This window comes from Pseudomonas chlororaphis subsp. piscium, from assembly GCF_003850345.1.
Lineage (GTDB): Bacteria > Pseudomonadota > Gammaproteobacteria > Pseudomonadales > Pseudomonadaceae > Aquipseudomonas > Aquipseudomonas piscium.
The window spans coordinates 2,344,897-2,568,617 of record NZ_CP027707.1 but is presented as its reverse complement, the minus strand read 5'-3'; the positions used below and the strand labels follow the sequence as shown (position 1 = coordinate 2,568,617).

The 223,721-nt window shown below is 63.8% G+C and carries 217 protein-coding genes, 1 tRNA gene and 5 pseudogenes (2 of these 223 only partly in view); 120 read left to right on the top strand and 103 right to left on the bottom strand.

Features of this window, described 5'->3' with window-relative positions; genetic code table 11:
* Positions 1-429: the 5' end (the start) of a LysR family transcriptional regulator gene (locus tag C4K38_RS12025; RefSeq protein WP_053278523.1), read on the bottom strand. 474 nt of this gene lie to the left of the window's left edge; the window shows 429 of its 903 coding nt (coding positions 1-429); the start codon lies at positions 427-429; the stop codon falls past the left edge of the window.
* Positions 430-530: 101 nt separating this feature from the next.
* On the opposite strand from C4K38_RS12025, the gene C4K38_RS12020 reads away from it, so the two are divergent.
* A complete protein-coding gene (locus C4K38_RS12020) occupies positions 531-1,754 on the top strand; it encodes an acetylornithine transaminase (protein WP_053278522.1) in 1,224 nt (407 codons plus the stop codon).
* A 131-nt stretch (positions 1,755-1,885) separates the two neighbouring features.
* Here the strand turns inward: C4K38_RS12020 and C4K38_RS12015 are convergent, their stop codons facing one another.
* Positions 1,886-2,425, bottom strand: coding sequence for a DUF4174 domain-containing protein (locus tag C4K38_RS12015; protein WP_025809620.1), 540 nt, complete (start codon positions 2,423-2,425; stop codon positions 1,886-1,888).
* A 504-nt stretch (positions 2,426-2,929) separates the two neighbouring features.
* On the opposite strand from C4K38_RS12015, the gene C4K38_RS12010 reads away from it, so the two are divergent.
* Positions 2,930-3,799: an isocitrate lyase/PEP mutase family protein gene (locus C4K38_RS12010; RefSeq protein WP_009048360.1), complete on the top strand. Its 870-nt coding sequence runs from the start codon at positions 2,930-2,932 to the stop codon at positions 3,797-3,799.
* Positions 3,800-3,870: 71 nt separating this feature from the next.
* Here the strand turns inward: C4K38_RS12010 and C4K38_RS12005 are convergent, their stop codons facing one another.
* The 4 genes from C4K38_RS12005 to C4K38_RS11990 form a co-directional block, all read right to left on the bottom strand.
* Entirely contained in the window at positions 3,871-4,296 is a 426-nt protein-coding gene (locus C4K38_RS12005; protein WP_053278521.1) for a response regulator, read from the bottom strand.
* An 82-nt stretch (positions 4,297-4,378) separates the two neighbouring features.
* On the bottom strand, positions 4,379-5,461 hold the full coding sequence (locus C4K38_RS12000) for an MBL fold metallo-hydrolase (protein WP_053278520.1): 1,083 nt from the start codon (positions 5,459-5,461) through the stop codon (positions 4,379-4,381).
* Between the two features lie 37 nt (positions 5,462-5,498).
* Entirely contained in the window at positions 5,499-5,909 is a 411-nt protein-coding gene (locus tag C4K38_RS11995; protein ID WP_053278519.1) for a hypothetical protein, read from the bottom strand.
* A 2-nt stretch (positions 5,910-5,911) separates the two neighbouring features.
* A complete protein-coding gene (locus C4K38_RS11990; RefSeq protein ID WP_164487003.1) occupies positions 5,912-8,041 on the bottom strand; it encodes a C1 family peptidase in 2,130 nt (709 codons plus the stop codon).
* Positions 8,042-8,334: 293 nt separating this feature from the next.
* Here C4K38_RS11990 and ppnN point away from each other — a divergent pair, with 293 nt between their 5' ends.
* Both ppnN and C4K38_RS11980 read left to right on the top strand, forming a co-directional pair.
* Entirely contained in the window at positions 8,335-9,708 is a 1,374-nt protein-coding gene (gene ppnN / locus C4K38_RS11985; protein ID WP_053278518.1) for a nucleotide 5'-monophosphate nucleosidase PpnN, read from the top strand.
* A gap of 168 nt (positions 9,709-9,876) precedes the next feature.
* The gene (locus C4K38_RS11980) at positions 9,877-10,194 is read left to right on the top strand and encodes a DUF2388 domain-containing protein (protein WP_007924983.1); all 318 of its coding nucleotides are present in this window, start codon (positions 9,877-9,879) and stop codon (positions 10,192-10,194) included.
* Between the two features lie 62 nt (positions 10,195-10,256).
* Here the strand turns inward: C4K38_RS11980 and C4K38_RS11975 are convergent, their stop codons facing one another.
* Entirely contained in the window at positions 10,257-10,871 is a 615-nt protein-coding gene (locus tag C4K38_RS11975; protein ID WP_053278517.1) for an NAD(P)H-dependent oxidoreductase, read from the bottom strand.
* A 94-nt stretch (positions 10,872-10,965) separates the two neighbouring features.
* On the opposite strand from C4K38_RS11975, the gene C4K38_RS11970 reads away from it, so the two are divergent.
* Complete coding sequence (locus C4K38_RS11970; RefSeq protein WP_053278516.1) at positions 10,966-11,592, top strand: TetR/AcrR family transcriptional regulator; 627 nt, start codon at positions 10,966-10,968, stop codon at positions 11,590-11,592.
* Here the strand turns inward: C4K38_RS11970 and C4K38_RS11965 are convergent.
* Positions 11,589-12,830 (bottom strand): MFS transporter, encoded by a 1,242-nt coding sequence (locus C4K38_RS11965; protein ID WP_053278515.1) that lies wholly within the window; start codon positions 12,828-12,830, stop codon positions 11,589-11,591. The two genes, C4K38_RS11970 and C4K38_RS11965, sit on opposite strands and share 4 nt — an antisense overlap.
* A gap of 135 nt (positions 12,831-12,965) precedes the next feature.
* Complete coding sequence (locus C4K38_RS11960; protein ID WP_053278514.1) at positions 12,966-13,925, bottom strand: AraC family transcriptional regulator ligand-binding domain-containing protein; 960 nt, start codon at positions 13,923-13,925, stop codon at positions 12,966-12,968.
* A gap of 69 nt (positions 13,926-13,994) precedes the next feature.
* On the opposite strand from C4K38_RS11960, the gene C4K38_RS11955 reads away from it, so the two are divergent.
* The 6 genes from C4K38_RS11955 (at position 13,995) to C4K38_RS11930 (ending at position 17,833) form a co-directional block, all read left to right on the top strand.
* Positions 13,995-14,849 (top strand): sterol desaturase family protein, encoded by an 855-nt coding sequence (locus C4K38_RS11955; protein WP_053278513.1) that lies wholly within the window; start codon positions 13,995-13,997, stop codon positions 14,847-14,849.
* Positions 14,846-15,442 (top strand): NADPH-dependent FMN reductase, encoded by a 597-nt coding sequence (locus C4K38_RS11950; RefSeq protein WP_053278512.1) that lies wholly within the window; start codon positions 14,846-14,848, stop codon positions 15,440-15,442. Before C4K38_RS11955 ends, C4K38_RS11950 begins: the two co-directional genes overlap by 4 nt.
* A gap of 299 nt (positions 15,443-15,741) precedes the next feature.
* Entirely contained in the window at positions 15,742-16,461 is a 720-nt protein-coding gene (pcsA, locus tag C4K38_RS11945) for a phosphatidylcholine synthase (protein ID WP_053278511.1), read from the top strand.
* A 36-nt stretch (positions 16,462-16,497) separates the two neighbouring features.
* The gene (locus tag C4K38_RS11940) at positions 16,498-16,863 is read left to right on the top strand and encodes a DUF2784 domain-containing protein (RefSeq protein ID WP_053278510.1); all 366 of its coding nucleotides are present in this window, start codon (positions 16,498-16,500) and stop codon (positions 16,861-16,863) included.
* A gap of 115 nt (positions 16,864-16,978) precedes the next feature.
* Complete coding sequence (locus tag C4K38_RS11935; RefSeq protein WP_053278509.1) at positions 16,979-17,377, top strand: hypothetical protein; 399 nt, start codon at positions 16,979-16,981, stop codon at positions 17,375-17,377.
* Positions 17,378-17,392: 15 nt separating this feature from the next.
* Entirely contained in the window at positions 17,393-17,833 is a 441-nt protein-coding gene (locus C4K38_RS11930; protein ID WP_053278508.1) for a GNAT family N-acetyltransferase, read from the top strand.
* 201 nt (positions 17,834-18,034) lie between these two features.
* Here C4K38_RS11930 and C4K38_RS11925 read toward each other — a convergent pair whose 3' ends face one another.
* The 3 genes from C4K38_RS11925 to C4K38_RS11915 form a co-directional block, all read right to left on the bottom strand.
* Positions 18,035-18,445: a hypothetical protein gene (locus C4K38_RS11925; protein ID WP_053278507.1), complete on the bottom strand. Its 411-nt coding sequence runs from the start codon at positions 18,443-18,445 to the stop codon at positions 18,035-18,037.
* 93 nt (positions 18,446-18,538) lie between these two features.
* A complete protein-coding gene (locus C4K38_RS11920) occupies positions 18,539-19,378 on the bottom strand; it encodes an AraC family transcriptional regulator (RefSeq protein WP_053278506.1) in 840 nt (279 codons plus the stop codon).
* Between the two features lie 114 nt (positions 19,379-19,492).
* On the bottom strand, positions 19,493-20,053 hold the full coding sequence (locus tag C4K38_RS11915; RefSeq protein WP_053278505.1) for a TetR/AcrR family transcriptional regulator: 561 nt from the start codon (positions 20,051-20,053) through the stop codon (positions 19,493-19,495).
* A 171-nt stretch (positions 20,054-20,224) separates the two neighbouring features.
* On the opposite strand from C4K38_RS11915, the gene C4K38_RS11910 reads away from it, so the two are divergent.
* Genes C4K38_RS11910 through C4K38_RS11900 form a run of 3 tightly spaced genes read left to right on the top strand, consistent with a single transcriptional unit; the run spans position 20,225 to position 25,962 of the window.
* Positions 20,225-21,388 (top strand): efflux RND transporter periplasmic adaptor subunit, encoded by a 1,164-nt coding sequence (locus C4K38_RS11910; RefSeq protein ID WP_053278504.1) that lies wholly within the window; start codon positions 20,225-20,227, stop codon positions 21,386-21,388.
* A 27-nt stretch (positions 21,389-21,415) separates the two neighbouring features.
* Positions 21,416-24,556: a multidrug efflux RND transporter permease subunit gene (locus C4K38_RS11905; RefSeq protein ID WP_053278503.1), complete on the top strand. Its 3,141-nt coding sequence runs from the start codon at positions 21,416-21,418 to the stop codon at positions 24,554-24,556.
* A gap of 5 nt (positions 24,557-24,561) precedes the next feature.
* Positions 24,562-25,962 (top strand): efflux transporter outer membrane subunit, encoded by a 1,401-nt coding sequence (locus tag C4K38_RS11900; RefSeq protein ID WP_053278502.1) that lies wholly within the window; start codon positions 24,562-24,564, stop codon positions 25,960-25,962.
* A gap of 87 nt (positions 25,963-26,049) precedes the next feature.
* On the opposite strand, the gene C4K38_RS11895 is transcribed toward C4K38_RS11900, so the two are convergent.
* Positions 26,050-27,012 (bottom strand): GlxA family transcriptional regulator, encoded by a 963-nt coding sequence (locus C4K38_RS11895; RefSeq protein ID WP_053278501.1) that lies wholly within the window; start codon positions 27,010-27,012, stop codon positions 26,050-26,052.
* Between the two features lie 106 nt (positions 27,013-27,118).
* Between C4K38_RS11895 and C4K38_RS11890 the strand changes: the two genes are divergently transcribed.
* Positions 27,119-27,664, top strand: a complete 546-nt coding sequence (locus C4K38_RS11890; RefSeq protein ID WP_053278500.1) for a thioesterase family protein — start codon at positions 27,119-27,121, stop codon at positions 27,662-27,664.
* Between the two features lie 131 nt (positions 27,665-27,795).
* Here C4K38_RS11890 and C4K38_RS11885 read toward each other — a convergent pair whose 3' ends face one another.
* Together C4K38_RS11885 and C4K38_RS11880 are read right to left on the bottom strand one after the other, a co-directional pair.
* Positions 27,796-29,784, bottom strand: coding sequence for a peptidase U32 family protein (locus tag C4K38_RS11885; RefSeq protein ID WP_025809659.1), 1,989 nt, complete (start codon positions 29,782-29,784; stop codon positions 27,796-27,798).
* A gap of 124 nt (positions 29,785-29,908) precedes the next feature.
* On the bottom strand, positions 29,909-30,289 hold the full coding sequence (locus C4K38_RS11880) for a RidA family protein (protein ID WP_053278499.1): 381 nt from the start codon (positions 30,287-30,289) through the stop codon (positions 29,909-29,911).
* Positions 30,290-30,695: 406 nt separating this feature from the next.
* Here C4K38_RS11880 and C4K38_RS11875 point away from each other — a divergent pair, with 406 nt between their 5' ends.
* Both C4K38_RS11875 and C4K38_RS11870 read left to right on the top strand, forming a co-directional pair.
* Entirely contained in the window at positions 30,696-30,986 is a 291-nt protein-coding gene (locus C4K38_RS11875; protein WP_025809660.1) for a hypothetical protein, read from the top strand.
* Between the two features lie 702 nt (positions 30,987-31,688).
* The gene (locus tag C4K38_RS11870; protein WP_053278498.1) at positions 31,689-32,495 is read left to right on the top strand and encodes a lytic transglycosylase domain-containing protein; all 807 of its coding nucleotides are present in this window, start codon (positions 31,689-31,691) and stop codon (positions 32,493-32,495) included.
* Between the two features lie 80 nt (positions 32,496-32,575).
* On the opposite strand, the gene C4K38_RS11865 is transcribed toward C4K38_RS11870, so the two are convergent.
* Positions 32,576-32,737 (bottom strand): DUF2986 domain-containing protein, encoded by a 162-nt coding sequence (locus C4K38_RS11865; RefSeq protein WP_081001468.1) that lies wholly within the window; start codon positions 32,735-32,737, stop codon positions 32,576-32,578.
* Positions 32,738-32,878: 141 nt separating this feature from the next.
* Between C4K38_RS11865 and C4K38_RS32290 the strand changes: the two genes are divergently transcribed.
* The 3 genes from C4K38_RS32290 to C4K38_RS11855 all read left to right on the top strand — a co-directional run bounded on the left by C4K38_RS32290 (position 32,879) and on the right by C4K38_RS11855 (position 35,149).
* Positions 32,879-33,169, top strand: coding sequence for a hypothetical protein (locus C4K38_RS32290; protein ID WP_164486992.1), 291 nt, complete (start codon positions 32,879-32,881; stop codon positions 33,167-33,169).
* Positions 33,170-33,548: 379 nt separating this feature from the next.
* Positions 33,549-33,935, top strand: a complete 387-nt coding sequence (locus C4K38_RS11860) for a hypothetical protein (protein ID WP_053278496.1) — start codon at positions 33,549-33,551, stop codon at positions 33,933-33,935.
* Between the two features lie 272 nt (positions 33,936-34,207).
* Positions 34,208-35,149, top strand: a complete 942-nt coding sequence (locus tag C4K38_RS11855; protein WP_053278495.1) for a class I SAM-dependent methyltransferase — start codon at positions 34,208-34,210, stop codon at positions 35,147-35,149.
* Positions 35,150-35,173: 24 nt separating this feature from the next.
* Here the strand turns inward: C4K38_RS11855 and C4K38_RS11850 are convergent, their stop codons facing one another.
* Positions 35,174-36,073 carry an NAD(P)/FAD-dependent oxidoreductase gene (locus tag C4K38_RS11850; protein ID WP_053278494.1) on the bottom strand — a complete coding sequence of 300 codons (900 nt, stop codon included), beginning with the start codon at positions 36,071-36,073 and terminating at the stop codon, positions 35,174-35,176.
* A gap of 150 nt (positions 36,074-36,223) precedes the next feature.
* Here C4K38_RS11850 and C4K38_RS11845 point away from each other — a divergent pair, with 150 nt between their 5' ends.
* The gene (locus C4K38_RS11845) at positions 36,224-36,679 is read left to right on the top strand and encodes an Rrf2 family transcriptional regulator (RefSeq protein WP_053278493.1); all 456 of its coding nucleotides are present in this window, start codon (positions 36,224-36,226) and stop codon (positions 36,677-36,679) included.
* An 18-nt stretch (positions 36,680-36,697) separates the two neighbouring features.
* Here the strand turns inward: C4K38_RS11845 and C4K38_RS11840 are convergent, their stop codons facing one another.
* From C4K38_RS11840 to C4K38_RS11830, 3 genes are all read right to left on the bottom strand, one after another.
* A complete protein-coding gene (locus C4K38_RS11840; RefSeq protein ID WP_053278492.1) occupies positions 36,698-37,957 on the bottom strand; it encodes a DUF1479 domain-containing protein in 1,260 nt (419 codons plus the stop codon).
* A 158-nt stretch (positions 37,958-38,115) separates the two neighbouring features.
* Positions 38,116-38,982 carry a helix-turn-helix domain-containing protein gene (locus C4K38_RS11835; protein WP_053278491.1) on the bottom strand — a complete coding sequence of 289 codons (867 nt, stop codon included), beginning with the start codon at positions 38,980-38,982 and terminating at the stop codon, positions 38,116-38,118.
* Positions 38,983-39,046: 64 nt separating this feature from the next.
* Positions 39,047-39,835, bottom strand: coding sequence for a DeoR/GlpR family DNA-binding transcription regulator (locus C4K38_RS11830; RefSeq protein WP_053278490.1), 789 nt, complete (start codon positions 39,833-39,835; stop codon positions 39,047-39,049).
* A 185-nt stretch (positions 39,836-40,020) separates the two neighbouring features.
* Between C4K38_RS11830 and yghX the strand changes: the two genes are divergently transcribed.
* Positions 40,021-40,920: a YghX family hydrolase gene (gene yghX, locus C4K38_RS11825; RefSeq protein WP_053278489.1), complete on the top strand. Its 900-nt coding sequence runs from the start codon at positions 40,021-40,023 to the stop codon at positions 40,918-40,920.
* A 51-nt stretch (positions 40,921-40,971) separates the two neighbouring features.
* On the opposite strand, the gene C4K38_RS11820 is transcribed toward yghX, so the two are convergent.
* Entirely contained in the window at positions 40,972-42,390 is a 1,419-nt protein-coding gene (locus C4K38_RS11820; protein ID WP_053278488.1) for a phosphatidylserine decarboxylase family protein, read from the bottom strand.
* A 287-nt stretch (positions 42,391-42,677) separates the two neighbouring features.
* On the bottom strand, positions 42,678-43,604 hold the full coding sequence (locus C4K38_RS11815; RefSeq protein ID WP_053278487.1) for a LysR family transcriptional regulator: 927 nt from the start codon (positions 43,602-43,604) through the stop codon (positions 42,678-42,680).
* A 146-nt stretch (positions 43,605-43,750) separates the two neighbouring features.
* Between C4K38_RS11815 and C4K38_RS11810 the strand changes: the two genes are divergently transcribed.
* From C4K38_RS11810 to dsdC, 4 genes are all read left to right on the top strand, one after another.
* Entirely contained in the window at positions 43,751-44,155 is a 405-nt protein-coding gene (locus C4K38_RS11810; RefSeq protein WP_053278486.1) for a RidA family protein, read from the top strand.
* 217 nt (positions 44,156-44,372) lie between these two features.
* Positions 44,373-45,713, top strand: a complete 1,341-nt coding sequence (locus C4K38_RS11805; RefSeq protein ID WP_053278485.1) for a GntT/GntP/DsdX family permease — start codon at positions 44,373-44,375, stop codon at positions 45,711-45,713.
* A 25-nt stretch (positions 45,714-45,738) separates the two neighbouring features.
* Positions 45,739-47,091, top strand: a complete 1,353-nt coding sequence (dsdA, locus tag C4K38_RS11800; RefSeq protein WP_053278484.1) for a D-serine ammonia-lyase — start codon at positions 45,739-45,741, stop codon at positions 47,089-47,091.
* A 24-nt stretch (positions 47,092-47,115) separates the two neighbouring features.
* On the top strand, positions 47,116-48,063 hold the full coding sequence (gene dsdC, locus C4K38_RS11795; RefSeq protein ID WP_053278483.1) for a DNA-binding transcriptional regulator DsdC: 948 nt from the start codon (positions 47,116-47,118) through the stop codon (positions 48,061-48,063).
* 31 nt (positions 48,064-48,094) lie between these two features.
* Here the strand turns inward: dsdC and C4K38_RS11790 are convergent, their stop codons facing one another.
* The 4 genes and pseudogenes from C4K38_RS11790 to C4K38_RS11775 all read right to left on the bottom strand — a co-directional run bounded on the left by C4K38_RS11790 (position 48,095) and on the right by C4K38_RS11775 (position 49,955).
* Positions 48,095-48,289 carry a DUF1289 domain-containing protein gene (locus C4K38_RS11790; RefSeq protein ID WP_007924891.1) on the bottom strand — a complete coding sequence of 65 codons (195 nt, stop codon included), beginning with the start codon at positions 48,287-48,289 and terminating at the stop codon, positions 48,095-48,097.
* Between the two features lie 41 nt (positions 48,290-48,330).
* On the bottom strand, positions 48,331-48,822 hold the full coding sequence (locus C4K38_RS11785; RefSeq protein ID WP_053278482.1) for a copper chaperone PCu(A)C: 492 nt from the start codon (positions 48,820-48,822) through the stop codon (positions 48,331-48,333).
* Positions 48,822-49,427: an SCO family protein gene (locus tag C4K38_RS11780; protein WP_007924889.1), complete on the bottom strand. Its 606-nt coding sequence runs from the start codon at positions 49,425-49,427 to the stop codon at positions 48,822-48,824. The genes C4K38_RS11785 and C4K38_RS11780 overlap by 1 nt, the downstream gene beginning before the upstream one ends.
* 168 nt (positions 49,428-49,595) lie before the next feature.
* Positions 49,596-49,955, bottom strand: a pseudogene (locus tag C4K38_RS11775) (hypothetical protein).
* 163 nt (positions 49,956-50,118) lie between these two features.
* On the opposite strand from C4K38_RS11775, the gene C4K38_RS11770 reads away from it, so the two are divergent.
* The 3 genes and pseudogenes from C4K38_RS11770 to C4K38_RS32885 all read left to right on the top strand — a co-directional run bounded on the left by C4K38_RS11770 (position 50,119) and on the right by C4K38_RS32885 (position 53,457).
* On the top strand, positions 50,119-51,564 hold the full coding sequence (locus C4K38_RS11770; protein WP_053278481.1) for a SulP family inorganic anion transporter: 1,446 nt from the start codon (positions 50,119-50,121) through the stop codon (positions 51,562-51,564).
* A gap of 264 nt (positions 51,565-51,828) precedes the next feature.
* Positions 51,829-52,551: pseudogene (locus tag C4K38_RS32890) on the top strand (MCP four helix bundle domain-containing protein); the annotation flags it as partial.
* A 42-nt stretch (positions 52,552-52,593) separates the two neighbouring features.
* Complete coding sequence (locus C4K38_RS32885; RefSeq protein ID WP_394327671.1) at positions 52,594-53,457, top strand: methyl-accepting chemotaxis protein; 864 nt, start codon at positions 52,594-52,596, stop codon at positions 53,455-53,457.
* A 37-nt stretch (positions 53,458-53,494) separates the two neighbouring features.
* On the opposite strand, the gene C4K38_RS11760 is transcribed toward C4K38_RS32885, so the two are convergent.
* Positions 53,495-54,829, bottom strand: coding sequence for an aminotransferase-like domain-containing protein (locus C4K38_RS11760; RefSeq protein WP_053278479.1), 1,335 nt, complete (start codon positions 54,827-54,829; stop codon positions 53,495-53,497).
* Between the two features lie 127 nt (positions 54,830-54,956).
* Between C4K38_RS11760 and C4K38_RS11755 the strand changes: the two genes are divergently transcribed.
* The gene (locus C4K38_RS11755; protein ID WP_053278478.1) at positions 54,957-55,853 is read left to right on the top strand and encodes a DMT family transporter; all 897 of its coding nucleotides are present in this window, start codon (positions 54,957-54,959) and stop codon (positions 55,851-55,853) included.
* 424 nt (positions 55,854-56,277) lie between these two features.
* On the opposite strand, the gene C4K38_RS11745 is transcribed toward C4K38_RS11755, so the two are convergent.
* Together C4K38_RS11745 and gcvA are read right to left on the bottom strand one after the other, a co-directional pair.
* Positions 56,278-56,607, bottom strand: a complete 330-nt coding sequence (locus C4K38_RS11745; protein WP_053278477.1) for a hypothetical protein — start codon at positions 56,605-56,607, stop codon at positions 56,278-56,280.
* Between the two features lie 104 nt (positions 56,608-56,711).
* Complete coding sequence (gcvA, locus tag C4K38_RS11740; protein WP_053278476.1) at positions 56,712-57,614, bottom strand: transcriptional regulator GcvA; 903 nt, start codon at positions 57,612-57,614, stop codon at positions 56,712-56,714.
* Between the two features lie 153 nt (positions 57,615-57,767).
* Between gcvA and C4K38_RS11735 the strand changes: the two genes are divergently transcribed.
* The 3 genes from C4K38_RS11735 (at position 57,768) to C4K38_RS11725 (ending at position 59,839) form a co-directional block, all read left to right on the top strand.
* Positions 57,768-58,721 carry a DMT family transporter gene (locus tag C4K38_RS11735; RefSeq protein WP_025809705.1) on the top strand — a complete coding sequence of 318 codons (954 nt, stop codon included), beginning with the start codon at positions 57,768-57,770 and terminating at the stop codon, positions 58,719-58,721.
* A gap of 148 nt (positions 58,722-58,869) precedes the next feature.
* On the top strand, positions 58,870-59,301 hold the full coding sequence (locus tag C4K38_RS11730; protein ID WP_053278475.1) for a hypothetical protein: 432 nt from the start codon (positions 58,870-58,872) through the stop codon (positions 59,299-59,301).
* 43 nt (positions 59,302-59,344) lie between these two features.
* Entirely contained in the window at positions 59,345-59,839 is a 495-nt protein-coding gene (locus C4K38_RS11725) for a PaaI family thioesterase (RefSeq protein WP_053278474.1), read from the top strand.
* Between the two features lie 6 nt (positions 59,840-59,845).
* On the opposite strand, the gene C4K38_RS11720 is transcribed toward C4K38_RS11725, so the two are convergent.
* Positions 59,846-61,069, bottom strand: a complete 1,224-nt coding sequence (locus tag C4K38_RS11720; protein WP_053278473.1) for an MFS transporter — start codon at positions 61,067-61,069, stop codon at positions 59,846-59,848.
* Positions 61,070-61,278: 209 nt separating this feature from the next.
* Between C4K38_RS11720 and C4K38_RS11715 the strand changes: the two genes are divergently transcribed.
* The 10 genes from C4K38_RS11715 (at position 61,279) to C4K38_RS11670 (ending at position 67,625) form a co-directional block, all read left to right on the top strand.
* Positions 61,279-62,598: an S-type pyocin domain-containing protein gene (locus tag C4K38_RS11715; protein WP_053278472.1), complete on the top strand. Its 1,320-nt coding sequence runs from the start codon at positions 61,279-61,281 to the stop codon at positions 62,596-62,598.
* Between the two features lie 2 nt (positions 62,599-62,600).
* A complete protein-coding gene (locus C4K38_RS11710; protein ID WP_081001467.1) occupies positions 62,601-62,855 on the top strand; it encodes a bacteriocin immunity protein in 255 nt (84 codons plus the stop codon).
* A gap of 12 nt (positions 62,856-62,867) precedes the next feature.
* The gene (locus C4K38_RS11705; RefSeq protein WP_231998553.1) at positions 62,868-63,146 is read left to right on the top strand and encodes a bacteriocin immunity protein; all 279 of its coding nucleotides are present in this window, start codon (positions 62,868-62,870) and stop codon (positions 63,144-63,146) included.
* A 4-nt stretch (positions 63,147-63,150) separates the two neighbouring features.
* On the top strand, positions 63,151-63,423 hold the full coding sequence (locus C4K38_RS11700) for a bacteriocin immunity protein (RefSeq protein WP_053278471.1): 273 nt from the start codon (positions 63,151-63,153) through the stop codon (positions 63,421-63,423).
* Positions 63,424-63,430: 7 nt separating this feature from the next.
* Positions 63,431-63,721: a bacteriocin immunity protein gene (locus C4K38_RS11695; RefSeq protein WP_053278470.1), complete on the top strand. Its 291-nt coding sequence runs from the start codon at positions 63,431-63,433 to the stop codon at positions 63,719-63,721.
* Positions 63,711-63,971, top strand: coding sequence for a bacteriocin immunity protein (locus tag C4K38_RS11690; protein WP_053278469.1), 261 nt, complete (start codon positions 63,711-63,713; stop codon positions 63,969-63,971). Before C4K38_RS11695 ends, C4K38_RS11690 begins: the two co-directional genes overlap by 11 nt.
* On the top strand, positions 63,971-64,225 hold the full coding sequence (locus tag C4K38_RS32765) for a pyocin S6 family toxin immunity protein (RefSeq protein ID WP_053278468.1): 255 nt from the start codon (positions 63,971-63,973) through the stop codon (positions 64,223-64,225). The genes C4K38_RS11690 and C4K38_RS32765 overlap by 1 nt, the downstream gene beginning before the upstream one ends.
* 47 nt (positions 64,226-64,272) lie before the next feature.
* Positions 64,273-64,611: a DUF6572 domain-containing protein gene (locus C4K38_RS11680; RefSeq protein WP_053278467.1), complete on the top strand. Its 339-nt coding sequence runs from the start codon at positions 64,273-64,275 to the stop codon at positions 64,609-64,611.
* 88 nt (positions 64,612-64,699) lie between these two features.
* Positions 64,700-66,901: an OsmC domain/YcaO domain-containing protein gene (locus C4K38_RS11675; protein WP_053278466.1), complete on the top strand. Its 2,202-nt coding sequence runs from the start codon at positions 64,700-64,702 to the stop codon at positions 66,899-66,901.
* A 28-nt stretch (positions 66,902-66,929) separates the two neighbouring features.
* Positions 66,930-67,625 carry a tRNA (adenine(22)-N(1))-methyltransferase gene (locus C4K38_RS11670; RefSeq protein ID WP_053278465.1) on the top strand — a complete coding sequence of 232 codons (696 nt, stop codon included), beginning with the start codon at positions 66,930-66,932 and terminating at the stop codon, positions 67,623-67,625.
* A 24-nt stretch (positions 67,626-67,649) separates the two neighbouring features.
* Here C4K38_RS11670 and C4K38_RS11665 read toward each other — a convergent pair whose 3' ends face one another.
* Positions 67,650-68,855 (bottom strand): MFS transporter, encoded by a 1,206-nt coding sequence (locus tag C4K38_RS11665; protein WP_053278464.1) that lies wholly within the window; start codon positions 68,853-68,855, stop codon positions 67,650-67,652.
* A gap of 155 nt (positions 68,856-69,010) precedes the next feature.
* Here C4K38_RS11665 and C4K38_RS11660 point away from each other — a divergent pair, with 155 nt between their 5' ends.
* Positions 69,011-69,934, top strand: a complete 924-nt coding sequence (locus tag C4K38_RS11660; protein ID WP_053278599.1) for a LysR family transcriptional regulator — start codon at positions 69,011-69,013, stop codon at positions 69,932-69,934.
* A gap of 64 nt (positions 69,935-69,998) precedes the next feature.
* Here C4K38_RS11660 and C4K38_RS11655 read toward each other — a convergent pair whose 3' ends face one another.
* From C4K38_RS11655 to C4K38_RS11645, 3 genes are all read right to left on the bottom strand, one after another.
* On the bottom strand, positions 69,999-72,836 hold the full coding sequence (locus C4K38_RS11655) for a TonB-dependent receptor (RefSeq protein WP_053278463.1): 2,838 nt from the start codon (positions 72,834-72,836) through the stop codon (positions 69,999-70,001).
* 96 nt (positions 72,837-72,932) lie between these two features.
* Entirely contained in the window at positions 72,933-73,898 is a 966-nt protein-coding gene (locus tag C4K38_RS11650) for a FecR domain-containing protein (RefSeq protein WP_053278462.1), read from the bottom strand.
* A complete protein-coding gene (locus C4K38_RS11645) occupies positions 73,895-74,401 on the bottom strand; it encodes a sigma-70 family RNA polymerase sigma factor (RefSeq protein ID WP_009048295.1) in 507 nt (168 codons plus the stop codon). Before C4K38_RS11645 ends, C4K38_RS11650 begins: the two co-directional genes overlap by 4 nt.
* A gap of 269 nt (positions 74,402-74,670) precedes the next feature.
* On the opposite strand from C4K38_RS11645, the gene C4K38_RS11640 reads away from it, so the two are divergent.
* From C4K38_RS11640 to C4K38_RS11625, 4 genes are all read left to right on the top strand, one after another.
* Complete coding sequence (locus tag C4K38_RS11640; RefSeq protein WP_053278461.1) at positions 74,671-74,973, top strand: hypothetical protein; 303 nt, start codon at positions 74,671-74,673, stop codon at positions 74,971-74,973.
* A 275-nt stretch (positions 74,974-75,248) separates the two neighbouring features.
* Positions 75,249-75,512: a hypothetical protein gene (locus C4K38_RS11635; RefSeq protein ID WP_053278460.1), complete on the top strand. Its 264-nt coding sequence runs from the start codon at positions 75,249-75,251 to the stop codon at positions 75,510-75,512.
* Complete coding sequence (locus tag C4K38_RS11630) at positions 75,509-76,273, top strand: Fic/DOC family protein (protein WP_053278459.1); 765 nt, start codon at positions 75,509-75,511, stop codon at positions 76,271-76,273. Before C4K38_RS11635 ends, C4K38_RS11630 begins: the two co-directional genes overlap by 4 nt.
* 229 nt (positions 76,274-76,502) lie before the next feature.
* Positions 76,503-77,255 carry a carbonic anhydrase gene (locus tag C4K38_RS11625; protein WP_053278458.1) on the top strand — a complete coding sequence of 251 codons (753 nt, stop codon included), beginning with the start codon at positions 76,503-76,505 and terminating at the stop codon, positions 77,253-77,255.
* A 123-nt stretch (positions 77,256-77,378) separates the two neighbouring features.
* On the opposite strand, the gene C4K38_RS11620 is transcribed toward C4K38_RS11625, so the two are convergent.
* The 3 genes and pseudogenes from C4K38_RS11620 to C4K38_RS11615 all read right to left on the bottom strand — a co-directional run bounded on the left by C4K38_RS11620 (position 77,379) and on the right by C4K38_RS11615 (position 78,199).
* Positions 77,379-77,801 (bottom strand): hypothetical protein, encoded by a 423-nt coding sequence (locus C4K38_RS11620; RefSeq protein ID WP_231998554.1) that lies wholly within the window; start codon positions 77,799-77,801, stop codon positions 77,379-77,381.
* Positions 77,779-77,883: pseudogene (locus C4K38_RS32880) on the bottom strand (polymorphic toxin type 44 domain-containing protein); the annotation flags it as partial. The pseudogene C4K38_RS32880 and the gene C4K38_RS11620, both read right to left, overlap by 23 nt.
* A gap of 43 nt (positions 77,884-77,926) precedes the next feature.
* Complete coding sequence (locus tag C4K38_RS11615) at positions 77,927-78,199, bottom strand: hypothetical protein (RefSeq protein ID WP_053278457.1); 273 nt, start codon at positions 78,197-78,199, stop codon at positions 77,927-77,929.
* Positions 78,200-78,695: 496 nt separating this feature from the next.
* On the opposite strand from C4K38_RS11615, the gene C4K38_RS11610 reads away from it, so the two are divergent.
* The gene (locus C4K38_RS11610) at positions 78,696-79,340 is read left to right on the top strand and encodes a DUF2026 family protein (RefSeq protein ID WP_053278456.1); all 645 of its coding nucleotides are present in this window, start codon (positions 78,696-78,698) and stop codon (positions 79,338-79,340) included.
* Positions 79,341-79,378: 38 nt separating this feature from the next.
* Positions 79,379-79,627 carry a hypothetical protein gene (locus C4K38_RS11605; protein ID WP_053278455.1) on the top strand — a complete coding sequence of 83 codons (249 nt, stop codon included), beginning with the start codon at positions 79,379-79,381 and terminating at the stop codon, positions 79,625-79,627.
* A gap of 204 nt (positions 79,628-79,831) precedes the next feature.
* Here C4K38_RS11605 and C4K38_RS11600 read toward each other — a convergent pair whose 3' ends face one another.
* The 6 genes from C4K38_RS11600 to C4K38_RS11580 all read right to left on the bottom strand — a co-directional run bounded on the left by C4K38_RS11600 (position 79,832) and on the right by C4K38_RS11580 (position 87,109).
* Positions 79,832-81,121 (bottom strand): hypothetical protein, encoded by a 1,290-nt coding sequence (locus tag C4K38_RS11600; RefSeq protein WP_124345271.1) that lies wholly within the window; start codon positions 81,119-81,121, stop codon positions 79,832-79,834.
* Positions 81,073-81,519 (bottom strand): hypothetical protein, encoded by a 447-nt coding sequence (locus C4K38_RS32460; RefSeq protein WP_172833179.1) that lies wholly within the window; start codon positions 81,517-81,519, stop codon positions 81,073-81,075. Before C4K38_RS32460 ends, C4K38_RS11600 begins: the two co-directional genes overlap by 49 nt.
* A gap of 451 nt (positions 81,520-81,970) precedes the next feature.
* Positions 81,971-82,519, bottom strand: a complete 549-nt coding sequence (locus C4K38_RS11595) for a cupin domain-containing protein (protein WP_007922919.1) — start codon at positions 82,517-82,519, stop codon at positions 81,971-81,973.
* 353 nt (positions 82,520-82,872) lie between these two features.
* Positions 82,873-84,153: an NAD(P)/FAD-dependent oxidoreductase gene (locus tag C4K38_RS11590; RefSeq protein WP_170181104.1), complete on the bottom strand. Its 1,281-nt coding sequence runs from the start codon at positions 84,151-84,153 to the stop codon at positions 82,873-82,875.
* Positions 84,154-84,208: 55 nt separating this feature from the next.
* Positions 84,209-85,699 (bottom strand): aldehyde dehydrogenase, encoded by a 1,491-nt coding sequence (locus tag C4K38_RS11585; protein ID WP_053278452.1) that lies wholly within the window; start codon positions 85,697-85,699, stop codon positions 84,209-84,211.
* 33 nt (positions 85,700-85,732) lie between these two features.
* Positions 85,733-87,109, bottom strand: coding sequence for a glutamine synthetase family protein (locus C4K38_RS11580; protein ID WP_053278451.1), 1,377 nt, complete (start codon positions 87,107-87,109; stop codon positions 85,733-85,735).
* A 265-nt stretch (positions 87,110-87,374) separates the two neighbouring features.
* Between C4K38_RS11580 and C4K38_RS11575 the strand changes: the two genes are divergently transcribed.
* From C4K38_RS11575 to C4K38_RS11530, 10 genes are all read left to right on the top strand, one after another.
* Positions 87,375-88,136, top strand: a complete 762-nt coding sequence (locus C4K38_RS11575; RefSeq protein ID WP_053278450.1) for a gamma-glutamyl-gamma-aminobutyrate hydrolase family protein — start codon at positions 87,375-87,377, stop codon at positions 88,134-88,136.
* A gap of 250 nt (positions 88,137-88,386) precedes the next feature.
* On the top strand, positions 88,387-89,529 hold the full coding sequence (locus C4K38_RS11570; protein ID WP_009048285.1) for an ABC transporter ATP-binding protein: 1,143 nt from the start codon (positions 88,387-88,389) through the stop codon (positions 89,527-89,529).
* A 44-nt stretch (positions 89,530-89,573) separates the two neighbouring features.
* Entirely contained in the window at positions 89,574-90,455 is an 882-nt protein-coding gene (locus tag C4K38_RS11565; RefSeq protein ID WP_164485211.1) for an ABC transporter permease subunit, read from the top strand.
* Positions 90,452-91,333: an ABC transporter permease subunit gene (locus C4K38_RS11560; protein WP_025805375.1), complete on the top strand. Its 882-nt coding sequence runs from the start codon at positions 90,452-90,454 to the stop codon at positions 91,331-91,333. The genes C4K38_RS11565 and C4K38_RS11560 overlap by 4 nt, the downstream gene beginning before the upstream one ends.
* Before the next feature lie 107 nt (positions 91,334-91,440).
* A complete protein-coding gene (locus tag C4K38_RS11555; RefSeq protein ID WP_053278448.1) occupies positions 91,441-92,553 on the top strand; it encodes a polyamine ABC transporter substrate-binding protein in 1,113 nt (370 codons plus the stop codon).
* 381 nt (positions 92,554-92,934) lie between these two features.
* A complete protein-coding gene (locus C4K38_RS11550) occupies positions 92,935-93,459 on the top strand; it encodes a DUF2867 domain-containing protein (RefSeq protein WP_053278447.1) in 525 nt (174 codons plus the stop codon).
* 24 nt (positions 93,460-93,483) lie between these two features.
* A complete protein-coding gene (solA, locus tag C4K38_RS11545) occupies positions 93,484-94,668 on the top strand; it encodes an N-methyl-L-tryptophan oxidase (protein WP_053278446.1) in 1,185 nt (394 codons plus the stop codon).
* A gap of 174 nt (positions 94,669-94,842) precedes the next feature.
* Positions 94,843-95,283 (top strand): CBS domain-containing protein, encoded by a 441-nt coding sequence (locus C4K38_RS11540; protein WP_007930897.1) that lies wholly within the window; start codon positions 94,843-94,845, stop codon positions 95,281-95,283.
* A gap of 197 nt (positions 95,284-95,480) precedes the next feature.
* Positions 95,481-95,711 (top strand): type II toxin-antitoxin system ParD family antitoxin, encoded by a 231-nt coding sequence (locus C4K38_RS11535; protein WP_053278445.1) that lies wholly within the window; start codon positions 95,481-95,483, stop codon positions 95,709-95,711.
* On the top strand, positions 95,708-96,037 hold the full coding sequence (locus C4K38_RS11530) for a type II toxin-antitoxin system RelE/ParE family toxin (RefSeq protein ID WP_053278444.1): 330 nt from the start codon (positions 95,708-95,710) through the stop codon (positions 96,035-96,037). The genes C4K38_RS11535 and C4K38_RS11530 overlap by 4 nt, the downstream gene beginning before the upstream one ends.
* 203 nt (positions 96,038-96,240) lie before the next feature.
* Here C4K38_RS11530 and C4K38_RS11525 read toward each other — a convergent pair whose 3' ends face one another.
* A complete protein-coding gene (locus tag C4K38_RS11525) occupies positions 96,241-97,143 on the bottom strand; it encodes a LysR family transcriptional regulator (protein WP_053278443.1) in 903 nt (300 codons plus the stop codon).
* Between the two features lie 128 nt (positions 97,144-97,271).
* Between C4K38_RS11525 and C4K38_RS11520 the strand changes: the two genes are divergently transcribed.
* The 3 genes from C4K38_RS11520 (at position 97,272) to C4K38_RS11510 (ending at position 101,767) form a co-directional block, all read left to right on the top strand.
* On the top strand, positions 97,272-98,348 hold the full coding sequence (locus C4K38_RS11520) for an AbrB family transcriptional regulator (RefSeq protein ID WP_053278442.1): 1,077 nt from the start codon (positions 97,272-97,274) through the stop codon (positions 98,346-98,348).
* 241 nt (positions 98,349-98,589) lie between these two features.
* Positions 98,590-100,797 carry an LTA synthase family protein gene (locus tag C4K38_RS11515; RefSeq protein ID WP_414860342.1) on the top strand — a complete coding sequence of 736 codons (2,208 nt, stop codon included), beginning with the start codon at positions 98,590-98,592 and terminating at the stop codon, positions 100,795-100,797.
* A 130-nt stretch (positions 100,798-100,927) separates the two neighbouring features.
* Positions 100,928-101,767 (top strand): NAD-dependent protein deacetylase, encoded by an 840-nt coding sequence (locus C4K38_RS11510; protein ID WP_053278440.1) that lies wholly within the window; start codon positions 100,928-100,930, stop codon positions 101,765-101,767.
* Here the strand turns inward: C4K38_RS11510 and C4K38_RS11505 are convergent.
* Positions 101,764-102,669, bottom strand: coding sequence for a LysR family transcriptional regulator (locus C4K38_RS11505; RefSeq protein ID WP_053278439.1), 906 nt, complete (start codon positions 102,667-102,669; stop codon positions 101,764-101,766). The two genes, C4K38_RS11510 and C4K38_RS11505, sit on opposite strands and share 4 nt — an antisense overlap.
* A gap of 225 nt (positions 102,670-102,894) precedes the next feature.
* Here C4K38_RS11505 and C4K38_RS11500 point away from each other — a divergent pair, with 225 nt between their 5' ends.
* The 4 genes from C4K38_RS11500 (at position 102,895) to C4K38_RS11485 (ending at position 106,414) form a co-directional block, all read left to right on the top strand.
* On the top strand, positions 102,895-103,593 hold the full coding sequence (locus C4K38_RS11500; protein WP_007920583.1) for a CoA transferase subunit A: 699 nt from the start codon (positions 102,895-102,897) through the stop codon (positions 103,591-103,593).
* A gap of 32 nt (positions 103,594-103,625) precedes the next feature.
* Entirely contained in the window at positions 103,626-104,285 is a 660-nt protein-coding gene (locus C4K38_RS11495; protein WP_053278438.1) for a CoA transferase subunit B, read from the top strand.
* Between the two features lie 14 nt (positions 104,286-104,299).
* A complete protein-coding gene (locus tag C4K38_RS11490) occupies positions 104,300-105,478 on the top strand; it encodes an acetyl-CoA C-acetyltransferase (protein ID WP_053278437.1) in 1,179 nt (392 codons plus the stop codon).
* Positions 105,479-105,823: 345 nt separating this feature from the next.
* Positions 105,824-106,414 carry a hypothetical protein gene (locus tag C4K38_RS11485; protein ID WP_053278436.1) on the top strand — a complete coding sequence of 197 codons (591 nt, stop codon included), beginning with the start codon at positions 105,824-105,826 and terminating at the stop codon, positions 106,412-106,414.
* 20 nt (positions 106,415-106,434) lie between these two features.
* On the opposite strand, the gene C4K38_RS11480 is transcribed toward C4K38_RS11485, so the two are convergent.
* Together C4K38_RS11480 and C4K38_RS11475 are read right to left on the bottom strand one after the other, a co-directional pair.
* A complete protein-coding gene (locus C4K38_RS11480; protein WP_053278435.1) occupies positions 106,435-107,640 on the bottom strand; it encodes an MFS transporter in 1,206 nt (401 codons plus the stop codon).
* Positions 107,641-107,712: 72 nt separating this feature from the next.
* On the bottom strand, positions 107,713-108,639 hold the full coding sequence (locus tag C4K38_RS11475) for a LysR family transcriptional regulator (RefSeq protein ID WP_053278434.1): 927 nt from the start codon (positions 108,637-108,639) through the stop codon (positions 107,713-107,715).
* A 136-nt stretch (positions 108,640-108,775) separates the two neighbouring features.
* Between C4K38_RS11475 and lysA the strand changes: the two genes are divergently transcribed.
* Positions 108,776-110,014, top strand: a complete 1,239-nt coding sequence (lysA, locus tag C4K38_RS11470; RefSeq protein ID WP_053278433.1) for a diaminopimelate decarboxylase — start codon at positions 108,776-108,778, stop codon at positions 110,012-110,014.
* A gap of 142 nt (positions 110,015-110,156) precedes the next feature.
* Here lysA and C4K38_RS11465 read toward each other — a convergent pair whose 3' ends face one another.
* The 9 genes from C4K38_RS11465 to C4K38_RS11430 all read right to left on the bottom strand — a co-directional run bounded on the left by C4K38_RS11465 (position 110,157) and on the right by C4K38_RS11430 (position 118,892).
* A complete protein-coding gene (locus C4K38_RS11465) occupies positions 110,157-110,450 on the bottom strand; it encodes a DUF3144 domain-containing protein (RefSeq protein ID WP_053278432.1) in 294 nt (97 codons plus the stop codon).
* A gap of 101 nt (positions 110,451-110,551) precedes the next feature.
* A complete protein-coding gene (locus C4K38_RS11460) occupies positions 110,552-111,181 on the bottom strand; it encodes a glutathione S-transferase family protein (protein WP_053278431.1) in 630 nt (209 codons plus the stop codon).
* Between the two features lie 39 nt (positions 111,182-111,220).
* On the bottom strand, positions 111,221-112,135 hold the full coding sequence (locus C4K38_RS11455) for a hypothetical protein (RefSeq protein WP_053278430.1): 915 nt from the start codon (positions 112,133-112,135) through the stop codon (positions 111,221-111,223).
* A 41-nt stretch (positions 112,136-112,176) separates the two neighbouring features.
* The gene (gene rtcA, locus C4K38_RS11450; protein WP_053278429.1) at positions 112,177-113,208 is read right to left on the bottom strand and encodes an RNA 3'-terminal phosphate cyclase; all 1,032 of its coding nucleotides are present in this window, start codon (positions 113,206-113,208) and stop codon (positions 112,177-112,179) included.
* Positions 113,209-113,216: 8 nt separating this feature from the next.
* Positions 113,217-114,005: a nucleotidyltransferase domain-containing protein gene (locus tag C4K38_RS11445; protein WP_053278428.1), complete on the bottom strand. Its 789-nt coding sequence runs from the start codon at positions 114,003-114,005 to the stop codon at positions 113,217-113,219.
* A 68-nt stretch (positions 114,006-114,073) separates the two neighbouring features.
* On the bottom strand, positions 114,074-115,417 hold the full coding sequence (locus tag C4K38_RS11440; RefSeq protein WP_053278427.1) for an amino acid adenylation domain-containing protein: 1,344 nt from the start codon (positions 115,415-115,417) through the stop codon (positions 114,074-114,076).
* 4 nt (positions 115,418-115,421) lie between these two features.
* Positions 115,422-116,648, bottom strand: coding sequence for an RtcB family protein (locus C4K38_RS11435; RefSeq protein WP_053278426.1), 1,227 nt, complete (start codon positions 116,646-116,648; stop codon positions 115,422-115,424).
* A gap of 123 nt (positions 116,649-116,771) precedes the next feature.
* Positions 116,772-116,908 (bottom strand) — tRNA-OTHER (locus tag C4K38_RS32285).
* A 433-nt stretch (positions 116,909-117,341) separates the two neighbouring features.
* Positions 117,342-118,892 carry an RNA-binding protein gene (locus C4K38_RS11430; protein ID WP_053278425.1) on the bottom strand — a complete coding sequence of 517 codons (1,551 nt, stop codon included), beginning with the start codon at positions 118,890-118,892 and terminating at the stop codon, positions 117,342-117,344.
* A 204-nt stretch (positions 118,893-119,096) separates the two neighbouring features.
* On the opposite strand from C4K38_RS11430, the gene rtcR reads away from it, so the two are divergent.
* Positions 119,097-120,704, top strand: a complete 1,608-nt coding sequence (gene rtcR, locus C4K38_RS11425; protein ID WP_053278424.1) for an RNA repair transcriptional activator RtcR — start codon at positions 119,097-119,099, stop codon at positions 120,702-120,704.
* Between the two features lie 25 nt (positions 120,705-120,729).
* Here rtcR and C4K38_RS11420 read toward each other — a convergent pair whose 3' ends face one another.
* The gene (locus tag C4K38_RS11420) at positions 120,730-121,149 is read right to left on the bottom strand and encodes a PaaI family thioesterase (protein WP_053278423.1); all 420 of its coding nucleotides are present in this window, start codon (positions 121,147-121,149) and stop codon (positions 120,730-120,732) included.
* A 218-nt stretch (positions 121,150-121,367) separates the two neighbouring features.
* Here C4K38_RS11420 and C4K38_RS11415 point away from each other — a divergent pair, with 218 nt between their 5' ends.
* The 10 genes from C4K38_RS11415 (at position 121,368) to C4K38_RS11370 (ending at position 135,055) form a co-directional block, all read left to right on the top strand.
* Positions 121,368-122,156 (top strand): DUF4349 domain-containing protein, encoded by a 789-nt coding sequence (locus C4K38_RS11415; protein WP_053278422.1) that lies wholly within the window; start codon positions 121,368-121,370, stop codon positions 122,154-122,156.
* Between the two features lie 1,629 nt (positions 122,157-123,785).
* Positions 123,786-124,598, top strand: a complete 813-nt coding sequence (locus tag C4K38_RS11410) for an energy transducer TonB (RefSeq protein ID WP_053278421.1) — start codon at positions 123,786-123,788, stop codon at positions 124,596-124,598.
* 50 nt (positions 124,599-124,648) lie between these two features.
* Positions 124,649-125,356 (top strand): MotA/TolQ/ExbB proton channel family protein, encoded by a 708-nt coding sequence (locus C4K38_RS11405; protein ID WP_009048248.1) that lies wholly within the window; start codon positions 124,649-124,651, stop codon positions 125,354-125,356.
* Positions 125,356-125,757 carry an ExbD/TolR family protein gene (locus C4K38_RS11400; RefSeq protein WP_053278420.1) on the top strand — a complete coding sequence of 134 codons (402 nt, stop codon included), beginning with the start codon at positions 125,356-125,358 and terminating at the stop codon, positions 125,755-125,757. The genes C4K38_RS11405 and C4K38_RS11400 overlap by 1 nt, the downstream gene beginning before the upstream one ends.
* A 207-nt stretch (positions 125,758-125,964) precedes the next feature.
* Positions 125,965-128,688, top strand: a complete 2,724-nt coding sequence (locus C4K38_RS11395; protein ID WP_053278419.1) for a TonB-dependent receptor — start codon at positions 125,965-125,967, stop codon at positions 128,686-128,688.
* Between the two features lie 134 nt (positions 128,689-128,822).
* Positions 128,823-130,703, top strand: coding sequence for an extracellular solute-binding protein (locus C4K38_RS11390; RefSeq protein ID WP_053278418.1), 1,881 nt, complete (start codon positions 128,823-128,825; stop codon positions 130,701-130,703).
* A gap of 1 nt (position 130,704) precedes the next feature.
* Positions 130,705-131,769 (top strand): microcin C ABC transporter permease YejB, encoded by a 1,065-nt coding sequence (locus C4K38_RS11385; RefSeq protein WP_009043169.1) that lies wholly within the window; start codon positions 130,705-130,707, stop codon positions 131,767-131,769.
* Entirely contained in the window at positions 131,769-132,791 is a 1,023-nt protein-coding gene (locus C4K38_RS11380; protein ID WP_038580217.1) for an ABC transporter permease, read from the top strand. The genes C4K38_RS11385 and C4K38_RS11380 overlap by 1 nt, the downstream gene beginning before the upstream one ends.
* 1 nt (position 132,792) lies before the next feature.
* On the top strand, positions 132,793-134,403 hold the full coding sequence (locus C4K38_RS11375; protein WP_053278417.1) for an ABC transporter ATP-binding protein: 1,611 nt from the start codon (positions 132,793-132,795) through the stop codon (positions 134,401-134,403).
* 133 nt (positions 134,404-134,536) lie between these two features.
* Positions 134,537-135,055 (top strand): hypothetical protein, encoded by a 519-nt coding sequence (locus tag C4K38_RS11370; protein WP_053278416.1) that lies wholly within the window; start codon positions 134,537-134,539, stop codon positions 135,053-135,055.
* Positions 135,056-135,167: 112 nt separating this feature from the next.
* Here C4K38_RS11370 and C4K38_RS11365 read toward each other — a convergent pair whose 3' ends face one another.
* A complete protein-coding gene (locus C4K38_RS11365; RefSeq protein ID WP_053278415.1) occupies positions 135,168-136,265 on the bottom strand; it encodes a DUF1615 domain-containing protein in 1,098 nt (365 codons plus the stop codon).
* 196 nt (positions 136,266-136,461) lie between these two features.
* Here C4K38_RS11365 and C4K38_RS11360 point away from each other — a divergent pair, with 196 nt between their 5' ends.
* From C4K38_RS11360 to C4K38_RS11350, 3 genes are read left to right on the top strand one after another with little or no spacing between them, the layout of a single operon-like run.
* Complete coding sequence (locus C4K38_RS11360; RefSeq protein ID WP_053278414.1) at positions 136,462-136,830, top strand: VOC family protein; 369 nt, start codon at positions 136,462-136,464, stop codon at positions 136,828-136,830.
* Positions 136,831-136,863: 33 nt separating this feature from the next.
* A complete protein-coding gene (locus C4K38_RS11355) occupies positions 136,864-137,478 on the top strand; it encodes a LysE family translocator (RefSeq protein WP_009043163.1) in 615 nt (204 codons plus the stop codon).
* 52 nt (positions 137,479-137,530) lie between these two features.
* Positions 137,531-139,051: an FAD-dependent oxidoreductase gene (locus C4K38_RS11350; RefSeq protein ID WP_053278413.1), complete on the top strand. Its 1,521-nt coding sequence runs from the start codon at positions 137,531-137,533 to the stop codon at positions 139,049-139,051.
* A gap of 135 nt (positions 139,052-139,186) precedes the next feature.
* Here the strand turns inward: C4K38_RS11350 and hemB are convergent, their stop codons facing one another.
* A complete protein-coding gene (gene hemB, locus C4K38_RS11345; RefSeq protein WP_053278412.1) occupies positions 139,187-140,161 on the bottom strand; it encodes a porphobilinogen synthase in 975 nt (324 codons plus the stop codon).
* A gap of 502 nt (positions 140,162-140,663) precedes the next feature.
* On the opposite strand from hemB, the gene C4K38_RS11340 reads away from it, so the two are divergent.
* Positions 140,664-141,206 (top strand): Hsp20/alpha crystallin family protein, encoded by a 543-nt coding sequence (locus C4K38_RS11340; protein WP_053278411.1) that lies wholly within the window; start codon positions 140,664-140,666, stop codon positions 141,204-141,206.
* Positions 141,207-141,271: 65 nt separating this feature from the next.
* Here the strand turns inward: C4K38_RS11340 and C4K38_RS11335 are convergent, their stop codons facing one another.
* From C4K38_RS11335 to C4K38_RS11290, 10 genes and pseudogenes are all read right to left on the bottom strand, one after another.
* Positions 141,272-141,676, bottom strand: a complete 405-nt coding sequence (locus C4K38_RS11335) for a DUF1801 domain-containing protein (protein ID WP_124345270.1) — start codon at positions 141,674-141,676, stop codon at positions 141,272-141,274.
* Positions 141,677-142,025: 349 nt separating this feature from the next.
* Entirely contained in the window at positions 142,026-143,261 is a 1,236-nt protein-coding gene (locus C4K38_RS11330; RefSeq protein WP_053278597.1) for a saccharopine dehydrogenase family protein, read from the bottom strand.
* Positions 143,262-143,287: 26 nt separating this feature from the next.
* Positions 143,288-144,385, bottom strand: coding sequence for a carboxynorspermidine decarboxylase (gene nspC / locus C4K38_RS11325; protein ID WP_053278596.1), 1,098 nt, complete (start codon positions 144,383-144,385; stop codon positions 143,288-143,290).
* Between the two features lie 251 nt (positions 144,386-144,636).
* Complete coding sequence (locus C4K38_RS11320; protein ID WP_053278409.1) at positions 144,637-146,052, bottom strand: sensor domain-containing diguanylate cyclase; 1,416 nt, start codon at positions 146,050-146,052, stop codon at positions 144,637-144,639.
* A gap of 286 nt (positions 146,053-146,338) precedes the next feature.
* Entirely contained in the window at positions 146,339-147,847 is a 1,509-nt protein-coding gene (locus C4K38_RS11315; protein ID WP_053278408.1) for a tripartite tricarboxylate transporter permease, read from the bottom strand.
* A gap of 23 nt (positions 147,848-147,870) precedes the next feature.
* Positions 147,871-148,365 carry a tripartite tricarboxylate transporter TctB family protein gene (locus tag C4K38_RS11310; RefSeq protein ID WP_053278407.1) on the bottom strand — a complete coding sequence of 165 codons (495 nt, stop codon included), beginning with the start codon at positions 148,363-148,365 and terminating at the stop codon, positions 147,871-147,873.
* A gap of 1 nt (position 148,366) precedes the next feature.
* Positions 148,367-149,338 carry a Bug family tripartite tricarboxylate transporter substrate binding protein gene (locus tag C4K38_RS11305; protein ID WP_053278406.1) on the bottom strand — a complete coding sequence of 324 codons (972 nt, stop codon included), beginning with the start codon at positions 149,336-149,338 and terminating at the stop codon, positions 148,367-148,369.
* Between the two features lie 284 nt (positions 149,339-149,622).
* Positions 149,623-150,036 (bottom strand): arsenate reductase ArsC, encoded by a 414-nt coding sequence (locus C4K38_RS11300; protein WP_025804053.1) that lies wholly within the window; start codon positions 150,034-150,036, stop codon positions 149,623-149,625.
* Between the two features lie 224 nt (positions 150,037-150,260).
* A pseudogene (locus C4K38_RS11295) lies at positions 150,261-151,195 on the bottom strand (Ppx/GppA phosphatase family protein).
* Positions 151,196-151,535: 340 nt separating this feature from the next.
* A complete protein-coding gene (locus tag C4K38_RS11290) occupies positions 151,536-154,040 on the bottom strand; it encodes a flavin-containing monooxygenase (protein WP_053278405.1) in 2,505 nt (834 codons plus the stop codon).
* A 195-nt stretch (positions 154,041-154,235) separates the two neighbouring features.
* Between C4K38_RS11290 and C4K38_RS11285 the strand changes: the two genes are divergently transcribed.
* Positions 154,236-155,267 carry an AraC family transcriptional regulator gene (locus C4K38_RS11285; protein ID WP_053278404.1) on the top strand — a complete coding sequence of 344 codons (1,032 nt, stop codon included), beginning with the start codon at positions 154,236-154,238 and terminating at the stop codon, positions 155,265-155,267.
* A 34-nt stretch (positions 155,268-155,301) separates the two neighbouring features.
* Here C4K38_RS11285 and C4K38_RS11280 read toward each other — a convergent pair whose 3' ends face one another.
* Together C4K38_RS11280 and C4K38_RS11275 are read right to left on the bottom strand one after the other, a co-directional pair.
* Positions 155,302-156,144, bottom strand: a complete 843-nt coding sequence (locus C4K38_RS11280; protein WP_053278403.1) for a PhzF family phenazine biosynthesis protein — start codon at positions 156,142-156,144, stop codon at positions 155,302-155,304.
* Positions 156,145-156,250: 106 nt separating this feature from the next.
* Positions 156,251-156,955, bottom strand: coding sequence for a glutathione S-transferase family protein (locus tag C4K38_RS11275; protein WP_053278402.1), 705 nt, complete (start codon positions 156,953-156,955; stop codon positions 156,251-156,253).
* A gap of 331 nt (positions 156,956-157,286) precedes the next feature.
* Between C4K38_RS11275 and C4K38_RS11270 the strand changes: the two genes are divergently transcribed.
* Positions 157,287-157,961 (top strand): hypothetical protein, encoded by a 675-nt coding sequence (locus C4K38_RS11270; RefSeq protein ID WP_025804059.1) that lies wholly within the window; start codon positions 157,287-157,289, stop codon positions 157,959-157,961.
* A 10-nt stretch (positions 157,962-157,971) separates the two neighbouring features.
* Here the strand turns inward: C4K38_RS11270 and C4K38_RS11265 are convergent, their stop codons facing one another.
* Genes C4K38_RS11265 through C4K38_RS11250 form a run of 4 tightly spaced genes read right to left on the bottom strand, consistent with a single transcriptional unit; the run spans position 157,972 to position 161,479 of the window.
* Positions 157,972-159,261, bottom strand: coding sequence for an NAD(P)/FAD-dependent oxidoreductase (locus C4K38_RS11265; protein WP_053278401.1), 1,290 nt, complete (start codon positions 159,259-159,261; stop codon positions 157,972-157,974).
* Positions 159,258-160,004, bottom strand: a complete 747-nt coding sequence (locus C4K38_RS11260) for an amino acid ABC transporter ATP-binding protein (RefSeq protein WP_009048220.1) — start codon at positions 160,002-160,004, stop codon at positions 159,258-159,260. The genes C4K38_RS11265 and C4K38_RS11260 overlap by 4 nt, the downstream gene beginning before the upstream one ends.
* Positions 160,001-160,657, bottom strand: a complete 657-nt coding sequence (locus C4K38_RS11255) for an amino acid ABC transporter permease (RefSeq protein WP_053278400.1) — start codon at positions 160,655-160,657, stop codon at positions 160,001-160,003. The genes C4K38_RS11260 and C4K38_RS11255 overlap by 4 nt, the downstream gene beginning before the upstream one ends.
* A gap of 60 nt (positions 160,658-160,717) precedes the next feature.
* A complete protein-coding gene (locus C4K38_RS11250) occupies positions 160,718-161,479 on the bottom strand; it encodes an ABC transporter substrate-binding protein (protein ID WP_053278399.1) in 762 nt (253 codons plus the stop codon).
* A 168-nt stretch (positions 161,480-161,647) separates the two neighbouring features.
* Here C4K38_RS11250 and C4K38_RS11245 point away from each other — a divergent pair, with 168 nt between their 5' ends.
* Positions 161,648-162,424 (top strand): IclR family transcriptional regulator, encoded by a 777-nt coding sequence (locus tag C4K38_RS11245; protein WP_053278398.1) that lies wholly within the window; start codon positions 161,648-161,650, stop codon positions 162,422-162,424.
* Between the two features lie 206 nt (positions 162,425-162,630).
* Positions 162,631-163,686 (top strand): permease, encoded by a 1,056-nt coding sequence (locus C4K38_RS11240; protein ID WP_053278397.1) that lies wholly within the window; start codon positions 162,631-162,633, stop codon positions 163,684-163,686.
* A 142-nt stretch (positions 163,687-163,828) separates the two neighbouring features.
* Here the strand turns inward: C4K38_RS11240 and mnmH are convergent, their stop codons facing one another.
* Together mnmH and selD are read right to left on the bottom strand one after the other, a co-directional pair.
* Positions 163,829-164,932 carry a tRNA 2-selenouridine(34) synthase MnmH gene (mnmH, locus tag C4K38_RS11235; protein ID WP_053278396.1) on the bottom strand — a complete coding sequence of 368 codons (1,104 nt, stop codon included), beginning with the start codon at positions 164,930-164,932 and terminating at the stop codon, positions 163,829-163,831.
* A complete protein-coding gene (gene selD, locus C4K38_RS11230; RefSeq protein ID WP_025804065.1) occupies positions 164,932-165,966 on the bottom strand; it encodes a selenide, water dikinase SelD in 1,035 nt (344 codons plus the stop codon). Before selD ends, mnmH begins: the two co-directional genes overlap by 1 nt.
* A 329-nt stretch (positions 165,967-166,295) precedes the next feature.
* Between selD and C4K38_RS11225 the strand changes: the two genes are divergently transcribed.
* The 3 genes from C4K38_RS11225 to C4K38_RS11215 all read left to right on the top strand — a co-directional run bounded on the left by C4K38_RS11225 (position 166,296) and on the right by C4K38_RS11215 (position 169,895).
* Entirely contained in the window at positions 166,296-167,579 is a 1,284-nt protein-coding gene (locus tag C4K38_RS11225; RefSeq protein ID WP_053278395.1) for a ComEC/Rec2 family competence protein, read from the top strand.
* Positions 167,580-167,871: 292 nt separating this feature from the next.
* The gene (locus tag C4K38_RS11220) at positions 167,872-168,828 is read left to right on the top strand and encodes a nucleoside-specific channel-forming protein Tsx (protein WP_053278394.1); all 957 of its coding nucleotides are present in this window, start codon (positions 167,872-167,874) and stop codon (positions 168,826-168,828) included.
* A 23-nt stretch (positions 168,829-168,851) separates the two neighbouring features.
* Entirely contained in the window at positions 168,852-169,895 is a 1,044-nt protein-coding gene (locus C4K38_RS11215; RefSeq protein ID WP_053278393.1) for a purine-nucleoside phosphorylase, read from the top strand.
* A gap of 169 nt (positions 169,896-170,064) precedes the next feature.
* Here C4K38_RS11215 and C4K38_RS11210 read toward each other — a convergent pair whose 3' ends face one another.
* The 3 genes from C4K38_RS11210 to C4K38_RS11200 form a co-directional block, all read right to left on the bottom strand.
* Positions 170,065-171,021, bottom strand: a complete 957-nt coding sequence (locus C4K38_RS11210) for a quinone oxidoreductase family protein (RefSeq protein WP_053278392.1) — start codon at positions 171,019-171,021, stop codon at positions 170,065-170,067.
* A gap of 52 nt (positions 171,022-171,073) precedes the next feature.
* Positions 171,074-171,247 carry a DUF1427 family protein gene (locus tag C4K38_RS11205; protein ID WP_007930748.1) on the bottom strand — a complete coding sequence of 58 codons (174 nt, stop codon included), beginning with the start codon at positions 171,245-171,247 and terminating at the stop codon, positions 171,074-171,076.
* Positions 171,248-171,587: 340 nt separating this feature from the next.
* Complete coding sequence (locus C4K38_RS11200) at positions 171,588-172,367, bottom strand: AraC family transcriptional regulator (protein WP_053278391.1); 780 nt, start codon at positions 172,365-172,367, stop codon at positions 171,588-171,590.
* Positions 172,368-172,589: 222 nt separating this feature from the next.
* Here C4K38_RS11200 and C4K38_RS11195 point away from each other — a divergent pair, with 222 nt between their 5' ends.
* A complete protein-coding gene (locus tag C4K38_RS11195) occupies positions 172,590-172,817 on the top strand; it encodes a DUF6555 family protein (RefSeq protein ID WP_053278390.1) in 228 nt (75 codons plus the stop codon).
* A 152-nt stretch (positions 172,818-172,969) separates the two neighbouring features.
* Here the strand turns inward: C4K38_RS11195 and C4K38_RS11190 are convergent, their stop codons facing one another.
* Positions 172,970-173,140 carry a metallothionein gene (locus C4K38_RS11190; protein WP_009048207.1) on the bottom strand — a complete coding sequence of 57 codons (171 nt, stop codon included), beginning with the start codon at positions 173,138-173,140 and terminating at the stop codon, positions 172,970-172,972.
* Positions 173,141-173,243: 103 nt separating this feature from the next.
* Positions 173,244-174,008: a transcriptional regulator GlcC gene (glcC, locus tag C4K38_RS11185; RefSeq protein WP_053278389.1), complete on the bottom strand. Its 765-nt coding sequence runs from the start codon at positions 174,006-174,008 to the stop codon at positions 173,244-173,246.
* 234 nt (positions 174,009-174,242) lie between these two features.
* On the opposite strand from glcC, the gene glcD reads away from it, so the two are divergent.
* From glcD to C4K38_RS11155, 6 genes are all read left to right on the top strand, one after another.
* Positions 174,243-175,742: a glycolate oxidase subunit GlcD gene (gene glcD / locus C4K38_RS11180; protein WP_053278388.1), complete on the top strand. Its 1,500-nt coding sequence runs from the start codon at positions 174,243-174,245 to the stop codon at positions 175,740-175,742.
* The gene (gene glcE, locus C4K38_RS11175) at positions 175,742-176,821 is read left to right on the top strand and encodes a glycolate oxidase subunit GlcE (protein ID WP_053278387.1); all 1,080 of its coding nucleotides are present in this window, start codon (positions 175,742-175,744) and stop codon (positions 176,819-176,821) included. The genes glcD and glcE overlap by 1 nt, the downstream gene beginning before the upstream one ends.
* 15 nt (positions 176,822-176,836) lie before the next feature.
* Positions 176,837-178,087, top strand: a complete 1,251-nt coding sequence (glcF, locus tag C4K38_RS11170) for a glycolate oxidase subunit GlcF (RefSeq protein ID WP_053278386.1) — start codon at positions 176,837-176,839, stop codon at positions 178,085-178,087.
* Positions 178,088-178,099: 12 nt separating this feature from the next.
* Positions 178,100-178,501, top strand: a complete 402-nt coding sequence (locus C4K38_RS11165; protein ID WP_053278385.1) for a heme-binding protein — start codon at positions 178,100-178,102, stop codon at positions 178,499-178,501.
* Positions 178,502-178,646: 145 nt separating this feature from the next.
* A complete protein-coding gene (locus tag C4K38_RS11160) occupies positions 178,647-180,116 on the top strand; it encodes a PAAR domain-containing protein (RefSeq protein ID WP_053278384.1) in 1,470 nt (489 codons plus the stop codon).
* Positions 180,117-180,509, top strand: a complete 393-nt coding sequence (locus C4K38_RS11155; RefSeq protein ID WP_053278383.1) for a hypothetical protein — start codon at positions 180,117-180,119, stop codon at positions 180,507-180,509.
* A gap of 82 nt (positions 180,510-180,591) precedes the next feature.
* Here the strand turns inward: C4K38_RS11155 and C4K38_RS11150 are convergent, their stop codons facing one another.
* On the bottom strand, positions 180,592-181,911 hold the full coding sequence (locus C4K38_RS11150; protein WP_053278382.1) for an Nramp family divalent metal transporter: 1,320 nt from the start codon (positions 181,909-181,911) through the stop codon (positions 180,592-180,594).
* 325 nt (positions 181,912-182,236) lie between these two features.
* On the opposite strand from C4K38_RS11150, the gene C4K38_RS11145 reads away from it, so the two are divergent.
* The 3 genes from C4K38_RS11145 to C4K38_RS11135 all read left to right on the top strand — a co-directional run bounded on the left by C4K38_RS11145 (position 182,237) and on the right by C4K38_RS11135 (position 184,706).
* The gene (locus tag C4K38_RS11145; protein WP_053278595.1) at positions 182,237-183,013 is read left to right on the top strand and encodes a helix-turn-helix domain-containing protein; all 777 of its coding nucleotides are present in this window, start codon (positions 182,237-182,239) and stop codon (positions 183,011-183,013) included.
* A gap of 60 nt (positions 183,014-183,073) precedes the next feature.
* On the top strand, positions 183,074-183,979 hold the full coding sequence (yddG, locus tag C4K38_RS11140) for an aromatic amino acid exporter YddG (RefSeq protein ID WP_053278381.1): 906 nt from the start codon (positions 183,074-183,076) through the stop codon (positions 183,977-183,979).
* Between the two features lie 151 nt (positions 183,980-184,130).
* Positions 184,131-184,706 carry a DcrB/PsbP domain-containing protein gene (locus C4K38_RS11135; protein ID WP_053278380.1) on the top strand — a complete coding sequence of 192 codons (576 nt, stop codon included), beginning with the start codon at positions 184,131-184,133 and terminating at the stop codon, positions 184,704-184,706.
* A gap of 38 nt (positions 184,707-184,744) precedes the next feature.
* Here the strand turns inward: C4K38_RS11135 and C4K38_RS11130 are convergent, their stop codons facing one another.
* The 4 genes from C4K38_RS11130 to C4K38_RS11115 form a co-directional block, all read right to left on the bottom strand.
* Positions 184,745-185,461 (bottom strand): alpha/beta hydrolase, encoded by a 717-nt coding sequence (locus C4K38_RS11130; RefSeq protein WP_053278379.1) that lies wholly within the window; start codon positions 185,459-185,461, stop codon positions 184,745-184,747.
* Positions 185,462-185,550: 89 nt separating this feature from the next.
* The gene (locus C4K38_RS11125; RefSeq protein WP_053278378.1) at positions 185,551-186,663 is read right to left on the bottom strand and encodes a succinylglutamate desuccinylase/aspartoacylase family protein; all 1,113 of its coding nucleotides are present in this window, start codon (positions 186,661-186,663) and stop codon (positions 185,551-185,553) included.
* Between the two features lie 166 nt (positions 186,664-186,829).
* Positions 186,830-187,609, bottom strand: a complete 780-nt coding sequence (locus tag C4K38_RS11120; RefSeq protein ID WP_053278377.1) for an ABC transporter substrate-binding protein — start codon at positions 187,607-187,609, stop codon at positions 186,830-186,832.
* Between the two features lie 422 nt (positions 187,610-188,031).
* On the bottom strand, positions 188,032-188,466 hold the full coding sequence (locus C4K38_RS11115) for a rhodanese-like domain-containing protein (RefSeq protein WP_053278376.1): 435 nt from the start codon (positions 188,464-188,466) through the stop codon (positions 188,032-188,034).
* 101 nt (positions 188,467-188,567) lie between these two features.
* On the opposite strand from C4K38_RS11115, the gene ftrA reads away from it, so the two are divergent.
* Positions 188,568-189,545 (top strand): transcriptional regulator FtrA, encoded by a 978-nt coding sequence (gene ftrA, locus C4K38_RS11110; RefSeq protein WP_053278375.1) that lies wholly within the window; start codon positions 188,568-188,570, stop codon positions 189,543-189,545.
* Positions 189,546-189,662: 117 nt separating this feature from the next.
* Here ftrA and cobF read toward each other — a convergent pair whose 3' ends face one another.
* The 3 genes from cobF to C4K38_RS11095 form a co-directional block, all read right to left on the bottom strand.
* A complete protein-coding gene (gene cobF / locus C4K38_RS11105; RefSeq protein ID WP_053278374.1) occupies positions 189,663-190,427 on the bottom strand; it encodes a precorrin-6A synthase (deacetylating) in 765 nt (254 codons plus the stop codon).
* A 74-nt stretch (positions 190,428-190,501) separates the two neighbouring features.
* Complete coding sequence (locus C4K38_RS11100; protein ID WP_053278373.1) at positions 190,502-191,065, bottom strand: histidine phosphatase family protein; 564 nt, start codon at positions 191,063-191,065, stop codon at positions 190,502-190,504.
* A gap of 94 nt (positions 191,066-191,159) precedes the next feature.
* Positions 191,160-191,723 carry a DUF4865 family protein gene (locus C4K38_RS11095; RefSeq protein ID WP_053278372.1) on the bottom strand — a complete coding sequence of 188 codons (564 nt, stop codon included), beginning with the start codon at positions 191,721-191,723 and terminating at the stop codon, positions 191,160-191,162.
* Positions 191,724-191,817: 94 nt separating this feature from the next.
* On the opposite strand from C4K38_RS11095, the gene C4K38_RS11090 reads away from it, so the two are divergent.
* From C4K38_RS11090 to astA, 8 genes are all read left to right on the top strand, one after another.
* Positions 191,818-192,684, top strand: coding sequence for a LysR family transcriptional regulator (locus tag C4K38_RS11090; protein ID WP_053278371.1), 867 nt, complete (start codon positions 191,818-191,820; stop codon positions 192,682-192,684).
* 169 nt (positions 192,685-192,853) lie between these two features.
* Positions 192,854-193,708, top strand: coding sequence for a MurR/RpiR family transcriptional regulator (locus tag C4K38_RS11085; RefSeq protein ID WP_053278370.1), 855 nt, complete (start codon positions 192,854-192,856; stop codon positions 193,706-193,708).
* 2 nt (positions 193,709-193,710) lie between these two features.
* The gene (locus C4K38_RS11080) at positions 193,711-194,355 is read left to right on the top strand and encodes a cysteine hydrolase family protein (protein WP_053278369.1); all 645 of its coding nucleotides are present in this window, start codon (positions 193,711-193,713) and stop codon (positions 194,353-194,355) included.
* A complete protein-coding gene (locus C4K38_RS11075) occupies positions 194,352-195,698 on the top strand; it encodes a type I glutamate--ammonia ligase (protein ID WP_053278368.1) in 1,347 nt (448 codons plus the stop codon). Before C4K38_RS11080 ends, C4K38_RS11075 begins: the two co-directional genes overlap by 4 nt.
* The gene (locus tag C4K38_RS11070; protein WP_053278367.1) at positions 195,682-196,434 is read left to right on the top strand and encodes an N-formylglutamate amidohydrolase; all 753 of its coding nucleotides are present in this window, start codon (positions 195,682-195,684) and stop codon (positions 196,432-196,434) included. The genes C4K38_RS11075 and C4K38_RS11070 overlap by 17 nt, the downstream gene beginning before the upstream one ends.
* Positions 196,435-196,627: 193 nt before the next feature.
* Positions 196,628-197,971: an APC family permease gene (locus C4K38_RS11065; RefSeq protein ID WP_053278366.1), complete on the top strand. Its 1,344-nt coding sequence runs from the start codon at positions 196,628-196,630 to the stop codon at positions 197,969-197,971.
* A 192-nt stretch (positions 197,972-198,163) separates the two neighbouring features.
* Positions 198,164-199,180 carry an arginine N-succinyltransferase gene (locus C4K38_RS11060; RefSeq protein WP_053278365.1) on the top strand — a complete coding sequence of 339 codons (1,017 nt, stop codon included), beginning with the start codon at positions 198,164-198,166 and terminating at the stop codon, positions 199,178-199,180.
* Between the two features lie 58 nt (positions 199,181-199,238).
* Positions 199,239-200,273 carry an arginine N-succinyltransferase gene (gene astA, locus C4K38_RS11055; RefSeq protein ID WP_053278364.1) on the top strand — a complete coding sequence of 345 codons (1,035 nt, stop codon included), beginning with the start codon at positions 199,239-199,241 and terminating at the stop codon, positions 200,271-200,273.
* Between the two features lie 65 nt (positions 200,274-200,338).
* On the opposite strand, the gene C4K38_RS11050 is transcribed toward astA, so the two are convergent.
* The 3 genes from C4K38_RS11050 to C4K38_RS11040 form a co-directional block, all read right to left on the bottom strand.
* Positions 200,339-200,737, bottom strand: coding sequence for a carboxymuconolactone decarboxylase family protein (locus C4K38_RS11050; RefSeq protein WP_053278363.1), 399 nt, complete (start codon positions 200,735-200,737; stop codon positions 200,339-200,341).
* Positions 200,738-200,944: 207 nt separating this feature from the next.
* On the bottom strand, positions 200,945-202,189 hold the full coding sequence (locus tag C4K38_RS11045) for a M20/M25/M40 family metallo-hydrolase (RefSeq protein WP_053278362.1): 1,245 nt from the start codon (positions 202,187-202,189) through the stop codon (positions 200,945-200,947).
* 93 nt (positions 202,190-202,282) lie between these two features.
* Positions 202,283-203,407 (bottom strand): diguanylate cyclase, encoded by a 1,125-nt coding sequence (locus tag C4K38_RS11040; protein WP_053278361.1) that lies wholly within the window; start codon positions 203,405-203,407, stop codon positions 202,283-202,285.
* Between the two features lie 262 nt (positions 203,408-203,669).
* On the opposite strand from C4K38_RS11040, the gene hglS reads away from it, so the two are divergent.
* From hglS to C4K38_RS11025, 3 genes are all read left to right on the top strand, one after another.
* The gene (gene hglS, locus C4K38_RS11035; protein ID WP_053278360.1) at positions 203,670-205,064 is read left to right on the top strand and encodes a 2-oxoadipate dioxygenase/decarboxylase HglS; all 1,395 of its coding nucleotides are present in this window, start codon (positions 203,670-203,672) and stop codon (positions 205,062-205,064) included.
* Positions 205,065-205,299: 235 nt separating this feature from the next.
* Entirely contained in the window at positions 205,300-205,593 is a 294-nt protein-coding gene (locus C4K38_RS11030) for a type II toxin-antitoxin system RelE/ParE family toxin (protein WP_053278359.1), read from the top strand.
* A 1-nt stretch (position 205,594) separates the two neighbouring features.
* Positions 205,595-205,885 (top strand): addiction module antidote protein, encoded by a 291-nt coding sequence (locus C4K38_RS11025; protein WP_053278358.1) that lies wholly within the window; start codon positions 205,595-205,597, stop codon positions 205,883-205,885.
* A gap of 413 nt (positions 205,886-206,298) precedes the next feature.
* Here the strand turns inward: C4K38_RS11025 and C4K38_RS11020 are convergent, their stop codons facing one another.
* The 5 genes from C4K38_RS11020 to C4K38_RS11000 all read right to left on the bottom strand — a co-directional run bounded on the left by C4K38_RS11020 (position 206,299) and on the right by C4K38_RS11000 (position 212,158).
* Positions 206,299-206,886, bottom strand: coding sequence for a hypothetical protein (locus C4K38_RS11020; protein ID WP_053278357.1), 588 nt, complete (start codon positions 206,884-206,886; stop codon positions 206,299-206,301).
* A gap of 127 nt (positions 206,887-207,013) precedes the next feature.
* Entirely contained in the window at positions 207,014-208,090 is a 1,077-nt protein-coding gene (locus tag C4K38_RS11015; RefSeq protein ID WP_053278356.1) for a lipocalin-like domain-containing protein, read from the bottom strand.
* Positions 208,080-210,596, bottom strand: a complete 2,517-nt coding sequence (locus C4K38_RS11010) for an ABC transporter permease (RefSeq protein WP_414860341.1) — start codon at positions 210,594-210,596, stop codon at positions 208,080-208,082. The genes C4K38_RS11015 and C4K38_RS11010 overlap by 11 nt, the downstream gene beginning before the upstream one ends.
* Positions 210,562-211,230 (bottom strand): ABC transporter ATP-binding protein, encoded by a 669-nt coding sequence (locus C4K38_RS11005; RefSeq protein ID WP_053278355.1) that lies wholly within the window; start codon positions 211,228-211,230, stop codon positions 210,562-210,564. Before C4K38_RS11005 ends, C4K38_RS11010 begins: the two co-directional genes overlap by 35 nt.
* Before the next feature lie 274 nt (positions 211,231-211,504).
* Positions 211,505-212,158, bottom strand: coding sequence for a peroxiredoxin (locus C4K38_RS11000; protein WP_053278354.1), 654 nt, complete (start codon positions 212,156-212,158; stop codon positions 211,505-211,507).
* Between the two features lie 427 nt (positions 212,159-212,585).
* Here C4K38_RS11000 and C4K38_RS10995 point away from each other — a divergent pair, with 427 nt between their 5' ends.
* Positions 212,586-213,134 carry a YniB family protein gene (locus tag C4K38_RS10995; RefSeq protein ID WP_053278353.1) on the top strand — a complete coding sequence of 183 codons (549 nt, stop codon included), beginning with the start codon at positions 212,586-212,588 and terminating at the stop codon, positions 213,132-213,134.
* A gap of 246 nt (positions 213,135-213,380) precedes the next feature.
* Here C4K38_RS10995 and C4K38_RS10990 read toward each other — a convergent pair whose 3' ends face one another.
* Both C4K38_RS10990 and C4K38_RS10985 read right to left on the bottom strand, forming a co-directional pair.
* Complete coding sequence (locus C4K38_RS10990) at positions 213,381-214,256, bottom strand: DUF4435 domain-containing protein (RefSeq protein WP_164487002.1); 876 nt, start codon at positions 214,254-214,256, stop codon at positions 213,381-213,383.
* 50 nt (positions 214,257-214,306) lie between these two features.
* Positions 214,307-215,599, bottom strand: coding sequence for an AAA family ATPase (locus C4K38_RS10985; RefSeq protein ID WP_164487001.1), 1,293 nt, complete (start codon positions 215,597-215,599; stop codon positions 214,307-214,309).
* A gap of 714 nt (positions 215,600-216,313) precedes the next feature.
* On the opposite strand from C4K38_RS10985, the gene C4K38_RS10980 reads away from it, so the two are divergent.
* The 6 genes and pseudogenes from C4K38_RS10980 to C4K38_RS10955 all read left to right on the top strand — a co-directional run bounded on the left by C4K38_RS10980 (position 216,314) and on the right by C4K38_RS10955 (position 219,156).
* A complete protein-coding gene (locus tag C4K38_RS10980) occupies positions 216,314-216,595 on the top strand; it encodes a hypothetical protein (protein WP_053278315.1) in 282 nt (93 codons plus the stop codon).
* A 167-nt stretch (positions 216,596-216,762) separates the two neighbouring features.
* Positions 216,763-217,119, top strand: a pseudogene (locus C4K38_RS10975) (hypothetical protein); the annotation flags it as partial.
* Entirely contained in the window at positions 217,104-217,460 is a 357-nt protein-coding gene (locus C4K38_RS10970) for a DUF7079 family protein (protein WP_053278313.1), read from the top strand. The pseudogene C4K38_RS10975 and the gene C4K38_RS10970, both read left to right, overlap by 16 nt.
* A 417-nt stretch (positions 217,461-217,877) precedes the next feature.
* The gene (locus C4K38_RS10965) at positions 217,878-218,159 is read left to right on the top strand and encodes a hypothetical protein (RefSeq protein ID WP_053278312.1); all 282 of its coding nucleotides are present in this window, start codon (positions 217,878-217,880) and stop codon (positions 218,157-218,159) included.
* Positions 218,160-218,536: 377 nt separating this feature from the next.
* Positions 218,537-218,719: a type II toxin-antitoxin system HicA family toxin gene (locus tag C4K38_RS10960; protein WP_053278351.1), complete on the top strand. Its 183-nt coding sequence runs from the start codon at positions 218,537-218,539 to the stop codon at positions 218,717-218,719.
* A gap of 35 nt (positions 218,720-218,754) precedes the next feature.
* On the top strand, positions 218,755-219,156 hold the full coding sequence (locus tag C4K38_RS10955; RefSeq protein WP_053278311.1) for a type II toxin-antitoxin system HicB family antitoxin: 402 nt from the start codon (positions 218,755-218,757) through the stop codon (positions 219,154-219,156).
* Between the two features lie 451 nt (positions 219,157-219,607).
* Here the strand turns inward: C4K38_RS10955 and C4K38_RS10950 are convergent, their stop codons facing one another.
* The 3 genes from C4K38_RS10950 to C4K38_RS10940 form a co-directional block, all read right to left on the bottom strand.
* Positions 219,608-220,357 carry a hypothetical protein gene (locus C4K38_RS10950; RefSeq protein ID WP_053278310.1) on the bottom strand — a complete coding sequence of 250 codons (750 nt, stop codon included), beginning with the start codon at positions 220,355-220,357 and terminating at the stop codon, positions 219,608-219,610.
* A gap of 92 nt (positions 220,358-220,449) precedes the next feature.
* Complete coding sequence (locus C4K38_RS10945) at positions 220,450-221,085, bottom strand: response regulator transcription factor (protein ID WP_053278309.1); 636 nt, start codon at positions 221,083-221,085, stop codon at positions 220,450-220,452.
* On the bottom strand, positions 221,082-222,971 hold the full coding sequence (locus tag C4K38_RS10940; protein WP_053278308.1) for a PAS domain-containing sensor histidine kinase: 1,890 nt from the start codon (positions 222,969-222,971) through the stop codon (positions 221,082-221,084). Before C4K38_RS10940 ends, C4K38_RS10945 begins: the two co-directional genes overlap by 4 nt.
* 181 nt (positions 222,972-223,152) lie before the next feature.
* On the opposite strand from C4K38_RS10940, the gene C4K38_RS10935 reads away from it, so the two are divergent.
* On the top strand, positions 223,153-223,721 hold the 5' end (the start) of the coding sequence (locus C4K38_RS10935; RefSeq protein ID WP_053278307.1) for an acyl-CoA synthetase. 1,054 nt of this gene lie beyond the right edge of the window; 569 of the gene's 1,623 nt are visible here — the first part of the coding sequence; it begins with the start codon at positions 223,153-223,155; its stop codon lies off the right edge, out of view.

The following is a 223,721-nucleotide window of genomic DNA, read 5'->3' as shown; positions in this document are numbered from 1 at the left end:
AAAGGCCACGTCGAAGGCACCGTCGATCAAGTCGAAGCGCTGGTTGGCCAGCGTCAGTTCCACCTTGACCTGCGGGCAGCGCTGCTGGAACTCGCTCAGGGCCGGCGCCAGGCGCTCGGTGCCGAAGGTCAGCGGCGCGGTGATGCGCAGGGTGCCGGACGGCTCGCCCTGGACCTGTTCCGCCAGGCGCTCGGAGTCCGCCACCAGCCCCAGCACCGCCAGGCAACGCTGGTAATACTCGGCGCCGAACTCGGTCAGGCGCTGGCGCCTTGTGGTGCGGCTGAGCAGGCTGACCCCGAGGCGCTGCTCCAGGGCCCGCAGGTGATTGCCGACCATAGTGGTGGACAGGCCGCACTCACGGGCGGCGGCGGTCATGTTCCCCGCCTCCACCACCTTCACATACACCGTCATCGCCTGGAACAGATCCATTATCAACCCTGGCTTTAAGATGATTAAAGAATTGACGAGTTTATCTAGCTCAGGTGGCTAACGATACTGCCTGCACACCACACTAGATGGAGCGACCCGTCATGACCGCCACCTGCCTGATGAGCACCTATCAACCACTGCCCCTGAGCTTCACCCGCGGCCTGGGCACCCGCCTCTGGGACCAGGCCGGCCGCGAGTACCTGGACGCGGTGGCCGGTGTGGCGGTGACGGGCGTCGGTCACTCCCACCCCAGGCTGGTCAGCGCCATCAGCGAACAGGCCGGCCTGCTGTTGCACACCTCCAACCTCTACGGCATCGACTGGCAACAGCGCTTGGCACAGCGGCTGACCCGCCTGGCCGGCATGGACCGGGCGTTCTTCAACAACTCCGGCGCCGAAGCCAACGAGACCGCACTGAAGCTGGCGCGGCTGCACGGCTGGCACAAAGGCATCGAGCGGCCGCTGGTGATTGTCATGGAGAACGCCTTCCACGGCCGCACCCTGGGCACCCTGGCGGCCAGCGACGGGCCGGCGGTGCGCCTGGGCCTCAACTCGTTGCCGGGGGATTATCTCAAGCTGCCCTTCGGCGACCTGGCCGCCCTGGAGCAAGCCGCGCAGGCCCACGGCCCGCGTATCGCCGCGGTGCTGATGGAGCCGATCCAGGGTGAAAGCGGTATCCGCCTGGCCCCGCCCGGCTACCTGAAAGCCGTGCGCGAGCTGTGCAGCCGGCGCAACTGGCTGCTGATGCTCGACGAGATCCAGACCGGCATCGGCCGCACCGGCCAGTGGTTCGCCTGCCAGCACGACGGCGTAATCCCGGACGTGATGACCCTGGCCAAGGGCCTAGGCAACGGCATCCCCATCGGCGCCTGTCTGGCCCGGGGCAAGGCCGCTCAACTGTTCACCCCTGGCAGCCACGGCAGCACCTTCGGCGGCAACCCGCTGGCCTGCCGGGTGGCCTGCACCGTGCTGGAGATCATCGAGGAACAAGACCTGCTGGCCAACGCCAGGCGCCAGGGCGAACACCTGCTGCAACGCTTGCGAGTGGAGCTGGCCGATCACCCGCAGGTCCTGCAAGTGCGCGGCCTGGGGTTGATGATCGGCATCGAGCTGAAAAAGCCTCAGCGCGAACTGGCGCTACGGGCAGCACAGGATCACGGGTTGCTGATCAACGTGACCCGGGGCACCACCATCCGCCTGCTGCCACCGCTGATCATCGACGAACGCGAAGTGGAAATGATCGTGCGCGGGATCAGCCGGACGCTGCAAGGCACTGAAGGCGATGGCGATGCAGCAAAAGAGGCAGAAATGCTGGCACTGTCGTGACCGATGCCTGATGGTCAGGCGAGGTGAGTTAGAACGTTATCGCGAACAAGCTCGCTCCTACAGGGGCATGTATGTTTCTGCAGGAGCGAGCTTGCTCGCGATGGGCTATCAGGAAAGGGTGATGGCCAGACTCAGTCGTCCAGCGGTTTCGGTGGCGCCGCAGGCTTGCCCGATTTGGCGGCTTTGCCGGCGTGGGCTGCCTTGACTTCCGAGACCGGCGCTAAGGTCGGCGCAATGGCTTCCTTCTCCGCGGCCGGCAGTTGGTCGATGGTGCTGAAGACTTCCTTGAGTTCGATGGCCCCGGAATGCTCGAGCTTCTTCTCGCCGTCCTTGCCCACCAGGATCACCTTGGTCTGCGCCCCGGCGCCGAGCTTCAGGCTACGGATCAACGCCATGGTCGATTGTGGGTCCAGGTCCTTGCCGTCGCGTTGGCCGATGGTGTTGATCACCGTGTAGAGCACCATGTTGCGTTCGCTGAAGGCCTGGCGGTTGGCCGGCTCGTCGAGGGACTTCTTCAATGCCACCAGCGTCGGGTCCACGGTGCTGGGAGCGATGACGATCAGTGGGCGCGCCTTGCCCTGATCCTGGGCCAGAGGGCCTTCGTTGTCGGCCGCCATTGCGGGGCCGACGACAGCGAGCAGCGTTGCGAGGGTCAATGACCGAATGAACATGCGTCTCTCCTTTGGGTATCCACGCTCTAATGATTGCGCATCAGGGGAAAAGGTCCAGACCCGGACTCAAATTCTGACATTTTATTGAGCCTTTCCCGTGGTTCGTGGCGCTGCAACTAATGCTGCGCACGCTCGTTTTCGCTGCTACCGGTCGACGCCCCCATAAACGCCAGTGATGAGCGAACCCTCTTATTCGGCATGATCGACCTGCCTTGGCGCCCATGACAACCGGCATGGCCTATGCCGTTCTGGCATGGGCCCATACGAATTCGTCATCATTTTCGCCGCGGCGGCGTGATAGCCTTCATCCCGGCCATAACAAGAGCGCCCGCCTGGTTTTTTCCATCCGGTGCGGCGTCACCCGCCGTTTCATACCTGCTTGCTTCGTCTTCATCTGCCCAGGTTTTCGCAGCGAACCTTCTACACAGGCTCGCTGGACGACCGATTGCATTTTTGACTCGACGCTATCGTCGGCATCTCTTTTACCTCCTTCCGGGAGTTCGTATGTCCAGGCTGTCTCATCAAGATTTACGCCGTAGTTTTCGCGAGTTGATCGCTTCAGACTCCTGCTTTCACACCGCCTCCGTATTCGACCCGATGTCGGCGCGGATCGCCGCCGACCTGGGGTTCGAAGTGGGCATTCTCGGCGGCTCCGTCGCTTCGCTGCAGGTGCTGGCCGCGCCTGACTTCGCCCTGATCACCCTGAGCGAATTCGCCGAGCAGGCCACCCGCATCGGCCGCGTCGCCCAGCTGCCGGTGATCGCCGACGCCGACCACGGCTACGGCAACGCCCTCAACGTGATGCGCACCGTGGTCGAACTGGAGCGCGCCGGCGTCGCCGCCCTGACCATCGAAGACACCCTGCTGCCGGCCCAGTTCGGGCGCAAGTCCACCGACCTGATCTCGGTCGCCGAAGGCGTGGGCAAGATCCGCGCGGCCCTGGAAGCCCGGGTCGACCCGGAACTGGCGATCATCGCCCGGACCAACGCGGCGATCCTGCCGATCCAGGAAATCATCAGCCGCACCCAGCAATACGAGCGCGCTGGCGCCGACGGCATCTGCATGGTCGGGGTCAAGGATTTCGAGCAACTGGAGCAGATCTCCGAGCATCTGTCGGTGCCCTTGATGCTGGTGACCTATGGCAACCCGGCGCTGCGCGACGATGCGCGCCTGGCGCAACTGGGTGCGAAGATCATCGTCGACGGCCATGCGGCGTACTTCGCGGCGATCAAGGCCACCTACGATTGCCTGCGCGAACAGCGGCAGATCTTCACCCAGGCCTCGGACCTCAGCGCCACCGAGCTGGCTCATACCTACACCCAGCCTGAGGACTACATCGTCTGGGCCAAAGAGTTCATGAGCGTCAAAGAGTGAGCCGCTAGCTCACCCTCCCTTGCGATCACCGAGGACCTGAGGTCCTGGGTGGTCGAAAGCCGCTTCGCGCCTCACCTCCCCGCCCCACTCTCTATATCTCCCGCCCTGTTCAACGCCTCGTCGACACTGTCGAGGATCTGCCCGATGGTCCAGGGTTTGCGGATGAACGCCACCGGGTAGCGGATGCCGGAACTCTGCGGCGTCTCATAACCGGACATCACCAGCACCGGCAGGCCCGGCCAGCACTCGCGCACCCGATTGGCCAGGCCCGCGCCGTTCAAGGTGCCCGGCATGTTGATATCGGTCAGCAGCAGGCGCACCTGCTCTGGATGGCTTTCCAGGAACCGCAGCGCCTCATCCGCGCTGGGCATGGCCTGGGTAGCAAAACCCTCGTCCTGCAGGATCTCGCAGAGAAACTCCAGGATCATCGGCTCGTCCTCGACCACCAACAGCAGGTGACAAGGCTGGCCTGGATTGACGGATGACACTGGACTCATGTGGATGCCGCTCCCTGACTGCGTACACAACCCTGGCGCGATTGCGCCGTTTAGAGTTATGAGCAGCGCCGGGCCGATAAATTCACTCGGCCTGCCGAGGTGCCGGGCAAGACAGCGCAGGCACCGTCGGTTGCGCCGGCGGCAACGGGATGACTGCCAGAGGCGCCGGCAAGACCACCGGAACGCCACGGGCGACATGGCAGGCAATAGTGTCCAGGAAGGGTTGGAGCTTGAGCCCGGGAAGCGGCCGCGGCTGGTACGGATCGTTGCCGAAGAAGTTTTCCCAGTGGCCGATCAGCACCATCCGCGGTCGAGTGACCGTGAGCAGGCGCCAGGGGTAATCCGGCACCTGGGTCCAGGACGCGGCGCTGAGGATTTCCACGTCGATCCCCTTGCCATCGGCCAGCGCCGGAGGAAAACCTAAGGGTGGCGGCGCGCCGGAATCCTGATAGTGCAGGCGGTACACCGGGTTCTTGCCCGACTCGTCAAGCAGGTCGATCAGCCAGGCCATCGGCTGCCCCGGTTTCCACTGCCAGATGTAATCCGGCGTGTCCTTGAGGTCGAGGACATAACGCCCGGGAATCAGGTTGATACCGGCGACATGCCCGGCATGCAGGCTCTGGATCGGCATGGCCCGAATGCGCCCACCGGTGGAATACAGCCAGGTCCCAGGCTTCGGCGGCAGCCAGGTGCCATCGCGCTCCTCGAGACGGGCCATGGCCCACTGCGCGTTGACCACCCGCTTCGGGTCGACCATGGCACGCAGCATGTGCGCCACCGAGGACGAACCATAGACCAGGGCCTTGGGGCTGTGTTTTTTCATCACCCAGGGGACGTCCAGCAGATGGTCATAGTGCCCGTGCCCCACCAGCAGCATGCTCACGTCATCGGCGCGCGGCATGTAGAGGTCGATGCGCTTGTGGTCGGCCACCACCCGCGCCGGCGGCAGGAAGCCTGAGTTCACGGCCGCCGGATTGCTGAACGACGGCGCCAGCAGCACGCCCTCCCCGCGCCAGTGCAGCAGCCAGCCGCCCACTCCGAGAAACTGGATCTTCGGCTCGCCGATCACCGCCCGTTCCCGATAGAGCCCTGGCATCCCGCCTTGCGGGTCGCGGGCGCAGCCGCCCAGCAGCAGCAACACGACAAGCATCACCACAGCCGGCATCACCTTTGCTCCCCCGCTCTGCGCGCCGAGTGCTCTGTTAGCCACCCTGAGTGACATCGATCACCTTGACGTCCATCTTCCCCGAGTTGTTCCAGTAAAAGCCGAGCACGTCGTTGGCACAGAACTGCAAGCGCCCCGGCGGCAGGTCCGACCAGACGCCGTCGCCACGCCCGAGCAGGCGCCAGGGCGACTTGCCCTTCGGGCCCTTGGTCCGCACCAGCAGCGCCATCCAGGCCGCCTCGGGCAAGCGCTTGGCCCTGCCCAGCCGCTCGCGGATTCCACCGGGGTGCGGCAAGCCCTCGGGGCCGGTCAGCGGGTCCTTGGCATCGATCCACAGACCTTCTACCTGGAAGCGGTAGCGATGCCCGGCTTCGATTTCGAACTCACTGGTGACACAGGACTGGTCGGCCGGCACCTCGATGGGACGGTTCTGCAAAGGAATGTTCATGGTTACCTCCGTCCGACGCTGCTGGCCAGGTCCACCTGACGCCGCCGTTGCGCCCGCTCGGCGATGGGTTGCGCCAGCACCAGGGCTTGTCGCGCTCCACCTTGCCCGAGGATCCGCGCCAAGGTCGCGCGGACCGTGGTTTCATCGTTGTCGAAGTCGCCATGGTGACGGGCCCCGGAGGCATTCTGATGGCCCATCGGCAAGTCGTTGGGCGCGCGCACCCAGCCGGCGTTCGAGGCGCTGGCGAACAGCTGCGCCAGATCGCTTTCGCTGGTGACGAAGCGCTCCATGCCAAGGATCGGCTCACCATCGGGCCGGATCAGCGGGATGCGCACCTTGTCCTCGAACGCATCGGAGACCAGGTACAGCAAGGACTTGTTGTAGATATGCGCACAGTGGTCATCGCGCTCGGCCTGGTCGGTCAGGGTGAACAGGCCAAACTTCTCGATGCGTTTGTCGCGAATCGGTGCCAGGTAAGTCTCGCGAAACAGCTTGAGGGTGCAGGCCGGCGCCCACAGGTGGCAACTGGCGATCTTCACCTCCAGCCCCTTCAGCTGGCTGCGTGCCATCGGCCCACTGTTCATCGTGCCCTTGGAAACCAGGTACTGCACCATCGGCGCCAGCAGGATGCTGCCCGCGCTGTGCCCGACGATGTGGATCTCCACCCCCTGGGCGGCCAGGCGCGCCAGGGCCTTGGCCACCACCCGCGCCCCGCCGTTGGCATTGACCGTGGCACGCAGGCCGTTTTCCTTCATTTCATCCCACTCGGCCTTGCCGGTCAGCAGCCGGGCAATGGGCTCCAGCGCGTCGTCCAGACGGTCGAGCATGAAGTCCTTGGTCGCATCCAGCACTCCTTCGGAGCGTCGGCGCCGGGCGGCATCGGCCAGCATGTTGCCCAGGGTGCTCCAGTAATCGGTCTTCCAGATGAACGCCAGCGGATAACATTCGGCCTGCAACATGGCCGCGCGGTAGCCGGCCACGGTTTCGATGGCCCCGGCCTGCGCCACCAGGCCGCCGTGGGCATACACCACGATGCGTTTTTTTGCCCAGCCGGCGGTGATGCGCGGGAAGTCCACGGCAAATATTTCCTGGACGCTGGCCGCGGTGGTCGCCAGGTCGCCGCGCGGGTCGAAGGCGCCGTCGTTGCCCAGGCTGATGACATGCGGGCGGATCTCCCGCAGGGTCTCGCTGGACGAAGCCGCCGCCACCGTCTTGGCCTGCGAGCTCGCCTGCAGCGGCACGCGCAGGGTGATCGGCGCACCGAGCCGCGCGACCCAGGCATCCGCGCCGTTGGCCAGCCAGTCGTCGTAGCGCAGGTGGGCAAAACCCTCGTACCCCCAGGTCTCGCCCCAGGAGTTCTGAATCCAGAAACCGTCCTGGTCATAGGCAACGATCGCGAAGGCGTGGCCGCCGAGAATGTTCGCCGAGGGCAGGATATGGCCATCCCCACCGACCACATGCCAGCCCTCGTGCACAGTGGCGCTGGCGTACAGCACACCGACCTCGGCAATCGCCGCGTGCATGGCGACTATGTCGGTGTGGTTGACCCGGAAGTACGCCCCCAGCGGACGCAGCGCCGCCTCCTCGGCCAGCACCTGGGTCAGGGTCGTGGCCTGGTTGCCGGCCTGCCACTGCGGCGCCGGGCACACCCCGTGCTTGTACCAGCCCTTCATCGCCCCGCGACAACTGGAACCTTCGTCCGCCTCGCCGGCCCATTCGTCATAACGACGAGCCAGGTCATACAGCATGTGCGGGCTGACGAGCGTGGCGTCGGACTGATAGCGGCGGGTGCGCAGCAGGTAATGCGCCACCGTCGCCAGGCCATAACCGGTGCAGGCGTTCTCCTGGCCCTGGTCGAGCACCGGCACCCTGGTCTTGCGGTAGTCGCTGAGTTCCCGGCGGATCGGCACTTCCACCAGCGTCGGGATATACATGGTGTCGCGAAAATCCAGGCCGTCCGGTCGCACGTTCAACACCCGCACAGGGGCCGTGGCGGCCTTGCGGCTGGCGACCTTTTTGCCAGCTTTGGCGGTCGTTGCGGCGGTTTTTTTTGTGGTTTTCTTCTCGGCTTTTTTTGCTGTAGCCGCAGCCTTGCCCTGTTTGACCGAGGACCGGTCGGATGCAGATGCCATGCTCACGCGCTCCCGATGTCGTGACGAGACTGGCACTGCTGGCGCCTGGTGGCGCTCCCCAGCCCTATGGGTGACTGGGCTGAGCATAGCCAAGGGCGATGCACGCCGCTTTCGCTTCGGACCACCAGCTGTGAGAAAGTAGCGTGGCGGACGCGCCGCACGTTCCGGTGGCCCCGTTTGCCTTCGCGTCGTGAAGCCCGGGAGAATGCTTTTCCCGGCGTCCCGCCCGCCGCTCACTATTCTTGAGCCATGGGCCCGCATGGGCCGGTGGTCTCGCTTTCAAGGAATCCAGAATGCAGCCAAGACACGTCATCAACGCTTCGGTCAGCCCCAAAGGCAGCCTGGAGACTTTGTCCCAACGTGAAGTGCAACAACTCAGCGAAGCCGGTTCCGGCAGCATCTATGCCCTGTTCCGCCAGTGCGCCCTGGCCATCCTCAACACCGGCGCCCACGTCGATAACGCCAAGACCATCCTCGACGCCTACAAGGATTTCGAAGTTCGCATCCACCAGCAGGACCGCGGCGTGCGCCTGGAACTGCTGAACGCCCCGGCCGATGCCTTCGTCGACGGCGAGATGATCGCCAGCACCCGGGAAATGCTGTTCAGCGCCCTGCGCGACATCGTCTACACCGAAAGCGAACTGGCCAGCCAGCGCATCGACCTGGAAAGCTCCCAGGGCATCACCGACTACGTCTTCCACCTGCTGCGCAACGCCCGCACCCTGCGCCCGGGCGTGGAGCCGAAGATGGTGGTGTGCTGGGGCGGCCACTCCATCAGCACCGAGGAATACCAGTACACCAAGAAGGTCGGCCATGAACTGGGCCTGCGCAAACTGGACGTCTGCACCGGCTGCGGCCCGGGCGTGATGAAGGGCCCGATGAAGGGCGCGACCATTGCCCATGCCAAGCAGCGCATGAGCGGCAGCCGTTACCTGGGCCTCACCGAGCCGGGCATCATCGCCGCCGAGGCGCCGAACCCGATCGTCAACGAGCTGGTGATCCTGCCGGACATCGAGAAGCGCCTGGAAGCCTTCGTCCGCGTCGGCCACGGCATCATCATCTTCCCGGGCGGCGCCGGGACCGCCGAAGAGTTCCTCTACCTGCTGGGCATCCTCATGCACCCGGATAACCGCGAGCTGCCGTTCCCGGTGATCCTCACCGGGCCGAAAAGCGCCGCGCCCTACCTGGAGCAACTGCACGCCTTCGTCGGCGCGACCCTGGGCGACGCGGCCCACAGCCTGTACCAGATCATCATCGACGACCCGGCCGAGGTCGCCCGGCAGATGACCGAGGGGCTCAAGGAGGTCAAGCAGTTCCGCCGCGAACGCAACGACGCCTTCCACTTCAACTGGCTGCTGAAAATCGACGAAGGCTTCCAGCGTCCGTTCGACCCGACCCACGCCAACATGGCCAGCCTGCAGCTGGACCACGGGCTGCCGTCCCACGAGTTGGCGGCCAACCTGCGCCGCGCGTTCTCCGGCATCGTCGCCGGCAACGTCAAGGACAAGGGCATCCGCCTGATCGAGAAGCACGGCCCGTACGAAATCCACGGCGACACCGCGATCATGCAGCCGCTGGATCACCTGCTCAAATCCTTCGTCCAGCAGCACCGGATGAAACTGCCGGGCGGCGCGGCCTATGTGCCGTGCTACCGGGTCGTGAGCTGACAGCCCGTTGACGACGGCCCCCGGTGCAACGCCGGGGGCCGTTTCCTGCCCCACGCAAAACGCCCGGCCAGCGGGCACAGCGAGCGCTCAGGGAACTCCCGGGCAGTGCCGCGCATCCTAGATTGTGTAGCACTTCCTTTTCGCTTCACGCTGTCGGAGGACGCCCTTATGCGCCGCCTATTACTCGTTTCTTCGTTGTTGCTCTGTCTGCCCGCAGGTTCAGCCATGGCCCGTGTCGATGCGGGTGATGTCGCCACCTCGGCAGGGGTTTCCGCCTCGCTGTACTCGACCTTCAAGGACGACAAGATGGTGATTCCCGCCCGTGACGATGCCTCCAGTTTCGTCGCCAGCGGTGGCGCCATCCGTGGTGTCTACCTGGAGTCGGTGCTGCAGAAAATCCGCCAGGAAAACCCAGGCCTCAACGCCAGCGATGAAGAACTGGCCAGGGCCATCCTCACTCAACAGGCGCAGCCAGCCGGGCACTAACGGCCTGTGCCGTCCTGCGCTGCGCGACCGGGACGTCGCGCAGCCGCACAGGCACCCTCCCCTCACCCCGCCTGAACCGCCGCAGTGGCCCCGGCGCGGCTGAACAGATCGCGACCTATACTCCGGGCCGTGCGCAGGTGCAGCGCCGGATCCTGGCTTTCCGATTCCAGCAGCAGCTCCGAGGTCAATACCCGGGCACCGCAGTAGTCGAAGATCCCGTGGTCGATCTGGGCCTTCATCGCCGCCTCGTAGCCGTGGCGCCCGTAAGTGCCGGCGTCGGCCCCACCGACACCGAGCAGGTGCACCCGCAGGTGTCCAAGCTTTTTCTGCGTGCGGTTTTCCTCGAGGCTGAAGTCGAAGGCCCAACCATTGGCGAACACCCGATCGATCCAACCCTTGAGCAGCGCCGGCATCGACCACCAGTACACCGGATAGACCAGCACCAGTGCATCGGCGCCGTCGATGCGCGCCTGCTCGGCCAGCACGTCGGCTGGTGGCTGTTCCTGCCGGCGATGGACCGCGTGGTCGGCGGCATTGAAGCGTGGGTCGAACGCCTCGGCGAACAGGTCGGCGATCTCGAACGAGTGGGACGGCCCAAGCCCCTCGGCGACCTGGGCCGCCAGGCTGTGGCTGAGCGAACGGGGATCATGGTGGGCGACAACGATAAGCGCATGCATGGCGAAGGCTCCGGCAAATTGGATTGAGGGCAGCAACCGAGCCCTATATACTTTTGGTAAGTTACGAACAGTAAGTTACTTTTGGTATATAAGCATGTCAAGCACCCCCTCCGAGGCCTCACCACCCCGTCGTCGCCTGTCCCGGGAAGAGCGCCTGCAACAGTTGCTGGAAGTGGCCTGGCAATTGATCGGCGCGGAAGGCACCGAGGCCCTGACCCTGGGCCGCCTCGCCGAGCAGGCCGGGGTGACCAAGCCGGTGGTCTATGACCATTTCGTCACCCGCGCCGGGCTGCTGGCGGCGCTGTACCAGGACTTCGATGCGCGCCAGACGCTATTGATGGACACCGCCCTGGACCGCAGCGAAGCGACCCTGGCCAGCCGAGCGACGGTCATCGCCGGCGCTTATGTCGACTGTGTGCTGACCCAGGGACGAGAGATTCCCGGGGTGATCGCCGCGCTGGCCAGTACGCCGGAACTGGCGCGGATCAAGGAGGAGTACGAGCTGATCTTCCTGGAAAAATGCCGCGCCGCCCTCGCCCCCTTCGCGGCGCCCGGGACCATAGCAACGGCCGGCCTGCGGGCAATGCTCGGGGCGGCCGAGGCGCTGTCCCATGCGGCGGCCACCGGAGAAATCAGCCGCGAGCAGGCCCGCGACGAGCTGTTCGACACCATTGTCGCCATGGTCGAGCGCAGCGCGCGGCGCGGTGCCGGCACGGTCTAACCGGCTTCGCCCGCCACCGGCACGGCAGGCTTCATCGAGCCGAACCACCAGGTCACAAGGGCGCACAAGGCCATGACGCCACAGGTGCCGACAAATACCGTGCGCATGCCGAAGTGCCCGCCGAGAAAGCCCCCGGTCAGGGGGCCGAGCACCTGCCCGACGTACTGGCTGGAGGTCGAGTAGCCAAGCATCCGCCCGGCGATGTTTTCCGGCACCGAATGACGAATGATGCTGGAGATGCAAGGCAACAGCCCGCCCAACGCCAGGCCCATGAGAAAGCGCAGCAGCACCAGTTGCCAGGGCGCACTGACCAACGCCTGGGGAATCAGCAGCAGCGCCGCGGCGGCCAGGCACACAGTCAGCACCCGCCAGTGGCCGATACGGTCGGCCAGCTTGCCCAGCTGCGACGCGGAAATGATGCTGCCCAGGGCCGCGGCGGACATCACCAGCCCTGCCATCAGGGTGACGTTATCCGCCCGCAGTTCCTGCAGATACACAGTGATGATCGGTTCGATGGACATGGTCGCGAACATCAGCAGACAGGCCACCGCGAACATGCTCAGCAACGGTTTCTTGTCCCTCACCGACGCCCAGGAATTATCCGGCGCCTGGCTCTTTTGCCTTGCCTGGCGTGGCTCGCGCGGCGCCTCTTTCAACAAAAAGGTGGTGGCCAGAAAGGTCACGAAGATCACCGCCCCAGCGATGAAGAAGGTGTTGCGGATGCCGATCAGCGGCGGCAGCAGACCGCCCACCAGAGGTCCGGCCAGACTGCCGGCCATGATCCCCGAAGACAGCACGCCCAACGCCCAGCCGGAGCGCGCCTTGGGGGTTTGCGTGGCAACCAGGATGGTCGCCCCCGAGGCATAACCGCCCAGCAAGCCCGCCAGCAGCCGCAGCAACACCAACTGCCAGACGTTCTCCGCCAGGCCGATCAGCGACATGGCCAGCGCCATGCCGAGGCTGGCGCGGATCAGCATCAGCTTGCGCCCGTAGCGGTCGCCCAGGCGGCCCCACAAGGGCGCGGTGACCGCCGCCGACAGAAAGGTCGCGCCAAAGGCCACGCCGGACCACTGGACGATGGCCGCCGGGTCGCTGACGCCCAGTTGCTCGACGTACAACGGCAGGAACGGCAACAGCAGGGTCATCGCGACAATGGTGGTGAACGCTCCCAGGGCGCACACCGCGAGGTTGCGCTGCCAGTAGCGTTCGGCGGGAGACAGCGACTGCGGGGTGGACATCGGGGCGCTCCATCGGTCAGGGACGGAGCCACGCTACAGGCTCGAATTCGATAAATAAAATTCATGTTTTTTATGGAGTGGATTCCTTTTAGGAATCCTAACGACGCCTGCTGTGATGTCGCGAGCGTGATGGATTCAGTCGCACTTCCAGCGCTTGCGGGCATGCAGGTACGCCGCCAGGTCGCCGTAACCCAACTGGGCCGCCACCTGGGCACGGCTCTCGCCGAGAAATTCCAGCTGCTGTTCCAGCTCGGCGCGGACCTGATCGAGCAACTGGCGAAAGGTCATGCCCTGCTCTTCCAGGCGCCGGCGCAGGGTGCGCGGGCTCTGGTAGAGCGCCTCGGCCTGGTTCTCCAGGCTCGGTACCACGCCACGGGCCAGGCTGTCGCGCATGCTGGCCGCGACCTTGCCGGTCCAGCCGCCCAGTTGCAGGCGCTGGGCCAGGCGGCGGTCCAGTTCGCTGCGCAGCAACTCCTGCATGCCGGCGTGGCGCGTCAGCAGCGGCAGGCGCAGGGTGGCCTGGTCGTAGTACAGGCGGTTGTGCGGGCAATCGAATTTGAGGTGGTCGCCGAACCACTGGCGATATTCCTCGTGGTAAGCCGGTCGCGGATGGCTGAAGCAGGCGCGTACCGGCCGCACAGCTTGCCCGGTGCTGTGACGCATCTGGGTCAGGGCCATGACGCAGTAATGCTCCACCACGTAGCGGGTCAGCCCGGCGGGTGCGTCGATACGCAGTTCGACGCCGAGCATATCGCCATCGCTGACCAGCCTCAGGCGGTCCATGTCCGAGGCCAGCGCGGCGTAGTCGGCCCAACATTGCATGGCGCCGCGCACGTCCGCGCAGTACAGGCAGATGTAGGCCAGTACGTGCAGGTCCTGGGGGGTGAATTCGCCGAACAGGTGCAGGCCGATGGCCGGGTCGCGCTCCGCCGCCAGGCGCCACAGCTGTTCGAGCTCGAGCAGGTTGTAATCCTGGCGGTCGCCGCGGGTCTGGCGTTGCAGCACCCGTTCCAGCACCCGGCCGAGCTGGCCCCGGTGAAAACGGCGGACCGGTTGATTGGCCTCTTCGCCAGTGTTTTTGTCCAGTTCGCGCATAGGGTCCGGGCGGCTCTTGGTTTCTTATTGTTCGGGCAATGCCCATGTCGGGCCTGACTCGAGATTGCCATGAATACAACAATGCTCGCCAACAATCCAATCCCGGTCGTGGCCGGGATTTTCCTCGGTTTCATCCTCCTGGAAATCGCCTGCACCTGCTTTCGCCAACCCAAGGGCCAGCGCCGCGATGTGCTGATCGAGATCATAGGTTCCTCGCTGTTGCTGGGCCTCACCTTCCCCCTGGTGATGTTCCTCAGCACCCTGCTGCTGGACACCTTCGCGCCGTCGCTGAAGAACAGCCTGGGCGACCTGCACTGGGTCGCGGGCGCAGCGCTGTTCCTGGTGCTCGATGACATGACCCAGTACTGGTGGCATCGCCTGACCCACCGCCTGCCGTTCCTCTATGCGCTGCACCGCGCGCACCATTCGGCGCCGTACATGAGCATCCGCATCGTCTACCGCAACAACAGCTTCTATTACCTGCTGATGCCGGGTATCTGGCTCTCCGGCATGCTTATCTACATGGGCCTGGCGCCGGTCTACTACGGCTACCTGATCGTCAAGATGACGGTGATTTTCGCCGCCCACAGCAGCGTCGCCTGGGATGACAGGCTCTATCGCATCCCGGCCTTGCGCCCACTGATGTGGTTGCTGGAACGGATCATCTCGACCCCTTCCACCCACTCCGCCCACCACGGTTTGAATGCCCATGACGGGGTGACCCACTACAAGGGCAATTTCGGCAATCTGCTGTTCTTCTGGGACGTGCTGTTCGGCACCGCGAAAATCACCCGCCGCCGGCCCAGCGCCTATGGCATCGAGGACCTGCGCCCCATCAGCTGGCAGCAGGAACTGTTCTGGCCGCTGGTGCGTTCGCCCAAACCGGCGGCGCGTCCCGAAGCCAAGCAGGAGGTGGCGCAATGAGCCTGCATATCGTGCTGATCGCCGGCTCCAGCCAACCCGACAGCCAGTCGGCCAAGGTCGCCCATTACCTGGGCCAACGCCTGCGCCAACTGAAACTCTGCGAGCAGGTCACGCTGCTCGACCTCGGGCGCTCGCCCTTGCCGCTCTGGCCAAGCCCGGACTCGAACGCCGTCTGGAGCCAGTACTCGGCCAGCTTGCTCCAGGCCGACGCGCTGGTGGTGGTGACGCCGGAGTGGAACGGCATGGCCTGCCCGGCCATCAAGAATTTCTTCGTGTATGCCGGCCACACCGAGCTGGGGCACAAGCCGGCGTTGCTGGTCGGGGTCTCGGCCGGCGTGGGCGGCGCCTACCCGCTCGCCGAGCTGCGCGTCTCCAGCTACAAGAACTGCCGGATCTGCTACTTGCCGGAACAGCTGATCGTTCGCCAGGTGGAAGGCGTATTCAATGCTCATGCCGAACCCACTCCTGAAGAACGCCACCTGCGCGCTCGCGCCGACTGGACCCTGGAGGTCCTGGCCAAGTACGCCGGTGCGATGAAGCACCTGCGCTCGTGCATCGATATCCAGGACGTACCCTTCGCCAACGGGATGTAGCACCACGACACCGCAAGTGAACGCCTCGGGGGCCCCGGCCTCCCCAACGCCCTGAAGAAATTCGCTTTCACCGAGGCCCGTCCTCGCCAAACTGTGGCTACAGTCTTAGGAGCCGCCACGGGCTTGGGCGCCATGCTGTGCCGACAAGCCTATGGGCGGCCTGACAAAGACACAGGCAGCGGTGAACCTTATGGCCGCCTGCCCGGTCGATAGATGCAGCCTGGCCAGGTTTGGCGATAAGCCCCCCGTTTCTTCCAATAGGGCGTCGTACGGCTGGTTTCATTTCCTGGAGAACGCCCGTGATAACGACCCGACACATCGCCAGTCTCAAAGCCTGGGGCGCCCATGGTTTCACCGCTACCGGCGTGGTCACGGCCTTTCTCGCCACCCTGGCGCTGTTCGACAACCAGCCCAAGGCCTGCCTGCTGTGGCTGGGCGTGGCGCTGATCGTCGATGGTGTCGATGGCTCGCTGGCGCGCAAGGTCAATGTGCAGTCGGTGTTGCCGCATTTCGACGGCTCGGTGCTGGACCTGGTGATCGACTACCTGACCTATGTGTTCATCCCGGCGTTGTTCATCTATCGCTATATCCCGCTGCCGGACTACAGCGCGCTGCTGGCGACCTCGGTGATCCTGGTGTCGTCGCTGTTCTGCTTCTGCAACGTCAACATGAAGAGCAAGGACAACTATTTCGTCGGTTTCCCCGCGGCCTGGAACGTGGTGGCGCTGGCGCTGTACATCCTTGCCCCGACACCCTGGCTGACCCTTTCGAGCATCGTGGTCCTGGCGCTGTTGACCCTGACCCGGATGAAATTCCTCCACCCCTTCCGCGTGCGCCGCTTCATGCCGGTGAATATCGCGGTGACCGCCATCTGGCTGCTGTGCAGCCTATCTCTGGTGATCAACCATCCCTACAATGGCCCCTGGGTGATGGGCTTGTGGCTGGCGATGTCGGCGTACTTCCTGGGCATCTGCATCTGGCGCACCGCGCTGGGCTGGTTCGACCGCACGCGAACCTGAACCCCTGCTGTACCCCTGACCGCAACGAGACTCGACATGCTCTACCGCTTCGCCGCTGACAGCCTGGTATCACTGCACCTGACCTTTATCCTGTTCGTACTCTTCGGCGGCCTGCTGGTGCTCAAGTGGCCGCGCCTGGCCTGGCTGCACCTGCCCGCCGCGACCTGGGGCGTGGCGGTCGAAATCTTCCACCTGCCCTGCCCCCTGACCGACTGGGAAAACCGCCTGCGTCACGGTGCCGGCCAGCAGGGTTATGGCGACGGTTTCATCGAGCACTACCTGATCCCGCTGATCTACCCGGCCGGGTTGACGCCGCAGATCCAGCTGGTCCTCGGTACGCTGGTGCTGCTGATCAACGCCCTGGTCTACGGGCGGCTGTTGTGGCGGCGCCGGCGACCTTGAAAAAACCGACGGCGTGGCCAGCGAATCCCGCGCCACAGCTTGTCCCGTCTGTGTATATTTCCAGGCAACCCCATGGGCAACGGCGATCTGCGATCGCTTCGAGTGGAGTCCATAGATGCCCGATTTCCAGATCCGCCAGCCTTGCCCACCCGGTGCCTGCGACTGCGATCGCGAGCGCCTGCTGCAAACCCCTGGCACCGACCTGCGCATCCTCGGCCTGACCCGCCAGGAGGAAAAGCGCCTGCTCGACCGGCTGGAGAACCTGCAAAGCCTGAGCGACCTCGAACACATGCAGCAGCGGATGTACGAACTGCTGGGCATCCGCGTGCAGATCGCCCCCAGCTTCAACGAAGTGCGCAGCATGCGCGGCATCGCCATCCAGCTCGACGAGCTGCCGGGCCTGTGCCGCAAGACCCGCCAGTCGATCCCCGCCGCCATCCGCCGCGGCCTGGAGAAGAACCCGGAAATCGCCTACCGCCTGCTCGACGCCCACGACCTGTTGCGCGACGCCTGAACTGGAATGCTCCCTATGAAACCCGCCGTCACGGCCAGCCCCTTGATCGTCATCAGCGACACCCTCGACAGCAGCTTCGAAACCCTGCTTGGCCGGGGCCTCGCCGCCTTCAACGAACAGATGACCGGCTACAACGACCGGCAACCCCTGGCCGTGGAACTCAAGGACCCAGAGACCTGCCAAGTCCTGGGCGGCATCAGCGGCCGCACCTCCCTGGGCCTGCTGTTCATCGACCTGTTCTACCTGCCGGAAAACCTGCGCAGCTCGGGCCTCGGTACCCAACTGCTGCAGGCGTGCGAAGACGAAGGCCGGCGCCGCGGCTGCCGCTCGGCCGTGCTCTACACCCTGAGCTTCCAGGCGCCGTCCTTCTATGAAAAACACGGCTGGCAACGCTTCGGCGAGATTGCCTGCGATCCCGAAGGCAGCAGCCGGGTCTTTATGAGCAAGGCCCTCTGAACCGGAACCGCCCAACTCCCACAATCCCGTAGGAGCGAGCGGGCGGCGATCCGACTTGCCCGCGATAGCCACGCAGAATACCTGCCCCACCGCGTTATCCTTCATCGCGGGCAAGCCTCGCTCCTACGGGGTGGTGTGTGATCTTCTTCCGTAGGAGCGCAGCTTGCGCGCGATGGCCGCGACGCGGTCTGCCGGGAACACCTACCAGTTATGGCTATTGATCCGCTTGTGCCCCAGCAACTGGTCGACCATGGCCACGGCAGCCGCCTTCGAAGCGCAGTGCAGCAAGGGGTAGCCCCAGAACTTGCGGTAGCTGTCGGCGAAGGCCTCCACCCGGGCCTGGGTCGCGCCGTCGGGGGCGATCACGATACTGGCCCGGATCCAGCGGCGGATCGCCTCCTTGTTGCGCTTCATCCACAAGGAGGCCTGCTTGAGGCTGGCCTGGGCGTCTTCGCCCTGCTGCGGTTGTTCCCCAGGCGCGTCGGCGGTCACCAGCACAAAGGGCTTCTGGCGTTGCAGCAACTGGTCGAGCTGGCTGAAAGGATCGGTCTGGCCGGCCGCGCCGCGGTAGTGCATCCAGACCAGGGGAAACTGACGATGATCGATGTTCATAAGGCTTCCTCGACAAGAGACAAACAAGAATGCCTATCATCTGCAAAGGAGACACTGTCTGCATCAGTCAACCTGGACAAGCTATTGACCGATTCAGCCAAATGAAGATTCAGCGTCCCGAGACAGCGCCTGGTCGCCCAGCAGCATCCCGCGCTCGGCGAGAAAACGCGCCGGCGGCTGGCCCACAGCCTTCTTGAACATGCGGATAAAGGCGCTGGCGCTTTCATAACCCAGGCCCAGCGCCACGCTCTCCACCGACTCGCCCCGGGCCAGGCGCTTGATCCCCAGCAGGATGTGCAACTGGCGTTGCCACTGGCCGAAACTCAGGCCGGTCTCGGCCAGGATCAGCCGGCTCAGGTTGCGTTCGCTCATGCCGATCTGCTCGCCCCAGCCACCCAGGCTGCGACGCTCGGCCGGCTGCTCGATGATCGACGCGGCCATGGCGCGCAACTGCGGGTGCCGGGGCATGGGCAGGTGGATCTGCTCCTGGGGCGCGGCGGCCAGTTCATCCAGGGCCACCGCCATCAAGCGCCCCTGCGGGCCGTCGAGGTCATAGAGCTCGGGCACTTCCACGCAACGCTTGAGCAACGCCTGCAACAGCGGCGAAACCGCCAGGGTGCAGCAGGCCCCGGGCAGGCCGCGGACCTGTTCCGGTTCGACGAACAGGCAGTAACTCTCGGTCCGCTCCAGGCCCCGCACGTTGTGCCGCATATCCCCGGGAATCCACACCGCGCATTGCGGCGGCGCCATCCACAGGCCTTCGTCGGTCTCGCAGGTGATCACCCCGGCCAGCGGGAACAGCAGCTGCGCCTTGCGATGGCTGTGCCAGGGTCGCTCCCAGCGCGTGGCCTGCATGGAGATCCGCAGCGCATACAGCGGCCGGTCGATCCGGTCCGGGTCCTGGGGTTGATGTTGGTCGTGCAGTGCCGGCATGGCGAAACCCGTGGAGGATGAGACTCGAGCCACTGACTGGCCCGAGCCTCTGACGCTGGGGATTGTGCTGGCCACAGGGCATTTCGCCAAGCAGCGCTGGCGACGCGTCGGGAATCAGGACGACGGCGTTGCCGCGCCATGCAGGAACATCTGCTCCAGGACCAAAGCCGATCCTGCTGGAGCAGCGCGACCCAGGCGCTCGGAATCGACGATGCCGCAGATCAGGGTCATGAACAGATCACTCAACACCGGCGCGCTGACGTCGATGCGCAGGTAACCCTCTTGCTGCGCCCGCAGGAAGAAGGCGTCCAGGGCGTCGATACATGGCTGCCAGCGATTGCCCTCGGCGTTCGGCGCCATCGTGTCCGGGCGGTACTGGAAGACCATGAACAGCAGCAACTCGCGCTGCGCCAGATTCAACTGGATCAGATTGCGCAGGGCCACCGCCGGCGCGGCCTGGTGCAGGTCCGCGGTCTCGATGATCTGCTTCATCACCTCGCAGGTGTGGCTCATCAGCATCTCGATCAGGTTGTCCCGGGTGCCGCAGAACCGATGCAGGGTGGCCTTGCTCACCCCCGCCGCCTCGGCCAGTTCCTTCAGTGTCCCCCACGGATGGTCGACGATGGCCACGGCCAGCGCCTTGAGGAGTTTTTCGTCGGAAGCGGGCGAAGACATAAGGGCAGACTCATTCTGGGCAGGAAGAACGCACGCATTGTGCAGAAAATCCCTACAAGCTCAAGGGAGTTGACACTTTTTAACACAAAAGAATCATTTGAGACAAATTTGCCTCATAAGATCCTTGAAGATATTATTCGCGCCTTTCCAGAACCAGCCTTCAGGTGAAACATGAATGCGTTGCGCGAATTGCGTGTATTGAGCTTGGCAGCGGTGGCCCTGATGGGCATGGCCGGCTGCGGTAATGGCGAGCAGCCCGGAGCGCAACCGAGTGCGCCCAGGCAGGTCGAGACCCTGACCGTCCTCCCCGAGACCCTGGCCCTGAGCAGCGAACTGCCCGGCCGTATCGAGCCAGTGCGGGTCGCCGAAGTGCGGGCGCGGGTGGCCGGCATCGTGATCCAGCGTCACTTCGAGGAAGGCGCGGACGTGAAAGCCGGCGACCTGCTGTTCCAGATCGATCCGGCGCCGCTCAAGGCCGCGCTGTCCCGCGCCCAGGGCGAACTGGCGCGGATCGAGGCGCAACAAAGCGAGACCCAGGCCCGGCTCAAGCGTTATGAACAACTGGCGAAAGTCGAAGCGGTCAGCCAGCAGGACCTCGACACCGCCCGCTCCGCCCTGCAGAGCAGCCAGGCCGCCCGCCAGTCGGCCCGCGCCGATGTGGAAACCGCCCGCCTCAACCTGGGTTACGCCACGGTCCGCGCGCCGATCTCCGGGCGCATCGGCCGGGCCCTGGTCACCGAGGGCGCCCTGGTGGGCCAGGGCGAAGTGACCCTGATGGCGCGCATCCAGCAACTGGACCCGATCTACGCCGACTTCACCCAGCCGGTGGCCGAGGCCCTGCGCCTGCGCGAAGCGCTCAAGCAAGGCAGCCTGTCCGCCGGCGAGGAGTCGCGGCTGTCGATCCAGGTCGAGGGCACTGAGTTCCAGAGCCAGGGCGAACTGCTGTTCTCCGACGTCTCGGTGGACCGCGGCACCGGCCAGGTGTCCCTGCGCGGGCGCTTCGACAACCCCGAAGGCACCCTGCTGCCGGGCATGTACGTGCGGGTGAAGGTGCCCCAGGGCACCGACCGCCAGGCCCTGCTGGTGCCGCAACGCGCGGTGCAGCGCGGCAGCGACGGCCAGGCCCGAGTGCTGGTGGTGGACGCCAGCGACAGCGTCGCCCAGCGCCCGGTGCAGACCGGCGTCATGCAGGACAAGCGCTGGCAGATCACCCAGGGCCTGGCCAGCGGCGACAAGGTCATTGTCGGTGGCATGAGCGGCCTCAACCCCGGCGACAAGGTCGCCATTCAACAGCCCGATCCGCAACCCGCGCAGCAGCAGGCAGCCCGCCAGTAAGCCCGGCCCTGCGTTCGAGGACACACCATGTCTCTGTTCTTTATCAAACGGCCCAAGTTCGCCTGGGTCGTCGCCTTATTCATTTCCCTGGCCGGCCTGCTGGTGATCCCCGCCCTGCCAGTGGCCCAATACCCCAGCGTGGCGCCGCCGCAGATCAGCATCACCGCCACCTACCCCGGCGCCTCGGCGAAAGTGCTGGTGGATTCGGTCACCAGCGTGATCGAGGAGGAGCTCAACGGCGCCAAGGGCCTGTTGTATTTCGACTCCACCAGCAACTCCAACGGCGTCGCCGAAATCGTCGTCACCTTCGAGCCGGGCGTCCAGCCGGACATGGCCCAGGTGGAGGTGCAGAACCGCCTGAAGAAGGCCGAGGCGCGCCTGCCCCAGGCCGTGCTCAGCCAAGGCGTCCAGGTCGAACAGACCAGCGCCGGCTTCCTGATGATCTACGCCCTGAGCTACAAGGAAGGCGCCCGGGAGCAGGACACCACCCTGCTGGCCGACTACGCCGCGCGTAACGTCAACAACGAGATCCGCCGGGTCGAAGGCGTGGGCAAGCTGCAGTTCTTCGCCTCGGAAGCGGCCATGCGGGTCTGGATCGACCCGCAGAGCCTGGTGGGCTACGGCCTGTCCATCGAGGACATCGGTAACGCCATCCGCGCGCAGAACGTGCAAGTCCCAGCGGGCAGTTTCGGCAGCGCACCGGGCGCGATCGGCCAGGAGCTGACTGCCACCCTGGCGGTCAAGGGCACCCTGGACAACCCCGAGGAATTCGCGCGCATCGTGCTGCGCGCCAACCAGGACGGCTCCAAGGTCACCCTGGGCGACGTGGCGCGGATCCAGGTCGGCAGCCAGGACTACAACTTCACCACCCGCCTCAACGGCAAACCGGCGGTGGGCGCGGCCATCCAGCTGTCGCCGGGGGCCAACGCGATCAAGACCGCCAGCGCGGTCAAGGAGCGCCTGCACGAGCTGTCGGTGAACTTCCCGGAGAACGTGCAGTACTCCGTGCCCTACGACACCTCGCGTTTCGTCGACGTGGCCATCGAGAAGGTCATCCACACCTTGATCGAAGCCATGGTCCTGGTGTTCCTGGTGATGTTCCTGTTCCTGCAGAACCTGCGCTACACCCTGATCCCCAGCATCGTGGTGCCGGTGTGCCTGGCCGGTACGCTGACGGTGATGTACCTGCTGGGCTTCTCGGTGAACATGATGACCATGTTCGGCATGGTGCTGGCCATCGGCATCCTGGTGGACGACGCCATTGTGGTGGTGGAGAACGTCGAGCGGATCATGGCCGAGGAAGGCCTGTCCCCGGCGGCGGCCACCGTCAAGGCCATGGGCCAGGTCTCGGGGGCGATCATCGGCATCACCCTGGTGCTGTCAGCGGTGTTCATGCCGCTGGCGTTCATGGCCGGCTCGGTGGGGGTCATCTACCAGCAGTTCTCGCTGTCGCTGGCGGTGTCGATCCTGTTCTCCGGGTTCCTCGCGCTGACCTTCACCCCGGCGCTGTGCGCCACCCTGCTCAAGCCGGTGGCCCCGGGGCACCATGAGAAACGCGGCTTCTTCGGTGCCTTCAACCGCCTGTTCGGCCGCCTGACCGAGCGCTACAGCGCCTTGAACAGCCACCTGGTGCGACGCGCCGGGCGCTACATGCTGGTCTACCTGGGCGTGGTGATGCTGCTGGGCTTCGTCTACCTGCGCCTGCCCGAGTCCTTCGTGCCCGTGGAAGACCAGGGCTACATGATCGTCGACGTGCAGCTGCCACCGGGCGCCTCCCGCGAGCGCGCCTCGGCCACCGGCCAGCAACTGGAGCAGTTCCTCGCCTCCCGCGAGGCCGTGGCCAACACTTTCCTGGTGCTGGGGTTCAGCTTCTCCGGGCAGGGTGAAAACGCCGCCCTGGCCTTCCCGACCCTGACGGACTGGTCGCAACGCGGCGCCGAGCAGTCGGCCGAGGCGGAAACCGCCCAGGTCAACCAGCGTTTCGCCAGCCCCGACGACGGTACGGTGATGGCCGTCAGCCCGCCGCCAATCGACGGCATGGGCAACTCCGGCGGTTTCTCCCTGCGCCTGCAGGACCGTGGCGGCCTGGGGCGCGAGGCCCTGCTGGCGGCACGCGACCAGTTGCTCGGCGAAACCTACGGCAACCCGAAGATCCTCTACGCGATGATGGAAGGCCTGGCCGAGGCGCCACAGCTGCGCCTGGACATCGACCGGGACAAGGCCCAGGCCCTGGGGGTGGGGTTCGACGCGATCAATAATGCGCTGTCCACCGCCTTCGGCTCGGCGGTGATCAACGACTTCGCCAACGCCGGGCGCCAGCAACGGGTGGTGGTGCAGGCCGACCAGAGCCAGCGCATGACCCCGGAAAGCGTGCTCAAGCTCTATATCCCCAACAGCAGCGGCGCCCTGGTGCCCCTGAGTGCCTTTGTCTCCACCCACTGGGAAGAAGGCCCGGTGCAGATCGCCCGCTACAACGGCTACCCGACCATTCGCATCTCCGGCGACGCCATGCCCGGGGTCAGCACCGGCGAGGCCATGGCCGAGATCGAACGCCTGGCGGCCCATCTGCCGGCCGGCATCGGCTACGAATGGACCGGGCTGTCGTACCAGGAAAAGATCGCCAGCGGCCAGGCCCTGCAACTCTTCGCCCTGGCCTTCGTGGTGGTGTTCCTGCTGCTGGTGGCGCTGTACGAGAGCTGGACCATTCCCCTGGTGGTGATGCTGATCGTGCCGGTGGGCGCCCTCGGCTCGGTGCTCGCGGTGACCGCCGTCGGCATGCCCAACGACGTGTACTTCAAGGTCGGCCTGATCACCATCATCGGCCTGGCGGCGAAGAACGCGATCCTGATCGTCGAGTTCGCCAAGGACCTCTGGGCCGAGGGCTATAGCCTGCGGGACGCGGCCCTCAAGGCGGCGCGCCTGCGTTTCAGGCCGATCGTCATGACCTCCCTGGCGTTCATCCTCGGCGTGGTGCCGCTGGCCCTGGCCACCGGCGCCGGCGCGGCCAGCCAGCGCGCCATCGGCACCGGGGTGATCGGCGGCATGCTCAGCGCCACCCTGCTGGGGGTGATCTTCGTCCCGATCTTCTTTGTCTGGGTGCTGTCGCTGCTGCGCCGCGAACCCACGACGAGCAACGATGACCTGCAACCCGCGCGGACCGAGGAATGACCGGCATGAAATCCAACCCCCTGATCTACGCCGCCCTGCCCCTGGCCCTGCTGTTGGCCGGCTGTTCCCTGGCGCCGCGCTACGAGCGTCCGCCGGCGCCGATCGCCGCGACCTGGGAAGGCCAGGCCGCGACGCCGAAGGAGCTGCCGCAGTGGCAAGCCTTCGTCCTCGATCCCGACCTGCGGGTGCTGGTGGACAGCGCCCTGGCCAACAACCGCTCGCTGCGCCAGGCGCTGCTGGATATCGAGGCGGCCCGGGCGCAATACCGCATCCAGCGCGCCGACCGCCTGCCGGGGCTGAACGCCAGCGGTTCGGGCAACCGCCAGCGCCTGCCGGCCGACCTGTCGTCCAGCCAGACGGCCGGGGTATCCAGCACCTACCAGGTGGGGCTGAGCCTGCCGGAGTACGAGATCGACCTGTTCGGCCGCGTGCGCAACCTGTCGGACGCCGCCCTGGAGCAATACCTGGCCACCGAGGAAGCCACCCGCGCCAGCCAGCTGGCGCTGATCTCCGAGGTGATCCAGGCCTACCTGACCTGGGATGGCGCCCAGCGCCAGTTGGCCCTGACCCGAGACACCCTGCGCAGCCGCGAACAGTCCCTGGGACTGATCGGCCAGCGGCGCACCATCGGCACCGCCACGGCCCTGGATTATCAGGAGGCCCAGGGCCTGGTGGAGCAATCCCGGGCCGATCTGGAAAACACCGACCGCCAGCTGCGCCTGGCGCGCAATGCCCTGACCCTACTGGTGGGCACGCCGGACGCGCTGCGCGCCCTGCCCGCCCAACCACGTGACGAACTGTTGCTGGTGCAGGACATGCTGCCCGGGGCGCCGTCCGAGCTGCTCGCCCGGCGTCCGGACGTGCTGGCCAGCGAGCATCGGCTCAAGGCCCGCCATGCAGATATCGGCGCGGCGCGGGCGGCGTTCTTTCCGCGGATCACCCTGAGCGGCAGCCTGGGCACTTCCAGCAGCGAGATGTCCGGGCTGTTCGACGGCGGTTCGCGGTCCTGGTCGTTCCTGCCTTCGGTGTCGATCCCGATCTTCGCCGGCGGGCGCAACCGGGCCAGCCTGGACCTGGCCGAGGTGCGCAAGGACAGCGCCGTGGCCGCCTACGAAGGCACGCTGCAACAGGCGTTCCGCGAAGTCGCCGACGCCCTCGCCGCCAGCGACACCCTGCGCCGCGAGGAGGCGGCGCGCCAGGGTCTGTCGCGCACCAGCCAGGCCACCCTGGAGCTGGCCAAGGCCCGCTACGACAGCGGCCTGGACGATCACCTGCGCTACCTGGACGCCCAGCGCAGTGCCTTCAACGACCAGTCCACGCTGATCCGCATCAGCACCCAGCGGCAGATCGCCCTGGTGGACCTGTTCCGGGCCATGGGCGGTGGCTGGGACAAACAGCCGCTCTAGAGTTGTGCGGTAAATCCGGGCAGGGTAGCGGGCAGGCAAGCCCACTACCCTGCCTTTTTTGCGCTGACCGGCGCTGGTCATCGGCACTCAGCCGGCGGCCTGGAACTTCTTGCGGTAAGCCGCCGGCAGCAGGCCGACCCGTTGCTGGAACAGCCGGCGAAACGAGTTGCTGTCTTCGTAGCCCACCTTGTAGGTGATGCTGTCCAGGGTCATGCGCGTGGACTCCAGCAGTTCCTTGGCCTTCTCCAGGCGCAACGTCTGCAGATAGGCCAGGGGCGTGTAGCCGGTGGCGTCCTTGAAACGGCGCTTGAAGTTCCTCACGCCGAAGCCGAAACGGCGGGCCGTGTCGTCGATCAGCAGCGGCTGGTCGAAGTGTTCCTCCAGCCAGTCCTGCACCCGCAGGATCTCGCCATCCCCATGGCTCTTCGGCAATGACCACATGACATACACCGACTGCTCGCTGCGCACCTTGTCGATCAGCAGATACTTGCCGCACTTCTGCGCCAGCTCCAGGGAAGCGAAGCGCCGCACCAGGTGCAGCAGCAGGTCCATGGCCGCGCTCGCGCCACCGCTGGTGATCAGGCGATCGTCTTCGCAGAGAAGCTGCCCCTCGTCCAGTTCGACCCCGGCGTAACGCCGCCGGAACAGCTCGGCAAAGGCCCAGTGGGTGGTGGCGCGGGCGCCCTTCAGCAGGCCGGCTTCGGCCAACAGGAAGGTGGCCGTGCACATCGATGCCAGCACCGCGCCCCGGGCGTGCTGTTGTCGCAGCCAGGGCCCATAGCCGGCAAATGCCGGCAAGGCTTCATTCAAGGTGAAGAGAAAGCCGGGGATCAGCACCAGGTCGGTCCGGGCGATCTCGGCCACGGACTGCTGCACCCGCAGCGCCTGCCCGCCCCAGGCATCGACATCGGCGCCATCCAGCGAGGCGACCACCACCTCGAACGGCGCGCTGGCGGTGTCGGCGAACAGGTTGGCGGCGCTCAGTACTTCCAGGGCCAGGGTGGCGCTGGCGGCGGAACAGTGATCGGCCAGGAGCAAGGTGACGTGCATAGTGGATTCCGTTGCGCTTTTCGCATGAAAAAAGTCATTTGCGCACCTACCTTAGCCGATTCCCCTCCCCTAAAGTGCGGCCATCCTTTCAATCATCGGTGTATTCATGAATCTCTGGTTCCGCATGCTGCTCATGCTGTTTCGTCGTCCGTGGCGCAAGCCGGTCGAAGGCCTGGCCACCACCGTCGTGCGCATGCGCGTCTGGCCGCTCGACCTCGACCTCAACCTACACGTCACCAATGGCCGCTACTTCACCCTGGCCGACCTCGGGCGCATGGACTTCGTCCTGCGCAGCGGCGCCTACCGCGTGGCCCTGCGCCACAGGGCGGTGCCGATCGTCGGTGATGTGTGGGGCAAGTTCCGCCGTGAACTGAAGCTGTTCGAAGCCTTCGAGGTCCACAGCCGGATCCTCGGCTGGGACGAGAAATGGAGCTTTATGGAACACCGCTTCGTGAGCAAAGGCCGAGTCACCGGCGTGGTGGTGATGCGCGGGCTGTTCCGCTCGGCCAAAGGCACCATCGCCCCCGGCGAGTTCGTCCACGAGCTGGGCCTGGACCTGTCGCCCGAGCTGCCACAGTGGCTGAAGGACTGGTCGCAAAGCTGCGACGACATGAGCATTCAGTTGCGTGCCGAGGAAGCTGCGGCGCGTTGAAACCAGCCGGAACATAACCCGAGACAAGAACGCCATTGCCGACCCAGGTCGACAATGGCGTTGATGCGCGACAGCCAGCGTGTGACCGAGCGGGCAAGCGCGACGCCGTGGCGACGCGCCTGCCCATTCACTCAGTGCGGAGCGCGGGGGATGGTCTTGAGCAGGTCTTCGGGGCTGATATGGCCGACCACGCTGCCCGGTTGCGGCATGTTGAGGATGTGGCCTTTCATCTTGCCGATGATGTGCATCTCGCACGGCTTGCAGTCGAACTTCAGGGTCAGCACTTCGTCACCGTGAATCAGCTGCATCGGGGCCACCTTGGTGCGCACGCCGGTCACGCCCTTGGCCTGTTTCGGGCACAGGTTGAAGGAGAAACGCAGGCAGTGCTTGGTGATCATCACCGGCACTTCACCGGCCTCTTCGTGCGCCTCGTAGGCAGCATCGATCAGCTTCACGCCATGACGGTGATAGAAGTCGCGGGCCTTCTGGTTGTAGACGTTGGCCAGGAACGACAGGTGCGATTCCGGGTACACCGGCGGTGGCGTGGTCTCGGCCTTGCGGCTGCCCCGCGGGTGGGCGGCGATCCGCGCTGCGGTCAAGGCTTCGATCACTTCCCGGCGCAACGCCTTGAGCTGGGAGTTGGGGATGAAGTAAGCCTGCGGCGCATCGAGCTTGATGTCGATGGCGTGGTACTGCGTGGTGCCGAGCTGGCCGAGCAGGTCCTGCAGTTGCTCCAGCGCCTGTTCCGGCTTGTTGGCGACGCCGAACGGGCCGTTCAGGGTCACGCTGGCGCTGATCCCCTCTTCACTGGTCGCGGTCACTTCCAGCTGCTCTTCACGCAGACGCGCGACCCAGCTCAGGGCCACGCGACGTTCGGCGGAAGTCTTCTGCAGCGCCTGTTGCCAGTTGTGGTCGAGGTTGCGGTTCAGCGGGTGGTTCGGCCGCAGCTTGTAAAGGCCTTCCGGCATCTCGTTGGGCTCGACGCGATAGCGATAGCGTTTCTCGCCATCCTCTTCGAACTCGCCCTTGGGCTCGGCGATGTTGGCGCGGAAACCCACCACTTCGCGCTTGACCAGCACGTTGAGGCCGTCACCGTTGGACAGCGGCTCGTGAGTTACCACTTGCAGGTCGCGCTTGGCGACTTTCTCCACCACGCCTACCGGCAGGCCGGTGAAAGTCGGCGAGTCGAAGGCGCCGATGTCGATCTTGCGATCGGTGACGAAATAATCGGTGCTGCCGCGGTGGAAGGTCTTTTCCGGGTCGGGCAGGAAGAAGTGCGCGGTGCGGCCACTGGAAGCGCGAGCCAGGTCGATACGGTCTTCGAGCACGTCGTCCAGGCGCTGGCGGTAGTAGGCGGTGATGTTCTTCACATAGCCCATGTCCTTGTAGCGCCCTTCGATCTTGAACGAACGCACGCCGGCCTCCACCAGGGCGCGGATGTTGGCGCTCTGGTTGTTGTCCTTCATCGACAGTAGGTGCTTCTCGTAGGCGATCACCCCGCCCTTTTCGTCCTTGAGGGTGTACGGCAGGCGGCAGGCCTGGGAGCAGTCGCCACGGTTGGCGCTGCGGCCGGTCTGCGCGTGGGAAATGTTGCACTGGCCGGAGAAGGCCACGCACAGCGCGCCGTGGATGAAGAACTCGATCGCCGCGTCGGTTTCGTCGGCGATGGCGCGGATTTCCTGGAGGTTCAGCTCACGGGCCAGGACCAGTTGCGAGAAGCCGGCCTGGTCGAGGAACTTGGCTCGCGCCAGGGTGCGGATGTCGGTCTGGGTGCTGGCGTGCAGCTCGATCGGCGGAATGTCCAGTTCCATCACGCCCAGGTCCTGGACGATCAGCGCATCGACGCCGGCGTCGTACAGCTGGTGGATCAGCTTGCGCGCCGGCTCCAGTTCGTTGTCGTGGAGGATGGTGTTGATAGTGGTGAAAATCCGCGCGTGGTAGCGCCGGGCGAACTCCACCAGCTCGGCGATTTCACTCACCTCGTTGCAGGCGTTGTGGCGCGCGCCGAAGCTCGGGCCGCCGATGTACACGGCGTCGGCGCCATGCAGGATGGCCTCGCGGGCGATGGCTACATCGCGGGCAGGGCTGAGCAATTCCAGGTGATGCTTGGGCAAGGACATATTTTTTTAGTCAGGCTTGTCACGGTCGAGGCGCGCATTGTAGCGGCGAAACGCCTGACCGGCACCCGTGTACTGCCCGATGGCGCCCACTCGCCGAGCGGCGCCACCGGCCAAAGGCTGGAACTCAGGCCTTGGCCGCCATCGCGGTGACTTCCACGCGCATGCCTTCGACCGCCAGGGACGCCACGCCAACGGCGGCGCGCACCGGCCAGGGCTTGGCGAAGAAGCGCTGGTAGACCTGGTTGAAGGCGGCGCGGTCGGCCATGTCTGTGAGGTAGATGGTCAGGTGCAGGACCCGGTCCATGGAGCTGCCGGCCTTTTCCAGGGCCACCTTGAGCGCCTGCAGGGTGCACTCGCTCTGCTCGGTGATGCCACCCAGTTCCAGGCTGCCGTCGGCGCGGGTGGGAATCTGGGTGGAAACCAGGATGCCAGCGAAACCGGCAACGTCGGAGGAGATGGAGTCCGCGTCGGGATCGGGAATGAAGTCGATATCGTGGTTGGCCATGGGGCTCTCTTGTTCGGGGTGATAAAGGATGGCCGGCGCCTCGCAGGGCAACGGCTTTGGTGCGCCAGTCTACAGGCCCGGCGCCGGACGTGGGCGAATCGGCGGGAAAACCACCTGTGCCCACTGTGTAAAAAGGTCCGCCTCCTCGACCGCCAGACACCCGGTAAACGCGCCATGGCAGGCGCGTCATCGAACGGTTAACGCTCCCTGCGAACGACTGGGGCAGGTCGATGATTGGTCTTTTCCAATGGGCCGCAAACGGCCAAAAGTGGCCAGTGGTCGTTGCCTTTCGCCTGGCGCCGACGCGTGGCTAAGCTTAATAAATCAGGGCGGACTGAAACCTGAGTGATAACGGCTATCAGCGGATCTGGATTGACATCAAGACGTACTCCCCAAGGAGACGACCATGTATGCGGTTATACGAACCTACCTGGGTACTGGAGCAAAGCAGCTTTTCAAGCTTCTGGAAGAGCGCAACGCCGACGTCGAAGCGGCCCTGCGGACGGTGCCTGGCCTCATCAGCTACACACTGCTGAATACGGGTGATGGCGGTACATCCGTGACGGTTTGCACGGACAAGACCGGTACCGATGCGAGCTTGAAAGTCGCACGCGACTGGATTCAGAAAAATGCCTCGAATATCCACGCCGACCCGCCGATCGTGACGGAAGGACCGGTCATTGTGCAGATCAAGTAGCGCACCCTCCGTTTGCCCCCCGCCACTCTCGCTGTCGCAAGCTTTGTAGGTTTGCTTCGCGCAGAGCTGATCGTGCGCAATCATCAGATAGGGTTGGCTTGCGCTAGCAGCGAGCGACGGCCCTGGGTCGATTGCTGCCACTCACAAGCAACCGCGACTCCTCCTGCGCCAGCCAAAGCGCCTAAGCTTTCGAAGTGCCTGGCCAAGCTGACAACACATCCACCCTGATGATTGCGCAGAGCCCCAGTAACGCTGTCACCCTCTCGACGCCAGACACTCCTTGAACTGATGCCCAAATGGACCCAGGCGGGTTTTCTTCTTCAGCAGCTTCACCGTAGCCCTGGTGAGCCATCTTCGCTTGAGCTGATAAGAGTGTGGGCTTAACGCCCAACCCTGCTCGATCACCGACCGAGAGACTTCTAAGAATGAGTGTGATCGGATCATTGAACAACTGACTGCGCTGGAGACGGACCGAGCATTGCCTGCAGGGTCCATTGCCAGGCGGACATGAGGCGGACAGTTTGACGGGCGGAGCTGTGAGGCTGCTTGAGCAGCCCGTACGTCAACGCAAGTTCCAAGGCCGGTTACAAGGGGTATAACTATCAGAACAAAAGGCGGGTCACCCAGAGTAGGCCCTCCAAAGACAGCTCCCGGGCCAGGCTTCCCCAGGCCTAATCGGCGCCTGCAGCGCGGAGCGATGTGATGAGTTCCAGAGCATGGCGATGGGCTCGCAAGAGCCTTCTTGGCGGCATCGGGCTGGCCTTGCTGGTCGCTCCACTGTGCGCCAGCGCCATGTTCAAGTGCCAAGCCAGGGACGGAGCCGTCAGCTACACCAGCCAAGCCATCCCCAGCGCCCGCTGCACTCGCCTGAATGGCATGGCGAACACCGGTGTCGGCGCCAAGGCATTGGCCCGGCCACGACTTGTGCGAGAGAACGACTCAGGCGCGGTGCGGATTCTGGTGTACACCTTCATTCACAGGGGTATTCGTCAATATGTGAGCCGGCGCCCCGTCGGGATTTCCGCGCGGGTCGATGTCCTTGAGCTCTATTACATCAAGGGCTGCTATCTGTGCATGGCGCCAAAGGACTTCAAGGTCGCCTCACTGCGCCTGGACACTCAGTCCTATCGACGGGAGATCGAAGCCGCTTCGGATCATTATGGTGTCGACAGGGCACTGGTCCGCGCAGTGATACATGCCGAATCGGCGTTTCGCCCCAACGCTATTTCCGAAGCAGGCGCCCAGGGGCTGATGCAGTTGATGCCCGCCACCGCCGAGCGCTTCGCTGTGGACGATCCGTTCGACGCACGACAGAACATTCGTGGCGGCGTGCGCTACCTGGCCTGGCTGCTCAAGCGCTTCAACGGCAACCAGATGCTGGCGTTGGCAGGTTACAACGCCGGCGAAGCGTCCGTGGTCGAGTACAACGGGGTGCCTCCCTACGCCGAGACGCAATCCTACGTCACCCTCGTGCAGTCCTTGACCGAACGCTATCGCAACCGTCGCTAGTACCGCAGGGCGCATAACCCGGAACAGGTAATACACTGGCCCCTCCACGGCGGATAACGCTGGCACTTAACCCACGTAGATCAACGCTCGGAAGAAATGACCGAGTCAGGACTGGACTCGGCAGCCAGCTTCAATCGGTCAGCTTTGCTGATGTATTTAGGCTTGTTTTTCGGTGCCAGTTTGGCACTGGCCTTTTTGGCGTGAGCCTCTAATAGCTGCTTGATTTTTTTACGACGATTCATGTTCTTCTACCCGGTTTTTAAGCCCTTGAATGATACCAACTTAAAATCCTGGACCGGATGCCTGTGGTGCGCTTTTAGGGCATGACGTTGGCAATACGTTCTCTCCCCCCGGGAGAGGACGGGTAAGCGCCTTCAGGTGTGGTGAATGTCCCGGTCCTTGGTTTCCGGCAGGAACAAGGTGCCCAGGATCGCCGTCATCACCGCGATAACGATCGGGTACCAAAGCCCGTAGTAGATATCCCCGGTGGCACGACGCCCTCAGTCATCACTCCTGTCGATCATACAAATCATGAAAGCGAATTTTTCATTTGCGCCCGATGTCGGCAAAATGGCGCCACTTTTAAACCCTCGGACAAGTACGTCATGAATATCAATTTTGCGGTCGCCTGCATGATCGTGGTTTCCTTTGCCATCGCCCTGCTCCACACCTGATCGGCAGCCCCGCTCGATATGGCACCCGGCCATCGGCACGGGTGCAGGCCACTGACTTGCCGCGCTCCCCACGCGGTATTTGTTGAAGGGATCTCAAGGACCATCATGCCGGCTCTTTGTCGATTCTCTAACAACTCTCCCTCCCAAGCCTCGACACCTATAAACATATCTGTAGTGGTCTAAGGAAACCGGACACCTGCCTGTTGGGCTCAACTCCGTAAAAACTCCGGCAACCAAGCCTCAACCCTGGGCGAATAAGCTCACACCATTTTTATTCGGCTGCTTATTCCAGAGGCTGACAACCCACTCATGATTTAGAGTAAGCTGCTGCGCAGACGACAATCCCAAATACCATCACTCCGACTGAAAAGAGGTATTCATGTTCTCGACAGTTCGTATCTCGACATTACTACTTACACTTTCCCTGGCTTCACAAAGCATGGCCTCGACATCGGAAGCCGAAATCAGGTTCAACTCTTCCTGCGACTTCAAAGAGCTGAAAATAGCCGTTAAAGACGAGGCTAACATCAACCCTGGCCTCATCAAACTGGAAGTAAAACTGCAGCCAGACGCAACCGAACAACTATTGCAGGTCTCACGAAAGTACCTGGGCAAGACGCTAGCCACCTACATAAACAATATAAAAATCAGCACCACGACTATCCGCAACGAATTAAACACCAGCAACTTAACAATCGCTGTTGACAATAAAATCGCGCCAAAACTCTTTCCTGGCTTATTGAACAAACAGTGCCAACCAGAGTAACCAAGAGACACCAAACCTTGGTTTGTTGAAGTAGGCTTTCGTGAACTGACGAAAAACATCGCCACTGACTGAACCTCAAGCCCCCCATACCCAGACGTTTAGAGGCCTGCCCCCGCATGCTCATCCAGGTGGATACAAGCACTTGGCTGAAGCACCTGCCATGACCTTTTGAGGCGTAGCACCTCTTTAAAATCGGCTAGACCTTGGTTTTGTAAGTCCTCAGGGTCAGTTGTGTTTAAAATGCCCGCCCTTTTATTGCCGGCCCTCCTTCGATGAACCCCGACGCCCTCTCCATCCTCCACCACCACCTGCTGACAGCCCTGGCCTGCGCTCCCGCGGAAACCCGGCGCCTGTTCCATGGCCGTGGGCGTTGCTGGCCGGGGCTGGAGCAACTGACCGTCGACTGGCTGCAGGGCGTGGTGCTGGTGGCGCTGTTCAAGGAGCCGGAGCCGGAACAGCTGGATGCGCTCAAGCAACTGTTGCTGGCAATCAGCACCTCGCCGGAGTGGCAGGCCTGTGGCGCCCATACCCTGCTGCTGCAACACCGCTATCAGCTGCAAAGTCCGGTGGACTGGCTGGTGGGCGAACCTATCGATGAATGGACCCTGGTCGAGGAAGGCCTGCGGTATCGGGTGGACCTGGGCAAGAAGCAGAACAATGGCCTGTTTCTCGACATGCGCTACGGTCGCAACTGGGTGCGCGCCAATACCCGGGGCAAGCGCGTGCTGAACCTGTTCGCCTACACCTGCGGCTTCTCGGTGGCCGCTATCGAAGGCGGCGCGACTCATGTGGTCAACCTCGACATGTCACGCCCGGCCCTAAGCCGTGGCCGCGACAATCACCGGCTCAACGGCCATGACCTGAGCCAGGTGAGCTTTCTCGGCCACGACCTGTTCAAGTCCTGGAGCAAGGTGAAGAACGCCGGCCCCTACGACCTGGTGATCATCGACCCGCCCTCCTTCCAGAAAGGCAGCTTCCTGCTGACCAAGGACTACGCCCGGGTGCTGCGCCGCCTGCCGGAACTGCTCACCGCCGACGGCTACGTGCTGGCCTGCATGAACGACCCGGCCGTCGCCTCGGACTTCCTGATCGACGGCGTCACCCGCGAGGCCCCGGGCCTGCGCTTCGAGCAACGCCTGGACAACCCACCGGAGTTTCCCGATACCGATATCGAAAGCGGCTTGAAGGCCCTGGTGTTCCGCCGGGTCGAGTAAACCCGGCGCCTCTCGCTCGGCCCTTTACACCGGGGCCAGGCCGAATATCAGCGAGCGATGCGTACCCGCACCGGTCTTGGCCCCGTCGCCCACGGCGATGGCCACCGAGCTGAATGCCGCCGCGGCGTCGCCACAGGCGAATACCCCAGGCACGCTGGTCTCGCGGGTCGCGTCGGTCTTGATAAAGGCGCCAAGCGGCCCCTCCTCGAACTCACAGCCCAGCACCCCGGCCAGCGGGCTGGCCATGCGGGTACGTGGCACGACAAACAAACCCTCGACCGCGATCGCCCGGCCATCGGCCAGGATCACCTCGGTCTTGTCGCCGGCGATGCGCCGCACAGGCTCGCGTTCCACCCGCACGCCACGTCGTTCAAGGCTCGCCAGTTGCTCGGCGTCCGGCGCAAAGGCGTCATTGATGAACAAGGTGGTCGGGCCCCAGTCCGGCAGCATCAGCGCCTGGTGCATCGAGAGTTCCGAAGTCGCCAGCACGCCGATGGGCCCACCGGCCAACTCATAACCGTGGCAGTACGGGCAATGGAACACGCTTTTGCCCCAGCGCGCGGCCAGACCTTCGACCTCCGGCAGCTCATCGATCACCCCGGTGGCCAGGATCAGCCGCTGGGCCCTGTGGCGCTGGCCACCGCGGGTGCTCAGCCAGAAACCCTCGGCGTCCTGGCCGGCGTCGATCGCGGTGTCCGCCAGCCACTCCACTGTCGGGTAGGCCAGCAGCTGTTCCCGAGCCTCGTCGGCAATATCCGCGGGAGAGCGACCGTCCTGCCCGAGAAAACCGTGGGAGGTTTCGGCAAAGCGGTTGCGCCGCTCGGCTGCATCGATCACCAGCACCCGGCGGCGCGCCCGGGCCAGTTGCAGCCCCGCGGAAAGACCGGCGTAGCTGCCGCCGACGATGATCACGTGATAGTCCATGGTGGGCACTCCCAGGCAAGGTACGGGACGAAGAAAAATATCTCGTCACATCGTAAGTTTCTTGAAAGCACAAGGTCAATGATCTCGTAACTTTTATCATTACAAGCGATACTCCGCCCTCACCTCCCCTCCAGGAACCCTGAGCGCCCGATGAGAAACGACACCCGGCTATCGCGCATGCTGCATGTGCTGATCCATATGGACCGGCATGACAGCCCCGCCACCTCGGAGACCATCGCCCAGATGCTGGGCACCAACCCGGTGGTGGTGCGGCGCACCATGGCGCTGCTCAAGGAGCAGGGCTACGTGCGTTCGGAAAAGGGTCATCGCGGAGGCTGGAGCCTGGCCCGGGCCTTGTCGGAGATGACCCTGCTGGACATTCACCAGGCCCTGGGAAGCAGTTCGATCTTCGCCATCGGCCTGTCCACCGACCACCCGCAATGCCTGGTGGAACAGGCCGTCAATACCGCCCTCAGCGAAGTCTTCGACGCCGCCCAGGCCTTGCTCGTCGAGCGCCTGGGCAAAATCACCCTGGCGCAGCTGGCCGAGGACTTTGAAGAGCGTTATCGGGCCGTTCAGCAGCAGACACCGCCGCCCTCGGCCTGAGCACCGGCAGCCCACGGCTCACTCCAGCCCCAATCCGCGCCGGCCGATGGCGTTCAGTTCCTGCGGACTGAACCGGCCCCGCCAGGTGCTTTCATAGTCCTCCCGGGGAAAGTCCGGCGGCGACAGGCCCCGCTCGAAAGCGCCATACACCGCCTTGGCGTAACGCTGGTTTTTCGCGCACATGGGCGCCGCCGGCACGTACATCACATTGCCCCAGCCCTGCTGGTTCTCCACCGCGGCCACGCTGTGGATCAGGTCGCAATGCCACCACACCGAGTCACCGGCGCGAACCTCGGGGATCGGCCTCAGGGCCCGCATCAACAACGGATGCCATTGCGTCGAGACCGGCAACACCTGGCCCGGCGCCACGCCGCACAGCTGGTCTTCCGGCACGTCGTCGAGCAACGGGCGCAACAGCAGATAGGCCATGGCCTTGGGAATCGGCACGCAGTGCAGCACGCCCTGGTCGGCGCGCATGTCCGACAGCGCGGTCCAGCCCTGGAAGGTCCTGAACACCGAGCAGGTCACCGTGTCGCGGTAGGCGTACTCGTCGACCTCGGTGCGATGCGCCGCGTCCCAGGGGTCATAGGCCGCGAAGTCATTGCGGTAAAGGCTGTCGAAGACCTTCAGGTAGGCCGGGTGCAGCCAGCGCTCCAGGGCGCCGGAATCGGTGTGCGGGCCCAGGCCCGAGGAACGGGTACCCGGCGGCCGGCGCCGGACCCGGTCGGGGTACAGCGCATTCACCTTAGGGTCGAACCATTGCCGGTCCTGGGACTCGCTCTTCCACAGCCGGTTGAGAAAACCCTGCACCCGGGCCATGCGCTCGTGCTGGCGCAACTGCATCTGCGCCCGCGACCAGTAGATCGGGAAAATCTGCGGCCGCGAGGCTTCCAGGTTGCCGAAAAAACGGTCGACCGGGCCACGGTAGATCCGCTCGAAGTCATTCTGCGCAAGATAGCCCAGCAGGTCCTGATCCCAAGCGCTGACGGTGTCCCGGGCAAAGTGCCCGCGCACCACCACGCAACCGCGTCGGTGGATCGCCGCGCGCTGTTCGGCGCTGACCTGGCCGGCGGCGATCTGCTCATAGTCCAGCTCCGGCCAGGCATGGCCGCCGTGGGCATCGATCGAGGCGATCTCCTGCTCGATAAAAGCGCTGACCTCGGCGAACAGCGACTGCACGTCGCCGATCCGCGCGCGCAAGGCGCGCTTCATCCGCACTATGTGCTCAAGGTAATTGTCGGGCAGGGTTTTGCAGTGGAAGGCAGCGGAAGGATTCATCGTCATGGCCTGTGTTGTTCTGGTCGGGAGAAGCGCTGCGCGGGCATGGCGCCGCACTGCCGCCATGAAACCCCAGGGCCCTGGCCGCGGGCAGTAGGGTTTGGCGCGTCGACCGGTACGATTGTGGCGTCTCTATCGCGCCTGACAGCAGGATGCTGTCAGCGAAAGTGCGCGCGGTGGCGCTGGCGAAAGGCCGAAGGCGTCATGCCCTGCCGGGCCTTGAACTGGCGATTGAACAAGGCCAGCGAGCCATAGCCCACCGCCTCGGCGACCTGAGTCACCGGGGTCTGCGGCCCTTGCACCAGCAACTCGCAGGCGCGGCCGATACGCAGGCGGGCGATGTACTCCAGGGGCGTGGCCCGGGCATGGCGACGGAACATCCGGTGAAACGCCGAGACGCTGACACAGGCCAGCCGCGCCAGCTCGGCGATGGTCAGTGCTTCGCAGTAATGAGCGTGAATATGCTCCAGCACCCGCTGCAGGCGCCCGTCCTCGATCACCGCCGGCCCGGCGGCGGCCGGCAGGATCTTCTCGGCGCCAGGGTCGCGACTCAGGCGAGTCAGCAAGGCCAGCAGCGACACCAGCCGCGTCGGCTCATCCTGGGCGACCATGGCCTCGATCAGCGGGCGCGACTCCCACGCAGCCTCGCCGCTGAACTGCACGGCCCCCCGGGCCGCGGCCAGCATGGGACGCAGGCCGGCCATTTCTGGAAACAGCTCGACCAGGGACGTCGCCCAGGCTTCGGAAAACCAGATCACCAGGGCGACATGGGGCTGGCGCGGATCGATCCGCTGCTGCGAACTCCAGCTGTGGGGCACGTTCGGCCCCAGCAGAACCAGGTCGCAGTCGTCATAGGCACGCACATCGCCGCTGATATAACGCTGCCCGCGACTGTTGAGGGTCAGAGTCAGTTCGTATTCCGGGTGGTGGTGCCATTCGAAGGGGATTGCCTCGGCCAGGCGTCGATCGAGCATCGACCAGGAAGCGGTGGCCGTGGTGGGGATCTGCTCGAAGCTCGGTTTCATGGCGACACGCTGTCCTGTTGGCGAGGCTCATGGCCAGGGAAAGTACGCTGAAGCGGCGCCGCCGTCACACCGGCGCCTGCACCACCTCGATGCCCAGGCGCCGGTAGTCGTCGATGCTGCCCGAGGCCAGGTGCTGCTCGGTGATCAGCGTATGCAGGCGATTGCACGGCGCCACGGCAAAGGGCTCCACCGCGCCGAGCTTGTCGGCGGTGGTGACCGCGATCACCTGGGAAGCGCTGTCGAGCAAGGCCTGCTTCACCGGCACCTCGTCGAAGTGCTGCGAGGTGATGCCAACTTCCGGGTGAATCGCGCACACCCCGGTGAACAGCAGATCGGCGCGGATGCCCTGGATCAGGCGTACCGCCTCGTGGCCGCCGGCAGACAGGGTCGCCGGGTTGAGCCGACCGCCGGCGAGAATCACCTGGCTGCGCGGGTATTCGGCCAGGGCGATGGCGATCAGCGGCGAAGCGGTGACCGCGGTGATGCCGATATCGGCAGGTAGCGACTGGGCGATCAGCAGCGTGGTCGAGCCCGAGTCGAACATCACGATCTGCCCTTCCTGCACCCGCTGCGCGCCGAGCCTGGCCAGGTGGCGCTTGACCTCGCTGCTTTCGCCCAGGCGGGTGAACACGTCCTTGCCGGTATCCTTGGGCCGTGGCAGCGCGCCGCCGTGGACCCGCTGCAGCAGCCCGGCATCGGCCAGTTCCGCCAGGTCGCGGCGGATGGTGTCTTCCGAGACTGCGAAATGCTGGCCAAGCTCGGACGCCATGACCTTGCCGTCGCGTTCGAGCAACAACAGGATCTTCTGCCGGCGCACATGGGGCAGCTCGGCGATTGAATGCTGGCTTTGCATGGTTATGCCTATTCTTGCGTGTTTATGCGAGATTAGCCAAGACCCCGCCCAAACACAACGCTCGCCCTGCGCATTGGCTACTGGGGCCCAGGCTTGCTTTACTGATTCAATCCCAGGTCGAACCTGCCCCGCCCACAGGCCGTGCGGCACCAGGACGCCCCCCATGATTGAAGAGGTAGCGTGCGATGGAACGTCTCAGTGCCAAAGACTTCGCCCCCGAACTGCTCGAACTCTACGACTACTACGCCCACGGCAAGATCAGCCGCCGCGAGTTTCTCGACCGGGCGGCGGCCTTCACCCTGGTCGGGCTGACCGCCAGCGCCACCCTCGCCGCCCTGACGCCGAACTACGCCCTGGCCGAACAGGTGTCGTTCACCGACCCGGAGATCGTCGCCGAATACATCACCTACCCCTCGCCCAAGGGCCACGAACAGGTCCGGGGTTACCTGGTGCGCCCGGCGAAAGCCGAAGGCAAGCTGCCGGCGGTGGTGGTGGCCCACGAAAACCGCGGGCTCAACCCCTATATCGAGGACGTCGCGCGGCGCCTGGCCAAGGCCGGCTTCATCGCCCTGGCCCCCGACGGCCTGACGTCGCTCGGCGGCTACCCCGGCAACGACGACAAGGGCCGCGAGCTGCAACAGAAGGTCAATCCGGAAAAGCTGATGAACGACTTTTTCGCCGCCATCCAATGGCTGCTCGAGCACGACGCCAGCACCGGCAAGGTCGGCATCACTGGCTTCTGTTATGGCGGTGGGGTGGCCAATGCCGCGGCCGTGGCCTACCCGGAACTGGCGGCGGCCGTGCCCTTCTACGGGCGCCAGCCGGACAGCGCGGAAGTCGAACGGATCCAGGCCCCGCTGCTGCTGCACTACGCCGAACTGGACACGCGCATCAACGAAGGCTGGCCAGCCTACGAGCAGGCGCTGAAAGCCGCGGGCAAGACTTACGAGGCCTATATCTATCCCGGGGTGAACCACGGTTTTCACAACGACTCGACCCCGCGCTACGACGAGGCGGCGGCCAACCTGGCCTGGGACCGGACGCTGGCGTGGTTTCGCAAGCATCTGGTCCAGGCCAGCGGCTGACACGGAGATGAGGGCGACGGCGCGAGCGCGCCGTCGCTTGTACTCAGCGGCTCACTCCTTCGGCAACGCCGTGGCGATAATGCTACCCAAGGGCGTCGGTATCGGGTCGTTCTGATGTGCCACCGCATTCACCGCCCAGTCCTCCAGCTGCACCCGGTCCTTCTGGAAGATCATCATGTGGGTCGAACCGCCGAACTCGAAATGGCCGATCTCGGTACCGCGGGTGATATTCACCGGGGCGGCGCCTTCGTCGACGATGAACGGCGGCTCGATCACACAGGTCGAGACTTCGACCATGCCGATGCAGATCAGCGCGACATACCCGCAGGCCGGGTGCTCGAAGACAAAGATCGCCCGGGCGGCGACATGCCCCAGGTACGGCTGCGACTCGGTGCCCTCCCAGGTGCCCTCGCCTTCGCCCTGCCCCGGACGCTGGGCGAAATAGGTGCCCGGCTGCACCCAGGAACGCACCAGCTTGCCATCGAGCGGAGCGTTCCAGCGGTGGTAGTGGGTCGCCGACAAAAAGCCCTGGTAGGCCTGCCCGCCCTGGAACAGGCTGGCCCACTTATCCTGGCCGGCAAACAGGTCGAGCAGCGAGTAATTGACGTCCTTGATCCAGAACTCGGTCTCGAACGCCAGGTCGTTTTCGTACTGCCAGGGCGTGGTCTCGCAGCCGATATCGACCTGGGTGGCCGGGAGGCCCTTGAACGGCCGCGCACCGGGCACGAACTTGCGGATGAAGAACGCGTTCCAGGAATCGAAGCCGTAGCCGGGCAGGTTCGGGTCATACTCCATCTGCGTCCAGACCCCGGCCTCGTAGGCCGCCTTGGAGATCCACGAGCCTGCTTTTTCCGGGTCGTTGATATCCAGTTTGTCGAGGGAAGCGCTGCTCTTGAGGAAAGTATTCCAGGCGTTGAGCACCTTCTTGAACTGCTGGTTGAAGGTCGTGTCATGGAACACTGCCACACCCGCCTCGGTGCCCATCGACACCGCCAGGAAGGCGTTCATCGGCGTGCCGACCTGGGCCGTGGCGTTGAACGACGGGGAGGTGCTGATGATCTCGTTGAGGATCTCGAAAAAGCTGTCATAGCTGGCGATCCACAGCACATCGCCGTCCGAGTCCTTGATCTGTTCCTGGGTCGCCTCGTCCAGGGTCGCCACGTAGGCATTCGACTGTTCGATCATCGAATTGATCCACATGCGGTACACGCTGTTGTGGGTGACCCAGGTCTTGAACTCGATGATTTCCTTGCGCATCGGCGTCAGGGTGCCGGCCTTTTTCTTCTCGGCGATCAGGTCGCGCAGCGGCACCAGGAACTTGGCCGTGGCCCATACCCGGTTGGGCACCCAGAAGCCCATCTGGATCGGCCCGGCGTTGGCCAGCGTGAGGCGCTCGGCGCCGGTGCTTTCCAGGCGAGCCTGCCGCGAAGGCTGTTTGGGGTGGTTGAGTTGCTTGTCGTACTGAGTCATTTCTTTACTCCTTTAAAGAGGCGGCGCCCGGGCTGCGATGGCGCGGGCGCGACCAGACTGCGCTGAGGTACTGGCCAGCAAACGACTGCTCCAGCAGGCGCTCATGTCAGGGGGGCGACAAGGGTTGTGTAAGGGGGTGAACGACATTCCCTGTCCTTCTCGCAATGCCGGTCCCGGGCAGAATGCGGCGGCCGAACGGCCATCTACAGGCGCGACTTGCCTGCACAAGTAAAGCTGCTCTGGCGGGTTTCGGGGGGCCGGCTAAAAAATTCATCCAGCCGACCGCCTCACGCCCCCGCTCGGCTGGCGACCGGCGCATGCCGGGCCATCAGTTCCGCGACCCAGTCGATGAACACTCGCAGCTTGATGCTGATGTGCCGGTTGGGCGGAAACGCCACATAGATCGGCATCGGATCGAGCTGCCAGTCCTCGAACAGACGCACCAGCTCGCCCCGTTCCTGGTGCGCCCTGGCCATGTAGTCCGGCAGCCAAAGTATGCCCAGGCCCGCCAGGCCGGCGGCGAGGTAGGCATTGCCATCGTCGACCGCCAGCACGTAGCGGCCCTTGATCTGCAGACTCTCGCCGTGGCCGCGCATGGCATACGGCAAGGCCTTGCCGGTGCGCGCCCAGAGAAAGCCGACGATGCGATGCAAGGAATCCTCCAGCTCGCGCGGATGCGCGGGGGTGCCGAGGCGCTCCAGGTAGCTGGGCGCCGCATACACACCCAGCTGGAGATCGCCGATCCGCCGTGCCATTAGCGACTGGTCCGTCAGCTCGCCGCCGCGCACCACGCAATCCACATTCTCGCCGAGCACATCGACGATGCGGTCGCTGACGCCCAGGTCAATCTGGATGTCCGGGTAGCGGGCGTGAAACCCGGGCAGCGCCGGCACCAGGATCATGCTGGCCAGCGGGCTGGGCACATCCACCCGCAAGCGTCCCCTGGGCACCGCCGAGGCGCTGGACAGGCTGGTCTCGGCATCGTCGAGGTCGGCCAGCAGGCGCACCACGCGTTCGTAATACACTGCGCCGTCGGCCGTCAGGTGGACCCGGCGCGTGGTGCGGTTGAGCAACTTGACCCGCAAGCGTGCCTCCAGTTGCTGCACCAGTTGCGTCACGCTGGTCTTGCTCATGTGCAGCGTGTCGGCGGCCTTGGTGAAGCTGCCCGCCTCCACCACCCGGGCAAAGGCCTGCATCGCGTCAAATCGGTCCATTTCCACCCCGGCTAACCATCGGATTGTTTGGATTCTACAAACAGTGATGGCTACGGTTGCTCGTTTATCGGCCAGGCGCAAGTGCCTAGAGTCGGCTTCATCGTTCATTCCAGGTCGATTTCGACCCTTATCGATGGAGGCAACACATGACTCAGCGCGACGTGGTTTTTCCACCCGGACGCCAGGCGCTTTACCAGCGCAACCGCTACTCGCCAGCGATCCGCGCCAATGGTTTCCTGTTCGTTTCGGGGCAGGTCGGCAGCACCAGCGATGGCTCGCCCGAGCCGGACCTGGAGGCCCAGGTGCGCCTCGCGTTCACCAACCTCAACGCAATCCTGGCGGCCGCCGGCAGCTCCTTCGACGAGGTGATCGACGTCACCGTGTTTATCGTCGATCCCGAAACCCGCTTCGAAACCATCTGGAAGGTGGTGCCGGAATTCTGGGGCCAGGCGCCGCACCCGACGCTGACCGCCGTGGGCGTGACCTGGCTGTATGGCTTCGACTTCGAGATCAAGGTCATCGCCAAACTGCCGGAAAGCACCGCCGGCTGATTCACAACCCTCGACCGGGTCACGTCCGTGACCCGGGCTTCCACGGGCGGGCAGACCGGCCTTGCCCCCCATTCCCACACCCGTGCCCACGCCTGACCCAGCATCACCCATCTGCTGACCAATGATCTTTTGTCAGCCCCGCGCGCCCGATAGTTAACTCTCGCCCCGCGAAGTCCTTTGACGGACCCCGTCACAAAATCAATAAGAGGGTTGGCCGATGCAAAGCAGTGGCGCGTTGCTGTGGGTGTTGTTGGCCGCGATCGTGATGATCGTGGTGTTGATTGTCAGGTTCCGGGTGCATGCCTTTCTGGCGCTGATCGCCGCCTGCGGCCTGGTCGGGATGGGCTCGGGGATGCCCTTGAATGCCATGCTCGAATCCTTCCAGAAGGGCCTGGGCGATACCCTGGGGTTTCTCGCCGCGATCATCGGGCTGGGCAGCATCCTGGGCAAGATGCTCGAGGAATCGGGAGGCGCCGAACGCATCGCCCAGACCTTGCTCGACACCCTGGGCGAGCAGCGCGCGTCCTGGGTGATGATGCTGGTGGGGTTCATCGCCGGCATCCCGGTGTTCTTCGAGGTCGGCTATATCCTGCTGATTCCCCTGGTGTACGTGGTGGCCAAGGAAACCCGGCTCAACCTGCTGTACCTCGGCGTGCCGCTGGCGGTGTCGCTGATGTGCGTGCACTGCATGCTGCCGCCCCACCCCGCGGCCATGGCCATTACCCACTTGCTGGGGGCCGACGTTGGCAAGGTGATCCTCTACGGCCTGATCGTCGGCCTGCCCACCGCCATAGTCGCCGGGCCGCTGTGGATCCGCCTGGTGGCGCGCAGCCGGGCCGAACCCTGGCAGGCGGCCTTCCTCGAAGAACGTTGCGAGGCCCGTGGCGCGCGAGTGCTGCCGGGCTTCTGGCTGACCCTGCTGACCATCCTGCTGCCGCTGCTGCTGATGATCGGCAAAACCTTCGCCAGCGCCCTGCCCGCCGGCTCGACCCTGTCCGTGCTGCTGTCGTTCTTCGGCAACCCGCTGGTGGCGCTGCTGATCGCCGTGGCCTTCGCCTACTGGTCCCTGGGCCTGCGCCGTGGCTTGTCCATGTTGGACCTGCTGGGGCACACCCAGAAAAGCCTGCCGCCGCTGGCCAGCATCCTGCTGATCATCGGTGCCGGCGGCGCCTTCAACGGCATCCTGATCGACAGCGGCGTGGGCAAGGTGCTGGCCGACTCCCTGACCCGGCTGGACATCAACCCGGTGGTGCTGGCCTGGCTGGTGGCCGGCCTGATGCACTTCGCGGTGGGCTCGGCCACCGTGGCCATGATGAGCGCCGCCGCCATCGTGCTGCCAACCCTGGGCGTCGACTCCGGCTACAGCAAGGAGATCATCGTGGTCGCCATCGGCGCCGGGGCCATCGGCTGGACCCACGTCACCGACTCGGCCTTCTGGGTGGTCAAGGAATACCTCGGGGTGTCGCTGGCCGACGCGCTCAAGACCTTCACCAGCGCCACGGTCCTGGCTTCGGTGGTGGCCCTGCTGCTGACCCTGGGCCTCGCTCATTTCATTTAAAACCTTTGCCACAGGAGTCATCCCCATGATCGCAGGCCAGCCACTCGCTACCTGGACCCGCCGCTACCCGCTGCTCGAAGAGCTGATGGCATTGCGCGAAACCACTTGGTTCACCCCCACCCGCGCGCCCCTGGCCGATGGCCTGAGCGATCTTGCGCTGACAGCCGCCGACGTGGCCGACGCCAGCGCGCGTCTCGGGCGTTTCGCCGCCTACTTTCGCGTGGCCTTTCCCGAGACCTTGGCCAACAACGGCATTCTCGAATCGCCGATCCAGCCGCTGCCGGCCTTGCAGGCGGTGCTGGCCAGTCGTTACGGCCAAGCCCTGCCCGGCGCGCTGTGGATCAAGCAGGACAGCCACCTGCCGATCTCCGGGTCGATCAAAGCCCGCGGCGGTATCTATGAAGTACTCAAGCATGCCGAACGCCTGGCCCTGGAAGCCGGCCTGTTGCGCCTGGACCAGGACTACAGCGTGCTCGACTCGCCCGAGGCCCGAGCGCTCTTCAGCCACTACCGAATCGCCGTGGGCTCCACCGGCAACCTGGGCCTGTCCATCGGCCTGATGGGCGCCCGGCTGGGGTTCCAGGTCACGGTGCACATGTCCGCCGACGCCCGCCAATGGAAGAAAGACAAGCTGCGCGCCCATGGGGTGAATGTCATGGAATACCAGAGCGACTACAGCATCGCCGTGGCCCAGGGGCGGCAACAGGCCTGCGCCGATCCGGCCTGTCATTTCGTCGATGACGAGAACTCCACCGATCTGTTCCTCGGCTACGCCGTGGCTGCCGAGCGCCTGAGCCGGCAACTGCAACAGGCCGGGGTCCGGGTCGATGCCCAGCACCCGCTGTTCGTCTACCTGCCCTGCGGCGTCGGCGGCGGTCCTGGCGGCGTGGCGTTCGGCTTGAAGCTGGCGTTCGGCGACTCCGTTCACTGTATATTTGCCGAGCCCACCCATTCGCCGTGCATGCTGCTCGGGGTGCACACCGGGCTGCATGACGAGGTGTCAGTGCAGGACTTCGGCATCGACAACCTCACCGCCGCCGACGGCCTGGCCGTCGGGCGCGCCTCGGGTTTTGTCGGCCGCGCCATGCAGCGGCTGATCGAGGGGTACTACACGGTCAGCGATGACGAACTGCATGCCCTGGTCTGGCTGATGGGCAAGCACCAACAGCTGCACCTGGAGCCTTCGGCGGTGGCCGGTGTCCCGGGTATCGCCCGCGTGCAGGCACAACGTGACCAGTACCTGCGGCGCAGCGGCATGAGCGCCGAGGCTTACGCCCGGGCCACCCACCTGGTCTGGGCCACGGGCGGCAGCATGGTTCCGGACACCGAGATGCAGGCCTATCTGGCGCAAGGCGCCCGGGTGCTGCAAGGCTCATAACAGACCGACAGGAGAAGCGCCGGCTTGTACAACCTACCGCCCCGACTGGATGCCAAGCTCAACAGCAGCCAGTTCTCGAACCTGTTCACCTTCCAGGTCGCGGCCCGCCACCTGAGCTTCAGCAAGGCCGCCGATGAGTTGTGCCTGACCGCCAGCGCGGTCAGCCATCGCATCGCCCGGCTGGAGGCGGAGCTGTCGATCCAGCTGTTCCGCCGGCTGACCCGGCGGGTTGAACTGACCGAGGCTGGCGAACGGATTTTCGAGATTCTCCAGCAAACCCTGGGCGACCTGTCCGAAATCCTGGCCCAGCCGGTCGACGCCGACCTGGCCGGGCCGCTGACCCTGTACGCCCACCCGTCCATCGCCCATTCCTGGCTGGTGCCGCGCCTGGCCGAGTTCGGCCTGCGCTTTCCCGGGGTCAGGCTGGACCTGCGGGTGGGCAACGACCGCATCGACTTCCGTACCCGGCAGATCGACCTGGCGCTGTACTACGGCAATGGTGAGTTCCATGGGCTGGTGGCGCACAAGCTGATGCAGGAGCGGGTCGCGCCGGTGTGCAGCCCGCAATACGCCGAGCGCCATGGTTTGATCGGGGCGGTCGAGCAACTGCAGCAGTGCACCCTGCTGCATGATTCGCTGGCCTGGGACCACGCCACCTTCGACTCCGAATGGGCGCTGTGGATTCGCCAGCATGGCAACGGCGTGCCCATGCCGAAACGCGGGGTGACTTTCGATCGCTCGGACCTTTGCGTCACCGCCGCCATCCACCATGCCGGCGTGGCGATCGGGCGCGAGCACCTGGTCAGCGAGGCAATCGGGCAAGGCAGGCTGGTGCTGCCGTTCACCGGGTTTACCCGCAGCGGCGAATACGACTACTACATCGTCCATCCGACACTGGAGGCCATGCCGCGACGGGTCTCGGCCTGTATCGCCTGGTTGCAGGAGTGTGCGGCGCAAACGCCGGGAGTCTGAACGCCGGCACGCAATGGCCGGCCGGGGAAAATCAGCGGCTGGCGCCGCCGCCTTTCTTGCGCAACGCCTTCAAGCGCTGGCTCGCCCGCTGCACCGCCGCCATCTTTTCCGGGCGTTTCATGCGCTTCCATTGGCGGATGTCGTCCTTGCTGCGCCCGCAACTCAGGCACAGGTCGCCGCTCAACTGGCAAACGGCGATACAGGGGTTGTCGATTTCCTTGGCCATGCTTCAGCCTGGCTGTCGGTCGTCGCAGGTGCCACTGACCATCAATGCTGCATCTTGCTGTGGTCGGGCATGTTCAGCGCGCGGGCCTGGGCCTCGACCTTGATCGACTCTTTCTCGCCCTTGGCATTTTCCACCACCAGGGTCAGCGGCACCTTGTCGCCTTCCTTCACCTGGGCCACCAGGTCGATCAGCATCACGTGATAACCATGGGGGTCCAGGGCCACGGCCTTGCCGGCCGGCAAGGCAACGAAGTCCGCCGGGCGCATGCTCATCACATCGTTGTGCATGCTCGACTGGTGAATCTGCACGATCTTGGCCACCGGCGACTCGACGCTGAGCAGCTTGCTGTCATCGCTGGCGGTCAGGGTCATGAAGGCCCCGGTCGCCTGTTGCCCGGCGACGGTGGCGCGTACCCAGGCGTCGTCGACCTGGGTCTGGGCCCCGGCCTGGCCAGCCAGGCCCAGCAGGGACAGGCCGATCAGGATGCGTTTGGCGCGTTGGGCGATAGCGGTTTTATTCAGGGCCGGGTACATCAGCAGACCTCCATGACGGTCAGTAGATCTTCCGCGCACTCTTGCGCGGTAAGCGATTGGGACAAGCCAAGGCGCAACGTGCCCCGGGAGTCGTAGACAAAACTGGTGGCGGTGTGGGACAGGGTGTAGGTCGAACCGCTGGGGATCTTCTCGTAGAACACGTCGAATTCCTTGGCCGTGGCCGCGGTCTGCTCCAGCGTGCCGTACAGCGCGACGAACGACGGGTCGAAGGCCTTGACGTAGGCGTCGAGGACCTCCGGGGTATCCCGCTCGGGGTCCAGGGTGATGAAGATCACCTGCAGGCGGTCGCCGTCCCGGCCCATCAGTTTCTTGGCCTGGGCCGCGCGGGCCAGCGTCGTGGGGCAGATGGCCGGGCACTGGGTGAAACCGAAGAACACCATCGGCATCAGGCCACTATAGCTCGAGAGCGTCCTGACGTTGCCCTCGGTGTCCTTCAGCTTGAAGGTACGGCCCATGATCTTGTCGCTCAGATCCTTGCCATATTTGTACGACAACTGACCCCGGGTATCGCAGCCGGCCAGGAGACCGAGACCCAACACCCCCATACCTGCAATCACCTCGCGGCGACTCAACAAAACACTCATTCGTTACCGCCCTTTGAGGAGCCGAAAATCCAGATGACCCGCCGGGCGGCTCATCCGTAAAAGCCACGCATGGTAGCAAAACGCGGCGGCCCTCTTCCTGCCAAATGGATGACAGGTTGTGTGCGACCATGGTCGGGTGCGGCGTTTAGCCGCGCTTTTCAGCGGCTCTCAGCCCAGCCGCGCCAGGCGTTTTTGCCAGTTGCCGCCATTGATGCGCTGGCATTGCTCTTCGCTGTCGTACCGCACATGGGCCGCCAGCGCCCGCAACTCCACGCCGGCTTCATGCAGGGCCATGGCCGTCAGTTCGAGCATGCGTTCGCCCTGCCCGCTGGCCAGGGCCTGGGTCTTGCTGGCCTGGGTGTCGAAGACCCACACCACCCTCAGGCTGGCGGGAAACGCCGCGTAATCGAGCACATGGGTCAGTCAGGAGAAGCCGACGATTTGCGCCTTGGCGGTTTCGCAGGCGTCGGTGAGGCTGGCGACCAGGCGGCGTTCGAGACGCGCCTGCTCGCGTTTGCTTGATGGCATGGAGGCTCCTTGGCTGGCCGGGGTTGTGCTGCTGCGGGCGCGCAGTCTTGCCGCGCTCGCCCGTCAATACAAGCCCCGGGTGGCCGGCACGACAGCTATTCCGTAACATCCGCCGCCTTCTCCACAATCCCCGGCCACTGCTGGCCACCCTTTCAGGTAAACCATGAAACCCGCTCGCCTTCGCGCCGACGTCCTGGCCGGACTCACCACCGCTTTCGCCCTGGTGCCCGAGTGCATCGCCTTCGCCCTGGTCGCCCACCTCAACCCGCTGATGGGCCTGTATGGCGCCTTTATCATCTGCACCCTGACCGCCCTGTTCGGCGGCCGCCCGGGGATGATTTCCGGCGCCGCCGGGTCGATGGCGGTGGTGATCGTCGCGCTGGTGGTGCAACACGGCGTGCAGTACCTGCTGGCCACGGTGCTGCTGGGCGGGCTGGTCATGATCGCCTTCGGCCTGCTGCGCCTGGGCAAGCTGGTGCGGATCGTGCCGTATCCGGTGATGCTCGGCTTCGTCAACGGCCTGGCGATCATCATTGCCCTGGCCCAGCTGGAGCACTTCAAGACCGATGAACACTGGCTCGGCGGCACTCCCCTGTGGCTGATGCTCGGGCTGGTGGCGCTGACCATGGCGATCGTCCACTGGCTGCCGCGCCTGAGCCGCGCGGTGCCGCCGGCGCTGGTGGCGATCCTCGGAGTCGGCCTGCTGGTCCACCTGCTGGGCCTGCCAACCCGCACCCTGGGCGACATGGCCCATATCGCCGGCGGCCTGCCAAGCCTGGTGCTGCCGGAGATTCCATGGAACCTGGAAACCCTGGGCATCATCGCCCCCTACGCCTTCCTGATGGCCATGGTCGGTTTGCTGGAAACCCTGCTGACCCTCAACCTCACCGACGAAATCACCGAGAGCCGCAGCTTCCCGGACCGCGAGTGCGTGGCCCTGGGCGCGGCCAATATCGCCTCCGGCCTGTTCGGCGGCATGGGCGGTTGCGCAATGATCGGCCAGACCGTGATCAACCTCAGTTCCGGCGGCCGCGGCCGGCTGTCCGGGGTGGTCGCCGGGGTGATGATCCTGCTGTTCGTGCTGTTCCTCTCGCCCCTGATCGAGCGCATTCCGCTGGCGGCGCTGGTCGGGGTGATGTTCGTGGTGGCCCAGCAGACCTTCGCCTGGGGCTCGCTGCGGGTGCTGCACAAAGTGCCGCTGAACGACATGCTGGTGATCGTCGCGGTGACCATCATCACCGTGTTCACCGACCTCGCCATCGCGGTGCTGTGCGGCATCGTCATCGCCGCCCTCAACTTCGCCTGGCAGCATTCGCGCGAACTCTACGCCGACAGCCACGAGGAAGCCGACGGCAGCAAGCTGTACCGGGTCCACGGCACCCTGTTCTTCGCCTCGACCACGCCCTTCCTCAACCACTTCGACCCGGCGGGCGACCCGGCCCAGGTGACCCTCGACTGCCGCCACCTGAGCTTCGTCGACTACTCGGCCATCGCCGCCCTGAAAACCCTGCGCGAACGCTACAGCAAGGCCGGCAAACACCTGCGGGTGACCCACCTGTCCGAACGCTGCAAGCAGTTGCTGAAACGCGCGGGCATCCAGCAGGGTTAAGCCCCTCGAGGTGGAGCCGCGCGCTCCACCTCGCCGACGCCATCGATATCACTGTGATATCATCGCCACCTCTCCGGCCGGGGCCCGGGCAACCCCGCCCACACCGGAAGACCCCATAAAAGAAGGCGCCACGATGCGCCTCCCGCCTGCCTTGCCTGCAAGAACCGACGACGCCCCGGAGCCTTTCCGAGCGCGCGCCGCTCTGCTGCGAACCTGCCGGATGCCGCGCAGGTTGTGCCTTTTGCCGCCACAAGGAACACAGTCATGCTTTTACGATCGATGAACATTTCCCGCCGTGCAGGCCTCAGCTTTGCCCTGATCGCGCTGCTGGCGGTTGCGCTCGGGACCTTCTCCCTGCTGGAAATGCGGCGCATGAACGAGCAGTCGCTCGAGGTCGACAGGAACTGGCTGCCCTCGATCGTCGCGGCCAACGCCATGGCCCTGACCAGCACCCAGATCCGCACCCTGACCCTGCGCCAGCTGGTGGTACGCGACAGAAGCGACGTCGAGGCCCTGCTGGACCGGATCAATCAGCTCGAAGAGCAATTGTCGGCCCAGCAACTGGTCTACGAAAAGCTCAGTATCGCCCCCGAGGAAAAGGCCGCGTACGCGCGCTTCCTTGGCGTCAAGGCGCTGTACCTCAAGGACCAGCAGCGCGTCCTCGACCTGGCGCGCCAGGGGCGCAAGGACGAGGCGATCGCGATCGTCGACGGCGGCCCCTTCCTGGCCAATGCCGACGCCATGCTCAAGGAGCTGCTGACCGTGGTCGAGGTGAATACCCACGGTGGCGAAGCGGCGGCCGCGCGCAGCAATGATGTGTTCCAGAGCGCCGTCAGGTTGGTGCTGACGATCCTGGTCATAGTGCTGGTGCTGACCGTCGGCTTGGCCATAGTGCTGACCCGCAGCATCGTGCGGCCGCTGAGCCAGGCCGTGGAAGTCGCCGAGACCATCGCCAGCGGCGACCTGTGCCATGCCATCAGCGTGACCGGCAACGACGAACCGGCGCGCCTGCTGCACGCCCTGCAACGCATGCAGAACAGCCTGCGCAGCACCCTGCAGAAGATCGCCGATTCCTCCAGCCAACTGGCCTCGGCCGCCGAGGAATTGCATGCGGTGACCGAGGACTCCAGCAAGACCCTGCACCAGCAGAGCAACGAACTGGAACAGGCCGCCACCGCGGTCAACGAGATGACCGCGGCCGTGGAAGAAGTGGCGCGCAACGCCGTCAGCACCTCCGAGGCATCCCGGGAAACCGACACCACCGCCCACCACGGCCGGCAGCAGGTGCAACACACGGTCGACTCCATCGGCGACCTGGCCGACGAGGTGACCCGCACCTGCGAGCAGGTCGAACACCTGGCGGTGGATGTGCGCAATATCGGTCAGGTCCTGGAGGTGATCCGCTCGATCGCCGAACAGACCAACCTGCTGGCCCTCAACGCGGCCATCGAGGCGGCCCGGGCCGGCGATGCCGGACGGGGTTTCGCCGTGGTCGCCGATGAGGTGCGGGCCCTCGCCCATCGCACCCAGCAGTCGACCCAGGAAATCGAAAGCATGATCAACACCATCGAAGAAGGCACCGAAGGCGCGGTGAGCGCCATGCGCCACAGCAACGAGCGCGCCCACCTGACCCTGGAAGCCGCCCGCGCCTCAGGCCTGGCCCTGGACCAGATCACCCAGGCCATCACCTCGATCAACGAACGCAACATGGTGATCGCCAGCGCCAGCGAAGAGCAGGCCCAGGTCGCCCGCGAGGTCGACCGCAACCTGGTGAATATCCGCGACCTGGCGACCCAGACCTCGGCCGGGGCCAACCAGAGCAACGCCGCCAGCCAGGACCTGTCACGCCTGGCGGTGGAACTCAACGGCCTGGTGACCCAGTTCAAGGTCTGACGGCCGAAGGCTCCCGCGCCGTGCCGCGCGGGAGCCTTCAATAGGCGTATTGACCAATCACCTGCCGCACCCGCTCCAACGCCACCCGCAATTGATCCATATCGACCGAACCCAAGGCCAAACGGATGGCGTGGGGCACCGGCGCGGCGCTGACAAAGGGCTCGGCGGTGGACACCGAGACCTTTTCCCGCAGCAAGGCCATCGCCACCTGATCGGCGCGCACCTCCTCGGGCAGCGGCAGCCAGAGGAAATAGGACGCCGGATGCCCGATGTACGCCAGGCCGGCCAGCACCTCCCTGGCCAGGTTCTGGCGGGTTCTCGCGTCCTGGCGTTTCTCGGCTTCCAGGCGTTGCACCGTGCCGTCGTCGATCCAGTTGCAGACCAGCGCCGTCATCACCCCCGGGGTGTTCCAGGTGGTCGCGCGGATCACCCGTTCGATCGGCGGCACCCAGGCCGGCGGCGCGACGACAAAACCGACCCGCAGCCCGGTGGCGACATTCTTGGAAAACCCCGACACATACACCGTCAGCTCCGGCGCCAGGGCCGCCAGAGGCGCGGGTGGATTCTCGGCGAGAAAGGCATAGGCGGCGTCCTCGATAATCAGCAGCCGATGCTGCCGGGCTATGTGCACCAGACGCTCGCGCCACGCCAGGTCCAGCACCCAGCCCATGGGGTTATGCAAGGTCGGCATGGCATACACCGCCCGCACCCGCCGGCTGCGGCATAGCTGCTCGAAGGCCTGCAGATCGGGGCCGTGCTCGGTCAGGGCAATCGACACCAGCTCCACGCCGTGGGCGTCGGCCACCACCTTGAACCCCGGGTAGGTCAGGGCATCGGTGGCCACCACATCACCGGGCTTGAGCAGCGCCATCACCGTGGTCGCCAGGCCGTGCTGGGCGCCGCTGACGATCGACACCTGGTCTGCGTCCACCTGCAACCCGCGACACGCCAGGTGCCGGGCCACGGCGGCCCGCTCATGGCTGCGGCCACTGTGGGGCTGGTAGCGCAGCAGCGCCTCCAGGTCACCGGCAGCCGCCAGCTGGCGCAGGCCGCCGCGCAGCACTTCGGCCTGCCCGGGCAACGCCGGATAGTTGAAATTGAGATCCAGGGTGCCCGCCGCGGTCGCCTGCTGGTCGATGCCCTGCCCCGGTGGCAGCGCGGTCTCGCGGACAAAGGTGCCGCGCCCGGTCTCGCCACTGATCAGGCCCATGGCCTCCAGTTCGGCATAGACCCGCGATGCCGTCACCAGGGCCAGCCCTTCCCTGGCGGCCAGTTCACGGTGGGTGGGCAAGCGGGTGCCGGGCGGCAATGCACCGCCACGGATATCGGCGGCAAAACCATCGACCAGTTGTTTGTAGCGGGCACGGGCCATAGCGGGATGTATCCATGACAATATTTTGATTGTATTGCTTAGCACTCCTAGGATGGGGCCTGAGCAGCCCAGGCACAATCTCGCCCTGAAGCGCGGCGCTTACCCTTGAACAGAGCTGAGCCCCTGAATGGAACGGACATCATCCCTGCCACACCCCAGCACCCAAAAAGCCGCGAGCGGCTGGCTCAACGGCTTTATCGGCGTGCTGATTTTCAGCGGCTCGCTGCCGGTCACCCGGATGGCCGTGCTGGAGTTCGACCCGCTGTTCCTGACCGTGGCCCGCGCCAGCATCGCCGGAGTCCTGGCCTTGTGCCTGTTGCTGCTGTTCCAGGAAAAACGCCCGAGCAGAAACCAGCTGTGGCCCCTGGCGATAGTCGCCCTGGGCGTGGTGCTGGGCTTTCCCCTGCTGACCGCGCTGGCCTTGCAGTATGTGACCTCGGCCCACTCCATCGTCTTCCTCGGCCTGCTGCCCCTGGCCACCGCGGTGTTCGGCGTGCTGCGCGGCGGCGAACGGCCGCGGCCGGTGTTCTGGCTGTTCTCGGTGCTGGGCAGCCTGCTGGTGGTGGGGTTTGCCCTGTCCCAGGGGCTGAGCGCGTCACCGGCCGGAGACATCCTGATGCTGCTGGCGATTCTGGTGTGCGGCTTGGGCTACGCCGAAGGCGCCAAGCTCTCCCGGACCCTGGGCGGCTGGCAGGTGATCTCCTGGGCTTTGGTACTGGCGTTGCCAGTGATGGTGGTGCTGAGCCTGTTGCGGGCCCCGCCTTCGTTTAACGGCATCACCCTGCCCGCCTGGCTGAGCCTGGCGTACGTCGCGCTGTTCAGCATGCTGATCGGCTTTGTCTTCTGGTATCGCGGGCTGGCCCAGGGAGGGATCGCCGCCGTCGGCCAGTTGCAATTGCTGCAACCCTTCTTTGGCCTGGCCCTGGCCGCCACCCTGCTGCATGAACAGGTCAGCCTGGGCATGCTGGGAGTGACCCTGGCAGTGATTTTGTGCGTGGCCGGGGCGAGGAAGTTTTCGAAATAGCGGTTCGGCCCACCTCAGAGAGACTGGGCCGGCCTGAGGTTTCCCCTCAGACCGGGGAGATGGTCGCCAGCAGACCAATCGCAATGGTCAGCGCCAAGAATCCAAACAAGAAAATCGCCATCTTCGCCATAAAGGCCTCCTGAACAATAGGTTTTCGCCAACGCGAAAAGCAGAACGCCGCCTCAGGCTCCAGCCGGCAGGCCGGTGCGCCTGAGGGGTGCGTCATTGTCAGGCCGGATCTGATCCCGATACAGATGCAGGTGACGAAGAAAAATACGGATCAGATGACGACGGGCTCTGCCGGCTCAGGGGCCAAAGGTCCGGGGACAGGAGGCAAAGCCGTCATGCCCCGGTCCAGGATCGCCGACGCCCACGCCAGCATGGCAGCCTGGGCAACGCGGCAATTGCGCATGCCTCCCCTGGGTTATTTGCGCGCCAGCTTGTAGCGCACGCAATCGTCGTAAAAACTCTGCCGCACCGTGGCCGGCTTGGCCCGCGAGGGGCTGTCGTAGGTCTGCTCGGTAATGCCCAGGGCCAGCATGCGCATCCAGCCCTTGGTGAACTTATAGGTCTGCAACTTCTGCCGCGCGGCATACAGCGAAACCCCCGACAGTTTCAGCTCCTGCGCCCGCGCCGCCGTCCCCGCGCCCCAACTGCACACATACCGGTCATTGGCCGGCAACTCCTTGCCCTCGGCCGCGACAGCCACGCTGACCAAGGCGAACGAGGTCAGCGTCATCCACACATTGCGCATTTTTCGATCTACCTAACCACCTGAAATTAAAGTGATTTTGGCGGTGATTTAGCGCTTGCGGGGCCAGCACGATGCCTGGTTGGAGAAGGCAATATGCCGCTCTTTTAATGGCCACTTACTTCACTGCTCGCGCCGCGGCCGGCCTCGGACAGCAACCACTGCCGCAGCGCCGCGACATTCGATCGCTCCAGGGCCGTGGCCGGATACACCAGGTAATAGGCCAGGTCACTGGCCACGCTCCGGGCAATTGGGGCCAGCAACAGGCCCTCGGCCAGCTCACGCTGGACCAGCGACAGGCGCACCAGAGCCACCCCCAGGCCGGCCTTGGCGGCCTCTATGGCGCCGTTGCTGTCGACGAACACCGTGCCCTGCCGGCCATCGACCCGGGAGGCCCCGGCGGCCTCCAGCCAAAGCTGCCAGTCATGCCGATGTTCATCGTGCAGCAGGCGCAGGTCCGCCAGGTCATCGACGCTGAGGCGGATGCGTTCGCCCAGCAGTTGCGGGCTGCACACCGGGATCAGTTCATCATCCAGCAAACGCTCGCTGACCAGCCCGTCGTAGCGTCCGAAGCCGTGGCGCACCGCTAGGTCCACGCCATCTCGGGCCAGGTCGACCTTGCGGTTCGAGGCGCTGATACGCACGTCCACCCCGGGCAACCGCGCCTCCAGCCCGCCCAGGCGCGGCACCAGCCACTGCATGGCGAAACTCGGCGTGCAACTGAGCACCAGCACATCCAGGCGCGCCCGCCCCAGCAGCTCCACCGTGGCCTCGCGCATCAGGCGAAAGGCCGTGCGCAAGGTGGCGAAGTACTGCTCGCCGGGCGCGGTCAGGATCAGCTGCCGCGGCCGGCGCACAAACAGCTGAATGCCCAGGGCCGCCTCCAGCTCCTTGATCTGCAGGCTGACCGCGCCGGGAGTGACGTTCAGTTCCCCGGCGGCCAGGGTCACGCTCAGATGACGCGCCGTGGCTTCGAACGCCCGTAACGCCCCCAGCGACGGCAAGTTCATATTCAAGGTTTAGCCCTCCTCAACCATCCAGCGAAAAATGCTCGTTTGTCAGTGCCCTCCGACTCTCAGAATAATTCGCCATAACCAGGTTTCAAGCTGACGCAAGCCAACGAGCACAACTCAATCATCGACAGTCACGCAGGAGAGACGGACATGGCCACGCAAAAAGTCATGGGAGTGGTGGAATGGGGCCAGTTGATCGCGCTGTCCATCCTCTGGGGCGGGTCGTTCTTTTTCGTCGGCATCGCGGTGAAGGAGCTGCCGCCCTTGACCATCGTCATGTGCCGGGTGTGCCTGGCCGCCCTCGCCCTGTTGGCGCTGATTCGCATCCTGGGCCTGTCGCTGCCCGGGGACAGGCGCATCTGGCTGGCCTTTTTCGCCATGGGCCTGCTGAACAACCTGATCCCCTTCTGCTTGATCGTCTGGGGCCAGACCCACATCGCCAGTAGCCTGGCCGCCATCCTCAATGCCACCACTCCTCTGTTCGCGGTGCTGGTGGCGCACCTGCTGACCGCCGATGAAAAGCTCACCGGCAACAAGCTGGCCGGGGTCATTGTCGGTTTTATCGGCGTGGCGCTGATGATCGGCATGGACGCCCTGGCCGGCCTGGGCGACAACCTCGGCGCGCAGCTGGCGGTGCTGGGGGCGGCGCTGTCCTACGCCTTTGCCGGCGTGTTCGGCCGGCGCTTCAAGGCCATGGGCGTGGCCCCGCTGATCAGCGCCACCGGCCAGATCAGCGCCTCCAGCCTGCTGTTGATGCCCCTGGCGCTGCTGGTGGACCGCCCCTGGACCCTGGCGGTGCCGAGCCTGGCCACCTGGGGCGCGCTGCTGGGCATCGCCCTGCTGTCCACGGCCCTGGCTTATGTGCTGTTCTTCCGGATTCTCTCCAGCGCCGGCGCCACCAACCTGATGCTGGTGACCTTCCTGATCCCCATCAGCGCCATCGTCCTCAGCGGCCTGCTGCTGGACGAGCACCTGCAGGCCAAGCATTTCCTGGGCATGACCCTGATCGCCCTGGGCCTGGCGGCCATCGACGGCCGCCTGCTGAACAGGCTGCTCAAGCCACGACCCGAAGATGCGGACAGCTTTCTCGGCAAGGATATCTAGCCCCCTCGACCCGCCAGGAGCCTTGTCCTAAAGCTCCTGGCACATGCACTCTCGCTCTCCCTCCGGGCAGAAAAGTACCCCCTGCAAGCGTCCGGCTGGTATCGTGCGGCCCTGTAAAAACACGCCGCATGACTTGAGGAAATGGACGTTGAGCACTGAAGAAAAACTGACCGGGGATCTGTTCGAAGTCGACAAGCGCCTGGGGCTCAAGCCCGTGGTGGACTTCAACACCTATCTGCGCACGGCCTTCGGCGACGGTAAATGCACCTGCGGTCGTTGTGTCGCCAGCGCGGGCGACGAGAGCGGTTATGCCTACCAGCACAGCTTCGACTTCGACGGCCGGACGACCCACCGCCGCTTCGCCACCACCGCGGGCAGCGACGTCCTGCTGGTGCTGAAAAAGGCCTGGCTGTCCTACACCAAGGCCGAGCTGGAAGTCAGCGGCAACCTGGCGCTGGACACCGTCAAGGAGTTCGTCGAACCGCAACTGCACAAGCGCCTACTGCCGCTGTTGCTGGCCAGCGGGCTGGTCAAGGAAGTCGAGGGCGATCTGCAGATCCAGGCCCAGGTCGCGGCCTGACCGCTTCGCCCGGACCCTCTCCAACAATAAAAAGGACAAACACATGCACCCACTCTCCCTGCAAGACAGCACCGCGCCGGACGGCGTTTGTTTTGGCTGCGGCAGCAGCAACCCCCATGGCCTGCACATCAAGAGCCACTGGCATGAGGATGGGGTGCATGTGATGGCCGAGCACCTGCCGGACAGCCAATACTGCGGCTGGCCCGAGCTGGTGTACGGCGGCCTGATCGCCATGCTGGTGGATTGCCACTCGAACTGGACCGCCATGGCCTACCACTACCGCACCGAAAATCGCGCCCTGGACAGCCAGCCGCGGATCAACTGCGTGACCGGCAACCTCGGCATCAAATTCATCAAGCCGACGCCGATGGGCGTGCCCCTGACCTTGCGCGCCAAGGTCGAAGGCGAACTCGGCCGCAAGAGCCGGGTGATCTGCGAGGTCTACGCTGGCAATGTGCTGACGGCGGTAGGCGACTCGATCTTCGTGCGGGTCGATACCGAGCAGTTGGCCGCGACGGCCCATGGACGGGAAGCCTGAGCCGGCTCAGACCAGCCGAGCATCCGCATCCAGGCCGCGCTGTACAGACCAGGACAGGGGCAACGTCAGCAGCAAGGTAGCCGCCAGCACCATCACCGCGACGGGCACGCCAGTGACGTCCCCCAGGCTGCCGAACAGCACCGGCGCCAGCGCCCCGCCGCCGATGGTGCCGGTATAGAAGATCGCGAACGCCTGCTCGCGCTTGCCCGCCCCCGCCAGATCCGGCACCGCGCCATAAAGCACCGACGAGGTGCCGTTCAACGCCAGCCCCAGCAGCGGCAGGACCGCCATCAGGCCCAGATAGGGTAAGTACACCGCCAGTACGATCAGCAGCGCCGTGGTGAACTCCGTGAGCCACACGGTCTTCATCATGCCGATGCGCGCGCCCAGGTAACCGCACAGCAACTTGCCGAAGGCCCCGCCGACAAACAGCAGGGTCAAGGCCAGGCCGATACCCGCCGTGCCGGCGCCCTTGGCCTTCAGCAGAAACGGCAGGAAGGTCAGGAAACCCATGCGTACCGCGCTGTCCAGGGTGCCGGTGACAATCAGCGCCCGCAGCCCGCTGGCCGAGCCTTTTCCGCTGATCGTCTTGGCGGTCTTTGCAGGCTTGGACGACTCCGCCGCCTGCGCCGGAATCAACCACCACAGCAACCCGGCGGCCGCCAGCCCGAGCAGCCCCATCAGGGTGACACTGGCGCGCCAGCTGAGCAGCGTCAGCAACAGGCCCACCAGCCCCGGAATCAGGGTCTTGCCGATATCGCCGGAAAAGTTGTACTGCGCCAACGCTTGCTTGACGCCGCCACCAGCCTCATGGGTATCGGTGATCATCGACGACGCCAGCGGATGCTGGGTACTTGCCCCCAGCCCACCCAACATCAGGGCCAACAGCAATACCGTCAGGCCCCCGGCCTGCCCCGCCAGCAGATAGGCCAACCCGGCCAGTGCGGTACCGCCCACCAGCAGACGCTCGCGCCCCCAGCGCCTGGCCGCGCGGCTGGCCAACAACTGAAAGCCGGCCATCATCCCCGAATAGGCCCCACGCAACAGCCCGACCTGGGCAAAGCTCAGGCCGAACTGGCTTTGCCAGATGGGCAGCAAGACATAGATCAGGTCGGTCAGGCCATCATGGATGGCATGGGCTCCACAGCCGGCAAACAACGACCGGCGACGGATCGAGGCCTCGTCGGCTGGTGGCTCGGTGAGAGCGAGTTCGTCCTTGAAGGTATTCATGGTGTCAGACGCGCTGAGTGGATAGGCGCTGGCATTTAAGCAGGAACCCAGTGCGGCAGCATAGATGGGCCGCCAGCCCACAAAAGTAAAGACTCGCCCTTCAAACCTTTCAGATTCCTCCCACAGTAATGCCCCGCCCTACCCAATAGGGTTGATGCCATCCCGCCTCCGGCTGGAAAACCGCAACGGATGGACAGGCAGAACGCTCGATGGCCCGCAACAGACTCTCCCCGATCAAGAATCCCCCTTCCGGCGACGGGCATCACGTCACCTATAGAGACATGACGCCCAGCGAACTGGCGGAGCAAGAGGCCAGGCAAAACGCCTATGAACGGATGCTGGCCCGCCAACAAGCTTATGCGGACAGCCTCGCCAGCCCACCCCGCAAGCAACAGGCGATTGCCGGCTGCACCTTCACCAAATCCTGCAAGCTGCCCGACGGGGTCATGGACTACCTCAGCCCATCCGGAGCAATCCCCACCGACGCCATCAAGGACTATGGCGAGCTTGTCTTGCTGGGTGGTCGTGGAGCCGACGCGACGGGGAATATCCCGCTCAAGAAAATCAGCGGCGGCGCCCTTCCCGCCGCGCTGGGCAGCCTTGCGCTGGGTGGCGAGGCCATGGCGTCCGCGGGGGCTGGCGCGGCAACCGGCGGAGTCGTCGCGGGTGCCCTGGCTGGCCTGGTGGCCATGCTCTGGCCGTCGAACCTGGGCGATAGCGCCTTGTACACGCCTGAGCAACTCGACGCCCTGAAGGAAGGCCGCACCCGCGTCCGCCTGCATATCGAACAACGGCCCGACGGCACGCTCAAGGGCTACGGCTATAACACGCAAAAGCAGCGTGGCTGGGAAATGGTCCCGGTGGTGCGCTTCGTTGCCAAAGGCCAGCAACAGGTGGCCGACTTCGGCGACGGCGTCACCCTGATCTGGACCCCAGCAGTCGACCCGTCCAGCACCTCCGGCATCCCCCCGCTGGAGGCCGCGCCCCAGGCCCCCCACATCTGGATCTTTCCGCCCACCGAACAGGCGGACACCATCATCGTCAACCCGGTCTACCCGCCGGAGTACAAGGACTTCATCCTGGTGTTCCCGCCGGGGTCTGGGGTTCAGCCGCTCTATATCGTGCTGAGCGTGCGCAAGACGCCCGGTACGGTTACGGGTCACGGGCAGGATATAGGTGGAGTCTGGCTTGCTGGGGCGGGCTCAGGGTTGGGCTCTCCGATACCCACGGAGATTGCCGATCAGTTGCGCGGGAAGGAGTTCAGAAGCTTTGATGCTTTTCGGGAGGCGTTTTGGAGGGCTGTAGGTAATGATTCAGAATTAAGAAGTCAGTTCAGAACAGTCAACCAAAAGCTGCTAGATAAAGGGTTTTCCCCATACACACCAGAAAGTGGTCGAGTGGGATCGCGAGAAAAGTACGAGCTACACCATCATGTCGAAATTGCCCAAGGGGGCGCTATTTACGATGTTGACAACCTGAGCGTAGCGACACCTAGAAGGCACATTGATATTCATAGAGGAACAAATTAAGCATGCTAAAAAACAGCATTTCTGATTACACAGAAAAAGAGTTCCTTCAACTTTTGACAGATATCTGCGAGGTCAACTGTCAAAGCGAGGAAGATCATTCCGCTTTAGTTCAGCATTTTCGGAAAATTTCAGAGCATCCCAAAGGCTCAGATCTGATTTTTTACCCCTCTGACGATGCTGATGACTCGCCAGAAGGAATCTTGAAAACAGTCAAAGAGTGGCGCAGGGCTAATGGCTTGCCAGGATTCAAATCGTGATGGCGTTTGGTGATGAGATTTACGACTGAGATGACCAGGTTCCCAGGCTCTCTACTTGAGTACACCGAAAGCGATTTTCTTAAACTGCTTGAAGAAATATGCAATGCGGTGGGCACGGAGAAATATCAGGATCAGCTGTTAGAGCACTTTATTGAAATGACCGGCAACCCGGCTGCATCTGACTGGATTTACTATCCCGAGGATGGCGAAGACGATTCGCCAAAGGGAATTTTGAAAACAGTCCAAGACTGGCGTAAGGCCAATGGCTTGCCGGGACTCAAGGAGTCATAAAGCAATGGCCTCAAAAAGTCGTCTTAATGAATGCACCCAAGCCGAGTTCATTAGCTTCATGCAGGTAATATTTACCGCAAATGGGAACGGCACTTCCGATGAAGTGCTGGATGACCTTCTGGACGAGTTCAGACGGCTTACCGAGCATCCAGACGGATCCGACCTGATCTACTGGCCGGAGGAGGAAACGCAATGCACCCCCGAAGGTATAACCAACACCGTTAAAGAGTGGCGCAAGGCTAATGGCTTGCCAGGGTTCAAAACGAGTGCTGAGTAGGCCAGCCATGACAAACACACTGATGAAAAACAGCTTCTCGGACTACACCGAGGCCGAATTCATCGAATTGTTAGAGGAGCTTCTCAAGGAAGATATGGAAGCCGAAATAGATATTCGTGCTGACGCACTTCTATTGCATTTCAAAAATATCAGCCAGCATCCGGCAGGCTCCGATTTGATTTATTACCCCGAAAACGGTTCGAGCGGGTCCCCCGAGGAAGTCACTCGAATCGTCAAAGAGTGGCGCAAGGCAAACGGCCTGCCAGGGTTCAAGACCCCATACAGCGATGACCATTAAAAAATCCATTACCGATTACACCGAGACCGAGTTCGTTAGCCTCATCCATAAAATACTTGCCATCAACGAAGCAAGTTCCGACAAGGACCTTGGCAAACTGCTGATGCAATTCAGACAGCTTAGCGAGCACCCAGACGGTACTGACCTTATCTTCTATCCAGAAGATGGGGCCGATGACTCCCCCGAGGGCATAACCAAGACCGTAAAAAACTGGCGCAGGGCCAACGGGCTACCAGGGTTCAAGTCGTGATGGTGTTTCGCACCGGAAAAGCCCCACTGAAATTCGAAATACACGGCGCACCTGCAAACAGTGACGACGCTGTATTCGAGACAAAACTACCGATTCTCACTACAGAAATACTGATGCCGATCATGGGTTGGCAGAGCGAAGCAGACGCCCTACATAGCTACCTCCTCACCCGAGAGCAAGCCAGAGCCATAGAACGCCTTACAGCCATCCCACTCCCCAAAGATCTGGAGCTGTACATCAGTTGCCACTGCTGACCAACGCTATATGGCTGGCCTGGCACGCCCTCCATGAAGGAAAAACCATGTCCATTCTGGATACCCGAGTCATCGACATTTGTGCTGTACCCGATTGGGAGCCAGACAAGGTGGTGCTGGTCATTACCGATCACCTGGAGTGGGGCAACAAGGCTGAACAAGGTGAGCATCTGCTGTTGCTTCAAGAAAAAATCAACACTTACATCGCCTTCATCGAAAGCGGTGAAATTCTGGAAAGCTACCCGGCAGCTAAAGGCAGATCTCCCATCATCCGCATCACCGGCCTGTATGAGCTGCCAGAGCAAGGCGAGCGCTTTGTAGACCGCGCTACGCAGGTATTGAAAGAAGTAGGTATTGGCCTTGAGTTTGTACTCAAAGAAGCGTGACCACCCGCTTGCCGAAAAGCGCAAGACTTCGCGCTGAAAAACCGGATAATGGCCGCCATTTCGTTTTGCTCGTTATTCGGTGTTCCCCATGGAAATCAAGGTCAACTTTCTCGACAACCTCCGACTTGAAGCCAAGTTCGATGACTTCACGGTGGTGGCCGACCAGCCCATCCGCTACAAGGGCGATGGCTCGGCACCGGGTCCGTTCGACTATTTCCTGGCGTCATCGGCGTTGTGCGCGGCGTACTTCGTGAAGTTGTACTGCGATACCCGCAATATCCCCACCGATAACATTCGCCTGTCGCAGAACAACATTGTCGATCCGGAAAACCGCTACAACCAGATCTTCAAGATCCAGGTCGAGTTGCCGGTGGATATCTCCGACAAGGACCGCCTGGGCATCCTGCGCTCCATCGACCGTTGCACCGTCAAGAAAGTGGTACAGGCCGGGCCTGAGTTTGTGATTGAAGAGGTGGAAAACCTCGACGCCGATGCCCAGGCCTTGTTGATGCCGAGCGCGGGCTCGCACAGCACCTATATCGTCGGCAAGGACCTGCCGCTGGAGCAGACCATCGCCAACATGTCCGGCATCCTGGCCGGCCTGGGCATGAAGATCGAGATCGCTTCGTGGCGCAATATCGTGCCCAACGTGTGGTCGCTGCATATCCGCGATGCGCAGTCGCCGATGTGCTTCACCAATGGCAAGGGCGCGACCAAGGAAGGCGCGCTGGCCTCGGCCCTGGGCGAGTTCATCGAGCGCCTGAACTGCAACTTCTTCTACAACGATCAGTTCTGGGGCGAGGAGATCGCCAACGCGCCGTTCGTGCATTACCCGGACGAGCGCTGGTTCAAGCCGGGCCCCAAGGATGAGCTGCCCAGCGAAATCCTCGACCCCTACTGCCTGAAAATCTACAACCGCGACGGCGAACTGCGCGGCTCGCACCTGTTCGACACCAATTCCGGCAATGAAGAGCGCGGCATTGTTTCGCTGCCATTCGTGCGCCAGTCGGACGGCGAAGTGGTGTACTTCCCGTCCAACCTGATCGAGAACCTCTACCTCAGCAATGGCATGAGCGCCGGCAACACCCTGGCCGAAGCCCAGGTGCAGTGCCTGTCGGAGATCTTCGAGCGCGCCGTCAAACGCGAAATCATCGAAGGCGAGTTCGCCCTGCCGGATGTACCGGCAGAAGTCTTGGCCAAATACCCGGGGATTCTCGCCGGTATTCAGGGCCTGGAAGCCCAGGGCTTTCCGGTGCTGGTCAAGGACGCATCCCTGGGCGGTGAGTTCCCGGTGATGTGCGTGACCTTGATGAACCCGCGTACCGGTGGCGTATTTGCCTCGTTCGGCGCTCACCCAAGCCTGGAAGTGGCGCTGGAGCGCAGCCTCACCGAACTGCTGCAAGGTCGCAGCTTCGAGGGCTTGAACGATTTGCCGCCGCCGACGTTCGAAGGCCAGGCGGTCACCGAGCCGAACAACTTCGTCGAACACTTCATCGACTCCAGCGGCGTGGTGTCGTGGCGCTTCTTCAGCGCCCAGTCGGATTATGAATTCGTCGAGTGGGACTTCTCCGGCCAGGGTGAAGACTCTAATGCCCAGGAAGCCGCGACCTTGTTCGGCATTCTCGAAGGCATGGGCAAAGAGTCCTACATGGCCGTGTACGAGCACCTGGGCGCCACCGCCTGCCGCATCCTGGTGCCGGACTACTCGGAAATCTACCCGGTGGAAGACCTGATCTGGGACAACACCAACAAGGCGCTGTTTTTCCGCGCGGATATCCTCAACCTGCACAGCCTCGACGAGGATGAGTTGCAGGCGTTGCTCGAGCGCCTGATAGAAAGCGAGCTGGACGACTACACCGATATCACCACCCTGATCGGCATCGAGTTCGACGACAACACCGCCTGGGGCCAACTGACCATCCTCGAGTTGAAGCTGCTGATCTTCCTGGCCTTGCAGCAATATGAAGAAGCCAAGGAGTGCGTGGAGATGTTCCTGCAGTACAACGACAACACCGCCGAGCGTGGCCTGTTTTACCAGGCGATGAATGCGGTGCTGGAGATGGAGCTCGACGAAGATCTGGACCTGGCGGATTACGAAGCCAATTTCCGTCGCATGTTTGGCAACGAGCGGATGGATGCGGTGATTGGCTCGGTGAATGGCGATGTGCGCTTCTATGGCTTGACCCCGACCAGCATGAAGCTGGAAGGGATCGACCGGCACCTGCGCCTGATCGACAGCTACAAGAAGCTGCACGCGGCGCGGGCCAAGGTGGCGGCTGTTTCCAGATGATGACCGAGCCAAGGAAAAGGGCCTGCCGTTGAACCAACAGACACTGTCCCTGCGCCTGGAGCGCGTGGCGGCGCATGTGCCAGCGGGCGCGCGCCTGGCCGACATCGGCTCGGATCACGGCTACCTGCCGGTGGCGTTGCTACGCCGTGGTGTCATCACCGCGGCGGTGGCCGGTGAGGTGGCGTTGACGCCGTTCCACGCGGCCCAACGCACCGTGCGCGAAAACGCTCTGGACTCGAGCATCACCGTGCGCCTGGCCAATGGCCTGGCGGCGATCGAGCCGGAAGACGGGATCACAGCGATCAGCCTCTGCGGCATGGGCGGCGAGACGATCCGCGACATACTCCACAGCGGCAAGGCGCGCCTGAATGGCCAGGAGCGCCTGATCCTGCAACCCAACGGCGGCGAACAGCCCCTGCGCCAATGGCTGATGGACAACGGCTACCGCATCCTCTGTGAGGAACTGCTGCGGGAAAACCGCTTCGACTACGAAATCATCGTCGCCGAGCGCGCCGGGCCCGTAAGCTACAGAGCCAAGGAACTGTACTTCGGCCCCTTGCAGATGCAGGCTCGCAGCCCGGCCTTCCTGGACAAATGGCAGCGCAGGCTACGCCAGAAGCAAAAGATCCTGAGCCACTTCGCCCGGGCGCCGCAGGCCCTGCCCGAGGAAAAGGTCCGGGACATCACCCAACAGATCCACTGGATCAGCGAGCTGCTGGCCTGAGCCCGCTGACCGCCAGCGACACCTTCAGTCCCCCCTCCCTGCCGCTGCAGTGCCCGCAAGAGCAGCCCCCAGGAAGTACAGCATCCCGCCCGCGATAATGAACAGCATCAGCATGTAGAAGATGTAGTGGGCAGGCTGCGCCGCCAATACCATCCCGCACAGCACCGGCCCCAATGCCGCCCCCAGGTTGTTCAGGTTCTGCGCCCCGTAGTACATGCCCCGCAGATGGCTCGGGGCGATGTTGTCGATGAACATGTATTCGGCGGGGAACACGACAATCTCGCCGAGCGTGAAAATGGCCATGGCGATCACCCAGAACACCAGAGTGGTCGACAGGGCGAAGCCCGCCAACCCCAGGACAAACATCGCCAGCCCAGCGGCGAGCCACAGGCTCAAGTGTTGCTGGGAGATTCTTCTGCCGATGAGGTATTGCAGGCTGATCACCGTCAGGGCATTGGTCGCCACGATGCTGCTGATAATCCGGTAGGTGGTTTCGGCTGTGGTGGTCACCACCAGGTACTGCGACAGATAGGCGGTGAACTGGCCGAAGACCACGGCGCTGAGCAGCCCGCCCAGGGTAAAGCACACCAGCCGGCGATCGCGCAGCAACAGTCTGCCCACGGCCAGGAACGGCGCGGAGGGCTGGCTTGCCTCGACGCCAGCCAAGCCCCTGTCGCCCCACACGAAGTAGATAAAAAAGAACCCTGCGCCCAGCCCCGCGGACAACAGAAACGGCAGGCTGATATCCAGCCCGGCCAGTCCCGCGCCGAGAAAGGGGCCGACGGCATAGCCGATATTGGTCAGGGTGTATTTGATCGAAAACACTTCGCCCCGACCGGCGGCGGGGAGCAGGCTGCCAAAGCCTGATTTCACGGCGATATCGATGACCGCGTAGGCCAGGTTGATCAACACCAGGCACAGGTAGAACAGCCAGAGATCGCGCGCGACAAAGGTCCCGAGGAAACCCGCGGTGAACACGCCACTGCAGACCAGGATCAGCCGGTAGCTGGACATCCGGTCCACCAGGAAACCGCCATACAGGCTCAACAGCGACCCGATGATCAGCGTGCTGCCGATGACCAGGCCGATATCGGCGATGCTCAAATGGAAGTTGCCCGATAAATAGATGACCAGATAAGGCAGGGTGATCGCGCGGGCGAGGGTCAGGACCAGGGACGCTGAAAGCAGCAGGTTTACCGTCGTCGGATAGTTTCTTAGCGTGGCCAGCATCCTTGCCTCATCGTTATAGCCATCATTTTTGTCGGGTTCGCGCTTTGGCAATCGCTCGATAGCGGGTGCGGATCAAGCATACTGCTGAACCCAGCTCTCATTGCCGATGGTTTTTACCGCGAGCATGGAGCCAGATTCATGAATAAAGGATGTTTATGTTCTCCTCCGAACGCTTGAAGGGCATCGATGTATTTGTCTGCGTGGCCGAGTCCGGCAGCTTCACCGCCGCCGCCGAGAAAATGAACCTGACAGGCTCTGCCATCAGTAAAAGCATCGCGCGCCTGGAGGGCCGGCTGGGTACTCGCCTGTTCCAGCGGACGACACGACGGCTGTCGCTTACCGACGCGGGTATGACCTTCTATCGCACCTGCACTGGCGTGCTGGCCGACCTGGAAGAGGCCGAGCTTTCCCTCAAGGCCGAAGCCAGCGAGGTCCGGGGCAGTGTTCGCATAGACCTGCCAGGGGCTTTGGGTCGCGCCCAGGTACTGCCGATCCTGCTGCGCCTTGCTCAGGATCATCCGGCCCTGACTCCGCACATTTCCTTCTCCGACGGTTTCGTCGACCCGTTCAAGGAAGGCGTGGACATCGTTGTGCGCATTGGCGGCGCGGACGCCAGGCCCGACACGGTGGGGCAGCGTTGCCTCGCCCGTGAGCGACACCTCTTTTGTGCCTCCCCCGCCTATCTGGCCAGGCAGGGCATGCCCCTGACCGAGCACGATCTGCAGCAGCATCAGTGCATCGCCTATGGCTGGGTGGATGGAAGAATCAATCCCTGGAACTTCACCGACGACCAGGGCGCAACGACGCGCCGACAAGTCGCCGCCCAGCTCGTCGTGGGCAATGGCGAAGGCATAGTGACGGCGGTGATGGCGGGCTGCGGAATCGCGCAGTTGCCGTCATGGCTCGTCCAGCAACAACTGGACGAAGGGACCTTGGTGGAGGTGCTTGCCCAGCGGGCAACCGAAGGGATGCCGATCAACCTGGCCTGGATCAAAAGCCGTGAAGCGCTGCCCAAGGTCAGGGTCCTGCTGGAGGCACTGGTCGCGGGGCTGACGCCGATTGATGACGGCGACCGATGAGCGCTCCTCCCCCGTGACAAACGGCTATCGGTCAGCACCTGCCGCTAACCGATAGCCCCTGCCCTTAGAACTTCGTCAACACCCCCACCCGCAACGTCCGCCCCGGCGCCGGCATGAAGCTCTGCGCCAGCGGGTCCAGGTAATAGCGGTCGGTCAGGTTCTGCAGCGACACGCTGAGTTGAGTGTGTTCCTTCAACTTGTAGTTGAGGAACAGATCGAACAGCGCCACTTCGCGGTAGACCAGCTGCGGGGTGGTGGCACCGGTCTGCCAGTTCTCGTCGGCCTTGACCGTCGGGCCGGAGCTGTAGGTGGCGCGCCCGCCAAGGGTCAGGGCTTGGTCGAAGAAGCGCAGGCCCGAGGTCAGGTTCGCCGAGAAGCGTGGCGGATTCTGGGTGTTGGAGTAGGAGCCCATGAAGCTGCCCGGCGTACAGTCCGGCGTGTTGCTCAGGTCCCGATAGCGATTGCTGCTGGCCCGCAGCCGCGCGGCGAAGGCCGAGTCGCAGGTTTCGGTCTTCAGGTAGTAGGTGGACGAAAAGTCCGCGAACACCCGTCCAGCGTCATAGTGCGACTGCAGCTCCAGGCCGCTGGTCTTGTAGCTGTCGGTATTGCTGAAGCGCATCAGGCCCATCAGGCCCGGGCTCGGGTCGTAGTAGCGAGTGATGTAGTTCTTGATGCTGTTGTTGAAGTAAGCCAGCTTGATCGCCGCCGAGTCGTTGTCCAGCAGCAAGCCTTTGTGCAGGGTGCTGGCGCCGATTTCCCAACTGCTGGAACGCTCGGGCTTCAGGCCCTTGCCCGGCATGGTCTGCAATACACCCTGGCTGGTTTCAAACAGCGAGGGCATGCGCAGGCCCTGGGTGTAGGAGGCATAGACGAAGGTGTCCGGCGCCACTTCGAGATTGATGCCGAAGGCCGGGGCGAAGGCGCCGCCGCTGTTGCGGTTCTTTCCAGAATAGTCATAACCGCTGACCACCTCGCCGACCTCGGACGGATAGACCCTCGAGTCGGTCGCGCCGAAGTCGTTGTAGCGAATGCCCTCGAAGGGATAGTTGGTGTTCTTGAAGACAATCCCGTTGTTCAACCGCGGATCCGTGGCGTCGGTGTACTGCCCGTTCGAGTCCGGGAACCACATCATGTTGCCGTAGCTTTGCTCGTTGGAAACGCTCAGGTAACGCAAGTCGCGCTCCTCCCGGCGCGCCGTCGCATGGGCGACCTTATCCTGGGTGCGGTAGTAGGTGTAACGCCCGCCGCCCCACAGTGTCAGGCTGTCGATCGGTTTGTACTCCAGCTTGCCGTTCAGGCTGAACTCCTGCCGCTCCCCTTCGCGCAGCATGCGGTTGGCATTGATGTCGTGCTGGGTGGTGGCCACGCTTTTTTGCGGCCGCAGGTCCTCGACCTGGAACGACCCGCCCAGGTCCAGCTTGAAATCGCCATAGTCGCTCTGCATGTGCGAAATGTTGGCCAGGTCGCCACCAATGCGGCGGTCGGCCTGGCGGCTCCAGCTGCGATCCGAGCGATAGGCTTGCGAAGCCGGCGCTGCCACCGAGGTCAGCTGGCTGGTCTGCGCGTCGGTCATCCACAGGCTGGCCGTCAGGTCCACCAGCGGGTTGCCGTCGGGCAGGTAGTGGTAGCGCACGGTGTAGGTGTCGATCTTGGTATGGCCCAGCGGGTACTGGTAGATGCCACCGGTGCCGAAACGGAAAATGTCCGACGGCATGATCTCGCCGATGCGTCCGTCGTAGCGGCGGTAGCCCAGGTCGAAGCTGTGGCCGTCCGCCGGGCGCAGGGTGGTCTTGAGCAGGAAGGATTCGGTCTCCGCCGAGGAGTTCAGCACCTCCTCGCCGGCGTTATAGGTGGTGGCCACCGTCATCTCTTCACCGCCGTAACGGTCGTAGGTGCGATAGCGGTCCTGGCCCTTCTTGCCGGCGAAATAGTTGCCCTGGTTGCGGTGGGCATAGGCCGCCACCACATCAAAGAACTCATGGCTATAGGCGAACGCGGCACTGCCGGACTCGGCCTTCGAACCGAACAGGCCGCCACGGCTCTGGTGCGGTTCCGAGTACAGCTCCTCGGTCAACGAGTGGCTGTCACGCGATGCCGGAGCCACGCCGTTGTTCCACAGATCGCCCTTCAAGCGCAGGCCGATGTTCTTGCCGTCCTGCAGGATGTCCTCGACGCCGAGGGTGCGCATCTTCACCGTGCCGCCAATGGCGCTGGAGGTCAGGCTCGGGCCCTTGTCGATGGCGATGTCGCTGATCAGGTCCGGGTCGATGTAGCTGCGTTGCTGGGTGCCGGCATAACCGCGATAGACATCCAGCGCCTGTTGCGAGCCGTCGACGGTCACCGCCACCCGGCTCTGGCCCTGGATGCCGCGGATATTCACATCCAGGCCGCCGCCATTGCGGCTGTCGCCGACCTGGACCCCAGGCTGGCCTTTGAGCACGTCGCCGACCGAGATCACACCAAAACGCTGCATGTCCTCGCCGGAGATATACAGCGAGGATCGCGGTGCCGAATACACCTCCTTCTGTTCGAGGTCTTCGCCAACGACTTTCTGCGATGGCAGCACCATCTCCCCGCCCGCCCGATACAACTCGAAGCTGCCGTCCACCTGGCGCTGATAGCTCAAGCCGGTTCCCGCCAGCAACCGCGCCAGGCCCGCCTCGGTGCTGAAATCGCCTTGCAGGCCCTGGCTGCGCTTGCCTTCCGTCAGCGTGGCGCTGCCCGCCATATTGATGCCCGCCTGCACGCCGAAGCGCGACAGCGCCTGGTCCAGCGGGCCGGCGTCGATGCTGTAGTGCTGGCGCTCGCCAGCGGCGAACACAGCCGCGCCGCAGAGCGGCTGCAAGCTGAGGAAAAGCAGGCCAAAGGTGTGGGTACACAAGGCACGGGCGGGGAAAATCATGCAAGGCTCCTAGGGGTTGGCACCCACCTGTCCCGGTGGGTCATACCCAGAGGCCAAGCCAGATCGAAAAAACTATCGCCCCGGAGAAAAAAAGTTTCAGGCCGGCACCACAGTCACCCAATAACGGGTTCGTCGCTCGATGCGCACCGGCAGCGTATTGGCCACCAGCGCCAACGCGGCATCGGTGTCGTCCAGCTGGAAACTGCCGGTGACGCGCAAGGCCGCGACCTCTTCGCTGCAACGCAAAAGGCCCGGGCGATAACGCGAGAGTTCAGCCAGCAATTTATCCAGGCGCATGCGTTCGGCCGGCAAGATGCCCCGCAACCAGGCCTGGGCCATGAACAGATCGACGCGGCTCGGCGCCCTCACGCCCTGGCTGTCGACCCGGGTTTGCCAACCAGCCTCCAGCGGCACCGGCAGCCAATGGCGCCGCGCACTGACCTGCACCAGACCGCGCAGCACCGTCACCTGGGTGCCCTGCCGATCATGGCGCACCAGCAGATGGGCGCCACGGCTGTACAACACCGCGTCCGGGGTCAGCAGTTGCACGGCCGGTGATTCGGCCCGCGCATCCAGCGCCATTTCGCCCTCGATCAACTGCACCCTGCCCTGTTGTTGGGTCAGTTCCAGGTTCACCGCACTGGCAGTGTTCAGCCACAGCGAGCCGCCGTCCGCCAGGGCCCAGCGCCGACGCTCGCCGATACTGGTGCGATAAGTCGCCAGGGCCGAACGCACCAGAGTGGAATCCGCACCCTGCCAGGAAATCCCGCCGAGCAGCCCCAGGGCGAGCAGGCACTTGAGCACCTGCCGACGCCGCTGCGGATCGGCCCCGGCCGACTCCAGTGCCCGACGCGCCGTGGCATCGGCCAACAGATTGGCTCCGGGCTGCAACATCAGCGGCAAACTGCTGACCCGCTGCCAGGCGTACTCATGCTCGGCGCTCGCCTGCCGCCACTGCTGCAAAGCCTGGTGCTCACCATCACTCATCAGCCCGGACTGCGCCCGGACCATCCAATCGATGGCGCTATCCCGCACCCGCGGATCAACCACGGTGCCACTCATTCAAAACGGCTCGCGTAACAGACACTGAACGCCTTGCCCATGGCCCGCTGCACCTGGGCCACGCTCAAGCTCAACCGCGCGGCGATCTGCGGGTAGGTCAGGCCATCGAGCTGGGACAAAAAGAAAATCTGCCGCACCCGCGACGACAACCCCACCAGCAGCGAATCCAGCTGCAGCAGGGTTTCGATCATCAAATGCCGCTCTTCCGGCGAAGGCTCCTCGGCCACCGGCCGCGCCGCCAGGGCCTCCAGGTAAGCCCGCTCGATCGCCTGGCGCCGCCAGCGATTGATCAGCAAGCCATTGGCAATGGTCGCGAGAAACGCCATGGGCTGGCGCAACTCGCGCACATCCTCCTGCGAGCGCATCACCCGGACAAAGGTGTCGTGAGCCAGGTCCTCGGCATCGGCACTGTGCCCCAACCGTCGATGCAACCAGCCCCGAAGCCAGCCGTGATGGTTCGCATACAACCGGGCGACGGGCGAAGCAAAGCTGTCGTCGTGCATGTCAGATCCGCATTAATGATAATGCTTCTCATTTTAGAGTTTTGCGATGGGAGTTGTACAGCGCGGGGAATGTCGTGGCTGAGGTGAGCACCGCATAGCACATATGCCCTATAGGCGCCCCCCAAGCACCATGCTGAAATGAATCACTCCGTTGAGTCAGATTCAAAAGGGGGCGATTGGCCAAAATCCCCTGATTTACGTCTTCCGACCTGCCCCCTGTCGAGGATTGCTGATAACCAAGGGCGAAACACTATTAAGGAAAATATGCCATGAACAAAAACCATATCTTTGCCCCCGTGTTACTGCTGCTGGCGGGTACCTTGGCGGGTTGCTCGACCAACCCCAATGTCTTGCAAATACACAAGGTCACCGCGGAAACGATCGGCCTGGCCTCCACCGATGAACTCACCATGGGTCCCGTCACCAAAGGCAAGGAAGACTTTCTCGGCGGCTCGGAACTGACCTTCAAGGCCACCACCGCCAAGGGCCGCGTATTCAACTGCTCGACCTTCATGACCCCGGGGATTCTGCTCGATCCACCGAAGTATTCACGGCTTACTTGCACGAACTAAGCTGGCGGAAGCGGCTTAAAGCAAAAGGCCCCGACTTGTCGGGGCCTTTGTTTTGATCGGCCGGTAGATTGCCGGGATTCCACATAGCCTGATCTCAGGTCCGACTGCACGGCGACAACCCCACCGGCCACGCCGCCAAGGCTTCCAGGTAAGCCCGCTCGGCTCCCCCTCCCTAACGCCTCTTAACCGCCAAATCGAGGCGGTCGCAAGCTCGGCGCAGACGTAAACAAGTAGGCGTTGATGCTATGATTTGACGGCTAATGGAGGGTTATTCGATGAGCAAAACCGCCGCTGCTGGCGTTGCCAGTGAAGTTCGCAAGCTTGCCAAGGCTCACAAGGTCACCACTGAGCCTGACAGCATGAGTTGCATGGCTGTCACCATCACCCGCCTGGCCGGCGACTCGGTCGAGTTGGATAGCATTGAGCGATTACTGGTCAATCTGAAAAAGAAAGGTGTGCTGAGCAAGACGCAAACCCTTGCACTTCAGGAACGCTATCTCCAGGAAAAGAGACAGGCCAAAAAGAAACTTAGCGCATGAGCTTCGATCCTTTCGGTGATTTCGAAATGGCCGGCTATCTTCGAAATCATCAACGCCTCAAAGACCCTGTCGAAGTCAAAGAGTCCGAGCACTTTGTCTTCGAACTGAGTATCGAAGAGGCGCTTTCACACTTGGCCCGAAAGCGGCGACCTGACTACAAAGCCATCCTTAGGGTTCACAAGATCCTGTTTGGCGGGTTTTATCCTTGGGCTGGCAAAGATCGAAATCAGCTTGTTCCGCATCTCGCCGTATTCAAAGGTGCATTCGACGATCCACGCAGTACCGCCTTCGAGCGCCCTGACTTCATCAAAAGGTCCGTCGACTATGCACTTGAGCTGGCGGCAGACAAGAACAGGTTTCGGGAAAAACCTGGGGAAGTCATGGGCCAACTGGCATTCGCCCACCCCTTCCTGGACGGCAACGGACGCACCCTCCTACTGGTTTTCATGGAACTCTGCTACCGGGCCAGATTCGCCATCAATTGGTCCAGAACGAACAAAGATGACTACCTGCGAGCACTGAGCGACGAAATTCGGGAGCCTTGCCGGGGGCACCTCGACAACTACCTGAAACCTTTCGTTACGGCCATAACAAGCCGTGACGAGTGGCCACAGATGATCGGCGGCATTCGCGGTCTGGATGGACTCGACAAAGAAGACATCACCTACGAGAGCCTGGATAACCCGCAAGTCCAGCAGATCTACAAAACCTATCGGGCCCAGCTTCAAGACGCCCCGGCGGTGCCGGGGGCTGATGACTGAACCCGTTGCCCTCAAAACAATTCCGCTCTTCTCTCCTCCGCTTCATGGGTGCTTGCAAAAGCGTTCAGCGAGTCACGCAGTGTCCGAAGGTCACTCTTTGCAACCCTTCGAGGCCGCGGGAAACATCGTGTTACAGACCGTCTAGACTCCAGTATTCCAGGGCCGAAGGTTTCTGAAAGCCCTCCCAACGGCAGTCATTCCCATCGAGTCGACCTGAGTACACAACATCATGTGCGAATCATGTGATTCAAAACCCGCCGCAAACACCCACGATCGTCGTCGTTTTCTTCGCTTCGCCGGACTGGGGGCAGGCGCCCTGCTGATAGCCGGCGTATTGCCAGACAGGCTGGTCCATGCCGCCGAAAAAACCGCCGCGCCGCCCAAACCACAAAACGCCATCAGCCCCGACCAGGCCCTGCAAAGGCTGATCGAAGGTAATGAGCGTTATGTCAGCGGAAACTCAAAGACCCACGACTTCAAGGACGAGCGCGAAGCCCTGGTTTCCGGGCAGAACCCGTTCGTGGCGGTGCTCAGTTGCTCCGACTCGCGGATCGCTCCCGAATACGCTTTCGACACAGCCCGAGGCGATCTTTTCGCCATACGCGTTGCGGGCAACTTCGTCACCGGCGAAGGCCTGGCCAGCCTCGAATACGCCGTCGCGGTACTCGGCGCCCCGCTTATTCTGGTACTGGGGCATGAGAGCTGCGGCGCCATCGAGGCCGGCATAAAAGCAGTAAAAGACCACGCCGTTTTTCCTGGGCATATCCAGAAACTGACCGATGCACTCAAGCCCTCTATCGAGAAAGTGCTCAAGCAACCCGGGGCTCTGATGGAAAATGCCACGGTGCAAAACGTCAAGGACTCGGTCGCCAGCCTTAAACGGGCCACGCCACTGCTCACTGATGCGCTCGACAAAGGCAGGTTGAAAATCGTAGGCGGCATCTACCGCCTTGCCACCGGTAAAGTCGAGTTGATTGCCTGAACCGGACAGTGCGCATCGCCTGCCGATAAACCGAGAAAGAGCCCTGCGCGCCGGCTGGGCTCTGCTGGTTTTCGCCGCCTGGATAAACGACCGGGCTTGCACTGCCCGGTTGGGAATATCGTCTTATGGCTTTGCCCAGCCTCCTTTGCACTGATCCAATCGGTCCTCATCAGTACCAACTCCTTTCTCTGTGTCGATGTTCCCATTCAGGTCGAGATAGATATGGGTGTTCGGCCATTTTGGGGTGATGCTGACGCAATGGTGGCGGCCCTTTTCGCTCCACCAATCCAACTGCATGAAAAAGTCTTCGTCTGGAAATATAAAGCCGTTATCTGATGTTCCGCCTCCGGGTTGCATCCGTCCTTTATATATCCGGTTCTGCACGTTCCAGATGTACTTCAGCTCTTCCTTGCCGTTTTCGGCGTAGTGAACGGTTACTGTCGGCTCAAGAATGGTCTGCCCGACAAAAAACAATACCGGTAGTAACGGAATGAATAGCAGCCAAGCACATCCAGATCGCCCCTTACTCGCATTTGTGGTCGTCAATCCCTTCTCCCCAGTTTTCTGGCGGTACTGCTAGTACTTCGTCCATGACCATCTTCGCTGTTATCCCTCCGTTGGAGTGCTGGTTGGCGACCGGGCCTGCGCTGCCCGGTCGTTGGTTGTCGAGATTAAGCGTTCAGCGCCTGAGACTTATCGCCCAAGGTACGCAGCAGATCGCAGCCGTCACTGAGCAGCAGGCCGATGGCAAAGCGGATCTGAGCAACATCTTGAGCGCCGGAAGCACAGTCGAGGATTTCCAGCAGATTGCGGGCAGCGCCGATGCGTTGTTGGGCGCAGGTGTAGAGATCGGAGAGTGAGGCGTTGGCGTCCAGGTAGAGGACGGGGTGGTCGGTGTCGTTGCGGGTGAGTGGAATGAGGTTGCATGTTTCTGTGCGGGTCATTGATGAAGCTCCATGAGTATTCAAGCCCTGCCTCCGTCATCCAACCGGACAGAGGGTCGGTTGATAAATGAGGCGCTATGCACATAGTTTTTGGCCCGCGATGACCAGTCATCAGTCAGCAATGACGTGCTGAACTATAGAAGCGGTATTCGCTTAAGGACAGCTTTTACGTAAACGGTTGTTCGGTTTATCGTTTCAAAAATATGCCGTGATCAGCTTTTGAATGGCTGTTTTCGACCAAAAGCAGACAGTCAGCGCGGTTCTGGTGTCGCCCGATAGTGAGCGCTTACAGTATGCGACTGCATACCTAAAGCAATTCTGGCTTATTGCTTACACCGTTTATTCCTATACAACCTCCCTCATTTTCCGTGAACACCAGTAGGGTCTGCTGATACCCTTGTCAGGAGGCCCCGAGGCCTGCCGACACCCGCTGAATGTGCCGAAGGCAGATCCAGCTAAAAGCAAACTGACGTGCTCAACCAGCGATAACTAGCCCATGAAGAAGAACCTTGGAACACTGATTCCCCTACAGGATTACCTGAGAGTTCATAGGGTTATCCGCTCTACTTTGGATATGGCCGGCGCGGAAACAGCCCACGCTTGCTGGTTTTTCAGCGTCGCGGGTGCCGCTATTCTTAGAAAGTATTATAAAAAAGATGCTCATGCCGTGGCAGGGGCTATGTGCCTGATGGTGGATGAAGAAAACGCTAACGTGTTGTGCTTCGCCACCTTAGAAGGTGACGCAATTCGTAGCTCCAATAATGCGTTTCACGCACTGGTGGTGTGCGGCGATTACGTTGTGGATTTCATGAGCCCTATCTTTCCGGAGACCTGTAAATCCTCAGGTCATCCATTTATGGCGCCTTCCAAGTCATTCCAACGAAAGATCGAAACCATGGCATCGTCTCACACCGACCTAAGTAGAGATGGGGACTTCTTTTTTTTTCCGAATGAGTTGCTGACCGACCATCTCACGAAAAGGTTTGTGCAAGGTCATCTTCAGTCTGATGTCTTGAATGCTTGTCTGGAATGGTTCATCAAGCCCCCTAAGCCGATACGTCCCACTCTCACTGTGGCGGATGAAAAGGGCCAGGTTATAAACGTGAAACTAAAGGACGGCTCTGTCGTCGGGTCATGGTAAGTCGTGTTTTAGCTGCTGCACCCGTTACAAGTGGAGGGATGAAGTCACTAGTCGGAGAAGCAACAGTGCTAACCGATGTACAGGCCCGCTTAGCGCTCAAAGAACTGATCGAAAAGCACCTCAAGGGTGGCGATCCCGATTACGTTCGTTTGATCGAAATCGTTCTAGATCCTTCAAGGCAAGTCCCGATCAGGGGCATGCTCGAAGACATTAGACGGTACAATAAGGCGCAATACACAAAACAAGAGCTTGAGCTGATCGACGACCTTTTATACATGTATGGGTGAGCTGTCCCGCTTGACGACCCGGTAATCACTCTCAAAATCTTGCTTCTATTACAATCCCCCACTCGCTCACGCCTACAGCAACCACGTATGCAGGATGACAGTCCATAGGTGTGGGCGGGCTACAGCTTATATTTCCAGCACCGACCACAGACCGTCCCCAGCCTGTGCAACTTCTGAAAAAAACGGGGGGGATTTTCTGAAAAATTAACGCCTGTTCAGAGTTTTGATAATCCAGTCTTTCAGTTTGAAAGTGTAATGACTGAGAGTTAGTAAACCCGCCACAACAATTACTGAAGCACCTATACCGTATAGTTTTGCAAGATCGCCGTTTTCGGGCGCCACATCAAGGTGTTTTGCGATTGGTTGCATTAGCTCTGGGGATAACGTGGCAGAAGCAATAATTCCGAATATTATTGTGATTCGGCGCGCGTAAGATTCTGATTTGATCTTGTCGTCTAGCTCTAAGGCTTTGCGAACAGTTTCAATCTTCTTGTGCAGCAGCTTGTAGATAGTAGTTAGGTGGTCACCTTTCTGTACTTCCTCGATGTATTTGGCGATTTCTCCATATTTATGTGCAGACAGGAGAGTCTCCTCAAATCCCAGTATGTCGAGTTCGAGGCGAGCAACGTCTATTGCTGTCTTGCATTTGTCTAGTCCTAGGGAAGCGTAGGAGTAGTATGTTTGTATAAAGTGCGATGCTTCATTGAGCACTTGGATGTCTGAGATTAAGTTGTTGAAAGTGTAAGAGTCGTGCTGCTTGACAAAAGCTTCTAGCTGCGAGGACGCTAGCATCAATGATACAGGCTCGGAGTAAAAGTTGTTGTAGTCGTCAAAGTTCCTCATGTCCTTATGGCCTAAGTCGGTATGTTTTATATTGTCCGACAGAAACGTTCGAGCCATTACGCTGTTGACTAGCTTTTTATGGGTTGACCAGTTTTCGGATGAACTCCATTTTTGATTGGTATGGGAGCTGATATAAAGTATCGGTTTGCCACGCCAGTGTTGTCCTATGGAGTCGTCTTTGTACTGGCTACCATACCATCTGATGCGGGTTTGAACGGCACCTGCCGCAATGGTGCGAGCGACCACCGATAATAAATTTCGCGCTATGTCCGTGAGGGTAAGTTGATCGGTGTGTACAAGTTCGTAGACAGTTAGACGCTCATCTACGAATTCCATTTCTCCCGGAGTGTTCAGCGCTGCCACCATGATGATTTCAAATGCTTCTCGCTGAACAATTCTTTTCCTCCGAGACATCTGGGCTATCTGACCTTCGGTGCATGCTAAGTGTAATTCTCTTTCACACAATACTGATGCAAGGTTGCGTCGTGATTTATTTACTTCGCTGCGCACTACTTTTTGAGTCGTAGACTCCTCAAAGCCAGCAATGGTTGGCAACGAAATACTGATTATGCCGCCCGTGTAAACTCTAATGTAAGGAATGACTAGCTCATGAGCTTCGTCATCTTCGCATCTGATGGCAATCGGGCGCATGAATATTCTAGCGCTTTCTGTAGGGAATCCATACGCAGAATTGAACAAGCGTTTGTCAGACAAGAGTAAATCAAAAGCCAAAGATAAAGCATAGGCATTAGAGTCTCCGGGGTTGCTTTGAGAAAATCGTTATGTCCAGATACAGTCATACCTTGTTCGGTTATTGTTGGCTCAATGCTTAATTGTTGTGATCGAAGTCTATTGTCTTCTGTGAAATAGATTTTCCCACTGCTGGTTAACGCGAAACTAAAAGCATCAGATTCAGCAAGGATTTCGCACATTCCTTCGAGATTCACGTTTCCAGTAATCTTCGAAGAATACAAGAAAGTTGCAGTACCAGAGTATGTGTTATCTTCTGAGGTGCTTTCGAGACTTGGTTCCGTATCGGGTAATTCCATCAACTAGTCTTCCTTGCAGCTAATGCTTTGTGCAGTGCCATAAACGTGAATGATCGCACGGAACCTACCTATCAGCTATGGTTTCGAGATCAACTCTTATGTGGCAATCATCTTAGAGTTAAAGTTGTAATTCTCCGGTGGAATAGCCACAAGTGTCTGCACCTCACCTCAAGGGCAGGAGCAAAAGCTTGATTTGTGTAGATTGTTTATTTGGTCGTGGTGAACCCGCCCTGTTGAGGTGTCCCCATTGGTGGGTTGGTGACAATCCATAGGCAACTCAATGTCAGCTTCTGGCCGATAGCAGACGCTCCTCAACCAAGCAGATATCTACATTACTCGCCAGTATTCAAAAACCGAGAGATCGCTCAAAAGCGCCCCGTAAAATCACAGCAGTGATAAGCGGCGATCAATAGCCGCTCATGACAAGAAAGCGTTTCAGGAGTTGCCCAACTCAGAAGTTCGCCGGCGTGTTCGCACTAATAATCTCCGCCTCATCCTGCCCAATATTGCGAAACTTATGCGGCAAGGTCGTCGGAAAATAATACCCATCCCCCGGGTTCAACACGCTCACCTGCCCGTCCACCGTCAACTCCACGGTGCCACGGGTGACGAGGCCGCACTCCTCCCCTTCCGCATGCACGATCGGCTCGTCGCCGGAGCTGGCGCCGGGGGCGTATTGTTCGCGCAAAAAGCGCATCTGGCGGGTTGGCAGGGCGGCGCCGATCAGCAGCAGGCGGGCGCCGTCGCGGCCGAGGTCGGGTTGTTCGTTGGCGCGGAAGACGTATTGGTGTTCGCGCGGGGGTTGGTCGAAGGTGAAGAAGTCCGCCAAGGACATGGGGATGCCTTCGAGGAGTTTTTTCAGGGAGCTGACCGAGGGGCTGACGCGGTTCTGTTCGATCAGGGAGATGGTGGCGTTGGTCACGCCGCTGCGCCGGGCCAGCTCGCGCTGGGACAGTTTGTAGCTTTCGCGAACGAGTTTGAGTCGAGTGCCCGTGTCCATAGCAGCCTTGTGTGAGGTGTACGTGGGGGGTGTTGCAAGTTGGAGTGCGGCCGGTGACTTTTAGTTGCGAAGTTTAGTTGCGAAGTTCGCCGATCCAGTGGCCCCGGAACCTGAAAGGCGGCTATTAAATCACGTTTGTGGGTGGAGCTGTAGCGGTGGCCGACGGTGGTGATTGGCCTTGCCGCAGGGTGTGCCAGGCGTTGAAAACCGGCGGTGTTCTTTCTGGCCTCGAGAGGGCCTGCGGCCCTTATCGCAGCCTGCGGCAGCGGCTACAGGTTTGCGGGTTCGGAGGCGGGTTTCGGGGCCGAAAAAAGCCCGCGCAAGCGCGGGCAAACGCAGGAAGCGTATCGGGATCAGATACCGAAGCGGTCGCGTAGCGCGTAGTACGCCGCGCCCATGGCGGTCAGCGGGGCCTGGAAGGTGCGGCCGCCGAACATCGGCATGTGCGGTAGCGAGGCGAAGGCGTCGAAGCGTTCGGCGTCGCCGCGGATCATTTCGGCGATCAGTTTGCCGGCCAGGTGCGAGCAGGTGACGCCATGGCCGCTGTAGCCCTGCATGTAGTAGGCGTTCTTTTCGATGCGGCCGAATTGCGGCATGCGCGACATGGTCAGCAGGAAGTTGCCGGTCCAGCGGTAGTCGATCTTCACGTCCTTGAGCTGGGGGAAGGTCTTGAGGATCTTCGGCCGGATCAGTTGCTCGATGTCGTTCGGCTCACGGGCGCCGTAGACCACACCGCCGCCGTACAGCAGGCGGTTGTCGGCGGTGAGGCGGTAGTAGTCCAGCAGGTAGTTGCAGTCTTCGACGCAGTAGTTGTTGCGGATCAGGCTGCGGGCCATTTTCTCCGACAGCGGTTCGGTGACCACGATCTGCGAGCCGCACGGCATGCTCTTGCGGGTCACCCGTGGGTCGAGGTCCTGCTGCAGGTAGGCGTTGCCGGCGATCAGCAGGTACTTGGCGCGGACCACGCCCTTGGCGGTGCGCACGATGTTCGGTTCGCCGTAGGTGATTTCCACCGCCGCCGACTGTTCGAAGATCTTGCCGCCCAGGCCGATGATGGCGCTGGCTTCGCCCAGGGCCAGGTTCAGCGGGTGGATGTGCCCGCCCTGCATGTCCAGCAGGCCGCCGACGTAGGCGTCGGAGCCGACTTCCTGGGCGATCTGCGCCTGGTCCAGCAGCTTCAGGTTCTTGTTGCCGTAGCGCTCCCAGCTGGCCTTCTGTTCGGCCAGGCCCTTGAGCTGCTTCTTGTTCATGGCGGCGAAGATGCCACCCGGCCGGTAGTCGCACTGGATGTCGTAGTGCTGGATGCGCTGGCGAATGATGTCGGCGCCTTCGAAGATCATGCTGCCCAGCACTTCGGCGCTTTTCTCGCCGTAGCGCGACTCGATCACGTCGACGTCGCGGCTGTAGGAGTTGACCAGTTGCCCGCCGTTGCGCCCGCTGGCGCCGAAGCCGACCTTGGCCGCTTCGAGCACGGTGACGCTGTAGCCCGCCTCGGCGAGGAACAGCGCCGAGGACAGGCCGGTGTAACCGGCGCCGATCACACAGACGTCGCATTCCACCAGCTCCTCAAGCACCGGAAAGTCGGTGGTCTGGTTGCGGGTCGCGGCGTAGTAGCTGTTTACGTAGGTTTGCATTATCGAATTCCCCAGCGGGTGCGGGTCGAAGCCCGCCCCGCCGTTGTTATAAGAGTCAGAGCTTGATCCAGGTCGCTTTCAGCTCGGTGTACTTGTCGAAGGCATGCAGCGACTTGTCGCGACCATTGCCCGACTGTTTGAAGCCGCCGAACGGCGCGGTCATGTCGCCGCCGTCGTACTGGTTGACCCACACGCTGCCGGCGCGCAGACCACGGGCGAAGCGGTGGGCGCGGCTGAGGTTGCTGGTCCAGACCCCGGCGGCGAGGCCGAAGATGCTGTCGTTGGCGATCGTCAGCGCCTCTTCCTCGGTGTCGAAGCTGATCACCGACAGCACCGGGCCGAAGATCTCTTCGCGGGCGATGGTCATGGCGTTGGTCACGCCGTCGAAAATGGTCGGTTCGACATACAGGCCGCCGGTGTTTTCCAGGGTCCGCGCGCCGCCGGCCAGCAGTTGGCCGCCCTGCTCCTTGCCGATGTCGATGTAACGCAGCACGTTGTCCAGCTGACGCTGATCCACCAGCGCGCCAACCCGAGTCTGCGGGTCGAGGGCATGTCCGGGTTTCCAGGCCTTGATGGCGTCCACCAGCAGCGGAATGAACTGCTCGCGGATCGAGCGCTCCACCAGCAGGCGCGAGCCGGCGGTGCAGACTTCGCCCTGGTTGAAGGCGATGGCGCTGGCCGCCGCTTCTGCTGCGGCGCGCAGGTCCGGCGCGTCGGCGAACACCACGTTGGGGCTCTTGCCGCCCGCCTCCAGCCATACGCGCTTCATGTTGCTCTGCCCGGAATACACCAGCAGTTGCTTGCCCACCGCGGTGGAGCCGGTAAAGGCCAGCACGTCCACGTCCATATGCAGGGCCAGGGCCTTGCCCACGGTGTGACCGTAGCCCGGCAGCACGTTGAACACGCCTTTGGGGATGCCGGCGTCCAGCGCCAGCTGGGCGATGCGGATCGCGGTCAGCGGCGACTTTTCCGATGGTTTGAGGATGAAGGAGTTGCCCGCCGCCAGGGCCGGGGCGAATTTCCAGCTGGCCATGATCAGCGGGAAGTTCCACGGCACGATGGCCGCCACCACGCCCGAGGCCTCGCGAGTCACCAGGCCCAGTTGGTCGTGAGGCGTGGCCGCCACTTCGTCGTAGATTTTGTCGACAGCCTCGGCGCTCCAGCGGATCGCGTTGGCGGTGGCCGGCACGTCGATGCTCAGGGAGTCGCCGATGGGCTTGCCCATGTCCAGGGTTTCCAGGAGCGCCAGTTCTTCCTGGTGCTCGAGGATCAAATCGGCGAAGCGGATCAGCACGCGCTTGCGCTCGGCCGGGGCCTTGCGCGACCAGACGCCGGACTCGAACGCCTGGCGCGCCACCTGCACCGCCCGGTTGGCGTCGGCCTCGTCGGTGCTGGCGACGTTGGCCAGGAAACGCCCGTCCACCGGGCTGATGCACTCGAAGGTGGCCGCGCTGGCGGCGTGGCAATACTGGCCGTCGATAAAGGCGCGACCTTCGAGGGTCAAGGACTGGAAGCGCTGCTCCCAGTCGCTGCGGGATTTAGTCATGGCAAATACTCAACGCAGGAAAAGGAACGGCCGTCAGACCGTGTGCAGGTACCAGTTGTATTCGAGGTCGGAGATCGAGTTTTCGAACTCGGCCAGCTCGCTTTCCTTACAGGCGACAAACACGTCGATGTACATCGGGTCGATGTACTTGGCCATCACCTCGCTGTCGTCCAGCACCCGCAGGGCGTCGCGCAGGTTGCTCGGCAGGCTCTGTTCGTTCTGCTCGTAGGAGTTGCCTTCCACCGGCGCGCCGGGCTCGATCTTGTTGGTCAGGCCATGGTGAATACCGGCCAGTACCGAAGCCATCAGCAAATAAGGGTTGGCGTCGGCGCCGGCCACGCGGTGTTCGATGCGCACCGCATCCGCCGAACCGGTCGGCACGCGCACGGCCACGGTGCGGTTGTCGATGCCCCAGCTCGGCGAGTTCGGCACGTAGAACTGCGCGCCGAAACGGCGGTAGGAGTTGACGTTCGGGCAGAGGAAGGCCATCTGCGCCGGCAGGGTTTCCAGCACGCCGCCGATGGCGTGGCGCAGGGTGTCGTTGGTTTCCGGGTCGTCGCTGGCGAAGATGTTGTTGCCTTGCTTGTCGAGAATCGAGATATGCACGTGCAGGCCGTTACCAGCCTGGCCCGGGTACGGCTTGGCCATGAAGGTGGTGTCCATCTCATGGTCGTAGGCGATGTTCTTCACCAGGCGCTTGAGCAGCACCGCGTAGTCGCAGGCCTTGATCGGGTCGGAGACGTGGTGCAGGTTGACCTCGAACTGCGCCGGGGCGCTTTCCTTGACGATGGCGTCAGCGGGGATGCCCTGCTCTTTCGCGCCTTCGAGGATGTCTTGCAGGCAGTCGACGTATTCGTCGAGGTCGTCGATCAGGTAGACCTGGGTCGACTGCGGACGCTTGCCGGAAATCGGCGAGCGCGGCGACTGCGGACGACCGTTCACGTTGTCCTGGTCGATCAGGTAGAACTCCAGCTCGAAGGCCGCGCAGATGGTCAGGCCCAATTCATCAAACTTGGCGACAACTTGCCGCAGCACTTCCCGCGGGTCGGCGAAGAACGGTTGGCCTTCGATCTCGTGCATGGTCATCAGCAGTTGCGCGGTCGGGCGCTTCTGCCAGGGCTCGACGCTCAGGGTGCAGGGGATCGGGTAGCAGATGCGGTCGGCGTCGCCGATGTCCAGGCCCAGGCCGGTGCTTTCCACGGTGGAGCCGTTGATGTCCAGGGCAAACAGCGAGGCCGGCAGGTTGATGCCCTTCTCGTACACCTTGTGCAGGGCGGTACGCTCGATGCGCTTGCCGCGCACCACGCCGTTCATGTCCGCAATCAGCAGGTCGACGTAGAGGATCTCGGGATGGTTCTTCAGGAAGGCGTTGGCTTCGTTGAGCTGAACGGCACGCAGTGGGACCGACATGATGCACCTATGTGTTAATTATTATGTTCAAAACGGTTTCGTAGGAGCAGTCAATCCGAAAGGAAAAGTGAAGTCAAGCGCCAGAAATGGCCGCCGATCGTCAATTATTTTGCGCCTCAAGATCTTTATTTACCCCGTAACCCGTGCCGCTCACGGGTTTCAGACGAAAAACGTTTAGAATTTTTTACACGGAAGTTGTTAATTAAAATCAACGAGGATAAGCTCTCGAAAAACTCGTTCCAGCGTGAATTTCGAGGTGATAAAAATGGCATTCAAGCCATTGATCGGCGTTACTGCGTGCGTCAAAGAGATCGGGCTGCACCCCTACCACGTCAGCGGCGACAAGTACTTGCGTGCTGTCAGCAGCGCGGCCGAGGGCCTGCCCCTGATCATTCCTTCCCTGGCGGACCTCATCGATACCGAGGCTCTGCTGCAGAACCTGGACGGCCTGCTGTTCACCGGCTCGCCGTCGAATGTGGAGCCTTTCCACTATCAGGGCCCGGCCAGCGAACCGGGCACCGCCCACGATCCCCAGCGCGATGCCACCACCCTGCCCCTGCTGCGCGCGGCGATTGCCGCCGGCGTGCCGGTGCTGGGCATCTGCCGCGGCTTCCAGGAGATGAACGTGGCCTTCGGCGGCAGCCTGCACCAGAAGGTGCATGAGTTGCCGGGCTACCTCGATCACCGTGAAGCCGACCACCCGGACCTGGCCGTGCAATACGCCCCCGCCCATGCCGTCAGGGTGCAACCGGGCGGCGTGTTCCAGGCCCTGGATCTGCCCCAGGAATTCCAGGTCAACTCGATCCACAGCCAGGGCATCGACCGCCTGGCCCCCGGCCTGCGCGCCGAGGCCCTGGCGCCGGACGGCCTGATCGAGGCGGTGTCGGTCGAACACAGTCCGGCCTTTGCCCTGGGCGTGCAGTGGCATCCGGAATGGCAGGTGCTGTCGAACCCGGTCTACCTGCGGATCTTCCAGGCCTTCGGCGATGCCTGCCGGCAACGGGCGGCGCAGCGCAACGGCCACTGACTAAAAGCTTCACCCGCGAAATTGACTGCCACGCCCCCGGCCGGCGGCGGTGCGCCCTTGTGCGCCCGCCTTGGCCCGTGGGGCGGTTCAAGCCACACCCAGCAATACGAAAACCTGCTTTTGAAAAACAATAACCAGCGTCAGGCCGCCAGGACGGCAGCGCCGAATAAACCCGCCACCGCGGGTTTGTCATCCATCTATTAAGCCGGGCCGTTTTGGCCCGACGACTGACATCTGTTGGGAGTTCCACATGGCAAACGCCTCCAGCACGTACAGAAAGGCTCTGGAAGGTCACCCGCAACCGCAGAAGGTGCTGGTGAGAGTCGACCGCGTGACCAAGAAGTTCGATGAAACCGTGGCCGTGGACGATGTGTCCCTGGACATTCACCAGGGCGAGATCTTCGCCCTGCTCGGTGGCTCGGGTTCCGGCAAGTCCACCCTGCTGCGCATGCTGGCGGGCTTCGAGCGGCCGACGGAGGGGCGTATCTACCTGGACGGCGTGGACATCACCGACATGCCGCCCTACGAGCGGCCGATCAACATGATGTTCCAGTCCTACGCGCTGTTCCCGCACATGACCGTGGCCCAGAACATTGCCTTCGGCCTGCAGCAGGACAAGATTCCCAAGGCCGAGATCGATGCCCGCGTGGCCGAGATGCTCAAGCTGGTGCACATGACCCAGTACGCCAAGCGCAAGCCGCACCAGCTGTCCGGCGGCCAGCGCCAGCGCGTGGCCCTGGCCCGCTCCCTGGCCAAGCGGCCGAAGCTGCTGCTGCTCGACGAACCCATGGGCGCCCTGGATAAAAAGCTGCGCTCGCAGATGCAGCTGGAACTGGTGGAGATCATCGAACGGGTCGGCGTGACCTGCGTGATGGTGACCCACGACCAGGAAGAGGCCATGACCATGGCCCAGCGCATCGCCATCATGCACCTGGGCTGGATCGCCCAGATCGGCAGCCCGGTGGACATCTACGAGGCCCCCGTCAGCCGTATGGTCTGCGAGTTCATCGGCAACGTGAACGCCTTCGACGGCACCGTCATCGAAGACCTGGAAGGCCACGCGGTGATTCATTGCCCGGAGCTGGAACAGAAGATCTACGTCGGCCACGGCGTCAGCACCTCGGTGCAGGACAAGTCGGTGACCTACGCTATCCGCCCGGAAAAGATGCTGGTCAGCACCACCCGGCCCGAGCACCGCTACAACTGGTCCCAGGGCAAGGTGCATGACATCGCCTACCTCGGCGGGCATTCGGTGTTCTACGTCGAGCTGCCTGGCGGCAAGATCGTCCAGTCGTTCATGGCCAACGCCGAACGCCGTGGCGCGCGGCCGACCTGGGACGACCAGGTCTACGTGTGGTGGGAAGACGACAGCGGCGTGGTACTGCGCACATGAGCACGTTAACCATGAGCACTCTCAATCGGCGTTTGACCCGTGTGCTGCCCAGCGGTCGCAAGCTGGTGATCGGCATTCCGTTCCTCTGGCTGTTCCTGTTCTTCATGCTGCCGTTTTTCCTGGTGATGAAGATCAGCTTCTCGGAAGCGGCCCTGGCCATCCCTCCCTACTCGGAGATCTACAGCTTCGCCGAACAGAAATTCCAGCTGCTGCTCAACGTCGGCAACTACGCGTTGCTGGTGGGTGACGAGCTGTATATCTCGGCCTACCTCGGCTCGCTGAAAGTCGCCCTGCTCAGCACCCTGATGTGTCTGGTGATCGGCTTCCCCATGGCCTACGCGATCACCAAGGCCAGCAAGGAGACGCAGAACGTCTTGCTGCTGCTGATCATGATGCCGACCTGGACCGCGATCCTGATCCGCGTCTATGCCTGGATGGGCATCCTCAGCAACAACGGTTTGCTCAACGGCTTCCTGATGTGGAGCGGCCTGACCTCGGCGCCGATCGAAATCCTCAACACCAACACCGCGGTCTATATCGGCGTGGTGTATGCGTACCTGCCATTTATGGTGCTGCCGCTGTACGCCAACCTGGTCAAGCACGACCAGAGCCTGCTGGAAGCCGCCTCGGACCTGGGTTCGAGCAACTTCAACAACTTCTGGAAAATCACCGTGCCCCTGGCCAAGAACGGCATCATTGCCGGTTGCATGCTGGTGTTCATTCCGGTGGTCGGCGAGTTCGTGATTCCCGAACTGCTGGGCGGCCCCGAGACCCTGATGATCGGCCGCGTGCTGTGGCAGGAGTTCTTCAACAACCGTGACTGGCCGGTGGCCTCCGCCCTGGCGGTGGTGATGCTGGCGATCCTGATTATTCCGATCCTGCTGTTCAACCGCAGCCAGGCCAAAGAGATGGAGGGACGGGCATGAAACGTTTCGGATTTTCCAGCCTGATGCTGGTGCTCGGCCTGGCGTTCATTTACCTGCCGATGCTGATCCTGGTGATCTACTCGTTCAACGCCTCCAAGCTGGTGACGGTCTGGGGCGGCTGGTCGGTGAAGTGGTATGTCGGCCTGCTGGATAACCAGCAGTTGATGGGCTCGGTAGTGCGCTCCCTGGAGATCGCCTGCTACACCGCGATTGCCGCGGTGGCCCTGGGCACCCTGGCGGCCTTTGTGCTGACCCGGGTCACCCGCTTCAAGGGCCGCACCCTGTTCGGTGGCCTGGTCACCGCGCCGCTGGTAATGCCGGAAGTGATCACCGGTCTGTCGCTGTTGCTGCTGTTCGTGGCCATGGCGCAGATGATCGGCTGGCCGCAGGAGCGTGGCATCGTCACCATCTGGATCGCCCACACCACATTCTGCGCCGCCTATGTGGCCGTGGTAGTCTCCGCGCGCTTGCGTGAGCTGGACCTGTCCATCGAAGAGGCGGCCATGGACCTGGGCGCGCGGCCATGGAAGGTGTTCTTCCTGATCACCATCCCGATGATCGCGCCCTCGTTGGCGGCCGGCGGCATGATGTCCTTCGCCTTGTCCCTGGACGACCTGGTGCTGGCGAGCTTCGTCTCCGGTCCGGGCTCCACCACCTTGCCGATGGAAGTGTTCTCGGCGGTGCGCCTCGGCGTGAAGCCGGAGATCAACGCGGTGGCCAGCCTGATCCTGCTGGCGGTGTCGCTGGTGACCTTCCTGGTCTGGTACTTCGGCCGTCGCGCCGAAGCGGCCCGCAAGCGGGCGATCCAGGAAGCCATGGAATACACCGCCAACGAAGCCTATCAACCGGCAAGCCCACGGATGCAAGCGACGGCCTGAATCCTCATTAACCAACTTCGCCAGCCAACCGGCTGGCGAAGGCGTGCAACCTGATACACCGCGTTGCGAATGCAGCCATCTGCACAATAAGAAATGGAGTTGTACCGATGAAAATGCTTGGCAGGATACTGTTCGCCAAAACCATGCTGACCCTGTCCTTGATGGGCGCGATGGTGACCGGCGCTCAAGCCAGCGACAAGGAGCTGCGTGTCTACAACTGGTCGGACTATATCGCCCCGGACACCCTGAAAAAGTTCGAGGCCGAGACCGGCATCCACGTCACCTACGATGTCTTCGACAGCAACGAAACCCTGGAAGCGCGCCTGCTCACCGGCAAGTCCGGCTATGACATAGTGGTCCCTTCCAACAGCTTTTTGGCCAAGCAGATCAAGGCCGGGGTCTACCAGGAACTGGACAAGTCGCGGCTGCCGAACTGGAAGAACCTCAACCCGGTGCTGCTGCAGAACGCCGCCGCCAGCGACCCGGGCAACGCCCATGCCTTCCCTTACATGTGGGGCTCGATCGGCATCGGCTACAACCCGGACAAGGTCAAGGCGGTGCTGGGTAGCGACGCGCCAACCAACTCCTGGGACCTGCTGTTCAAGCCGGAGAACGCCGAGAAGCTCAAGGCCTGCGGCATCAGCTTCCTCGACTCGCCGACGGAAATGCTCCCCGCCGCCCTGCACTACCTGGGCTACCCGGTGACCAGCAAGGACAAGGCGCAGATCCTCGAGGCCGAGGCGCTGTTCATGAAGATCCGTCCTTCGGTGACCTACTTCCACTCCTCCAAGTACATTTCCGACCTGGCCAACGGCAACATCTGCGTGGCCGTGGGTTACTCCGGCGACGTGCTGCAGGCCCGCTCGCGCGCCGAAGAGGCCGGCAATAAGGAGAAGGTCGCCTTCAGTATTCCCAAGGAAGGCGCCGGCAGTTTCTACGACATGATGGCCATGCCCAAGGACGCGACCAACGTCGACAACGCCTACCTGTTCATGAACTTCCTGATGCGCCCGGACATCATCGCCGAGGTCACCAACAGCCTCGGCTACAGCAACGCCAACGCCGCCGCCACGCCGCTGGTGGACGAAGCCATCCGCAACGACTCGGCCTCGTACCCGCCGCAAGCGGTGCTCGCCACCCTGTACGCGGTGCCCGACCAGCCGATCGCCATCCAGCGCGTGATGAACCGTGGCTGGACGCGGATCAAGCTCGGCAAATGACACATCGCGCCCGCCCGACCATCGCGGCGGGCGCTGCAGCCCTCTTCCGTTCAGTCGCGCCTTACCACCGCGACACGCCTGCGAACGGGCTCACCTGGCTCCCTCGGCTCAGGTGACTCCTTGGCGCCCTCCTCGGGCGCCTTTTTTGCTTTCAGGCCGCACAAAATCCTGTAGCCGCTGCCGCAGGCTGCGTACGACCCGAAGGGGCGCGGCGATTTCAAGACCGCTGAAGGCCCTGCGGGCCTTGTCGCAGCCTCGCGGGCTCGGCAGCGGCTACAGGGGCGCGGCATCATCCGGCGGGTCCTCCCAACCCCAAACAATGATATTTTTCGCCGCTTGCGGTGCAGCCGGGCACCGCCACTTTTACAGGGAACCGTATCGATGCAGACCGCCGTCCAGCCTTGCCCATTGCCCAGCCAGTCCAGCATTGCCAACCTGGCCATCGGGGCGAGCTTCATCGATTGCCGCCAGGTGCTGGCCAACGACCCCGACCGCACGGCCATGCGCCACCTGCTCAACCTGATGAGCCAGACCCCGGCCTGGATCGACCGGATGATGGGCCTGCGCAACCGCGTGGTGCAGTTGTTCGGCCTCAAGGACCTGGGGCGCCTGACACGCATCGACCTGGCCAGGGCGGACGAAGATTACCGGCCGGACGATCGGGTCGGCATCTTCACCCTGGTTGCCCAGGCCCCCGACGAGGTACTGGTGGTGGACCGCGACAAGCACCTGGACGTGTACCTGTCCCTCAATCGCCTGCCGCTGACCGCCGAGGGCCAACGCCCGGTAGTGCTGTCCACCGTGGTCCATCCGCACAACCTGTTGGGGCGCTTGTACATGCTGCCGGTGGCGCCGTTCCACCGGCTCATCGCGCCCATGACCCTGGCCAACATCAATCGCCGCTGAGCCGCCACTTTCAAGGACACTGCCATGCAGACACCCGAGTTCGACGTTGTTGTAGTAGGCCTGGGCGCCATGGGCGCCGCGACCCTGTACCAGTTGGCCAAGCGCGGGGGGAAGGTGGCCGGCATCGACCGTTTTGTCCCGCCCCATGACCAGGGTTCGAGCCATGGCGACACCCGCATCACCCGCCAGGCTGTGGGCGAAGGCGTTGCCTATGTGCCGCTGGCGATCCGCGCGCAGCAGATCTGGCGCGAGCTGGAAGCCGAGCTGGATGTGCCGACAGAGCAGCCGTTGTTCGAGCAATGCGGCGTGTTGGTGATGACCTCCAGCGCCACCCCGACCGGCCAGGACGGCACCCCGGACTTCACCGCAAACACCCTGGCCCTGGCCCGCCAATTCGGCATCGAGCATGAGGCGCTGGACGCCGCGCAGATCCGCCAGCGCTTCCCGCAGTTCGCGCCGATCCACGACAGCGCCCTGGGTTACTTCGAACCCGGCGGCGGTTATGTGCGGCCGGAGCGTTGCATCGACGCGCAGTTGAACCTGGCCCGCCAGTTGGGCGCGACCCTGATCACCGGCGAGACGGTGCTGGGTATCGACAGCGACCCGGGCCGGGTACAGGTCACCTGCCAGAACCGGCGCATCAGCGCGGCAAAAGTCGTGGTCTGTGCCGGCATGTGGTCCAGCCAATTGCTCGGCGCGCCCTTCGACAAGCTGCTGCGAGTGTGCCGGCAGACCTTGTACTGGTACCAGTTGGCGGAGCCGCTGATCTTCCCCGAGCAGTCACCGAGCTTTATCGTCCACGGCGCCAGCGACGAGCAGACCTGCTACGGCTTCCCGCCGATCCCCGGCGAAGGCAGCATGAAGATCGCCACCGAGCAGTACAGCGAGACCTCGACGCCGGACAGCCTGGACCGTCAGGTCAGCGCGGCGCAGAGCGAGACGATGTATCGCGATTTGGTGTTGGCCAATATCGCCGGGGTCACGCCGCAGTTGGTGAAGTCCGCCGTCTGCGCCTACACCGTGACCCCGGACTCGCACTTCATCATCGACGAGCATCCGCGCCTGGCCAATGTCACGGTGGTCAGCGCTTGCTCGGGCCACGGCTTCAAGCACTCGGCGGCGATTGGCGAAGCCCTGGCCCAGCGGCTGGTGGATGGGCGCAGCGAGATCGATTTGAGCGCGTTTTCCCTGGCGCGCTTCGGCCATTGAGCGGCGCCTGGACGCCCCTGGATGGGGCGCTTTCCGGGAAGAAACGATTCAGTGACGTTTTTCCTTCTGTGGGCGCCGCTTTCAACCTTGCCCCTTCGTTCAGTCTCTACGATTCTGTAGAGACCCCCGCGGGGCGGCGCCAGGCCGTCCCAGGCAAAACAACAGGAGCGCCCCATGAAGAGCGTCGCTGAAGTACTGAAGTTGAAGGCCAAGCACAACCAGCAAGTGCACACCATCGCGCCCCACCAGATGGTGCTCGAGGCGCTAATGCTGATGGCCGAGAAGAACGTCGGCGCCCTGCCCGTGATGCAGAACGGCGAAGTGGTCGGGGTGATCAGCGAACGCGACTACGCGCGCAAACTGGTGCTGCACGGCCGCTCCTCGGTGGGCACGCCGGTCAGCGCGATCATGAGTTCGCCGGTGATCACCGTGGACTCGCACCAGAGCGTGGAAACCTGCATGGGCATCATGACCGACAGCCACCTGCGGCACCTGCCGGTGGTGGAAGACGGCCAGTTGCTGGGTCTGCTGTCGATCGGCGACCTGGTCAAGGAAGCCATCGCCGAACAGGCCGACCTGATCCGCCAGCTGGAACAGTACATTCGCGGCGAATAAGCCCTCTCCTCCCCAATACCATCCCCCGCAGGAGCCAGTTTGTCGGCGAAGAGGCCCACAAGCCGGCTCCTGCATCGCAAGCATCCCGCCGACTCGCTCGCCGCAATCGGGCACAGTGGGACTCCTCTTCATCGACTGTGGCAAGGCCAGGTTAGCGGCGTATACTTTGGCAAATTTTGTCAAAAGCGGACAAAACCATGAGCACCATGAACATTTCTCTGCCAGAGGCCCTCAAGGCCTTCGTCGATGATCAGGTCAGCCAGCGGGGCTACAGCACCAGCAGCGAGTACGTGCGGGAGCTGATCCGCAAGGATCAGGATCGACAGCACCTGCGCGGCCTGCTACTGGCAGGGGCTGAGTCGGCTCCTGGCACTCCGGTGGACGGTCATTACTTCGACGCTCTGCGCGCCAGGGTTCGTAAGGAATGAAGGCACAGCGGGTCATTCCAAGGGCTCTGGCCAATCAGGATGTAGAGGACGCTATCGATTACTACCTGGCTCAACAGGCCGAGCAGGCAGCCTTGGGTTTCATCGACGATCTGCAAGCCGCCTATGCCCATATCGCCCGGCATCCGGCCTCAGGCCTTTCCCGCTACACCCATGAGCTCGACTTGCCAGGGCTTCTCTACTGGCCACTAAGCCGCTATCCCTATCTGGTGTTCTACGCCCGGCACGATGACCACATTGACGTGTGGCGCGTCCTGCACGCCATGCGGGACATTCCCGCCTCGCTGACGGAAAGCTCCGCACACTGATCGACCAGCAAGCAAACCGCCCTGCCTGAGCACACAGCTCGCGATCGACCGCGTAGCGGTCGCAAAACCTATGCATGCGGTTTACCTGATGTCGCGCATTGGCTGCCATAGCGCCGGCTTTGCCGGCTATCGCGAGCAATCGAGCGTCGACCGGCTGCTCCTACACAAAAGCCCCCGGCGCTCAGCCGGTTATCAGGCACGGATCAACCCGCGGTGAAGAACTGCCGCCCATCCTGCTTGAGCAGATCCAGCAGCAACTGGGCCGCCGGCGACAGGTAGCCTTCGGTCCGCACCAGCACCACGATGCTGCGATGCATGCGGGTTTGCGCCAGCGGCACTTCCCGTAGGTGGGCGATGCCCTTGAAGTCGTCCAGGGTTTCCCGGGCCAGGAAGCTCAGCAGCCCGGTCTTGGCGATCAGCCGCGGCAGCAGGGAGATGGTGTTGGTCTCGATCTGCACCGACGGCAACGGCAGCTTGTGACTCTGGAACACGTTGTCGATCCAGCGCCGGGCCGAGACCCCGGTCCCCGGCAGCACCCAGCGGTAGTCGCACAGGTCGCGCAGGCGCATCGGCGTGCCGAACACCGGATGGTCGCGGCTGGCCACCACCACGGCCTGGTCTTCGAACAGAGTGTGGTGGCTCAGGTGCGGGTCGCCCTCGAACAGCGGGCAGATCACCATGTCCAGGCGCCCCGAGCGCAGGGATTCGCGAAGCACGTCGTCCTGGCCGATCACCAGGTTCAGGGTGATGTCCGGAGCGCGCTCCAGCAAAGTCGCGGTCATCTGCGGCAGCAGGTGTTCGGCCATGCTGGCGGCGCAGCCCAGGCGGATATTGCCGAGCACGCCGCTGGCAAAATCGCGCACCTCGCGATGGGTCTCGGCGATGTTCTGCTGCAACTGCCGGGCACGCTGTTGCAGCAACACGCCCACCGCCGTCAGCTTGATCCGCCGTCCGTCGCGCTCGAACAGCTTGGTGCCGAAGGACTCCTCCAGGCGCTGGATGCTTTTGGTCAGCGCCGGTTGGCTGCGATTGAGCTTCTGCGCCGCGCGTCCGAGGTGGCCGAGCTCGGCGATGGTTTCGAAATAGGTCAGGTCGCGCAGGTCCATAATCGATAAACCAGAGTTATTGGTTGATCACAATTAGAAACTGGACTTGATCAATTGCGCTATCAATAATTTGCTCCGAAGCGCTGGTAGCAACGGTCCCGCAACAGGAACGGCCAGCGCGCTGGAGAATGCCCTTGCCTCGTCCCTCGCCTTTGTCCCTGTCCGCCTGGCCCCTTGCCCTGCAATGGCTGGCGCTGCTGATCCTCGCCGGCGGCGCCGGGCAGTTGCTAAAACATTTCCAAGTGCCTGCCGGGCAGTTCCTCGGGCCGATGCTGGTGGCTATCGCTTTCGGCGTCAGCGGCGCCAGCATCCGCGTGCCGCGCCAGGCCTTCCGCCTCGGCCAGGGCTCGGTCGGGGTCCTGGCCGCCCACTCCATGACCATGGCGGTGCTGGCCTCGATGGCGCAGTCCTGGCATGTGATGCTGTTCGCCACCCTGCTCACCGTCTGCCTCAGCGCCCTGGTCGGCCTGGCGCTGGTGCGTCTAGGCGGCCTGGCACCCAGCACCGCGGCCTGGGGCACCGCTCCGGGAGCGGCCTCGGCCATGGTGGCGATGGCCGACGATTTCGGCGCCGACTCGCGGGTGGTGGCCACCATGCAGTACGTGCGGGTGGTGTGCGTGGTGATGATCGGCGCCCTGGCCAGCCACTGGATCGGCGTCCCGGCCGGCGGCAGCCAGGCCCACAGCACCGAGGTGGTCCTGCAGACCTTCACCCTGCTCAACCTCGGCCTGACCCTGGGCACCATAGTGCTGGGCGTGCTGCTCGGTTCGCGGGTGCCGGCCGGGGCCCTGCTGGTGCCGCTGCTGATTGGCGGCGCGCTGCAGATCTCCGGGCTGCTGCACATCACCCTGCCCGGCTGGCTGCTGGCCCTGGCCTACGGCGCCATCGGCTGCTACATCGGCCTGCGCTTCGACCGGCCGACCCTGCGCTACGTCTGGACCCGCCTGCCGGCGATGATCTTCGGCGCGGTGCTGCTGATCGCCCTCTGTGCGCTGTCGGCCTGGCTGCTGGCGCACTGGCTGGACAAGGACTTCCTCTCGGTCTACCTCGCCACCAGCCCCGGCGGCCTGGACGCCATGACGATCATCGCGGTGGACACCCACGCCGACGTCGGCCTGGTGCTGGCCATGCAGACCCTGCGGCTGTTCGCGGTGATCGTCAGCGGCGCGTTTTTCGCCCGGCTGATCATCAAGTGGGCCAGCTGAACCCTGACGCCGCGCGTCTTTAAACACTCTGAAATAGTAAATCCAAGCGCCATCCCCTCCTTCCCTGGCCCCGCCGCCAAGTGCCTGAATACGGGCTTCAAGCCACTGTCCTGCAGCCCCCCGGGCTGTTTCGCCAGCGGCCCGGAACCTTATTTCCTTCTCGAATAAGAAACGTCTTGCCGCCAGCTGTTGTTACCATGGCGCACATTTGCGTGACGATTTAATGACTGGCAGGTTTTTTGTGAATTTCATCCGGCGTGTTTTCCATCATCCCCTGGCGCCCCTCGGCGCACTGCTGAGCCTGGTGCTGCTCGTGCCCCTGGTGGCGCGTGCGCTGCTCGGCTGGTCCGATCCCCTGGGCTATCTCTCGGACCTGGGCACCGCGGGCCTGTTGACCCTGCTGCTGTACCGCCGGCCCTGGTGGCTGGCCTTGCCGGTGCTGCTGGTGTGGGCCCTGCTGAGCATCGCCAGCGCCGAGCTGGTCAGCGCCGTGGGCCGCCTGCCTAATGCCTCTGACCTGCATTACCTGTTCGACCCGCAGTTCGTCGGCAACTCCACCGGCGGCGGCCTGGCCCATCCCTGGCTGGCGGCGGCGCTGCTGTCCGGGTTGGCGTTGTGGTTGGCCGTGCAATGGGCAGCCCGCGGCACCCGCGCCCCGCGCCTGCCGCGCCATGCCTGGACCGCCCCGGTGCTGCTGTGGCTGGCCCATGGCGGCGTGCAATACCTGAACCCCAGCGAAACCGATCAATGGCGCCTGTTCAACCTGCCGCACCAATTGCTCGCGGCCGCGGCCGGCCAAGGCCAGGTGCAGCTGGAACAATGGCTGGAAGGCGACGTGCCCGAACTGCCGGTGCAGATGGCCGGCCTGACCCAGCTCGACCTCGACGGCGAGCCGCTGCTGGCCGCCCCGGGCCAGGCGCGCAACGTGCTGGTGATCGCCCTGGAAGGCATTCCCGGGGCCTATATCAAGACCAACCGCGAGGCCCTGCACAGCCGCTACCAGGACAACCTGATGCCCAAGCTCAGCGCCTGGGCCGAACGCGGCATGAACACCCCGGACTACGTACTGCACAGCCACCAGACCATCCGCGGCCTGTACGCCATGCTCTGCGGCGACTACGACAAGCTCGACAACGGTACGCCCAAGGGCATCGAGCTGCTGACCCAAAGCCAGCGCAACCAGGCCTGCCTGCCGGCCCAACTGCGCAAGCAGGGTTTCAATACCCATTACCTGCAAGGCGCCGGCCTGCGCTTCATGGCCAAAGACAAGATCATGCCGCATATCGGCTTCGACTCGACCCACGGCCTGGAGTGGTTCAGCAACGCCAACTACCTGGACTTCCCCTGGGGCAAGGACGACAAGGCCTTCTTCGAAGGCGCGCTGGACTATGTCGGCCAACTGAAAAAGCAGAAGCAGCCGTGGATGCTCACCCTGCTGACCGTCGGCACCCACCAGCCCTACTCCGCGCCGGAGGAATACCTCAACCGCTTCGACACACCCAAGCAGGCCGCGGTGGCCTACCTGGACGATGCCATCGGCCAGTTCATGGACCAGCTGGAGCGCCAGGGCGTGCTGAAGGACACCCTGGTGGTGATCACCTCGGATGAGTCCCACGGCATCGATGGCGTGCGCCTGGCATCGTCCTGGGGCTTCAACCTGATGCTCGCCCCGGAGCAGGCGCAGTTACCCAAACTCAAGTCCGGGACCTACGGCCATGTCGACCTGAGCGCCTCGGTGCTCGACTATTTCGGTTTCCAGGTACCGGACAGCCTCAGCGGTCGCTCGCTATTCCGTGACTACACCCTGGGCCGGGAAATCATGTCCTACACCAACGGCAAGCTGCGTTATCACGATGGCCAGGGCACCCTGACCGAATGCGATTTCCAGCAGCGCTGCCGCTACTACGCCAGCCCCGGCTTTATCGCCGACAGCGCCACCTTCAAGGGCCAGTACGGCGGCCTGCGGGCGCGCCAGATCAGCGCCCGGGCCGAAGGCCTGGACCGCACCCTGCTGCAATCGCCACTGAACCTGCACTACCAGTTCGGCAGCCCGGCGATCATCCCGCTGCAAGCGCAGATCAAGGACGACTGGGCCGACAACCTGATCGGCGCGCAGTACCTGGAAATGCCCAAGGGCTCGCTGACCCGCGTGCGCTTCACCGTGCGCTCGGCCGACCCGCAGCAGAACGCCTACATCCTGCTCAAGGGCAAGGAGCGCGAACAGGACGTGGCCCTGGGCCTGCCGGAAGAGATGCTGGTCACCCCCGACCAGCCGCTGGAAATGGACTTCAGCTTCGCCAACCCGGAATCGCGCAAGGCCTTCTCCTTCCACCTGCTGGGCTACGGCCTGGGCGCGGTGGAAGTCAGTGACTTCAGCGTGATCACCGAACTGCCGGGGCAAGAAGAAACCAGCGAAGAACCCCAGGACGACAGCGCGCAGTCCTCCTGAATCGCCTCCCCGGGAAGCTGGACGGCGGCACCACCGTCCAGCTCCCGCGCCCTTGTCTAAACTCCTCGTCAGGCACAAGGTATGGCCTCGCTGCGGTCCGCAGCGCCACCACCAGAGTAGGAGGACGCACATGACCGACAGCCTGGACAACCCTCTGGAGCAGTTGCAGCGACTGATGGCCGAGCGCCCCTTCCTGGTCCTCACCGGCGCCGGCATCAGCACCCCTTCGGGCATTCCCGACTACCGCGACAACGACGGCGTGCGTCGCGGCAGCCAACCGATGATGTACCAGGAGTTCCTGGCCGAGCCCAAGGCCCGGCGGCGCTACTGGGCGCGGGCCATGCTCGGCTGGCCGCGGATCCGCCAGGCGCGGCCGAACGCGGCCCACGAGGCCCTGGCGCATTTGCAGGCGCGGCAGAAGATCGCCGGGGTGATCACCCAGAACGTCGACACCCTGCATGATCAAGCCGGCAGCCGCGACGTGATCGAACTGCACGGCAATCTGCACCGGGTGGTCTGCCTCGATTGCAGCCAACGCAGCGATCGGCAGGCGATCCAGCAGTTGCTGGAACTGCACAACCCTTATCTGGCTGGCGTCGACGCGGTGCAGGCGCCTGACGGCGACACCCTGCTCGACCCGATGTTCGAAGAGCGTTTTCAGGTGCCCCGCTGCCCCCATTGCGATGGCGAGCGGCTGAAACCGGATGTGGTGTTCTTCGGCGAGAACATGGCCCAGGCCACCGCCGCCAAAGCCATGCACAGCACCGAACAGGCCGCCGGCTTGCTGGTGGTGGGTTCGTCCCTGATGGCCTATTCGGCCTTTCGCCTGTGCAAGGTCATGGCCGACCAGGGCAAGCCGCTGATCGCCATCAACTTCGGCAAGACCCGCGCCGACGAACTGCTGGACCTGAAGATTGCCGCCTCCTGCGAGCAGCTGTTGCCGCTGCTGGCCGAGCGCCTGACCTCCTAGGAGGCCACCGACAGGCGCTCGGCCAGACCGGCCCCGCGCAGAATGTCGAACAGCGCCTGGGCCGCGCTCGACAGTTCATGCCCGGGGTTGGTCAGCACGCCGATGGCCCGCTCCACCACCGGGTCGCGCAGGGTGATGCAGCGGGCGCCCAGCTCGCGCATCTGCCCGGCGCACAGGGCCGGCACCGCGCTGACGCCAAGACCGCTGGCAACCATGCGCCCCACCGTCGCCAGTTGATGGCTTTCGAATTCCACCGGCAGTTTCATGTCCCGCGCCCGCAGATGTTCTTCGAGCATCACCCGCACCGTGGACGGTCGTTGCAGGGTGATAAAAGGCTGTTCCAGCAGCGACTGCCAATCGATGTCCTTCAGGTTGGCCAGGGGTGAATCGCTGGGCACCACGGCGACGAAGCGGTCGATGTACAGCGGGGTGAATTGCAGCGACGCGCTTTGCTGCGGCTCGAAAGCCACCCCCAGTTCCACCTGGCGATCGCGGACCATTTCCAGCACCTGCTCGTTGATCACGTCGTTGACCGTGACGTTGACCTGCGGGTACCGCGCGCGAAAGGTCTTGAGAATCGGCGGCAGCAGGTTGCCGGCAAAGGACGGCATGGCCGCCAGGGTCACCCGCCCGCGTTGCAGGGTGAAGCGCTGGCGCAGTTCGTCCTCGGCGTTGTCCCAGTCGGCGATCAGGCGCCGCGCCAGGGGCACCAGGGCCTCGCCTTCCGGGGTCAGGGCGACGTTGCGCGTGTTGCGGCTGAACAGCCGCCCGCCCAGGCCGTCCTCCAGGGCCTTGATGGTCAGGCTCAGGGCCGACTGCGACAGGTGCAGGCGCTCGCAGGCCACGGCGAAACTCAGGCTCTGGGCCACGGCCAGGAAGGCGCGGATCTGTTTGACGGTCATTCGGAGCTCCAAGAAAGAGGCAGCTGCAAGCTAGATGCGGCTTGCGGCTTGCGGCTTGCGGCTTGCGGCTTGCGGCTTGCGGCCAATTGTTCTGTTTTATAAATCAATCAACCTTAAAAATAAACTTAACAAATGAATTCCTCGGCGCAACACTGCTGTCCACTCTATTCATACGGTCAGCCAGCCGGCTGGCAACGCAAATACCAATAACAAGAGGATGTGCAGATGGCAGGTTTCGACAAGCGCGTGGCGTCCTACGAGGAAGCCCTCGAAGGTCTCAAGGACGGCATGACCGTGATCTCCGGCGGCTTCGGCCTGTGCGGCATTCCGGAAAACCTGATCGCCGAGATCAAGCGTCGCGGCACCCGCGACCTGACCGTGGTCTCCAACAACTGCGGCGTCGACGGCTTCGGCCTCGGCGTGCTGCTGGAGGACCGGCAGATCAGCAAGGTGGTGGCCTCCTACGTCGGTGAAAACGCCCTGTTCGAGAAGCAACTGCTGAGCGGCGAAATCGAAGTGGTACTGACCCCCCAAGGCACCCTGGCCGAGAAAATGCGCGCCGGCGGCGCCGGTATCCCGGCCTTCTTCACCGCCACCGGCGTCGGCACCCCGGTCGCCGACGGCAAGGAAACCCGTGAATTCAACGGCCGTGCCTACCTGATGGAAGAGTCCATCACCGGCGACTTCGCCATCGTCAAAGGCTGGAAGGCCGACCACTTCGGCAACGTGGTCTACCGCCACACCGCCCAGAACTTCAACCCGCTGGCGGCCACCGCCGGCAAGATCACCGTGGTCGAGGTCGAAGAGATCGTCGAACCGGGCGAGTTGGACCCGACGCAGATCCACACCCCCGGCATCTACGTCGACCGGATCATTTGCGGCACGTTCGAAAAACGCATCGAACAGCGCACCGTGCGCAAGTAATCGCCCGCCCAACGACTGACGGAGAATAAAAAATGGCTCTTACCCGCGAACAAATGGCTCAACGCGTCGCCCGCGAACTGCAGGACGGCTTCTACGTGAACCTCGGCATCGGCATCCCGACCCTGGTGGCCAACTACATCCCCGCCGGCATGGAAGTGATGCTGCAATCGGAAAACGGCCTGCTCGGCATGGGCGCCTTCCCCACCGACGACGAAGTCGATGCGGACATGATCAACGCCGGCAAGCAGACCGTCACCGCGCGCATCGGCGCGTCGATTTTCTCTTCCGCCGAATCCTTCGCGATGATCCGTGGCGGCCATATCGACCTCACCGTGCTCGGCGCCTTCGAGGTCGACGTGCAGGGCAACATCGCCTCCTGGATGATCCCCGGCAAGCTGGTCAAGGGCATGGGCGGCGCCATGGACCTGGTGGCCGGCGCGGACAACATCATCGTCACCATGACCCACGCCTCGAAAGACGGCGAGTCGAAACTGCTGTCGCGCTGCAGCCTGCCGCTGACCGGCGCCAACTGCATCAAGCGCGTGCTGACCGACCTGGCTTACCTGGAGATCGAGAACGGCGCGTTCATCCTCAAGGAGCGCGCCCCGGGCGTGAGCGTCGAGGAAATCGTCAGCAAGACCGCCGGCAAGCTGATCGTGCCGGCCCACGTGCCTGAAATGCAGTTCGCCTGAGGAGCAACCAGACCATGCAAGACGTCGTAATCGTTGCCGCCACCCGCACCGCGGTCGGCAGTTTCCAGGGTTCGCTGGCGAACATTTCCGCGGTCGATCTCGGCGCCGCGGTGATCCGCCAGCTGCTGGCCCAGACCGGCCTGGACGGCGCCCAGGTCGATGAAGTGATCATGGGCCAGGTGCTCACCGCCGGCGCCGGACAGAACCCCGCGCGCCAAGCCGCGATCAAGGCCGGCCTGCCCCACGCCGTGCCGGCGCTGACCCTGAACAAGGTCTGCGGCTCCGGCCTCAAGGCCCTGCACCTGGGCGCCCAGGCGATCCGCTGCGGCGACGCCGAGGTGATCATCGCCGGCGGCCAGGAAAACATGAGCCTGGCCAACTACGTGCTGCCCGGCGCCCGCACCGGCCTGCGCATGGGTCACAGCCAGATCGTCGACACCATGATCAGCGATGGCCTGTGGGATGCCTTCAACGACTACCACATGGGCATCACCGCCGAGAACCTGGTGGACAAATACGGCATCAGCCGCGAAGCCCAGGACGCCTTTGCCGCCGCCTCGCAGCAGAAGGCCGTGGCCGCCATCGAAGGCGGACGTTTCGTCGATGAAATCACCCCGATCCTGATTCCCCAGCGCAAGGGCGACCCAATTGCCTTCGCCACCGACGAACAGCCGCGCGCCGGCACCACCGCCGAATCCCTGGGCAAGCTCAAGCCAGCCTTCAAGAAAGACGGCACGGTCACCGCCGGCAACGCCTCGTCGCTGAACGACGGCGCCGCCGCGGTGATCCTGATGAGCGCCGCCAAAGCCAAGGCCCTGGGCCTGCCGGTGCTGGCGAAGATCGCCGCCTACGCCAACGCCGGGGTCGACCCGGCGATCATGGGCATCGGCCCGGTATCGGCCACCCGCCGCTGCCTGGACAAGGCCGGCTGGTCCCTGGAGCAGCTGGACCTGATCGAAGCCAACGAAGCCTTCGCCGCCCAGTCGCTGTCGGTGGGCAAGGAGCTGGGTTGGGATGCGAGCAAGGTCAACGTCAACGGCGGCGCCATCGCCCTCGGCCACCCGATCGGCGCCTCGGGCTGCCGGGTGCTGGTGACCCTGCTGCACGAGATGCTCAAGCGCGATGCCAAAAAAGGCCTGGCGACCCTGTGCATCGGCGGCGGTCAGGGCGTGGCGTTGGCGATCGAGCGCTAACTTACCGCGCACCACGGCCGGCCCTCGGACCCACGACATCCGGCGGCCAGCCGGCAACACACCCGGCGCACCTCATGGTGCGCCGGGTTTATTTTGCGGCCCGGCAGACGCTGAACAGAGGCCTCTGGCAGCCGCCCATCCGTCAGCTACATTCAACTCATACGGCTGGCGAGACCCGTTTTCCACTCCTTCCTGCCCACTGACTCACGGCTGAAACAGTCCCGGTCGGTGCGCGGTGCGTTATCTGTCGAAGCCGGATCACAGCGCTCAAGCCCGCATGGGCAGAGCGCGGCCTGCCACCCAGTCCTTTGCCTCCTGCATCGACCCGATAACGAGGAGCGGAACATGCGCCTGATCAGATGCCTGCTCTACACCGGCTTTTGCATATTGCTGACGGGGCTGGCCGGCCTCCAGGCCAGTGCCGGCCCCTCCTTCGACGCGGACAGAAAAGGGCTCGAGAAACTCTCGGCCAACGCCGGCGCCGAGCTGCACCGGGGCTTTCAGAAATTCCACGAAATGCTGATGTACCTCGAACTGAAGGAACCCCTGCATGCCACCGAGGCCAAGGCAGCGGCCCTGCAACACTTCAACGAGTCAGCCGTGCTGTTCAAGAAAGTCACTGCAAGCGCCCCCGAGCGGAAGATCCTCTACCAGCCCCGGGATGACAGTGAAAAAGAAGCCATCGCCGCCTTCCAGGACCGCTTGAAGGAGCTGGGTATCGCTGAACCCGACACCGAGAAGCAGCTGGCCAACCTGGCCGTCACTGCGGTGACCAAGCATATCCATGTGCTGGAAAAGTCCAGCTTCAAGGCGACCAAGGCCGACTACAGTCCCTTGCGCAAGGCCCTGCGCTCACAAGCCCTGCTGCTCGACCTGGGCATCCTGACCTCGATTGTCTGGAGCCTGTCGGCCGACCAGCCCGGCGGGAGCAGCTAGCGCCTTGCCCCGAGAGGCGGTCACTGCGATTTCGGCTTGCCCATCAGCAACAGCAACGACAAAGCGGCAAACCCCGCCCCGGCGTAGAACGTCAGCGCCGCGCCGTGGGTCTGCCACAGCCAGCCGGCGATCACGCTGGCCAGCAACAGGGCGATCCCGCTCAGCAGGTTGAACACGCCAAAGGCGGTGCCCTTGAGATCGGCGGGCGTGGTGTCGGCCACCAGGGTGGCGAGGATGCCCTGGCTGAAACCCATGTGCAGGCCCCACAGGGCGACGCCGAGCAGCACCATCGGCACCGATTCGGCATAGGCCAGCACCAGGTCGGCGAGGATCAGCAACAGCAGGCCGACGCTGAGCAAGGCGCTGCGGTTGATGTGGTCCGACCATTTGCCGACCGGATAGGCCGAGACCATGTAGAACCCGGCCATGACCACCATCACCAGTGGCACCCAGGCGGCGGAAAAGCCCAGTTGCTGGGCCCGCAGCACCAGGAATGCCTCGCTGAAACGGGCCAGGGTGAAGGCCGCGCCGATGGCCACCACCCACCAGTAATGCCGGGAAAAACGCCGCAGCGAGGCCAGGCGCAATGGCGACCGGAAGTGCCGGGTGCCGGGGGCATGTTCGGGTTCACGGATGGCGAAGATCAGCAGCGCCACGGCCACCACTGCGGGGATCACCGCCAGCCACAGGACATGGGCGATATCGTTGGCCAGCCACAGCATCAGGCCGATGGCCAGGATCGGCCCGAGGAACGCCCCTACGGTGTCCAGCGACTGGCGCAGGCCAAAACAGGCGCCACGAATTTCCGCCGGGGCCACGTCCGCCACCAGGGCATCCCGGGGTGCGCCGCGAATGCCCTTGCCGATGCGGTCCAGCAGGCGCGCGCTGAACACCAGTTCCGCCGAACTCGCCAGGGGGAACAGCGGCTTGGTCAGCGCCGCCAGGCCGTAACCCAGCAGCAGGAGCTCCTTGCGCCGGCCGATAAAGTCACTGATGGCGCCGGAAAAGACTTTCACGATCAGCGCCGTGGCTTCCGCCACGCCCTCGATGATGCCGACCACCAGCATGCTGATCCCCAGGGTACCGACCATGTACAGGGGCAACAGGCTGTGTACCAGCTCGGACGACAGGTCCATGAACAGGCTGACCAGTCCCAGCGCCCAGACGGTGCGCGGAATGCCGCGGCTCAGGTGTTTCCCGGATTCGCTCGTTACAGGTCCCGCCATGACAGACATCCCCCAGGGTTTACCAAGAATCCGGTTGTTCCAAGCCTAGGCCGACAACAGCGGCACTGCCCGTCATGGCTCCCGTTGCAATCGACGCTCGAGGGCCGCGGCCAGGGCCGACGCCTCCTGTTTCAAGGAAGCGCAGAAGGCCTCGACGAAAATCGACGACGGCCGGAAATCCGGGCGGATCAGCATCACCCGATACGGCACCGACAACTGCAGTGGCCGGATCGCCAGGCCCCTGCCCGCCTCCTCCATGGCGCTCAGCGGGTTGATGATCGCCACCCCCAGTTGCTGGCGCACCATGGCACAGACCGAGGCGGCATTGGTGGTTTCGATCACCACCCGGCGGTCGATGCCGGCCTGGCGAAAGTGCTCGTCGAGGGTCTGACGATAAATGTCCAGGCCTGACAGGTTGATGAAATTCACCCCGCGAAAGTCTTCGCTGTGCAGCAGCGGCTTGGCCAGCAACGGATGCCCTTCCGGCAGGATGCACACCATATCGGCGCAGAACAGCAGTTCGCCCTGGGTGCCGCGAGGCAGGTGCTCGCTTTCGGTCAGGCCCAGGTCGTGGCGCTGGGCACTGAGGGACTCTTCCAGCAAGGGCGATTCCTGGGCGGTGATGCTCAGGCCGATGCCGGCGTGGCGCTGCTGGAAGTGCTTGCACACCCGCGGCAGCAGGGTCTGGGAGAACAGCGGCAGGCAGGTCAGGCTCAACTGGCCATGCTCGAAGCGGCGGATCGACTGCGCCACGCTGTTGATCCGCTCCAGGCCGACATAGGCCCGCTCCACCTCCTCCAGCAACAGCATGGCCTGGGCGGTCGGCAGCAGGCGGCCGCCCTCGCGGTCGAACAGGCTCAGCCCGGACAGGCTCTCCAGTCGCGCCAGTTCGCGGCTGACCGTGGGTTGCGAGGTGAACAGCAGGCGCGCCGCGCCGGTGACGCTGCCGGCCTGCATGATGGCGCGGAACACCTCGATATGGCGCAGGGAAATGTCCACCGCTTGCTCCTTGGTTTGCGACTCTAACTTACACAACCCATATCAAAACTGAATCGAGATACAAAGAATAGATATTTTATTGAATACACCGCCCTCGGCATCATGCAGGCCTCTTTCCTCGCCACAGACGATTGCCATGGCCATTCCCTTTTCTCCCGAACAACTGACCGCCGCCGCCCGCCAGTACGGCACCCCGTTGTGGTGCTACGACGCGCGGACCATCAAGGTGCGCATCCAGCAACTGAAGGCCTTCGACGTGGTGCGTTACGCGCAGAAAGCCTGCTCCAACCTGCAGGTGCTGCGCCTGATCCGCGAGGCCGGAGTGCGGGTGGACGCGGTGTCCCTGGGGGAAATCGAACGGGCGCTGCTGGCCGGGTTCAGCCCGGAGGGCGATCCGGCCGGCATCGTCTTCACCTGCGACCTGTTCGACACCGCCACCCTGCAACGGGTGGTGGAGCTGAACATCGAGGTCAACGCCGGTTCCATCGACATGCTGCGCCAGCTCGGCGAGAAATCCCCGGGCCACCGCGTGTGGCTGCGGATCAACCCGGGCTTTGGCCACGGCCATAGCCGCAAGACCAACACCGGCGGCGAAAACAGCAAGCACGGCATCTGGCACGAGCAGGTCGACGAAGCCCTGGCGGTGATCCGCCAGTACGGCCTGAAGCTGGTGGGCCTGCACATGCACATCGGCTCCGGCGTGGACTACGGGCACCTGGAACAGGTCGGCGCGGCCATGGTGGCGGCGGTCAAGTCCCTGGACCACGACATCGAGGCCTTCTCCATCGGAGGCGGCCTGTCCACCCCGTACCGCGCGGGCGACGAGCCGGTGGACGTGCGTCGCTATGCCAATGCCTGGCGCCAGGCCCGCGAGGAAATCGAAGCCTGGCTCGGCCACGGCGTGCGCATGGAAATCGAACCCGGGCGTTTCCTGGTGGCCGAGGCCGGCTGCCTGGTCAGCGAAGTGCGGGTGGTGAAAGATGCTGGCAATCATCACTTCGTGCTGGCCGACACCGGCTTCAACGACCTGATGCGCCCGGCCATGTACGGCGCCTATCACGCCATGAGCCTGATCGACGCCAACGGCCAGTCGGTGCAGCGCGAACCGCGGCCCACTGTGGTCGGCGGCCCGCTGTGCGAGTCCGGCGATATCTTCACCCAGGACGACGAAAGCCTGACCCCGCAGCTACTGCCCCAGGCCCGGGTCGGCGACCTGCTGGTGATCCACGACACCGGCGCCTACGGCGCCAGCATGTCCTCCAACTACAACAGCCGGCCGCTGCTGCCGGAGGTGCTGTTCGAGGACGGCCAGGTGAAACTGATCCGCCGGCGCCAGCCACTGGCGGATCTGCTGGAACTGGAGATGGGGTTGTAAGTCGCTTTTTTTGCGGCGACGCCACTGACGTCATCGCGGGCAAGTCGGATCGCCGCCCGCTCGCTCCTACAGAAGCGCGTGTTGATCGCCACGGCGGAAACGACGCGAACCTGTAGGAGCGAGGCTTGCCCGCGATGCTTTTTCAGCTGTCCTGAGGCGTCATGTAGAGGCTGAAATTCTCGATGTAGTCGGTGAGGTTCTCTTCCATCATCAGGCGGAATTCCTCGACGAAATAATCCACCGCCTGCTGCTTGGCCGCCGCCAGTTCTTCGGCGTTGCGGCAACCGCAGGCGCTGACCCAGGCGGCAAACCGCGAGTTGGCATACATCAGCGAGGCACTGGCCTTGCCGCGGCTGCTGTCGCTGATATGGGTGTTTGCCAGTTCGATGATGGCATCGGCGCGGTTGTAGAAGTCCTGATCCGATTCGTTGGCCAAGGGGCGTTCCTCTTGAGAAGTAGGCATGAAAGAAAGCCGGCGAGTATAAGAGCCTCGCGCTCAACCATCGACGGCTTTCGCTGCATCGCACCTTGCCACACTCAGTCCGGCCAGTGCCGCGCCAGCACCGGCGCCACCTGCGGATGGCGGTCGATGCGCTCCAGCAGCGCGCAGCAGTCGGGGCGTTCGCGGCGCAGATGCTCGCGACTGCCCGCCCAACGCGACACCACCGCCGCGTGAAAATCCAGGGCCGCCAGAGTCGTACTGCTCGCACACAGCTGCGCCGCGAACTGATCGGCGAAGATCTCCCAACTGCGATGCAGGCGCTCCCGAGCTGTTTCCCGCACCCGCGCCTGCAACGGCTCATCGGCGCCCCGCAACCAGCGCTCCGGGTAATCGATCACGCCAATCGCCGAGTAGCAGTTGGCGGCGATATACACCAACCCGCGAATGGCCTGGGCCCGGGCGCCCTCATCCTCCGGCAGCAGCCCGGAGCCTGGATAACGCAGGCCCAGCTCGATCAGGATCGCCGCGCTTTCGGTGAGGATGCTGCCGTCCGGCAGTTGCAGGGTCGGGATCTGTTTCAGCGGATTGAGCCGCGCCAGGGCCACGAGCCCCGGGCAGTCCTCCCAGGGGGTGGCCTCAAGGATGCGGTACGGCACCTGGCAGCACTCCAGGGCGATCTCGACGATGGCAGAACCAGAGCCTTGCGCCCCATAAAGTTGATACATGACCATTCCCTCGGTTGACTGGATCTTGCGGCCGACGGGCTACACAGGTTGTTCATTCCAATGCCGGAAGTCCGCGAGGCGGTAGGTCGGATGCTGATGGATCGCCTCGGCCGGCACTCGCAGGACAGTCCCACGGTAGCTCAGAAGATAGGTGTAATTGCCATACATGATCTTGCGCTCGGGATCCGGATGCGCCTTGAGGAAGGCTTGACGATCGGGATAACCGGTAGGGTCCGGAAACCGTGCCAGCTTATCGAACAGCACCACGTCCTCGGCCACCGCCTCCTGGGCCATATCGACCAGATAACGAGAATAGGTGATATTCATCGAAGGCAAGCGTGGCCCCTTGGCGACCCATCCATCAAGCCGGCGATCCAGATGCCCGAACACTGCACGATAAGCACTCACCAGCAGCGCCCGCCGATAAAGGCTCAGCGGTTTGGGAGCCGCCATGCGCCGCACCAGGAAATGGATCAAGCGGTTGAGCAGCCCGAAGCGCGCGATCTCCAGCCGCATCCCGGCCTTCACCTGCAAGAACTTGCCGCACGCAGAGAACCGGGTCTTGTGATGGACAAGCTTGTTGCGGACGGTGATCGCGTAATCGAAAACCATGATCTCGATATGCCTGAGCAACGGATCGGGCTGCCGGTTCCTGCGGCGGAAAATATTCAGTTTTTCATGGAACAACTTGTCGCTCGTCCCGTACTGCTGGTCGACCATCAGGTCCAGGTAGTCGAAGACCACGGGGAACATTGAAAGATGCTCATGGCTGTCCAGCGACTTGCGGACCAATGAGGAGTGATAGCTGATTGCATTGAAATGGATATGCGACGCTCCGTCCTTGATCGTGGTTTTCTGACAGTAAACCACCAGATCATTGGCGATATCGAACCCCTGCAACAGCTGTTCGGTAAGGCGCAGTTTCTTCTGCAAAAAGACTTCAGTGAAATTCATCCAATACGCTCTTCAGTGGTCCGCCAGCGCAGACCTTCCATTCAATGACGCTGAGGTAGAACCTCGACGCGCAGCCCCCCGTGAGCGCTCGTCGAACACTCGATACGCACCGGCAAAAACGCCTCGATCACCCGGATATTGCTTTGCAGGTGCTCGGTCATGCGCGGGGTGGTGAAGCTCCCGCCACTGGCCAGGGCCATGGGCAGCAGCAGTTGATCGGCCAGGTGCTCGGCCACCGCGGCGCCGGAATCCAGCCAGTCCCGGGCCTGGTCGATGGCGCGGTCGGCCACGCTTTCCGCCCGCAGGCTGCTCTGGCCAAACCCGCTGAACAGCTCGGTCAGGTGCTCGCAGACGAACTCCAGCAACAGCACGTTGCCCGGGCCGCATTGCTCATCCAGCCGCACCGGGCTCAGGTGCTCCCGAGGCAGCTCCAGGCGAGTGCCGACCCGGCGCAATTCGCGTTCCGCCACATGCTCCGGCAGGCCGGCACTCAGGGCCCAGGCCCGGCGCCCTAGCAAATCGCCGCGCTGTTCCAGGTGCAGAGGTTGCAGGGTCGAGGGCTGGATAAAAGCTTCCAGCTCGCCGCCGCCGGCGGGAACAAAGCCATGGCGCAGCAACTGCAACTCCACCTGCCCGCCCATCCGCCGCAGTTGCGGCAGCCAGGCCTGCTGGAGGAAATCCACCGGCGGCGCCAGCGGGTTGTGAGTGCCGCCGCTGATGCTCACGCGGCTGGGCTCCGGGGCCTGCAACAGGGCCGGCAGCAGGGTCTGCAACACCAGGGTGCAGCTGCCGGCGGTGCCGATGGCGAAGCGGTAGTCGCCGCCGCGAATCGGCCCCGGCTCGAAGGTCAGCGCTCGGGAACCCAACTCGGCGCCCAAGACCCTGGCCGCGCAGACCTGCGCCGCCGCCAGCACCGCGGTCAGGTGCTGGCGCAGCAGCCCCGGGCGACTGCGCCGGGCCCGTATGTTGTGGATGCACAGGGTCTTGCCGGTGAGCATCGACAGGCTCAGGGCACTGCGCAGGACCTGGCCGCCGCCGATGGCGCCGTCCAGTTCGATGACATCCTGTTTCATTACATTCCTCAGGCATAACGCCGGACAGTGTCTCGCAAGTAGTCGTCCAGCAAAGCGTTGTCTTGATGGGTGCGCGCCAGCTTGGGCACCGGGCGTTCCAGTTCAGCGGCGATAAAGGCGTGCAGCACCGGGCGCCTCGGCCCGTAAGCGGCCTCGTCGGCGCTGCGTTTCAAGGCCAGCAACTCATCCACCTCGTCCAGCAGTGGCCGGTGGTCGACGGTGCTCAGCAGGTCGGCGAAGATCATCGGCGGGCGGCCGCGCCCCTGATCGATCCAGCGCACCGCCAGCAACGGCCGGAGCACGTAGAAGTACTTCTTGAACCGCACACTGTCGCCTTGCAGGTAACCGCGAAAGTTCTTCCTGGCCATCGACAGGTAATGATTGCGGGCCGCCGGCGGGCTGTAGAAGGCCTCCGCCAGCTCGCGCAGGCGTGCGGTTGCCGCCGGCTCGCTGCGATACACCAGGGGCGAATCCAGCCACTCCAGCAGGGTCGGGTTGGACTTGCGCAGCAACCCCAGGGTCTTGCGCAGTTCCCAGCCGCTGATGTCCAGTTCGTCATCCAGAGGCCGCTCGATCACGTCCCGCCCGGAGTCCACCTGGATGAACCACTCGGGCTTCTCCACATAGACGAAACGCACGTCGTAATCGCTGTCGGTGGAGGCAAAACCCCAGGCCCGACTGCCCGATTCGCAGGCATACAGCACCCGCACATTGCGCTCGCGCTCGATCCGCGCCAGCTCTTCCAGTACCCGTTCGCGCATGGCGCTGCTCAACGGGTGACGCTCATGCAGTTCCATGGTTCCTTGTCCTGTTCAATCGACGATCGCCAGCCGCTTCTCACGCTGGCCTGATCGTCTTGCTTCGTTCACAGCAGGCGCTTGAGCGATCCCCGAGGCACTTCACCGGCCTCCTCCATCGCCTGCAACCGCTGCGCCAGTGCTTCTCGCAGTGGCTTGGGGGTCACCGGGTCGAACATCGCGTAGCGGGCATCGCACCAACGGGCCAGGGTCTCGCGCCAATAAGCTGCCTCGCTGCCCGCCTGGTCCAGGCGATGCAGCAGGTATTGCAACTGGCGCCAGCCCGGCTTGAGCCCCAGCAAGGCCCAGCGCCGCGCCTTGGGCAGGTCATGCCAATGCTGGTCCAGACGCTGCTCCAGAGCCTCCTCGAACGCCGCCCAGGGCTGCTCGCGCAACAGGCCGAGGGCGCAGTCGAAGACCTTGTCCGACGGATCGTCCAGGGCCGCCAGCTGCTGGGCCAGGCCACGCTCGCCAAGGGCTTGCAGGGCCAGCAGGCGCACGGTCAGCGCCTTGGAGGCGAGGGCCTGTTGCAGCATGGCGTCGGCCTGTGGCTCCCGCAGTTCCTTGGCCAGCCCCAGCAGGCCCAGCCACTCGCGCTTGTTCAGCGGTGCCGGCTCGAGCAGCCGGGCCAGCAATACCTCCCGCGGGTCGAGCCGATAACGCGGCGCCGCCCAGTGGGCCAGGCAACGCAGGGCTCCCGAAGGGTCCAGCAAGGCCTGGCGCAGATGCGCGCCCGGGTCGGCCAGCAACGGCAGCAACAGCCGCAGGGCCTTGATCCGCACACTGGCGCCACAGCTGCGCATCACCTCTTCCAGCAAAGGCACCGCCTGCTCGTCGGGCAGTTCGGCGCAGGCATCCACCGCCATCTGCCGCACGCTGACCTCGGGGTGACGCAACGCCATGGCCAGCAGCGCCGGCCGGTCCTCGACACCCTTGAGCAACAGCTCGAAGACAAAGCGCGCGGCCTTGCCCCGGCAATCGCCAAAGGCCCCTTGCACTTCGTCGCGCACCTGGGCCAGTTGCAACACCGCGGTGGCCCGCTCCAGGGTCGCGCCGTGGTCGGCCCGCTGCTTGCTGGTAAGGGCCAGCAACGGTGCCAGGGTCTGCAACAGCAGCCCGGCGTGCTCCGGCGCCCAATACGCCTCGACTGCCGCGGCCGCCTCCTGGCGAACCTGGGGCACCCAATCGTTGAGGCGCTCCAGCAAGGCGGCCAGGGCCTCTGCCGAAGGCTGTGCGGCCAGGCCGCGTACCGCGGCCTGACGCACGAACCCGTTGCCGAAGCGGCTCAGTTCCAGCCAGGCGCTGTGCCTGTCCAGGGTGTCCATCACCTCCCGCACGCGGCGGGCTTCGTAGTCGCTCAGCTGGTCATGCCAGCTGGGCGGGGCCGCTATCACTGCATCCATGTCGTCCATTGTTCTACCCCTTGACGCACACCACCTGACGCAGGGTGTGCAGCACTTCCACCAGCTCGCGCTGGGCGTGCATGACTTGGTCGATGTCCTTGTAGGCCATCGGAATTTCATCGATCACAGCTGTGTCCTTGCGGCACTCCACATGGGCGGTGGCGCGGATCTGGTCGGCCAGGGTGAAGGTGTTCTTGGCCTTGGTGCGGCTCATGGTGCGCCCGGCACCGTGGCTGCAGGAGCAGAACGCCTCCTCGTTGCCCAACCCGCGAACGATGAAGCTCTTGGCGCCCATCGATCCCGGGATGATCCCCAGCTCGCCCTTCTGCGCCGACACCGCGCCCTTGCGGGTCACCAGCACCTCTTCACCGAAGTGGCGCTCCTTCTGCACGTAGTTGTGGTGGCAGTTCACCGCCTCCAGCGCCACGTCGAAGGGCTTGTTGATCACCTTGCGGGTGGCCTGGATCACCAGTTGCATCATCAGTTCACGGTTGTGCCGGGCGAAATCCTGGGCCCAGGCCACGGCCTCGACGTAATCGTCGAAGTGCTGGCTGCCTTCCTCGAAGTAGGCCAGGTCGCGGTCTGGCAGGTTGGCGATGTGCTGGCGCATGTCCGCCTGGGCCAGGTGGATGAACAGGTTGCCGATGGCGTTACCCACGCCACGGGAACCGCTGTGGAGCATGAACCAGACCCGGTTGGCCTCATCCAGGCAGACCTCGATGAAGTGGTTGCCGCCGCCGAGGGTGCCCAGGTGCTGGCGGTTGTTGCTGTTGGCCAGCGCCGGGTACTTGTCGGTGATCGCCTTGAAGCGTGGGTGCAAGGCCGCCCAGGCGTGGTCGGCCTGGCGCGGCACGTCGCCCCAGGCGCCCTTGTCGCGACCGCTGCGCGGCGAAGTGCGGCCGTGGGGCACCGCCTGTTCGATGGCGCTGCGCAGACCGTGCAGGTTATCCGGCAGGTCGGCTGCGGTCAGCGAAGTGCGGGCGGCGATCATGCCGCAACCGATATCCACCCCGACCGCCGCCGGGATGATCGCGCCCAGGGTGGGGATCACACTGCCGATGGTCGAGCCCTTGCCCAGGTGCACATCCGGCATCACCGCCAGGTGCTTGAAGATGAACGGCATCTTCGCGGTGTTCATCAGTTGCTGGCGGGCTTCGTTTTCCACGGGCACGCCCTCGGTCCACATCTTGATCGGCTTGCCGTTGGCGACTTCCAGCAGTTGGTAGGTCTTGTGTTCCATGTTCCTGACTCTTTTTTCTGTGGTCGAAAATCCGACCTTGTTCTGTGACCGGTGGTCCGGCATAAACGGCGACCAGTGAAGGTGAAACATGCAGCGCGCTCTGCCACTGAGCTAGCCCCTTGCGGTTGGCGGGAATCGAACCCGCGACCACGCTGTCCTGTAGTTCCACCGGCATTCGCCGGGTCAATCGGTGCAGGCCAAGCCCGCGGGCAACGACAAGAGAACAGGCACATGCGCTCTACCGACTGAGCTACAGCCTTGCGGCTGGCGGGGCTCGAACCCGCGACACGATGTAGTACCTGTGGCATTCGCTGCCATCCCGCTCGGGCGGGAGAAAAACCTGCGACGACAAGGGTCGATGAAACAGTGCACTCGTGTTCTGACCTTTGAACTACGGCACCTTTTCAGGCACCGGCGGGACTCGAACCCGCATCACGAATCTGGTATGTAGTTCCATCAGCATTCGTCGCTGAAACTGCAAAAAAGGTGGCACGACAAAAGGAGTGACTGATCGCCGGAATCGAACCGGCATAACCATGATGTACAGCCACTGGTATTCGTGCCTTCACAGGCCCTGACAAGATCTGCTGAGACGTCTTTGGATGTAGTCACAGCGGCATTCAGGGCCAATGAACAAAAATTCTTCGGCGTGCGCCGGGTGAGCGGCGCAGGGTTTATCTCATGTCTTGCCGATCAGGGCGCCATCGCCTCGATCGCCTCGACCCAGTGCTGTGCACCGTAGTTGCCCGCGGTGAACTGCTGGATCACATCGAACACCGCGTCACTGAAGCCGCCGACGTTGAGGATGTCCTCGCGGTCCGGTGCCTGGGTGGTGGCCCCGGGTTGCATATCGATGCACACCAGCCGCGCCTGCGGGTTGATGGCCTTGATCCGCTCCCACTGGCGCAGGGTTTCAGTCGCCCCATGGCGCCGCGCATCGATCCACGACTCGTTGTCCGAGACCAGGATCAGGGTGTCCACCTTGCACTTGGCGTTGGCCAACTGTGCCAGGGGCGCCGAGCAGTTGGTCCCGCCACCGCCGATGGCCGCCAGTTTCTGCGCGTTGCTCATCACGCTGTCCCGCGGGTTGAGGCGAATATCCACCACCCCCACCTCGAACGGCATGACCCGCGCCGCCGGCTGCTTGCGCAACACCGCGGCAGCCACCAGTGCCGCCACATCGATGCAGCGCACCGCCGTGGTGGCGCCCTGGCGATAACCGGTGACCGGGCTGTGCATCGACCCCGAGACATCCGGGCACACCACCACCGCGCCTTGCAGCGCCGGCACGTTGGCCAGGGACAGCTCCAGAGCATCCTGCAACGCCTCGCGCACCGGCTGCGGCACCTCGTCCCCGGCCATGCGGTAGGCCGCCAGCAACTGGTACGGGTAGACCCGGGCCTTGGCCACCTCCGCGGCATCCGCCAGCCGCGCCGCCACATACTCGGTGCAACCCGGCACCTGGAACGCGCCATGGCGGGCCAGGGTGTTGAGGTTCATGCGCAACCCCTGCCAACCCATATTGTGCGCCTGTTCGGCCCATTGCTCGCGGCTCAGGGTTTCGTTGCCAAGCAACTGGAACGGCACCTGCGGCACAGCCGTGGTCGCACCGCTGCGAAAGGCCAGCAAGGCGCGGGTCAGCTCAGGCAGCGCCTGCACATCCACCGGCTTGCCGATCAACCAGGCGAAGAAGGCTGCGCGCCAGGCCTCGCTTGGCTTGGGGTGAACCATCTTGACCACGTCCGCCAGCGACGGCTGGTTGCCCACCGAAGCCTGCAACAGCTGGCGCTCGGTGGCGCTGTTCAACCAGTTCTGCACCAGGCGCTTGGGCTGCGACCCCAGGGATTTACGCCCGGTCGCCCCGCTGCGCAGGATCTGCACGAAGTTGCGCAGCATCTTGCCGTTGTCCACCACCTGGGCAAACAGCTCCGGCACCAGGGCCGAGCGTTGCGCGGTCAGCGCCGCCAGCAGCAAGGCCGGCATGTCTTTCATATGACCCTGTTGCCGAGCGTAACGCGCGGCCTGGGCGACGAAACGGCTGTCGACTTCGCTCACCAGTTGCAGCACCGCTTCCAGCTGACCTTCAGGCGAGGTGTAGAAGGTCGAGTTCAGGCAACCGGTCACCGCCAGTTGGGCCAGGCGGTGCTTGGCGTTGTAGGCATAGGCCGGGGCCTGGGCAGCGTTCAGGGTGTCGCTCGCTGGCGCTTTTGCCTGTTGGGTGTTGAACAGCTGGAAGTTGGCCATCTTGGCGTCTCGCTCTGTTGTCTTGTTCGTTGCCAGAGAGATTGCAGCCGCTGTGCCAGTTTTATTTTTTCCTGTGAATTATTTTTTAACAAATTGATTTATAACGTTTTTATTTTTAAATCATTTTTCCTTTGCGAGTCTTCGAGACAAAGCCGCTGATAATTTTATATCTTTGTTTATCGCCTTTTATCTTCAGGTATAAAAATGTCAGGCAAGCCCACGGTCGCCATAGGTTTTGTCGGTTCCACCCTCGATCGCGTCGGCAAGGGCGCCAACCGCTGGAGCCACTGGCGCCCCAGTGTCGGCCTGTGCCAGCAGCAGGACGTGCTGATCCACCGCCTGGAGCTGATCCACGGCATCGACGCCCGGGACGTCAGCCTGGCCGAGCGGGTGGCCAACGACATTCGCCAGGTATCGCCGCAGACCGAGGTGCGCCTGCACCCCATGGGCCTGAAGAACCCCTGGGATTTCGAAGAGGTGTACGGCGCCCTGCACGACTTCACCAGCGCCTACCCCTTCGACACCGAGCGTGAGGACTACCTGGTGCACATCACCACCGGGACCCACGTGGCACAGATCTGCTGGTTCCTGCTGACCGAGGCGCGCTACCTGCCGGCGCGGCTGATCCAGACCTCCCCGGCGCGGCGTCGCGACCCGGAGCAGCACGCCACCGGCACCCACGCCCTGATCGACCTCGACCTGTCGCGCTACGACCGCATCGCCTCGCGCTTCGCCGGCAAGCGCCTGGAGGGCCTGGCCTTCCTCAAGTCGGGGATCGCCACCCGCAACGTCGCGTTCAACCGCTCCATCGAACAGATCGAGCGCGTCGCCCTGCGCTCCAAGGCGCCGATGCTGCTGATCGGCCCCACCGGTGCCGGCAAGTCGTTCCTGGCCCGGCGCATCTATGAGCTCAAGCGCGGCCGGCATCAGGTCCAGGGGCGTTTTGTCGAGGTCAACTGCGCCACCCTGCGCGGCGACGGCGCCATGTCGGCCTTGTTCGGGCATATCAAGGGCGCCTTCACCGGCGCCCAGAACGCCCGCGACGGCCTGCTGCGGGCGGCGGATGGCGGCATGCTGTTTCTCGACGAGATCGGCGAACTGGGGCTCGACGAACAGGCGATGCTGCTCAAGGCCATCGAGGAAAAGCGCTTCTTCCCCATGGGTTCGGACAAGGAAGTGGACAGTGACTTCCTGATCATCGCCGGCACCCATCGCGACCTGCGCGGCCGGGTGGCCCAGGGCCTGTTCCGCGAGGACCTGTATGCGCGGATCAACCTCTGGACCTTCAACCTGCCGGGGCTGGCCGGGCGGCGCGAGGACATCGAGCCGAACATCGATTTCGAACTGGAACGCCACGCCCGGGAACAAGGGCGCCTGGTGCGCTTCAACCTCGAGGCTCGGCGGCGCTACCTGGCCTTTGCCAGCTCCAGCGAGGCGGCGTGGCTGGGCAACTTCCGCGAACTGTCGGCGTCCATCACCCGCATGGCCACCCTGGCCGACAGCGGGCGCATCGACGAAGCCCAGGCCGAGGAAGAAATCGAGCGGCTCCGTTATGCCTGGGGCTTGAGCCAGGAGCAGGATCCCTTGGCCACCCTGCTGGGCGACACCGTCGAACTCGACCTGTTCGACCGCCTGCAATTGCGGGCGGTGATCGAGGTCTGCCGCCAGGCCGACAGCCTGTCCGATGCCGGACGCAAGCTGTTTGGCGTGTCCCGCCAGACCAAGGCCCAGCCCAATGACGCCGACCGCCTGCGCAAGTACCTGGCGCGCTTCGGCCTGGAGTGGAAGCAGATTGTCGAAGCAGCAGGCTGAGCCGCGCCGCCGCAACACCCTGCTCTCAACCACCCTGCGCCGGCACCGCGAACACCGCGTTGGCCCTGGCCACCACCCGCTCGCCGACCTGCAGGGTGACGGTGGCAAAGGCCATCTGCCGGCCGCGCTTGGAATGCTCCAGGCGCACGTCGATCCACTCGCCGACCTGCACCGCGCCGAGGTAGTCCAGGTGCATGCTGGCGGTGATCAGCGGCAGCGGTGGGTCGCTGGCGAAGGCCATGGCGTAGCCCATGCCGATATCGGCCAGGGTGGCGAGGATGCCGCCGTGCACGGTGCCACGCCCGTTGGCGTGACGGCTGTCGGCACGCAGGCCGATCTCCAGCTGCAGGCCGCTGCCACGGCAATACACCGGGCCGATCAGCTCCAGCAGCGGGCTGCTGCGGGACAAGGGGGCATAACCTTCGGGTAACTCGGGCGTGCTCATGGCGGGTCTCCGTTGCCGATGGCGATGACAGGGGGCGCGGGTCATCGGTCCCCGAGGTGTACCCCGAAGCGGTACCCGCGCCCAGTCGTATCCATCCGGCAAATCCCTGGCGATAAGCCGCGGCGACACCACATCCTCGCCCCTCCCCGGGCAATCGACGATAAGATACGCAGCCGTCCCGCCAGCCCGGGCACGATCATTTATTTCAAGGAGCGACCATGCACCCTCAGGACGACACCCCTACTCCGCTGCGCAGCCTCGCCGTGGTGCTGCTCAGCACTCTGCTGACCGCCTGTTCTCCCAGCGATCACTCGTCCTCGGTGGCGGTCGGCGGTGCCCAGGGCAAGGCCGGCGCGCAACTGGCCTATGAACATGAACTGAGCCTGTCGCTGCCCTCGGCGCAGATCGCGCCGCGCCTGGCCGCCACCCGCGAAGCCTGCGAAAACGCCAAGTTCGGCGCCTGCAATATCCTGCGCCTGCAACAAGGCCAGTATCACGCCCAGGTGGTCCTGCGCATCGTGCCCGACGGCGTCGAACCGATAGTGGCGCTGGCCGCCCAGGGCGCCGAAATCGGCGAACGCATCACCAGCGCCGAAGACCTGGCCGACGCCGTGGCCGACGTGCAGCGCCAGCAGGAGCGGCTCAAGGCCCAGCAGCAACGCCTCGATCAGCTGGCGGCGCGCAAGGACATCACCGTCAGCGACCTGATCGCCCTGAGCAAGGAACAGGCGAGCATCGAGAACGACCTGCAAGCCCTGGCCCAGGCCGCCGCCGGGCACCAGCGACGGCTCGACACCAACCGCCTGACCCTGAACTTCGTGCCCACCGACAGCAGCCAGCGCGGCTCGACCCTGCAACAGGCCTTCGACAACCTGCTGGACAACCTCGCCTACGGCACCGCCGAAGCCCTGGAGAAAGGCAGCTACGTGCTGCCGTTCCTGGTCCTGGCCTTCCCGCTGGTGATGATCTGGGTCTGGCTGTGGCGCCGGTTCGTGCGCCGTCGTTGAGTCGCAGCACTCTGCAAAGCCCAACAAGCCCGGCCTGATACGCCGGGCTTTTTTATGGGCACGATGGGCGAACCTCGCCTCACCAGCACCCTCTGCCCACCGCCAGGCCCCACCAAACAAGGCCTGGCGAGCACTGGCGAAGAAAACTGCACGAACGTACCTGGAACTGGCACGTTTTTCCCATGCACCTGCAGCTTGCGAATCGACCCACCGGAAGAGCCGCATCGACGGTGCCTACCCGCACCAATAGCAATCATCGGACGCTATCCGCGTCCCTATAAAGTGCAGACGGCGAGCCAAAAGCTCGTTGAGCTGAGACTGGCGATAAGGAAGTCTCATGTGCGATGTGCAGTCATGTTCACCGGCGTTTTCCGCTATTGGCTCCACCGTTTCGCCCCTGGTTCCGCCTCGTCCGGCAGCCCTGCCCGGACCGGCCCTCGCGCCCTGTGCGTCATCGACGATCGACCTTGCGCACGCTACGCGGCGCTGCCTGTGCCAGCCTCTAGTAATGCCCCCCGCTCCAGTCGACAGGATAACTTCCAGGCTGGCGGCAGCGGCTGTTATAAGGCCGACCCTGTCCCGATACCGATATTCAAGCCCGTCGTCCCGGATACTGCCAAGGGTATCCCGACACAAACATTCGCCCCCTGCCCGGTCTCGCCACTGTCCAAGTAGCGTCGACGGAAGAACCTTCGACAAGACCTATAGTCGACTGTTTTTTAACCACTAAGCGGCCAACTTAATTTTTCACTCAGTGACACTTCACTGAGCGAAATCCGTATTTCTGTCGTTGCGTATTCGACAACAAACAAACGTGCCAAAGCGCGTTAAAACTGGATGACCAGAGTTTTGCCCGACAATAAGGCAATTCAATATCAATGCATCGACCACTGGGTAATGAGCGGACCGCTATTTACATACACTCAATGTACGTACCGGTTAATTATTTACACCCCCAACAGACTGATAAGACGTCCGCCACCACCCTGCTCCATGACGGGCTGGCGAGCGCGCCATGGATACTCAAGGATGCCCCCGGAGCGGGCCGCCAAAGGCAGCAGAAACGCTACACAGCGCCCTGAAGACAACAAGATCAAGGACCCCCAGGCAATGACCGGCTAGTCACTGTTTATTTGCACCAAATCAATTCGCCAGACACTTTTTAGTGCGTTGGCCACGGCACTGATCGCCCCTGTTTCCGGCTGAAAAGCGGATAACCCAGGGCAGGCGGGCTCGCCCGTAAAAAGCATTTAAGGTCAACTTTTCGAGGCACTGAATATAGGTTATTGCGCCAGTTTTTCGCGCAAATTTATATAAATGCGACATGCACTCCGAGCCATCGCCAATTGCATAACGAGCGACACAATCTGGCATAGCGGTTGCTATATGTAACGAGTACGAGACAGGTGCATTACAAACACCGACTCATCCCATAACACTGTTCCAGGGAGTGGTAATGAACAATCGAAGCCGAAGGCGTTAAGCCACTCGTTTGCACAAGCCCGTTCAACTGGATAGTTCAACTATCGGCTTTTGCTCACCCTTGAAAAAGTTAAACCCGACTTTCGAACATTCCAGCCAATGTTCGAACGGTGCCTTATTGCCCTTCATCCGACCGAGGGAGCTTTAATGAACGATGCGGTAAAGAACAGAACCCTGCCGAGGCCCTTGGGCGATGAAGCCGTCGTCCAGGTTGCGCGGGGCCGTCCTTATAAGGGCAATGCATCGAAACCCGGAGGCCTGAGCAAGCGCCAGGTGCTGTTGCTGGTGACGGTCTCGGCCCTGCTCCATGGTGGCGCCTGGTGGTTCTTCCAGCAGACCCGCGCCGCGCCGCTGGAAACGCCCCCGCAAATCCCGGAGATGACCGTCGAGCTGAGCAGCCCGACCCCACCCGCGCCGCCCCCCCCGGAACCCCCGCCACCTCCGCCGCCGCCCGAACCCGAGCAACCGGTGGAAGACGAAGACGCGCTCAAGCCGCCGCCCAAGCCGGTGGAGAAACCCAAGCCCATCGAAAAGCCCAAGCCGGTCGAGAAACCCAAGCCGGTGAAAAAGCCCGAGCCGCCGAAAACGCCGGCTCCACCCGCCCCCGCGCCACCGACCGCGCCCAGCCAACCGGCCGCGGCTCCGGCGCCTGCCGCGGCCCCCGGGCCGGTCAAGGAATCGGCGGCGGTTTCCGGCCTGGCCAGCCTCGGCAACCCGCCGCCGGAATACCCGTCCCTGGCCCTGCGCCGCAACTGGGAAGGCACGGTGGTGCTGCGCATCAAGGTGCTGCCCAACGGCCGCGCCGGCAGCGTGGAGGTCACCCGCTCCAGCGGCAAGCCGCAACTGGACGAGGCCGCCGTGGCCGCGGTGAAGAACTGGAAATTCATCCCGGCCAAGCGCGGCGACACGCCGATCGAAGGCTTCGCCACCCAGACCATCGATTTCAAATTGCCGCAATGACCGCGGCCTGACCTGAACTCACAACCTGTTTACGCATGCGAGGTGTAGCCATGAACGATTCCCTGACATCCCTGATTGTCCCCGGCGTGCTCTGGGCCCTGGTGCTGTTTTCCGTGGTCAGCTGGGCACTGCTGCTGGTCAAGTCGGCGCAGTACCTGCGGCAGAAGACCCAGAACCGGCAGTTCAGCAAAGCCTTCTGGAGCGCCCCGGACCTGCTCACCGCCGCCGAGCACGCCAGCCAGTACCCTGGCTCCCTGGCGCGCATCGCCAGCAGCGGTTTCGAAGCCTTGCTGGTGGAGGAGTCGCCACGCACCACCCAGCAACTGGCCCACACCATCAACCGCGCCGACCGCCTGGAACGCAACCTGCGCCAGCAGATCCAGAAGGAGCGCCGGGCCCTGGAAAGCGGCCAGGCGGTGCTCGCCAGTATCGGCAGCACCGCGCCCTTCATCGGCCTGTTCGGCACGGTCTGGGGGATCATGGAGGCCTTGCAGAGTATCGGCGCCAGCGGTTCGGCCAGCCTGGAAACCGTGGCCGGGCCGATCGGCCATGCATTGATCGCCACCGGCGTGGGCATCGCCGTCGCCGTGCCGGCGGTGCTGATCTACAACTTCTTCCTGCGTCGCCTGAAGCTGGCCTCGGCCAGCATGGACGACTTCGCCCATGACTTCGACGCCCTGGCCCAGCGCAGCGCCTTCGCCATCAGCCGCCAGGCCATCGCCAGCAAGACCGCCCACGCCGTACGGGAGGCCAGCTGATGTCCTTCTCTACTCAAGACAGCGACGAAGTGCTCAGTGAAATGAACGTCACGCCACTGGTGGACGTGATGCTGGTGCTGCTGGTGGTGTTCATCGTCACCGCCCCGCTGATGACCAACGCGATCAAGGTCAACCTGCCGAAAACTGACGCCGTGGCCCCCGCCGAGAAAAAAGACCCGGTGGTGGTCAGCGTCGACCAGGACGGCAAGTTCTACCTGGCCAGGTCCGAAGTGGCCCCCGAGCTGCTGGAAAGCAGCCTCAAGGAGGTCAAGGCCAAGGACAGCGAGGTGCGCGTGCAGCTGCAGGCCGACGCCGCCGTCAACTACGGCCAGGTGGCCAAGGCCATGGCCTCCATCGAACGTTCGGGGATCACCAGGATATCCGTGATGACCACCCGATGAAGGCAGTGCCTGGCGCCCCCTGAGGGATGCACCAGGCACTGCCTCGAAAAATCCCGTCGCAATCGGCCGACCGCAAGGCGCCACGCGCCTGCGGAGGGGATCGGCTTGCTTGAAGAAAGTGGTTTTCCGGGGTCGGTACAACCCAGCCGGAGCAATGAGGGCCCACAAGGCCATTTCGATAAACGTCTGAAAGAGTCGGAAGTAATCATGCTGATGAACATTCCACGTTTCACGCTCAAGCCACTGGTGACCACGCTGCAACGGCACCGTTTTGTCCCGCTGTACCTGATGGCCATGGGCCTGGGCGTCGGCACCGCGCAAGCCGCCGAAGAGGAGGCCGACAGCAGCGCCACCGCCCCGGCCGCCAGTGCCACGGCAGTGGCGCCCACCACCCAGCTGCAACGGGTCGAAGTGACAGGTTCGGCGATCCGCCGGGTCGATGCCGAAACCGCGGTGCCGATCACCATCCTGCGCGCCGAAGAGCTGCGCAAACAGGGGGTAAGCACCACCGCCGAACTGGTGCAGCGCATCACCGGCAGCCAGTCGATCAACAACAGCGCCGGCTCGGTGGGAGCCGCCACCGGCGGCGCCTCTTTCGCCGACATGCGCGGCATCGGCGCCAACAAGACCCTGGTGCTGCTCAACGGCCGGCGCCTGGCCAACAACGCGCTGTCGGGCACCAACTCGGCCGGCGGCGCGGTGGACCTGAACATGATCCCCTTCGCCGCCATCGACCGCGTCGAAGTGCTGCGCGACGGCGCCTCGGCCCTCTACGGCACCGACGCCATCGGCGGCGTGATCAACTTCATCACCAAGAAATCCCTGACCGACGGCCAGTTGACCTTGGGCGGCGAAACCCCGACCCACAGCGGCGGCGGTGCGAGCAAGGACATGAGCGCCAGCTGGGGCTTCGGCGACCTGGAGGAAGACCGCTTCAACGTGCTCGGGGTGTTCAACTACAACAAGCAGCAGAACCTCGATGCCAACGACCGCTCCTTCGCCACCGACTACCGCCCCGGCCGCGGCCTCGACCAGACCTCGGGCACGGCCTTTCCGGGCAACTACACCCAGGGCGACAACGCCACCAACCCGTTGGCCGGCAGCAACTGCAACGGGCCGAACCTGATTGCCCGCCAGGGCCTGTGCCGCTTCAGTACCCGCGAGTACATCGACCTGGTGCCGGAGACCGAAAAGACCTCGTTCTTCGGCAAGAGCACCGCCAAGCTGGCCGACGACCACAACGTCAACCTGGAGTACTTCTGGTCGCGCAACAACAACGCCACGGCGGTCGGCCCGGCGCCCCTCACCGGCCTGAGCCTGGACGCTTCCTCGCCCTACTACCCGGGCAACGGCATCACCCCGGCGCCGACCGGCTTCAGCCTCGACCCGAGCCAGCCAATCGGCGTGAACTGGCGCGAAACCGCCGCCGGTGCCCGGGAATCCAAGGACCAGAACACCAGCCAGCGCTTCGTCCTGAGTTTCGACGGTCTGGTGGCCGGCTGGGACTACAACCTCGGTGCCTCCTACAACCAGAACAAGGTGGTCTCCAGTGTCACCAACGGCTACGTCAGCGACCGCGCGATGATCGCCGGCCTGGCCAGCGGCCTGCTCAATCCGTTCGGCCCACAGACCCAGGCCGGCCAGGACTACATCGAGCAAGCGGCCTACCACGGTGCCTACTCCACGGCAGTCGGCCGGGTGGTCGGTTTCGATGGGCGCGTCAGCCGCGAGATCGGCGACTGGTTCGGTGCCGGTCCTTCCGGCCTGGCCCTGGGCGGCGAGTACCGCAAGGAGAAATTCCACCAGGACTACGAAGAGTTCGCCGGCGACATCCAGAGCCTGGGCATCGACCCGTCCGGCAGCGTCGAGGGCGATCGCAGCGTCAAGGCGGCCTACGCCGAACTGAGCGTGCCGGTGCTCGACAGCCTGGAGCTGTCCGTCGCCATCCGCCACGACAAATACAGCGACTTCGGCAGCACCACCAACCCGAAATACTCGTTCCGCTACCAGCCGATCAAAGAACTGGTGGTGCGCGGCGCCTACAGCGAAGGCTTCCGCGCGCCGTCGCTGTACGAGCTGTATGCGCCGCGCAGCATCACCTACACCCAGGGCTACTACAACGACCCGGTGCTCTGTACCGGCGGCGTGGTACAACCCGGCGGCAACGGCGGGCGCGACTGCGGCCAGCAGTTCCTCAACCAGATCGGCGGCAACACCGACCTGGCGCCGGAAAAGGCCCGCAACGTGACCCTGGGCTTCGTCTATCAGCCGATCCGCGACCTGTCGGTGGGCCTGGACTTCTGGTGGATTCACATCTCCAACCAGATCCAGCCGTTCCCCGAATCCACGGTGTTCGACCAGTCCGGCGCCTACGCCGACCGCTTCGTGCGCAACGCCGACGGTTCGCTGAACTACATCGTCACCGGCAACGCCAACCTGGGCATAGTCGAGACCAACGGTGTCGACGTGTCCCTGGACTACCGCTTCCCCAATACCCCCTACGGCCAGTTTGGCCTCGGGCTGCAGGGCACCTACGTCAAGAGCTACGACTTCCAGAGCACCATCAAGGGGCCGTTCACCGACAAGGTCGGCGACTTCGAGGGCGATGGCGTGATCGCCCGCTGGAAACACAACCTCACCGGCACCTGGACCCTGGGCGCCGCGCGGGCCTCGCTGAGCAACCGCTTCACCACCGGCTACAACGACTACGACCGCAGCACCAATGCCCGGGTGGCCTCGTACTCGGTGTGGGACCTGGCGGCCGGCTACACCTTCGACAAGGTGCTGGACGTCGACGCCGGGGTGAAGAACGTCTTCGACCGCAATCCACCCTTCTCCAACCAGGCCTACAACTTCCAGAGCGGCTACGACCCCCGTTACACCGACCCGCTGGGCCGCACCCTGTTCGCGCGCATGACGTACCACTTCTGAGTCACAGCCGGGGCCGCGCAAGACTCCGGCCGGCCCCGGCCGCATTGCGAATTCGCGCCCCATGGCGGCCCGCCGCCGTGGGTCTTTTCGCCCTGCCGACCCAGGCTTTCCGCATCACGAGGAACCTTTCGATCATGTCTGCACTGACTCGCACCCTGACTGGTCTGGCGCTGGCCGCCGCGCTGCTTGGCGCCGCCGGCGAAGCCCTGGCCGCCGTTCACGGCAGCTATGCCATGACGGTCTATGGCGAACCACCGAAGTACCCGCCGGGCTTCCAGCACTTCGACTACGTCAACCCCGATGCGCCCAAGGGCGGCTCCCTGAGCCGCGCCGCGATGGAGATCGGCCAGTTCAACTACATCACCCCCTATGCCGACCAGGGCATCGCGGTGGTCCAGGTCAACGACTGGGTGTATTCGCCCCTGGCCTTTCGCTCCCTGGACGAGCCCTACACCGTCTACGGGCTGGTGGCCGAACGCATGGAGCGCGACCCCGACGGCCTGTGGGTGCGCTTCTACCTCGACCCCAGGGCGCGCTTCGCCGATGGCACGCCGATCACCGCGCAAGACGTGCGCTACACCTTCGACCTGTTGCTGAGCAAGGGCAGCCTGAGCTATCGCCAACAGTACGGCGACGTGCGGGACGTGGTGATCGAAGGCCCCGGACAGGTACGCTTCGACTTCAAGAACAACCTCAACCGCACCCTGGCCCTGGACCTGGCAACCCTGCGCGTGCTGCCCGAGCATTGGTGGAAGAGCCGCGACTTCGCCAACGGCGGCGGTTTCGAGCCGCCCCTGGGCAGCGGGCCGTACAAGGTCGGCAAGGTCGACGCCGGGCGCAGCATCAGCTTCGAGCGCGACCCGAACTGGTGGGCCAGGGACCTGCCGGTCAGCCGCGGCATGTACAACTTCGACAGCCTGACGGTGAATTTCTACGGCGACACCGACGTCGCCCGCCAGCTGCTGCAGGCCGGCGCCTTCGACTACAACCGCGAGTTTTCCTCGTCCGGCTACGTGGTCGGCTACGACAGCCCGGCCCTGCGCGACGGCCGCCTGCAACAAGCGATCCTCGCGCCAGACAAGCCCACCGCCGCCCAGGGTTTTGTGTTCAACCTGCAAAGGCCGGTGTTCCACGACCGCCGGGTGCGCCAGGCGCTGACCCTGCTGTGGGATTTCGAGTGGACCAACAAGCAGATGATGCGCGGCTTCTACGTGCGCCAGCAGAGCTACTGGCCGAAAAGCGAAATGGCCGCCAGCGCCCTGCCGGACGCCCGCGAGCGGGAGATCCTCGAACCCTTGCGCGGGCAGATCCCCGACGAAGTCTTCAGCCAGGTCTACCGGGCCCCGCAGACCGACGGCAGCGGCCGCATCCGCGACAAGCAGCTGCAGGCCCTGCGCCTGCTGGCCGAGGCCGGCTGGACACCCCGCAACAACCGCCTGGTGAACGCCGCCGGCGAGCCGCTGGAGTTCACCTTTCTCGATGGCCAGGGCGGCTTCGACCGCATGCTGCTGCCGTACAAACGCACCCTGGCGCAGATCGGCATCACCCTCAACCTGCGGCGCATCGATTCGGCGCAGTACATCAACCTGCTCAACGCCCGGGACTACGACATGATCGTCACCAGCTTCCCCCGCAGCGGCGACCCCATCGTCTCCCCGGGTCGCGAGCTGTACAGCCTGTACGGCTCGCAAAGCGCGACCCAGGTCGGCAGCTCCAACTCCATGGTGCTGGCCAACCCGGCGGTGGACCGCCTGATCGACGGCCTGGTCCAGGCCAATAGCCGCGACGAGATGGTGCATTACGCCCGGGCCCTGGACCGGGTGCTGCAGTGGGGCCAATACATGATTCCCAATTACTACTCCAAGGGCACGCCCACGGTGTTCCAGAACCGTTTCGGCCGGCCGGCCATCGCGCCGATCTACGACGAGGGCCTGAACACCTGGTGGGAGGTCAGCCCCAAGGCCCTGACCGCCAGCCAGATGAGTGCCCTGCGCGACACCGTGGGGGCGCACTGACATGGGCCGTTACCTGAGTCGTCGCCTGCTGCTGATCATCCCCACCCTGCTGTGCATCCTGGTGGTCAACTTCCTGATCGTCCAGGCCGCGCCCGGCGGCCCGGTGGAACAGGCCATCGCCCGCCTGCAAGGCTTCGGCGGGCATGCCATGGGCGGTGGCGCCGAGGTCGCCGCGGTGGGCGGCGGCGGACGCAGCAGCCGGGGCCTGGACCCGGCGCTGATCGAGGAGATCAAGCACCACTACGGCTTCGACAAGCCGATGCACCAACGCCTGTGGCTGATGCTGAAAAACTACGCGCAACTGGACTTCGGCAACAGCTTCTTTCGCGGGGCCAAGGTCACCGACCTGATCCTGCAGAAGCTGCCGACCTCGCTGTCCCTCGGCCTGTGGGCGACCCTGATCACCTACCTGGTGTCGATTCCTCTGGGGGTGCGCAAGGCGATCCGCAACGGCAGCGCCTTCGATGCCTGGACCAGCAGCGCCATCGTCCTCGGCTACGCCATGCCGGCGTTCCTGTTCGCCATCCTGCTGATCGTGGTGTTCGCCGGCGGCAGCTACCTGGACTGGTTCCCGGTGCAGGGCCTGGTCTCGGACAACTTCGCCAGCCTCGGGCCCCTGGCCAAGGTCGGCGACTACCTGTGGCACCTGGTGCTGCCGGTGTCGGCCCTGGTGATCGGCGGCTTCGCCACCCTGACCCTGCTGACCAAGAACAGCTTCCTCAACGAGATCAGCCGCCAGTATGTGGTCACCGCCCGGGCCAAGGGCCTGAGCGAGCGCCGGGTGCTCTACGGCCACGTGTTTCGCAACGCCATGCTGCTGGTGATCGCCGGAATTCCCACGGCGCTGATCGAGGTGTTCTTCGCCGGCTCGCTGCTGATCGAGACCCTCTTCAACCTCGATGGCCTCGGGCGCATGAGCTACGAGGCGGCGGTGTCGCGGGACTACCCGGTGGTGTTCGGCGCGCTGTTCCTGTTCACCCTGTTCGGCCTGCTGATCAAGCTGATCGGCGACCTGTGCTACAGCCTGGTCGATCCGCGCATCGACTTCTCGGCGAGGACTGCCTGATGTTCACACTCTCTCCCCTGGGCCGTCGCCGCATCGAACACTTCAAGGCCAACCGCCGGGGTCGCTGGTCGCTGTGGCTGTTTATCGGCCTGTGCCTGGTCTGCCTGGGCGGCGAACTGATCGCCAACGACAAGCCCCTGGTCATCCGCTATCACGGCGCCTGGTATTTCCCGATCCTCAGCGACTACGACGAAACCGAGTTCGGCGGCGAACTGCCGTTCCAGCCGGACTATGCCAGCAGCTACGTGCACGAACTGATCGAGGGCCAGGGCGGCTGGATGCTGTTCCCGCCGATCCCCTTCAGCTACGACACGGTCAACTACGACCTGGCGGAACCGGCGCCCAGCCCGCCCTCGGCGCAGAACTGGCTGGGCACCGACGACCAGGCCCGGGACGTGCTGGCGCGGGTGATCTTCGGTACGCGGGTGTCGATCCTGTTCGCCCTGGTGCTGACCGCCATCAGCGCGCTGATCGGCATCACCGCCGGCGCCCTGCAGGGCTATTACGGCGGCTGGGTCGACCTGCTCGGGCAGCGCCTGCTGGAAATCTGGTCGGGGCTGCCGGTGCTGTACCTGCTGATCATTCTCTCGGGGTTCGTCTCGCCGAGCTTCTGGTGGCTGCTGGGGATCATGGCGCTGTTCTCCTGGCTGGCCCTGGTGGACGTGGTGCGCGCCGAGTTCCTGCGCGGCCGCAGCCTGGAGTACGTCAAGGCCGCGCGGGCCCTGGGCCTGAGCGACGGCGAACTGATGCGCCGGCACATCCTGCCCAACGCCATGACCTCCACCCTGACCTACCTGCCGTTCATTCTCACCGGCGCCATCGCCACCCTCACCGCCCTGGATTTTCTCGGCTTCGGCATGCCCGCCGGCACCGCCTCCCTGGGCGAGCTGATCGGCCAGGCCAAGCGCAACCTGCAAGCCCCCTGGCTGGGCCTGACGGCGTTTTTCGCCCTGGCGCTGATTCTCTCGTTGCTGGTGTTTATCGGCGAAGCCTGCCGCGACGCCTTCGATCCCCGGAGCTGACATGCACGACAACCTGATTGAAATCCGCAACCTCAAGGTGGCCTTCGCCGGCACCGAAGTGGTCCATGGCCTGGACCTGGATATCCGCCGTGGCGAATGCCTGGCCCTGGTGGGCGAGTCCGGCTCGGGCAAGTCGGTGACCGCCCACTCGATCCTGCGCCTGCTGCCGGCGCAGAAGGTGCAGACCCAGGGCAGCATCCGCTACGCCGGCCTGGACCTGGTGCAGGCCAGCGACGCCCAGTTGCGCACCCTGCGCGGCAACCGCATCGCGATGATCTTCCAGGAACCCATGACCTCGCTGAACCCGCTGCACACCGTGGAAAAACAGATCGGCGAAGTGCTGGACGTGCACAAGGGCCTGCGCGGTCGCGCGGCCCAGGCGCGGACCCTGGAACTGCTGGAGCTGGTGGGCATCCGCGAACCGCACAAACGCCTCAAGGCCTACCCGCACCAGCTGTCCGGCGGCCAGCGCCAGCGGGTGATGATCGCCATGGCCCTGGCCAACGAGCCGGAGCTGTTGATTGCCGACGAGCCGACCACGGCGCTGGATGTGACGGTGCAGCGCAAGATCCTCGAACTGCTGATCGCGTTGCAGCAACGCCTGGGCATGTCGCTGCTGCTGATCAGCCACGACCTCAACCTGGTGCGGCGCATCGCCCAGCGGGTGTGCGTGATGCGCCAGGGCGAAATCGTCGAGCAGGCCGAGTGCGAGGCGCTGTTTCGCTTCCCCCAGCACCCCTACAGCCGCTTGCTGATCGAAGCCGAACCCAGCGGCGCCCCGGTGCCCAGCGCCTACTCGCACAATCTGCTGGAAGTGAGTGAACTCAAGGTCTGGTTTCCCCTGCCCAAGGGCCTGTTCAGCCGCCAGCGCGACTACATCAAGGCGGTGGACGGCGTCAGCCTGAGCCTGCACCGGGGCAAGACCCTGGGCATCGTCGGCGAGTCCGGCTCGGGCAAGTCCACCCTCGGCCAGGCGATCCTGCGGCTGGTGGAGTCCGAGGGTGGCATCCGCTTCGGCAACAAGGAGCTGAGCATTCTCAACCAGCGCCTGATGCGCCCCTTGCGCCGGCAGTTGCAGGTGGTGTTCCAGGATCCGTTCGGCAGCCTCAGCCCGCGCATGTCGGTGCAGCAGATCATCGCCGAAGGCCTGCTGACCCACGGCATCGGCACCGCCGAGGAACGCGAGGCGGCGGTGATCCGCGTGCTCGAGGAAGTCGGCCTCGACCCGCAGAGCCGCCACCGCTACCCCCACGAATTTTCCGGCGGCCAGCGCCAGCGCATCGCCATCGCCCGCGCCCTGGTGCTGGAGCCGGCGCTGATCCTGCTGGACGAACCCACCTCGGCCCTCGACCGCACTGTGCAGAAGCAAGTGGTCCAGTTGCTGCGGGAGTTGCAGGTACGCCACGGCCTGACCTACCTGTTCATCAGCCACGACCTGGCGGTGGTCCATGCCCTGGCCCACGACCTGATCGTGATCAAGGACGGCAAGGTGGTGGAACAGGGGCCGTCGCGGGCGATCTTCAGTGCGCCGCAACACCCCTATACCCGGGAGCTGTTGCAGGCTTCGGGGCTGCAATGGAGCCCGCCGCAAGCTTGCGAAGAGCCGGCCTGAGGCTCTGTTCCGGGGGTTGGCGCGGCTATCATTGGCGTCGATGGTCACCATCGACCCAATGAAATTCTCAAAAAAAATCCGCCGCGTAACATCTGCTCCATACCAACCAAACAACACCCCGGAGCACACCACCATGAAACGCCAAATCCTTCTCAGCATCGCTTTCTCGGTTCTTGCAGCAAACGCTTTTGCCGCGTCCTCGGCCCACCCGGTGGTCGCCGAAGGCGGCTCGGATCGCCTGATTGAAAAACGTGTCGCCGAAGGTGGCGCCGATCGCTTGATCGAACGTCGCGTTGCCGAAGGTGGTGCCGATCGCCTGATCGAACGTCGCGTTGCCGAAGGTGGCTCTGACCGTCTGATCGAACGCCGCGTTGCCGAAGGTGGTGCCGATCGTCTGATCGAACGTCGTGTTGCCGAAGGTGGCTCTGACCGTCTGATCGAACGCCGCGTTGCCGAAGGTGGCTCTGATCGTCTGATCGAGCGCCGCGTTGCCGAAGGTGGCTCTGACCGTCTGATCGAACGTCGTGTTGCCGAAGGTGGTGCTGATCGCCTGATCGAACGTCGCGTTGTCGAAGGTGGTTCCGACCGTCTGATCGAGCGCCGCGTTGCCGAAGGTGGTTCCGACCGTCTGATCGAGCGCCGCGCCGTATGATTGTGTGGTCCGCGGTACTCGAAAAAAAGCCCGGCCTTACCAGTCGGGCTTTTTTCATTTCAGGGCGTCGGGATTCCCCAATCGATCGCCATCACCCGGATCAGCGCCCTGCTCACCTGGCCATGCAGCGCTGATAACGCTCATCCACCCGTTTGGCGAACCAGGCGGTGGTCAGTTTGCGGGTGATCTTCGGGCTCTTCAGCTGGATGCCCGGCAGGATCTGCCGCGGCAAGGCCTTGCCCTGGGCTTGCTCGGCCAAGGCGAATACCCGCTTGTACAGCTTGGTGTCCTCGAATTCGAGGCTGTTGCCCTTCTCCAGCTGGTCGCGAATGGTCGGGTTGCGCATGTCCAGGGATTTGCCCAGGGCGCGCACCGCCAGCTCGGTGCTGCCGGGCATGATCGAGTCGTAGCGGATCAGGTCGCCGTCCAGCGTCAGGGAAATCCCCGAGGCCACGCTCAGGGCGTTCTGGAACGCGGCATTGCGACTGGCGTACCAGCCGGCGTTGAAGTCGGCGAAGCGGTACAGCGGCTGCGGGTAATTCACCGGGTAACCGAGCAGGTGGGCGATGCCGAAGTACATGCCGCCACGCCGGCTGAACACCTCGCGACGGATCGAGCCGTCCACGCTGTAGGGGTAATTGCGCGCCTGCTGCTCGGCGAAGTCGATGCTGACCTGCATCGGCCCGCCGGTGTGCACCGGGTTGAAACCGCCGAACAGGGTCTTGCCCATGGGCACACTGCCGATGAAGTCGTCGAAGATCGTGCTCAGTTCCTTTTCCGTGCGCGCCCCGGCCAGACGTTCGCTGTAGGACTTGCCGTTCGGCGAGCGCACCAGCAACGCCGCGCTCACCAGCATCGACGGCACATGCACCTTGGCCGCGCGACGGTCGATTTCGCCGCGGGCGATCTTGCCCAGCCCCGGCACCGGCGGGTCGACCTGATAGGTGGACTCCTGCTCGGCCACCGCCAGCACCGCGCAGAGGTTGCTCTTGCTCGGTTCGATGCCCTGGGCGGTAAAGGCCACCTGGATATCCCGGGCCCAGCCCTGGCGATCGGCGACCTTGGCCGGCAGCAGACGCACCACCTGGGCCTGGACCTCGGCCGGGCTTGGCGCCGGCGCCTTTGAACCGAGCTGGCCGGCACAGCCGGCCAGGGCCAGCGAGGCCGCGACAGCGGCCCAGCGAAGTGAATGCAGAGGTTTGATAGACATGGCTTCCCAGTAATTCCGAAGACGGCCCGCGCCTTGAGGACCTTGAATGAGGCACGCGGCCGCGGATATCGACCCTCAAGACGCCGCGCTGTTCCGCGCCAGCGACAGGCCATTTGAGCATTCCCCGTGACCGACGGCGAATTTCACCTAATCTGAAACTTCATCGCCCACAGAAAAACAACACGCGGGGCCCATCATGAGCGTGCAACTCAACCACACCATCGTCTGGTGCCGCGACAAGCGACGGTCGGCGGATTTTCTCGTGCACCTGCTCGGCCTGCCGCCGCCAACGCCCTTCGGCCCGATGCTGGTGGTGCAGCTGGATAACGGCGTGTCCCTGGATTACTACGACAACGACCCGCCCATCGCCTCCCAGCACTATGCCTTTCTCGTCGCCGCCGACGACTTCGAACCGATACTGCAACGCATTCGCCAGCGCGGCCTGGCGTTCTGGGCCGACCCGGGCAAGCAGCGCCCGAATGAAATCAACCGCCATGAAGGCGCTCGCCGGGTGTATTTTGATGACCCCGACGGCCACCTGCTGGAAGTGTTCAGTCAGAGCTGAACCCCCGTCACCTGCCCTGGAGTTCCCCGCGCCATGCTCTCACTGGACTTTCTCATTACCTCGCTGATCGTCGTGCTGATCCCCGGCAGCGGCGTGATCCTGACCATTTCCACGGCGCTGGTGGCCGGCAAGCGCGCCAGCCTGTTCACCGCCATCGGCTGCACCGCCGGGATAGTCCCGCACCTGCTGGCCTCGGTGCTGGGCCTGTCGGCGATCCTGCACACCAGCGCGCTGGCCTTCCAGGGCCTGAAGTTCGCGGGGGTCGCCTACCTGCTGTACCTGGCCTACGCCACCTGGCGCGACCGCTCGGCCTTCGCCGTGGACACCAGCGCCCCTGCCACCAGCGCCGGCGGCCTGGTGCTCAAGGCCTGCCTGCTGAACATCCTCAACCCCAAGCTGACGATTTTCTTCCTGGCCTTCCTGCCGCAGTTCATCAGCCACGACGGCCCGTCGCCAGCCATGCAGATGCTCGGCCTGAGCGGCGTGTTCATGGCGATGACCTTCGCCGTGTTCGTGGTCTACGGCCTGCTGGCCAACCTGTTCCGCAAGGCGGTGATCGAGTCGCCCCAGGTGCAGAACTGGCTGCGCCGCAGCTTTGCCGCCAGCTTCGCCGCCCTGGGCCTGAACCTGGCGTTCGCCCAGCGCTGAAACCTTGTACGCAATACCGGCATGACATTGATCTCTCGACGAGGGCAAGGACATGAACCGCAGCGACGTACTGATCATTGGCGCCGGCCCCACCGGCCTGGTTCTGGCACTGTGGCTGAGCCGCCAGGGGGTCAAGGTGCGTATCCTCGACCAGACCGCCGGCCCGGGCACCACCTCCCGGGCCCTGGCGGTGCAGGCCCGGACCCTTGAGCTGTACCGCCAGCTGGACCTGACCCAGGCCATCCTCGACCAGGGTCACCAGGTGCCGGCCGCCAACCTCTGGGTCAAGGGCGAACAGGCCGCCCACCTGCCCCTGAGCAGCATCGGCGCGGACCTGACGCCCTACCCCTTCCTGGAAATCTACCCGCAGGACCAGCACGAACAATTGCTGATCGAGCGCCTGGAACGTTTCGGCGTGACGGTCGAGCGCCAGACCGAACTGCTGAGTTTCACCGACCACGGCCACCTGGTCAGCGCCCAGCTGCGCGGCGCCGACGGCCAGGAGGAAACCTGCCAGGCCTTCTACCTGGCCGGCTGCGACGGCGCCCGCTCGACAGTGCGCAAGACCCTCGGCATCGACTTTCCCGGCGGCACCTATCAGCAGGTGTTTTATGTGGCGGACGTCGACGCCCAGGGCCCGGCGCTCAATGGCGAACTGCATGCGGACCTTGACGAGGCGGATTTCCTCGCGGTCTTTCCGCTGGCCGGCAAAGGCCGGGCACGGCTGATCGGCACGGTGCGCGACGAACGCGCCGAACACGCGGAAACCCTCAAGTTCGAGGACGTCAGCCGGCGCGCCATGGACAGCCTCAAAGTCCAGGTCGACCGGGTCAACTGGTTCTCCACCTACCGCGTGCATCACCGGGTGGCCGAGCGCTTCTTCAGCGGCCGCGCCTTCCTGCTCGGCGACGCCGCCCACGTGCACAGCCCGGCCGGCGGCCAGGGCATGAACACCGGGATCGGCGACGCCATCAACCTGGCCTGGAAACTCGCCGCGGTGCTCAGCGGCAAGGCCGAGGAGCACCTGCTGGCGACCTATGAGTTCGAACGCATCGAATTCGCCCGGCGCCTGGTGGCCACCACCGACCGGGTGTTCAGTTTCATCACCGCCGACGGGCCGATCGCCAACCTGCTGCGCACCCGCCTGGCGCCGCTGCTGATTCCCAAGGTGACCGCGGTGGAGGCGGCGCGCGAGTTCCTGTTTCGCACGGTGTCGCAGATCACCCTCAACTACCGCGACATGCCCCTGAGCTGCGGCAGCGCCGGTCATGTCCACGGCGGCGATCGCCTGCCCTGGGCCCACGGCGCCGTCACCGACAACTTCGCCAGCCTCGACTACCTGGGGTGGCAGGTGCATGTGTACGGCGTCACCAGCGACGCCCTGCGCGCCTGGTGCGCCGAGCGGCAACTGCCGCTGAGGGTGTTCGACTGGGAAACGGCGCACCAGGCCGCCGGCCTGGCGCGCAACGGCTTCTACCTGCTGCGGCCGGACACCTACGTGGCACTGGCGGAAAAATCGGCGGACCCGAAGGTCATGGAGCGGTATTTCGAGGAGCGCAAGATTGTGTTGTGAGTGGTGTTGCAGCCGCAGTCGACTGGGCAGCAGGGATTTTTTGCGGTGTTAGAGCTGACGTCATCGCGGGCAAGCCTCGCTCCTACGTAGGAGCGAGGCTTGCCCGCGATGAGGCCCTTGAAGGCTACAGAGGCGTCAGATCCCGCTCAACGCCAGGTCCATCGCGAAGTAGGTGAAGATCAGGTCGGCGCCGGCACGCTTGATCGAACCCAGGCTTTCACGCACCACCCGCGCCTCGTCGATGGCCCCGGCCAGGGCGCCGAACTTGATCATCGCGTACTCGCCGCTGACCTGGTACGCGGTCACCGGCAGGCGCGAGGCTTCGCGGATGTCGCGGATGATGTCCAGGTAAGCACCGGCCGGCTTGACCATCAGCGAGTCCGCGCCTTCCTGCTCGTCCAGCAGCGATTCGCGCACTGCTTCGCGGCGGTTCATCGGGTTCATCTGGTAGCTCTTGCGATCGCCCTTCAACGCGCTGCCGCCGGCCTCGCGGAACGGACCGTAGAGCGCCGAGGCGAACTTGGTGGAATAGGCCATGATCGCGGTCTGGGTGAAGCCGGCCTCGTCGAGGGCGCGGCGGATGGCCTGGACCTGCCCGTCCATGGCCGCCGACGGCGCGATCACATCAGCGCCGGCGCGGGCCGCGGCCACCGCCTGCTTGCCGAGGTTGACCAGGGTCTGGTCGTTGTCCACTTCATGGCCGTGCAGCACGCCGCAGTGGCCGTGGTCGGTGTACTCGCAGAAACAGGTGTCGGACATCAGGATCATCTCCGGCACCGCGTCCTTGGCGATCCGCGACATGCGCGACACCAGGCCGTTGTCGTTCCAGGTGTCGCTGCCGTTGCTGTCCAGGTGGTGAGACACACCGAAGGTCATCACCGACTTGATCCCGGCGCGGGCGTAACGCTCGATCTCCCCGGCCAGCTTCGACTCCGGAATGCGCATCACCCCCGGCATGCTCTTGATCGGCACGAAATCGTCGATCTCTTCCTCGACGAAAATCGGCAGCACCAGGTCGTTGAGGCTGAACTCGGTTTCCTGGAACAGGCTGCGCATCTGTTCGGAACGGCGCAGGCGACGGGGACGGGCTTGGGGGAACTGGCTGGGCATGGGATTTCCTCAGGGCAGGCCAAGTAAGGCAAGGCTGGGTGCGAAAGGACCGCAGCTAAAAAGAGCGAAGCTTATGCCCGAAGCCGCGACCGGCACAAACACCGCGTCGCCAAGACTGCGTTTCCGCTTTGGTAACAATGCCGTGAAAACAGGTCGGTACGCCTGTCAGGCAAATGACCCGAGACGCAACTGTCGGGCCGATTTTTGATCTAACGAACACACGCCCGAGCCGTTCAAGCAGGCATGAAAAACCTGCGCTCCCAGCACGTATTCGCGGCGTGTGCAGGACCACTCGTCCGTGAACACAGCCCCTGGCCAACCCTCTGCCGGGCAGCGCATCGAGGGCTTCGAGCGAGCCCCATCGGCAGCCAGCTGCGCAGGGTGGCTGTCGCGGACGGGAGAACCGGGCTTACAGGCAGGTCAGCCTGGTTCCTGTTCTGGCGTGGCAGGTCGCCCCAGGGAAGGTTCGCGGCCCGCCCTCAACCCGGGAGGAGAAGCGAAAATGGCCAACTCCGTGAAAAAAATGCCGATCCAGACTGAAGACAAGGCCACCCGGCGCTCGACCATGAGCGACCTGTGGCAACCTCTGGAAAAACTGCGGCATCAAGTCGATCACCTGTTCGAAGACTTCAATCGTGGCCCCGGCCTGTCTCCCTTCAGCCGCGGGCTGTTCGATGTGGATCCGTTCTGGCGGCGTGAACTGATCGGCCGCGGCATGCCTGCCGTGGACATCACCGAGAAAGACGAAAGCTTCGAAATCACTGCCGAATTGCCCGGCATGGATCAGAAGAATATCGAGATCAAACTCTCCGACGGCAGCCTGATCATCAAGGGTGAAAAGAGAGAGGAAACACAAGAAAACAGGAAGGGCTATCACCTGAGCGAACGTCATTACGGTTCCTTCGAGCGAGTATTCAACCTGCCCAAGGGGGTCGATGCCGAGAAGATCGAGGCGAGCTTCAGCAAAGGCGTGCTGAGCATCTCGCTGCCGAAAAGACCCGCCGCCCTGAATGCGGACAAGGTCGTGCAGATCAAAGGCGAATGACCCAGGCCAGCCAGCCCCTTGCCAGGCAACCGGCAAGGGGCTTTTTTTGCCGCCGGCACGCCCGCTCAGCGCGCCGTATTGAGCGCCACGGCAGCCAGGATCAGCGCCTTCAAGGCGGCCTCGTCAAGGCTGTCACCCTCATGCAGATCGATCGCCCGTCGGGTATTGCCCTCGAGGCTGGCGTTGAACAGGCCTGCCGGGTCGTCCAGCGCGGCGCCCTTGGCAAAGGTCAGCTTCACGACGCTCTTGTAGGTCTCGCCGGTGCAAAGAATGCCGCCGTGGGACCACACCGGCACCCCGCGCCACTTCCACTCCTCGACCACCTGCGGGTCGGCCTGCCTGATCAGCCCCCGGACCCGGGCCAGCATCTCGCCGCGCCAATCGCCCAGCTCTTCGATGCGCCCGTCTATCAGTTGTGAAGCGCAACCGCTCTGCTCTGCCGGCGTGGCGTCGCGGGTATGTTTTTTCATCCTGGTCATCCTCTGGAGGGGGCTCGTCCCGATCCTTGAGTATCGCCGACGAGCCGTTTCCCTCCAGGTAACCGACGAGCGTCACACCGGTAGTCCGGTGCTTTCCTGCATGGGGATTTTCGTCTTCAGGCGCTGAACGCCCTTGATCCGGGCCAGGTGCTTGGTCTTGAACTGCCGATAGGCCACCCACCCAGCCTCGATGCTGGCGTGCTTCTGGCGTCGCTCGGATACGGTCGCGCCCCTGGGATTGAAGGCAGGAGGCAGTTGTCTTGACAGGAGGGAGTAACGGGAATCGAAAGCCAGGTGCGCCCCTGTGGGCGCACCTGGTTTTTTTACAGCGGAGGGTGAATCAGTTCCAGGGACGGTCGCCGTTCTCGTCCTTGACCCGGGTCGGCAGGCCCATCACGTCCAGCGCCTTGAGGAACGGCTCGGCCGGCAGTTCCTCGACGTTGACCATGCGCTGCACGTCCCATTCGCCACGGGCCACCAGCAGGGCCGCAGCCACCGGCGGTACGCCCGCGGTGTAGGAAATGCCCTGGCTGTCGGTTTCGGCAAAGGCTTCTTCGTGGCAGGCCACGTTGTAGATGAAGACTTCGCGCGACTGGCCATCCTTGGTGCCCTTGACCAGGTCGCCGATGCAGGTCTTGCCGGTGTAGCCCGGCGCCAGCGACGCAGGATCGGGCAGCACGGCCTTGACCACTTTCAGCGGCACCACTTCCAGGCCTTCGGCGGTCTTGACCGGTTGCTCGGAGAGCAGGCCGAGGTTCTTGAGCACGGTGAAGACGTTGATGTAGTGCTCGCCGAAGCTCATCCAGAAGCGCACGTTGGGCACGTCAAGGTTCTTCGACAGCGAGTGCACTTCATCGTGACCGGTCAGGTACAGGTTCTGCGCGCCCACCACCGGCAGGTCGTCGGTGCGCTTGACTTCGAACATGGTGTTGCTGGTCCACTGGTTGTTCTGCCAGCTCCACACCTGTCCGGTGAATTCGCGGAAATTGATTTCCGGATCGAAATTGGTGGCGAAATATTTGCCATGGGAACCGGCATTGACGTCGAGAATGTCGATCGAATCAATGCGGTCGAAATACTGTTGTTTGGCCAGGGCCGCATAGGCGTTGACCACACCCGGGTCGAAGCCCACGCCGAGAATGGCGGTGACGTTCTTCTGCTGGCATTCCTCGAGGTGCTTCCACTCGTAGTTGCCATACCAGGGCGGCGTCTCGCAGATCTTGCCCGGCTCTTCGTGAATGGCGGTGTCCAGGTAGGCCACGCCGGTATCGATGCAGGCACGCAGCACCGACATGTTGAGGAAGGCGGAACCGACGTTGATGACGATCTGCGATTCGGTCTCGCGGATCAGCGCCTTGGTCGCCTCGATATCCAGCGCATTGAGCGCGTAGGCCTTGATTTCAGCGGGCTGTTTGAGGCTGCCCTTGGCCTTGACGCTGTCGATGATGGCCTGGCATTTGGAGATGTTGCGCGACGCGATAGCAATACGACCGAGTTCGTCGTTGTGCTGCGCGCACTTGTGGGCCACCACCTTGGCGACACCTCCTGCACCAATGATAAGAACGTTCTTCTTCAATTTCTTCATCTCTCCTTTCCGCCAGCTTACGAGAGGCTGGACAGGTAGTCTTCGAACCCAAACTCACGAACCACCTCGACACTACCGTCGAGTTGTTTCACTACGATGGACGGCATTTTCAGGCCGTTGAACCAGTTTTTCTTGACCATGGTGTAACCCGCCGCGTCAACGAACGACAGCCGATCGCCGATGGCCAGCGGACGATCGAATTGGTACTCGCCGAAGATGTCTCCGGCCAGGCAAGACTTGCCGCACACCATGTAGGTGTGTTCGCCCGCGCTGGGCGCCAGCTTGGCGTTCAGGCGATAGATCAGCAGATCGAGCATGTGCGCCTCGATGGAGCTGTCGACCACCGCCAGGTGCTTGCCGTTGTAAAGGGTGTCGAGCACGGTGACTTCCAACGAGGCGCTCTGGGTGATCGCCGCTTCGCCCGGCTCCAGGTAGACCTGCACGCCGTACTTCTCGGAGAACGCCTTGAGGCGCGCGCAGAACTCATCCAGGGCATAACCTTCGCCGGTGAAGTGGATGCCGCCGCCGAGGCTGACCCATTCGACCTTGTGCAGCAGGTGGCCGAAGCGTTCCTCGATGGTGCCCAGCATCTGGTCGAACAGGCCGAAGTCGCTGTTCTCGCAGTTGTTGTGGAACATGAAGCCGGAGATCTGCTCGATGACGGCCTCGACCTTCACCGGGTCCCACTCGCCCAGGCGGCTGAACGGACGCGCCGGGTCGGCCAGCAGGTAATCGGAACTGCTCACCTGAGGGTTGACCCGCAGACCGCGGACCTTGCCCTCGGACGCCGCGGCGAAGCGCTGCAGCTGGCCGATGGAGTTGAAGATGATCTTGTCGCAGTTGTCGAGCATCTCTTCGACTTCATCGTCGGCCCAGGCCACGCTGTAGGCGTGGGTCTCGCCGGCGAACTTCTGCCGGCCGAGCTTGAGCTCGTACAGCGACGACGAGGTGGTGCCGTCCATGTACTGCTGCATCAGGTCGAACACCGACCAGGTGGCGAAGCACTTGAGCGCCAGCAGGGCCTTGGCCCCGGACTGTTCACGCACGTAAGCGATCTTCTCCATGTTGCCGAGCAGTTTCTGTTTGTCGATGAGGTAGTACGGCGTTTTGATCATTTCGAGGCCTCCGGCCAGGCCAGCCAAAAAAAGGATGCGCATTGTGCCTTCACTGGAGGCATATCGAAAGGGCGGACGGTCAGTTCGCTGAGTCAGGGCTTCGTCTCATGCTCGTAGCGAGCCGCCCGCGGGAGCGTTCCGGGCAGCGCCGGGTGCCCTCCGAGGACTGCTGACGAATGCCCCGGCGGCGGATGCCGGCAGGTCCCACCGGCCTGGTGGCCCGGGTGCGCAGGCAGCCCCATGACAGGTGGTCATTTGCCGATCTGGGCAACCCTGCCCGGTCCCTCGCTTTGCGCGAACACGTATCTGTTTTTGCCCAGCTTCTTGGCCAGGTACATGGCCTGGTCCGCGGCCCGCAACAGCTGATCCGCTTCCACCCCATGGGTCTGGTAGAACGCCGCGCCGAGGCTTGCGGAAACATCGGCCCTCACCCCAGAGATCGTCAGGGGCTGGCCGACCGCATGAATGATCCGGTCGAGAATCGGCGTCACTTCGTCGATCGATCCAAGGTCATCCAGGACGACCACGAACTCATCGCCTCCCACGCGTGCCAGAAGGTCGCATTCCCGCAAACAGGACTGCAGGCGATCGGCGATGATGGTCAGCAACTGATCGCCCGCCGCATGCCCCAGGTTATCGTTGACCAACTTGAAGCCGTCCAGGTCCAGATAACAGACCACCACATTGGGGTTTCGCCCTCGCACTCTTTCGAGAATCTGATCGAGCTTCATGCCCAGCAACCTTCTGTTGGGAAGGTGGGTCAAGGGGTCATACATGGCGATTTCCTGCAGTTTTTTTCGCTGCTGGTCCAAGGTCGCCAGGGAGTAAGCGAGCCAGGCCATCAGCGTTGCCCCCAGCAGCACAAGAAAAACCTCGAACAGCAGCAGAGCGGTATTTCGCCAGTCGGCGATCCTGGAAACCCTGAGTTCCCACTGCGCCTCGTACAGGGTGACTGGAATTCGCGCGGCATCCGCGCCCAAGGGCGCGGCGGATGCCTGGATCAGCTCTTCCTGCCCGGTTTCCGGGTTCACCCCGGAAAACCTGTAGGCATAACCCAGCTTCTCCAGGGACGGTAAATCCGAGTCGGCAAAGGCATCCGGAAACTTCAAGGTCACGACCGTGTAACCCCAGAAGTACTTCCTGCCATTCGGTTCTTGCAGAAATACCGGCAACGTTCCTATCGCGCCCTGCGGCCCCTGGATCAAGGTGAACGGCCCGCGGAACAGCAACTCGCCTTCGCGAACGTTCTTGATGACTTCGGCGCGATCCTTGCCCTCGAAAAGATCATGGTTCTTGACCAGGATATTGGGAGCGGCCGGCTCTATTTGCCGAATTACCCCCTGCGGCGCCAGCGACAATGCAAAAGCGCCTTTGTACATGGGCAGCATGTAGCGCACCAACTGGCTAAAGCCCGGAACCCTGCCCTCCCCCTGATGAACCATGACCGCCAAGGTATTGGTCGACGACAAAGCGTGCTGTATGACTTTCTCGATCGAGCTGGCGTAACTGCTGGCTACTTGAATGGTATGGGCCGAGTCAGCCTCGCGCGCGGCCGAATTCAATTTGACGACAACAAAAGCCCCCGCCAACAAACACAGGACAAGCACCGACACCGAGACTCTTATCTTGTCGAAGCCAGAGAAAACCTTGGTTACCACTTCTTGCATCACCGGCACCCTGTTTTATTGCTATTGGTCGTAGGGATCTCGACTGGGGCAAAGGCGCTTGCCGCACCGTCAGACACAGGAAATCATTCCTCATCCTTTACTTCGTCCTTGAAGAACCCAAGCCAGGGCTGGGACATTACCGGGAAGTGCAGCCGTTGACCCTGGTAAACCCCCTAGGTTCCATGCTCCATCTACCTATTCCAGCTCATTGCCGGGCGCCAGGCACGCCGCTCGATGCGGCACGACCTTACCCGGCTCCAGAAGCCTATCGCGGGGCCCGCACCGCTCAATCATCCTCTTGCAATTTGATACCCCGGGCATGCAGCAGGTGGGGCACCAGCAGCACCAGCAGGGTCATCGCCAGGAAGGCGGCGGATATGGGTTGGGTGACGAATATCGACCAATCGCCCTGGCTGATGGACAAGGCATTGCGCAGCTGTTTTTCCGCCATCGGCCCCAGCAGCATACCGACGATCACCGGCGCGACCGGGAAGTCGAAACGCCGCATCAGCACCCCGCCCCAGCCGATCGCCAGCATCAGCAACAGGTCGAAGGACGAATGGCGCATGCCGTACACGCCGATGGAGGCGAACACCAGGATCCCGGCATTGAGGTACGGCCGGGCGATCCGCAGCAGTTTCACCCAGAGCCCGACCAGCGGCAGGTTCAACACCAGCAAGATGACGTTGCCGATGTACAGCGAGGCCACCAGGGTCCAGACCAGGTCGCCGGAAGTCTGGAACAGCAGTGGCCCCGGCTGCAGGTTGTAGTTCTGGAACGCTGCCAGCAGGATCGCCGCAGTGGCGGAGGTCGGGATGCCGAGGGTCAGCAGCGGCACCAGGGAACCGGTGGCGCTGGCATTGTTGGCGGCTTCCGGGCCGGCCACCCCTTCGATGGCGCCCTGCCCCTTGTTGGCGGCAAAGTCTTGCGGGTGCTTGCTCAGCTTGCGTTCGGTGGAATAGGACAGGAAGGTCGGGATTTCCGCGCCGCCGGCCGGGATCGAACCGAAGGGAAAGCCGATCAGGGTGCCCCGCAGCCAGGCGGGAATCGAGCGCCGCCAGTCCGCGCGGGTCATCCACAGCGACGTCAGGCGATGCCGGCCAGACGCTTCCTCCTTCTGATACAGCAGGCTGTACAAGGCCTCCCCCACAGCAAACAGACCGACCGCCACCAGCACCACTTCGATGCCATCGACCATTTCGGGAACGCCCAGGGTGTAGCGGGCAATGCCCGAGGTCGAATCGAGGCCGATCAGGCCGATGCTCAGGCCCAGCCCCAGCGAAGCAAAACCGCGCAGCATGGACGCGCCGAGCACCGCCGACACCGTGGTGAAGGACAGCACCAGGATCGCGAAATACTCCGCGGGGCCAAACTTCAACGCCAGCATGGCGACGAGGGGAGCAAACAGGGTCAGCAACACCGTGGCGATGGTTCCGGCGAAAAACGAGCCGATCGCCGCGGTGGCCAGGGCCGGCCCGGCGCGGCCGTTGCGGGCCATGAGATTGCCTTCCAGGGCGGTGACCATGGACGACGACTCACCCGGGGTATTGAGCAGGATCGAGGTGGTCGAGCCACCGAACTGCGCGCCGTAATAGATCCCGGCGAACATGATCAGCGCGCCAGTGGGATCGACCTTGGCGGTGATCGGCAACAGCAGGGCCACGGTCAGCGCCGGGCCGATCCCCGGCAACACGCCGATCGCCGTGCCCAGCAGGCAACCGATAAAACCCCAGAGCAGGTTGATCGGCGCCAGCGCCGCGGAGAAACCTGCCGCCAGGTTCAAGAGAATGTCCACCGTGTGACCTCCTTCGGCCCGGCTCAGATCCAGGCGTTGACCAGGGGTGGCAGGGCCACGCCCAGCCCGGCGTTGAACAGCCAGTAGATCGGCAGGGTCAGGGCGATGCCGATGGCCAGGTCGCGCAGCGGACGCCGGCTGCCGAAACCTCGCGCGGAACAGGCGAACAGCAACCCGGCGGCCAGGACGAAACCGATCAGGTTGATCAGCACGGCAAGCGCCACCAGGCCGGCGGTGACCCAGGCCGCCCCCGGCCAGCCACCGGGCTGGGCCTGGACGCTGTCGTCGCCGGGTTCGGCCAGCTCGCGGAAACCACCGGTGCAGGCCTGGTAGCTCAACAGCAGGCCCACGGCCCCCAGAAAAGCACCGACGGCGCAGGGATAGACATGGGCACCGAGGATGACGAAGCCCATCTCGGGCGGAAAGCGCAAGGCGCCGATGACCAGCACCAGGCTGACGGCGACCAGCCCCAGGCCAATCGCCAACTGCGACAGCACGACCCTGCTGCGCCCGGCCATCTCAAAGCAGCCCGACCTTGACCAGCATCGCCCGCAGACGCAGGTGTTCCTCGTCGACGAACGTGCCGAACTCATCACCGGTAAGGATGCTCGGCGACCAGGCGTTGGCGTTCACATTGTCCTGCCAGACCTTGCTGTTGGTGGCGGCCAGGACCGCGTCGGTGACCTCCTTGCGCTGCTCGGCCGTGAGGTTGGCCGCGCCATAGACGCCGCGCCAGTTGCCGATGATCACGTCGTAGCCATTCTCCTTGAGAGTCGGCGCATCGATGCCGGGAACGCGCTCCGGAGCGCCGATGGCGAGCAGGCGGAACTGCTTGGACTGCACGTACTTGGCCAGCTCGGCATAACCGCCGGTGATCACCGTGATGTGCCCGCCCAGGGTCGCGGCCACCACCTCGCCGCCGCCGGCATAGGCAACGTAGTTCACCTTGTTCACCGGAACGTCCATCTTGCTCGCCAGCTCGGCAATGCCGATATGGTCGATGGAACCCTTGGAGCCACCGCCCCATTTGATGCTGGCCGGGTTGGCCTTGAAGTCCTTGAGCAAGTCCTCGAGGGTCTTGTAGGGCGACTCGTCACGCACGGCGAACACGTTGTATTCGGTGAACAGGCGGGCGATCGGCGTCACGTCCTTGAGGCTGATCTGCGGCTTGTTCTGCTCCACCGCGGTGACCATGATCGCCCCCACCACCAGCAGCGCATTCGGGTCGCCCTTGGTGCTGTTGGCGAACTGCGCCAGCCCCAGGGTGCCCCCGGCTCCGCCCTTGTTCTCGAAGGTCACGGACTTGGCCGTGCCGGCCTCGAGCAAAGCCTTGCCCAGGACCCGCGCGGTCTGGTCATAACCGCCGCCCACGGAGCCCGGGGCCATGAACTTGACCGTATCCAGGGCGAGCGCCGGGGTCGCGAGGGTGAGCGTGGCGAGGCTGGCGGCAATGGCCATGCCGCGGCTGAATCGACGCAGTGCTGTGAACATCAGGTTTCTCCCGAGACTATTGTTTTTGTTGATACCGGTTGAATGCGCCCAGGGCAGTCGCCCTGTGTGGCCTGGAGTTAAGTGTAGACGGCCAGAGGTTGGCGACCGCCAGAGGAGAGAGCCCGGGGTAAACAAAACGACCAGGGCCAGGCGCTCCCGCCAAGGGCGCGCCTGGGGAGTCTTGGTTCGGGGTGGCAAGGGGTTGGCCGGTACAAGGCCCGGCCGTGCTTGTCAGCGAGGGAGAATCAGCGATTCAGCAAGAGAGGATCGGTGATCCTTGCCCATCACGAGCGGGTTTTCACGGTGATGAACATATGCAGCCGATCGTGGATTTCCTGGAGGGTGTGGCGGAACGGTTCATGTTTGTCGCTGGTGACCGGGTCCTCGAAGTTCCAGACGATCACCTCGCCGGAGGACGGCATGCGCGCGGCCTCTTCCGAGGACTTGTCGCACAGGGTGATGACATAGTGGAACTGCTGCCCCGCGAACTCGTCGAGGGCCTTGCTGCGCAGCCCCTCGGTGTCGATGCCGATATGTTCGAGAGACTCCAGGGTGCGCGGGTCGATCTCGCTGGCCTCCAGGCCGGCACTGAAAGCGTCGAAGTCTTCGGCGTCGGCGTGGCGCAGCAGCGCTTCGGCCATCAGCGAGCGGGCGTCATTCCTGGCGCACACGAACAGCACGCGGCGTTTGTCACTCATGGTTCATTCCCCTGTTTTCAGACTGCTGGGATAGTGCCCCGGAAAATCGCACTTTTTATGACAGCCGTTTTTCGACGGCGGGATGCCGCGGCGACGGCGCGCAGGCGTTGCCTCGTCGATTGATTTCGGCGTGGCCGGCGAAGGATTGAAATAGAGCGACGGAACACCCTGGTGGGAACCGCTGGCCGGAGGAAGGCCAGCGGTTTGCAGATGACGATTGGTAATCAGTTGTTACATATCAGGCCATGCAGCACGCCGAAACGCAGCCCCGGCTCGGAGGCGTCATATGGGTGACGCCAAACACCTTGAACGCCGCCAGCATCACCGCCAGGCCGCCGGGCAGGATGCTCAGGCGATGGGACTGCAGCCCGGCCAGCCTGAGGCGTTTGACATGCCCGGCTTCCAGCAGGCGCAGCGACAGGCGCAACAGCCCGCCGTAGGTGATGCCGTCCTGGCCATAATCGTTCAGGCCGTTGGCCTTGAGCACCTTGGCCAGGAACCGGGCGGTGCCCGAGGAACCTATGGCCTGCTGCCAACCCAGCTGGCGATAACGCCGGGCGACTTTCTCGAACTTCAGGCTGGCCATGCGCTCGGCTTCCTGCAGGGCGTGAGCCGAGACCGCGCCGCCCGGAAAGTAGCGCACGCCGAAGGTCCCGCTGCCAATGGCGATACTCTCGGTCAGCAAGGGCTGGGCGCCCTGCCCCAGGATCAACTCGGTGGAACCGCCGCCGATGTCCACCACCAACCGCATGCTTTCGCTGCCCGGCACGGTATGGGCGACGCCGGCATACACCAGCCGCGCCTCTTCATGCCCGGAGATGACATCGATGCGAAACCCCAGGTGGCGCTCCGCGCTGGCCAGGAACAGCGGCGCATTGTCGGCTTCGCGCACGGCGCTGGTGGCCACCGCCCGCACCCGCCCGGCCTCGAAACCGCGCAGCTTCTTGCCAAAGCGCGCCAGCGCCTGCCAGCCCCGGTCCAGCGCCAGCTCGTCCAGGGTGCCCTCCTGGAAGCCCTCGGCCAGGCGCACCGGCTCCCGCAGGGTCTTCACTTCCTGGATCATGAACCCCTGGCTGCGCCTGACCGGCTGGCCGATCATCAGGCGAAACGCGTTGGACCCAAGATCAATGGCTGCGAACAGAGAGGCGTCGCCTTTCATGGGGGGATTCCTGGCAGGTTGATCAATCGGCAGGCCGCAGCCTGTCGAGCACCCAAGAGGGTTTGCGGCGATCTTGCCATGCCGTCGATGACGCCAAGATGACAGCCGCCCGCCTTGATACGCCCGGCTGGCGCTCCCCCAGGCCTGGCCCTGCCGCTGCCCGGTAACGGAGGGGGTTCAAAGGCTTTGCAGCGGCAAGGGAGCTGTCATCATTTGGTCATTTTTCGCAGCGATACTCGCGTTATCAGTAATGCGTGCTCTCCTTTAACGCTGCCATCTTGGGCGGCTTTTTTTTGCCCGAAAATCCTGGCGACAAGCTTGCCAGATCGGGAAAACCTGCCTACCCATCAAGGGTTGCGACATCCCCCACCGCCGCTTCTGCAACCATGTCGGCACAAGGCTCGTCACGATCCTCCAGGCGGCGACGAGCGAACCGGGCCGCTGAACGCAGGGCCTGCCTGGCCGAACGCAAGTAGAACGCCTGCAACTGAAACACATGCCACCTCGCCGCATGCACTTCCAGGCGACATGCCACGCCGCAGTGCAGCGCGCGCTCGGCCAGGCGCGTGGAGTCCGCCAGCAGCAACTCCTGATCCCCCACCTGGATCAGCAGCGGCGGCAAGCCGCGCAAGTCGGCGGTCAATGGGCTGTGCAACGGGCTATCGGCAGGCGCTGCGTAGGCGCGCAGCCCTTGCTCGAGCCAGTCGCGCCGCAGCATGGGATCGGCGTACTGGCGCGTAATGAGGGTCGACCCGCTCAGCGTCGCATCCGTCACCGGGGACAACAGCAGCAGGCCCGCGGCAACGGGCTCGCCCCGCTGTTGCAGGGTAAGCGCCAGGGCCAGGGCGAGAGAGCCGCCCGCGGAGTCGCCGGCCAGCAGGATCTGCCGCGCCGAATAACCTTGCGCCCGGATCGCCTGGTAACAGGCCAACGCATCTTCCAGGGCCGCGGGAAACGGGTGTTCCGGCGCCAGCCGATAGTCCGGTACCCAGACGGTCATCCCCGCTTCCCGGGCCAGGCGGCTGGTAAGGCTACGGTGAGTGCCAGGGCTGCCCAGGCAGAAGGCGCCGCCATGCAGATAAAGCATCACCCCACCCGCCTCGGTATGGTCCGGTGTCAGCACCTGCAGCGCTACGCCCGAGACGTGCGCCTGTGCCTGGCTCACGCCCGCGCAGCCAAACATCGACCACGACAGGCCGTTGACGATCCGCCGCTGTGTGGCAAGGCTTCGCGGCGGACCGATCAGCGCCCGGAAGCTCAGCCGCAAGAGTTGGCGCAACACGCCGGCACTGAGGGCCTCGAGGCCATCGCGGGGCTCGGCGACCAGCCGCCCGTAGACCTGCCCCGATTCGCTGGCCAGCACCCTGGGAAAACCATAGGCGCGCAATGCCGAATAACGGGTCAGCCAGCGATAGGACAAGGTGAAGCCCGGCCAGTTGGTGCTGTTGTGGCCCGCGGCGTCGACATACCAGCTCTGGCAACCGCTCCACACGGAACCAGCCAGGCGGCGCTGTATCCGTTGATGAAAACGCTGCTCCGTCTGCTCATCGACCTCGACGGTGGTGGCCGCAGCCTTGTGCATCGCGCGCCAGCAGCGCATGACATGGGATATCTGGCTTTCCAGCATGTAGACGATCGAGTTGTGCCCCAGGTTGGTATTGGGGCCATACAACATGAAGAAGTTGGGAAAACCCGGCACCGCCAGCCCCAGATACGCGCGTGCGCCCTGCTCCCAGGCGTGCTGCAGCGCTACCCCGCCGCGCCCGACGATCGTCATCGGCGCAAGGAATTGCGTCGCCGCGAACCCCGTCCCGTAGATGATCGCATCGACCGGGTGGTGCTTGCCGTCCAGCGTCTCGATGCCCTGCTCGGTGATGCGCCCGATGCCCTCGGTGATCAACTGCACATTGGGCCTGGCCAGGGTCTTGAGGTAATCGCTGGACAGCAGGATGCGCTTGCAGCCGATGGGGTAATCCGGGATCAGTTGCCGACGCAGCTGCGGGTCGCCCACCGACTGGTTCAACAAACGGCGGAACGGCAGGCCAACCGCCCACTTCATCAGCCCCTTGAGGCGGGTAAAACCCAGGGCCCTGGATTCGTAGCGCAGGTAGATGGCGGCACGATGCAGCGCCATGCGCCAGGGCTTCCTGGCGAACAGCTGCTGTTCTTCGTCGCTGTAGGCGCGATCGGGCCGGGGCAGGATGTAGGCCGGCGAGCGCTGGAACACCTTGAGCTGCGCCACCGAGTCGGCGATGGCCGGCACGAACTGAATGGCCGACGCGCCCGTCCCTATCACCGCCACCCGTTTCCCCGCCAACGAGTAGCCGTGATCCCAGTTGGCGGAGTGGAACACCTGACCCTTGAACGCCTGCATGCCTTCGAACGTCGGCAACGCCGTTCGGCTGAGCTGGCCAGTGGCGCTGATCAGCAAGGCGGCGCGATGCACCCGCCCACCGACTTCGGTGACGCACCACTGCGCACTGGCCTCGTCGAATCGCGCCGCCTGTACTTCAGCGCCGAAGCGGATGTGCCGCGCCACTTCATACTTGCGCACGCAATGCTGCAGATAACGCTGTATCTCGGCTTGCGGGGCGAACATCCGCGTCCAGCCGGGGTTGGGTTCGAAGGAAAACGAATACAGGTGCGACGGCACATCGCAGGCCGCGCCCGGGTAACTGTTGTCCCGCCAGACGCCGCCGACATCCTGCTGTTTTTCCAGGATGATGAAGTCCGTGACACCGGCCTTGCGCAGCGCGATGGCCATGCCGATGCCGGCAAAACCGCTGCCGACGATCACGGCGGTGAGTGGCGACGTCGATTGCGGGTCGGGTTCGAGTTGGGGCATACAGCACCTCTTTTCTTGTTTTTTTCATGGGCAGGCGCAGGTCTTCGCATGATGGGGTCCACGGCCTTCCCGGCAATCCCGATCAGCGTAGCCTGTGCGCCCATCATGCTTGCCCGGCCTCGCCAGGCCCATGACGTAAAGGGACAGATACTTTAGTATTCAGGCCAATTCCTTTCCCTTACCCGGGTAAAAAGCATGAACATGCTGGAGTTGTTGCGAGGGCCGGCCAGTGCCCTGCTGATGGTGGATTTCGGTCGCGAAAGAGGCTTCTCGCCTGCGCAATTGCTGGCCGGTTCGGGCCTGTCGCTGACCCGGCTGGCCGATCCCAACTTCGAGCTGTCATGCACCCAGGAACTGCGCCTGATCAATAACCTGCTCAACCTGTCGGGGCACCCGCAGGGGCTGGGCTATCAGGTGGGCGAGCGCTATCACTTCTCGACCTACGGGCTGTTCGGTTATGGCCTGATCAGCAGCGCGACCGCCGGTGACGCCTTGCAGCTGGCCCTGCGGTTCTTGCCGCTGACCTACGCGTTCACCCGGATCGCCTACCATGAGCAACCGCCGCTCGGCATCCTGACGTTCACCGAACCGGCGCTGGCGGATGAGTCGCTCAGGGACTTTGTGATCGAGCGCGACATGGCCGCCGCCGCGGTGCTGCTCAAGGAAATAGCTGGCCGCGAGTTCTCCCTGGCGGGTTTTACCCTGAAGAAGAAACGCCCGGTCGATCAGGTGGCCGCCAGTGCCGGCAGTATTCTTGGCATACGCCCCGACTACCTGGCCGACAGCAACAGCCTGGCCTTCGAGCGTTCGCTGCTGAGCCGCCCGCTGCCCCAGGCCAACACCGTCACCGTCTCGATGTGCGAGCAGATGTGCGCGCAATTGATGGAGCGCCGGATCCCCCGCACGGGCACCGCCAACCTGGTCCGCCAGTACCTGAACATCACCCCCCTGGGCGCACCGCCAGACCTGCCGAGCATGGCCAGCCTGATCAATCTCAGCGAGCGCACCTTGAAACGGCGCCTGCACCAGGAAGGCACCAGTTACCGGCACCTGCTGGAGCAGTCACGCAGCGCCGCGGCCCTGGAGCTGCTCGGCGACCCTGCGCTCAAGCTGACCGACATCGCCGAAAAACTGGGCTACAGCGACCTGTCGAGTTTCTCCCAGACCTTCAAACGCTGGTACGGCGTATCCCCCAGAACCTATCGCCACGCGTCCAAGGCCACTTAGACGACAGGCCGGGCGGACTGGAGAGCGCCCTCGCCTACAACCGCAGGCTGCCCTCGATACAGGTCACCGCCGAGCCGCCGATCCAGACTTCATCGCCGAGCCGCTCGACCTGGATGCGCCCGGCCCGGCCCATGCTCAGGCCCTGGCTGACCACGTAGGACGCCGGCGCCAGGCCAGCCCCCAGCAGCCATTGGGCGATGCCGGCGTTGAGGCTGCCGGTGGCGGGGTCTTCCGGCATGCCGTCGCCGGCGATAAAGGCCCGCACTTCGAACTGCGCCGCGTCGCCATCGCGTTCGGGGTTCCAGGGCGCGATCACCCCCACCGCGAGGCCCGTCAGTTGCGCGTAGTCGGGTTGCAGGTCGAGCACCTGGTCGCGCTCGGCCAGCAGCACCGCCAGCCAGCCGGCACCGTTGTCCACCCATTGCGCGTCGACTATGGCGCCGGGCTCCAGCCTCAGGCCCTGGCGCACCTGCTCCAGCAACCCGGCCTCCACCGGGCCGGACTTGAGCAAGGGCGGCGCGAGAAACGCCAGCTCGGCGCCGTTGCGGCGAATGCGCACCAGGCCCACCGCGCACTCCTGGACGATCTCCTCGCCCTTGGGCACGCCGCCGGCCTCCAGCCAGGCATGGCAGCTGCCAAGGGTCGGATGGCCGGCGAACGGCAGCTCCTGCAGGGTGGTGAAAATCCGCAGGCGATAGTCGGCCCGCGGGTCTTGGGGTTCGAGGATAAAGGTGGTTTCGCTGAGATTGGTCCAGTTGGCGAACGCCGCCATGCGCGCATCGCTCAACGGGTCGGCGCCGAACACCACCGCCACCGGGTTGCCCTTGAGCGGATCGTTGCTGAAGACATCCACCTGCTTGAAATCGAATCGGCTCATTGCGGGTCCTTGTCTGAATGAACGCGGTCAGGCCTGGATCGGCCTGACCTGCAAAATGGAAACCTGTAGCCGCTGCCGCTGCCTGCGGCTACAAGGTGCGGAGCGTTCAAACGGGCTTGGGAATTTCCAGGCCGCGGATCACTGCCGGGCGCGCAAGGAAACGCTCCAGCACGCGCTGCACGTTGGGGAAGTCCTTGAAGCCCACCAGGTCGCCGGCTTCATAGAAGCCGATCAGGTTGCGCACCCAGGGAAAGGTGGCGATATCGGCGATGGTGTAGCGCTCGCCCATGATCCAGTCGCGACCTTGCAGGCGGCCTTCGAGCACGCTCAGCAGGCGGCGGGATTCGGCGACATAACGGTCCCGTGGCCGCTTGTCCTCGTAGTCCTTGCCTGCGAATTTGTTGAAGAAGCCCAGCTGGCCGAACATCGGGCCGATACCGCCCATCTGGAACATCAGCCACTGGATGGTCTCGTAGCGCGCGGCGGACTCCTGGGCCAGCAGTTGCCCGCTCTTGTCCGCGAGGTAGATCAGGATCGCCCCCGACTCGAACAGCGCCAGCGGCCGGTCGTCCGGGCCATGGGGATCGAGGATCGCCGGGATCTTGTTGTTCGGGCTCAGGGAAAGGAACTCGGGGGACATCTGGTCATGGGTTTCGAAACTGACGCGATGCGGCTCGTAGGGCAGCCCGATCTCTTCGAGCATGATCGAGACCTTGACGCCGTTGGGGGTCGGCAAGGAATACAGCTGAATCCAGTCGGCGTACTGCGCAGGCCATTTCTGGGTGATGGGGAATGCGGAGAGATCGGTCATGACAGGCTTCCAATGACAGTCAGATGAAAGGCCGGGGCCCGGGGCCGGGCGCGACGGCGCTAGATTATAGGCATCGGTTCGCGACGCGCATTCTTAAATTCGAAACATCCGGTGGTTAAGCTTCCCGGCAGCCAGACAGCGGTGCGGATAAAGTAACGGGCCCACGCTCGCAGCCCCACGCCCGGATCGAACCAAAAGGCGTCCTGGGACTCAGAGCACTGCCTGCGGGCAGAAATACTCGTTCAAGACAGGGAAAACCACGCGAAGCCGGGAGCTCGCCGTGGAAAGGTTTGTCAGCCTTAACCGATTGCGCTGAAGTACCCACAATCAAATGAAGAATCTGCTGAGTTTCACCCAACGCCTGCAACGCCGGTCCTACGTGTTCTTTCCGGCGCTGATGCTGACCAGTGCGCTGCTGCTGTCGCTGGAATCCAGTGAAAGTCGCGCCCAGCCGGTGGACGGCACCCAGACCCTGATCTTCCTGCGCCACGCGGAAAAACCCGCCGGCGGCCTCGGCCAGCTCAACTGCCAGGGCCTGAACCGCGCCATCGACCTGGCCTCCCTGCTGCCGGAAAAATTCGGCAAGGCCAACTACGTGTTCGCCGCCAACCCGACGCGCAATGTCGAGGAAGGCGAGCTCGACAACTCCTACAGCTACATCCGCCCGCTGATGACCATCAGCCCCAGCGCCATCAAGCTCGGCCTGCCGGTGAACATCGAGTTCTCGGCCAACGACACCAGCGCCCTGGCCGACGAGCTGCTGCACGACCGCTATCACAACTCGATCATCTACACCGCCTGGTCCCACGGCTACCTGCCGGAGCTGATCAACAAGGTGGCGCGGGAAGCCGTCGGCGAAAAACGCACCATCACCGACGACTGGGCCTCCAACGATTTCGACTCGCTCTACGTGCTGACCCTGACCTGGCACAACGGCAAGGCCACCCTCGACAGCCGCAGCTACAAGCAGGGCCTGGATAACGGCGAGGAAAGCTGCCCGACCTGATGCGCCGCCCTCAGCGCAAGGCGTCCAGCAGGCGGTACCAGGCGATCCCCGCCCCCAGGTACAGGCGTTGCAAGCCATGCAGCGGAATCGGCCGGATCGGCGTCACTGGAAACGGAAATTCACTGCTCGCCCCCGACAGCCGCGCCGCCAGGTGCTTGCCCAGGGCCGTGGACAAGGCGATGCCGCGGCCGTTGTAGCCGAGCAGGATCGACAACCCCGGCTGCGGCTCATGCAACTGCGGCAGGAAACTCTGGTTCAACGCCACCCGCCCGCTCCAGCGATACTCGATGGGCGTGCCCGCCAACTGCGGAAACAAGCCCAGCAACGAACGCTCCAGGTGACGCCAGTCGCCGCTGTGGGTCGGTTCGGAGAACGGCCCGCGCCCTCCCAGCAACAGACGCCCCTGGGCATCCTGCTTGAAATACAACAGCAGGCGCCGGGCGTCGGAACACACCTCGCCATTCGGCAAGATGCTCTGGCGCAGCTCGGCCGACAGCGGGCGGGTGGCGATAATGAAACTGTTGGCGGCGATCACCGTCTGCCGCAGCCGTGTCCACAGGTCGTCGGTGTAGCCATTGGTCGCCAGCACCACGCGCTGGGCCTGGACCCGATGGCTCTGGGCGGTGCGCAGCTGCCACTGCCCGCCTTCGCGCTGTAAAGCCTCGACCCGAGTCTGCCCGTGAATCCGCACGCCCTGCTGCTGCGCCACCCTGGCCAGGCCGCGCGCATAGTTCAGAGGGTGCAGGCTGCCGGCACGCGGATCGACCCAGCCGCCGAGGTAGTTCTGGCTGCCGATGCGCCGACCGACGGCGGCGCGGTCGAGCAACTCCACCGCCACCCCGCGCCGGCGCCACTGCTCGGCGCGCTGCTCGATGGCCTGCAGGGAACTGGCGGAAAACGCCGGCTGGATCCAGCCCTTGCGCGTCGCGTCGCAAGCGATGCGATGCTGCTCGATCAGGGCGAACACTTCGTCAGCCGCGGAGCCGGCCGCCTCCAGCATGGCCTCGGCGCGGGCCGGGCCGAACTTGGCCAGCAGTTGATCCGGGTCGTACTTGAGCCCGGGAATCACCTGCCCACCGTTGCGTCCGGAAGCGCCCCAGCCCGGCTCACCGGCATCCAGCACACAGACGCTGACCCCGGCCTCGGCCAGGCGCAGCGCGGTCACCAGCCCGGTGTAGCCGGCGCCGACTATGGCCACGTCGGCCCGCAGGTCTTCGGCCAGCGCCGGGGTCTCGATCGCCGCAGTCGCCGTGGCGGCCCACAGGGAAGGCGGCAGGCGCAAGGTTTCGGCGGCCTTCATGCCTGCACCTCCGCGCCCTGGTTGAGCAGGCGCTTGAGGAAGTCCTGGGTGCGCGGATGGCGCGGCGCGCTCAGCACCTGTTTCGCCGGCCCGGCCTCGACGATCTTGCCGCTGTGGAGGAAACACACCTTGTCCGCCACGTCCTGGGCAAAGCCCATTTCATGGGTGACCACGATCATGGTCATGCCTTCGTCGGCCAGCTTGCGCATCACCGCCAGCACCTCGCCCACCAGCTCCGGGTCCAGCGCCGAGGTCGGCTCGTCGAACAGGATCGCCTGCGGGTCCATGGCCAGGGCCCGGGCGATCGCCACCCGCTGCTGCTGGCCGCCGGACAGCTCATCCGGATAGGCGTGCATGCGATGGGCCAGGCCGACCTTTTCCAGCAGCGCCTCGGCCCGCTCCCGGGCCTGCTGCGGGTTCTGCTTCTTCACGTAGATCGGCCCTTCGGTGACGTTCTGCAACGCGGTGCGATGGGGGAACAGGTTGAAGCGCTGGAACACCATGGCCACCTGGGTGCGCAGCTGGTGAATGGTCTTGCCGTGGCGGTCGACCCGCTCGCCGCTGACCAGGATGTCGCCCTGCTCGTAGCTTTCCAGGCCGTTGATGCAGCGCAGCAGGGTCGACTTGCCGGAACCCGAGGGGCCGATCAGGCACACCACTTCACCGCTCTGCACGCTCAGGTCGATGCCTTCGAGCACCGCCACGTTGCCGAAACTCTTGTGTACGCCCTTGATCTCGATCATGACTTTCTCCGGGTGCTGAAGCGCGCCTCCAGGCGACGCAGGGCAAAGGACAACGGCAGGCTCAGGGCCAGGTAGAGCAAGGCCACCAGGGTGTAGACGGTCATGTTCTCGAAGGTCGAGGAAGCGATGAGCTGACCGGCGCGGGTCATCTCGGCCACGGTGATGGTGGACACCAGCGAGGAGTCCTTGAGCATCATCACCAGGGTGTTGCCGTAGGGCGGCAAGGCAATGCGGAAGGCCTGGGGCAGGACCACCCGGCGCATGATCATGCCGCCGCGCATGCCGATGGATTCGGCCGCCTCGATCTGCCCCTGGTGAATGGCCTGGATGCCGGCGCGGAAGTTCTCCGCCTGGTACGCCGAATAGGCGATGCCCAGGCCGATCACCCCGGCCTGCATGGCCGTGAGCTGGATACCGAAATCCGGCAGCACGAAGTAGATGTAGAACAGCTGCACGATGATCGGCAGACCGCGAATGATGTTGACCACGCCAATCGCGAACAGCGAGATCGAGCGCACCTTGGACACCATCATCAAGGCGAATACCAGGCCGATCAGCGAGCTGAGCACAAAGGAGCCGGCCGTGACCTGCAAGGTGACCACCGCCCCTTTCAGCAGAATGGGGAGGAAGTCCAGAGCGTTCTGGAGAAACATAGGAGGACCTGCGCAATCAGGAGTGAAGCGACCCCGCCGGGCGGCCGGGCCACGGGGTGGTCAGTTGAGCTTCCACTTCTCGATGATCCGCTCCAGGGAACCGTCGGCCTTGATCGCCGCGATGCCGCGGTTGACCTCGTCCAGCGTCTGCGCATCGCCCTTGCGCACGATCAGGCAGACATCACCCATCACCACCGGCTGGTAGCTTTTCACCAGCTGCACCTTGTTCTGGATGCCCTGGGCCAGTTGATAGGCGACGATCGGCCGGTCGGCGAAACCGGCCTTGATCCGCCCCAGCGCCAGGTCGCGCAGCAGGTCGGGGATCGAGTCGTAGCCGCGCACTTCCTTGAAGATCCCGCGCTTGTTCAACTCATCGATGAACACCGTGCCGACCTGGGCGCCGACCACCTGGTCCTTGAAGTCTTCCATGCGGGTGTAGGCGGTGTTGTCGTCGGCGCGCACGATCAGCCCCTCGCCGTAGCTGAACACCGGGTTGGAGTACTGCACCACCTTCTCCCGCGCCGGGGTGCGCAGCATGGCGGCGGAAATGATGTCGATCTTGTTCGAGGTCAGCGAAGGGATCAGCGAGGCGAAGGTGGTCTGCTGGATGTCCACCTCGAAGCCGCCGGCCTGGCCCACCGCCCGGGCGGCGTCGATCATCATGCCTTCGATGCTCTGGCTCTTGACGTCGAGAAAGGTGAAGGGAATGCCGGTGGCGGTGGCGCCGACCTTATACACCGGCGCGGCGCCGGCGCTGGCGGAACCGACGAGGCCGGCGGTAAGTGCGCAGCACAATGCAAGGACACGAAAACGCTTTTGCATGGCGAATCTCCCATTGGACGATTTTATTGTTTGAAGTCCGTGATGGTTGGCCTCTGAACGTGGGGCAGGAGGCATGCAACCGACTATAAACAATTTACAAAAATCGTAAAGAGATTTATAAATATCGAATATCGATATTTAAAACACAAAAACCCCAAAGGAACCGCCATGAGCGACACCCCCAATAGCCTGTTCAATCAGTCGCTGGAAAAAGGCCTGGCGGTCCTGCGCGCCTTCAACGCCGCCCAACGGACCATGAACCTGGCGGAAATCGCCGAGGCCGCCGAGATCAACAAAAGCTCGGCGCAACGCATGATCCACACCCTGGAGCAGCTCGGTTACGTGCGTAAGCACCCGCAGACCAAACGCTTCCAACTGACCCCGCGGGTGATGGAGATCGGCTACAACTACCTGGCCGCCGACACCCTGGTGGATGTGGCCAACCCGTTCCTCGCCGAGCTGGCCCAGGTCACCGGCGAAACCACCAACCTCACCGAGCCCGACGGCCTGGACATGGTCTATGTCGCGCGCTTCGTGGCGCCCAAGTTCATCCCGATCCACATGCCCATCGGCAGCCGCATCCCGATGTACTGCACCGGCTCCGGCCGCGCCTACCTCAGCGCCCTGCCCGACCAGGAAGCCCTGGCGATGCTCCAGGCCAGCGACCGCCAGGCCCATACCCGGCACACCCTGACCGAGGTCGACGCGATTCATGGGCAAATCGTCGCCACCCGCCAGCGCGGTTACGCCCTCAACCAGGAAGAACTGTTTCTCGGCGACATGAGCATCGCCGCGCCGATTATCGGCAGCCAGGGGCTGCCGGTGGCTGCCGTGCACGTGGTGATCCCCAGCAGCCGCTGGACCCTGGAAGAAGCCGAACGCAAATTGGCGCCCTCGGTGATCGAGTGCGCGCGGGCGATTCGCACCTCGATTCGTACACTCTGAGTGCCCATGACACTTTTGCCGCCGTCAGCGATCGTCTGCGCGGCGGTCACAGGTAGGGATTCAGGGATTTGACCTGACACTCCGCGTTGCGAGGTTTACCACCGCTGCGCGGTCGATCGCAGCCTGCGGCAGCGGCTACAGTTCGGTGCGGAGCAAGCCGTTGCGCTAAGATTGCCGGCTTATTGTCTTTGTCCGGAATAACCTCGATGCCCAGCCTTGCCCCTGCCAGCCCCGTCCGGGGCTGGTCGTTCTGGTGGAAACCCGCCCTGTTCGTCCTGGTGGCGTGCGTCGGCCTCTACTTCGTCAAGTGGTCGCCCTACTACGCCAAGGCCTTTATCGCCGCCGACAGCCACAGCATCGGCGCCTCGATCATCAACGATCAGCCCTCCTCGCCTTTGAGCGCCGCCCTGGCCTACGCCCAGGTGTATTTCCTGGCGATCTGGAAAGCCGCGGTGCTGGCGGTGATCCTCGGCTCGCTGCTGCAAGTGCTGATCCCGCGGGACTGGCTGCTGCGCCTGTTCGGCCGCGCCGGTTTCGGTTCGACCCTGCGCGGCGGCCTGTTCGCCCTGCCGGGCATGATGTGTTCCTGCTGCGCCGCGCCCGTGGCCGCCAGCATGCGTCGGCAGAATGTCTCGGTGGGCGCGGCGCTGGCCTTCTGGATCGCCAACCCGGTGCTCAACCCGGCAACCCTGGTGTTCATGGGTTTTGTCCTCGGCTGGGGTTTCACCGCCCTGCGGCTGGTGGCGGGCATCGTGCTGGTGCTGGGGGTGTCGCTAGTGGCCCAGCGCATCGCCCGTCCCGAACAACTGCCGGAGGCGGCGGTGGAAGCCGTGGTCGAAGCCAGCACAGGCAACGACGGCGCCTTCTTCAGCCGCTGGGCGCGCAGCCTGTGGCAGCTGTTCTGGAGCACCATTCCGATCTATGTGCTGGCGGTGCTGGTGCTGGGCGCGGCGCGGGTCTGGCTGTTCCCCCATGTCGAGGGCGCGATCGGCGACAGCCTGCTGTGGCTGGTGCCGCTGGCGATTGTCGGCACGCTGTTCGTGATTCCCACCGCCGCGGAAATCCCCATCGTGCAGACCATGATGGCCCTGGGCATGGGCACCGGCCCGGCGGTGGCCTTGCTGATGACCCTGCCGAGCATCAGCCTGCCGTCGCTGCTGATGCTGCGCAAGGATTTCGACGCGCGGGTGCTGGTGACCGTGGCCGGGCTGACCATGCTGATTGGCGTGGTGTGCGGGTTGATTGGCGCGGCGTTGCTGTAACCGAAAGTTCGATGGCGTCCGCCTGGACGTCATCGCGGGCAAGCCTCGCTCCTACAGAAAAACACGTAACCCCTGTAGGAGCGAGCGGGCGGCGATCCGACTTGCCCGCGATGGGGCCAAAGGCCCCCGCCCTTCTACCGACTCAGCCCCGCTGGCTGGCCCGTTCGCGCAAATACTCCAGTACCGCCGCCTGCTCGCCGACGAACTCGATCCGCGCGCCCTTGCTTTCGCGCTGGAAGGCATACATCGGGTCGTAATACTCCTTGAGCAACCCTTCGATCCAGGCCCGGTGCAGGTCCACGCTGCCGCTGCGGGCCTGCTCGGCCAGGGCGGCCTCCAGCAGCTGGTACAGGCGCTGGTGACGCTCGCCCCCCAGGCGTTTGCGGATGTTGTTCAGGCTTTCCAGCAGGCGCTGGGAAAACCGCGCGAAGCCGTCCTCGCCATGCACCGCGACAAACTCCGCGCACAGGTCGATCACGTAGTCGCGCAGGATCCGCTCGATCCGCCCCTCCAGGCCATCCTCCAGCCAGACCATGGGGAAACGCTGCATGCCCTGGTACAGCGGCAACGGCAAGGCGCAACTGCCGATCATGCGGTTCTCGTCTTCCAGCACGAAGCGAGCGATGCCGCGCTCGCGCTTTTTCAGGATGTCCACCGCCAGGCGGTTCTCGAAGTCGATGTTCGACGGCTGGCCGCTGGCGCGCTTGCCGAAACTGGAGCCGCGGTGGTTGGCGTGGCCTTCCAGGTCCAGGCCGTTGGCCAGTTGATGGAGCACCTCGGTCTTGCCGATGCCGGTCATGCCGCCGAGCAGGACAAAATCACACTCGGCCACAGCGCCCTCGAGGGTGTCGAGCAGAAAGGTACGCATGGCCTTGTAGCCGCCGCCGACCCGCGGGTAGTCGATGCCGGCCTCGTCCTTGAGCCACTGCTGGACGATCTGCGAACGCAGGCCGCCGCGAAAGCAGTACAGGTAACCATCGGGGTGGGCCCGGGCGAAGTCGGCCCAGGCCTGGATACGCTCGGCCTTGATCGCCCCGGACACCAGTTGATGGCCGAGGACAATCGCCGCCTGCTGGCCCTGCTGCTTGTAGCAGGTGCCGACCCGCTGCCGTTCGTGGTCGGTCATCAGCGGCAGGTTGACCACGCCGGGAAAGGCGCCCTTGGTGAATTCGATCGGCGCGCGGGTGTCCATCATCGGCCGGTCGTTGAGGAAGATTTCGCGGTAGTCGGTGATATCGATGGGCATCAGATCACCTCGACCGCGTTGCTCTGTCGCTCAACCAGCTCACCGATCGGCGCCAGTTCCAGGCCGAGTTCGGCGGCCAGCGCGAGGAAGGCCGCATTGCCCTCGGGCGTGACGGCGATCAGCAGCCCGCCGCTGGTCTGCGGGTCGCACAGCACCAGCTTGTGCAGGGCCTGGATACGCCCGAGCTTGTCGGCGTAGCTGTCGAAATTGCGCTGGGTGCCACCCGGCACGCAGCCCTGGTCCAGGTAGTACTCGACCCCGGGCAGGCGCGGCACGCGATCGTAGTGGATGCGCGCGGTCAGGTTGCTGCCGTCGGCCATTTCCACCAGGTGCCCGAGCAGGCCGAAACCGGTGACGTCGGTCATCGCGGTCACGCCGTCGAGCTTGCCGAAGCGGCTGCCGGGTTTGTTCAGGGTGCACATCCAGTCACGGGCCAGGCCGACGTCGGCGCTGCGCAACTTGCCCTTCTTCTCGGCCGTGGTCAGCACGCCGATGCCCAGGGGTTTGGTCAGGTACAGCAGGCAACCGGCGGTGGCGGTGTCGTTGCGCTTCATGTGGCGCTTTTCCACCAGGCCGGTGACGGCCAGGCCGAAGATCGGTTCCGGGGCGTCGATCGAATGGCCGCCGGCCAGGGGAATGCCGGCTGCGTCGCACACCGCGCGCCCGCCGCGAATCACCTCGCGGGCGACCTCCGGCGCCAGCACATTCACCGGCCAGCCGAGGATGGCGATGGCCATCAAGGGGTCGCCGCCCATGGCGTAGATATCGCTGATGGCGTTGGTGGCGGCGATGCGCCCGAAGTCGAACGGGTCGTCGACGATCGGCATGAAGAAGTCGGTGGTCGAGACCACGCCGCGCTCTTCGTCGATGGCGTACACCGCCGCGTCATCGCGCGAGGCGTTGCCGACCCAGAGTTTCGGGTCGAGGTTCTGCGCGCCGCTGCCGGCCAGAATCACCTCCAGGACCTGGGGAGAAATCTTGCAACCGCAACCCGCACCGTGGCTGTACTGGGTCAGGCGAATCGGCTCGCTCATGGGGCACCTCTGGAAGTCGTGGAGCGGCGATTCTAGCAGAGCGCCCCAAGCAGAACGTCAAGCACAAGACTTAAGGCATATTGACATCACTGGCACGCCGGGGAGAATCGCGACAGCCGCTTCGGAATGGCACTGGCCAACCTGAGGCTCGACGGTTCAGAAGCGACGCTGTTCTCGACGTTGAAGCGCGACGATACCAAGACAATAAGTCGCACTGCCTTGGACGCCCTCTTCAACCTCTGCCACGACTGGCACTACCGGCCGGAATTCTGCAGCCTCGCGCACGCCCTCGGTAAGGGAAACCACTTGAAGACAAAAGGATTTCGCAGATGCACTCCAGAACCACCATCGAACGCACGCAGCATGGCGTGGGGCAAGGCGGGTTCCATACCTGTCGTATCCGTAGAGGGGGTCCCTACAACAGGCAGGATTACGAGAAAAAAACGACCTACGAATATGTATTCGACTGCGGCACACGCTCGGTCGGCCCTGGCAACACAGCCTTGAAGGACTTTTTGTCCCAGCATATTGAAAACTACAAACCTGCCAACAACATCGTGGATGCGCTGTTCATTTCACATCTGGACATCGACCACTACAACGGCGCGCAAATGTTATGCGGTGCGAAATCGGTTTCGCGCATCTTTCTTCCCTACTTCACCGTCGACCAGATTGTTTTCCTGATTGCCGACCAGGCCAGCAACGACCTGGTGCTGGCTCTCGACTACATCAACAACCTGTTGGCTATTGCCACAGGTACGCGCCGCCTGTTCGGCGTGCCCGTGACCGTTGTCGGTGGCGATGAGTCGCCGGAAAACCTCGATCCAGCGCCCCCTGCCGAAGAGCGGGGCGAACGCTTCCAGCCTGTCGTTATCCGGGAGGATGGGCAGGCGCAACCGCTGTCCGGGAATCTTCCAAGTGGTACGGATATCGCGTTAAGGAGCTCTCTGGAACAACTGCCCTGGGTTCTGCGGCCATGGAGTTACAAACAGAGCAGTGCGGCGCTGCTGGCCATGTCCAGGGCGATAGACAAGATCCCGGCACTAAAGGGCATCCAGACCCATGCCGGTACTGTTTCCAAGGCCCATATCGACGCCTTGAACGAGAAAGCGAATAAAACGGCGATTCGCAAAGCCTGCCGCACGATCATCAAGGATGCCAAAGGCACTTATGCCAGCAACCACAACACGCCCTCGCTAAGCCTTTACAGTGGCCCTCCCGGCCACGACCGGAGCGACTACCAGTTTCGCTACAGCGAACGCGGCGTCATCAATCGTGCCTTGAACAGGGACCCCGTCGGCTGGATAACCACCGGCGATTGCCTGATGAACAATCACTGGGCGGACTTCCGCGCCTGTTTCGCAGACGTGCTGACCCACGTCGGCACTTATGTGCTGCCGCATCACGGTTCCGTCCATAATCACTCGCAGGACTTCATCGACGCGATACCGGGGCAACTGGCACTCATTTGTGCCCGTCACGGCTCTGAAGACCACCCCTCGAAAACGGTGTTGAACTGCCTGTATGAAGTGGATGACCACATTCAGATAGTCAACGAATACTCGACCCGAGGCGTCAAAGAGATCGTCCATCTCCAGCACCTCGCTGATTGAACGAGGAACCGTCGGCAGGTGCCAGGCGGCAGCCTTGCGCACCTGCCGCCTGACACATGGCGCCTATGCCGCCGACATGTTCGCCCTTTCTTCGCGCACAACGCCCAAGCGCTGTGCAACGCACTGACCGAAAAGACAGCTTATTGGCCGGTTTCGCCTTTATTTCAATCAGCTATTTCAAGTTGGTACAGCATATGCAAACGTTTGCGAGGTCAGCCTAAGAGAGCTTTCGCCGCCAGTTCGGCCAGGCCGGGCCACTCGGGCTTCAGAACCGCACGAACAGGGATTTTCAATGCACCTACCTTCCACCCCCTCCGCATCCCGCCACACCTTGGTTGTTTCCTTGCTACTAAGCGCCGTTACAGGACTACTCAGTACTGCCACCCTGGCGCAGACCGACATCGTCGATAAGTCCGCCCAGGGCGAAGCCCTCAGCCCCGAAGCCAGCCCGCCAAAAAAAGGCCCCTACCTGTCGGACTGGTACAACCAGGACCTGACGCTGATCGGCAGCAAGGACATCAGTTTCGGCCCGCAGCCGGCCGACGATATCTACCTGGAATACGAGTACTTCGGCCGCAAGGGGCCGTTCGAGCTGTACGGCTACATCGACATCCCGAAGATCTTCAACATCGGCAACAGCCATGACAAAGGCGTGTGGGACCACGGCTCGCCGGTGTTCATGGAGCACGAGCCACGGATCTCCATCGACTACCTGGCCGGACGCAGCCTGGCCATCGGCCCGTTCAAGGAATGGTACGTGGCCTTCGACTGGATCTACGACCACGGCAGCAACAGCGCCAACCGCGCCAATACCCTGTACAGCGGCCTGGGCACCGACATCGACACCCATTCGCGGGTCAACCTGTCGGCCAACTTCTATGGGCGCTACCAGTGGGAAAACTACGGCGCCAGCAATGAATATTCGTGGGACGGCTACCGGGCCCAGCTCAAGTACATAGTGCCCATCGACAAGTTCAGCAACGGCGCGTCGCTGACCTACATTGGCTTCACCAACTTCGATTTCGGCTCGGACCTGCACAAGGACAACCCGGCCCGCACCGCCAACGCCACGGTAGCCACCAATGTGCTGCTGTACTCCTTCACCCACCTGCGGTTCACTCTGGTCGGCCGTTACTTCCACAACGGCGGCAACTGGCAGGACGGCAGCGAGCTGAATTTCGGCGATGGCGATTTCCGCGCCCGGTCCAATGGCTGGGGTTACTACGCTGGCATCGGTTACCAGTTCTGATCACTCAAGCAATGGAGGCTTTCATGCACGCGATGACCCGTCTTTCCCTTTCCGTGGGCCTGGCCTGCGGCACCCTGCTCGCTTCGACCGCCTGGGCCGCCGAGGCCCCGGCCACACCGATCAAACCCAAGGTGATGCTGATCACCATGTTCGCCCCCGAGGCCCAGCACTGGATCGAACGCCTGGAGCTGAAGCAGGAAGTGCGCGTACCGGGCCTGTCGGCGGAGTACCCGGCGATACGTTGCAATACCAAGGACGTCTGCCTGCTGGTCACCGGCATGGGCCAGACCAACGCCGCGGCTTCGACCCTGGCCCTGGCGCTGTCGCCGAAATTCGACCTGCGCAAAAGCTATTTCCTGGTCGCCGGGATCGCTGGCATCAGCCCGAAACACGGCACCATAGGCACCGCTGCCTGGGCCCATTACCTGGTGGAATTCGGTACCCAGTGGGAACTGGATTCGCGGGACGCGCCCAAGGACTGGCCGACCGGCTACCTGGGCATCAACACCAAGGGGCCGAACGAGAAACCACCGCTGGATTACAAGACTGAAGTCTTCGAACTCAACCCGAAACTCCAGGCCAAGGCCTTCGCCCTGTCCCGCCGAGTGACCCTGAGCGAAAGCAAGGAATCGGCGGCCTGGCGCCTCAAGTACCCGGCGGCCCCGGCCAACCAGCCGCCGGTGGTGACCCAGTGCGACACCCTGGCGGGCAACACCTGGTTCTCCGGCACGCGCCTGAGCGAGCGGGCCGAGGTCTGGACCCGCCTGCTGACCGACAACAAGGGCGAGTACTGCACCACCCAGCAGGAAGACAACTCGACCTACGAGGCCCTGCTGCGCGCCAGCCGCGAAGGCCGGGTGGACGTGCAGCGGCTGGCGGTGGTCCGCGCCGGCTCCGACTTCGACCGCCCCGAGCCGGGCGGCAGCGAGGTCGACAACCTGCTCAAGTACGCCGACCAGGGCGGTTTCGTCCCGGCCCTGGAAAACCTCTATCGCACCGGTAATCCGCTGGTGCAGGACATCCTGAAGAACTGGTCGGCGTGGGAGAAAGGCGTGCCGGAGGCGTAAACCCAGCCCCCTGCCTGCAGCCGCTGCCGCAGGCTGCGATAGGTCCGCAGGAGCTCAATATAAGCTCCGAAGGACCTCGGCGAACTCAAGATCGCCGCGCCCCTTCGGGGCGATCGCAGCCTTCGGCAGCGGCTACAACAAGCCACGCCAATCCCCTGATCCGCCACCCTTACGGCAACAGAATCACCTTCTCGCCACTGCCCCGATTCACCTCGTGATAACGCTCGACGCCCTGCTCCAGCGGCGCTTCGAACAGCCCCTGCGGTAATGGCAACAGCCCTTCATCGAAGAACCGGCCGAACTGCTCGAGCATGGCCGCGCAGGCCTGCACGCCGTACAGCAACGAGTTGATCCCGACCACCGAGCCGCCCTTGCGATACAGGCCCAGGGCCGGCAGTTGCACATGACCGTCCACCGGCGCGGCGATGATGGCGATCCGGCCGAACGGCGCCAGGGCCGCGACCGAGGCTGGCAGCCAGAAGCCGGTGGTGTCGAAGATCACCTCGGCGCCGCCGGCGAACACGGCGTTGACCTGGGCAGCCAGGTCTTCCGGCTGGTCCAGCTGCAGGGTCTGGAACCCCTGCGCCTGCAAGGCCTTGACCTGCTCCGGGCGCCGCGCGGCGGCCAGCAGCCGGGCTCCGCGGATCTTCGCCAGGGCCAGGGCGGCGCTGCCCACCGCCCCGCCGCCAATCACCAGCAAGGTGGTGCCGGCGCCCACTCCGCTGCGCTCCAGGGCATCCCAGGCGGTGGTGTAAGGCACGCCCAGGCTGGCGGCCTGGGCGAAGCTCAGGTGGGCCGGCTTGTGCGCCACGCCCTTGGCCGACAGCACCACGTATTGGGCATGGGAGCCGTCCGCGTAGAACCCCAGCTCCTTGCCGGTGCCCCAGACTTCCTGCCCCACCAGCTCCCCCGGCCCGTCCACCACCACCCCGGCAAAATCCCGCCCGGGAATGCGCGGCAAAGTGGTGTAGGGAAAACGCCCGAGCACGTTCTTCACGTCGCTGGGGTTGAGGCCGGCGGCCTTGATCTGCACCAGTACCTGATCGGCCGCCGGCACCGGGGTCGGCACCTCGACGTAGCGCAGCGACGACAGATCGCCGGTCTTGGAAAATTGCAGGGCGTGCATAAGCGCCTCCGTGGGCAGGGATAGAAACAGGGATAGACAGGATCGAAAGGCCTCAGGACAACCAGTTGCTCACCAGTTGCCGGCCCATGGGCCACAGCTGTTCGCCGGCAAGCATGCCGAGCAGCCCCACCAGGGCGATGGCCGGCGGCGCCGGCGAGCGAAAGTTCAGGGCGCCATAGAGCAGGCCGACGCCGAGGCCGATGGCGAGGGAGATGAGGTAATGCATGACGAACTCCGTGCAGGGCACCGCGCCTGGGCAGCGGCGATTGGGCATGCCGGGAGTGTAGGGAGCGCAGAATCAGGCAACCGGCCAAGCACTTCAGGATTTCGGCCAATCTGCTGACGGGCCGTGGCGGCTTGGTTTGTTGGCGATGCAGATACCGTGGCGAGCCAGACAAGGCGCTATCGCGAGCAAGCTTCGCTCCTACAGAAGAAGATATGCGGACAGGCCTTTATTTTGTGGATGCCGCATACCTGTAGGAGCGAAGCTTGCTCGCGATGACGGTGTACCTGCGTACCGCAGAGCCCGTACCACCTACACACTTCACGCCTACAGGAAATGCGGCTCAGGCGCGGGCTTCTCCAGCCGCGTATTGCGACGGCGCCAGCCCCAGCTCGCGGCGAAACATGTCGCTGAAGCTGCCGGGGGAGTAACCCAGTTCGCGGGCAATAGTGCTCACCGGCACGCCCTGGATCAGCTCGGCCGCGGCCGTGGCCAGTTGCACCTGGCGGCGCCATTCGGCGAAGCCCATGCCCAGGCCGTCCTTGAACAGCCGCGCCAGGGTGCGCACGCTGGCGCCCGCCGCCTCGGCATGGCGCTCGAAGGGAATGTCCAGGGAAGGCGCGGCCATCACCGCCTGGCAAAGGCTGACCAGGCGCCGGTCGGAACTGTCCGGCAGCAGGATCTTCAGCTGCGAGCGCCGGGCCCGCTTGAGTTCCAGCAAGGCCAGGTTCACCAGCGCGTCGTAGTACTCCGGCTGCGGCGCTCCCTCATGCTCCACCAGACGCACGATCAGCTCACGCAGCAGGTTGTCCACCTGCAACACCTGCACCTGGCTGTCGAGGGTCGCCGCCAGGCACGGGCGCAAATAGATATTGCGCATCTGCAGGTCGGTGACCACGCGGATCCCGTGGGGCACGCCCGGGGGCAGCCACACCGCCCGTTGCGGCGGCACCACCAGCGCCTCGTTCGGCGTCTCGACCCACATCACCCCGCTCATGGCATACAGCAACTGCCCCCAGGCATGTTCGTGGGGCTCGATGAACAGGCCACGCGGATAGGTGCGCGCCAGGGGTTGCACCGGCACATCGGTGTCGCTGAGGTCGGGAGGAGCGGCAAGGGCCATGGCCGGGCATCGTCGTCAAGCGGAAGGCGCCCATGGTAACCCCGCCGACCCGCCCGGCAAACTGGGTAAACATCCGAACAGGCGCTGCTGCAACAGCCAGGAAGCCGTCCGCATGCTTGCCTGGGCCCTGCCCCGGCGCCGATACCGTCGCGCGACAATCCGAGTGAATTTTTCCCTGCCAACGCGGGTCACTAAACCATCACAGGGAGGATTGATAGCCTTATGAACAACGCAAAACTTTTCGTCATCGAGTACAGCCTGCACGGCGCCCCCAAGTCCTTCATCATCCGCTCGGAGAAGATGGACAACGCCGAGGCGTGGCACTGGGCAAGCTGTGACGCCGGGGTCGGCCGCATCGGCCGTTTTGGCCTGGAACGGGTTAAGAAGACCAGCAAGCCCCAGGCGGAAAAATTCGGTATCGAGAACGTCACCTGGCGACCGTCGACCTGATCCAACCGAGGCCTTGGGCATACGTTGGATGAGAGAGCCATGCCGAATGCGGTCACCTGTAACTGGATCGACGCTCGCAAACAGGACGCTCGCAAATGGAAAGTGGAGCCCTGAGCGGCTCCACTGCTTTTCCACCTGACAACTTCGACCCGTCAGTGATGCGCGCCCTTGGCGCAATCGCAGCCTTCGGTAGAGGTGCAGGGTTCGCCGTTGGCATGGTGGCTGGCGCAGGCCTGGCAACAGTAGTGCTTGCCGTGACGCACGATGGCATGGGCGCCGACCTTGCAGGTACAGCCCGGGCAGGCACAAGTCTGGTTGGACATGGGGTGACTCCTTTGTGGTGGTCGTCGACGACGCGATGCTGGCCGCGTCTCTAGCAGTGTAGTGGCTGCCTCTCGTCGCCATTGACCCCTGGTCGCGGCGGCTTCAGTTCCAGCCTTCCAGGCGCAGGGTCGCCCGCACCAGGCGCTGCTCCTCGTTTTCGATTTCCCGCAGGTTGTCGCAGATCCCCTGGATGTGCGCGATGGCGGCCTTGCGTGCCTGCTCCGGCAGGCGCCCGGTGACGGCGTTGTAGAGCCGCGCGTGCTGACGGTCGATCTGCCGCTTCTGCGCCTGGCGGTGGTAGAGGTTGTTGACCGAGGCGAACACCGAGTTGAGCAGCAGGTCGGTCAGCGAGCGCAGGGTCTGCACCAGCACCGGGTTGTGCGAGGCTTCGCAGATCGCCAGGTGGAAGGCGTGGTCCAACCGCGCATGGGCCGAGGCCTCCAGCGCCTGGCCGTGGGCATCCCGCAGCGCCTGATAGGCGCGGCCGATCAGCACGAAATCGGCATCGGTGCCGCGCAACGCCGCCAGCCGCGCCGACTCGCCTTCCAGCAGGCTGCGCACTTCGAACAGGTCGTACAGGGTGCGCGGCTGGGAGCTGAACAGATGCATCAAGGCCGAGGTCGCGCCCTGCCCCGACAGCTCGGCGACAAAGGAGCCCTTGCCCTGTTCGGTTTCGATGATGCCTCGCGCCCGCAACAGCTTCAGGCCCTCGCGCAATGCCGTGCGCGACACCCCGAGTTTTTCCGTAAGGCGCCGCTCCGAGGGCAGCAGCTGGCCGGTCTTCAGTACGCCGTCGACGATCAGGCGCTCGATGCGCTCACAGACCACATCCGCCACCTGATGCCGCCCCGAATCGCTTCTGTCCATGCGCCCTCCACTGGTATGACCAGCCATGAAGAAAAAACCCGATCAAACGGATCGTCAGGCTAGTCCACTGAAATACTTAAGTTTTTATAAAAAACCCGGTATCGCTGGCGAAACAAACTGGTTCGACCAGTCCCCGGCCCCGTGGACAGTAAGGCCAGCCGGGCCAATGATGCAACTGAGCGGCCCGCCCCTGCCGGCCGCCTAATAAAAACAACTCAGGGTCGTTAGCCACCCATGAATATCCTCTACGACGAACGCGTCGACGGCGCGCTGCCCCCCGTCGACAAAACGGCACTGCTCGAAGTACTGCGCCAACGCCTGCCCGACCTGGACCTCCTGCACCAGAGCGAAGACCTCAAACCCTACGAATGCGACGGCCTCTCGGCCTACCGCACCACGCCGATGCTAGTGGCCCTGCCGCGGCATATCGAGCAGGTGCAGGAACTGCTGCGGATCTGCCATGAACGCCGCGTGCCGGTAGTCGCCCGGGGTGCCGGTACCGGCCTGTCCGGCGGCGCCTTGCCCCTGGAGCAAGGCGTGCTGCTGGTGATGGCGCGCTTCAACCAGATCCTGCATATCGACCCCGCCGCCCGCACCGCGCGGGTCCAGCCCGGGGTGCGTAACCTGGCGATCTCCCAGGCCGCCGCGCCGTTCGGCTTGTATTACGCCCCCGACCCGTCCTCGCAGATCGCCTGTTCCATCGGCGGCAACGTCGCGGAAAACGCCGGCGGCGTGCACTGCCTGAAATACGGCCTGACCGTGCACAACCTGCTCAAGGTGGAAATCCTCAGCGTCGAAGGCGAACGCCTGACCCTGGGCAGCGACGCCCTGGACGCGCCGGGCTTCGACCTGCTGGCGCTGTTCACCGGCTCCGAAGGCCTGCTCGGGATCATCACCGAAGTCACGGTCAAGCTGCTGCCCAAGCCGCAACTGGCCAAGGTGCTGCTGGCGGCCTTCGACTCGGTGGAAAAAGCCGGCCACGCGGTGGCCGATATCATCGCCGCCGGCATCATTCCCGGCGGCCTGGAAATGATGGACAACCTGGCGATCCGCGCCGCCGAAGACTTCATTCACGCCGGCTACCCGGTGGACGCCGAGGCCATCCTGCTGTGCGAGCTGGACGGTGTCGAAGCCGATGTCCACGACGATTGCGACCGGGTCCGCGCGGTGCTCGAACGGGCCGGCGCCACCGAGGTCCGCCAGGCCCGAGACGAAGCCGAACGGGTGCGTTTCTGGGCCGGGCGCAAGAATGCCTTTCCGGCAGTGGGCCGGCTGTCGCCGGACTACTACTGCATGGACGGCACCATCCCGCGTCGCGAACTGCCGGGAGTGCTCAAGGCCATCGCCGCGTTGTCCGCCGAATACCAGCTGCGGGTGGCCAACGTATTCCATGCCGGCGACGGCAACATGCACCCGCTGATCCTGTTCGATGCCAACCAGCCCGGCGAACTGGACCGCGCCGAAGCCCTGGGCGGCAAGATCCTCGAGCTGTGCGTCGCGGTCGGCGGCAGCATCACCGGCGAACACGGGGTCGGCCGGGAGAAAATCAACCAGATGTGCGCCCAGTTCAACAGCGACGAGCTGACCCTGTTCCACGCGGTCAAGGCGGCCTTCGACCCCGGCGGCCTGCTCAACCCCGGCAAGAACATCCCGACCCTGCACCGCTGCGCCGAATTCGGCGCCATGCACGTGCACGCCGGGCAACTGCCCTTCCCCGAGCTGGAGCGTTTCTGATGACGGCACACGCGGATAACGACGCCAGCGGCGCGCTGCTGGAACAGGTCGGCCAGGCGTTGGCCGACGACACGCCACTGCTGATCCAGGGCGGCAACAGCAAGGCCTTTCTCGGCCGCATGACTGCCGGCGAGGTGCTCGACACCCGCGCCCATCGCGGCATCGTCAGCTACGACCCGACCGAGCTGGTGGTGACGGTCCGCGCCGGCACGCCGCTTGCGGAACTGCTGGCCGCGCTGGACGCCGCCGGGCAGATGCTGGCCTGCGAACCGCCGGCCTTTGGCGACGGCGCCACCGTCGGCGGCATGGTCGCCGCCGGCTTGTCCGGGCCACGGCGGCCCTGGGCCGGCTCGGTGCGCGACTTCGTGCTCGGCAGCCGGGTGATCACCGGCACCGGCAAGCTCCTGCGCTTTGGCGGCGAGGTGATGAAAAACGTCGCCGGCTACGACCTCTCGCGCCTGCTGGTGGGCAGCTACGGTTGCCTCGGGGTGCTCACCGAGGTGTCGCTCAAGGTCCTGCCGAAACCCCGCCAGTGCCTCAGCCTGAGCCTGGAAATGGACAGCGCCAAGGCCCTGGCCCGGCTCGCCGACTGGGGCCAGCAACCGCTGCCCATCAGCGCCGCCAGCCATGACGGCCAGCGCCTGCACCTGCGCCTGGAAGGTGGCGAAGGCTCGGTGGCCGCAGCCCGCGACCGCCTCGGCGGCGAGCCCTTGGCCGCCGACTACTGGGCCAATCTCAATGAGCAACAGTTGGTGTTCTTCGACGAAGGCCTGCCGCTGTGGCGCCTGTCGCTGCCCAATAACACTGGCCCCCTGGAGCTGCCCGGCCAGCAGTTGATCGGCCAGCAATTAATAGATTGGGCCGGCGCCCAGCGCTGGCTGAAATCCGCGGCGCCCGCGGAGCGCATCCGCAGCCTGGTCGAGCGTGTCGGCGGCCACGCCACCTGCTACAGCCACGGCCTGCTGGACAGCCCGTTCCAACCGCTGCCGGCGGTGCTGCTGCGCTACCACCGCCAGCTCAAGGCGCAACTGGACCCGCAAGGGATCTTCAACCCCGGCCGGCTCTACGCCGAGCTCTGAACGGAGACCCGAAGCATGCAAACCACCCTGAGCGAACAGGCGCGCCAGCTGCCCCGCGCCGCGGAGGCCGAGAGCATCCTGCGCACCTGTGTGCATTGCGGTTTCTGCAACGCCACCTGCCCCACCTATCAACTGCTGGGCGACGAACTGGACGGGCCGCGGGGGCGCATCTACCTGATCAAGCAGGTGCTGGAGGGCCATGAAGCCACGGCCAAGACCCAGCTGCACCTGGACCGCTGCCTGTCGTGCCGCAACTGCGAAACCACCTGCCCGTCCGGGGTGGATTACCACAACCTGCTGGACATCGGCCGCGCCGTGGTCGATGCCGCCGTCCCCCGGCCCCTCAGCCAGCGCCTGCTGCGCCAGGGCCTGCGCGCCCTGGCACCGAACCCGGCGCTGTTCAAGGCGCTGATCGGCACCGGCGCCATCTTGCGCCCCTGGCTGCCCGAGGCCGTGCAAGGCAAGCTGCCGCGCCAGGTTCAGCCGGCCAAGGCGCGCCCGACCACGGCCCACGCGCGGCGTGTCTTGCTGCTGGAAGGTTGCGTGCAGGCGAGCCTGTCGCCCAACACCAACGCCGCGACGGCGCGGGTCCTCGACCGCCTGGGCATCGCCGTGAAGCCGGTGGCCGAGGCCGGCTGCTGTGGCGCCGTGGATTACCACCTGGACGCCCAGGACGCCGGCCTGGAACGGGCCCGGCGCAATATCGACGCCTGGTGGCCGCACCTGGAACACGGCGCCGAAGCCATCGTCCAGACCGCCAGCGGTTGCGGCGCCTTTATCAAGGATTACGGCCACCTGCTGGCCCACGACCCGCGGTATGCCGCCCGCGCGGAGCGGGTCAGCGCCCTGGCCCGGGACCTGGTGGAACTGCTGCGCGACGAACCGCTGGAACAGCTGCTCACCCACAGCGACCAGCGCCTGGCCTTCCACTGCCCCTGCAGCCTGCAGCACGCGCAGAAGCTCGGCGGCGCGGTGGAGGCGGTGCTCAAGCGCCTGGGCTTCGAACTCACCGAGGTGCCCGACAGCCACCTGTGCTGTGGCTCGGCGGGCACCTACTCGCTGACCCAGCCCGAGCTGGCGCGGCAACTGCGGGACAACAAGCTCAATGCCCTGGAAAGCGGCCGGCCCGAGGTCATAGTCACCGCCAATATCGGCTGCCAGACTCACCTCGACGGTGCCGGGCGCACCCCAGTGCGGCACTGGATCGAACTGGTCGAGGCCGCCCTGCCGCCCCTGGATTCTTCCCATCAACCAGTTACCCCTTGAAAGGAGCACGCCATGCACAGCAAAGCCATCCTGGGTCATCGCGAAGTCCAGCGCATCCTGCTCGCCGCGCGGGACGAGGCCGAGCGTAACCAGTGGTCGGTGAGCATCGCCATCGTCGATGACGGCGGCCACCCGCTGGCCCTCGAACGCCTGGACGGCGCCTCGCCGATCAGCGCCTATATCGCCGTGGAAAAAGCCCGCACCGCGGCCCTCGGCCGGCGCGAATCCAAAGGCTATGAAGAGATGGTCAACGGCGGACGCACGGCGTTTCTCTCGGCGCCCTTGCTGACCTCGCTGGAAGGCGGCGTGCCCGTGGTGTTCGACGGCCAGGTGATCGGCGCCGTCGGTGTGTCCGGGGTCAAGTCCGGGGAGGATGCCCAGGTGGCGCGGTTCGCCGCCCAGGCGCTGGATTGAGCTGCGAAGGCTGATCCAGCAAGAGGGGTTGCAAGAAAAATATCAGGCAGACAATTACCGCCAGCCTTTCAGATTCCCCCGATTTTTTTTCCTGAAAGGCGTTGCTACGTTCCCAAGGAAAACCTCATGTACAGGACGTTGCAACATGGCTTTCGTAGCACGACAAGGCGACCCCACCACTACTGGAGGTGTGGTCATATCGGGATCCGATACATCATTCATCGAGGGCCAAAGAGTCGCCCGTGTCACTGATACCGTCTGGTGCCCCATGTGCCAGACGGTCGGTTTCATCATCGAAGGACATGACACCTGGCTGGATACCCGACAACCCACGGCGGTCGACGGCAGCCTGGTGCAATGCGGCTGTCCCACAGGGACCCACCGCCTTGTCGCCACTCAGAAATCGACTCTCTCGGAAGACCAGCCGCCCATCCCCATCCACCCCGAATGGCTGCCACTGGGAGTCGCGAACTCGCAGCGCTGGGCCGAGGCGATACAGGAGGGATGGCCACAGAATGAATTCGCGGACTCTGTACCCGGCGAGCAGGCCCGCGGGATGCGTTTCAAGGGTGCAGAAATCGTCCCGGAACTGCGCCCCATGCTCACCGACCACCAAAGCGTGGAGCCGGGCTTTCATATCGTCCAGTCGCCGATAAGCCGTGCCGCCCTTGAAACGCTTCTTTTCGGCCAACCCGATCCGGCGGTCCTGGAGAAATTTCTCCAGCTCAATTCCCAGCTACCGGAGCGGCTAAGACCAGGACACCTCGTAGTGTTGAGCCATCCCGACAATAACCTGTGTACCCGGGAAGAGTCGTTGTTGATGGAGGCTGCCGAAAAGGTCAGCATCGAACTGGAATCTCTTACGGATGAAGAGGCGACATTCATGCTTCAGTACAGGTCTCAGGTGGCCTCGATCCTTGCATACAGCGGAACAGCTACTGGCGTGGGAACAGCGGCGATTGGTAGCCATGTCAACGAATTGAAAGGCACCTTGCAGGATATCGAGAGGCTCCACCAGACGTTCTTCCAACGAGATGGGCACCTGCGTAGCGCCGAGTTCTTTAGCGAGAGACGAAAGCTGTTTACACGCCTGGATAGCCAGTTGATCGGTATCACCAAAATGAGCGTTGCCTTTCCCGAACATCCAAAGCTCAAAAGCGCCCTGGGAATTTCCAGCAGCAGCCTGGTCCACCGTTGGACCCAAGCGGGCGCAGCGGGCCAGATACCGGGTTACGCCACACACATGGAAGGCATCTCAAGGGCTTCCAGAGTGCTTAAATATGGCGGCTGGCTCGGTATGGCGCTCAGTGGAGAGGCGTCATACATGAAGGTTCGGGATGTTTGTACAGCAGGCAACAAAGAGGCCTGCGAGAAGGTGAAATTCACCGAGGCCGGAAGTCTGACCGGTGGGATAGCTGGAGGAGTCATCACAGGTCCGCTACTGGGGACAGGCGTCGCAGGGGGTATTTGCGTAGCGATCGGGGTTCCGACCATGGGTGTCGGGGCTGTGGCGTGCGGTCTGGTGGTAGCTGGTGGGATTGCTTACGGGCTTGGAACGGGTGGAGAGTCGGCCGGGGCGTTTTTGGGGGAGCTTATCTATGAAGCAGGGAAGTGAATGATCATTACCACCGCACACATCGTGCTGGGTGCCTGTATCGGGACCACCTTTCTAGGCATGTTCGGCTTGGGCGGGTATTACCTGTACCTGGGTTGTCGGCACATGGGTATCTTGCTGAGCAGCTCCAGGCACTGCTTATTGGTCAACAGGTACAAGTTCCATCTCCAGAGTGGACCCTGGGAAAAAATGGCGCTGGCGGGCGTGGTGGGGAGCGGCTTGTTGCTCGCCCCCTATCTCACCCGACACGGTTTGATGGACAAGGAAGATGTCGCCAACTTTCCTGAGCCGCTTAAAAGCAGATTGCTTGTATCGCAGTGCGTTGGCTGGTTTCTGGTGCTGACTCTCTTGCTGGAAGTCGTCGCAGTCAAAGCGATCCACTATCAATCCTGACAAAAGGACTCTGCTGAAAGCCGTTCAAGGGCCCTTCTCATGATCTAGCCTGTCCCAGTCGCCGCCACATGCAGTTGCGTGCTTACACCACCAACTGCGCAATCAGCCAGGCATTGGCCCCGCTGATGATCGCGAACAGGCTCCAGACGAGGATGCGGGTCGGCCAGCGGTTGACGAAGACGCCCATCAACTGCGGGTCGCTGGTCATACGGATCAATGGGTAGAGGGCGAACGGCAGTTGCAGGCTGAGCACCACCTGGCTCAGCACCAGCAGCTGGCCGACCGCGCCGTCGCCCATCAGCCACACGCCGACGAAGGCCGGCACCAGCGCCAGGCCGCGGGTAATCAGGCGGCGCTGCCAGCACGGCAGGCGCAGGTTGAGGTAGCCCTCCATGATCACCTGGCCGGCGATGGTGCCGGTGAAGGTCGAGCTCTGCCCCGAGGCCAGCAAGGCCACGCCGAACAGCACGCTGGCCAGCGCCCCGCCCACCAGCGGATCGAGCAGGTGATAGGCGTCCTGCAACTCCACCACCTCGGTGTGCCCGGTGCCATGGAAGGCCGCGGCGGCGAGGATCAGGATCGCCGCGTTGACCAGCAGCGCCAAGGCCAGGGAGCCGATGGTGTCGATGCGCGCCAGCTTGATCGCATCCCGTCGGCTGGCCTCGTCCTGGCCCACCAGGCGGGTCTGCACGATGGAGGTGTGCAGGTACAGGTTATGGGGCATCACGGTGGCGCCGAGGATGCCGATCGCCAGGTACAGCGGCGCGGCCTCGCTGATCGCCGCCAGCGATGGCGTGAAGCCTCGCGCCACGTCCGGCCAGTAGGGTTTGATCAACAGCAGCTCGACGAAAAAGCACAGGCCGATGGTGCCCACCAGCACCAGCATGATCGCCTCCAGGCGGCGGAAGCCACGGTTCTGCAAGGCGAGAATCAACAGGGTGTCGAAGGCGGTGATGACAATCCCGGTGGTCAGCGAAACGCCGAGCAACAGGTGGAACGCCAGGGCACAACCCAGGACCTCGGCAAGGTCGGTAGCGATGATCGACACCTCCGCCAGCAGCCACTGGGTACGCGCCGTGCAGGTGCTGTAGCGCTGCCGGCAAAGCTGCGCCAGGTCGCGCCCGGTGGCGATGCCCAGGCGCGAGCACAGGCACTGCACGGCCATGCCCGCGAGGCTCGCCAGCAGCACCACGAACAGCAGGTTGTAGCCATAACGCGAGCCGGCCTCGATGGCGGTGGCCCAGTTGCCCGGGTCCATGTAGCCGATGGAAATCAGCAGGCCAGGGCCGGCGAAACGCAGGATGCGCTTGAACAACGACGCCTTGGGATCGACCACGATGGTGCCGGCGACTTCCGGCGGGCAGAAGGGTGCGGTACCGACTTTGGGGAGAGTGAATTTCACACGGGCATCCGGAAGGCTGGAACGGTGGCCCAGCTTAGACGTTTCAGCGAACCGGCCCAAGCCTTGATAGCGCCCTGCCCCGGCCTTTGCAGCCTCACCGAGCCCCGGCATCTGTAGGAGCGAAGCTTGCTCGCGATAGCGGTGTGTCGACAGAGGAAATGAGTCGGTTGTCAGCTCCTTCCCAGCACACCAGTGAGACCTCCTGCCCGCCACCACTCAGCACGAGCCGGAACATTTATCACCGGCCATCGCGCCTCAATCGGCCGCTCCTACAGCACCGGCATTTTCAGGCATGATGCGCAGCAGCCATCCGCGGAGCAGCGCCATGAACACTCCAGCCCACCCCACTGTCGCCCTGGCGATGCGTTCGTATTCCGGACAGGTCGAGCTGCACGATCACGATTTTCCGCAGATCGTGCTGCCGCAGTCGGGGGCGATGGAAATCGAGGTGGATGGCCGTGGCGGCAAGGTCGACGCCAGCCAGGGCGTGGTGATTGCGCCGGGCGCCCGGCATAGCTTCCTGGCCGAGCGCCGTAACACCTTTCTGGTGCTCGACCTGGATAGCTCCGGCTGCGAGCCGTCTCTGGCCGATACCCGCTTCTTCGCCATCGACCCGCAGATCCGCCACCTACTCGGCTATGCCAGCCACAGTGGCGCCTCGCTCAGCTCTTGCAGCCAGGTCGCCAGCGCCTGGAGCACCCTGTTGCTGGCCTGCCTGGCCCGCCCGACGCCAAGCGCGCCGCAGCGCCAGGCGCTGGCGCGGGCCCTGGCCTATATCGAACAGCACCTGGGCAGCCCGCTGAGCGCCCGCGCCATTGCCCAGGCCGCGGGGGTCAGCGAGCGCAGCCTGTATCTGCTGTTCGAGCGGGACATGCACAGCACGCCCTTCGCCTATATCTCGACCCTGCGCCTGGACCGCGCCATCGACCTGCTCGGCCGCACCCTGCTGCCCATCAGCGAGATCGCCCAGCGGGTCGGCTACGCCGATCAGAGCGCCCTGACCCACGCCTTGAAGAAGGCGCGCAACCAGACCCCGGCCGCCCTGCGCAAGGCCGCTCGCGACGCCCAGGCGCAGGCTGCGACAAGACTTCGGCAGGCCTGATCAATACCGCCGTCGCGGCGGCTTCTATGCTGGCCACACCACCCTTGCCTCGGTGTGCCCATGACCGCAATCCATTCAACCCGCCTCGCCCCCTCCCGCAGCGGGGCCGCCACCGCCATCGGTGTGATCGCGGTATTTCTCTGGTCGTGCCTGGCGCTGCTGACCACCCTCACCGCCGGCATTCCCCCCTTCCAGTTGCTGGCCTTGAGCTTCGCCGTGGCCTGCGGCGCCAGCCTGGTGCTGCTGGGCCTGCGGGGGCGCGCCGGCTTTCGTGGCTGGCGCCAGCCCTGGCCGGTGTGGGCCCTGGGGTTCGGCGGGATCTTTGCCTACCACGCGCTGTATTTCTTCGCCCTGAAAGCCGCGCCGGCCGCCGAGGCCAGCCTGATCGCCTACCTCTGGCCGTTGCTGATCGTGTTACTGGCGGCCCGGGCCGGCGGCGAACCGCTGCGCGGCCGGCAACTGACCGGCGCCTTGCTGGGGCTGGCCGGCACCGCGTTCATCATGCAGCAGCGCGCTTACAGCCAGGTCGGCGCGATGTCGATCGCGGGTTACCTGGCGGCGTTCGGCTGTGCCCTGGTGTGGTCCGGCTACTCGGTGCTCAACCGCCGCTTCAGCAGCGTGCCCAGCAGCCTGATCGGCGGCATCTGCGGGCTGGTGGCGGTGGCCGGGCTGCTCTGCCATCTGATGTTCGAAAGCCCGGTGCAACCGGACCTCAAGCAATGGCTGGCGATCCTCGGCCTGGGGCTGGGCCCGGTCGGCCTGGCCTTCTTCGCCTGGGACCACGCCACCAAACACGGCAACCTGGCCACGCTCGGCGCGCTGTCGTACCTGGCGCCGTTGATCTCCACCCTGCTGCTGATCGTCATCGGGCAAAGCCCGGCCAGTGCGTGGCTGCTGGTGCCGGCGCTGCTGATCATCGCCGGGGCGCTGCTGGCGACGTCGGGGGCCCGTTCCGCCCAGGGTTGACGAGCGAAAACCGTCATGCCCGATAAGCGCCACGAAGGCTGCTGCCGCGCCCTTTTATCCGAAATTTCGCGCCACCGAATATCCCGCTGGAGTGCCCCGCGACAGCCATGGGAAGATGCGCGCCCCAACGCGTTCACTCTGGAGAATCTGCATGTCCCTGTTCGGTAAACACGCCGCGGTCCTGGTCCTGGCGGCGCTGGCCGGCTTCAGCGCCCTGAACGTGTCCGCGGCCCAGCCGACGAACAAGAAGGCCAAGGTCGAGACCGTCTCGATGCTCGGCGGCAAGTTCAAGTTCAGCCTGCCCAAGGGTTTCATCGCCAACCCGCTGCCGGCCGGCGACGAAGCCAGCGGCACCGCCGGCGCTACCGGCACCATGTACACCAACGCCAGCACCAAGACCGTGGTCATCGCCGCGGAAAACCTGATCCCCGATGCGGTGCAGGCCAAGGACAACGACGCGCAGTTCCTCGACAGCGCGGTGTCGGGCTTCCTCTCGCAACAGGCGGCGGCCCTGCCGGACTTCAGCAAGCAGAGCGAAAAAAGCATGACCCGTGGCGGCCTCGGCCTGCGCCAGATCGACAGCACCGCGACCCAGGGCGGCGGCATGACCCAGAGCTCCACCCTGCTGGCCGGCTCGGGCAGCCGCATGGCGGTGGTGCAGGTGATTTCGCGGATCAACGACAAGGCCAATCACGACAAACTGGTCAGCCAGATCGTCGGAAAATAAACCCTCGCGAACCCGCAGCGACAGCAGCCGCTACGGGTTCAGCGGTTGAGGCTGAGCAACCAGCGGTTCAGGTCCTGGAGCTCGGTGTCGCTGATGGTATGGCCGATGCCCGGGTAGACATGGAATTGCGGAGCCAGGCCCAGCCCGCGCAACAGGCTGTCGGCCTCGGAACCGTCGCTGTAAGGCAGGCGCATATCCGCGGTGCCATGGGCGATGAAGATCGCCAGCCGTTCCAGGCCCGCGCCGCTCTTGAGCTGCGAGCGCAGCACCGGCAGGATCTTCCCGCTCAACGCCGCAATCCCGCGGACCGCCTGGGGATGGCGCAGGCCCAGCTCGTAGGACATGATCGCGCCCTGGCTGAAGCCCACCAGGAATACCCGGTCGGCACGGGTGTGGTACTTGGCGATCGCCTGCCCCACGAACTCGTCGATCAGCTTGGCGCTATCGGCCAGCTCGGCGGTCACCCCGTCATAAGCCCCTTCGCCCTGCTTGTGAAACCACTGGTAACTGCCCTCTTCCACAGTCTGCGGCGCCCGTACCGAGAGGTAGGTGTAATCCGCCGGCAACCCGTCCTTGAGGCCGAACAGGTCCTCTTCGTTGCTGCCGTAGCCGTGGAGAAAAATCACCAACGGCCGGTAATGGGAATCGGCCGGGGCCTGTTCCAGATAGAGCAGCGGCAGGTCGTCGTGCAGCTCCGTCTGCGCCTGGACGCTGGCGCAAACACTTAGCAGCAACAGGGCCAGAAACTTGAACATGGGACGTCCTTGCAGATGGGCAGGCCTGGCTGTGTGGCCGGGACTGCAATCAGGGAAAACCCTCGACCGTCATCGGCGGCGAGCGCCTCTCAATCGTTGGTCAGCTTGCCGCTGCGGATCGGCTCGCGACCGGCGACCTTGGCCTGCCAGATGCCCGGCTCGGTGTAGCGGCTGCGGTCCAGGGCGAACAGTACGCCGCTGGTGGCGGCGCGCACCAGGGTGACGATGTCGTTCAACGGGTCGACCACCTCGAAGATCCCATCGCCCCGCTCCACCCACTCGCCGGCTTCGCGCAGGAAACTGACCACCCCATGGTGCGGGGCGAACAGGTATTGGGTGCCTTCGAACGGCATGCCCTCGCAACAGGCGTCCGGGGTGGCCGGCCAGTGGCCGCCGATAAACCCCTGCTCGGCGAGAAAACCGAGGATCGCTTCGCAGTTGGCCTGGGCCTGTTCGACCCGGGTGTCGCCCATGCTGCCCAGTTCCAGGGTGGTGGCGAGGTTGGCCGCTGGAATGGCCGCCCGCGGGAAGTCGCGGGCCAGGCGCAGCCAGGGTGTGGAGCAGGACTCGTCGAACGAGCTGCCGCCGGAATCTTCGCAGAGCAGCGCCACGCCGGCCTTCAGGCGCGCGGCCAGGGGCTGCCACTGCGGCCAGTGCTGGGGCAACGCGTACAGATGGATCGCCGCCTCGAAATCGCAGTGCAGGTCGAGGGTGATCTCGGCGTCGCAGGCATGGCGCAGCAGCAGGCGTTGCAGGGCCTGGAGTTGCGAGGTCGGAGCCGGCAGACCGTCAAGGACTTCGCCCATGGTCTGGCGGATCAAGGCGACGTTGGCCACGGCATCGCTGCCCAGGCGATCACCGATCAGGTCGCCCACCGGGCCGCTGAGTTCGACGAAGGCGCGGTTGAAATTCTTCCCGCTGCCGCTTTCGAAACGCCCCAGGTGACTGCTTTGCAGGTGCTGGTCGAGGCCGATGGGGTTGGCCACCGGCACCAGTTCGATCACGCCCTTGAGCTGCCCCTGGGCTTCCAGTTCGCTCAGGCGTTTTTTCAGTTCCCAGGCGGTGCGCATGCCCGGCAGCTCGTCGGCGTGCAGGCTGGCCTGGATATAGACCTTGCGGCTGCCACTGCCAAAACGGAACACGCTGAGCTGGCGCTGGGTGCCCAGGTGGCTCCAGGGCAAGGAATGGTCGATGCGTTGCATGAAGGGCTCCGGAAGAAAAATGGAGTTCGGCGGGGGCCGTAGCCTGAGGCATTTGCGCGGTCATTGGAAGGTCGCGGCCATCCAGGCGCCCCACCCTCACTCGAACTCGCGCCCACAAAAAAGGCGGCGCCGTCTTCACGGTAGCCGCCTTTTTCACCTCAGAGAATTACTCGCCGTAGACGTCGAACTTGAAGTACTTGTCCTGCACGGCCTTGTACTTGCCGTTGGCGCGGATTTCAGTGATGGCGGTGTTGAATTTCTCGGCCATCTCGGTATCGCCCTTGCGCACGGCGATGCCGGCGCCGCCACCGAAGTATTTCGGATCGTTGTACTCGGGACCGACGAAGGCGAAGCCCTTGCCGGCGTCGGTTTTCAGGAAGCCGTCGTCGAGGTTGACCGAGTCGGCCAGCAGCGCGTCGATGCGACCGGAAACCATGTCCAGGTTGGCTTCCTGCTGGGAGCCGTAGCGCACCAGGTTGATCCCGGCCGGCACCAGCACTTCGGTGGCGAAACGGTCATGGGTACTGGCGCGCAGCACGCCGACTTTCTTGCCCTTGAGTTCGGTCAGCGGGTCCTTGACCTCGGTGCCTTCCTTCATCACGAAGCGCGCCGGGGTGTGGTAGTACTTGATGGTGAAGTCGACGTTCTTCTTGCGGTCGTCGGTGATGGTCATGGACGACAGGATGGCGTCGATCTTGCGCACTTTCAGCGCCGGGATCAGGCCGTCGAATTCCTGCTCGACCCAGGTGCATTTGACTTTCATCTGCTCGCACAGCGCATCGCCGATATCCACGTCGAAACCGGTGAGCTTGCCGTCGGGGGTTTTCATCGAGAATGGCGGGTAGCCGGCTTCGATACCAATGCGGATCGGCTTGGCATCGTCAGCCACGGCGGTCAGGGACAACATGGACAGTGCCAGGGCACCGAACATCACAAGCTTCTTCATTTATAACTCCCGTAGACGGAGGCTCTTATTGGCAGAAAGGTTCGATTGGGGGAAATCGAAGTGGCCAGCAGTCTAGAGCGGCGCCCGGGAGGCAAATTGTGTTTATGCGACAAATACTTATAGAAATTACACAGCCGGTTCAGGACTGCTCTTTGGCGGTGCAACGACCTTGGAAAACACCCCCGATCCCCGCAGGTTCACCGATTTTCGCGCCCGCATTGCGACCCGTCAGTCGCCCTGAAAACGTCCCGGACGGCGCCATTCATCCGGGACACGCCAGCGAAGCGCGGCGGGATGCCGCCCAGAGCGAATGCAGGCCTTTGCCAGCCGCCACAATCCCTGTAGCCGCTGGCGCAGCCTGCGCAAGCCCGGGCCACGCTGGTCGCAGGGCCTCCAACGATCTGGAAGCCCCACGAAAACCTCTAGCAAGCACACTCCACGACCGCACTCGCCGGCCGTTCGAGCTCCACGCTCAGCTTGAAGCCTTCATCCAGCCAGCCGGTCACGCCGCCGATCATCTCCTTGACCGGGTAGCCCAGGGCCGCCAGCCGGACCGCGGCCTTGTTGGCGCCATTGCAGTGCGGGCCGGCGCAATAGACCACGAACAGGGTGTCCCGGGAGTAACCGGCCAGGCGCTCGGCGCTGATCAGGCGTCCGGGCAGGTTGATCGCCCCCGGCACATGGCCGCGCTCGAAGGCCAGGGGACCGCGCACATCCAGCAGGACGAAGTCGACCTCCCCGGCTTCCTGGCTGCCGAAGACATCGGAGCAGTCAGTCTCGAAGGTCAGGCGGTTGGAGAAATGCATCAGGGCGATGGCCGAGGGGGCGGCGGGAATGTCACGAACCAGGCTGGTCATTGCAGTGTCTCCAGAACAACAGTGGGTGTGACAGGACTTTATCGACCCGGCCGACGCCGCTACAGTGGCGCACAAGACACTGACTGGTAACTTTCCGCCAAATGCACAATGCCCCCGGTTTAGTCGCGATCCTGGCCTACAACGGCCTGTGCACCTTCGAGTTCGGCATCGCCGTGGAGATCTTCAGCCTGGCCCGTCCGGAATTCGATTTCCCCTGGTACGAACACCGCATAGTCGCCGTCGAGCCCGGGCCGCTGCGGGCCATGGGCGGGATCCAGGTGCTGGCCGATGGCGGCATGGAGCTGCTGGAGCAGGCGCGGACCATCGTCATTCCCGGCTGGCGCAGCCGCAACGAGCCGCTGCCGCCCGGGCTGAGCGAGGCCCTGGTGCGCGCCCATGAGCGCGGCGCGCGGCTGCTGTCGATCTGCTCCGGGGTGTTCGCCCTGGCGGCCACCGGGCTGCTGGATGGCCGGGGCGCCACCACCCACTGGCAATACACCGATGAACTGGCCGAGCGCTTTCCCGCCATCCAGGTGGACCCGGACGTGCTCTATGTCGATTCGGGGCAAATCATCACCTCGGCCGGCAGCGCCGCCGGGATCGACGCCTGCCTGCATCTGGTCAGCCGCGACTTCGGCACCCACATCACCAACTCAGTGGCGCGGCGCCTGGTAATGTCGCCGCAGCGCACCGGCGGCCAGGCGCAGTTCATTCCCGCGCCGGTCAGCCGCACGCCGCGCAACGACTTGTCGCGGGTCATGCAATGGGCCCGCGAACGCCTGCATGAACCGCTGGAAGTGCGGGACCTGGCCAGCCAGGCATTGATGAGCGAGCGCACCTTCCTGCGGCGCTTCAACCAGGCCACCGGCGTCTCGCCCAAGGCCTGGCTGCAGCACGAACGCCTGGCCCGGGCGCGGGAGTTGCTGGAGAGCGGCAGCGAGCACACCGAGACCATCGCCCTGCGCTGCGGCTACCGTTCGGTGGAGAGCTTTCGCGTGGCCTTTCGCAGCGTGGTGGGCCTGCCGCCGTCGGCATATCGCGAGCGGTTCGGGCGGGGGGAGAAGGTGGTCGCCGAGTGAGGTGGCGACTGGGGGGACGTCATCGCGGGCAAGCCTCGCTCCTACAAAGGACCGGCTTCTGTAGGAGCGAGCGGGCGGCAATCCGACTTGCCCACGAAAGGGCCGGCCCAACCCTCCTCAATCCTCCGGCTTGCGCAACAGATAGGTGTCCATGATCCAGCCATTGGCCTGCCGCGCCGCCTTGCGCACTTGCTGGATCTGCCCCGCGACATCCTTGAGCCGGCCAGCAATCAGGATTTCCTCCGGCGTGCCGAGGTAGGCGCCCCAGTAGATCTCCAGGTCCTGGTCCGCCACCTGGCGATAGGAATCCTCGGCGTCGAGCATCACCACCAGGCTGTCGGCATCGCTCACCTGCCCCGCCGCCAGCCGTCGGCCGGTGGTGATCTCGACCGAGCGGCCGATGCGGTTCAACGGCACCTTGTGCTGCGCCGCCAGGGCCTGGACGCTGGTGATGCCGGGAATCACCTCGAACTCGAACGCACAGCGGCCGCTGGTCAGGATCGCCTGCAGGATACGGATGGTGCTGTCGTACAGCGCCGGATCGCCCCAGGCCAGGAAGGCGCCGGTCTCGCCGTCCGCCAGTTCCTCGTCGATCAGCCGCTCGAAGGTGCGCTGCTTGTCGCGGTTCAGCTCGGCGACGCTGGCCCGGTAATCCACCTCGGCGCCGCGCAGCCGCTCCGGGCTTTGCGCTTCGACAAAACGGTAGCCGGGCTGCTCGATGTAGCGCTCGCAGATCTCCCTGCGCAGGTCGATCAGCGCATCCTTGCTCTGGCCCTTGTCCATCAGGAAGAACACATCAGTGCGATTGAGCGCCTTGACCGCCTGCATCGTGATGTAGTCGGGGTTGCCGGCGCCGATGCCGATGATCAGGAGGGTTTTCATGGGAGCGCCATCTCGGTGTCGATACTGCGGTCGAGTATGGCCGGATTGCCGGGTAAGGTCACAGGGTGGCTGCGTTAATCGCGCTGATCCAGGCGCAAGCGCCAACGACCGTTGAAGCGCAGTTCGACCTGGGCCAGCGGCTCGACATCGATGGCGTTGAAACTGGCCAGCGGGCACTGCATGACGTGCAGCAGCGCCGCGCGGATGACCAGCGGATGGGTCACCGCCAGCACATGCCCGGGCTGCTCGCTCAGCGACGCCAGCCACGCCGCGACCCGCTCGCACAGCTGCGCCACCGACTCGCCGCCATGGGGCGCCGAGTGGCTGTCGGCCAGCCAGGCCTGCAACGCCTCGGGCTGCTCACGGTGCAGATAGTCAATGGACAGGCCCTGCCAGCGGCCCACGTCACAGTCGCGCAGCGCCGGCACCGTCTCTACGCTGGCGCCATACAGGGCGGCGGTCTGCCGCGTCCGTTGCTCCGGCCCGCTGAGCAGGCGCGGCGCACGCTTGAACGCGCCGGCCCGGGAGCCCGCCAGCGCCTGCCAGTCCATCTCCAGCGGTTCGTCCAGCGGGAAGCGCGCCAGCTTCTGGGCGAGGGTTCGGGCATGGCAGATCAGGGTCAAGCGGGTGGCCGGCACGGGGAATTTCTCGACGTTGAATGGGCGCAGTGGGCAATGTGGCTGCGTTTGTATCATTTGTCGCCGGGGGATTCCCAACTTGTCGCCGCCAAACCTAGGCGCTGGCGAGCCCCGGCCGGGCCAGGTACAGCACCTCATAGCGCTCGGCGCCGCGTGTGCTGTCGGGCGCGCTGGCCGAGAGGGTGAAGCGCACCAGCTCCCAGGCCTGCAGGTCGAGGGCGACGAACACGGCGAAGGTGTCCGGGTCATCGGCCAGCCGCTGGTTGTGTTCCACCTGCTCGGCCAGCAGCCTGGCGCGGTCCGCCAGCGGATCGATCGCCAGGTGCTCGCGGTACAGGGTCCGCGCCTGGCCGCCGGGGCCGCGGCGCCAGTCCAGGGGCAGCCAGGACTCGATGTGCGGCCGGCCGAAGGAGTCGATCACGCTGTCGAAACCGCTGCCCATGAGAAACCGCGCGGCGCCCGCCGGATCGGCCCAGAGGTAGATCGAGGCGTACAGGTTATGCCGCGCGCCGTGCACGCCCCGCTCCTGGCCGGCGAAGACCTTGAACAGCAGCCCGTCGACCTCGTCCCACAAGGGCCCGCGATCCGCGGCGCGGTGGCGGATCACGCCCATGTCGTAGTTGGCGGGCAGGCGGTGTGAATACTGTTTGGCCAACATGGCGATGCTCCTGTGCTTGAAGGTGTTGCCAGCTTGCGCAGGACCAGCCATTACAACAAGATATCGGTACATATACCTGCGATAAGTATCCGATATGAGCGAACCCCTCAGGCCGCTGGACATCGACACCGTGCACGCCTTCGTGCTGATCGCCGACTTCGGCAGTTTCACCCGCGCCGCCCAGGCGCTGGACACCTCCCAGGCCGCCATCAGCCTCAAGCTCAAACGCCTGGAGGAACGCCTCGGCTATCGCCTGCTGGAGCGCACGCCGCGGCATGTGCGCCTGACCCCGGTCGGCGAGCAATTCATGCAGGCTGCCCGCGACCTGCTGCGGGCCCATGAGCGGGCCCTGGGCGACATGCAGGCGGCGCCGACGCGACGGCTGATCATCGGCATCAGCGACCACGTGGCCGGCGCGGAGCTGCCGCAACTGCTGAGCCGGATCGCCGCCTACGATCCGCTGCTGATCATCGAGGTGCGCATCGCATCCTCCCGGGACCTGACGGCGGCCTTCGACCGCGAGGAACTGGACGCGGTCATCGTGCGCAACGAAGGCGCGCGCCAGGACGGCGAAGTGTTGGTGGTCGAGCGCTTCGGCTGGTTCGCCGCGCCGGCCTGGCAACAGGCTCCGGGCACCCCGCTGCGGCTGGCGACCATGGCCGCGCCCTGTGGCGTGCGGCATGTGGCCGTGCGCGTGCTGGACGACGCCGGCATTGCCTGGACCGAAGTCTTTATCGGCGGTGGCGTGATGGCCGTCTGCGCCGCGGTCAGTGCCGGGCTCGGGGTGGCGGCGCTGGCCCATCGGGTGGCGCCGGCCGGCGCGGTGGAGGTTGGCGAGCGCCTCGGCCTGCCGCTGCTGCCGGTCAGTGAAATCGTCCTGCTTGCGCGGCCCACCGACGCCCGCTCCGAGGAAACCCTGCGCGCCCTGAGCGCGGCCTTTCGCGGCACCCTGCCACGCTGACACCGCGCCCTGAAAAACCTCGAACAGCCAATAAACCGGGGCTTTTGCGCCCCCTTTTGGGGCATTCGAGGCCGGTTTTATTTTTCACTAGACATGTAGCGTAAATTACATAAATACTGTTTTCACTTTCAGTGAAACAAAAACGACATTCCACTCGCGAAGGCGTTTTATGCCGTCTCTCAGAGACCAAATCACCGACCCGGCCCTCGACCTCACGCCTTCGGAGCGCAAGGTCATCCGTGCCCTGCTCGACCATTACCCGCGCAACGGCCTGGGGCCCATGTCGCGACTGGCCGAACACGCCGGCGTCAGCGATCCGACTATAGTGCGGCTGGTGAAAAAACTCGGCTTCGGCGGTTATGCACAGTTCCAGGAAGCGCTGCTCAGCGACATGGACGATCGCCTGCGTTCGCCCAGCACCCTGTTGCAACCACGGGCCCAGGTGCCCCGGGACGATGCCTGGAGCCATTACCTGCAAGGCAGCCTGCGCAGCCTGGAACAGACCCAGGCCCTGACCCAGCCCGAAGACGTGCGCATCCTGCTCGACTGGCTGCTGGACAGCCGGCATGTGCTGTACTGCTACGGCGGGCGCTTCAGCAGCTTTCTCGCCAGCTACCTGCTCAATCACCTGCGCCTGATGCGCCCCGGCTGCATAGCCCTGGACGACAACGCGCAACTGCCCGACCGTCTGTATGACGTGCAGCGCCAGGACATCGTCCTGCTGTTCGACTACCGCCGCTACCAGAGCCAGGCCCTGCGGGTGGCCAGCGCGGCCAAGGCGCGACACGCGCGGGTGGTGCTGTTCACCGACATCTACGCCTCGCCCCTGCGGGAGCTGGCGGACCTGATCATCAGCGCCCCGGTGGAGTCGGCCTCGGCCTTCGACACCCTGGTGCCGGCCCTGGCCCAGGTCGAGGCGCTGGTCGCCAGCCTGACCCTGCGCAGCACCGACCTGGACCGACGCCTGGAGGGCATCGACGCCCTGCGCAACGAATTCGCCACTCACCTGCTGGAGGACAAATAAGGATGGTCTGCCTTCCCCACCAATCGCCTCGCGATCTGCCATTCACCCTCGACCGCACCGCCTTGCTGCTGGTGGACATGCAACGGGCCTGGCTCGAACCTCAGTTCGACCCGCACTTGCAGGTGCCGGACGCCGAGTACTTCCTCAAGCGCACCCGCGAGCAGGTGGTTCCCAACCAGCAGAAGCTCCTGGCGGCCATGCGCGGCGCCCGGCAGAACGTGCTGCACACCATCATCGAAAGCCTGACCGCCGACGGCCGCGACCGTTCGCTGGACCACAAGCTGTCGGACATGCACCTGCCCAAGGGCAGCACGCAGGCGGCGATCATCGATCCGCTCGCGGCACGAGAGAACGAAATCGTCCTGCCCAAGACCTCCTCCGGGGTCTTCAACTCGACCAACATCGACTACGTGCTGCGCAACCTGCAGACCCGCCACCTGATCGTCGCCGGCATCGTCACCGACCAGTGCGTCGACATGGCGGTGCGCGACGCCGCCGACCGCGGTTACCTGGTGACCCTGGTGGAAGACGCCTGCGCCACCTACACCGACGCCCGGCACCAGGCCTGCCTGAACGCGATCAAGGGCTACTGCTGGATCACCGACACCCAGACTGTGCTCGGCCGCCTGCGGGAGATGCAGGCATGAGCCGGGGCAGCGAGCCGTTGCGGCCGGTGGCCATGACCACCCTGCTCACCACCGACCTGATCGGCGTCAGCCGTGGCCGCTCGTTCCCCAGCGACGAACTGGACAGCTACACCAGCGCCGGCTGCGGCTGGGTCCCGGCCAACAGCGCGCTGACCCCGCAGGACATCATTGCCGAGCCCAACCCCTGGGGCGCCCGTGGCGACCTGCGGCTGATCCCCGACCTGGCCAGCCGGGTCCAGGTCGGCAACGGCCCGGACGCCAGCGCCTCGCCGCTGGACTTTATCCACGCCGACATCTGCGAGACCGACGGCCGGCCCTGGGCCGCCTGCCCGCGCACCCTGCTGCGCAACGAGGTGCAGCGCTACGCCAGCGAGCTGGGGCTGCAGATCACCGCCGCCTTCGAGCACGAATTCAACCTGCACAGCGCCACCGCGCAACCGGAGCGCCTGGCCTTCTCCCTGCAGGCCCAGCGCCAGGGCGCGGACTTCGGCGGCTGGCTGCTCAGCGCCTTGCGCGCCGCGGGCGTCGAGCCAGAAATGTTCCTGCCCGAATACGGCAAGCACCAGTACGAAATCACCTGCCGCCCGACCCAGGGCGTGGCCGCCGCCGACCGCGCGGTGAACGTGCGCGAGATCACCCGCGAGATCGCCCGGCAACTCGGCCACGACCTGAGCTTCGCGCCCAAGACCGCGGAGCACGCGGTGTGCAATGGCGTGCACCTGCACCTGAGCCTGCAGGACCTGGACGGCGCACCGGTGCTGTATGAGGAAGGACGGGCCAACAGCCTGTCGTCCCTCGGCCAATTCTGGGCCGCCGGGGTGCTCAAGTACCTGCCCGCGATCTGCGCCTTTACCGCGCCGACGCCGATTTCCTATGCACGTTTGCAGCCCCATCACTGGAGCGCCTCCTACGCTTGCCTGGGCCAGCGCAATCGCGAAGCCTCGCTGCGCATCTGCCCCACCGTGAGCATCGGCGGCAAGCCGGTGGCGCCGCAGTACAACCTGGAATTCCGCGCCCTGGACGCCACCGCCTCGCCGCACCTGGCCATGGCCGCGGTGCTGATCGCCGGGCGCCTGGGCATCGAACAGAAGCTGCCCCTGCGCGCCGTGACCGACGAAGTGCCGGACGAACTGAGCGCAGAGCAGCGCCAGGACCGCGGCATCGTCGCCCTTCCGGCCTCCTTGCCCCAGGCGCTGGACTGCCTGCGCAACTGCCCGGAACTGCTGCAAGCACTGCCAGCCCCGCTGCTGGACACCTATTTCGCCGTCAAACACCAGGAAGTGAAACTGACCGAGCACCTGACCCCTGCCCAACTCTGTGAACACTATGCACACCTGTACTGAAACCACTGAACTGGGGCTGTACACCCGACCGGCCTACCGACTGCTGCGGGAAGATTCCGCGCACCCGCTGATCCTGGTCTGCGAGCACGCCAGCCGTTATATCCCGGCGGCGCTCAACGACCTTGGCCTGGACCCGGAAGCGGCGCGTGAGCACATCGCCTGGGACCCGGGCGCCCTGGAGCTGGCGGAAAACCTGTCGCAGACCCTCGGCGCCACCCTGCTGACGGCCAACTATTCGCGGCTGCTGATCGACCTCAACCGCCCGTGCCAGGCCCACGACAGCATTCCGTTGCAGAGCGAGATCTACCAGATCCCGGGCAACCAGCACCTCGACGAAGCCACCCGCGAGTACCGCCGCAAGCAGCTGTTCCGGCCTTTTCATGCACGCCTGAGCGGGCTGATCGACGCACGCCTGGCCGCGGGCCGGCCGGTGCGAGTGGTGGGCATCCACAGTTTTACCCCGCTGTACTACGGCCAGCGCCGCACCCTGGAGATGGGCGTGCTGTTCGATCGCGCCGAGGGTTACGCCCGGCGCCTGCTGGAAGGCATGTCGGTCCACGACGTGAAGATCGCCGGCAACGAGCCCTACAAGATCGACGCCCTGGGCGACATGACCGTGCCGGCCCACGGCGATGCCCGCGGCCTGGATTCGGTTTTGATCGAGGTGCGCAACGACCTGCTGCGCACCCCGCAAGCCATACAGTGCTGGACGGATTATCTGGCGCCGCTGTTGTAGAAAAGGCTGTGAATCAGGATGGAGCTGTGGTTGTAAAAAAGCTGTTTGCTGTACCGGTACAACAACTATAAAAACCGCCGTGGCGTGTCTTTAAACCTGCCAGGTTCAAATACATTGCCTGCCGCTCCAGGTCGTCCATCGACATCGGCGCCAGGCATCCGCCCACCCTTTGGCTGACAAGGAGAACCTCTTCATGGAGATTGAAGAATTCGGCTACAAACAGGAACTCAAGCGCGGCCTGACGCTGCGCGACCTGGTGGTCTACGGGATGATTTTCATGATCCCCATCGCCCCGTTCGGGGTCTATGGCTATGTGAACCAGGAAGCACCGGGCATGGTGCCGCTGGCCTACATCATCGGCATGCTGGCGATGCTCTTCACCGCCCTCAGCTACGGCAGCATGGCCCGCGCCTTTCCCATCGCCGGTTCGGTCTACTCCTACGCCCAGCGCGGGCTCAACCCCCATGTCGGGTTCATCGCCGGCTGGCTGATGCTGCTCGACTACCTGCTGATTCCGCCGCTGCTGTACGTCTACGCGGCCATGGCGCTGAACCACCTGTACCCGGACATTCCCAAGGTCGGCTTCATCCTTGCCTTCCTGGTCAGCGCCACCTTCGTCAACCTGCGCGGCATCACCTTCACCGCACGGATGAACATTGTGTTTCTCCTGGCGCAGCTGGTGGTGCTGGGGATCTTCCTGTTCTACGCCTGGAACGCCCTGCACGGCGGCACCGGTAACGGCCAGCTGACCCTGGCGCCGCTGTACAGCCCGGAAAACTTTCACTTCGGCATGCTGATGCAAGGCGTGTCGATCGCCGTGCTGTCGTTCCTCGGTTTCGATGCCATCTCGACCCTGGCCGAAGAGATCAAGAGCGAGCCGGGCAAGAGCGTCGGCCGCGCCGCGCTGATTACCCTGCTGGTGATGGGCGCGATCTTCGTGGTGCAGACCTGGATCGCCACCGACCTGGCCGCCGGCATGGGCTTCAAGTCGGCCGACACGGCCTTCTACGAGATCGCCGAAATCGCCGGCGGCAGCTGGCTGGCGACCCTGACCGCAGTGGCCACCGCGCTGGCCTGGGGCGTGGCGGTGGCCATCACCTCGCAAGCGGCGGTGTCGCGCCTGCTGTTCGGCATGGCCCGCGACGGCAAGCTGCCGAAGATCCTGGCCAAGGTCCACCCCAAGCACAACACGCCGCACGTCAGCATCTACCTGGTGGCCGTGCTGTCGCTGCTGATCTGCTACCTGTTCATCAACTCGGTGGACACCCTCACCTCCCTGGTGAACTTCGGCGCCTTGAGCGGTTTCATGCTGCTGCACCTGACCGTGATCAATCACTACTGGCGTCGCAACAAGTCGACCCAGGTGCTGCGTCATCTGATTTGTCCGGTGATCGGCTTCCTAATTGTCTGCGCGATCATGTACAACATGGGGGTCGATGCGCAGAAACTCGGTTGCATCTGGATCGCCATCGGCCTGGTCTACCTGTTTTTCCTCAACAAGCTGGGCGCCAATACGGCGCTGGCCGATCCACTTTAATCAACACCCCCGGCCGCCGCGGCACCATGAAGGTGCTCCGGCGAATCCGAGTGGGCGCCGACAGGCGCCCGCGTGCCACCGCCCGCCCTCGCGGGCCGTGGCAGTAATGCGTGGAAACCGACAGTGATTGTCAGGTTCGGCGCCCCAGGTCTCGCGGCCAGGCGTCGATCATTTTGATACAGGAGTAGATCCATGCTGGTCTTACGCCCAGTTGCGCCAGACGATTTGCCGGAGTTGCAACGGCTGGCCCGTGAAAGCCTGGCGGGGGTGACGTCCCTGCCGGACGATCGACAACACCTGCTGGACAAGATTCTCGACTCCTGCGCCTCCTTCGCCGCCAACGTGCAGGCGCCGGGGCCGGAGAACTATTTTTTTGTCCTGCACGACCCGGCCCGCGGCCAGCTGCGCGGCTGCTCGGAAATCCTCGCCATGGCCGGGTTCTCCGCGCCCTTCTACAGCCTGCGCAACCGGCCCTTCGTCAGCAACTCGCGGGAGCTGAACGTGCAGCATGGCGTGCCGACCCTGTCGCTGTGCCAGGACCTGAGCAACCACAGCCTGCTGTGCGGCTTTCATATCGACCCGGACCTGGTCGGCACGCCCATGGCGGAGCTGCTCTCCAGGGCCCGCCTGCTGTTCATCGCCGCCCATGGCTTGCGCTTCGCCGACACCAGCATCACCGAGATCGTCGGCTACAGCAGCGACGACGGCCACTCGCCGTTCTGGGATGCCCTGGGCAAACACTTCTTCGACCTGCCCTATGTCGAGGCCGAACGCCTGTGCGCCCTGCGCAGCCGCAGCTTCCTCGCCGACCTGATGCCGCAATACCCGATCTACATCCCGATGCTGCCCAAGGCGGCCCAGGACTGCATCGGCCAGGTCCACCCCCAGGGTCGCGAGGCCTACGAGATCCTGCTGCGCGAGGGGTTCGAAGCCAACCACTATGTCGACCTGTTCGACGGTGGCCCGACCTTGTACGCCCGCCACAGCGGCGTTCGCTCCATCCGTCACAGCCTGATCGCCAACGCCTGCCCGGGCCAACAGAGCGGCAGCGGCCGGGCCTGGCTGGCGAGTAACGAGCGCCTGGGGCAATACCGGGCGGCCCTGGTGCACCTGGACGAAGCACCGGGGGACCTGGTCAACCTTGACCCGGAAAGCTTCCAGGCCCTGCAACTGCAATCCGGCGACCCAGTACGGCTGGTCGCCCTATGAAGACCCCCGGACAGGTTTACATTCGCCGCCGCAACAGGCGCGCAGAAGGAGCTGCATCATGATCGTTCGCCCGGTACGCGTGACCGACCTGCCCGCGCTGATGGCCCTGGCCCAGCGCGCGGGCCTGGGGCTGACCAGCCTGCCGGCCAACCAGGAGCGCCTGACCCATCGGATTCGCTGGGCCCAGCGGACCTTTGCCGAGCAGGTGGAACGGGCCGACGCCGACTACCTGTTCGTGCTCGAAGACGACGACCAGCAAGTGATCGGCATCAGCGCCCTGACCGGCGCCGTGGGCCTGCGCGAACCCTGGTACAGCTACCGGGTCGGCATGACCGTCAATTCGGCGCCGCACCTGGGCATCCGGCGGCAGATCCCGACCCTGTTCCTGAACAACGAAATGACCGGCCAATCGGAACTCTGCTCGCTGTTCCTGCGCCCCGACCAGCGCCGTGACAGCAACGGCCGGCTGCTGTCCCTGGCGCGCCTGTTGTTCGTCGCCGAGTTCCCGCACCTGTTCGGCAACAAGCTGATCGCCGAGCTGCGCGGCAAGGGCGACGAGAACGGCTGCTCTCCCTTCTGGAACAGCCTGGGCCGGCACTTTCTGCAGATGGATTTCGTCCAGGCCGACCACCTGTCCAGCCTCGGCCATAAACCCTTTATCGCCGAACTGCTGCCGCGCCAGCCGCTGTACACCTGCCTGCTCAGCGAACCGGCCCAGGCCGCGATCGGCCAGGCCCACGAAAACGCCGAGGCGGCGCTGGCCATCCTGCGCCACGAAGGTTTTGCCCATCAGGGCCATATCGATATCTTCGACGGCGGACCGGTGATCGAGGCCGAGCTGGGCAAAGTCCGCGCCGTGCGCGAAAGCCAGGTGTTGCCGCTGCTGGTCGGCACCACGGACAATGACGCGCCGACCTGGCTGATCCACAACCGCCGGCTGGAAAGCTGCCGCGTCACCAGCGCCCGTGGCCGCCTGGTGTCCGGCTGCCTGCTGGTGGATCGCCTCAGCGCCAAGCGCCTGCAACTGCAACCCGGCGACCTGGTGCGCGCCGTGCCGCTGCTCGCCACCCAGGCCAAGGCAGCGGCGGCCTGAATGCCTGATGACGGCGCTGGCCGATACGAGCAGCGCCGAGGGCCGCATCCCTCCGGGTCACAGACTCATTCAAGCTTGAATGCATCATCCAGCGGCACCCGGTAGCCGTTGGCCAGGCGATTGGTTTCGTTGGCCATGCCGACCACCGCCTGCAACTCGCCGAACATCGCCTCCGTCATCCCCGCCTTGCGCGCCGCGGCAGTGTGCGAAGCAATGCAATACGGACAGTTGTTGGTGACGCTGACCGCCACGTAGATCAGCTCCTTGGTCAGCGGATCGAGTGCCCCCGGCGCCATGATTTCCTTGAGACTCTCCCAGGTACGCCGCAGGGTCGGCGGATGGGCCGCCAGGCATTTCCAGAAGTTGTTCACCTGATCGACCTGACGGGTACGCATGATGTCATCGAACACCGCCCGCACTTCGGGGCTGGCGTCAGTGTATTCGGTAAGGTGGTGGTTGCTCATTGAAAGCTCCGCTGTGGGGGGACGAGGCTTTCGAGTATAGGCAGGTGGATCGGAGGTGCCCGCACCATCGCCATCGCGGGCAAGTCGGATCGCCGCCCGCTCGCTCCTACAGAAGATTGCATAACCCGTAGGAGCGAGGCTTGCCCGCGAAAAAATTCGAGACAACGCGGTGCCGGGGAAGCACCACGTTATCTTCGAGCCCTGCGATCAGTGCTTGGCCGACAACTCCATGATCATCCGCGCCAGCAGGTAGATGCGTGGCGCCACGCTCTCGACTTCGGCGTATTCCTCGGGGGTGTGGATATTGCCGCCGACGATGCCGAAGCCATCCAGGGTCGGCGTGCCGACGCCGGCCGACAGGCTGGAGTCCGCCGCCCCGCCGCTGCCCTCGATGGTCAGCTTGCGCCCCAGCTCGCCGTAGATGCCCTGGGCCATGGCCACCAGCGCATCGGACTTCTCGGTCTGCGGCATCGGCGGCAAACCGCGTTGCAAGGTGGTTTTGACTTCGGTGTCGGCGATCAGCTTGTTGGCCGAAACCCGCGCCAGGTCCTTCTCGATGCGGTCGAACTCTTCCGGCACCGCCGCCCGCACATCCGCCTTGGCGATGGCCTGGTCGGGAATCACGTTGGTGCGGTCGCCGGCCTTGAGCACGGTGAAGTTGATGGTGGTTTTCTTCGCTTCATCCCCCAGCTTGCCCAGTTGCAGGATCTGGTGCGCCGCTTCCATCGCCGCGTTGCGCCCCAGCTCCGGCGCGACCCCGGCGTGGGCGGCCTTGCCCTTGACCTCCACCAGCGCCGTGGCGCTGCCCTTGCGCCACACCACCAGGCCATCGGCCGGGCGCCCTGGTTCCAGGTTCAAGGTCACGTCGTGGGCCTTGGCGGTTTTCTTGATCAGCTCGGTGGCGATCTCGGAACCGGTTTCCTCGCTGGCGTCGAGCAGGAAGGTGATCTGTGCATAGTCCTTGAACTTGAGGTTATCCAGGACCTTCAGCGCGTAGATCCCGGCGACGATGCCGCCCTTGTCGTCCATCACTCCCGGGCCGTAGGCGCGGCCATCCTGGATGCGGAACGGCCGCTCGGCCGCGGTGCCTTCCTTGAACACCGTGTCCATGTGCGCCATCAGCAGGATCCTGGCCTTGCCGGTGCCCTTGAGCGTGGCCAGCACATGGCTGCCGCCGGCAGCGCCGTTGGGGACTTTTTCGATGCTGGCGCCGAGCTTCTTCAGCTCGGCGATGGCGATGTCGCTCACCTGGTTCAGCCCCGCCTCGTAGCCGGAACCCGAGTCGATGTTCACCAGGCGCTCCAGCAGTTTCAGGGCATCGCCCTGGTATTGCTGCGCATCGTTCTGTACTTGTGGGTGGGGTTCGGCGATAGCCTGGGTGGCCAGCAGGCCAAGGGCAAGGGTCAGGCCGATACGGGCGGCCAGCAATGAGCGAGGGGAAGTCTGCGTCATGAATCGGTCCTTGTTTCGTGTCGGAAGATGCCCGCCCACCCTACCTGACAAATTCGCCCCCCTCCATGCTGGCGCAATGCTCTGCGAGCGGCCTCACAACGAGTTCAGCAGGACCTTTGGCAAGTGGTCGCCGCGGCGGCAGCTGACCTTGTTGCGGCCGGTGGTTTTCGCCTCGTACAAGGCCTGGTCGGCATCGTTCAACCAGTCCAGGGCATCGCTATGGTCCGGGCAATAGGCCGCCAGGCCGATGCTCAGGCTGACCTGCAGGGCCGGATTCTGCTCATAGCCCAATCCGCCGAAACGGCAACGCAAGGCCTCCATCAGTTCGGCGGCATGCTCCAGCGGCACGTCCGGCAGGATCACGCAGAACTCGTCGCCGCCGTAACGCCCGGCCTGGTCGCTGATCCGCAGGTTCTGCTTGAGCAGCTTGCTCAACTGGCGCAACACGATGTCGCCGGCGACATGGCCGTAGGTGTCGTTGATGGCCTTGAAATGGTCGATGTCGATCAGCGCGATGGCGCCGCCCTGGTTCTGGGTCGAGGCCTGGCGCCGGCAACGCTGGAACTCGATTTCCAGCTGATCCTTCCAGGCCCCGTGATTGAGCAGGCCCGACAGGCTGTCGGTGCGGCTCAGGGCCAGCAATTCGCGTTTGTGTCGGGACAGGACATTGGCCTGCTGGTAGCAGATAAACCCCAGGGCCAGCGGATACAGGGTCAGCATCGGCAAGCAGGCATAGAGTTGCAGCGAACTGCTCTGGGCCACGAAACCAGCGCCGAACAGCAGCAGCGCAAGGGCGATCCCCAGCACTTGCGCCAGACAACCGGCAAGGAAAAAGGGCACGCCGCCCAGGGCGATATTGTTCATCGCCATCAGCGACAGGGTGGTGGTGGTCGGCAGCGGATTGAAGTGCATGGCCCCCACCCAGAACCCGCCGAGGAAGGCATCCACCAGCAAGTTGCGATGCTCGCCGCGGAACGGCACTGCCGAGCGGCGTGCCCACTGGTACGCCAGGTGCGGCCAGATGAAGGCATTGAACAGCATGAACGCCCAGACCCAGGGCGATGGATGCAGCGGGTACATGCCCGCAGCCACGCAGAAAAACCCCAGGGCCAACCCCAGAATTCGCGTTTTGTACAGCCTCCTGGCCAGTGAAAGTCCCTTTCCTCCATTGTGCGGCGTCAAGGCCAAGTCGCCTCCGTTGAACGGTACGCAAGCCATGGTATGCGGTGGTGTTCAGAAGTCTATCAGCGCAACGGCAAATAGCCATCACCGCTCAGCCCCCGGAACCGCTGCGGCTCGCCTGGTCGCAAGGGGCCGTGTCCGTCCAGGGAAAACCGTCCAGCCGCCCTGCACGCCTGCATTCATTTGCAGAATGAAGTCCGGAAGAAACTTCGTTTGTCAGCCCACCCCGCGCCCACCAGAATCAAGCCCAGCCAACACCGCTACCCTCTTTGTCTCACTACGCCGGGAATCCTTGTTTATGAGCCTGCAGAGCTTCGTCAGCCCAGACCTGATCCGCCAACGTTTTTCACGGGCGATGTCGGACATGTACCGTGAGGAAGTGCCGCTGTACGGCGCCCTGATGGAACTGGTGGCCCAGGTCAACGCCGGGGTCCTGGGCCGCGACGAGAGGATCGCCCGCCAGCTGCGCAGCACCGGCGAAATCCAGCGCCTGGACCTGGAGCGCCACGGCGCCATTCGGGTCGGCACCGCCACGGAACTGGCGACCCTAGGCCGGCTGTTCGCAGTCATGGGCATGCAGCCGGTGGGTTACTACGACCTCACCCCGGCCGGGGTACCGGTGCATTCCACGGCCTTTCGCGCGGTGCATGAAAGTGCCCTGCAGATCAGCCCGTTCCGGGTCTTCACCTCGCTGCTGCGCCTGGAGCTGATCGACAACCCGCAACTGCGCGACTTCGCCGAATCGGTGCTGGCCCGCCGGACGATCTTCACCCCGAGCGCCCTGGCCCTGATCGAACAGGCCGAAACCCAGGGTGGCCTCGACGACAGCGCCGCCGAGGAATTCGTCGAGCAGGCCCTGGAAACCTTCCGCTGGCACCACAGCGCCACGGTCACCGCCGAGCAGTACCAGCAACTGAGCGCCCAGCACCGGCTGATCGCCGACGTGGTGGCGTTCAAGGGGCCGCACATCAACCACCTGACGCCGCGCACCCTGGACATCGACCAGGTGCAGGCGCTGATGCCCGCCCATGGCATCACGCCCAAGGCGGTGATCGAAGGCCCGCCGCGCCGGGACTGCCCGATCCTGTTGCGCCAGACCAGCTTCAAGGCGCTGGAGGAAGCCGTATCCTTCACCGACCAGCCCGACAGCCGCGGCAGCCACAGCGCGCGCTTCGGCGAGATCGAACAGCGCGGTGCCGCCCTCACCCCCAAAGGCCGGGCGCTGTACGACCAGCTGTTGAACGCCGCGCGTGATGCCCTGGGGGACTTCCCCAACGAAGCCAACGCCCAGCGTTACAACACGCTGATGGCCGAACACTTCCGCGCCTTTCCCGACAACCACCAGACCATGCGTGAACAGGGCCTGGCGTACTTCCGCTACTTCGTCAGCGACCAGGGCCTGGCCGCGCGCCAGCAGGCGGACCGGCCGACGAGCCTGGAGGCGCTGATCCGCGCCGGGCATGTGCGGGCCGAGCCGCTGGTGTACGAGGACTTCCTGCCGGTCAGCGCCGCCGGGATCTTCCAGTCCAACCTGGGCGACGATGCGCAAAGCCATTACGCCGGCCACTCCAACCGGCAGGCCTTCGAGCGGGCCCTAGGGCGCCCGACCATCGATGAACTGCTGCTGTACGCCGACACCCAACAGCGCTCGCTCCAGGAATGCGCCACGGCACTGGGCCTGCCTGCTCTCTGATTTTGCGTCCCACAGCATCAGCCAGAACGGCTGATGCTGGCCCTTTCCCGCACCTGCCGCAGGGCAATGGCTACAGGGTGTTTCGCCAGCCCTGATCGACAACATGCCGATACGAAACAGCCCGCCCCGCCCGCTCCTCTCCTGCTTACCTTCCCATGACATCTTCAGGCGCACCGTCAGTCGCCTGGGGGTCATTACCCCTTTTTATTTTGTCTCTATATGGATACAGTCACTCATGGATTACGAGATCCAGCAGACGACCGTCTTTGCCCAATGGCACACCAGACTACGGGACCTGCGCGCCAGGATAGCCATCGCTCGGCGTATCGAGCGGGCTTCGGCGGGCAACCTGGGCGATGTGAAAAACCTCGGCGGCGGTCTCTCGCAAATGCGCGTGAATATGGGCGCCGGCTACCGCATCTATTTCACGGTTCGCGGCAATACCCTCATCGTCCTGCTGCTGGGCGGCGACAAATCCACCCAGCCAGCCGACATCTGCCAGGCTCGTTCCCTGGCCAAGGAGTTCTGATATGTCCGACACACTGGTTCCCTTCGACATCGCCGCCCTGCTCGACAGTGACCAGGCGATCAGCGAATACCTGTCCCAGGTCCTGGCCGATGGCGATACCGATGAACTGATCCGCGCCCTGGGCCACGTCGCCAGGGCCCGGGGCATGACGCAGATTGCCAAGGCCACCGGCCAGGGCCGGGCCAGCCTCTACAAGGCCTTTGCCCCGGGCGCCAAGCCGCGCTTCGATACCGTGGTCAAGGTCATGCGCGCGCTGGGCCTGCAGCTGTGCACCACAGTGCCCCGTGGCTGAAGCTGGCCAAGGTAGCAACGGGAAGTACGGGGCAATAAAGGAAAACGTTGTGTGTGCCAGCTGTGTGGCTGGAGAGAACAGCTGAGAAGCCCTGGCAAGCGCTGACAACAAGTGTCGGGCCTGTGTGGGTTGCATGAGCGGATTGGCGAGAATCGTAGGGCGGGAACCCCAAAGAGGGTGTTCGCCCAGTGCTCTGGCCTGGCAATCCATGCACCGGTAAAGAGCCCTTGCACCGGGCGAACGAGAACTATTTTAATCGAACAACAAAAGAAAGTCCGTGCACATATTCTGAAGAATTCTGAACACAAAGCTGGCGGAAAATTTTTCATTTCGCTCACTTTCGTTCAACTCCTCTCACGGACCTCCCGAGATCCGGCGCGCCGGCCGCCACAACGACCAGCGCCCGGTTTCAGTCAACCTTCGTGCTGAGTAGTAACTTGCAACACATCGGTATAGGTCACCACCACGCTCTGGCCGACCTTGAGGTCTTTCAGCCGGGCCTGGACTTCCGGTTTTTCCACGTTCAGGACCTTCTTGTTGCCCGCCGGCCCCTGGAAGGTCAGCTGGTTGTTCTTCAGGTCGATAGCGGTGATCTTCAGTTGCACCTGCACCTGGCGATAGGCTTCACCGCCCGGGTTGGGGTTGTCCTTGGTGGCGCGAGTCACCCCGGTGCGTTCGGCGGAATCCGGCAGGCCTTTTTCCACATTGGTGTCCAGCACCGCCACCACCGCGTGGGTGACCCGCACATTGACCTGGTCGCCCACCTTCAGATGCCCCAGGTCCTTGGCCTGATCGCTGAGTTGCACATGAACCGGTTGGCCCTGGGCGCCTTCCAGCACCACGCGATGTTTTGCGGCGTCGACGGAGAGCACCTTGGTCACCAGCTCATCGGCCTCCACGCTACCGGCCAACGGAATGTCGGCGGCGTAGGCATGCAGGCTGGCAGCGGACAACAGAGTGGCCAAGGCAACGGCTTTGGCCAGAGAGTGAAGCGGCTTCATAGAAGTTCATCCCTGTAATTGAAGACAAGACCCGCGCCTTTCAGGTGCGCGGTGCCGCTTGAGCATAGACGCCATTGAGCACTTCACCTCGCTGGGCGCCAGTTTGTTGCCCTACCGCTCAGGCGCTTCAGTAACCGGTCATCTCCAGATAACCGCTGCCGGTATGGCTGCCGCTCAACTGCACCGGGCCTTCCCAATAAGGAATGCGCAGGTTCATCCAGGCCTTGGGGTTGAGCGCCTCGGCACTGACATCGAGACCATGGCCCGGAATACGCAAACGCCAGTGGGTGGGCAGCGTGCGTCCGGCCACCTTGGAGTCCGCCAGCGGGGTGAGCTGGATATCCTCCTTGTGCAGGGTCTGGGTGTGGCCGTTGGGGTCGATCCAGGTGCCGGTGATATAGGGCGGCTTGTGGTTTTCCCGCACGCGGAACAGCATCAGCCGCTCGCCGCTGTCCAGGTGCAGGGAGAACCAGTCCCAGCCGCTCTGCCCGGCCGCCAATGGCTGGCTGCTCCATTCGCGGTCGAGCCAGGCCGGGCCGCTGACCTGATAGGTCTGGCCGTCGATCTGCAGGCTGCCGGAGGCCTGGAAAAACGGCTGGCTGTAGTAATAGGACGCCTGGCCCTGCTCGGACTTGCGGCTGTAGCCCGCCTCGCCCTGGAGCACCAGGGGCCGGTCGCTGCGCAGCTGCAAGCGGTAGGCGAAACCCGGGCCGCTGGCCTGCAATTGCATGTGCGCCAGCGGGTCAGCGTCGGCGGACTGGCTGGTAAAGCTCCAGTCGTCGATCCAGGCCTTGAACGGCTGCACGGTCACCCCGGCCTGCCCCACTCCGCCACGGGCATAACGTTCGGCGGCGTGATGGGTGTTGGCCGAGGTCGCCGCGGCGTGGCCCAGCCAGACGTTGGGGGCCTGCCAGCCGGGTTGGTCGGGCTCAGCGCGCAAGGCACTGCGAAACAGCGTCCACTGCACGCCGAAGCGCTGGCCGTCGCTGGCCTTGAGGTCGGCGGTGAGGTACCACCACTCGATGCGAAAACCGTCATGAACGCCATGGTCTGCCGGGAAGCTGAACACCCGCCCCGGCACCACCTGGGTGAACGCCGCGGCGTCCTCGCCCAGGCCGGCGAAACCTTGCGCCGGCTCGTCGGCTTTATCGCAGCCGCACAGGGCTGACACCAGTAATAGGCCAAGCAGCCGTTCAATCTTCATGGGCGAAAGTCCTGAGCAGATCCGCCGGCTGGCTGCGATACAACCGCAGCAACGGCCAGGCCGACGCAAGCAAGGTAGCCAGTACTGCCAGGGCCAACAACTGCACCAGTTGCAGCGGGAACACCCGCAACGGCAGGCGCCAGCCGAACGCCTGGACATTGATCACCGTGTCCAGGCACCAGGCCAGGGCGATGCCCAGCGGCAGCGCCAGGAGCAAGGTCAGCAGCGCCAGCAACCAGGTTTGCCCGAGGTTGAGCAGCATCAACTGGCGCCGGCTCACCCCCAGCACCCACAACGGCGCGAGCTGGCCGAGGCGGCTCTGGCTCTGGGTCAGCAGGCTGATAAACAGCGCCACGCCGGCCACCCCCAGGGTCAGGCTGTTGAGCGCGGCAGTGGCGGCGAAGGTGCGTTCGAATATCTGGCTGGACCAGCCCTTGAGCTGCGCCTGCTCGACGATGCGGCTGTCCTCAAGGCTGAAGCGTTGCTGCAAGGCGCTTACCAGCGGCGCCACGGCGGACGGCTCGATGCGCAGATTAAAGCGGTTGGGCGTCAGCTGCGGCCAGTGCGCCAACAGGTGCTCGGCATTCACCAGCAGATGGCCCCTGGGGTTGCCGTAGTCGGCATAGATCGCCACCACTTGCGGCGCCCACTGCCCCACCGGCACGGGAATATCCAGCCGATCGCCCAGGCGTACCTTAAGCCGACGCGCCGTCTGTTCGCTAAGCATCAAGGTGTCGGCGCTAGCCAGCTGGCTCCAGGGCTGCTCGCCCAGGGCTTCGAGCAAGGGCCAGTGTTGGCGGTAGTTGCCATGGTCGATCACCCCGTACAGGTCCGCCGGCCAGCCTTGCAGTTGCAGCGGCACCTGCAAGACCGGCAGCACCGCGGCAATGGCAGGTTGTTCCGGCAACCAGCCCTGCAGCTCCCGCGCCTGTGCCGGGGTTTGCGGGTTGATGTACAGCTCGGCGCTCAGGCGCTGGTCGAGCCAGTCGGCGAAGGTCTGGCGAAAACCTGCGGTCATGCTGCCGGCGCCGATATTGGCGGCCATGGCCAGCAGCAGCGCCATCAACGCCAGGCTCAGGGCCGGCAACTGCTGCCGGCAATCGGCGAGGAACCACTGCCCGAGCACCGAACGGCTGCGCCCGAGCAACGCGCTGAGCAATGCATTGAGCAGCACCGGCAAGCCCAAGGCCGCTCCCAGCAGCAAGCCCGCCAGCAAGACGAAACCGCTGCCCAGGCTGTCGCCCCAGGTCCAGGCCGCGCCGGCCAGCACTGCCAGGGCCGTCGCCACCCAGGCCTGACGCCGCAACCAGCGCGCATAAGCCTGGTGCCAGGCCTGGGGATCGGCCAGCGCCAGCAGCGGCAGGCGCGCAGCCCGCAGCAAACTGTTGGCCCCCGCCAGCAAGGCGCCGAGCAGGCTCAGGCCGATGCCGCCCAACCACCACCATGGGCTCAGGCTCAACTGCCCCGCCACCTCGGCGCCATACAGGCCGCGCAGGCTGGCGGCGACATCCGGCAACAGCACGCTGGCCAGCAGGTAACCGCTGAGCACCCCGGCCAAGCCGCCGAGCAAGGCCAGGCCGCCCAGTTCGACACAGAGGCAGACAATCAGCATCCGCGCGCTGACTCCGCAGGCCCGCAGGGTGCGCAGCAGGCCGCGCCGCTGCTCCAGGGCCAGGCCGATGGCGGCGTGCACGATAAACAGGCCGACCAGGAACGACAGGAAACCCAGGGCATCGAGGTTCAGGTGAAAGCTCTCGGTCAGGCGCGCCAGATCGTTTTCCTCACTACCGCGCTTGAGCACCAGCAGACCCTTGAACGCATCGGGCAAGGCCGGCGCGCTGGCGGCGAAATCCGCCGGCAACAGCAGGCGCGAGACCTGCTGCGGCAAGCCCAGCAGCGGCTGGGCAAAACCTATATCCACCAGCAGCAGCCCCGGGGCCATGTCCGCCTGGCTGTGCAGCGGCGGCAGTGGCTGGCCGCTCGCGGTCATCGGCCGATCGCCTTGGCGATAGCCGAGGGATTCCAGGGTTTGCGGGGCGATCCAGGTGCTGCCCGGCGGGCTGACGAATTCGACCATACGCGCGGAATCCAGCACCTGGCCGGCGACCGGCGACCCGGCCGGCAACGACAGCGGCTCGATCCCCAGCAATTGCAGGCGCTGCTGTTCATGACCCTTGAGCGTCAGCCGGCCTTGCACCACCGGTGACACTGGCCAGCCGGCCCGGCGCAGGCCAACGAACAGCTCCTGGGAAAATGGCGCGCCGTTGGCAGTGGCCAGGCTGGCCTGGGGCGCGCCGCCGATCAGCTGGCTGGCCTTGGCGTAACTGTCCCGCGCCTGACTGTTGAGCGCCTGCACCCCGGTCAACAGGCTGGTGGCCAGCCATAGCCCGGTCAGCACACTGAAGAACTGCACCGGGTGCCGCCGCCAATGGCTGAGCAGCGCCCGCAGGCTGTGCCAGAAAACTCGCACCTCAGTGCTCGTCCGCGCCGGCCAGACGCCCGCCATGCAGCAGCGCGATCCGCCCCAGGCGGCCGGCGACACGCTGGCTGTGGGTGACCATCAAGAGGCTGGTGGGGGTATCGGCCAATAGCTCCAGCAACAGCTGCAGCACGTCGTCGCTGGTGGCTTCGTCAAGGCTGCCGGTGGGTTCGTCGGCCAGCAGCAGCCGCGGTTTCCCGGCCAGGGCGCGGCCCAGGGCCACCCGCTGTTGCTGGCCGCCGGACAGCTGTTCCGGGTAGCGCCGCAGCAGATCCCCCAGGCCCAGGCGCTCCACCAACTGCGCCTGCCAGCGCTCATCGAAACGCCCGGCCAGCCGCGCCTGGAACCCCAGGTTGTCCTCCACCCGCAGGCTGCCGATCAGGTTGAACTGCTGGAACACCAGCCCGACTTCGGTCCGCCGCCAGTTGGCCAACTGGTTTTCGTTCATCCGCTCCAGTTGGTGATCACCAATGCGGATGCTGCCGCGATCGACCTTGTCCAGGCCGGCGATCAAATGCAGCAAGGTGCTCTTGCCGCTACCCGACTCGCCCATCAGCGCCAGGCTACCGCCCTGCTCCAGCTGCAGGTCGACACCCTGCAACACCGTCAACGGTCCCTGGGGCGTGGCGTAGCTTTTGCAGACGGCTTGTACATCGAGCATGGGTGGGCTCTGGCAACGGAGGGCAGGCTCAAGGATAGCGCTTGTCGGAGCACGAGGGTTCGCGGCGCACAACTCCGCCCAGGGCTCAACCTGCGCTCAGCGGTATTGATTCGGACTGTTCGAACCGCGGATGGGCAGTTGCTGCCCATCCTGGCTGAAAGCGCACCTATGGAAGTGACTGCCGCGCCGCAGCGGTCTGCCGGGTGAACCCTAGCGTCCGGTGTAGCGTCGCTCCCGCAGGCCTGCTCCGCGAGCAAGCCCTTGTCGGTGGTGGTTACTTCGGTTGCTCCACGGTACGCAGATAGGGCTTCAGTGTCTTGAAGCCTTGCGGATATTTCTTCCGGGCGTCCTCGTCGGATACCGAGGTAGGAATGATCACATCCTCGCCCGGGCGCCAGTTCACCGGGGTGGCGACGGTGTGCTTGGCATTCAGTTGCAGGGAATCGAGCAGGCGCAGCACTTCATCGAAGTTGCGCCCGGCGCTCATCGGGTAGACCAGCATGGCCTTGACCTTCTTGTCCGGGCCGATGATGAACACCGAACGCACGGTGGCGTTGTCCACCGCGGTGCGCGCGCCTCCGCCGGCATTGGGGTGGATCATGTCGTAAAGCTTGGCCACCACCAGGTTTTCGTCGCCGATCATCGGGTAGTTGACCGCATGCCCCTGGGTTTCCTGGATGTCACCGACCCAGGCATGGTGGTCGCTGACCGGGTCGATACTGAGCCCGACAATCCTGGTGTTGCGTTTGTCGAACTCCGGCTTGAGCCTGGCCATGTAACCGAGCTCGGTGGTGCACACCGGGGTGAAGTCCTTCGGATGGGAAAACAGGATCGCCCACTTGTCGCCGATCCACTCGTGGAAGTGCAGCGGACCTTCGGTCGTGTCGGCAGTGAAATCGGGTGCTTCGTCGCCAATGCGGATTGCCATGGTTGGTCTCCTTGCAGTGACTGAGAGGGGTAGTTGTCAGGGAACTGACGGCTGTTGCGGCGGCGTTCGGGTACGCCGTGAACCTGTCGGCGCGAATCAGTATAGGAGACGCGCCAGGGCCGGGTGAGCGCAGACAAAAAAGCCCAGCAGTGTTGCGCTGCCGGGCTTTGTAGGTTACTGCCCTGCTCCAGATGCAGGTTACCCCCTGCAACACCGTCAACGGGCCCTGGGGCGTAGCGTTTAAAGACGTCTTGCACGTGCTGCATGGGCTGGCTCGTCCAGCCGAAGATGGAATAGCGAGGGTCGCAGGCGGGTCGGCTGAAACCTTCGAGGCCCTAAGGCAGCCCATGAACCAAGGCCGCCCCTATCGACCACGGGCGACGAACTATAGTATTGCGCCCCTTTTTCTTCATCGCAGGACGCAAAGATGAATTACACCCAGGCCCAACTGAAATACCGGCTGTCCATCGCCGCAGGCGCACTGCTGTTTACCGGCGCCTTGATCTCCACCCTGTTTTCCACCCTGAAAATGCTCAACTGGCGCATGAACAGCTACAGCGACGCCGCGGCGCTCCTCAACCGCCAGGTCAAGGACTTTGTGTCCATGGTCTACAACAACACCCAGCCCCTGGAGTGGTTCTGGGACAACAGCCCAACCCCCGACTTCATCCACCTGAGCACCCCGCCCCACTGGAAATTCCTGGTGATCTACCTGCTGATCTTCGTCGGCGCGGCACTGTTTACTTGGGGCCGAACCCTGATGCGCAAAGTCGAAGAAGTCGAACCGCTGATCCAGGCCAAGCTCAACGCCCCAGCAGAAGAAGGTGTCGCGGTCATGACGTTGCAGCAACTGGAGGAGTCGACTCCGGTGGAAGCCGTGCCTTCGTTCTTTTCGCAGGTTCGACTGCTTTGTGTGCTGCCGGTGGGGATAGGGGCGGTTTACGTTGGTGTGCTGTGGATGTTGCGGATTTTGTAGGTCCGGTGGTGGGTCGAGCTCTTCTGTACTCGGTAATAGATCTCCATGAATTTTCGCCAAATCATGGAGATCTTTCTAATGCATGAAGTCGCCATAGGAGCCAAAACACAAAATGGTCCACATGCGGCAATGATCATAATCGGCAGCAAACGGCCACAAGCAGTCATTTGAAGCGTCTGCGAAACTGGGGCGATTCAGTGTCTCACGTGAGGAAATGTCGCACACGAGATATATGTTTCGTCCGACTTAAGCTCTTTTTTCGGGACGAAACTCAAAGATTCTGTTTACGATATAATCAAACTCTACTCCTGCCACATGTGATGCGGCTAAGCTCTTTATTGTATTTTTGTTAAAGCCATCTTTCATGCGATATAAGCACTTGTCGTAGGCGTTGGTAATACATGAAAGGCAGCTGTTTATTGTATGTGCGCGGCAAAGGTTTTGAAGGCGTTCAATGCAATAAACAAGCTCATCAGAAAACACATCGATCAACCATTTTCCGCGCGCTATGCACTTTACTGAATCTATACTTCTGGTTATGTTCAGGCTGTCTGCAAATTGATCGAGTTCTGACCTTTTGGCTTCTATCAACGCTTTGGCCTGAACATCCTTTATACGCCCGGGAGTGAATGAGTACGCGAAATCTGCCGCGTAGCCGGCTTGAGTAGCATTCTTCAACGCTTCTAAAGAATGGTAGTAAAGATCTAAAAGCTTTACTTCTATTTCTGACATAATTAAATCGCACAGCTCTTCGGTAATCATGTCTTGTGAGGTTTTAGTACAGAGTCTTAATGTGTTTGCTATGATTGCTTTAGAGATGAAATGGCTTTCGATTGAGTAATATTTTAGCACTAGTATAGCTGGGGAAGTTGGGAGTTCTCCTCTATAATCCCTTACATCTTTATCGATTACTCCAAGGATGTGAGACGGTAACTTGTACTGGGTTTGTGGGATATTTTCTAATGCAGCAATAGCCTTTATAACTTCTCCGCACCCTTGCCCATAACCTTCTATGTGTTCAACTGCATATACTTCAACGTCAAATGGGACTCGCCTGGTTAAGTTGATATATATTTCAATGTCATCTATGCCCTCTACTATTAAAGAAGGTACACCAGTCATGATTGACTCGTTTAGTACTTCATCAACCTCAAAGAAAATCCCTGGCATAGTCAGTCTCTCCAAACTTTCAATTCAGACAAAAAGCTTGGGTTGCGTTTCGCCAGTGCTGGCGAATGTGAAGCCACAATTATCTGTGTTGAAGGTAGCAATTCGGAGAATATGGACATCAACTCCCTTTGCCATTTGATATTAAGAGAAATTTCCGGCTCGTCGATGATGAGGAAGTTTCTACCTTGACCTTCAAATAAAACAAGTGCTAGGAAGGTCAAAATATGGCGCTCCCCACTCGATAGATCATTGAGCGAGTGTTTACTTCCATCGATTTCTATGTAGACTTCTTCCCCATTTACAACAAGCTTTTTATCGTCTATCAGGTAGCTGTTAAATTTGTCTACTAAAAGATTTATCGAGCTAAGCACTAATTTTTCTACTTCGAGCTCATCGATCATGTTTCTGAATAGCTGACTTAGCAAAGAGTGCTCTAGAACCTTGGTCAGCTCTTCTGCGTGATCGATTGAGCTCAGGATGTTAATGATTCTGTTTTTAAAGTTATTGTCTTCACCGTCGTCAAGTGCTTCCTTTATTCGTTCGCGGTTTTCAAATAAACGAGCGGAGAAGTCCTCTATTGACTCAGTGGACCCTTGTGAAGGTTTGTTGTCGATATCGATTGCAATGGAAAGGGTGTCGAATAATGCGCTTTGAATTTTCTTCGTTGCCATGAATCTTGCGATTCTATAACGCCGAGTTAATAACTCTTCAATATTCTCAATTTTTATGCTTTGTAAGTACAGATGAGGTTTTTCATATTCTATCTCAGGGCGCCTGATTCTGCTGTATCTAGCAACGTTTCTTCTACGCAAAAAAAGAGACAAATCCTCTGAGAGTTCTATTATTCGCCGGCGCTGATACACTGAGGATGGTGATCTATCTTCGTTGAAAATTAATCCTGCTCGTTTTGAGTGAGTGAAGAAATCAATTAAAATTTCAGGATCTACTTTCATGGCTTGAGTGCTAACACCACGCTCTACACCGAGGGACAGTGATCGAGAGTTGCCAAGGAAGCAAGACTCAAAATCCCCCCAGTTGTAGCCACCCTCTTCTTTTTTTATAATTATAGTTCTAGAGATGTCACCTTCCGTAACTGCGCAGCTAATAGCGTCAATTTCCATTGCCGCCAATGCGGCATCATCTTGAGATAAAAACGAGTTTATAGCCTTAAGAAAAGTTGTTTTTCCACATCCATTGTCACCAAAAATAACAGTGACATTACCGTTTGAAAAAGTTACTTCAGCATTGCGTGTTTTAGACTTAAAGCCTGATATTCTAAAGTTATTTAAGCGCATCCTGCCTCTCCAGTTCATCCAAACCAAACTAACATGATAGTTTCTCGTATGACTTTAGAGTATGACATGGCCCTTTGCTAGCTATTTTCGTCCCAGGGCATAATGATTTACGCAGTTGAGATAATCTCTAGACGAATAATTAGCTTCTTGGCATGTCCCGTTGGGAAATGCCCCTGCGTCTGTAGGGTGTGAGCGTCAGCTTCTGGCCGTAAGCCGCCCCCTCATGAACAGTTCTTTCGGCCAAAAACGGCCTCTCATATATACCCGTAAACCAAATTTGATTCAGTTTCTAAGCTGCTGAGTTATAAACCTCATTCGTAATAGAAAGTCTCGACTGGTGGTAGTCCGACACAAACGAGTGTGCCAAGTCAGGGTAATTACTCACCCATCACTGTCGCCGCCAACGCTCCGACACACCCCCTCAAACATCCCCACCAATACGCGGTTGCGCCGCTCAAGCGCGGCCCCTATAGTTCGCCCTCGCGGCAAAATCCGCGAACGACCTTGGCCGGTCGAATTACAACGACGCATCAGCGTCCAAAACACCATTGCAGACGCTTTTTTTGTGCCTGCGATTCTGTGTTATGGCGGCTGTGTGCGGGACACCTTCGGGTGTGCCGGTGTCGTTGTAAACCGGTCGGCCAACCCTCACACAGCTGCCACCCTCAATTTGCTTGGCCGCAAAGGGTGGAAGCTCTACAACGAGTAACGACCATGGACGATCAATCGATTTCCCGCTTCACCCCCGTCGATACCCACGACGCCGACGCTCCCGTTTTCTACCTCGATAGCGACGCGCCCTTGAGCGATCTGGCGGCTTGCGCAGCCCATCGTTTCACCGTGGTGCGCGACCTGATGGACAGCCTGTCCACGCTTAACCTGAAAGACATTTCCGACTGCGATCTGGCGCGGGTGACCCGTGGGGTACATCTGCTGACCCGGGAAGGGTGTGCGGTACTGGAGGTGATTCAGTGGCGCACGGCGCAGGAGCCCTAAGCGCTATTGAGCCTGGGAGGCTGTTTGTAGCCGCTGCCGAAGGCTGCGATCGGCTGCGCAGCAGGCGCAAATCCTGCCTCCCGGCTTTACCTGTTACACCGCGTGACCGGGTTTGGCGTGCGCTTCGTCAGAGTGCCGCCGAGCCCGATAGCAGCCTTCGGCAGCACTACATCATTTTGGAAGCTGCTGGCCGGAACGATGTTAAGTTCACGAAAGGCACTAAAAAAATGCTGATCATGGGCAAACTCGGTGTTCTCGTGACCGCTGCGCTGGCGACTTATCAAATCCTGAATGCTGAAAACAAACCAAAAGAAACGGCCCGACAAGGCATCCTCGTCGGAGGAGGTGCGTTAGGCGGCGTACTAGCTGGGATGGGCGTCAGTGCGTTGTGTGGCCCTGGAGCTCCGATCTGCGCAATTGCGGTCGTCTTGGCGGGATCAGTGGTTGGTGGCGCCGCAGGCGGCGTGGTCGCGGACTCGCTTGATGAGGAACTGGAGGAGTTTTCGCATTGGGACATTTTCTGACCGAGCCACAACTGACAGAAGTCAGAACCGCACTGTCTGAGCCATTCAACTATTTTCCGACCGATTACGACTACATCGCACGACAGGTCAAAGGCGTCGATCCTGACGTACTCTACGAAATCTTTTATTCAGAAGTGGCGCCTGTGTGCTTCTCCAACCTTGCAGCAGTCTTGCCCTCTGTCTGGACAGGCTTTGACCCCGACTGGCTCAGAGCCAGGATCGAGGAAAGGCTGGCGGCGCGGAAGCGTAATTGGTTACGCAGGCAATTTGATAAAGGGTTGGTTCTATGGCTGAAGTACAACTACGACTACATGTGGAAGGAAATTGCTTGCAGGCTTTGAGGTCGGTGAACTGACATTTGCGCATGATCGACAACAGAAATAAAAAAGGGTCGACACCAACAGGGGGCGTCAAATCAATGTGATTACGCCCCACCACCGTCCCTGCTAACGCTCCGACACAACCACTCAAACATCCCCTCCAATACACAGTTGCACCGTTCAGGCGCCGCCCCTATAGTTCGCGCTCGCGGCAAAATCCGCGAACGACCTTGGCCGGTCGAGCATAGGAACGCTTCAGCGTCCAAACACCATTGCAGGCGCTTTTTTTGTGCCTGCGATTTTGTGTCATGGCGGCTGTGCGTGGGACACCTTCGGGTGTGCCGGTGTCCTATGCCCGGTCGGCCAACCCGCGTACAGCTGCCACCCTTATTCGCTTGGCCGCGAAAGGTGGTTGCTCTATTCATAGGAGCTGCACCGATGATTGACCATCAAACTTCCCGCTTCACCCCCGTCGATACCCACGACGCCGACGCTCCCGTTTTCTACCTCGATACCGACGCGCCCTTGAGCGATCTGGCGGCTTGCGCAGCCCATCGTTTCACCGTGGTGCGCGACCTGATGGACAGCCTGTCCACGCTTAACCTGAAAGACATTTCCGACTGTGATCTGACGCGGGTGACCCGAGGGGTGCATCTGCTGACCCGGGAAGGGTGTGCGGTGTTGGAGGTGATTCAGTGGCGTACGGCGCAGGAGCCCTGAGCGCTATTGAGCTGTGGCGAGGAAACTTGGTCGGGGCACGCAGCGGCCCCGACATTTGAGTCTCTGATCAAACCTGAAATGCTGTTTGTAGCCGCTGCCGAAGAATGAGGCTGCGATCGGGTTGGGCGGCATTCCGACGAAGCACCCGCCAAACCTGGCAACGCGGTGTAACAGGTAAATCCGGGAAGTAGGACTTGCGTCTGCTGCGCAGCCGATCGCAGCCTCATTCTTCGGCAGCGGCTACAGGAGCGTCGATCCCATAGTGACGTGCGCTCTGAACGACACTCCCTGATACATAACTCCAGACACACAATTCAACCTGCGCTACTATGCGCCTGGAGTTATAAAGCACCTCTCGCCCCGATAAGGAGATGGAGGTGCAAAGCAGACAGTTGATCAAGGAGCTTGAAGCCGCAGGCTGGGTGCTGGAGCGCGTTACCGGCAGCCATCATCTGTTCAAGCATCCCTACCGGCCCGAGACCGTTCCGGTGCCTCACCCGAAGAAGGATCTGCCACGGGGGACGGTCAGGGCCATCCAGAAACTGGCCGGGCTGTTATAGCCCCTTCAGCCTTCGCACCTTTTGAGGAGATTCCCGTGCAATATCCCATCTGCATCGAGTGGGGCGACGAGCACACTGCCACCGGCATCCAGATTCCTGACATTCCGGGCGCGGTCACCGCCGGCGACACCTTCGAGGCCGCGTACAGCGCCGCCATCGAGATCGCCCACGTCATGCTCGAAGAACTGGCCCGTGAGGGGCAAGCCATTCCCCTGCCCTCGCCCACCGGCATACACCGCGCCAACCCCGACTTCGAGGGGATGGGCTGGGGCATGCTGGATATCGATATCACGCCTTACCTGGGCAAAACCGAAAAGGTCAATGTGACCCTGCCGGGTTACGTGATTCAACGAATCGACCGTTTTGTGCGGGAGCACAACATCAAGAGCCGGTCGTCTTTCCTGGCGGATGCGGCGATGGAAAAGCTGGGGCGTTAAAAACCAAAGCTTCCCACACCCAGCCCAAACCCAGGCCGGCCGGTAGGCCGCCGTCTTGCTCTTGCTTTGGCTTTTGATCTGAACGCCCCGTTAACCACGATGGCCGAACGCAGGTATTGAGCCGTGGGTAACCCGGCAGGGATGCCGGGTTAGCCGCCCCAGGCCATGGATGGCCTGTGGCGGCGGCCCACGGATCAATGCCTTCGTTCGGGCATGCCGAGCCTAGGCGAGGCACCGAGTGGGGGGCGAAGCGTTTTGGTTACTTTGGCGCTTTTCCAAAGTGACTCGCCGTAAGGGCGAAACCCTAAGTGGCCGTTACCGCAGGAATGGATATGTACACCGTCCAAGAAATGCAGTGTCAGAGCCGACGCCATCGCGAGCAAGCTTCGCTCCTACAGAAGCCCCCGCAGCAACGGATTGCACACAAGAAGATCGCGACCTAAAGCCCTTCTCACTGCACCGGCAAGAAATTCATCAGCAACAGGCTTTGCGCATAGTTCAACCCAATCCGCCGGTAGCGCTCGTCAAGCATCTGAGTCAGCAGGTCGAGGCGCGCCACAATCTTCCCAAACTCCACCGCAAAGCTCAGATTGCTCCCCTCCTCCGAAATCTCATTGGAAAACAGCAGCAACTCACCGTCAGCGCCCTGGCGCTGGCCAAGCATCCAAGTGGCCTTCTCGATATTGCGCGCCGCATTGCTGACAAACTGCGGATCGATAGTGTCGGTCATAAAAAACTCAGTGCGCCCGCCATAGGCGGTCACCAGCATGCTGCCGATCGCATAGATAAAGGCCCCGACCCGGTCGCCACGAAACTCCGGGCTCAAGGCATAACTCAACGCCGCCAGGTCGCGGCGATTGCCCAGGGCCGGCAAGGCCTTCTGCTGTTCGATGGCCTGGCGGATATCCCGCGTGGCGCTGGTGGCATCGGTATACCCCCACTCGCGCCACTGGTTGGGGTTGCGCAGGTAGAGCTTGTTCATCAGCAGGTAAAGGCTTTGCAGGTTGTCGCGCATGCTCAGGGTGGCCATGCGGTCGACACTGGTCTGGAAGAATTCCTGGGGCTTGCCATTGCTGAACTGGTGGACCATGTCACGCCCTTGCTGCTGGCTGCAGCCACTGGCGCAGGCCATCAAGACAGCAGCCAACCACAGCGGCTGGCGCAACACATGCAGAAAACAACGAGAAAGCGGATAAACCATCGGCACCGTTCTGGACTCTGGCCGCGCGGGGAATCGGCGCGGCCTGGCCAGGAGTAGAACCGCAAAAACGCAAAAAGTGCGGCGGCCGAACCTCAGCGCAATTGCAGCGGGTCCACCAGCCCGACGGCGATGGCCATGCCCACCAGTTCCGGCAGGTGTTCGGCCTGCATGCGCTTCATCACCCGTGATCGATACAGGTCGATGGTCTTGACGCTGACCCCCAGCTGCTCAGCGATCTCGCGATTGCTGTAGCCCTGCACCAACGGCAGCAACACGTCCTTCTCCCGCGGCGTGAGGCTCTCCAGGCGCGCTTCGACCCGGGCCTGCCCGGCGTTGCGGCCGTGGCGGTCGTCGGCGCGGCTCAGGGCCTGCTGCACGCTGTCCAGCAGCAGCTGTTCGTTGTAGGGCTTCTCGATGAAGTCCACGGCGCCGGCCTTGAACGCCCGCACCACGATCGGCACATCGGCGTGGCCGCTGACGAAGATCAGCGGCAGGTGGATATCCCGCTGGCGTAGCTCTTCCTGGACGTTGAGCCCGCCCATGCCGGGCATGCGCACATCCAGCAACACGCAGGCGTCGAGGCTGGGGTCGCAGTGTTCGAGGAACTCCCGGCCGCTGGTGAAGGGCACCGCCTTGAGGCCCACCGACTCCAGCAGCCAGACGGTGGAGTCGAGCATGCCCGGGTCGTCGTCGACCACATACACCAGCTGCTGCGCCGCACTCGTCATTGCCTTGCTCCTGTTGTCGGTTGGGTGGGTGAATCGGCTTGCGCCGGGGCCGTCGCCGGCAAGTGGCAGCACATCTTCAAGCCATGGCTCTGGGGCTGGGCCTGCAAGTCGCCGCCGAAGCCTTCGACGATGCTGCGGCTCATGGACAGCCCGAGCCCCAGGCCGTTGGCCTTGCTGGTGTAGAACGGGGTAAACAACTGTGCCAGCTGCTCGGCGGAGACGCCCGGGCCCTGGTCGCTGACGCTGACCTCGACCCCGCCTTCGCTACTGACCTGGGCGCCGAGGACGATCCGCGAGCCCTGCTGCGGATGCACCTCGCGATTAGCCTCGATGGCGTTGCGCAACAGGTTCAACAGCACCTGCTCGAGCAAGATCCGGTCGGCGTACACCGGCGGCAGATTATCCGCCAGGCGCAGCTCGATCGTCACCTGGCAGGCCTGCGCCTCCCAGGCGCACAGGCGCACCGTTTCCCGGGCCACTTCGGCAAGGTCCAGGGCCTGGACCCGGCGCCCGCCCTTGCGCAGGAAAGCCCGCAAGCGCTTGATCACTTCGGCGGCGTGGGTGGCCTGTTCGGCGATCCGCTCCAGGCCCTGGGCGACCTTGCGGGCGGCCTCGGGCTGAGTGTCGAGGGCTTGCAGATAACGCTGGCTGGCATTGGCGTAATTGACCACCGCCGCCAGCGGCTGATTGATCTCATGGGCGATGCCCGAGGCCAGTTCGCCCAGGGTCACCAGGCGCGCGGTGTGGGCCAGTTCGTCCTGGTGATGGCGCTGCTGGGCCTCGCGCAATTCCCGTTCGCTCTGGTCGTGGGCCACCAGGGAATAGAAGCGTTCGCCACTGGCCGCGCGATGGGCCAGCAGCATCAGTGACACCGGCACCGACGCGCCGCCGGCCGGCGGTTGCAGACGTGCCTCGATGCTCCAGCGGCCGCTGTGTTCGGCGTGGTGCCAGCCTTCGCGTTGCAGGCTGTCCAGCACTTCCTGGGTGAGGATGCTTGCCAGGTCCGGCATCGGCTGCCCGGCCTCCAGGCCCAGGGTGCGCCGGGCCGCCGGGTTGAGGTAGGTCACCGCGCCGCCCGGCTGGATGAACAGCACCGGGTCGGGGTTGGCCTCCACCACTTCCGCCAGGCGCCGCTTGTTCTCTTCGGCCTGGACCCGGGAGGTGATGTCCCGGGACACCGCCACCACTTCCACCACCGCCCCGGTGTAGGTTTCGCGGATCGCCCGGCAGGCGGTTTCGAACCACAGGTAATGGCCGTCGCGATGGCGGATGCGGTAGGTCATGGTGTGGTAGCCGTCCTGCTCCAGGGCGTCCCGGGCGCGCTGCGTCAGCCCGGCCAGGTCCTGGCTGTGGAACAGGCTGCGGGCCAGGCGCCCGCGCAGCTCTTCGGGCCAGTAGCCGAGCAGGGTCCAGGAGGCTGGCGAAGCGTCGAGAAAGGTGCCGTCCGGGGTATGCCGGGAAATCAGGTCGGTGGTGTTTTCGGTGATCAGCCGGTACAGGCGCCGGGCCGTGGCCGACTCGCGCTCGGCGAGGATCTGCGCCGTGGCTTCGCGGCAGCGGGCCAGGACCCGCTGCCCGTGCGGGTCGGGGATAAAGCTCCAGAGCAGCACCCGCTCGCCCCACTGGGCCTCGACCTCTTCGATGGCCCGCTGTTGCTCCAGGCACGCCCGGACCAGGGCCGGGTGATTGACCGGCAGCAGCGCCGCGACCTCGCTCGGCGCCTCGCTATCCAGCCATTGCAAGAGCGCCGGGTTCAGGTCTACGGGCCGCGCCTCGGCATCCAGCAGCAGGCTGGGTTGCGGATCATGGCCGAGCCAGGGCGAGTCCGGCAGCCGGCCTTCACGCTGCAGGCGCAGCCAGCGGTTCAAGTGGGTGGAGGTGGGCATCGTCGATAAACCTGCGGGCCGGATCAGCGAATTATTAATATAGTAGAAATACTATACAACTCAGGTAGTACTTCCATATCCATTGCCAAGCAGTATATAAAAGCTCCCGGATAAGTCACCGAGTGCCGCAAAAATGGCCTCGGCCAATAGAGCTAACAATCAGCCACCGGGTACCCGAACCATGTCCATCTACGAGCAAGGCCTCGTGCCGACGGCCGTCAACCATATCGCCCTGTCCCCCTTGAGCTTCATCGAGCGCACCGCCGCCGTTTACCCCGATTACCCGGCGGTGATCCACGGTTCGATCCGCCGCACCTGGGCCCAGACCTACAGCCGCTGCCGACGCCTGGCCTCGGCCCTGGCCGGGCGCGGGATCGGCAAGAACGACACGGTGGCGGTGATGCTGCCGAACATCCCGGCCATGCTCGAAGCCCACTTCGGCGTGCCGATGATCGGCGCCGTGCTCAACGCCCTCAACGTGCGCCTGGACGCCGAGGCCATCGCCTTCATGCTGGCCCACGGCGAGGCCAAGGTGCTGATCGCCGACCGCGAGTTCCATGAAGTGATCCACGCCGCCGTCGCCATGCTCGACCAGCCGCCCCTGGTGATCGACCTCGACGACCCCGAGTACGGCGAAGGCCAGCCGGTCAGCGAGCTGGACTACGAGGCCTTCCTCGCCGAGGGCGACCCGGAATTCGCCTGGCAGTGGCCGGATGACGAATGGCAGGCCATCGCCCTGAACTACACCTC

Excerpts from the sequence above, each read along its gene's own strand:
- C4K38_RS11805 (WP_053278485.1), top strand. The coding sequence starts at position 44,373 with ATGCAAAGCAGTGGCGCGTTGCTGTGGGTGTTGTTGGCCGCGATCGTG.
- C4K38_RS11390 (WP_053278418.1), top strand. The coding sequence starts at position 128,823 with ATGTCTGCACTGACTCGCACCCTGACTGGTCTGGCGCTGGCCGCCGCG.
- C4K38_RS11900 (WP_053278502.1), top strand. The coding sequence starts at position 24,562 with ATGAAATCCAACCCCCTGATCTACGCCGCCCTGCCCCTGGCCCTGCTG.
- C4K38_RS11915 (WP_053278505.1), bottom strand. The coding sequence starts at position 20,053 with ATGTCTTCGCCCGCTTCCGACGAAAAACTCCTCAAGGCGCTGGCCGTG.
- C4K38_RS11830 (WP_053278490.1), bottom strand. The coding sequence starts at position 39,835 with ATGCAAAGCCAGCATTCAATCGCCGAGCTGCCCCATGTGCGCCGGCAG.
- C4K38_RS11625 (WP_053278458.1), top strand. The coding sequence starts at position 76,503 with ATGTGCGAATCATGTGATTCAAAACCCGCCGCAAACACCCACGATCGT.
- C4K38_RS11785 (WP_053278482.1), bottom strand. The coding sequence starts at position 48,822 with ATGTACCCGGCCCTGAATAAAACCGCTATCGCCCAACGCGCCAAACGC.
- selD (WP_025804065.1), bottom strand. The coding sequence starts at position 165,966 with ATGAGCGAGCCGATTCGCCTGACCCAGTACAGCCACGGTGCGGGTTGC.
- C4K38_RS11335 (WP_124345270.1), bottom strand. The coding sequence starts at position 141,676 with ATGAAAAAACATACCCGCGACGCCACGCCGGCAGAGCAGAGCGGTTGC.
- C4K38_RS11445 (WP_053278428.1), bottom strand. The coding sequence starts at position 114,005 with ATGGAACTGCATGAGCGTCACCCGTTGAGCAGCGCCATGCGCGAACGG.
- C4K38_RS11090 (WP_053278371.1), top strand. The coding sequence starts at position 191,818 with ATGAGCGAACCCCTCAGGCCGCTGGACATCGACACCGTGCACGCCTTC.
- C4K38_RS11695 (WP_053278470.1), top strand. The coding sequence starts at position 63,431 with ATGACAAACACACTGATGAAAAACAGCTTCTCGGACTACACCGAGGCC.
- C4K38_RS11640 (WP_053278461.1), top strand. The coding sequence starts at position 74,671 with ATGAACAAAAACCATATCTTTGCCCCCGTGTTACTGCTGCTGGCGGGT.
- C4K38_RS10950 (WP_053278310.1), bottom strand. The coding sequence starts at position 220,357 with ATGGTTTATCCGCTTTCTCGTTGTTTTCTGCATGTGTTGCGCCAGCCG.
- C4K38_RS11020 (WP_053278357.1), bottom strand. The coding sequence starts at position 206,886 with ATGAAGCCGCTTCACTCTCTGGCCAAAGCCGTTGCCTTGGCCACTCTG.
- C4K38_RS11895 (WP_053278501.1), bottom strand. The coding sequence starts at position 27,012 with ATGCACGTCACCTTGCTCCTGGCCGATCACTGTTCCGCCGCCAGCGCC.
- C4K38_RS11255 (WP_053278400.1), bottom strand. The coding sequence starts at position 160,657 with ATGTTTCTCCAGAACGCTCTGGACTTCCTCCCCATTCTGCTGAAAGGG.
- C4K38_RS11790 (WP_007924891.1), bottom strand. The coding sequence starts at position 48,289 with ATGGCCAAGGAAATCGACAACCCCTGTATCGCCGTTTGCCAGTTGAGC.
- C4K38_RS11080 (WP_053278369.1), top strand. The coding sequence starts at position 193,711 with ATGGTCTGCCTTCCCCACCAATCGCCTCGCGATCTGCCATTCACCCTC.
- C4K38_RS11005 (WP_053278355.1), bottom strand. The coding sequence starts at position 211,230 with ATGCTCGATGTACAAGCCGTCTGCAAAAGCTACGCCACGCCCCAGGGA.
- C4K38_RS11495 (WP_053278438.1), top strand. The coding sequence starts at position 103,626 with ATGGCTCTTACCCGCGAACAAATGGCTCAACGCGTCGCCCGCGAACTG.
- ftrA (WP_053278375.1), top strand. The coding sequence starts at position 188,568 with ATGCACAATGCCCCCGGTTTAGTCGCGATCCTGGCCTACAACGGCCTG.
- C4K38_RS11070 (WP_053278367.1), top strand. The coding sequence starts at position 195,682 with ATGCACACCTGTACTGAAACCACTGAACTGGGGCTGTACACCCGACCG.
- C4K38_RS32885 (WP_394327671.1), top strand. The coding sequence starts at position 52,594 with ATGCAGAACAGCCTGCGCAGCACCCTGCAGAAGATCGCCGATTCCTCC.
- C4K38_RS11875 (WP_025809660.1), top strand. The coding sequence starts at position 30,696 with ATGTATGCGGTTATACGAACCTACCTGGGTACTGGAGCAAAGCAGCTT.
- C4K38_RS11405 (WP_009048248.1), top strand. The coding sequence starts at position 124,649 with ATGAACGATTCCCTGACATCCCTGATTGTCCCCGGCGTGCTCTGGGCC.
- C4K38_RS11420 (WP_053278423.1), bottom strand. The coding sequence starts at position 121,149 with ATGAGCACGCCCGAGTTACCCGAAGGTTATGCCCCCTTGTCCCGCAGC.
- C4K38_RS11755 (WP_053278478.1), top strand. The coding sequence starts at position 54,957 with ATGGAACGGACATCATCCCTGCCACACCCCAGCACCCAAAAAGCCGCG.
- C4K38_RS11820 (WP_053278488.1), bottom strand. The coding sequence starts at position 42,390 with ATGACTCAGTACGACAAGCAACTCAACCACCCCAAACAGCCTTCGCGG.
- C4K38_RS11500 (WP_007920583.1), top strand. The coding sequence starts at position 102,895 with ATGGCAGGTTTCGACAAGCGCGTGGCGTCCTACGAGGAAGCCCTCGAA.
- C4K38_RS11555 (WP_053278448.1), top strand. The coding sequence starts at position 91,441 with ATGAAAATGCTTGGCAGGATACTGTTCGCCAAAACCATGCTGACCCTG.
- C4K38_RS11780 (WP_007924889.1), bottom strand. The coding sequence starts at position 49,427 with ATGAGTGTTTTGTTGAGTCGCCGCGAGGTGATTGCAGGTATGGGGGTG.
- C4K38_RS11525 (WP_053278443.1), bottom strand. The coding sequence starts at position 97,143 with ATGGACCTGCGCGACCTGACCTATTTCGAAACCATCGCCGAGCTCGGC.
- cobF (WP_053278374.1), bottom strand. The coding sequence starts at position 190,427 with ATGAAAACCCTCCTGATCATCGGCATCGGCGCCGGCAACCCCGACTAC.
- C4K38_RS11700 (WP_053278471.1), top strand. The coding sequence starts at position 63,151 with ATGGCCTCAAAAAGTCGTCTTAATGAATGCACCCAAGCCGAGTTCATT.
- C4K38_RS11275 (WP_053278402.1), bottom strand. The coding sequence starts at position 156,955 with ATGACCGATCTCTCCGCATTCCCCATCACCCAGAAATGGCCTGCGCAG.
- C4K38_RS11815 (WP_053278487.1), bottom strand. The coding sequence starts at position 43,604 with ATGGACCGATTTGACGCGATGCAGGCCTTTGCCCGGGTGGTGGAGGCG.
- lysA (WP_053278433.1), top strand. The coding sequence starts at position 108,776 with ATGGCCATTCCCTTTTCTCCCGAACAACTGACCGCCGCCGCCCGCCAG.
- yghX (WP_053278489.1), top strand. The coding sequence starts at position 40,021 with ATGGAACGTCTCAGTGCCAAAGACTTCGCCCCCGAACTGCTCGAACTC.
- C4K38_RS11060 (WP_053278365.1), top strand. The coding sequence starts at position 198,164 with ATGCTGGTCTTACGCCCAGTTGCGCCAGACGATTTGCCGGAGTTGCAA.
- C4K38_RS11930 (WP_053278508.1), top strand. The coding sequence starts at position 17,393 with ATGAAACCCGCCGTCACGGCCAGCCCCTTGATCGTCATCAGCGACACC.
- C4K38_RS11120 (WP_053278377.1), bottom strand. The coding sequence starts at position 187,609 with ATGAAGAAGCTTGTGATGTTCGGTGCCCTGGCACTGTCCATGTTGTCC.
- C4K38_RS32765 (WP_053278468.1), top strand. The coding sequence starts at position 63,971 with ATGGTGTTTCGCACCGGAAAAGCCCCACTGAAATTCGAAATACACGGC.
- C4K38_RS11435 (WP_053278426.1), bottom strand. The coding sequence starts at position 116,648 with ATGGAACACAAGACCTACCAACTGCTGGAAGTCGCCAACGGCAAGCCG.
- C4K38_RS11560 (WP_025805375.1), top strand. The coding sequence starts at position 90,452 with ATGAAACGTTTCGGATTTTCCAGCCTGATGCTGGTGCTCGGCCTGGCG.
- C4K38_RS11320 (WP_053278409.1), bottom strand. The coding sequence starts at position 146,052 with ATGCAAGAAGTGGTAACCAAGGTTTTCTCTGGCTTCGACAAGATAAGA.
- glcE (WP_053278387.1), top strand. The coding sequence starts at position 175,742 with ATGACGGCACACGCGGATAACGACGCCAGCGGCGCGCTGCTGGAACAG.
- C4K38_RS11125 (WP_053278378.1), bottom strand. The coding sequence starts at position 186,663 with ATGCAACGCATCGACCATTCCTTGCCCTGGAGCCACCTGGGCACCCAG.
- C4K38_RS10990 (WP_164487002.1), bottom strand. The coding sequence starts at position 214,256 with ATGACTGGTGTACCTTCTTTAATAGTAGAGGGCATAGATGACATTGAA.
- C4K38_RS11870 (WP_053278498.1), top strand. The coding sequence starts at position 31,689 with ATGAGTTCCAGAGCATGGCGATGGGCTCGCAAGAGCCTTCTTGGCGGC.
- nspC (WP_053278596.1), bottom strand. The coding sequence starts at position 144,385 with ATGATCAAAACGCCGTACTACCTCATCGACAAACAGAAACTGCTCGGC.
- C4K38_RS11375 (WP_053278417.1), top strand. The coding sequence starts at position 132,793 with ATGCACGACAACCTGATTGAAATCCGCAACCTCAAGGTGGCCTTCGCC.
- C4K38_RS10980 (WP_053278315.1), top strand. The coding sequence starts at position 216,314 with ATGGACGATCAATCGATTTCCCGCTTCACCCCCGTCGATACCCACGAC.
- C4K38_RS11975 (WP_053278517.1), bottom strand. The coding sequence starts at position 10,871 with ATGCATGCGCTTATCGTTGTCGCCCACCATGATCCCCGTTCGCTCAGC.
- C4K38_RS11455 (WP_053278430.1), bottom strand. The coding sequence starts at position 112,135 with ATGAATTTCACTGAAGTCTTTTTGCAGAAGAAACTGCGCCTTACCGAA.
- C4K38_RS11135 (WP_053278380.1), top strand. The coding sequence starts at position 184,131 with ATGTCCCTGTTCGGTAAACACGCCGCGGTCCTGGTCCTGGCGGCGCTG.
- C4K38_RS11480 (WP_053278435.1), bottom strand. The coding sequence starts at position 107,640 with ATGGCGGGACCTGTAACGAGCGAATCCGGGAAACACCTGAGCCGCGGC.
- C4K38_RS11910 (WP_053278504.1), top strand. The coding sequence starts at position 20,225 with ATGAATGCGTTGCGCGAATTGCGTGTATTGAGCTTGGCAGCGGTGGCC.
- C4K38_RS12010 (WP_009048360.1), top strand. The coding sequence starts at position 2,930 with ATGTCCAGGCTGTCTCATCAAGATTTACGCCGTAGTTTTCGCGAGTTG.
- C4K38_RS11355 (WP_009043163.1), top strand. The coding sequence starts at position 136,864 with ATGCTCTCACTGGACTTTCTCATTACCTCGCTGATCGTCGTGCTGATC.
- C4K38_RS11720 (WP_053278473.1), bottom strand. The coding sequence starts at position 61,069 with ATGAATACCTTCAAGGACGAACTCGCTCTCACCGAGCCACCAGCCGAC.
- C4K38_RS11285 (WP_053278404.1), top strand. The coding sequence starts at position 154,236 with ATGAACATGCTGGAGTTGTTGCGAGGGCCGGCCAGTGCCCTGCTGATG.
- C4K38_RS11045 (WP_053278362.1), bottom strand. The coding sequence starts at position 202,189 with ATGACGCAGACTTCCCCTCGCTCATTGCTGGCCGCCCGTATCGGCCTG.
- C4K38_RS11050 (WP_053278363.1), bottom strand. The coding sequence starts at position 200,737 with ATGAGCAACCACCACCTTACCGAATACACTGACGCCAGCCCCGAAGTG.
- C4K38_RS11660 (WP_053278599.1), top strand. The coding sequence starts at position 69,011 with ATGTTCTCCTCCGAACGCTTGAAGGGCATCGATGTATTTGTCTGCGTG.
- yddG (WP_053278381.1), top strand. The coding sequence starts at position 183,074 with ATGACCGCAATCCATTCAACCCGCCTCGCCCCCTCCCGCAGCGGGGCC.
- C4K38_RS11835 (WP_053278491.1), bottom strand. The coding sequence starts at position 38,982 with ATGAAACCGAGCTTCGAGCAGATCCCCACCACGGCCACCGCTTCCTGG.
- mnmH (WP_053278396.1), bottom strand. The coding sequence starts at position 164,932 with ATGCCCATCGATATCACCGACTACCGCGAAATCTTCCTCAACGACCGG.
- C4K38_RS11675 (WP_053278466.1), top strand. The coding sequence starts at position 64,700 with ATGGAAATCAAGGTCAACTTTCTCGACAACCTCCGACTTGAAGCCAAG.
- C4K38_RS11145 (WP_053278595.1), top strand. The coding sequence starts at position 182,237 with ATGAACACTCCAGCCCACCCCACTGTCGCCCTGGCGATGCGTTCGTAT.
- C4K38_RS11205 (WP_007930748.1), bottom strand. The coding sequence starts at position 171,247 with ATGCATTACCTCATCTCCCTCGCCATCGGCCTCGGCGTCGGCCTGCTC.
- C4K38_RS11745 (WP_053278477.1), bottom strand. The coding sequence starts at position 56,607 with ATGCGCAATGTGTGGATGACGCTGACCTCGTTCGCCTTGGTCAGCGTG.
- C4K38_RS11600 (WP_124345271.1), bottom strand. The coding sequence starts at position 81,121 with ATGCGCCCGATTGCCATCAGATGCGAAGATGACGAAGCTCATGAGCTA.
- C4K38_RS11725 (WP_053278474.1), top strand. The coding sequence starts at position 59,345 with ATGCACCCACTCTCCCTGCAAGACAGCACCGCGCCGGACGGCGTTTGT.
- astA (WP_053278364.1), top strand. The coding sequence starts at position 199,239 with ATGATCGTTCGCCCGGTACGCGTGACCGACCTGCCCGCGCTGATGGCC.
- C4K38_RS11310 (WP_053278407.1), bottom strand. The coding sequence starts at position 148,365 with ATGGCCGGGCGCAGCAGGGTCGTGCTGTCGCAGTTGGCGATTGGCCTG.
- hglS (WP_053278360.1), top strand. The coding sequence starts at position 203,670 with ATGAGCCTGCAGAGCTTCGTCAGCCCAGACCTGATCCGCCAACGTTTT.
- C4K38_RS12005 (WP_053278521.1), bottom strand. The coding sequence starts at position 4,296 with ATGAGTCCAGTGTCATCCGTCAATCCAGGCCAGCCTTGTCACCTGCTG.
- C4K38_RS11395 (WP_053278419.1), top strand. The coding sequence starts at position 125,965 with ATGCTGATGAACATTCCACGTTTCACGCTCAAGCCACTGGTGACCACG.
- C4K38_RS11710 (WP_081001467.1), top strand. The coding sequence starts at position 62,601 with ATGCTAAAAAACAGCATTTCTGATTACACAGAAAAAGAGTTCCTTCAA.
- C4K38_RS11970 (WP_053278516.1), top strand. The coding sequence starts at position 10,966 with ATGTCAAGCACCCCCTCCGAGGCCTCACCACCCCGTCGTCGCCTGTCC.
- C4K38_RS11880 (WP_053278499.1), bottom strand. The coding sequence starts at position 30,289 with ATGGCCAACCACGATATCGACTTCATTCCCGATCCCGACGCGGACTCC.
- C4K38_RS11010 (WP_414860341.1), bottom strand. The coding sequence starts at position 210,596 with ATGGCGGGCGTCTGGCCGGCGCGGACGAGCACTGAGGTGCGAGTTTTC.
- C4K38_RS11715 (WP_053278472.1), top strand. The coding sequence starts at position 61,279 with ATGGCCCGCAACAGACTCTCCCCGATCAAGAATCCCCCTTCCGGCGAC.
- C4K38_RS11760 (WP_053278479.1), bottom strand. The coding sequence starts at position 54,829 with ATGGCCCGTGCCCGCTACAAACAACTGGTCGATGGTTTTGCCGCCGAT.
- C4K38_RS11460 (WP_053278431.1), bottom strand. The coding sequence starts at position 111,181 with ATGTATCAACTTTATGGGGCGCAAGGCTCTGGTTCTGCCATCGTCGAG.
- C4K38_RS11550 (WP_053278447.1), top strand. The coding sequence starts at position 92,935 with ATGCAGACCGCCGTCCAGCCTTGCCCATTGCCCAGCCAGTCCAGCATT.
- C4K38_RS11980 (WP_007924983.1), top strand. The coding sequence starts at position 9,877 with ATGCGCCGCCTATTACTCGTTTCTTCGTTGTTGCTCTGTCTGCCCGCA.
- C4K38_RS11215 (WP_053278393.1), top strand. The coding sequence starts at position 168,852 with ATGCACGCGATGACCCGTCTTTCCCTTTCCGTGGGCCTGGCCTGCGGC.
- ppnN (WP_053278518.1), top strand. The coding sequence starts at position 8,335 with ATGCAGCCAAGACACGTCATCAACGCTTCGGTCAGCCCCAAAGGCAGC.
- C4K38_RS11575 (WP_053278450.1), top strand. The coding sequence starts at position 87,375 with ATGGCATTCAAGCCATTGATCGGCGTTACTGCGTGCGTCAAAGAGATC.
- C4K38_RS11265 (WP_053278401.1), bottom strand. The coding sequence starts at position 159,261 with ATGAAGGCCGCCGAAACCTTGCGCCTGCCGCCTTCCCTGTGGGCCGCC.
- C4K38_RS11935 (WP_053278509.1), top strand. The coding sequence starts at position 16,979 with ATGCCCGATTTCCAGATCCGCCAGCCTTGCCCACCCGGTGCCTGCGAC.
- C4K38_RS11340 (WP_053278411.1), top strand. The coding sequence starts at position 140,664 with ATGGCCAACTCCGTGAAAAAAATGCCGATCCAGACTGAAGACAAGGCC.
- C4K38_RS11595 (WP_007922919.1), bottom strand. The coding sequence starts at position 82,519 with ATGGACACGGGCACTCGACTCAAACTCGTTCGCGAAAGCTACAAACTG.
- C4K38_RS11040 (WP_053278361.1), bottom strand. The coding sequence starts at position 203,407 with ATGGCTTGCGTACCGTTCAACGGAGGCGACTTGGCCTTGACGCCGCAC.
- C4K38_RS11990 (WP_164487003.1), bottom strand. The coding sequence starts at position 8,041 with ATGGCATCTGCATCCGACCGGTCCTCGGTCAAACAGGGCAAGGCTGCG.
- C4K38_RS11360 (WP_053278414.1), top strand. The coding sequence starts at position 136,462 with ATGAGCGTGCAACTCAACCACACCATCGTCTGGTGCCGCGACAAGCGA.
- C4K38_RS11115 (WP_053278376.1), bottom strand. The coding sequence starts at position 188,466 with ATGACCAGCCTGGTTCGTGACATTCCCGCCGCCCCCTCGGCCATCGCC.
- C4K38_RS11610 (WP_053278456.1), top strand. The coding sequence starts at position 78,696 with ATGAAGAAGAACCTTGGAACACTGATTCCCCTACAGGATTACCTGAGA.
- C4K38_RS11155 (WP_053278383.1), top strand. The coding sequence starts at position 180,117 with ATGATCATTACCACCGCACACATCGTGCTGGGTGCCTGTATCGGGACC.
- C4K38_RS11535 (WP_053278445.1), top strand. The coding sequence starts at position 95,481 with ATGAGCACCATGAACATTTCTCTGCCAGAGGCCCTCAAGGCCTTCGTC.
- C4K38_RS11655 (WP_053278463.1), bottom strand. The coding sequence starts at position 72,836 with ATGATTTTCCCCGCCCGTGCCTTGTGTACCCACACCTTTGGCCTGCTT.
- C4K38_RS11510 (WP_053278440.1), top strand. The coding sequence starts at position 100,928 with ATGACCGACAGCCTGGACAACCCTCTGGAGCAGTTGCAGCGACTGATG.
- C4K38_RS11615 (WP_053278457.1), bottom strand. The coding sequence starts at position 78,199 with ATGACCCGCACAGAAACATGCAACCTCATTCCACTCACCCGCAACGAC.
- C4K38_RS11650 (WP_053278462.1), bottom strand. The coding sequence starts at position 73,898 with ATGAGTGGCACCGTGGTTGATCCGCGGGTGCGGGATAGCGCCATCGAT.
- C4K38_RS11440 (WP_053278427.1), bottom strand. The coding sequence starts at position 115,417 with ATGGACGACATGGATGCAGTGATAGCGGCCCCGCCCAGCTGGCATGAC.
- C4K38_RS11570 (WP_009048285.1), top strand. The coding sequence starts at position 88,387 with ATGGCAAACGCCTCCAGCACGTACAGAAAGGCTCTGGAAGGTCACCCG.
- C4K38_RS11605 (WP_053278455.1), top strand. The coding sequence starts at position 79,379 with ATGAAGTCACTAGTCGGAGAAGCAACAGTGCTAACCGATGTACAGGCC.
- C4K38_RS11380 (WP_038580217.1), top strand. The coding sequence starts at position 131,769 with ATGTTCACACTCTCTCCCCTGGGCCGTCGCCGCATCGAACACTTCAAG.
- C4K38_RS12020 (WP_053278522.1), top strand. The coding sequence starts at position 531 with ATGACCGCCACCTGCCTGATGAGCACCTATCAACCACTGCCCCTGAGC.
- C4K38_RS11430 (WP_053278425.1), bottom strand. The coding sequence starts at position 118,892 with ATGGCCAACTTCCAGCTGTTCAACACCCAACAGGCAAAAGCGCCAGCG.
- glcC (WP_053278389.1), bottom strand. The coding sequence starts at position 174,008 with ATGGACAGAAGCGATTCGGGGCGGCATCAGGTGGCGGATGTGGTCTGT.
- hemB (WP_053278412.1), bottom strand. The coding sequence starts at position 140,161 with ATGCCCAGCCAGTTCCCCCAAGCCCGTCCCCGTCGCCTGCGCCGTTCC.
- C4K38_RS11520 (WP_053278442.1), top strand. The coding sequence starts at position 97,272 with ATGCCCTTGCCTCGTCCCTCGCCTTTGTCCCTGTCCGCCTGGCCCCTT.
- C4K38_RS11995 (WP_053278519.1), bottom strand. The coding sequence starts at position 5,909 with ATGAACATTCCTTTGCAGAACCGTCCCATCGAGGTGCCGGCCGACCAG.
- C4K38_RS11225 (WP_053278395.1), top strand. The coding sequence starts at position 166,296 with ATGCACTCCAGAACCACCATCGAACGCACGCAGCATGGCGTGGGGCAA.
- C4K38_RS11645 (WP_009048295.1), bottom strand. The coding sequence starts at position 74,401 with ATGCACGACGACAGCTTTGCTTCGCCCGTCGCCCGGTTGTATGCGAAC.
- C4K38_RS11770 (WP_053278481.1), top strand. The coding sequence starts at position 50,119 with ATGAAACCCGCTCGCCTTCGCGCCGACGTCCTGGCCGGACTCACCACC.
- C4K38_RS10945 (WP_053278309.1), bottom strand. The coding sequence starts at position 221,085 with ATGACGAGTGCGGCGCAGCAGCTGGTGTATGTGGTCGACGACGACCCG.
- C4K38_RS11195 (WP_053278390.1), top strand. The coding sequence starts at position 172,590 with ATGAACAACGCAAAACTTTTCGTCATCGAGTACAGCCTGCACGGCGCC.
- C4K38_RS10940 (WP_053278308.1), bottom strand. The coding sequence starts at position 222,971 with ATGCCCACCTCCACCCACTTGAACCGCTGGCTGCGCCTGCAGCGTGAA.
- C4K38_RS11940 (WP_053278510.1), top strand. The coding sequence starts at position 16,498 with ATGCTCTACCGCTTCGCCGCTGACAGCCTGGTATCACTGCACCTGACC.
- C4K38_RS12000 (WP_053278520.1), bottom strand. The coding sequence starts at position 5,461 with ATGCCGGCTGTGGTGATGCTTGTCGTGTTGCTGCTGCTGGGCGGCTGC.
- C4K38_RS11305 (WP_053278406.1), bottom strand. The coding sequence starts at position 149,338 with ATGTTCACAGCACTGCGTCGATTCAGCCGCGGCATGGCCATTGCCGCC.
- C4K38_RS10985 (WP_164487001.1), bottom strand. The coding sequence starts at position 215,599 with ATGCGCTTAAATAACTTTAGAATATCAGGCTTTAAGTCTAAAACACGC.
- C4K38_RS11240 (WP_053278397.1), top strand. The coding sequence starts at position 162,631 with ATGCCCAGCCTTGCCCCTGCCAGCCCCGTCCGGGGCTGGTCGTTCTGG.
- C4K38_RS11065 (WP_053278366.1), top strand. The coding sequence starts at position 196,628 with ATGGAGATTGAAGAATTCGGCTACAAACAGGAACTCAAGCGCGGCCTG.
- C4K38_RS11905 (WP_053278503.1), top strand. The coding sequence starts at position 21,416 with ATGTCTCTGTTCTTTATCAAACGGCCCAAGTTCGCCTGGGTCGTCGCC.
- gcvA (WP_053278476.1), bottom strand. The coding sequence starts at position 57,614 with ATGAACTTGCCGTCGCTGGGGGCGTTACGGGCGTTCGAAGCCACGGCG.
- C4K38_RS11845 (WP_053278493.1), top strand. The coding sequence starts at position 36,224 with ATGAGAAACGACACCCGGCTATCGCGCATGCTGCATGTGCTGATCCAT.
- glcF (WP_053278386.1), top strand. The coding sequence starts at position 176,837 with ATGCAAACCACCCTGAGCGAACAGGCGCGCCAGCTGCCCCGCGCCGCG.
- C4K38_RS11735 (WP_025809705.1), top strand. The coding sequence starts at position 57,768 with ATGGCCACGCAAAAAGTCATGGGAGTGGTGGAATGGGGCCAGTTGATC.
- C4K38_RS10965 (WP_053278312.1), top strand. The coding sequence starts at position 217,878 with ATGATTGACCATCAAACTTCCCGCTTCACCCCCGTCGATACCCACGAC.
- C4K38_RS11300 (WP_025804053.1), bottom strand. The coding sequence starts at position 150,036 with ATGAGTGACAAACGCCGCGTGCTGTTCGTGTGCGCCAGGAATGACGCC.
- C4K38_RS11015 (WP_053278356.1), bottom strand. The coding sequence starts at position 208,090 with ATGAAGATTGAACGGCTGCTTGGCCTATTACTGGTGTCAGCCCTGTGC.
- C4K38_RS11840 (WP_053278492.1), bottom strand. The coding sequence starts at position 37,957 with ATGAATCCTTCCGCTGCCTTCCACTGCAAAACCCTGCCCGACAATTAC.
- C4K38_RS11260 (WP_009048220.1), bottom strand. The coding sequence starts at position 160,004 with ATGATCGAGATCAAGGGCGTACACAAGAGTTTCGGCAACGTGGCGGTG.
- C4K38_RS11630 (WP_053278459.1), top strand. The coding sequence starts at position 75,509 with ATGAGCTTCGATCCTTTCGGTGATTTCGAAATGGCCGGCTATCTTCGA.
- C4K38_RS11540 (WP_007930897.1), top strand. The coding sequence starts at position 94,843 with ATGAAGAGCGTCGCTGAAGTACTGAAGTTGAAGGCCAAGCACAACCAG.
- C4K38_RS11505 (WP_053278439.1), bottom strand. The coding sequence starts at position 102,669 with ATGACCGTCAAACAGATCCGCGCCTTCCTGGCCGTGGCCCAGAGCCTG.
- C4K38_RS11030 (WP_053278359.1), top strand. The coding sequence starts at position 205,300 with ATGGATTACGAGATCCAGCAGACGACCGTCTTTGCCCAATGGCACACC.
- C4K38_RS11270 (WP_025804059.1), top strand. The coding sequence starts at position 157,287 with ATGAAGAATCTGCTGAGTTTCACCCAACGCCTGCAACGCCGGTCCTAC.
- C4K38_RS11385 (WP_009043169.1), top strand. The coding sequence starts at position 130,705 with ATGGGCCGTTACCTGAGTCGTCGCCTGCTGCTGATCATCCCCACCCTG.
- C4K38_RS11585 (WP_053278452.1), bottom strand. The coding sequence starts at position 85,699 with ATGACTAAATCCCGCAGCGACTGGGAGCAGCGCTTCCAGTCCTTGACC.
- C4K38_RS11190 (WP_009048207.1), bottom strand. The coding sequence starts at position 173,140 with ATGTCCAACCAGACTTGTGCCTGCCCGGGCTGTACCTGCAAGGTCGGC.
- C4K38_RS11865 (WP_081001468.1), bottom strand. The coding sequence starts at position 32,737 with ATGAATCGTCGTAAAAAAATCAAGCAGCTATTAGAGGCTCACGCCAAA.
- C4K38_RS11950 (WP_053278512.1), top strand. The coding sequence starts at position 14,846 with ATGAGCCTGCATATCGTGCTGATCGCCGGCTCCAGCCAACCCGACAGC.
- C4K38_RS11955 (WP_053278513.1), top strand. The coding sequence starts at position 13,995 with ATGAATACAACAATGCTCGCCAACAATCCAATCCCGGTCGTGGCCGGG.
- C4K38_RS12015 (WP_025809620.1), bottom strand. The coding sequence starts at position 2,425 with ATGTTCATTCGGTCATTGACCCTCGCAACGCTGCTCGCTGTCGTCGGC.
- C4K38_RS11855 (WP_053278495.1), top strand. The coding sequence starts at position 34,208 with ATGAACCCCGACGCCCTCTCCATCCTCCACCACCACCTGCTGACAGCC.
- dsdA (WP_053278484.1), top strand. The coding sequence starts at position 45,739 with ATGATCGCAGGCCAGCCACTCGCTACCTGGACCCGCCGCTACCCGCTG.
- glcD (WP_053278388.1), top strand. The coding sequence starts at position 174,243 with ATGAATATCCTCTACGACGAACGCGTCGACGGCGCGCTGCCCCCCGTC.
- rtcA (WP_053278429.1), bottom strand. The coding sequence starts at position 113,208 with ATGAAACAGGATGTCATCGAACTGGACGGCGCCATCGGCGGCGGCCAG.
- C4K38_RS11890 (WP_053278500.1), top strand. The coding sequence starts at position 27,119 with ATGAATCTCTGGTTCCGCATGCTGCTCATGCTGTTTCGTCGTCCGTGG.
- C4K38_RS11920 (WP_053278506.1), bottom strand. The coding sequence starts at position 19,378 with ATGCCGGCACTGCACGACCAACATCAACCCCAGGACCCGGACCGGATC.
- C4K38_RS32460 (WP_172833179.1), bottom strand. The coding sequence starts at position 81,519 with ATGGAATTACCCGATACGGAACCAAGTCTCGAAAGCACCTCAGAAGAT.
- C4K38_RS11365 (WP_053278415.1), bottom strand. The coding sequence starts at position 136,265 with ATGTCTATCAAACCTCTGCATTCACTTCGCTGGGCCGCTGTCGCGGCC.
- C4K38_RS11530 (WP_053278444.1), top strand. The coding sequence starts at position 95,708 with ATGAAGGCACAGCGGGTCATTCCAAGGGCTCTGGCCAATCAGGATGTA.
- C4K38_RS11350 (WP_053278413.1), top strand. The coding sequence starts at position 137,531 with ATGAACCGCAGCGACGTACTGATCATTGGCGCCGGCCCCACCGGCCTG.
- C4K38_RS11590 (WP_170181104.1), bottom strand. The coding sequence starts at position 84,153 with ATGCAAACCTACGTAAACAGCTACTACGCCGCGACCCGCAACCAGACC.
- C4K38_RS11635 (WP_053278460.1), top strand. The coding sequence starts at position 75,249 with ATGAGCAAAACCGCCGCTGCTGGCGTTGCCAGTGAAGTTCGCAAGCTT.
- C4K38_RS11220 (WP_053278394.1), top strand. The coding sequence starts at position 167,872 with ATGCACCTACCTTCCACCCCCTCCGCATCCCGCCACACCTTGGTTGTT.
- C4K38_RS11245 (WP_053278398.1), top strand. The coding sequence starts at position 161,648 with ATGAGCGACACCCCCAATAGCCTGTTCAATCAGTCGCTGGAAAAAGGC.
- C4K38_RS11850 (WP_053278494.1), bottom strand. The coding sequence starts at position 36,073 with ATGGACTATCACGTGATCATCGTCGGCGGCAGCTACGCCGGTCTTTCC.
- C4K38_RS11410 (WP_053278421.1), top strand. The coding sequence starts at position 123,786 with ATGAACGATGCGGTAAAGAACAGAACCCTGCCGAGGCCCTTGGGCGAT.
- C4K38_RS11415 (WP_053278422.1), top strand. The coding sequence starts at position 121,368 with ATGCACCCTCAGGACGACACCCCTACTCCGCTGCGCAGCCTCGCCGTG.
- C4K38_RS11860 (WP_053278496.1), top strand. The coding sequence starts at position 33,549 with ATGTTCTCGACAGTTCGTATCTCGACATTACTACTTACACTTTCCCTG.
- C4K38_RS11370 (WP_053278416.1), top strand. The coding sequence starts at position 134,537 with ATGAAACGCCAAATCCTTCTCAGCATCGCTTTCTCGGTTCTTGCAGCA.
- C4K38_RS11690 (WP_053278469.1), top strand. The coding sequence starts at position 63,711 with ATGACCATTAAAAAATCCATTACCGATTACACCGAGACCGAGTTCGTT.
- C4K38_RS11210 (WP_053278392.1), bottom strand. The coding sequence starts at position 171,021 with ATGCACGCCCTGCAATTTTCCAAGACCGGCGATCTGTCGTCGCTGCGC.
- C4K38_RS11960 (WP_053278514.1), bottom strand. The coding sequence starts at position 13,925 with ATGCGCGAACTGGACAAAAACACTGGCGAAGAGGCCAATCAACCGGTC.
- C4K38_RS11705 (WP_231998553.1), top strand. The coding sequence starts at position 62,868 with ATGAGATTTACGACTGAGATGACCAGGTTCCCAGGCTCTCTACTTGAG.
- C4K38_RS11025 (WP_053278358.1), top strand. The coding sequence starts at position 205,595 with ATGTCCGACACACTGGTTCCCTTCGACATCGCCGCCCTGCTCGACAGT.
- C4K38_RS11290 (WP_053278405.1), bottom strand. The coding sequence starts at position 154,040 with ATGCCCCAACTCGAACCCGACCCGCAATCGACGTCGCCACTCACCGCC.
- C4K38_RS11095 (WP_053278372.1), bottom strand. The coding sequence starts at position 191,723 with ATGTTGGCCAAACAGTATTCACACCGCCTGCCCGCCAACTACGACATG.
- C4K38_RS11165 (WP_053278385.1), top strand. The coding sequence starts at position 178,100 with ATGCACAGCAAAGCCATCCTGGGTCATCGCGAAGTCCAGCGCATCCTG.
- C4K38_RS11665 (WP_053278464.1), bottom strand. The coding sequence starts at position 68,855 with ATGCTGGCCACGCTAAGAAACTATCCGACGACGGTAAACCTGCTGCTT.
- C4K38_RS11680 (WP_053278467.1), top strand. The coding sequence starts at position 64,273 with ATGTCCATTCTGGATACCCGAGTCATCGACATTTGTGCTGTACCCGAT.
- solA (WP_053278446.1), top strand. The coding sequence starts at position 93,484 with ATGCAGACACCCGAGTTCGACGTTGTTGTAGTAGGCCTGGGCGCCATG.
- C4K38_RS11280 (WP_053278403.1), bottom strand. The coding sequence starts at position 156,144 with ATGAGCCGATTCGATTTCAAGCAGGTGGATGTCTTCAGCAACGATCCG.
- C4K38_RS11485 (WP_053278436.1), top strand. The coding sequence starts at position 105,824 with ATGCGCCTGATCAGATGCCTGCTCTACACCGGCTTTTGCATATTGCTG.
- C4K38_RS11250 (WP_053278399.1), bottom strand. The coding sequence starts at position 161,479 with ATGCAAAAGCGTTTTCGTGTCCTTGCATTGTGCTGCGCACTTACCGCC.
- C4K38_RS11160 (WP_053278384.1), top strand. The coding sequence starts at position 178,647 with ATGGCTTTCGTAGCACGACAAGGCGACCCCACCACTACTGGAGGTGTG.
- C4K38_RS11580 (WP_053278451.1), bottom strand. The coding sequence starts at position 87,109 with ATGTCGGTCCCACTGCGTGCCGTTCAGCTCAACGAAGCCAACGCCTTC.
- C4K38_RS11075 (WP_053278368.1), top strand. The coding sequence starts at position 194,352 with ATGAGCCGGGGCAGCGAGCCGTTGCGGCCGGTGGCCATGACCACCCTG.
- C4K38_RS11885 (WP_025809659.1), bottom strand. The coding sequence starts at position 29,784 with ATGTCCTTGCCCAAGCATCACCTGGAATTGCTCAGCCCTGCCCGCGAT.
- C4K38_RS10995 (WP_053278353.1), top strand. The coding sequence starts at position 212,586 with ATGAATTACACCCAGGCCCAACTGAAATACCGGCTGTCCATCGCCGCA.
- C4K38_RS11000 (WP_053278354.1), bottom strand. The coding sequence starts at position 212,158 with ATGGCAATCCGCATTGGCGACGAAGCACCCGATTTCACTGCCGACACG.
- C4K38_RS11490 (WP_053278437.1), top strand. The coding sequence starts at position 104,300 with ATGCAAGACGTCGTAATCGTTGCCGCCACCCGCACCGCGGTCGGCAGT.
- C4K38_RS11925 (WP_053278507.1), bottom strand. The coding sequence starts at position 18,445 with ATGAACATCGATCATCGTCAGTTTCCCCTGGTCTGGATGCACTACCGC.
- C4K38_RS11130 (WP_053278379.1), bottom strand. The coding sequence starts at position 185,461 with ATGTTCAAGTTTCTGGCCCTGTTGCTGCTAAGTGTTTGCGCCAGCGTC.
- C4K38_RS11810 (WP_053278486.1), top strand. The coding sequence starts at position 43,751 with ATGACTCAGCGCGACGTGGTTTTTCCACCCGGACGCCAGGCGCTTTAC.
- C4K38_RS11085 (WP_053278370.1), top strand. The coding sequence starts at position 192,854 with ATGCCGTCTCTCAGAGACCAAATCACCGACCCGGCCCTCGACCTCACG.
- C4K38_RS11965 (WP_053278515.1), bottom strand. The coding sequence starts at position 12,830 with ATGTCCACCCCGCAGTCGCTGTCTCCCGCCGAACGCTACTGGCAGCGC.
- C4K38_RS11200 (WP_053278391.1), bottom strand. The coding sequence starts at position 172,367 with ATGGCCCTTGCCGCTCCTCCCGACCTCAGCGACACCGATGTGCCGGTG.
- rtcR (WP_053278424.1), top strand. The coding sequence starts at position 119,097 with ATGTCAGGCAAGCCCACGGTCGCCATAGGTTTTGTCGGTTCCACCCTC.
- C4K38_RS11400 (WP_053278420.1), top strand. The coding sequence starts at position 125,356 with ATGTCCTTCTCTACTCAAGACAGCGACGAAGTGCTCAGTGAAATGAAC.